Origin of the sequence: Mycobacterium kiyosense, from assembly GCA_021654635.1 — a bacterium.
GTDB lineage: Bacteria > Actinomycetota > Actinomycetes > Mycobacteriales > Mycobacteriaceae > Mycobacterium > Mycobacterium kiyosense.
Map to the genome: position 1 here is coordinate 2,071,769 of AP025179.1, position 230,686 is coordinate 2,302,454.

The window sequence follows — 230,686 nt, forward strand, 5'->3', positions numbered from 1 at the left end:
CCGGTGCCGGCGCCGATGTCGAGCACCCGGTACGTCGTGGGCTCGGCGGCCTCGTTCGCCAGGGCCCATACCCGGGCGTCGGGTTCGGTGCCGAACAGCGGTGGTTCGCGGGTGGCGACCCAGTTCTCATAGGACTCGGCCACGGTGAACCAGCGCGCGTTGACCTGGTAGTGCAGGGTCGGGCCGATGGGGGCGTTGTAGGAGATGACGATGTTGGACCGCTGGGAGATGGAGTAGGCCTCGGCCAGCTGCTCCTTGAGGATGTTGCGCAGCTGGTCCAGCTCCTCGTCGTTGAACCGTCGGCCGACGCTGGCGAAAATGTTGCTGCACATCTCGACGTACGTGTCGAGCAGGCTGGGCACGGCCGGCAGGGAGATCTCGCCGGTGACCACCGATCGACTGAGGAAGCGCCGGGTCATGGCGTCTTTCCACTCTTGCGCCTGATTGACCGGGGCGGTCGTCGAGTTTTCCACAGACTTCTTCTACACGATCGCCCCGCTTGTTGCTGCGGATTGGCGCAACGCCATCAGATCTGCTTACCGAGGCGGACAAGCGCACGGCGCGGGCATCCCAGCTGTGGCGCAGCCCCGCCCGCCGATTCTGCGGACGTCTGGGCGCTGCGTGTGGCGCCGCCCACACGCTACTGTTTTCGCTGGTCGGCAGGCCCTCCAGTAAGCTGGCAAACCATGCAAAAGCGGCAGCGCAGGCTGGGGGTGATGGGCGGGACGTTCGATCCCATCCATTACGGCCACCTGGTAGCCGCCAGCGAAGTAGCCCATAACTTCGAACTCGACGAGGTCGTCTTCGTGCCCAGCGGTCAGCCGTGGCAGAAGGAGCGTCACGTGTCGGCCGCGGAGGACCGGTACCTGATGACGGTGATCGCCACCGCATCCAATCCGCGGTTCTCGGTCAGCCGAGTCGACATCGACCGCGCCGGGCCGACGTACACCCGCGACACCCTGCATGACCTCCATGCGCTGAACCCGGATGCGCAGTTGTACTTCATCACCGGTGCCGACGCGCTGGCCTCCATCCTGTCCTGGCACGGCTGGGAGGAACTGTTCGAGCTGGCGCGCTTCGTCGGGGTGAGTCGGCCCGGTTACGAACTGCACCACGACCACATCACCGAGGCGGTCGGCGAACTGGCCAAGGACACCTTGACGCTGTTCGAAATCCCCGCACTGGCGATCTCCTCGACCGACTGCCGGCGACGCGCCGCGGAGCGCCGGCCGCTGTGGTACCTGATGCCCGACGGCGTGGTCCAGTACGTCTCCAAGCGCCGGCTCTACCGAAAGCCGGAGGGCGAGCCGATCCCGTCGCCCTCCGGCCTGGTCACCGGGAGCAGCGCATGAGCGCAAACCAGGAAGCGATCGACATGGCCACGGTGGCCGCCACCGCGGCGGCCGCAAAACTGGCCGACGACGTCCTCGTCATCGACGTCTCCGGGCAGCTGGTCATCACCGACTGCTTCGTGATCGCCTCGGCGTCCAACGAACGACAGGTCAACGCGATCGTCGACGAGGTCGAGGAGAAGATGCGCCGGGCCGGTTACAAGCCGGCCCGCCGGGAGGGGGCCCGCGAAGGTCGCTGGACGCTGCTGGACTACCGCGACATCGTGGTGCACATCCAGCATCAGGACGACCGCAATTTCTATGCGCTGGACCGGTTGTGGAGCGACTGCCCAGTGATTCCGGTGGACTTGGACTCAGCGCCTGAGGCCGAAACGGACGCCGAATGAGTGTGCGCCGGCTGGTGATGCTGCGGCACGGGCAGACCGATTACAACCTGGGCAGCCGGATGCAGGGTCAGCTGGAGACCGATCTGAGCGAGTTGGGCCGGGCCCAAGCGGTGGCCGCCGCCGAGGTACTGGGCAAGCTGCAGCCGCTGCTGATCGTGTCGTCGGATCTACGGCGGGCCTTCGACACCGCGGTCACGCTGGGTGAGCGCACCGGCCTACCGGTCCGGGTGGATTCCCGGCTGCGCGAGACGCATCTGGGCGACTGGCAGGGGATGACTCACACGCAGATCGACGCCGAGGTCCCGGGTGCGCGGCTGGCCTGGCGCGAGGACGCTGCCTGGGCTCCGCACGGCGGCGAGAGCAGGGTCGACGTGGCGCACCGCAGTCTGCCGGTGGTATCCGAGTTGGTCGCCGGTGAACCCGACTGGGGCGGGCCCGGTCAGCCGGAACGGCCGGTCGTACTGGTCGCCCACGGTGGGCTGATCGCCGCCTTGTCGGCCGCGCTGCTGGGATTGCCGGTCGCCAACTGGCCGGTGTTGGGTGGCATGGGCAACTGCAGTTGGGTGCAGTTGAGCGGACATGCCGAGGACACCGCCGACTTCGAGGCGATCCGGTGGCGGCTGGACGTGTGGAACGCTTCGGCGCAGGTGTCCAATGACGTCCTCTGAAGGCGCCACGCCCACGCTGCTGATCTTCGCCGACTCGCTGTCCTACTACGGGCCCACCGGCGGCCTACCCGCCGATGATCCCCGCATCTGGCCCAACATCGTTGGTGCCCAACTGGGTTGGAATGTCGAGCTGATCGGCCGGATCGGCTGGACATGCCGCGACGTGTGGTGGGCGGCGACCCAGGACCCGCGAGCCTGGGCGGCGCTGCCCAAGGCCGGCGCGGTGATCTTCGCCACCAGCGGCATGGACTCGCTGCCGTCGGTGCTGCCGACCGCGCTGCGCGAACTCATCCGTTACGTGCGGCCGCCGTGGCTGCGGCGGTGGGTGCGCGACGGCTACGGTTGGCTGCAGCCCCGGCTGTCGCCGGTCGCCCGGCCCGCGCTGCCGCCGCACCTGACCGCGGATTATCTCGAACAGACCCGCGGCGCAATCGATTTCAATCGGCCGGGGATCCCGATGGTGGCGTCGCTGCCGTCGGTGCATGTCGCCGAGACCTACGGCAACGCCCACCACGGCCGGGCCGGGACGGTCGCGGCGATCACCGAATGGGCGCAGCAGCACGATATTCCGCTGGTCGACCTCAAAGCCGCGGTCGCCGACGAGATCTTCAGCGGCCGTGGCAATCCCGACGGGATCCACTGGAACTTCGAGGCGCACCGGGCGGTCGCCGAGTTGATGCTCAAGGCGCTGGACGAAGCCGGGGTGCGGGGTCGATGACGGTCCGCGTGGTCACCGACAGCGCCGCGCGACTGCCCGCCGAGTTGCGCACCAAGTGGGCCATCCGTGAAGTGCCGCTGCACATCCTGCTGGACGGTACCGATCTACGCGACGGTATCGATGAGATTCCCGACGACATCCACAAGCGCCACGCCACCACCGCGGCGGCCACTCCCGCCGAGTTGTGCACGTCCTATCGACAGGCGTTGGCGGACAGCGACGGCGAGGGCGTGCTGGCGGTGCACATTTCCTCCGAGCTGTCGGGCACCTGCCGCGCCGCAGAATTGACCGCCGCTGAATTGGGTTCGGCGGTAAGGGTTGTCGATTCCAAGTCCACCGCAATGGGGTCCGGTTTCGTCACGCTGGCCGCGGCACGAGTTGCGGCGGCCGGGGGTGATCTCGATGCCGTGGCAGCAGCTGCTGAAGCCGCCGTGCACCGCACGCACGCCTACATGGTTGTGCAGCGGTTGGACAACCTGCGCCGCAGCGGACGGATCGGCGGCGCCAAGGCGTGGTTGGGCACCGCCCTGGCCCTCAAACCGCTGCTGCACATCGACGACGGCAAACTTGTTCTGGCCCAACGCATACGGACCGCCAAGGGCGCTGTCGCCGCGATGGTCGACCAGGTCTGCGAGGTGGCCGGGGAGCGTCCCGCCGCGCTTGCGGTGCACCACGTCGCCAACCCGGACGGTGCGGCCGAGGTGGCCGCGATGCTGGCCGACCGGCTACCGGCGGCCGAGCCCGCGATCGTCACGCCGCTGGGGCCGGTGCTGGCAGTGCATGTCGGCGCCGGAGCCCTGGCGGTCTGCCTGCAGCTGACCGGGTAGACCTCGGATCAGATCTGCCGGTCGATGACCGTGGTGCCGACCGCGTCGTTGTTCCAGATGTAGACGGGCAACTGCGAGAAGGGGAACGACCCGGTGTTGAACACGTAGTAATTGGTCGGCGTCGCCGACGCCACCACGTAGGGGGTGCTGGCCGCGGTCACCGTCTGCGTGTAGAGCGGCACTCCGTTGATCGTGGTCACGGTAATGACCGTGCCCGCCGGCAGGTGGTTACCGATCGCAAGCCCCGGCACCAACGACTGTGGGACGGCACCCAATTCACCACCGGAGTCGAAGAAGGTCCCGACGGTCTGCGGCAACTGGTTGTTGATCTGCACTTGCACAACGGTTCTCGGCGAGCCATCCATTTCCAGGATCGGTGGCAGCGGATTGGGGCCGAACTCCAGCAGGCCGCGCGGCAGATTGATCAGCACACCCTGGTTCATGGTGCCCGGCAGCGCGGCGGTCACCGGATTGGGGAACGGATAGTCGTTGTTCGGTCCCACGCCAAGATAGGCCGTCAGCGACAACAGTGGGATGGACTGCCCGGTGGTGTACTGAGCCGAGGTGGCGACGCCGACCGTCGTTGGCTGGCTGACGATTCCGTTTCCGAAGTTCAACGTCGTCAGATAGGTGTTGTAGTTGACGATGACGGTGCCGCCGTAGCTGACGCTGCCCGACCCGGTGGATGTGCCGAGTGTCGCCAGGTTAACGTACTGCGGCGGCACCACCAGGCCGGAGGCGCCGGAGTCGACGGTGACGGGCAAGCTCGGCCCGCCGCCGACCGAGATATTAAGGATCGGGCTGCCGTACTGGCCCGGATGGATCAGCGTCTGGTTGGCGCCCAGCGGCGTACTCAATCCGGCGGTGCCGGGCAGTCCCAGCAGACCGCCACTCCCGCCGGCGCCGCCCACGCCGCCGGGACCGCTGGCCCCGCCGCTACCGCCGATGCCGATCAGGCCCGCCGAGCCGCCGGGACCGCCGGGCATGCCGCCGTAAAGGCTGCGACCGCCGGTGCCGCCGTTGCCCAACAACACGCCACCCGCGCCGCCGGCGCCCCCGGCCACTCCGTATTGGACGCTGACGCCGCCGGTCCCGCCGTTGCCGAACAACCAGCCTCCGGCCCCGCCGGCGGTACCCACGCCTTGCGCGTTGGTATAGCCATTGGCACCGTCGCCGTAGAGCGGACGCCCCGTCACCTGCAGCACGGGATCGTTGACGAGGTGCGACGCGGTCGAGGCCAGGTGGTTGGCGATGGCGGCTTCGGCGGTCGCATACGCCTGCGCGGCTTCCAGCAGTCGGGGTAGGAATTGTTGGTAGGACGTGGCGACCTGTTGCGCCAGTGCTTGATACTGGCGGCCGTAGTCGGTGAACAGCGTGGCCAACGCCACCGAGATCTCGTCGGCGCTGGCGGCGACGAGGCCAGTGGTGCCAACGGCGGCCGCGGTGTTGGCCGAGACCAGCGAGGTGCCGATCATCTCCAAATCCGTTGTCGCCGAGACCAACAAGTCAGGCGAGACGAGCAGAGCTGGCACGCCGGCCTCCTTTTGCGATCACTAGCACGGTCGTGATACCGCTATTGCCCCGGACCGTGTGCTCAGAGAGTACCGAGAGGCGGACGCAGGATGGTAGCCAAAGGCGGCGGACGCGCGTCATGTCGGAGTGTGGCGATCCACGTTATGACGCGCCCTGCGGCTGGAGGTCGGATGGTCCGCAAGCCCTCAGCGGCCCACAGCGAACGTCGAAGCGTTCCCGCACGGTGTCCAATACGCGGCGTTGGCGTTCGCGCTCCCGGCGGTGCGTGAACATGAAGCGGGCCATGGCCGGTAAGCGGCGTGGCAGCGGGTACCACCTGTCGAAGTCGAGCCCGTTGTCATTGAAAACCCGGCTCGGCAGCGATTCGTAGATGAGGCTGAGGTTGTGCTGCACAAGCGCAAAGACGGTGTACGGGAAAGCGATTGGCGACTTATCCCGCAGACCCTTCCAGTCCAATTCGTACAGTGGCAGGTCGCGGATCTTGTCCGAGAACATCAGGTGGGTCAGGAAGTAACCCATGAATGCCGGAAGGTGCAGTACCGCTGAACGCAAATTCATCGAAACCACCGCTCCGCTGCCGGAAACGTAAGGCTCGTAGGGGTAATCGTTGAGGCCAACGTATCCGGTGCAGTTGATGACCCAGCTACCCGGCTCAATTGTCGTCGTCGCACCACTGCGGAATACCAGCTCCGTCGTACCGTTGCGGTCGACGGCGTCGGCAAAGTAGTCCATCACCACCTCGTTCAAGCCCGCGGCGATCGTCTTGTTCTCCGCCTGCGACAGCACGCCCAGCACGTAATTGTTCGCGTCGGGAGTAACGGAATTCGTGTAGGCGCCGCGGTACCACGATTGGACCTCGGTTTCGTTGGTGCCGTCGAATCGGCGGCCCATCTCCGAGGCCACCTTGGCCAGCAACACGCCATCCCACCACCGCCGTGCACCGACCGGAAAGATTTGCTCACGCGTCCCGAAGAATGTTCCTCGGCCGGCGACGAGATTCACCTCCCGACCGGGGTATTCGGTAATCAGTGTGTACGCGGTGTCCATCGCCGTCTTGCCGCCGCCGATGATCCACACCGGGGCGTCGCTGTCGCGCAGGGCGCCCGATCGGATATCGCAGTAGTCCGGGGACACCGAATTCAACCGGGAACTGGAAATCGCCAACGGGGCGTTCGGTGTGGCTGCCAAACCGTATGCCTTGATCAGTCGCTTCGCGTTGATGACCGCAACGTCACCGTTCGCGTTTCGGCAGGTGACCCGGACGAGTCCGTCGGTCTCTGCGCCGGACTCGAAATCCCAGCCGAAGTATTCCGCTACCTGCACTCGCTGTTTGATGACGTCGAGGCAGTATCGGAGGTGGTCGAGCACCTCACCCTTGGTCGCGAGATACGAGGGGTCCTTGCCGAGGGTCCACTTGATGTTTCCGGCGGTGAACATCGGGTGTGGTTGGTGCAGCCGTACGTACGGGTAGGTGTCGACCCACATGCCGCCCACGCGTGCCCGGCGGTCGACCAGGACGACCTTTTGGTCCGGCGATAAGTACCGGCTTGCGCTGAACAGTGCGTTGAGCCCGGCAATGCCGGCTCCGACAATGCAGACATCGCAATCGATCGCCATGCGGCGAGTGTCCCACCCTGTTTCGGGGGGGCACAGCGTATTCGATTACTTGCTTTTTCCGGAGTTACCCCGCCCGGCTACGTCCGCGCGAAGGTCCGTCGGGCGTTGTCGCCGCGCGGATGCACCACTTTCGGCCACCAGAACCAGCGGCCGAGCAGCGTCGCCACGGACGGCATCAGCAACGTGCGCACGATCAGCGTGTCGAGCAGCAGACCGATACACACCGTCGACCCGAACTGGCCCAGCACCCGCAGATCACTGCCCAGCATGGATGCCATGGTGAACGCGAACACCAGGCCCGCGGCGGTCACCACGCCACCCGTGCCGGCCATCGACCGGATGATGCCGGTCTTGAGCCCGGCGTGGATCTCTTCCTTGAAGCGGGACACCAGCAGCAGGTTGTAGTCGGACCCCACGGCCAACAGGATGATCACCGACAGCGCCAACACGATCCAGTGCACCTTGATGCCGAACAGGTCCTGCCAGATCAGCACCGACAACCCGAACGACGCCGCGATCGAACTGGCCGCGGTGCCCACGATCACCAGGGCGGCCACCACGCTGCGGGTCAGCAACAGCATGATCATGAAGATCAGCGTCAGCGCGGACACCACCGCGATCATCAGGTCGAACTTGGCGCCGTCGTGCATGTCCTTGAACGTCGCCGCGGTGCCGCCGAGATACACCTTCGCGTCGGCCAGTGACGACTGCTTGAGGCCCTCCTGCGCGGCGGTGCGCTCCGAATCGACACGCGAAATCCCTTCCGGCGTCATCGGATCGCCCTGATGGGTGATGAAGAAGCGGGCCGACTTCCCGTCCGGGGAGAGGAACATCTTCAGGCCGGTCTGGAAGTCCGGGTTGTCGAAGGCCTCGGGCGGCAGGTAGAACATGTCGTCGTTCTTGGAGGCGTCGAAGCTCTGCCCCATCACGATCGCGGTGTCGCTGAGCGCTTTCATCTGGTCGAGCATCGCCTTGAAGGTCGACTGCATCGTCAGCGTCAACGCCTTGGTGGTCTTCATCGTGGTGATCATCGGCGGAATCAGAACCAGCATCTCGTGGGTGGCCGCCGCGGTGGCCTGGATGTCCTTGGTGAGTTCGTCGAATTGGCCGGCCAACTGGTCGAAGCCGTCCAGTGACTCGAACAGCGAACGCAGCGACCAGCAGATCGGGATGTCGAAGCAGTGCTTCTCCCAGTAGAAGTAGGAACGGATCGGCCGCCAGAAATCGTCGAAGTCGGCGATGTGGTCGCGCAGCCGATTGGTGATCTCGGCGGTCTCCGCGGTGGTCTTGGCGCTGTCGTCGGCGGCGTGGGAAAGATGCTGGGTCACCGTGTACATGCGCTCCATGTTCTCGATCATGAACTGCATCTCGTCGGCCATCTTGGTGATGTCGGCCATCCGGTCCTGCAGGAAAGCCATGTTCTGCATGGTGGTCTGACTCTGCATGCTGTTCTGAAAAGGTATGGAACTGTGCTGAATTGGGATGCCCAGCGGCCGGGTGATGTCCTGCACCATGGCGATGCCGACGGTGCGCATCACGTTCTTGGCCACCCGGTCGAGCACCAGCATGTCGGCCGGGTTTCGCATGTCGTGGTCGGCCTCGATCATCAGCATGTCCGGGTTCATCCGGGCCTGGGAGAAGTGCCGATCTGCGGCCGCCTGCCCGAGGTTGGACTGCGCCGAGGTGGGCAGGTAGTAGCGGTCGTTGTAACTGGTCTTGAAGCTCGGTAGGGCGACCATGCCGATCAGCACCACTGCCGTACTCACCGCGAGAATTGGTGCGGGCCAACGCACTACGGCGGTGCCGACCCGGCGCCACAGCCGGCCCTGCTTGGCCGCCCGCTTGGATTCGAACAGGTGCAACTTGCTGCCCGCGAATACGACCGCGGGGCCCAGGGTGACCCCGGCCAGCACCACGACCACCATGCCGATCGCCACCGGCGGGCCCATGGTGCTGAACCAGGGCAGCCGGGCAAAGCTCAAGCAGTAGGTCGCGCCCGCGATCGTCAAGCCGGATCCCAAAATCACCGGGGTGACGCCGCGAAAAGTGGTGTAGTAGGCCGTTTCCCGGTCTTCGCCCGCTCGCAACGCCTCTTGATATCGGCCGACCAGGAAGATGCCGTAGTCGGTACCGGCCGCGATGGCCAGCATGGTCAAGATGTTCGCGGCGAACGTGGTGAGCCCGAAGGCGTTGTTGTAGGCCAGAATCGCGACGACACCACGCGCCGACAACAACGCGATGAACGTCATGAACAACTGCACCAGCGTGGTCACGATCGATCGATAGACCAGCAGCAGCATGATGGCGATCGCACCGAGGGTGAACAGGGTGATCTTGGCCAGGCTGGCATTGCCGATGACATGCATGTCGTCACTGAGTGCGGCAGGTCCGGTGACGTAAACCTTCAGCCCGGCCGGCGGTGGGTTCTTGTCGATCGTCTTGCGGACCGCCTCGACCGAGTTGTTGGCCGTGGTGGTGCCCTGGTTTCCGGCCAGGTTCAACATGACGTACGCAGCCTTGCCGTCGGCGCTCTGGGCCCCGGCGGCCGTCAGCCGGTCGCCCCAGAAGTCCTGAATGTGCTGGATGTGGTCCGGTTGCTGACGCAGCTGGCGGATCAGGTTGTCGTAGTAGTGGTGCGCCGGCTCGCCCAATGGCTGATCGCTCTCCAGCACGATCATGACCGTGGCGTTGGAGTCGAACTCCTTGAAGTTATGGCCCAGCAGCATCATCGCCTTCATCGACGGCGCATCCAGCGGGGCCATCGGCGCCGAGTGTGCTTCGCCCACCACCTCCAGCGACGGGACGACGACGTTCACCAGCGCCGCGATGAACACCCAGGCCAGGATGATCGGTATCGCGAAGATCCGGATGGCGTGTGGGATGGCGGGCCGGTGCGGGCGCTCGGTGCCCGGTGGATGGTCGGCGGGGCGGGGCGGCTCGTGGACCCGGATCGGGCCGGTCGCCGCGTCGTGGTGGTCGCTCATGCCGACTTCACCAGACAGAATGTCTGCGGATTCACTCCTTCGGATGTCTTCTCTTCCCGCACGACACCGTCGACCGTGATGCGGCAGTGGATCTGGCTGCCGTCGGTTTGGGCCATGATGTTGGCGCTCACCGCGGGAAGCGTCGTTGAGATCGTGAACGACCACGGCAGCGGCGCCGCATCGACCTGGTGAGTGTTGGCCTCGGCGTCCCAGTAGTTGATGTTGGCAGTGGCCCCGGGTGAGCCGGAGATCTCATAGACCACCACTTTGGGGTTGAACTGCACGATCTCAATGCCTTGGCCGGCACTGGCGTTGAGGTCCTGGGAGCCGAAGATCTTGTGCAGCCTCGACACGACGAGGGCGGACACGGCGAGCACGACAATCAGGACCAGAGGTATCCACGCCTTTTTCAGGAGGCGGCCTCCGCGCCCCGCGAGTGAACCAGTCTGCACCGCCACCGCCTGCCACCGCCTTTCGCGCACCAACCTGCGTTGCAACGCCCCGCCGCAGCGCCGGCTTCCCCGTCCAGACAGCCGTCGAAGGGAGAACCTTTGCTCGGCTAAGTATGCTAACTCTTAGTGGACGCCAGCGTTCCTCGGGGTGGCCAGAGTGTGCCGGACGGCACAGCCGCGGCTAGCGAGCCACGCGTCCGGTGACCGGCGGCAGGTCGGCCAGGGTCACGATGCCGGGTTTGGCGGCGACCACCGCGGGCACCGCGTTGGTGACCGGCATCGCCGTGTAGATCATCCCCAGGCCCATGAACCCGGGCTCTTTCCAATCCTTGGGCGGCAGGCAGTGCAGCACCGTACGCATGTTGGGCAGGCCGAACACCTGGATGACGTGGCCGTGCTCCAGCGGCTTGGGTGGGTCCACGTGGTCGCCCATGGTCCAGTTGAATCCGACGCTGACGACGTTGCGGTCACCTTCCCAGCCGCGGTGGTAGCCGTAGACACCGCCGACCGTCCCGGCGGGAATTTTCATGAAGCCCAGATCGGTGTCGCCGGTCGCCGCGGTGAAGGTGACGTCGAAGGTCATCCGGTCCAGACGGGCGCCGATCGCGTCGGCCATCATCGCGGCCGACTCGGCGAACACCTCGCTTTCCCGCCGCACGCTCTCGGCCAACCCGGGCGTCTCGGGGTCCTGGGAGAACCCCATCGCCGTCTGCGTTCCGGCCGATTCGTAGGTCGAGCAGTCCACCGACTCAGTGATGCGGATCTCGTCGACCCGCTCGCAGGAGGCGGACAGCACCATGCCGACCATGTTCGTCATACCGGGATGCGCACCGCTGCCGAAGATCGTCGAGTTGCCGCGTTCGCAGGCGTGCAGAATCCGCTCGCGATCCGGTGGGGTCTGCTTGCCGCCGGTGATCCAGGCCGCGCTGGTGCACACGTTGACCCCCGACTCCAGCAGCCGCACCAGCTCATCGATGTTGGGCCACAACGGGTTATAGCAACACGCGTCGGCTCCCAGAGCCAACAGTGCGTCGATGTCGTTGGTGGCCTGCACGCCGGTCGGCTCGGGCCAGCCCGACAGCTCGGCGGCGTCGACGCCGACCTTGTCGGCGCCGTGCGCGTACACCCCGACCAGCTCCAGGTCGGGCCTGCCGATGATGGCGTGCAACGAGCGCCGCCCGATGTTGCCGGTGGTCCACTGGATTACGCGCAGGGGACGCTCAGTGCTCGTCGTGTTCATCGGTGCTCCTTTGCGCCGCTGTCGAGCGGGCTGGGGTCAGTGGTGGCCCTGGTTATTCAGCGCGTACATCGCCCCGGACAGAATCTGCGAGAGCGGGTCCGCGCCGCCGCCGAAGGTGGCCTGCGTCGCCGGTGCGGTCACCGCCGCCGGGTCATAGCCGTGTACCGGATCCACCTGGATCGGTGCGGTCGCCGGATCGTCATTGCGCGAGTAGCCCGCGTTGACCATCGGCGTCAGTTCCGCATCGAGCTGGTTCAGCTGATCTTCGGGTACCCCGGCGTATTGGAACGGCAGTACCAGCGGCAGGTGCCGTTCGGGGATCAGGTACGTCGTGGTCGTCGCTCCGCGCGAGTTGACGGTCGTCCGGATGTTCTGCGGCGGCACCATGCTCGGGTTGGTGAAGGCCACCGCCGTGTGGCCGGTCAGCAGTCCGGCCAGGGTGTTGGCCAGCGACATCCAGTTGTCCGGCCGGTCGGGAAAGTCGGCGATCGAGTCGTACGCGGAGATGAATTGCTTTGTGTTGTACTGACTTTCCACCGGAGGCGGGACGACGTAGTCAAGGGCGGGGACGGTGGCGCCGACCGGGAACACCGCGGTGAGGAAACTCTGACCGAAAGCGTGCCGTGCAACCGGATCGCCAAAGGTGGCGAACGTCAACTGATCCGGCGGGGGAGCGGTTGGGTCGGTGGCCAGCCGGGCCTGCAGCGCCTCGAGCACCAGAGCGCCCTCGGACAAACCGATCGCGGTCCCCGGGCCGCCCGCACGGATCGCCGAGTACAAGTTCTCCTGCCCGACCTCGACCGACTCGCCGATGCTGGGACCGTCGGCGCCGATGCCGGGGAATGCTTCGTCCAGTTGCCGGACGCCCGGGAAGAGCCGTCCCAGCACGTGGCCCTGAACCTGGCCGGCCGGGTAGTCGACGATCTGGCGCCGCAGCCCCGGGAACCACTCGTCGCCTTCCCTGCGGATGTACTCGTCGTAGGGGATGCCCAGCACGTGTGCGCCACCCAACGCGTAGGCGTTGGCGCCGGGTGCGGTCGGGTCGACCGGCGGCGGGTCGTCGGCTTTCGCCAGCCCGGCACCGAAATACCCGGTGGCGCCGAGAGTTACCGCTGCCGTGACTCCGGCGAGTACTTTCTTCATGGCTCTGCTCGTTCGGCTCGGTTGGGTGGTGTTGCATGTGCCGGTCCTAGTCGGCCGGTTGGGCCGGTAGTGCTTGCGGTCTCGGGCGGGACGGCCACCAACTCGCCTTGCCGACCAGCGTAGCGATCGCGGGCACCGTGATGGTGCGCACCAGGAAGGTGTCCAGCAGGATGCCGACGCCGATCACCAACCCGGCCTGGATGACGGTGCCGATGCTGGAGAACAGCAGCCCGAACATCGACGCGGCAAAGATCAATCCCGCTGCGGTGATCACCCCGCCGGTGGAGGTCAGGGTGCGGATGACGCCGTAACGCATGCCGTGCGGCGACTCGTCACGCATGCGGGAGACGAACAGCATGTTGTAGTCGGCGCCCACGGCGACCAGCACCACGAACGCCAACGGTGGCACGCTCCAATGCAAATGCTGCCCGAGCAGGAATTGGAACACCAGCACCCCGATGCCGACCGCGGACAGATAGGAGACGACGACCGATCCGACCAGATACAGCGGCGCGACCACTGCACGCAGCAGTGCCATCAAGGTCAGCAACACGACGACGACGGTCACGAAGATGATGTAGCGGATGTCGCGCTGGTAGTAGTTGCGCGTGTCGCGCAGGGTGACCGGATATCCGGCCATCGAAATGGTGGCGTCCGCCAACGAGGTGTTCGGTTGTGCGCTTCGGGCGGCATCGGTGATCGCGTTGACCTGATCCATCGCCTCGGCGCTGAATGGATTCAACTTGGTCTGCACGAGGTAACGCACCGAGCGTCCGTCCGGCGAGATGAACATCTTGGCGGCCTTCTTGAACTCCTCCAGATGCAGCAGTTGGGCGGGGATGTTGAAGCCCGCCATCGAGGGGTCGGCCGCTTCGTTCTTCATCTCCAGCAGGAACGCCGACGCGTCGCCGAGTCCCGCGCCCAGCGCTCTGACCTGTTCGACCAGTTGTTCCACGCCGTCGGCCACTTGGCGGCTGCCGCCGGCGAAGCGGTCGGCTCCGCTCTGCAGTTTGTTCAGGCCGGACTGCAGGCCGCCGGGGCCGTCGAGCCCCAGCGAGTGCATTGCTCTGGTGAACCCGGTGAGCACCGCCCGCAGCCGATCCACCGACGCGTTCAGGGTCTGCCGGTCCTGAAATGTCTCCAACTGCCCGGCCAACTCGTTGATCTGGTCGAGGCTGCCGTCACCGCGGGCGGCGACCAGCCGCTGAAACTGGGCGCGGGTGTCGCTGCACGACAGGTCGGCGTCACAGATCGGGTTGGCCTGCAACGCCGCCAGCACCGGCCCGATCCAGCCGAACATGTCCTTGACCGCTGCGAAGTTCACGCCCATGGAATTGCCCAGGGCGTTGATGCTGTTCACCAGCTTGGCCGCGGTCACCACCTCCCGGACCAGCTTGTCGCCGCCGTATTGGGTCCGCATCGAGGCGAACGCGTCGGTCAGGCCCTGCATGCTGGCGACGATCTGGTTGACCTGCCCGCGCACGTCGCTCAGGTTGGTGGCAAGCGTATTGGCGCCGCCGACCAATTTGCTGAGGTCGTCGTTGTGATCGTTGATAACGTCGGACGCCCCGCCGAGGCGGGCGCCGACAGCACCCGCCTGATAGGTGGCACGGAACTCCTGCGGGACCACGCCGGTGGGCCGGGTGATGCCACTGACCCTGGCGATATCCGGCAACTGGCTGACCCGTTCTGCCATCTGTTCCAGGGCGGCCAGCGCCTTCGGTGTGCGCAGGTCGTGCGGAGACTGGATAAGGATGTACTCGGGAACGGACTGGTTGACCGGGAAATGCCGCTCGAGGGCGGCGTAACCGATCGAGCTCGGCGCCGACGGCGGCACCACCTTGCGGTCGTCGTAGTTGTACCGCACCAGTCCCGCGCAGCTGGCCAGCGCGGCCAACACCAGCACGCTGGCCACCAGATGAGATTTCGGGCGGCGCACGATCCGGATTCCCGACCGCCGCCAGAACCGGGCGGTGAGTTCGCGCCGTGGCTTAACCCACCCGCGGGGCCCGGCGATCACCAGGATGGCCGGCAGCAGCGTCACCGCGGCCAGGAACGCGACACCGATTCCGATCGCCGACGACGCGCCGACCGTCGAGAACACACCCATCCGGGCGAAACTGATGCCCAGGAAAGTGACGCCCACCGTGGCGGCGGAAGCGGCGATCACTTTTCCGATCGAGATCAAAGCGCGCCGCACCGCGTCGTCGAAATCGGTTCCGTCGCGCAGATAGTCGTGATATCTGCTGATCAGGAACACGGCATAGTCCGTCCCGGCGCCGGCGATCATGGCGCTGAGGAACACAATCGACTGATTCGAGACCCCGAAGCCGGTCAATTTTGAGAAGCCGGCCACCAACGCCTGCGCGACCAGCAGCGACATCCCGATCGCGGTCAGCGGCAACAACATGGTGATCGGATTGCGGTAGACCATCAGCAGCACGGCAAGCACCAGGACTGCGATTGCGATCTCGATCGGCATCCGGTCGTGCTCCCCGGCGGCGGTGAGATCGGCGACGGTGGCCGCGGGGCCGGTCAGGTTGGCGGTCAACGGTGTTCCGGCGACGTGGTGTTTGACAATTTCGGAGACCCGGCCGAACGCGGCGTAGGACCGAGGGGTCCCCAGCTCACCGGTCAATCCGACCGGCAGCACCCAGGACCTGTTGTCCTTGCTGGTCAACACCGGTCGAAGGGGCGGCGTGGCGATGAAGTCCTGCACCATCACCACGTCGCGGGTGTCGTCGTGCAGCGCAGTCGCCAGCTTGCGGTAGACGCCCTCGTCGGCCGGTCCCAGCCCCTTGTCGTTGGTCAGGACCACCAGCAGCAGATTTTCCGAACTCGACTCGTGAAACGCCTCGGTCATCTTGCGGGCGGTGACGGCCGACGGTGCGTCGCTGGGCAGGATGGAAAGCGGGTGCTGCTGCGACATCTCGTTCAGCGACGGCATCGTCAGCGGCAGGGCGACCGCGATCGCGACCCAGAACCCGATCACCACCCACGGCCACCGCACCACGAAATCGGCTAGGCGTCGCACAGCGTCCCCACCTCCGGTCCCAGCGTGCGCCCCCCGGCGACACCGTGTGCTGCGTGGCGCGGAGATCCGGTCCGTGCCAAAGCCGAGGCCTGATCGGAAGTCGAGCATGTCGGTACAGCAGCCATCGAACTACCCCACACTACGCAACGCGCCCCCAGTCGCCGCTCTCCGCGACGCGGGTGCACACGGACTTCATCGCCTCCACGTAACGAGTGACAGATTTCTGCGCAACCGGGTTGTCGGGGTACATCACCGCCATCGAGGTGCCTTCGCCGTACCGGAAGATATAGATAGTCAACTGATATGAGAACCGGCCGTCGGAATAGATGCCGATGTTGTCCGCATAACCCATCTCGGCGGCCCCGAGGACCGCGTTGAGTGGGGCGGCGTCGCCGTGCAAGAAATTCGACACCGGAAAGTTCGGTCGGGGCCAGTTCAGCCACGGCGCCAATTCCAGGACGCGGTAGTACGGCACTTTGGCCAGCTCGAGTCCCGTGTCGAAAGAATTCTGCGCTGCCCACGCGGCGTCACCGAATGACGCTGCGACGATAGGAACGGTGATCGGAACCAGGCCGGTGAACCAGCCCTGGGTCATGAAATTCTCCGAGGTGCGGCGGGTGTCGCGGGGCGTCAAGCCGTAGTACGTCAGGGCACCGGTGAATTCGTGTTCCACCAGCGCCATACAGGCGAACAGGCCGCCGATGAAGCGGGCGCCGGCACCCTCGCAGGCCGCTTCGAACCGGGCCGTCTGGTCCGGATTCATCAGGACCTCGGTCAGCATGTCGCTGCCGGACGGCTTGAGCGGGTTGCCGAGCGGCAGCGGGAACTCCGGGAAGCTGCCCCCGTTGTTCTCGGCGAATTCGATCCAGGCCCGCACCTGCGGCGAGTCGACGGTCAACTGCGAGGTGAGCTCGCGTTGCTGGACGCAGTACTCGTCATAGCTGCCGGTGTCGGGCAGGGCGAGCGGGCCGTGCCCGGCCGTCAGCGACTGATACATGGCGTGGGATTCCAGCATCGTGATGCCGATCAACGTCGCGTCGCCGTGAACGTGGTCGATGCTGGCGTAGAACGTGAAGTGGTCCTGGCTTTGAATGATGCCGAAGCTGAAGCAACCCCATTCCAGCGGATTGGGTGTCCCGATTACGTGGTCGCGAATTTCCTCGGCGCTCATCTCGCCGTGGTTTATCGGCATGAATTCGATATCGGCGGGATCGAGCAAGGTGTGCCGAACGAACTCGCCGTCGTGGTGGGCAAACCAGCTGCGGTAAGTGTCGTGGCGGCGCAGGTATGCGTTGAGTGCGCGATCCATCACGTCGATATCGCAGTGACCGGCCACTTCGCAGCCCGCGAGAATAAGACGCGAAAAATCGAGACCTGAAGCCGTTCGTTCGTGATAATTCCGAAGATGTTGTGCCTGCATGTAGCTGACCGGCACGGAGCTGACGGGAGCCTGCCGCGCCTTCTCCCGGGACGCATCGGTCGGATGCCAGGAGATAACCGTGCCCGGCCGAAGGGTCCATTGGTCGATTGTGCCGATCGTGATCTTCCCGATGCGCAATATTTCCTCCCGGGGTTCGCGCTGCCGCGGTGCGGCCGCGCTGCGACCCAGATCAAGATAACCGCTCCGGCTGTGGCCGTTGTCGTGGGCGAGGCAGCCGCCGGTCCCGGTCGCCCGGAACGGTACCGGCATCCTGTGACAATCCTTGGCGTCCCTGTCGCCGTCGGTGTCGCTTGCCATACTGTGCCGGGGGAGATTCACACTGCGGCGCAACCGGGCCGGCCGACCAGGGAGGGCAATGCATGGCAGACGTCGAGGATCTGACGGCTCCGACATCGGGATTCGCGATCGTCGGTTACGCCGCACGATTCCCGGGCGCTGCCGACGCGAACGAGTTCTGGGACATGCTGCGGCAGGGCCGCGACGCGGTGTCGGACATTCCCCGCGACCGGTGGGACGTCGAGGAGTTCTTCGACCCGGACCCGGACGCGCCCGGCAAGATGGTCGCCCGCCGGGCCGGCTTCGTCGACGACGTGACGGGGTTCGACGCGCCGTTCTTCGGGATGTCTGCCCGCGAGGTCAGGTTGATGGATCCCCAGCACCGCCTCCTGTTGGAGACGGCCTGGCAGGCGGTGGAGCATTCCGGCATCGCGCCGATGACCCTGGCGAACTCCAATACCGGTGTGTTCGTCGGCCTGTCGACACACGACTACCTGGGCATGGCCTCGGACGAGCTGGACTACGCCGAGATCGAGGCGTACATGGCGATCGGGACGGCGGCCGCCGCGGCGGCCGGCCGGATCAGTTACCGGCTCGGATTGCAGGGCCCGGCGGTCACCGTCGACACCGCGTGCAGTTCCTCACTGGTGGCCATCCACCAGGCATGCCAGGCGTTGCGGTTCGGCGAGTGCGACCTGGCGCTGGCCGGCGGCGCGAACGCGCTGCTCAGTCCCGCGACCATGATCACGTTCTCGCACGCGCACATGCTCGCGCCGGACGGCCGGTGCAAGACGTTCGACGCCGCCGCGGACGGCTACGTGCGCGGCGAGGGCTGCGGCGTCATCGTCATCAAGCGACTCGACGACGCCATCCGCGACGGCGACCGGATTCGGGCGGTGATCCGTGGCAGCGCGATCAACCAGGACGGCGCGTCCGGCGGTTTGACGGTGCCCAACGGGGTGGCCCAGCAGCGGGTGATCACCGAGGCGCTGCAGCGGGCCGGCGTCGCGGCCGGCGATGTCGGCTACCTCGAGGCGCACGGCACCGGGACCTCGCTGGGAGACCCGATCGAAGTGCAGGCCGCCGGGGCCGTTCTCGGCCAGGGCCGCGACCCGGGCCGGCCGCTGCTGATCGGTTCGGTGAAGACGAACATCGGACACTTGGAGGCCGCCGCGGGAATCGCGGGCGTGATGAAGGTCATCCTCGCCCTGGAACACGAGGCGCTGCCCCAGCACCTGAATTTCCGGACCCCCTCACCGCACATTCCCTGGGACCGCTTCGCGGTGAAGGTGGTGCAGGAACCCACCGCGTGGGAGCGCAACGGCAGACCCCGCATCGCCGGGGTCAGCTCGTTCGGGTTCTCCGGGACCAACGCCCACGTGATCATCGAGGAAGCCCCCGTGGCACCGGCCCGGGCCGGCACTGCTCGGGCCGAGGTGCGCGAGGACCGGCGGTACAGCTTGCTGCCGCTGTCAGCGCGCACGCCGGCGGCGTTGGTGCAGCTCGCGCAGCGGTACCGCGAGTGGTTGGGCGCGCATCCCGAAACCGATTTGGCGGACCTGTGTTTCACCGCCGGCGTCGGTCGAACCCACTTCGAGCACCGTGCGGCGCTGGTGGTCAATTCCACCGAGTCCGCCAGTGAGCTGCTCGCCGCGCTCGCCGACGACCGCCCGGCGCCCGGGCTGGTGCGCGGCGAGTCCGCCGACGTCCCGAAAACGGCGTGGCTGTTCCCCGGCCAGGGCAGCCAGTTCGCCGGGATGGCCCGCGAGTTGTTCGACACCGAACCGGTGTTCGCCGAGACGATGACCCGTTGCGCGGCGGTGGTCGACGACGTGCTCGGCAAGCCGATGCTCGACGTCATCTTCGACGCCGACGGCGACGAGACGCTGCGGCAGACCAGTTTCGCCCAGCCCGCCCTGTTCGCCGTCGAGATGGGCCTGGCGCGGCTCTGGCAGTCGTGGGGACTGCAACCCGACGTGGTGCTCGGGCACAGCGTCGGCCAGTACTCGGCGGCCTGCGTCGCCGGAGTCTTCGGCCTCGAGGACGGCGCGTTGCTGCTCGCCGAACGTGGCCGCCTGTTCGGCAACCTGCCGGCCGGTGGCCGGATGGTCGCCGTCTTCGCCGCCGCCGAGCGGGTGGAGAGCTTCACCGACGAGTTCCCGCGGCTGTCGGTGGCTGCCTACAACGGGGCCAACACCGTGCTGTCGGGGCCGGCGGAGGATCTGGACCGGGCGGTGGCCGCGTTGACCGCCGACGCGGTCCGGTGTGAGTGGCTGGACACCAGCCACGCGTTCCATTCGGCGCTGCTGGATCCGGCCCTCGACGAATTCGAGTCGTACGCGGGCCGGTTCGAATATCGGTCGCCGCAACGGATTTTGGTGTGCAACCGCACCGGTGCCGCCCTGGGCAGAACGGTGAAGCTGGACGCCCGCTACTGGCGGCGCCATGCCCGCCAGCCGATCGAGTTCGCCAAGAGCGTTGCCACGCTTGCCGGTCTCGGCTGCGCGGCACTGCTGGAGGTCGGGCCGCAACCGGTGTTGACCGCGGCAGCCCTGCGGGCCTGGCCGGACCCGGCGACCGCGCCGCGCGCGATCGCGTCGTTGCGCCGCAACGGTGCCGATCACCGCCAGATCACCGAAGCCCTCGCCACCGCGTACACCGTCGGGCATCTGCCCGACTTCGGTGCGCTGCAGCACCGGCCCGCCGACAAACTCGACCTGCCCACCTATCCGTTCCAGCACCGCTCCTACTGGTTCCGGGACAACCGGGCTCCGGCCGGCCACCACGGTGATCAGGCCGACCTCGCCGCGCGCACCGAGGCCGTCCGGTTGCTCGAAGACGGCCGGATCGACGAACTCGTCGCGCTGCTCGACGGAGACACCGCCAACCAGCAGACCGCCGATGTCTTGAAAAAGCTTGCCGCGCAACATAACCGGCAACGCTCGGTGCAGTCCATCGCCGATGCCCGGTACGAGATTCGATGGGAGAAGTCCGCGGTTTCCGGCGCCGACTCCGGCGAGGGCTCGGCGTGGCTGCTGATCGGTGACGACGCCGATCTGTCCCAGCCGCTGACCGACGCGCTGACCGCGCGCGGCCACCGCTACCGGGTCCTCGGTCTGCCCACGTCCGACGCGGACTGCGAGCGGCTCGAGGTGGCCCTGCGCGCCGCGGTCGCCGAGGAGCCGTCGCTGCGCATCCTGTGCCTCGCGGCTCTCGAACGTGGCGGTGGCGCCGCATCGCCGCCGTCCACCGCACCGTCGATGCGCTCGCTGCTGCACATGCAGCACCGGGTCATGAGCGGCGCCAAGCACCTGTTCCGCGCGGCCGCCGCCGCCGAGTTGCGTGCCCCCATCTGGCTGATAACCCGTGGCGCACAACGGGTCACCGACACCGACGCGGTCTCGCCGGTGCAGAGCTGCCTGTGGGGTTTCGGTCGCGCCGCCGCACTGGAGCATCCGCAAGTGTGGGGCGGACTGGTGGACCTGTCCGACTGCGGTGCCGACGAATGGTCCCGGCTGATCGGCCAACTCGTTGCAGCGCCGCGTGACTCGGGCGCCCGCGAAGACCAGATCGCGCTGCGGGGGCAGGCCGTCTACGTTCCCCGATTGCAGCGCCGGCCCGGTCTGCCCACCGCGATTCCGCTTCAATTGCGTTCGGAGGCAACGTATCTGGTGACCGGCGGGCTGGGCGCGGTCGGACTGGAGATCGCCGGCTACCTGGCTGCCCAAGGTGCGCGACAGCTGGTGCTGACCAGCCGGCGCGCACCGAGCGAAGCGGCCCGCGCGCGCATCGACGCGATTCTGCAGCAGCACGGCTGCCAAACCCGGGTCGTCGCAGCCGATGTCGCCAATCCGCACGACGTGGCCCGGCTGCTGGCCACGGTGGCGGCCGAGTTGCCGCCGCTGGCCGGCATCGTGCATGCCGCAGGCGAGATGGGCACCACCCCGCTGCAAACCCTCGACGACGCCGAAGTGGAACGGGTGTTCGCTGGAAAGGTCTGGGGCGCATGGCATTTGAGCGAAGCCACCGCTGATTTGCAGCTGGACTTCTTCCTGTGCACCTCCTCGATCGCCGCGGTCTGGGGAAGTTTCGGGCAGACCGCCTACAGCGCGGCCAACGCCTTCCTCGACGGGCTGGTGTACCGGCTGCGCGAGCAGGGCGTGCCCGCGATCAGTGTGAACTTCGGTCCTTGGCTGGCCGGCACGACCGGGATGGCGGACGAGGACGCCCGGACCCGGCTGGAGCAGCGCGGGGTCAAGGCCCTCTCGCCCGCGGACGCATTGGCCGGGATGGCCGAGGTCATGGCGGCATCCGGCGGCAACGGCGCCAACGGCGCCAACGGCGTGGTGGCCCGCATCGATTGGGCCCGCTTCCTGCCGCTGTACCAGCTGGGCGGCAAACGTTCGTTCCTCGCCGACCTGGAGCGCGAGGTGCCCGAGTCGGCGGTGGCGCCGGCGACGTTCGGGTCGTCGGGGACTACCCGATTGGTGGAGCAGCTGACCGCCGCCCCGGTGCAGCAGCGCAAGAAGATCCTGGTGGAGTTCCTGCGCGACGTCGTCGCAGAGGTGACCCGCACCGACGGGGCGGAGATCCGGGAAGAGGCCGGGTTCTTCGACCTCGGCATGGACTCGCTGATGGCCGTCGAGCTACGGCGCCGCGTCGAGCAGGCCGTCGGCCGCGAACTGCCCGCCACCCTGGCGATGGATCATCCGCGCCTCGTCGACGTGGCCGACTACCTGCTCGGTGACGTGTTGAAGCTGGGCGTTCAGGCGTCGGCCACCGCGGCCCCGGCCCGGCCGGCCTCGGTGCGGCCCGGCGCCACCGACGAGCCGATCGCGATCGTCGCGGTGGCCTGCCGATTCCCGGGATCACCGGACCCCGACGCTTATTGGGATCTGCTGTCCGGCGCCGTCGACGCGATCCGCGAGATCCCCGACGACCGCTTCGACATCGACGAGTTCTACGACCCGGATCCGGAGGCACCGGGCAAGATCTACAGCCGCAACGGCGGATACCTGGAAGGCATCGACGGATTCGACCCCGAGTTCTTCGGCATCTCACCGCGCGAAGCCGTATGGATAGATCCCCAGCAGCGGTTGATGCTGGAGATCGTCTGGGAGGGCCTGGAACGCGCCGGATATTCGCCGGCGGCACTGCGCGGCAGCCGCAGCGGCATCTTCGTGGGCGTAGCCGCCAACGAGTACTCACACCTGCTGTCCCGGGACTCCGTCGAGAGCATCGAAGCCCACTTCATCACCGGCAATGCGCTCAACGCCATCGCCGGTCGGGTCGCTTTCGCGCTCGGTCTGGAGGGGCCGGCGGTCGCGGTGGACACCGCCTGCAGTTCGTCGTTGGTGGCCGTGCACCAGGCCTGTCAGGCGCTGCACTCCAACGACTGCGATCTGGCGCTCGCCGGTGGGGTCAACGTCCTGCTGAGTCCGGCCTCCATCGTGGCGGCTTCCCGGGCGCGCATGCTCTCGCCGGACGGGCGCTGCAAGACCTTCGACGCCGCAGCCGACGGCTAGCTACGTGCGCAGCGAAGGCTGCGGCATCCTGGTGCTCAAGAGGCTCAGCGATGCCCAGCGTGACGGCGACCGGGTCTGTGCCGTCATCCGGGGCAGCGCGGTCAACCAGGACGGTGCCTCCAGCGGTCTGACGGTGCCCAACGGTGGCGCGCAGCAACGCCTGATCGCCGCGGCGCTGGCACGTGCCGGATTCGTCGGCGGCGACGTCGACTACCTCGAGGCGCACGGCACCGGCACCGCGCTGGGCGACCCGATCGAAGTGCAGGCCGCCGCCGCGGTCTACGGTGACGGCCGCGACCCGGATCGCCCGCTGCTGCTGGGATCGGTCAAGACCAACATCGGCCACCTGGAATCCGCCGCGGGGATCGCCGGGCTGATCAAGGTCGTGCTGTCGTTGCAGCACGAAATGCTGCCGCAGATACTGCATTTCGAGAAGCCGTCGCCGCACATTCCGTGGAACTCGTTGCCGGTGCGGGTGGTGGACACGCCCACCCCGTGGCACACCAACGGCAGGCCGCGCCGCGCCGGAGTGAGTTCCTTCGGGTTCACCGGGACGAATGCGCACGTGCTGATCGAGGAGGCGCCGGCGCCGGTCACCGAGGAGGTCGAGTCGGACATCTCGGCCGGCGAGTCAGCCGATCTCGCAGCGCCCCAGGACGTCGTCGAGACGGTCAACATTCTGCCGCTGTCGGCGCGTTCGCCGCAGGCGCTCACAGCGCTGGCGCACCGGTACCTGGAATGGCTGGACGCCCACCCCGACGTCGACGTCGCCGACGTCTGCTTCACCGCCGGGGTCGGCCGCTCGCAGTTCGAGCACCGGGCCGCCCTGGTCTTCGAACCGGGTGCCGCAACGGTGCAGAACGCCCGCGACCTGCTGGTCGAGCTGACCGAGAACCGGCTGCGGCCGGGCGTGCTGCGCGGTGAGTGCGGCGATCCGCCGACCACGGCATGGTTGTTCACCGGCCAGGGCAGCCAGTACCCGGGGATGGCGCGCGAATTGTTCGACGCCGAACCGGTCTTCGCCGACGTGCTGCGGCGCTGCGCGGCGGCGGTCGACGGGCTGCTGCCGCGTCCGTTGCTGGAGACCGTGTTCGCCACCGATCGGGACAGCGCAGAAACCTTGCGGCACACCTCTTTTGCGCAGCCGGCGCTGTTCGCCGTGGAGATGGGCCTGGCGCGGTTGTGGCAGTCCTGGGGGATCGAGCCCGACGTGGTGCTCGGGCACAGCGTGGGCCAGTACGCGGCCGCGTGCGTGGCCGAGGTGTTCAGCCTCGAGGACGGTGCCCGGCTGATCGCCGAACGCGGCCGGCTGTTCGGCGAGCTGCCCGCGGGCGGCCGGATGGTCGCCGTCTTCGCCGACCCCGGGCACGTGGAGTCCGTCGCCGACAAGTACCCGCGGGTCTCGGTCGCCGCCTACAACGGGCCCAACACGGTGCTCTCGGGTCCGGGCGAGGATCTCGAGCAGGTCGTCGCCGCCTTCAGCGACGAAGGGATCCGCTGCAACTGGCTGGAAACCAGTCACGCTTTCCACTCCGAGCTGCTGGAACCGGCGCTGGACGAATTCGAGTCGTACGCCGCAGGGTTCCAGTTCGGGATCCCCACCCGGCCGCTGGTCTGCAACCGCACCGGCGCGGTGCTCACCGCGGAGACGCCGCTCAACGCCCAATACTGGCGGCGCCATTCCCGGCAGCCGGTGCAGTTCGCCGAAAGTGTGCGCACCGTCGCGCAGCTGGGCTGCACGGTGCTGATGGAACTCGGTCCGCAACCCATCCTGACCGCGGCTGCGGTGCAGGTCTGGCCCGAGCACTCGCCGGCTCCGCGTGCGATCGTCTCCCTGCGCAAAGGCGCCGACGCGCGCCGCCAGATCGCCGAAGCAGTTGCCGCCGCATATGTTTCGGGGCATCGTCCCGATTTCGGCAAGCTGCATCACGGTGCCCGCAACCGGCTCGAACTGCCGACCTATCCGTTCCAGCGCCGTCACTTCTGGCCCAAGGCATCGGGCATCATCGGCGGCGGCGACGGTGGGGCGGTTTCCGGAATCCTCGGTAGCGCAAAGGATCTCGCTTCCGGAGATGCCGTCTACACCAGCAAGCTGTCGGTCAAGTCCCAGCCCTGGCTGTCCGATCACGTCATCTACGGCACCGTGGTCGTGCCGGGCGCGACGTACGCGGCCATGGCGCTTGCCGCCGTCGGACCGCCGGCTCGGGTGCAAGACGTTTTCTTCTATGAACCGATCATCCTGCCGGAGAAGAGTTCTCGAGAGGTACAGCTGACGCTGAGTCCGACCGAGGATGGCAGCGGGTTCACCTTCCGGGTGCACAGTCGCCCCTACGGGGTGCGCGATGCCGACTGGTCGCTCAACGCCGACGGCACCGTGGTCACCGGCCTGGACGACGAGACGGCGCTGGATCCCGAGGATTCCGTCGACGCGGCAACCGAGCGGTTGAACCGCACTCGACCGCAACAGCTGTTCGAGACCTTCGCCGACATGGAACTGGCCTGGGGGGCCCACCTGGTCGACGTCGTTGAAATCACTGTGGGTCGGTGAGGGCGAAGCGATCGGCGACGTCGTGGTGGGCGACGAGCTCTCCGAGCAACTCGGCATCGAGCCGATCCACCCGGTGTTGCTGGACCTGTGCACCGGGGTCGCCTTCCCTGCGTTCCCGGCGCTGCTGGCCGCCGAACACGGAGTGGCCGACCTGTTCCTGCCGTTGCGGTACGGCCGGGTGATGCTGCGCGAGCGGATGCCACGGCGGTTCTTCTGCCGCGCGAAGTGGCACGGCGACGCTCAGGCCCCGGGCGCACTCGACAGCGAAACGCAGGTGTTCGACCTCGATTTCGTCGACCGGGACGGTCGACTGTTGGGCGGCATCCGCGACTTCACGGTCAAGCGCGCGCCGCGCGAGGCGCTGTTGCGCGGGCTGGGTGGCGACGCGACCCGGCTGCTCTACACCCTCGGCTGGCACGAGATCCCCCCGCCGGCCGCCGACGGTGCCCAGAGCACAAGCGGCACTTGGGTTGTCGCCGGGTTCGACGAGCTGGCGGCCGAGCTGCCGGGCTGTCTGCGCGTCGACCGGGATGCCGACGCCCAGCAGTGGAGTGAGCTGATCGCCCAGGCGCAGGAGCGTGGCATGCCGATCACCGGTATCGTGCTGCGCGCCAGCGGAAGTCCGGCCACCGAGGAGTCCAGCGCCGAGTTCGCCGCCCGGCTGCAGACCCAGATCGGCAACGTGCTCGACGTCGTGCAACCCTTACTCGCCGACGACACGGTCAAGCTGGTCAACGGACTGTGGATCGTCACCGAACGGGCCGTGGCCGCCGAACCCGGCGAACCCGTCGATCCGGTGCAGTCGGCGCTGTGGGGGCTGGGCCGCACCATCATCGCCGAACAACCGATCCTGCGCTGCCGGCTCGTCGACCACGACGGATCCGACGAGGCCGTGCGCGCGCTGGCGGGGCTGCTCGGCGCACCGGTCGAGGAGCCCGAACTTGCGCTGCGGCAGGGCAAATACCTGGTGTCGCGACTGATGCCGTGGGCCCGCAGCGGCCAACTCGCGGTGCCGCGCGCGACCGACTACGTGCTGGCGCCGACCGAACGCGGCGCGATCGACAACTTGCGCCTGGTCGAGTCTGAGGTCTCGCCGCCCAGCGGGGGTCAGGTGCAGATCCGGGTGGAGGCCGCCGGCCTGAACTTCCGCGATGTGCTCAACGTGCTCGGCCTCTATCCAGGCGACCCGGGGCTGATCGGCGGCGACTTCTCCGGCATCGTCACCGAGTTGGGCAGCGGGGTAACAGGATTCGAGGTCGGGCAGCGCGTCATGGGCTTCATGCAGGGCGCGTTCGCCAGCCGGGTGAACGTGCCGGCGCAGTTGCTGGCGCCGGTGCCCGACGGGCTGAGCGCGGTCGACGCGGCCAGTATCCCGGCCGCCGCCCTGACCGCGCGGCTGGCGTTCGACTGGGCCCAGCTGCGTCCCGGTGACCGGGTGCTGGTGCACGCGGCCAGCGGTGGCGTGGGACTGGCCGCGGTCCAGTTGGCACAGCAGCACGGCGCCACGGTCTTCGCCACCGCCAGCACCTACAAGCGCGCGATGCTGCGCAAGTTGGGTGTGAAGTACGTCTACGATTCGCGCAGTACGGATTTCGCCGATCAGATCCTGGCCGATACCGACGGCGCCGGTGTCGACGTGGTGCTCAACAGCTTGACGAATGAGGGCTTCGTCGCGGCGACCGTGCGGGCCACCGCCCGCAACGGCCGGTTCGCCGAGATCGCCAAGCGCGACATCTGGTCGCCGGAGCAGATGGCGGCCGAACGTCCCGACATCGGCTACGAGATCGTCGCGCTGGACGGCACCATCATGTCCGACCCCGCGCACATCCAGCGGCTGCTGGTCGAGGTGTCCGACGGGCTGGCCCGCGGCGAGTGGTCACCGCTGCCGGTGGAGATCTACCCGCTGACCGAGGCCAAGACCGCGTTCCGCCGCATGCAGCAGGCACGGCACATCGGCAAGATCGTGTTGCAGATGCCCAAACCGCTGCAGCTGCACGGTGATCGGACCTACCTGATCACCGGTGGTCTGGGTGCCCTCGGTCTGCACACGGCCGCCCACTTCGCCCAACTCGGGGCCGGTGACATCGTGCTGACCAGTCGGCGCGCACCCGATGCCGACGCGCAGCGGGCCATCGCCGACATCAGTGAGCGCTACCGGTGCCGGGTCCACATCTTCGCCGCCGATGTCGGCGAGGAGTCGGCGGCCGCGGAACTGCTGGAGCGGATCCGGGCGGAATTGCCTCCGCTGGCGGGGGTGGCGCATTTGGCGGGCGTGCTCGACGACGCGCTGCTGACTACGCAGGACTGGGCACACTTCCAGACGACGTTGCAGCCGAAAGCTTTGGCGGCGTGGCATTTACACCGGTTGACCGCGGCCGACGAGCTGGACTTCTTCCTGCTGTATTCCTCGGCGTCCAGCGTGCTGGGTTCACCTGGCCAGGCCAACTACGCGGCCGCCAACGCCGTGCTCGACGGGCTCGCCGCCTACCGCAAGGCGCGCGGGCTGCCGGTGGCCGCGGTCAACTGGGGTCCCTGGGGCAAGGGCGGGATGGCGGCCTCGCAGGCCGCGCGCGCCAATCTCGGTGCGCAGGGCCTGCTTCCGCTGGAACCCTCGGCAGCGCTCAGCGCGCTCGGCGAAATCGTCGCGCACGGGACCGGGCAGGTCACCGTCATCAAGGCCAACTGGCAGCGGGCGGCGAAGATGCTCGGGGGTTCACGCCCACCGATTCTGGACCACCTGCTGCCCAGCGACGCCACCGTGACGACGGGCGACAGCGAGCTGCTGCGGCAGCTCTACGAGGTGCCCGAGGCCCAGCGCGCCGACTTCATCACCGAGTATCTGCAGCAGGAGGTGCAACAGTTCCTGCGACTGGCTCAGCCGCCCGCAGCCACCAGCCGGTTCCTGGACCTGGGCACCGACTCGCTGATGGCGGTGGAGCTGCGCAACCGGCTGCACGCCCAGTTCGGTGGCGCGTTCACGATCAGCGCCACCGCGGTCTTCGACTACCCGACGATCAGGTCGCTGGCGGAGTATCTGGCCGAGCAGTTGCCGGAGGCCGACGGCGAGGCCGTTCCTGTTCAGCAGGACGGGGCACCGGAAGCCGCCGGCCAGGCCGAACCCGTCGGTGCGGCCGAACCGGAGCCCGAACCGGCGCCGGTTGACTGAGGCGGGCGCGCGTCAGTCGCTGATGTCGAAACCGGCGATCACCTTGGTGGGCCGCAGCCGCACCACCAGCTCGCCGGGCACGGCATTGCGGCGGCCGAACTCCTCGGCCCGGTCGGCGCCCATGTACCGGGCGCCGGTCCGGGTCGCGATGTCCAACAGCTGCCCGGGGTCCTCGCTCAGCGAGGCCAGGCCCTGCACCTGCACGAACGAGTAGGGCGGGTGCGGGTCGTCGACGCAGATCGTGGTCCGCGGATCACGTTGCAGTGCACGGCCTTTCGCGGTCCGGCTGTCGGTGGTGAACACCAGGGCCCCGTCGTCGACGACGAACCACACCGGCGCCACCAGCGGGCGTCCGTCCGAGGCTGCGAAGCCCAGCATCCCGGTGCGGGTGCCCTCCGACAGGAAGGCGACCACTCGGTCGGACAGCTCGGCCACGGCCGCCTACAGCTTGGCCAGGTCGTAATCGCCGACGTGGTCGATGAGCACCCGCAGCTGATCTCCGGCGGTACCGAGCGTGTTGTCGATCGCGGTGAGACGCGCGGTGTAATGGCCCACCGGGTACTCCGCGGTCATGCCGATGCCGCCGTGTAGTTGGATGGCCTCCTGGCCGATGTGCCGGCCGGAGCGGCCGATCTGCAGCTTGGCGCGCGCGGCGATCAGCGGATCGTAGTTGCCGTCGGCGATCGACATGGCGGCGTAGAGGGTCATGCTGCGCGCCAGTTCCAGCGACACGTACATGTCAGCGGCGCGTTGGGTCAGCGCCTGGAATTTGTTGAGAGTCACCCCGAACTGCTTGCGGGTCTTGAGGTATTCGGTGGTCAGCCGCAGCGCTTCCTCCATTGCACCCAGCGCCTCGGCGCACAGCGCCGACTGGATGCGGATGACGGCGTTGCGGACGGCTTCGGAAGCGTCCTGTCCCGCCGACCCGAGCGGCTCGGCGGCGGTTGCGTCGAAGTCGATTTGGGCGCCGCGCTGACCGTCGAAGGTGGCATAGGATTTGCGCGTCGCCGCGCCCGCGTCGACCAGGAACAGGCCGGTGCCGCCGTCGGGCAGCGCCGCGCTGACCACCAGCGTCTGGGCGCTGTCGCCCGCCGGTACCGGGTTCTTGCGTCCGCTGATGGCCCACGAATCGCCTTGTTGCACAGCTTTAGTGGTGATCTCAGCGGCGGCGCCACGCTGGCCGGGCTCTAGGTGGGCGAACGCCAGCAACCGTTGCCCCGCGGACACCTCGTCGAGGATTTCCCGCTGCCGGTCGTTGCCCAGCTCGGCGATCAGCGCGCCGGGCGCCAACGCAGCATGCACGATGGGCTCGGGCGCCAGCCGGCGGCCGAATTCGGTGAGCACCACCATGATCTCGATCTGCCCGGCCTCGTCGGGGTCGAAGCCGAGGCCCAGAATCCCGGTCTCGGCCAACTGATTCCACACCTCGCGGCTCCAGCCGAGTTCGGTGTCGATCACCTTATTGCGGCTCTCCGGGTCGTAGCTGCGCGACAGCAATTCGCGGGTGGTGTCGCGCAGCAGCGTCTGCTCTTCGCTCAACTGAAAGTCCATGACTGCCTCACAATCCGAGAATGGTGGACGCGATGATGTTGCGCTGAACCTCGTTGCTGCCGCCGTAGATTGAGGTTTTGCGGTAGTTGAGGTAGTGCGGGGCACTGCTTTGCGCCCAGGCCGGTGAGGCGATCCCGTCACCGTTGACCGGTAGCGCGTCGGCGCCGGCGACCTCGACCATCAACTCGGTGGAAAGCTGCTGCAGCTGGCTGCCGCGCAGTTTGAGCACTGAGGACGCCGGGTTCGGTTTACCGCCCGAGGACCCCGAAACCACCCGGGCCTGAGTGAGTTCCAGTGCCAGGATCTCGTTCTCGGCCTCAGCCAGCCGGGCGGCGAAAAGCGGGTCGTCGATCAGCCCGTTCGCTTTCGCGTGCCGCTTCACCTCGGCCAGCCGCACCTTGGTGCGGCCGACCTGCGCGATGCCGGTGCGTTCGTTGCCCAACAGGAACTTCGCATACGTCCAGCCCTGATTCTCTTCTCCGACAAGCTGATTGGCGGGCACTCGGACGTCGGAGAAGAAGACTTCGTTGACCTCGACGCCGCCGTCGATCAGCTTGATCGGTCGCCACGTGATGCCCGGGGTGTCCATCTCCATCAGCAGGAACGAGATGCCGGCCTGACGCTTGGGCGCCTGCGGGTCGGTGCGCACCAGGCAGAAGATCCAGTCCGCGTACTGGCCCAGCGTCGTCCACGTCTTCTGCCCGTTGACCACATAGCTGTCGCCGTCGCGGACCGCGGTGGTGCGCAACGAGGCCAGGTCCGAGCCGGCTTCGGGCTCGGAGAAGCCCTGGCACCACCAGATGTCCAGGGCGGCGGTCGGCGGTAGGAACCGCTCCTTGATCTCCTGCGACCCGAACTCGGCGATCACCGGCCCGACCATCTTGGTGTTGAAGTTCAGCGGCTCGGGCACACTGGCCAGCTGCATCTCGTCGTTGTAGATCTGCGACTGGGTGGGTGTCCAATCCTTGCCGCCCCATTCGACGGGCCAACCGGGTACGGCCAGCCCGTTCTCGTGCAGCAACTTGTGATTGTCGACGATCTGCTCGCGGGTCAGCGATTGGCCGTTGCGTACCCGCTCGCGGACGTCGGCGGGGACCTTGGTGGTGAAAAAGGTACGAAGTTCGTCGCGGAACGCGGCTTCGTCGGGGGTGAGCGCCAGCTTCATTGCAGCCTCCTGTGGTCGTGCGCGCCGGTTCCATCTTGACTGATCCGACCGAGCGCTCGTGCACAGCCTCGGGTTAATCCACAGCGGGGCGGTGAGCGGCGCCTTCGGCGGGTCGCTGCGACGGTCCGCGCGCCTACCGTCGGCTCATGCGAACGGAACTTCCTGCCGAGAGACTGCACCGCCGGTTGGGTGCCGAACCAGACAGCGACGGCCCGGACTCCGGGCCCGACGACCCGGTCGCGGGCGACGGCCGGGACGAGGAGCAGGACGACCCGAACTCCCTGCTGCCGCGCTGGCTGCCCGAGAGCTCACGCGGGCGCGGTCTGGTCGACCGGGTGCGCGCCGATCCGGGCCGGGCCGGGGCCTTCGCACTGGCGGTGATCGCCGCGCTGGCGGTGCTGATCACCGTGTTCACCCTGGTGCGCGACCGCCCGGCCCCGGTCAGCTCGGCCAAACTGCCACCGGTAGAACGGGTTTCGTCCGCCAGATCGTCCACGACTGTCGCCCCGCCGGCCGGTCCGGTGGTGGTCAGCGTGGTGGGTCTGGTGCACAAACCCGGGGTGGTGACGCTGGCGCCGGGCGCACGCGTCGCCGATGCGGTGCAGGCGGCCGGTGGGGCGGTCGACGGTGCGGACATGGTGGGGCTGAATATGGCCCGCCCGGTCGGTGATGGTGAGCAGATCGTGGTCGGTCTGGCGTCGCCGTCGGGCAAACCGCCGGTGTTGGGCAGTTCGGTGGGCACCGGCGCGCCCACCGCGCCGGCGACCGCGGCGCCCACTTCGGGTAGGCCGAGGCCGGCGCCCAAGGAGCCGCTGGACCTGAACACCGCGACCGTCGAGCAGCTCGACGCCCTGCCCGGCGTGGGCCCGGTCACCGCGGCCGCGATCGTGGCGTGGCGACAGGCCAACGGCCGATTCACCACCGTCGACCAGTCTGGGGGAGGTCGAGGGTATCGGCCCGGCGCGGCTGGACAAGCTGCGCGCCCTGGTCCGTGTCTGACCCCGGTGGCCGGCCCGGAGACCAGTCCGGTGGTGGACCTGGACGTGCGCCTGGTCCCGGCCGCGCTGGCCTGCTGGGCGGTCACCGCGGCGGGGATCGTCTGGCCGATCGGCGCCGTATTGGCCGGGTGCTGCGCGGTGCTGGCCGTCGGGTCGGGCCTGCTGTGGTGGCGGGCGCGGGGCCGTCCGGGCGCTCGGCTGGCCGCGGTCGGCGCCGGTCTGCTGGCGATCGGCGTGGTGGGTGCGGGCTACGGCCTGGCGGTCGCATTGCGGGCGGATGCGGTCGCGCACCACCCGATCACCGCGACTTTCGGCACCGTCGCTCCGGTGACGGTCATGCCCAGCGAAAGCCCGCTGACGCTGGGCAGCGGCCGGCTGATGTTCCGGGCGACGTTGCTGCGGCTGCGTGACGACGAAATATCGGGCCGGGTCGTGGTTTTCGCCCGCGCCGCTGAGCAGGGATACGGGGAGCTCGCCGTGGGCCGGCCGGTCCGCTTCACCGCACGCATCACCCGCCCGACCCGCCACGACCTCACCGTCGCGGTGCTGACCGCGACAGGTCCGCCGGCCCTGGGTGAGGCCGGGTCGGTACAGCGTGCCGCGCACGCCGTGCGTAGCCGATTCGCCGCGGCGGTTCGTACGGTGCTGCCGGCCGACCAGGCGGCGATGCTGCCCGCGCTGGTACTCGGCGACAGCACGCTGGTCCCCGCGGGGACCAGCGCCGAGTTCCGCACCGCCGGGATGACGCACCTGACCGCGGTCTCGGGCGCCAACGTGACGATCGTGTGCGCGGCGGTGCTGTTCTCGGCGCGGCTGGTCGGACCGCGGGCCGCCGTAGCGCTGGCCGGCTTGGCGCTGGTGGGGTTCGTGATCGTGGTGCAGCCGACGGCCAGCGTGTTGCGGGCGGCGGTGATGGCCGCGATCACGCTGCTGGCGATGCTGACCTCGCGGCGCCGTCAGGCGATACCGGCACTGGCGGCAACGGTGTTGGTGCTGCTGGTCGCGGCGCCGCAGCTGGCGGTCGACCTGGGTTTCGCCCTGTCGGTGGTCGCGACGGCCGCGCTGGTGGTCGTCGCGCCCGGATGGTCGCGCCGCCTGGCCGATCGGGGCTGGCCCAAGCCACTCGCGGACGCGGTCGCGGTCGCCGGGGCCGCCCAGCTGGTGACGGCGCCGCTGGTCGCCGCCATCTCGGGACGGTTCAGTCTGGTGGCCGTCGCCGCCAACCTACTGGCGGCGCCGGCCATCGCCCCGATCACCGTGCTGGGCACCGCGGCGGCGGTGTTGGCCGGGTGCTGGCCGGCCGGCGCGCAGCTACTGATCCGATTCACCGGGCCGGAGGTGTGGTGGGTCTTGCGGATCGCACGGTGGGCAGCCGGGGTGCCCGCGGCCAGTGTGCCGGTGCCCTCCGGGGTCGCCGGCCTGCTCACAGTCGGCTGCACCACCGTGCTGGCCGCGGCGATGTGGCGATGGCACTGGTTCCGCGTCGCCTTGGGCTCGGCGGCGGTCACCGGCGTGATCTGCCTGGCGGCGTGGTCGCTGTCCGGATTGGCGGGGCGGTGAGCGTCACCTCCGGAGCCGGGCCGTCGTGGCGCCGTGACACCATCGTGTCGTGAGCGAGGTTTCGTCTTTGCACCTGGTCCTGGGGGAAGAGGACCTGCTGATCGAGCGGGCCGTCGCGCAGATTCTGCGGTCGGCCCGCCAGCGCACGGGCACGGCATTGGGTGCCGAATCGGGAATAGCGGACATCCCGGTCAACCGGATGCGCGCCGGCGACGTCAGCACCTACGAGCTGACCGAGTTGCTGAGCCCCTCGCTGTTCGCCGAGGAGCGGATCGTGGTACTCGAAGCCGCCGCCGAAGCCGGTAAAGACGCGGCCACGTTGATCGCCGCGGCCGCCGCGGATCTGCCGCCGGGCACTGTGCTGGTCGTCGTGCACTCCGGGGGTGGACGCGCCAAGGCGCTGGCGGCGGAGCTGAAGTCGCTGGGCGCCCAAGTGCATCCGTGCGCCCGGATCACCAAAGCCGGCGAGCGCGCCGACTTCGTCCGGGCCGAGTTTCGCTCGTTGAAGGTCAGGGTCGACGACGACACCGTGACGGCCTTGCTCGACGCCGTCGGCTCCGACATCCGGGAGCTGGCGTCGGCCTGCTCGCAGCTGGTCGCCGACACCGGCGGCGACGTCGACGAACCGGCGGTCCGGCGCTACCACAGCGGCAAAGCCGAGGTGAAGGGCTTCGACATCGCCGACAAGGCGGTGGCCGGGGACGTCTCGGGCGCGGCCGAAGCACTGCGCTGGGCGATGATGCGCGGCGAACCGTTGGTGGTGCTGGCCGATGCCCTCGCCGAAGCCATCCACACCATCGGCCTGGTGCAGGCGCAGTCGGGTGACCCGTACCGGCTGGCCGGTCAGCTCAAGTTGCCGCCCTGGCGGGTGCAGAAGGCGCAGCGGCAGGCCCGTCGCTGGTCACGGGAGCGGCTGGCGACCGCGATGCGAGTGGTCGCAACACTCAACGCCAACGTCAAAGGTGCCGTGGCGGACGCCGACTACGCGCTGGAAGCGGCGGTGCGACAGGTGGCCGAACTGGTCTCGGATTGACCGTCGGATCGGCTTTGGGAACGAATGGTCTAAAAAGGGGCGGAAAGCTCAGCCGAGCTTGTTGAACGCCTGCGCCAGCGCCGACTTCTTGTTGGCGGCCTGGTTCTTATGGATCACGCCCTTGCTCGCGGCCTTGTCCAGCTTGCGGCTGGTCGACACCAGCAGCTCAGCGGCCTTGTCCTTCTCACCGGCGTGGGTGGCTTCCCGGAACGCGCGAATGGCGGTACGGAGCGAAGACTTCACCGACTTGTTGCGCAGCCGGGCGCGCTCGTTAGTCCGGTTGCGCTTCTGCTGCGACTTGATGTTGGCCACGCGTGTAGTTCCTTAGTCCGTTTCGATTTGGCTTTGCCCGGGGTATGCCTGCAACCCGACAGCGACTGCTCAGGTTAGCAGTCGGTTACGTTTTCGCCCAAAAGACGAACTCTGGGCCTGCTGGAATAGGGGATTTGAGGCAGAGTGACACAGGTGAGCCTTTCGAATCAGATCGAAGCAACCCCGCACCGGTCACGCGCCCGTTCCGAGCGCATTTTCGAGGGCTATAACACCTGTGATCCGGTCTATTCGTTGGCTTTCGACGAGATGTTCGACGCCCAGGGCAACGTGCGCGGCCCCTACAAGGGCATCTACGCCGAGCTGGCGCCCACCGACGCCTCGGAGCTGAAGGCCCGGGCCGACGCACTGGGCCGGGCGTTCATCGACCAGGGCATCACGTTCTCGCTGTCGGGCCAGGAGCGGCCGTTCCCGCTGGATCTGGTGCCGCGGGTGATCTCGGCCGCCGAATGGACGCGTCTGGAGCGCGGCATCACCCAGCGGGTCAAGGCCCTCGAGATGTACCTCGACGACATCTACGGTGACCAGGAGATCCTGCGCGACGGCGTCATCCCGCGCCGGCTGATCACCTCGTGCGAGCACTTCCACCGCGAGGCTGTCGGGATCGTCCCGCCCAACGGAGTACGCATCCACGTCGCCGGCATCGACCTGATCCGCGACGAGAAAGGCGACTTCCGGGTCCTGGAAGACAACCTGCGGTCGCCGTCGGGTGTGTCCTACGTCATGGAGAACCGGCGCACCATGGCCCGGGTCTTCCCGAACCTGTTCGCCACCCACCGGGTGCGCACCGTCGACGACTACGCCGCCCACCTGCTGCGGGCGCTGCGCAACTCGGCGGCCACCAACGAAGCCGACCCGACCGTGGTGGTGCTGACTCCCGGCGTCTACAACTCGGCGTATTTCGAGCACTCGCTGCTGGCCCGGCAGATGGGTGTGGAGCTGGTCGAGGGCCGCGACCTGTTCTGCCGGGACAACCAGGTCTACATGCGCACCACCGCGGGGGAGCGGCAGGTCGACGTCATCTACCGGCGCATCGACGACACGTTCCTGGATCCGCTGCAGTTCCGCGCCGACTCGGTGCTGGGGGTGGCCGGGCTGGTCAACGCCGCCCGCGCCGGCAACGTGGTGATCTCCAGCTCGATCGGCAACGGCGTGGGCGACGACAAGCTGGTCTACACCTACGTGCCCACCATCATCGAGTACTACCTGGGCGAAAAGCCGCTGCTGGCCAATGTGGAAACGTACCGCTGTTGGCTGGACGACGAGCGCGAGGAGGTGCTCGACCGGATCCACGAATTGGTGATCAAGCCGGTGGAAGGCTCCGGCGGGTACGGCATCGTGTTCGGCCCGGAGGCCTCGGAGAAGGAATTGACCGCGCTGGCCAAGAAGATCCGCGAAGATCCGCGATCGTGGATCGCCCAACCGGTCATGGAGCTCTCGACGGTGCCGACCCGGATCGGCGACTCGCTGGCGCCGCGTTACGTGGACCTGCGGCCGTTCGCGGTCAACGACGGCAACGAGGTGTGGGTGCTGCCCGGCGGATTGACCCGAACCGCGCTGGTCGAGGGCTCGCGGGTGGTGAACTCCAGCCAGGGCGGCGGCTCCAAGGACACCTGGGTGCTGGCGTCGCGGGCCTCGGGGGCCGGTCGTGAGCTGGGTCGCGCCCAGGTGGTGCGGTCGCTGCCGCGGGCCGTGCCCGAGCAGGCTCCCGAGGCTGTTCGTCCGGCTACCACCCACGCTCAGCCGATCAACCCGCCCCAGGACGAACAGCCGCAGCAGCAACAACAGCAGAAAGCGAGCGACTGATGCTGGCCCGTAACGCCGAGGCGCTGTTCTGGATCGGCCGTTACGTCGAGCGTGCCGACGACACGGCGCGCATCCTGGACGTGGCGGTGCACCACTTGCTGGAGGATTCCAGCGTCGACCCCGACCAGGCCTCCCGCCTGCTGCTCAAGGTGCTGGGCATCGAGCCTCCCGAGCACCGCCTCGACGTCTGGTCGCTGACCGACCTGGTTGCGTTCAACCCCAACACCGACGGTGGTTGCTCGATCGTCGAGGCCATCTCGGCGGCGCGCGAAAATGCAAGGTCGGCAAGGGAAGTCACGTCCAGCGAGATCTGGGAATGCATCAACACCACCTATCATGCGCTGCCCGAACGGGAGCGGGCCGCCAAACGCCTTGGGCCGCATGAGTTTTTGTCGTTCATCGAGGGACGCGCGGCGATGTTCGCCGGCTTGGCCGACTCCACCCTGTCGCGCGACGACGGCTACCGGTTCATGGTGTTGGGCCGCGCGATCGAACGGGTCGACATGACGGTGCGGCTGTTGCTGTCCCGCGTCGGGGACAGCGCCTCGTCGCCGGCCTGGGTGACGCTGTTGCGTTCGGCGGGTGCCCACGACACCTATCTGCGTACCTACCGCGGCGCGCTGGACGCGGCCCGGGTGGTCGAGTTCATGCTGCTCGACCGGCTGTTCCCGCGTTCGGTCTTCTACTCGCTGAAGCTGGCCGAACACAACCTCGAGGAACTGCTGCACAACCCGCAGAGCCGGATCGGGGCCACCACCGAAGCGCAGCGTCTGCTCGGCAAGGCGCGCAGCGAGCTGGAATTCGTCCAGCCCGGGGTGCTGCTCGAGACGCTGGAGAACAGGCTGGGGGCGCTGCAGCGGACCTGCCGGGACGTCGGGGATGCGTTGGCGCTGCAGTACTTCCACGCTGCGCCCTGGGTGGCGTGGACGGACGCCCGGCAGCGCGGGGAACTGGTCGAGACGCTGGACAGCCGAGGAGAATCCTGATGTGGCGGATGCGGGTGGTGCACACCACTGGTTATGCGTATCAGTCGCCGGTGACGGCGTCCTACAACGAGGCACGGCTGACACCGCGCTCCAACACCCGGCAGAACGTCGTCCTCAACCGCGTCGAAACCATCCCGGCGACCCGGTCCTACCGCTACATCGACTACTGGGGGACCGCGGTCACCGCGTTCGACCTGCACGCGCCGCACACCGAACTGACGGTGACGTCGTCCTCGGTGGTCGAGACCGAATGCCCGGAGTTGCCGGAGGAGAAGGCCGGCTGGGACGAACTGAAGTCGATGGCCGTGATCGACCGCTTCGACGAAGTGCTGCGCCCCACCGCCTACACCCCGACCAGCAAACGCGTTGAGGCCGTCGGCAAGCGGATCATGAAGAACCACGACCCGCAGGAGGCGGTGGTGGCCGCGGCCCGGTGGGCGCGCAGCGAGCTGGACTACCTGCCGGGCACCACCGGAGTGCACTCGTCGGGGCTTGATGCGCTGGAGCAGGGTAAGGGCGTGTGCCAGGACTTCGCGCACCTGACATTGATCGTGTTGCGCAGCATGGGAATTCCCGGGCGATACGTGTCCGGATACCTGCATCCCAAACCCAAGGCGGCGATCGGCAAGACTGTCGAGGGCCGCAGCCACGCCTGGGTTCAGGCCTGGACGGGCGGCTGGTGGAATTACGACCCCACCAACGACACCGACATCTCCGAGCAGTACATCAGCGTGGGCGTCGGCCGCGACTACGCCGACGTGTCGCCGCTGAAGGGTATCTACTCCGGGATGGGCGCCACCGACCTCGACGTGGACGTCGAGATCACCCGGCTGGCCTAGCTGAGCAGGTCCCGCAGCGGCGCGGCCGCGTCGGCGTCGGCGTCGGCGTAACTGGCAGCCGCGCCGGCCAGCCGCTGCACCAGCTGCTCGTGGACGGCCGACATCGCAGCGCTGATCTGCAGATAACCCTGCGCGTGGGCACCCCAGAACGCCGCCACGACCGCCGACACCTGGTCAGCGGCCGCTGCCGGCACACCAGCGGTCTGCTGGGCCGCCCCGGTGTTGGAGGCGTCGATCGCCGAACCGATGCCGGCCAAGTCAGCGGCCGCAGCCGCCAGCGCCCCGGGGCCCGCGACGACGTACGACATCCAGCACCTCTGATTCGAGAACGGCAGAAGCGGATCGTACCTCGCTGCGAGCCCCAAGACCCGCGTTTGCACGTCCAGATCGTCGCCGGCCAGAAATTCGGCACGACTCGACCGCCGCTAGGGGCGCGCCGACACCTCGACCCGGTGCAGGTCGTCGCCGAGTTCGATCTGCCCGCTGAACTCGGTGGCCGCCAGCGCTCGCCACTGGTCCTCCTGGCCTGCCACCAGCGGCGGTACGTAATGCGTCAGGATCAGCGTCGCCACCCCGGCACGGGCCGCCGTCGCGGCCGCCTCCGCCACCGATGAGTGGTAGTCGCAGACGTCCTTGACCCGCTGCTGCGGCACGTGGGTCAGGATGTCTTTGCGGATCGCGGTGTGCACCAACCCGTCTGCGCCGGCAGCCAGTGCGTCCAGACTCGCGCACGGCACCGTGTCGCCGGCCAGCACCACCGACGCACCGTCGAACTCGACGCGGAAGCCGATCGTCGGCGCCACCGGGCGGTGATCGGTGGGCGCGACCCGGATGGTGACGCCGTCACGGTCCCACACCACGCCGTCGGTGTGCTCGTGGACCTCGACCGACGGCGGGGCGTTCAGGTCGGCGTGGTGGGCGATCCGGTAGCTGATGTCGTGGCCGAACGCCTTGAGCGTCAGCTCCACCACCTCCGCGGTGCCCGGCGGGCCGATGATCTGCAGCGGCGGGGGATCGGGGGTGAAGGTGGTGATCCAATTCGTGATCAGCAGATCGCCCAGTTCGGCGATGTGGTCGCTGTGCAGGTGGGTGAGCAACAGGCCGGATAATCCGGCGGCTGCCACCCCGACCGCCGCCGCGCGTTGCAGCACGCCCCGCCCGCAGTCCACCAGGAACACCTGCTCGCCGGCGCGCACCAGGGTCGCGGGCCCGGCCCGGTTCGGGTCGGGGACGGGACTTCCGGTGCCAAGTAGCGTGACCTCGATCATGGGCAACATCTTTGCAAGTCGGCTGGGAATTGCGTATCCACCATCCGGTTGATTCGACGCGGGTACGGATGGCGGGGGCGTCTTTCCCGCCGCGCCACTAAGTCGTAGCCTGAGTGAATTGGATCACAAGGCATGGGAGGCCAGATGCGGATCGTGGACGTCTTGCGGAATAAGGGTGCGGCGGTGACGACGATCCACCCCGACGCGACAGTCCGGGAACTGTTGGCCGGCTTGGCGGAGCAGAACATCGGCGCCATGGTGGTGGTGGGTGACGACGGCGTGGCCGGCATCGTCTCCGAACGCGACGTGGTGCGTCAGCTGCACGTACACGGCGCCAGCGTGCTGTCCCGGCCCGTCTCCAAGATCATGACCAGCGCCGTTGCCACCTGCACCAAATCGGACACCGTCGACAGCGTCAGTGTGCTGATGACTCAGAACCGGGTGCGCCATGTGCCGGTGCTGGAAGGCAAGAAGCTGGTCGGCATCGTCAGCATCGGCGATGTGGTCAAGACGCGGATGGGCGAACTGGAGGCCGAGCAGCAGCAGCTGCAGTCCTACATCACCCAGGGCTGAACGACTCGGCCCCGGCGGTCGTGGAGACCACTCAGCGCCACGAGTATTCCGCGCGTAGCCGGGCGGCCACCACGTCGAAGGTCTCGCGGTCCAGGATCGCGCCCTCGCGGCGGATGCCTTCCTCGGGCACGTCGAGCACCCGGTCCAGCCGCACCCAGCTCTCGCGACCCTCGTAATCCCAGTCACCCGAACCGATTCCGACCCACTCCCGCTCTCCGGCGTGATGCTCCTGGCTGGACAGCATCAGCCCGAGCAGCACGGTGCGCTCCCGGCCCACCACCAGCACCGGCCGGTCTTTTCCGCGGGTCGGGTCATCCTCGTAAACCACCCAGGTCCAGACGATCTCGCCCGGATCGGCCTTGCCGTCCAGGTCGGGTGCATAAACCACTTTGCGGGCCCGCTGCGCGGTGGGAGAGCTGGTGTTCGTCACTGGGCGGCCCGCGGCGATCTCGACCGGAGCGGCCGGCAGACCCATCGCCACGATGTTCGCGGTGATCTTCACGGCGTGCTGCAGGGTCCGCAGTGTCTCCTGCGTGTTCTGCAGGCGCTGCACCACCCTCGGGGCCTCGGCGACGAGGTTCTCCGCAAAGCGCTGAAACGTTTTCCACTGTGACTTGCCGGACGACTTCTTACCCGGGGCCATGGTCGCAGTTTAACTGCGTGATTGTGTCCGGGGTGTTCTGCACGGATACGCTGGGCCTACTCGCACACCGCTCAACCAGGAGATTTCCCATCAGCAGTTTCGCCGACAAGACGTTCACGCCGCCGGCGCAGATTCGGAACTTCTGCATCATCGCTCACATCGACCACGGCAAGTCGACGCTGGCCGACCGGATGCTGCAGCTGACCGGTGTGGTCGACGAGCGTTCGATGCGCGCGCAGTACCTGGACCGGATGGACATCGAGCGCGAGCGTGGCATCACCATCAAGGCGCAGAACGTCCGGTTGCCCTGGCAGGTCGACAACGAAAACTACGTCCTGCACCTGATCGACACCCCCGGTCACGTCGACTTCACCTACGAGGTGTCCCGCGCCCTGGAAGCCTGCGAGGGCGCGGTACTGCTGGTCGACGCCGCCCAGGGGATCGAGGCGCAGACGCTGGCCAACCTCTACCTGGCCCTGGACCGCGACCTGCACATCATCCCGGTGCTCAACAAGATCGACCTGCCCGCCGCCGACCCCGACCGCTACGCCGGTGAGATCGCTCACATCATCGGCTGCGAACCGGGCGACGTGCTGAGGGTTTCCGGCAAAACCGGTGCGGGCGTCGCCGATCTGCTCGACCATGTGGTGCGCGAGGTGCCGCCCCCGCAGGGCGACGCCGACGCCCCCACCCGCGCGATGATCTTCGACTCCGTCTACGACATCTACCGCGGCGTGGTGACCTACGTCCGGGTGGTCGACGGCAAGATCAAACCGCGCGAGCGAATCGCGATGATGTCCACCGGCGCCACCCACGAGCTGCTCGAGGTCGGCATCGTCTCGCCCGAGCCCAAGCCCAGTGACGGTCTGGGTGTCGGCGAGGTGGGCTACCTCATCACCGGGGTGAAAGACGTCCGTCAGTCCAAGGTCGGCGACACCGTGACCACGGCGCGTCACGGTGCCACCGAAGCGCTGACCGGTTATCGCGAGCCCAAGCCGATGGTCTATTCGGGCCTCTACCCGGTCGACGGCAGCGACTACCCGAATCTGCGCGACGCCCTGGACAAGTTGCAACTCAACGACGCCGCCCTGACCTACGAGCCGGAAACGTCGGTGGCGCTGGGTTTCGGCTTCCGCTGTGGCTTCCTGGGCCTGCTGCACATGGAGATCACCCGCGAGCGGCTGGAGCGCGAATTCGACCTGGACCTGATCTCCACCTCGCCCAACGTCGTGTACCGCGTCGAGAAAGAGGACAACACCGAGATCGTGGTGACGAATCCGTCGGACTGGCCCGAAGGCAAGGTCCGTACCGTCTACGAGCCGGTGGTCAAGACCACCATCATCGCACCCAGCGAATTCATCGGCACCATCATGGAACTGTGCCAGTCACGCCGCGGCGAGCTCGGCGGCATGGACTACCTGTCGCCGGAGCGGGTGGAGCTGCGCTACACAATGCCGTTGGGCGAGATCATCTTCGACTTCTTCGACTCGCTGAAGTCGCGCACCCGCGGCTACGCCAGCCTCGACTACGAAGAGGCCGGTGAACAGGAAGCCCAACTGGTCAAGGTCGACATCCTGCTGCAGGGCGAGGCCGTCGACGCGTTCAGCGCGATCGTGCACAAGGATTCGGCGTTCGCCTACGGCAACAAGATGACGACCAAACTCAAAGAGCTGATCCCGCGCCAACAGTTCGAGGTTCCGGTGCAGGCTGCGATCGGATCGAAAATCATTGCGCGGGAAAATATTCGGGCCATCCGCAAGGACGTGCTGTCCAAGTGCTACGGCGGTGACATCACCCGTAAGCGCAAGCTGCTGGAGAAGCAGAAAGAGGGCAAGAAGCGGATGAAGACCATCGGCCGCGTCGATGTCCCGCAGGAGGCGTTCGTCGCGGCGCTGTCCACCGATGCCGCCGGGGACAAGGGCAAGAAATAAGGCGAACCGTACCGGGCGGGACGGCACCGTTCGGCCGCACGCCGGTGTCGGCAGCAGGACAATCGACCTCGTCAAAGCTCTTGTTGCACAAGCTCGTCGGCGCGAACTGACCTATCTGGTAGGTGACTCAGACCGGCGCGTTGGCCGGCTGGAACGCACCGGAGCCGTCGGCTTCCTCCTCGGCCCGGATCACGTGTACCACCGCATTGATCAGCGCCAGGTGCGTGAACGCCTGCGGGAAGTTGCCCAGGTGGCGCCCGGTGCGCGGCTCGATCTCCTCGGCGTACAGGTGCAGCGGACTGGCGAAAGACAGCAGCCGCTCACACAGCCGCTTGGCGCGGGCCACCTCGCCGATCTCCACCAGCGCCGAAACCAGCCAGAACGAGCAGATGGTGAAGGTGCCCTCCTCGCCGGAGAGCCCGTCGTCGGTCTCCTCGACCCGGTAGCGCAGCACCAGGCCTTCCTCGGTGAGCTCGTCGGCGATCGCCAGCACGGTGTTGCGCACCCGCGGGTCATCCGGCGGCAGGAACCGCGTCAGCACCACCAGCAACAGCGAAGCGTCGAGGGCATCGTCTCCATAGCGCTGGGTGAACACCCCGCGCGAGTCCACCCCATGCTGAAGGATGTCCGCCTTGATCTCCTCGGCGATCTCGCGCCATCGCTGCGCGTAACTCCGCTCACCCTGCTTCTCAGCCAGCTTGGCGCCCCGGTCCAGCGCCACCCAGCACATCACCTTCGACGAAGTGAAATGCTGCGGCTCACCGCGCACCTCCCAGATCCCGCGGTCCGGCTCGCGCCAGTGCGTGATCGCCTCCTCGACCTGCTTCTTCAGCACCGGCCACAGCGTCTCCGGGACCTGCTCGCGCGACTTGGCGTGCAGGTAGAACGAGTCCAGCACCGAACCCCAGATGTCGTGCTGGACCTGGTCGTAGGCGCCGTTGCCGATCCGCACCGGTCGGGCATGGTCGTAGCCGGACAGATGGTTGAGCTCCTCTTCGACCAGGCTGCGCTCCCCGCCGACGCCGTACATCACCTGCAGCGGATGCCGCTCGTTGCTGTTGGCGCCGGACACGTCGGCGATGAAGGCGAAGAAGTCGTCGGCCTCGCGGTCCAGGCCCAGTGTGTAAAGCCCCCACAACGCGAAGGTGGAGTCGCGGATCCAGGCGTAGCGGTAGTCCCAGTTGCGTTCGCCGTGCGGTGTCTCGGGCAGCGACGTGGTGCTCGCGGCCAGCAGCGCGCCGGTCGGGGAGTAGGTCAGGCCCTTCAGGGTCAGCGCACTGCGCTGCAGGTAAGCCCGCCACGGGTGGTCGGGGAAGTTGCCGATGTTGATCCACTGCCGCCAGCACTCGGTGGTCTGCCACATCTTGTGTGCGGCCTCTTCGTAGGTCTGCGGCGCCGGGTGCTTGGTCCAGCTCAGCGCGACGAAGATGTTGTCGCCCTCCTTCATCCGGGTTCGGGCGCGCGCTTCCCGGCCCTCCAGCCCGATGTTGAGGTTGGTGGTCAGCCGCAACGTGGGGTGCGCGTCGGGTTGCCGGCTGGCGCGCGCGATCGCCTCGCCGTAGGCGTTCGCCGAATATTCCCAGGTACAGTCGGTGCGGTGATAGTCGAAGGCGGGTTCGCAGCTCATCATCAACTCGACGGTGCCGCTGACACAGCGCACCGTGCGCAGCAGAATGTGCTCGGCGTCCCAGTCCATCGGGGTCCGGCGGTGGGTACGCGAGCGCCGCTCGATGTCGTGCCACGGCCCCATCACCAGCGCGTCGCGCACGATCAGCCAACCGGTGTGGGTCTGCCAGGTGGTTTCCATGATCAGACTGCCGGGCAGGTACCGCCGCGCCGAGGGCACCGATACGCCGTAGGGGCCGAGCCGGAAGTGGCCGGCGCTGCGGTCCAATATCGCGCCGAACACGCTGGGGGAGTCCGGCCGCGGCACACACAGCCACTCCACCGAACCCGCCGGCGAGATCAGGCAGGTCGTCTCCCAGTCCGACAGGAACGAGTAGTCGGCGATCGGCGGGAACGGGTTGCGTGACGGCGAGCTGGACTCATACGGCCCGCTCGACTCGAATGCCACCGAAGTGCCGTCGAGCGCGTGCAACTCGGGTTCGTCAAGGGGGACCACCCGGTCGTCAGTTGAGTCGGCGGAGTCGGCGTGCAGGACCATCCCGACATCATCGACCGTTCACCTGTCCGTCGTCCACCTTCGCTACCGAGGTGTTACCGGCGGCAACAAGGCTGACCGAATCCCATTGGTCTCGCGGGTCTCCGCCGCATAGGGTGGGCTCGGTGAACGGCTTCCTGAATTGGTGGGACAGCGTGGAGCTTTGGCTCTCCGGGCTGCCCTTCGTGCTTCAGGCGCTGGCGGTCATGCCGATCGTGTTGGCGCTGGCGTACTTCCTGGCCGCGACGCTGGACGCGGTGCTGGGCCGGGCCACCCGGATGCTGCGTCGCATTCGCCACTCCGAAGTCTCCGGATAACGCTCCGATGCCGCGTTCGCACGTGTCGCTGGTGCTGGCCGCTCTGGTGGTTCTGGTGATCGTCGCTTGGCTGCTCACCCACTGATCAGCCCGTCGAATTGCCAGTCCGCTGAACTCTGTTACGCTTCGCGACATGCACGCAGCAACCGAGGTTTTGCAGCGCGACGTCGTCGCGCCCGGTTGCCACCCTGCGGCCGTGGTCTGCGCCGCGGCCGGCGTGCGCTGTTGTCGCTGACTCCCTAACCCCGTGCGCGGTTGGTGTGGAGTCGGTGAATCGTATCGATTCTGATTGATCGCCCATCCGCAGCTACGGGACAGATGAACCCATTGAATAAGTCCCGCACCGGAAGGCTGATGACCGTAGATGTTGGAGTACAGGGGTGCACCGCGCTGGCAAGCGCTGGTGGCGCTCGTCTTGACGATCGGGACGGTGGCGGCCTGCCGCGGGGGTCCCAGCGACGTCGTCGGCGGCGGGGGCCTGGCTAACGCGAAAACCAGCGTGACGCTGGTTGCGTATTCGGTCGCCGAACCCGGTTGGGCCAAGGTGGGTCCGGCGTTCAACGCCTCCGAGGAAGGCAAGGGGGTGCAGGTGATCGCCACCTACGGCGCCTCGGGTGACCAGTCACGCGGCGTCGCCGAGGGCAAGCCGGCCGACCTGGTCAACTTTTCGGTGGAGCCCGACATCACCCGGCTGATCAAGTCCGGCAAGGTCGCCAAGGATTGGAATACCGACGCCACCAAAGGCATTCCGTTCGGATCGGTGGTGACGCTGGTGGTGCGCAAGGGCAACCCGAAGAACATCAGGGACTGGGACGACTTACTGCGGCCCGGAATCGAAGTGATCACCCCGAGCCCGCTGAGCTCCGGATCGGCCAAATGGAACCTGTTGGCCCCCTACGCGGTCAAGAGCGAAGGCGGCCACAACAGCCAGGCGGGCATCGAGTTTGTCAGCCGATTGGTGAGGGAACACGTGAAACTGCGTCCGGGCTCGGGCCGTGAAGCCACGGACGTCTTCGTTCAAGGCAGTGGAGATGTGCTGATCAGCTACGAGAACGAGGCCATCGCCGCCGAACGCGCGGGCAAGCCGGTCGAGCACGTCACCCCGCCGCAGACATTCAAGATCGAGAACCCCATGGCGGTGATCACCACCAGCCCGCACTTGGCCGCGGCAAACGCCTTCAAGAACTTCCAGTACACCGCAGCGGCGCAGAAGCTGTGGGCACAGGCCGGGTTCCGGCCGGTCGACCCCTCGGTTGCCGCCGCGTTCCGCGACCAGTTCCCGTTGCCGGCGAAACTGTGGACCATCGCCGACCTCGGCGGCTGGGACGTCGTCGATCCGCAACTGTTCGACAAGAACGCCGGCAGCATCACCAAGATCTATACGCAGGCCACCGGATGACCGTGACGATAACCCCAGATCCGGAGGCGATCCGCCCCGAAATCGACCAGCCCGGCGGCGACGCCCCCGGCGTGGTCGCGGTTGCCCGCGGGCGGGCCGGCACCACCTCACTGCGCGTCGGCGTGGCGACCGTGTGGCTGTCGGTGATCGTGCTGCTGCCGCTGGCGGCCATCCTGTGGCAGGCGGTCGGCGGCGGCTGGGACGCCTTCCGGCTGGCGGTCACCTCGAACGCGGCGATCGAGTCGTTTCGGGTGACGCTCACCATTTCGGCCGGGGTGACGCTGCTGAATACGTTGTTCGGCCTGCTGATCGCCTGGGTACTGGTGCGCGACAACTTCTTCGGCAAGCGCCTGGTGGACGCCGTGATCGACCTGCCGTTCGCGCTGCCGACCATCGTCGCCAGCCTGGTGATGCTGGCGCTGTACGGGAACCACAGCCCGGTGGGACTGCACCTGCAACACACCGAGTGGGGTGTCGGGGTCGCGCTGGCGTTCGTCACCCTGCCGTTCGTGGTGCGCGCCGTGCAGCCGGTGCTGCTCGAGGTCGACCGGGAAGCCGAGGAAGCGGCGGCGTCGCTGGGCGCCAACGGTCCCAAGATCTTCGTCTCCATCGTGCTGCCGTCGTTGCTGCCCGCGTTGTTGTCCGGTGCGGGCCTGGCGTTTTCGCGGGCGATCGGCGAGTTCGGGTCGGTGGTTCTGATCGGCGGTGCGGTGCCGGGCAAGACCGAGGTCTCCTCGCAGTGGATCCGGACCTTGATCGAGAACGACGACCGCACCGGTGCTGCCGCGATATCCATTGTGCTGCTGTCTATTTCGTTCGTCGTACTGCTGCTCCTGCGCGTCGTCGGGGGGCGGGCGGCCAAACGCGAGGAGTTGGGACATTGACCGCCGCGACTTCCCCGACCGCCGCGACTTCCTCGCGTCCGGTCCGCTACCTGCTGCGCTACACCGCGCTGGCGTATATCGCTGTGCTGCTGATCATTCCGGTGATGCTCATCCTGTGGCGCACCTTCCGGCCCGGGTTGGGGCAGTTCTACGACTGGATCAGCACACCGGCCGCGGTCGCTGCGCTGAACCTCTCCCTGCTGGTGGTGGCCATCGTGGTCCCGCTGAACGTGGTGTTCGGCATTCCGACGGCTTTGGTGTTGGCGCGCAACCGGTTTCGTGGCAAAGGCATTCTGCAGGCGGTCATCGACCTGCCGTTCGCCGTGTCGCCGGTGATTGTGGGTGTCTCGCTGATCGTGCTGTGGGGGGCCGGCGGTGCGCTGGGGTTCGTGGAGCGAGACTTCGGGTTCAAGATCATCTTCGGGCTGCCGGGCATCGTGCTGGCCAGCATCTTCGTCACGCTGCCGTTCGTCGTGCGCGAGGTGGAACCGGTGCTGCACGAACTGGGAACCGATCAGGAGCAGGCCGCCGCGACCCTGGGTTCTGGTTGGTGGCAGACATTCTGGCGGATCACGCTGCCGTCCATCCGGTGGGGCCTGACCTACGGCATCGTGCTGACCATCGCCCGAACCCTCGGTGAGTACGGCGCGGTCATCATGGTGTCGTCCAACCTGCCCGGCGAGTCGCAGACACTGACACTGCTGGTGTCGGACCGCTACAACCGCGGGGCAGAGTACGGCGCCTACGCGCTGTCGACGTTGTTGATGGCCGTCGCCGTTTTGGTGCTGGTCGTCCAGGTGGTGCTGGATGTACGCCGGGCACGGGTAAGTAAGTAAGCCGGACAAGGAGATTCGACGATGACCGATACCGCAGCCGCCCCGCGTGAGCACGCGATCGTGGTGCAGGACGCTTTCAAGCAGTACGGCGATTTCGTGGCGCTGGATCACGTGGACTTCGTGGTGCCCACCGGCTCGTTGACGGCGTTGCTGGGGCCCAGCGGGTCGGGCAAGTCGACGCTGCTGCGTACCATCGCCGGTCTCGACCAACCTGATTCGGGAACGGTCACCATCAAGGGGCGCGACGTCACCCGGGTGCCGACCCAACGTCGTGGGATCGGATTCGTGTTCCAGCACTATGCGGCGTTCAAGCATCTGACCGTGCGCAACAACGTGGCTTACGGGTTGAAGATCCGTAAGCGGCCCAAGGCCGAGATCAAGGAGAAGGTAGACCATCTGCTGGAGGTGGTGGGGCTGAGCGGATTCCAGAACCGCTACCCCAACCAGCTCTCCGGCGGGCAGCGGCAGCGTATGGCGCTGGCCCGGGCGCTGGCCGTCGACCCGCAGGTGCTGCTGCTCGACGAACCGTTCGGCGCCCTGGACGCCAAGGTCCGCGAAGACCTGCGGTCCTGGCTGCGTCGCCTGCACGACGAGGTCCATGTCACCACCGTGCTGGTCACCCACGATCAGGCCGAGGCGCTGGACGTGGCCGACCGGATCGCCGTGCTGAACAAGGGCCGCATCGAGCAGGTCGGTTCCCCGACGGAGGTCTACGACGCGCCCGCGAACGCGTTCGTGATGTCCTTCCTGGGCGCGGTGTCCGTGCTGAACGGTGCTCTGGTCCGTCCGCACGACATTCGGGTGGGCCGCAACCCCGACATGGCGGTCGCCGGCGGTGACGGCACGGCGGAGTCGATCGGCGTCGTGCGCGCCACCGTCGACCGGGTAGTGACGCTCGGATTCGAGGTCCGGGTCGAACTGACCAGCGCGGTCAGCGGAGGCCCGTTCACCGCACAGATCACCCGAGGTGACGCCGAGGCTCTGGCGCTGAAGGAGGGCGACACCGTCTACGTGCGCGCAACCCGGGTGCCGCCGATTGTCGACCCGGGCGACGTGTCGTTAAACGGTGCGGCAAACGACGAGGACGAGCCCACGCTCACATCGGCCTGAGCCGACGCCCGGGTCAGGCCGCGATGCGTTGCGCCGCAGCTTGATCGAAGCGGTCCAGCACCGTCGCGGCCACCAGGCGGTGCGCGCCCAGCGGCGCGGCCATCGCCGCCCCGGCGCCGCGCGCGAACCGCTCGACCCGGTCCGGGATGCGGCCCGGCGCCAGGAACCACGGCGCGATGACCACCCGGCCGGCGCCCTGGCTGCGCAACTCATCGACCGCTTCGTCCAGCGACGGTTCGGTGTGCGTGGCGAACGCCGTTGCCACTGCGGCCCAACGGGTTCCGGCTGCCAGCCTGGGGGCCACCGCGGCTGTACGCGCATTCGCGACCGGGTTCGACGAACCGATCGCCACCACCAGCACGCCGACGCTGTCGTCGAGCCGCGACACCCCCAGTTCGACGACCCGGTGCCGCAGCACCGACACCAGCCGGTCGTCCTCGCCCAACACGCCGGCCTGCCGGACCAGGTCGCCGACACCGCACGCTGCGATCTGGCCCGGAATGTCCACGCGTGCGTGGTAGGCGTCGGCCAGTAGCAGCGGCGTCACAATCGCCGCACCGGCACACGAGTCCAGCACCTCGCCCAGGCCCGGAGAGTTGTGCTCGCAGAACGCAACCCGCACGTCGAGGCCGGGGCGCAGCCGGGCCACCCGGGCCGCGACGGCGCGGGCGTTGGCCGCCGACCGCGGGTCGGCGCTGCCGTGCGCGGTCAATATGAGAGGGGTCACGACGCGTGCAGCCCGCATTCGGTCTTGGCCTGCCCCTGCCAGCGCCCGCTGCGCGGATCGGCGCCTTCGATCGGCTTGGCCGTGCACGGGGCGCAACCGATTGACGGATATCCTTCGTAGACAAGGGGATTGACCAACACATCGTGCTTGTCGATGTAGTCCTGCATGTCCTGGTCTGACCAGGCGGCCAGCGGGTTGATCTTCACCAGCTTGAACGCCTCGTCGAAGCTGATCAGCGGGGCATTGGCACGGGTCGGCGCCTCGACCCGGCGGATGCCGGTCACCCACGCGGAATACCCGCGCAACGCCTTGCCCAGCGGAACGACCTTGCGCAGCCGGCAGCACTCGCCGGGGTCCCGGCTGAACAGGTCCTTGCCCAGCAGCTTGTCCTGCTCTGCCACCGAGTGCTCCGGGGTGACATTGACCACCCGGATGTCGTAGACGGATTCGATCGCGTCGCGGGTGCCGATGGTCTCCACGAAGTGATAGCCGGTGTCCAGGAACATCACCGGAACACCCGGGCGCACCTTGGCGGCCAGATCCACCAGCACCGCGTCCTGCATGTTGGAGGCCACCACGTAGTTGCACGTCGCCCAGCCGCGCGGTCCGTTGATGTTGCCGAAGTGCTGCTCGGTCCACCGCAACAGCTCCATGGCGTCGGCACCGTCGAGTTCGGCAGCGCCGCGGGCCGCCAGCTCGCGCAGTTGGTCCTCGTTCAGTTTGGGCGCCTCGCTCATCGCAAGTCGTCCTCCTCCGCGCGGATGGCCCACTGCGCGAAGCGTTCACCGTCGTTGCGGTGTTTGAGGAAGTTGCGGGTCACCCGGTCGATGTAATCGCCCAGCTCTTCGCTGGTGACCTTGTGCTGGCGCAGTTTGCGCCCGAAGCCGCTGTCCAGGCCGAGGCCGCCGCCGAGGTGAACCTGGAAGCCTTCGACCGAGCCGCCGTTGCCGTCGTCGACCATCTGGCCCTTGAACCCGATGTCGGCGATCTGGATGCGGGCGCACGAGTTGGGGCAGCCGTTGATGTTGACCGTGATCGGCACGTCGAGTTCGCCGTTGATGTCCTCCAGCCGGGCTTCCAGCTCGGGCGCCAAAGACTGTGCCCGCACCCGTGTTTCGGCGAATGACAGTTTGCAGAATTCGATTCCGCTGCACGCCATCAGGTTTCGGCGCCAGCGCGACGGCTTCGATTGCAGGCCCAGGCTTTCCAGTCCAGCGACCGTCTCGTCGACTTTATCGTCGGGCACGTCGAGCATGACCAGCTTCTGGTAAGGGGTGAGCCGGATCCGGTTGGATCCGGCGTTGTCGGCCAGGTCCGCGACCGCGCTCAGGATGGTGCCGGAGACCCGTCCGGCGATGGGGGAGACGCCGATGGCGTTGAGCCCGTTCTTGAGTCGCTGCACGCCCACGTGGTCGATCGGGTGCGCGATCTGGTCGGGCGCCGGGCCGTCGATCAGTGGACGCTTGAGGTACTCGGTCTCCAGGACCTCCCGGAACTTCTGCACGCCCCAGTCCTTGACCAGGAACTTCAGCCGCGCCTTGGCGCGCAGTCGCCGGTAACCGTAGTCCCGGAAGATCGACGTCACCGCCTCCCACACCTCGGGCACCTCGTCCAGCGGAACCCACGCCCCGAGCCGCTGGGCCAGCATCGGGTTGGTGGAGAGCCCGCCGCCGACCCACAGGTCCAGCCCGGGCCCGTGCTCGGGGTGGTTGACTCCGATGAACGCGATGTCGTTGATCTCGTGGGCGACGTCCTGCAGCCCGGAGATGGCGGTCTTGTACTTGCGCGGCAGGTCGGCGTACTCGGGCTTGCCGATGTAGCGCTTGACGATCTCGTCGATCGCCCAGGTGGGGTCGAGCACCTCGTCCAGCGATTCACCGGCCAGCGGCGAACCGAGCACCACGCGGGGGCAGTCGCCGCAGGCCTCGGTGGTCTGCAACCCCACCTCGTCGAGCCGGCGCCAGATCTCCGGGACGTCCTCGACCCGGATCCAGTGGTACTGGATGTTCTCCCGGTCGGAGATGTCGGCGGTGTCGCGGGCGAACTCCGTCGAGATCTGGCCCAATACGCGCAACGCGGTCGCCGAGATGGCACCGCCGTCGCAGCGCACCCGCATCATGAAGTACTTGGCCTCGAGCATGTCCATGTTGTCGTCGCCGGTGAACGAGCCGTCGTAGCCCTGCTCGCGCTGGGTGTACAGGCCCCACCAGCGGAAACGGCCGCGCAGGTCGCTCTTGTCGATGCTGTCGAAGCCCTGCTTGGAGTAGATGTTCTCGATGCGCTCGCGGACCTCGAGGGGCGCGCCGGCTTTCTTCATCTCCTCGTTGGGGTTCAGCGGCTCGCGATTGCCCAGCGCCCACTGTCCCTCATTGCGGGGCGCCTTCGCGGGGCGTGCTGTGGTCATACGGGGACTCCTTCACGAACGAGACCGGCTGGAATCCGCGCAGCGCACCGTTGCTTCCGGCGGCGCAGATCCGGCAGCCAGGGGTACAGATGGGCTGGGTCTACGACATCAAGACAGACAGCAGCAGCTGCAAACGCGCTTGAGGTCGATATGCCGTCGCACCACCAGCGCTACCCGCAGGTTCGATTCGGCGACAGTCACGGGTGCCATTCTGCCATGAATCCCGACGTGCCGTGCTACCAGGTCAAATTTCTCATCACAGTGATTAAAACTAGGTCCCAAACCTGAGTGATCAGGCCAAGAAAACCGGGAACAGCCTGGGAAAACGTCATATACAGGGGCTTCGTGCCAGAATTTCGGGCATGGCCCTCAGCGAGACCCGGAGCGAGACCGGGTCAGCCCCCCACGCGGAGCTACCGGCGGCGCGGCCCACTGCGGGACGACCGTTCGGGCTGTACGTACACGTCCCGTTCTGCATCACCCGGTGCGGATACTGCGACTTCAACACCTACACCCCGGCTGAACTGGGCGGGGTGAACCCGGACGCCTGGCTGGCGGCGTTGCGCACCGAGCTGGAGTTGGCGGCCGCCCGGCTGGACGGCCCGACGGTGCAGACCGTCTTCGTCGGCGGGGGGACGCCGTCGCTGCTGGGCGCTGCCCGCTTGACCACCCTGCTGAACCAGGTGCGCGAACACTTCGCCCTGGCGCCGGACGCCGAGATCACCACCGAGGCCAACCCGGAGTCGACGTGGCCGGAGTTCTTCGAGACGATCCGCGCGGCCGGCTATACGCGGGTATCGCTCGGCATGCAGTCGGTGGTTCCGCACGTACTCGGTGTGCTGGACCGGGTGCACACTCCCAACCGGTCGGCGGCGGCCGCCCGCGAGGCGCTGGCGGTGGGTTTCGAGCACGTCAGCCTGGACCTGATCTACGGAACTCCGGGGGAGAGCGACGACGATCTGCTGCGCTCGGTGGACACGGCGGTGCAGACCGGGGTCGATCACGTCTCGGCCTACGCGCTGGTGGTCGAGCAGGGCACCGCGATGGCCAGGCGGGTCCGTGCCGGTGAACTCACCGCCCCCGACGACGACGTGCTCGCGCATCGCTACGAACTGGTCGACGAACGTCTTTCGGCGGCAGGGATGAACTGGTACGAGGTGTCGAACTGGTCTCGGCCCGGAGGTGAGTGCCGGCACAACCTCGGTTACTGGAACGGTGGTCAGTGGTGGGGTGCGGGACCGGGCGCGCACGGCTACGTCGGCACCACCCGATGGTGGAATGTCAAGCATCCCAACGCTTATGCCGAGCTACTGGCGGATGGTGCGTTGCCGGTAGCCGGTTTCGAAGAACTCGGCCCGGATGCGCTGCACACCGAGGAGGTGTTGCTGGGAATCCGGCTGCGACAAGGTCTTTCGCTTGATCTGCTGGACGCAGCCGAACGTCAGCGGGCCGAGACGGCGCGGGCCGACGGGCTGCTGGAATCCGCCGGCGACCGCCTGGTGCTCACCGACCGGGGGCGGCTACTGGCCGACGGTGTGGTGCGGACGCTGCTGGGCTGACCCGGGTTTCGGCTGGTATGGAACCAGTGTCCGACCAGGCGGGCGAATTCGATGTACAGCGGGATCCCGATCGTCACGTTGTAGGAGAACGTCAGGCCCAGTGATGCCGCCAGCGGCAGTGTCGGGCTGGCTTCGGGGATCGCGAGGCGCTGGACGGCGGGAACGGCGATGTAGGAGGCCGCACCGCACAGCACGGCGAACAACACGTAGGTGCCTGGTTTGAAGTCCGCGCCGGTCAGTGCCGCGTAGCTGTGCGCGACGACGATGCCAAGTGCGGCAAAGACATTCGGGGCCAGCAGCCCGAAGACGATGAAGCCCTTCCCCGCGCTGCGCAGGTCGCGCAGCTTGCGTGACGCCGTCATGCCCATTTCCAGCAGGAACAGCGCCAGCACGCCCTGAAAGGCGGTGACGAAGAAGGTGTCGTCGTCGTGGACGACTTTCTCGCCCTGCAGCCCGCTGATCAGGCCGATGACGATGCCGCCGAGCAGCAGGCACAGCCCCGGATTCAGGAACACCTCCTGCAGCAGATCGCGGGAGAACAGCGACGCCTTCTTGGCACTGGTGCCCGGTTTGGTAACGGTGTCGTCCCAGCCGCCGTGTTCGTTCTTTTCCATCGACAGCTCGAGCTCCTGCTCGATGGCGCGTTCTTCGCTCTCGACGCTCTGGCCACTGGCGGGCCGGGCCACGGTGCCGGGGCCGATGCTGACCCGGGCGGGTGCGGTGTAGCCGGGCTCGTCGGGCAGATAACCCGCCTGGTCCATGCCGCGGTGCCGCAGACGAGCCACCAGGTACAGCGCCACCAGACAGCCCGGGATCTCCATGACCGCCAACATGACAGGCATGTAGGCGTTGAAGACGAGTCCGACACTGGTCAGCACCGCGACGCAGGTGGCGAAGGTGCCGGCCGAGTCCGATCCGTAATAGCCGGCGACCGTGGCTCGGTCGACGCGCCGCATTCGGGTCATGCGACCGAGCAGGAAGTAGGCCAAGCTGCCGATCACGAAATTCAACACGAAGCCGACCACCATGAAGCCGACGATGACGCCGATGCTTGAGGGCTTGATCTTGGCCAGTTCCTCGCCGCCGTGCCAGCCGATGGCCAGCAGCAGGTACATCGTCAGGCCTTGGTAGATGACGTAGGGAAATTCGAAGCGAACCTTGAGGATTGGGATCAGAAACCCGAAGTAGAAGAACAGCAGTAGCGGCTTGAACAGGTTGTGGGTGAAGTTCTCCCAGAACTCGTGCAGCATCCGACACCCTCCGCGCTCATCGCGATTCGAGAACAACCGGCCGTCGGTGGGCGACCGCGAGATATCGCTGCGAACGTAACCGCGCCGATGTCCACCCGCCACTCAGCTGGAGCGGACAAGCTGCCGATTTAGCCCAGTTTTCGTGCCGGTACCCTCGCCGAAATCTGCTTGTAACCAGCGGAAATCGCAATTTCGCAGGCTGGCGCCGTTTGTCGGTGCAGGGTGTGGATCGAGTACCAATTACCTGTCAGTTTGCTGGGAGCCCCGTGTCGGGTCGGCGCACAGGCGCCAGCGCAGTCGGCTTGACGTCGACGCGACCCTCGGCACCGCGCCGCCGGGCCGTACCGGGGACGGCCGGCGCGCTCCCGGGGGCGCCCCCCGCCTTAGTGGATAGGTTAGGCTACATTTACTAATTATGATGGAGGCCAGTGTCGAGACGAGTTCTTCCAGCACCGAGTCGCCGGCCATCCCGCTGCCGGGCGGGGTCGACCCCGCTGACGTAGCTGCCGAACTGGCCGCCCGGCTCGCTGAGCCGGTGGGCGACGAATACCTGCTCTACGAGCAGAACGGGCAATGGGTGCTGGCTGCCGGCGTGCAGGCGATGGTGGAACTGGACAGCGACGAGCTGCGGGTCGTGCGTGACGGCGTGACCCGGCGCCAGCGGTGGACGGGGCGCCCGGCGGCGGTGCTGGGCGAGGCCATCGACCGCTTGCTGCTGGAAACCGACCATCTCTTCGGCTGGGTTGCTTTCGAATTCGGCGTCTATCGCTTCGGTCTGCAACAACGGCTGGCGCCGCACACGCCGCTGGCCCGGCTGTTCTGGCCGCGCACCCGCATCGTGGTCACCGCGGAGGAGATCCGCCTGTTCAGCGCCGACGCCAAGCACCGGGAAACCGTGGAGCGGTTGCTTGCCGACGGAGTGCGCGCGGTGCCCCGGCCCACGACGGTGGACCTGTCGGCGGACCCCTCGGGTTATCGCGATCGGGTGGCGGTGGCCGTCGGCGAGATCGTCGCCGGAAACTACGACAAGGTGATCCTGTCGCGCTCGCTGGAAATACCCTTCGCGCTGGACTTTCCGGCGACCTACCGGCTGGGCCGGCGCCACAACACGCCCGTGCGGTCGTTCCTGTTGCGGCTCGGGGGTATCCGCGCGCTGGGTTATAGCCCGGAACTGGTCACCGCGGTACTGCCCGACGGTGTGGTGGTCACCGAGCCGTTGGCCGGAACACGTGCGCTGGGCCGCGGTGCCGTACCCGACCGGCAGGCCCGCGACGATCTGGAGTCGAATTCCAAAGAGATTGTCGAGCACGCCATTTCGGTACGCACCTCGCTTCAGGAGATCAGCGAGATCGCCGAGCCGGGAACCGCGGCCGTCGTCGACTTCATGGCGGTGCGCGAACGAGGCAGCGTGCAGCACCTGGGGTCGACCGTCACCGGGCGGCTGGACCCGGCCAGTGACCGAATGGACGCGCTGGAAGCGCTGTTCCCGGCCGTCACCGCCTCAGGTATCCCGAAAGCCAGTGGTGTGGAAGCAATCCTGCGTCTGGACGAGGGCCCACGCGGGTTGTATTCGGGTGCGGTGGTGACCTTCTCGTCGGACGGGGGACTCGACGCCGCCCTGGCGCTGCGAGCCGCGTACGAATGCGAAGGGCGTGGCTGGCTGCGGGCCGGCGCGGGCATCATCGAGGCGTCCGACCCCGAGCGTGAATTCGAAGAGACCTGCGAGAAGCTCTCCACCTTGACGCCCTACCTTGTCGAGCGGCACTGACGGGCTGAGGCTGCCCGGACCGCCGTGGGCGCGGGTCCACACCGACGAAATCGGCGGCATCCACGCCATTCGGGCGTCCCCTGTCGACGCCACCATGAGGTGACCGACGGCATGTCCGCGCGGGACTTTGGTCCCTATTCGGTGCAGGTGCCTGCCAGCGACCCTGGTTAACGGTGACATTCGGTGTCGCTGAACGTGAATCGTCACGAATAACAGGAAAGCGGGGTCGCAGGGAATGGGTGCACCCGAGTTCGTGCAGGAATCACCCGAGGTCACCGTTTTCTCCGGTGGAAACCTGTCGACTGCCCGCGCCGAACAGATTGCCCGGGCAGTCAAGTGCATTCTGGATCGTCGCGGGCTCACCGGTGGTGCCCGGGTGCGGGTCAAGACGGGGCGGTGCGGGCGCGGTCCGATGGTGGTGCAGGTGAACCTGCGGATCGGCGACCTGCCGGCCCGTGTGGCGGCCGTCACCAGCGGCGTCGACGATCTGGCGCCGGCCCTGGCCAGGCTGGACCGCCAGGTGGCCCGGCTCTGTGCGCCGTGGCGGCCCCGCCCGTGGCCGGACCAGACCCGCAGGCCGATGACCGTCGCCCCGGACGCCACGCTTACCCGTCGTAAAACGGTTGTGCTGCAACGCACCGCACCACTGGATGCCGTCCAGGTGATGGACGCGATGGACTACGACGTGCATCTGTTCACCGACGCCGAGACGGGTGAGGACGCGGTGGTGTATCGGGCCGGCCCGTCCGGATTGCGCCTGGCCCGCCAGCAGCACGTGCGTCCCCCGGGCTGGGTGTGGTCACCGGAGGACTCCGGCCCACCCGTGCCGCTGATCGTCAATCCCCTTGCCGCACCGGTGCTTTCCGAGGATGCCGCGGTGCGCCGCGCACGCGACCACGGGCTGCGGCACCTGTTCTACACCGACGCGACCACCGGGCGCGGAGGGCTGCTGTACCCGCGCCACGACGGCAACCTGGGGCTGATAACCCCCGCACATCGATAACTGGGAGATTGCTGTGTCCAAAGAAATGACCAACCTGCAGCTACTCGAAGAGCTGGAACCGGTGGTGGAGCGACTGCTCAACCGCCACCTGTCGGTGTTCAAGGAGTGGAGTCCGCACGACTACATCCCGTGGTCGGACGGCAGGAATTACTACACCCTGGACGGCCAGGACTGGGAGCCGGGGCAGAGTCAGCTGTCCGACGTGGCACAGGTCGCAATGGTGCAGAACCTGTTGACAGAGGACAACTTACCGTCCTACCACCGCGAGATCGCGATGAACTTCAGCATGGACGGGCCCTGGGGGCAGTGGGTCAACCGCTGGACCGCCGAAGAGAACCGGCACAGCACCGCGTTGCGCGACTACCTGGTGGTGACCCGCGCGGTCGATCCGGTGGAGCTGGAGAAACTGCGCGTGGAGCAAATGACCAGAGGCTTCAGCCCGGGCCAGAACCAGCAGGGCGACCTGTTTGCCGAGAGCATCTTCGACTCGGTCATGTACGTCTCGTTCCAGGAGCTGGCGACTCGCGTCTCGCACCGCAACACCGGCAAAGCCTGCAACGACAGCATCGCCGACCAGCTGCTCGCCCGGGTCTCTCACGACGAGAACCTGCACATGATCTTCTACCGCGACGTCAGCGAGGCCGGCCTGGACATCGCGCCCAACCAGGCCATGCGTTCGGTGCACCGGATCCTGCGCAACTTCAAGATGCCCGGATTCACCGTGCCTGAGTTCCGGCGCAAGGCGGTGATCATCGCCGTCGGCGGCGTCTACGACCCGCGTATCCACCTCGAAGAGGTGGTCATGCCGGTGCTGCGCAAGTGGCGGATCTTCGAACGCGAGGACTTCACCGGCGAGGCCGCGTGGATGCGCGACGACCTGGCCGTGCTGATCAAAGAGCTCGAGCAGGCCTCCGACAAGTTCGACGAGTCCAAGCAGCGATACCTCGATCGCGAGGCGCGCAAAGCCGAGCGGATCACGGCCAGCAAGGTGCTCAAGACCGACGGGACGCTGACGCTGAGCAGGCACTGAGGGAACGCGCTCAGGTTCCGGTCTCGGCGGCGGCCGACTTCTCCAGGTATTCCGCCAGCAGTCGGCTGACCAGAGATTCGATGTTGGCTTCGATCGACGATGCCAGGGTCGCGGTGACGGTGGCGACCGCTTGAGTCCGGAACCGCACCAGCATGGTGATCAGCTCGGCCACTTCGGCGTCCGCCGGCAGCGCCTCACCGGGCTTGATGCGGTCCGCGACGTGTTCGAAACCGGCTTGCACCAGCAGGTCGCTGATCTCATCGATCTTCGGCACGATCTGCTCGTGCAGGTCGATGAGCCGGTGTGTGCTGATCCCGTAGCCGCGGACCTCGTTGAAGGCCTCGATGAGTTTGGGTCGGGTCAGCGTGGCCTGGTCGCCTTCGATGCGGATCAACCCCAGCCCCACTATGCGGTCGAAAGAGCTTGGGTCGTCCACGAGTTCGCGCGCTTCGGTCAGCGGCATGGTCTGGGGCTTCTCGGTCGTCCAGGTCCCCACGATGGCCGATTCCAGGCCCAGCACGTCGCCGAGGTTTTTGCCTTCTTCCCACGCGCTGACCATCTCCCGCACGTGGGCGATGGTGTAGCCGCGGTCCAGCATCGAGGTGATCAGCCGCAGCCGGGTCAGGTGGGTGTCGTTGAACAACGCGATGCGCCCGACGCGCAGCGGCGGTGGCAACAGACCGCGGTCGCGGTAGACCCGGATGTTGCGGGTGGTGGTGCCGACCAGTCGGGCCAGCTCCTCGATCCGATACTCCCCGGATTCGCCGGCGCCGTGCGGATTGCGGACCGCGGCGTCGAACAGCTGAGTCACCGCCGCTTCGACGAAGTCACGGGACTGGCGCCGCACGCGTTTCGGCGTGCGGCGCACGTTGTACAGCACGCTGGCGATGGTGCCGGGCTCGGGACGGGGCGGTCGATCCGCCGCCCCGCCGCTGCGTTGCGTCACGCCGGTGCGCTGACGCGGTCCCGGGTGTCGTGGGCATTGTTGGCGATCGCGTCGTAGTGCTCGTACCGGAAGTTGTGCATCTGGCGAAGATACTGCGTGGCCGTCCCCGGGTACATCGACCCGTTGAACCCGTCCTTGGTCAGATACCAGCTCTGGCAGCCCGAGTTCCACGTCGTCTTGGTCAACCGGCGCTGGATGCGCTGGTTGTGCCGGCGTTGGACGTCTTCGCGCACGTCGAGGTAGCGCAGGTCGTCATCGAGGATGGTTTTGATGCCCCGCACCGCGTAGTCGAGCTGGCCTTCGATGTAGACCAGCAGCGAGTTGTGGCCGGGCCCGGAGTTCGGGCCGGTCATGAAGAACAGATTCGGGTAGCCGTGCGCGTTGATGCTCTTGTAAGCCTGTGCGCCACCGGCCCATTCCGCGGCCAGTGCGCGCCCGCCGAGTCCGGTGACCGGGAACGGCGGCCCGCTCAGGTGGACGTCGTAGCCGGTGGCGAACACGATGCAGTCCAGGTGGTGTTCGACGCCGTCGCTGGTGCGGATCCCGGCCGGGCTCAGCGTCGCGATCGGCCAGTCGATCAGTTTGCAGTTCTCGCGCTGCAGGGCCGGGTAGTAGTCGCTGGAGATCAGCATCCGTTTGCAGCCGGGCGCGAAGTCCGGTGTCAGCTGGCGACGCAGCCAGGGGTCTTTGACCTGCGCGCGGATGTGGGCCTTGCCGAGCCGGGCCACCAGTGCGGTCAGCGGGGTGTTCCACACCATCGCCGTCGCGGTGGCTTCGTGGCCCCAGAACAGCACCTGGCGGGCGAGCTGTTGGGTGGCAGGAAGTTTGGCGAACAACGCCTGCACCGCGGGCGGGGTGGCGACGTCCAGCCGCGGCAATACCCAGCCGGGCGTGCGCTGGAACACCTTGACGAACCCGGCCTGCTTGACCAGTTCCGGGACGATCTGGATCGCGCTGGCGCCAGTGCCGATGACGGCCACCTTCTTGCCGGTGAAGTCGTAGTCGCAGTCCCAACGGGCGCTGTGAATCTTGTGGCCCTGGTAGCTGTCCAGCCCGCGGATGTCCGGGAAGCTGGCATCGGACAGCGGCCCGGACGCCAGCACCACGGTGCGCGCCCGAAACCGCTTGCGGTTCTTGGTCTTCGCGGTCCAGACGCCGGCCTCTTCGTCGAACGTCAGGCCGCTGACCTGGTGGCCGAACCGGATCTTGTCGCGGGTCCCGAACCGGGTGGCCATCTCCTCGATGTGGCGATAGATCTCCGGGGCCGGGGAATAGGTCCGCGACCACTTCGGGTTCGTGACGAACGAGTACGAGTACAGCAGCGACGGGACGTCGCAGCTGGCCCCCGGATAGCGGGTGTCGCGCCAGGTGCCGCCCACCCGGTCGGATCGTTCCAGGATCACGACGTCGTCGATTCCGGCTTCGGCCAACCGGATTGCCGCCCCGAGCCCGGTGAAGCCGGCTCCGATGATCAGCGTCTGATAAGTGCGTTCGGTCGCCATGTGCTACGCCGCCGGCTCGTGGGTGAGCTCCCGCGACCAGCTCGGCATCGGGCGCAGCAACGGCTTGGGGTAGAAGTCGGACAGCCACACCATGGAATTGGCCAGCAGCTGGTAGGGGTGCCGTGGGTTGACCACCCACCCGGCATGGCGCTTGAGCAGTTTGTAGGCCGGCACCCGCGGAGTGCGATCACCGCGCTCGCCGAGTTGGCGGAACCGCTTGACGGCGTTGAAGAGTCGCTCGGCCTCCATGCCCATGCCGGCCATCTCGTTGCGGATGCGGTTGAGCAGCGGTACGTACATCAGCGCGCCCAGGATCAGGCCCGGAGTCGCGACGGTGCCGACGAATTCGATGGCCAGCCGCCGCGCGGTGGCGTGCCCGATCATCTCCAGCACCGCGAAATCAACTGCGATGTGGCGTGATTCGTCGTTGTTGATCTTCTCGAACACCTGGTGACAGACCGGGTCCTCGACAGTGTCCAGCAGGAACTTGAGCAGTGCGCCGTCCAGCGCCACCTCCAGCATCGGGATCACGGTGCCCAGCACCGACAGCGGCATGTCGTCGGAGTAGGCGTCCAGCCACTCGATGGCCAGCCGGATATTGACGTTGGGTTTGGGGACCTCACCGTCCTCGAGCATGCCCCAACGCTTCATCAGGGCCAGTTCTGCGTTGGCGTGCCGTTGCTCCTCGGCGTGGAAGTACCGGTAGATTTCGGCGATCGTCGGGTTGGGCGCCTTCTTGGCCAGCGCCGCGAACCCGCGGGCGCCGATGTTCTCGATCCAGCACAAGTCGGCCATGAACGCCTTGAGTTTCGGCCGGAACTCGGGCCGGATGGTTTCGGCACCCGGTGCATCCCAGTCGATGTCGGCGAGCGCCCACTGCCGATCTTTGATCTTGGCGAGCATGGCTTCCATTTCGATGGCCACCAGGCCCTCCTTTCAGGTGGACGGGTGTTTCAGTGACTGGTCACCCGCATTACCAGGCCGACTCCACGGGTATAAGCCCCGGGGGCAAGGCGTTTGATGTTCCAGCCGATCTTGGCGTCGAGCTGGGGCATGCAGTACAGATCGCCGCGGTCGTTGGTGTCCAGGCAGACCCTGGCGACCTTCTCCGCCGACAGGCCGGTCCAGCGCATCAACCGGTCGGCCAGGTTGCTGGACTCCTCGCTGATGCGTCCGGCTTCGAGGCCCGAACCGACGATGTTGGTCTTGACGAAGGTGGGGCACAGCACGGTGACTCTGACTGCGGTGCCGGATAATTCGGCCGCCAGCGTCTCCGACAACGAGAGCACCCCGGCCTTGCTGACGTTGTAGGCGGCCATTCCGGGAGCCGCGCCGAACGCAGCTGCCGAGGCGACATTGATGATCCCGCGGGGCGCGTGTGACGGGCCGGCTTCACGCAGGATCGGAGTGAACACCTGGCAGCCGTAGATGGGTCCCCACAGGTTGATCCCCAGTGTCAGCTGCCAATCCTCAAGCGGCACTTCGCCGATGGGGGCACCCCCGGCGCCGACGCCGGCGTTGTTGATCACCAGGGTGGGTGGCGCGCCGAACCAGGCCTGCGCCTGTTCGGCCAGGACGGCCACCTCCTCGTACTCGGACACGTCGCAGCGCACCGCCGTTGCCTTGGCGCCCAGCTCGTTGATGGTCTCGGCGGTACGTTGCGCGGCCGCCTCGTCGATGTCGCTGCACACCACCGAGCCACCGCGACGGCCGAGTTCGACGGCGAAGGCGGCGCCGATGCCGCTGCCCGCTCCGGTCACCACTGCCAGCGAGTCGCGACTGGTGGTCGGCTTGTTGCGCAGTTTGTCCAGTGGTCCGAACATGGTCAGCCGGCCTCCTGCTCGATACTTTTCTCAGTTATGTCGTCCCGCAGCGACTTTGCGATGAACCGCTGTACGTGCGCCATGGCTTTGGGGGCCTCCGGTGATATCCGGGGCAGTGCCTGGAACACATGCATCTGGTCGGGCCAGACCTGCAATTCACAACTACCGCCGGCGGCGCTGATGTCGGCGGCGAGTTGCCGAGCGTCGTCCTGCAGCATCTCGGCGCCACCGGCCTGGATCAGCGCAGGCGGCAGCGTCGGGCCACCCGCCACGTCGAGCGTCAGCCGATGGTGGGTGGGATCCACCCCGGCGTGATAGAGGGCCACCAACTTCGCCGCGGCCGCCGCGCGTATCGCCGGGTCGGGGCGTCGCAGTTCGCGTGCGGCGCACAGTCCGAAGGTGAGATCGATCAGCGGCGAGAACAGCACCATCGCCGCGGCCGGGTTCTGCGCGACGTCGGGTTGCAGCAGCAGGTCCACCGAGAGGTGGCCGCCGGCCGAATCCGCAACGACCACAATGTTTTCCGGCGGCACTCCGCTGGCCTGCGGTAGCCAGTCCCAGCCGGCGCGCACGTCGTCGGCGGCGGCGGGGAAGCGGTGCCGGGGTGCCAGCCGGTAGTCGATGCAGAACACCGGCAGCCCGGTGAGTGCGGACAGCCAGGAGGTCAGCCGGCGATGGGTGCGCGGCGAGCACATCGTGTAGCCGCTGCCGTGCACGTAGTAGATGACGCCGTGTGATGAATGTTGCCGGATACCACGCCCGTACACCCATTCGCCGACCACGCGGCGCCCGTCGGCAAGGACGGTGTCGACCGGTCTGACCCGGGCGCCGGCCAGCGACGGGCCGAAGGTGTCCATCACCCGGGCGACGAGTTGTCGTGATGTCCAGACTCCCCATGCCTGATCGGGGCGGATCGCGCCGGTGATCGGTCGCAGCATCAGCGAGCTGACCGTGATCGCGGTCCGGGAGCGCAGCGACCCGCGGGCTGGAACATCGTCGTCCATGGGAAGCGAGTCAATACCAAATGGTGACATTAGTCAATGGCAGCTTCGGGCGGGACTCTGTTTCCGCCGCCGCCCATCCCATCCGCCCAGCGTGACTCGCACGACGCGACCCGCCGCGGGAGCGTGCCTAGTTCACGGCCGAGGCCGAGGCCGAGGCGGAGGTGGGTGGCTGGGTGGAAGAGGCGGGACGGGCCGGGACCGCACCAGGGTGGGCCACCAGAACCACGGCCCCATGATCCGCAGCAGGCACGGCACCACGAACGAGCGCACCACCAGCGTGTCGAGCAGCAGGCCGATACACACCGTGGAACCCACCTGGCCGATGCTGCGCAGATCGCTGCTGAGCATCGCGAGCATGGTGAACGCGAACACCAGTCCCGCCGACGTCACCACCGCACCGGTACTGCCCAGCGCGCGGATCAGGCCGGTGTTCAACCCGGCGTGCACCTCCTCCTTGACGCGGGCGATCAGCAACAGGTTGTAGTCCGAACCCACCGCGACCAGGATGATGAACGTCAGCGGCAACACCAGCCAGTGCAGGTGCAGCCCGATCAGGTGCTGCCAGACCAACACCGACAGCCCGAACGCCCCGGCGTAGGAGAAGGCGACGGTACCGGGAATCACCAAGGCGGCCACCAGACTTCGCGTCAGAAACATCATGATCAAGAAGATCAGCACGAAGGCGGCGATCGCCGCGATCAGCAGATCCGACGCGGCGTACTGCTTGATGTCCTTGTCGTTGGAGCCCGAGCCGCCGATGTAGACCCGCGCTCCGGCCAGCGAAGTCTCTTTGAGCACCGTGGTGATGGCCCCGGCGAACTGTTCGACGTGCTGTACCCCTTCGGGGCCCATCGCGTTGCCCTCGTGGGTGACGATGAACCGGGCGGCCTTGCCGTCGGGCGACATCATCAGCGTCATACCGGTTTTGACGTCTTCGTTGTCGAATCCCTCCCGGGGGATGTAGAAGAAGTCGTCGCTGCGGGCCCGGTCGAAGTCGATTCCGACGTTGATCATGTCGTCGAAGGTCTGGTCGGTCTGGATGGCTTGCAGATCCGCCGATCCGTAGCTGTTGACCAGCAGCGCCTGCAGCGCCTCGGTGTCGTCGCGCATGATCTTCATCTGCGAGATCATCTGTGGCAGCAGCTTATCGATGACCTCCAGGGAAGCCACGGCGTCCTTGATATCGGCGGCCATCTTGTCGATGCCGTCGAGCGCGTCGAACAGCGACCTGAACGCCCAGCACACCGGAATGTCGAAACAGTGCCGCTCCCAATAGAAATACGAGCGAAGAGGCCGGAAGAAGTCGTCGAGGTTGGACAGCTCCTGGTTGAGCTGTTCGGTGACCTTCTTCATGTCCTCCATGGTGAGCACGGTCGAGTGCATCTCGTCGGCCATCTTCTGCAGCAGCCCGATGGTGCGGTCCAGCACTTCGACGGTGTTCGCCTGGATTTGGGCCTGCTGATCGGTATTCGCGTTCTGCTGACGGTTGAATGGCAGCTGTTGGCCGTTGCCGCTGCCTTGGGTGGTGAACAGGTAGGGCAGCGTCGCGTGCTCGAGCGGACGTCCCATCGGCCGGGTGATGCTCTGCACCATGGCCACGCCGGGCAGTCGGATCAGGCTCTTGGCCACCCGGTCCAGTGAGATGAAATCGGCCGAGTTCCGCATGTCGTGATCCGTCTCGACCATCAACATCTCGGAGAACAGTTTGCTCTTGGAGAAGTGCCGATCCGCCGCGGCGAAGCCCTGGTTGGCAGGGCCGTCGGACGGCTGGTATTGGCGGTCGTCGTAGTTGACCCGGTAGGTCGGCACGAACACCGCCCCGAACATGACAACAGCGGTGCTGGCCACCAGGATCGGCACCGGCCACCGCACCACACTGGTCCCGATCCGCCGATACAGTTTCGCCTGAGCCTGGCGCCGCGGATCGAACAGCCCGAACAGGCTGCCTACCGTCAACACGGCCGGGCCCAGGGTCAGCGCCGCCGCGATGGTCAGCAGCATCGAGATGGCCACCGCCGGGCCCATGGTGTGAAAGTAGTTGAGCCGGGCGAAACTCAGGCAGAAACACGCCCCGGCGATCGTCAGCCCGGAGCCGATGATGATGGGTGTGACACCCCGGTAGGCCGTGTAGAACGCCTCTTCCCGGTCTTCGCCGGCGCGCCGTGCCTCGTGATAGCGGCCCATCAGGAAGATGCCGTAGTCGGTGCCCGCGCCCAGGGTCAGCGCGACGACGATGTTCACCGCGAACGAGGACAGTTCGATGTATCCGAGATGGCCGAGCGTCGCGACCACCCCCTTGGCGACCAGCATCTCGATCAGCACGCCGGCCAGCGGGACCAGCAGCGTGGACACCGACCGGTACACCAGCAACAGCATCACGATGATCAGGATGATCGTCACGATGGTGATGTCGTTCAGGCTGGCATTCGCGATCGTCACGGTGTCGGAAGCCAGCGGGGCCGGGCCACTGACGTAGACCTTGAGCCCGGGCGGCGGAGTATCGTGCGCGACAATCTGTTTCACCGCGGAGACCGACTGATTTGCTTGCATCTGCCCGATGTCGCCGGCGAGGCGCAGCAACACGTAAGCCGCTTTGCCGTCCACGCTCTGGGCGCCCGCCGCGGTGATCGGCTTGCCCCACAGGTCCATCACGTACTGCACATGGCTGGTGTCCTGCTTGAGACGGCGCATCAAGTCGTCGTAGTAGTGGTGGTCCACGTCGCCCAGCGGCCGGTCGGCTTCTAAGACGATCATGGTCATACTGGTCGAGGTGGATTCGTGGAACTTTTCACCGATGCGCAGCATCGCCCGTTGCGACGGCGCGTAATGCGGGACCATCGGCCCGGCGAGTTCTTCGGCGACCCGTTCGACCTGGGGCACAAAGGTATTGGTGGTGACGGCGATCAGCGCCCAGAAGACGATGATCGGGATCGCCAGTGCCCGGACCGCCCGCGGCAGGAACGGCCGAGGCGCCCGGTGCTCACTCATGCGGATTTCACCCGGCAGGTGACATGGGCGTCCTGGTGGGTATCGGACTGTTCGTCGCGCACGACGTCGTTCACCCTTATTCGGCACCCGATCTGACCGCCACGAACCTGTGCCGAGATGCTGCCGGAAACGACGGTCAGCGTCGTCGTCTCGGTGTGCGACCAGGGCAGCGTATTCAGGTCAAGCCGGTGCGGGTGGCTTTCGACGTCGACATAGACGAGCATTCCGCCGTCGCCGACGTTGCCGAACAACTCGTAGGTCATTTCCTTGCGGGTGGTCTGCTCCGGCGCTTGCTGCCCCAGGACGGTGATGACCGGAGGGGGAGCGGAGAATTCGTGCACCTTCCACATGCACAGCGCCCCGACGCCGATCGCGACGACGGCGACCAACGGCATCCAGGCTCGCGCCAACAAGGTCCTGCCGGTCGGTCGACTACTCACCCGATTCTCCATCCGCACTCAAACTGCTTTTGGCAGCAGCTTTTTCAACCTGGCGCCGGCGAGCAGCCGAAGCGCGAGGTTGGTGGAGGTCAGCATCGGGATCACCCCGAGGAAGGTCCGTTCCGACGGCCTGGCACCGTGTAGGTGTTCGAGGCTGCCGAACACATAGAAGCAGCCCAGCATGAAGATCATCCCGGGAATGGCGAGCGCCATCGGCGATCCGCGGTCGGTGACCACCTGTCTGGCGTAGTTCAGTTCCTCGGCCGTCATGGGTTCGCGTTTGCGCAGCTTGCGCACCACCGTCGTGGCGCTGCCCACCTCCCGGCTGATCGGCGGCAAGTCCCGGCTGCGGAGTCGTCTCACATATGTGAAGGCGACGGTGGCGAAAGTCAACATCATTGCCAGAGAGGCAATGGTCAAATAGCCGTACAGACCCGGCGTCATGATCTCCTCCCGTGCCGCCGACCGAATTTAGTGAACACTACCGTCTGCTATCTGAATTCCTCAAGAAGGTACCCGACACACGTGGCGGGCGCGCGTCGGGAATTGGCAGACGGCGCCGTCGTGAGGTCACGCCAGCGGCTCAGCCCACGGTGCGGATGATCGCCTTCTTGTCGACCTTGCCGATCGCGGTGGTGGGCAGCGCCGGTAGCGCGGCCAGCTGGTCGATTCGTACGTGCGAAGCGACGCCGCGCTGCTCGAGGTGGGCGTTGAGCTCCGACTTCGTCACCGGAGCGCCTGCGAAAACAACTGCGGCGCAGATTTTTTCACCGAGAGCCGGGTCGGGCAGCGGCACCGCCGCGACCGACCAGACGGCCGGGTGGCTGAGCAGGTGCTCTTCGAGGTCCAGCGCCGAAATGGTCTCACCGGCGCGGCAGATTACGTCTTTGACCCGCCCGGTGACCACCAGGTTGCCGTCGGCGCGGAGCCGAACCAGGTCGCCGCTGCGGTAGAAGCCGTCCGGGTCGAAGGAACGTTCGTTGTCTCGCCCGGCACGGAAGTAGCCGTTGATGGTGTACGGGCCGCGCACCAACAGTTCGCCTTCGGCGCCGGCGGCCACGGGCGCTCCGTCGGCATCGACGATGCGCAGTTCGTCGGCAGGGCTCAACGGCCGGCCCTGGGTGCGCTCGAGCGTTTCGGGCGGGTCGTCGAGGCGGGTGAAGTTGAGCAGTCCCTCGGCCATCCCGAACACCTGCTGCAGGCCCGCGGTCAGCCTCGCGCGCACTTCGGCGGCGTCCTCGGGTTCCAGCTTGGAACCGCCGACCTGCAACAGCCGCAACGTTTGTGGTGTGACGGGTTCCCAGTCGCAGGCCTGCGCCCAGAGTCTGGCCAGTGCCGGCACCAGCGCGGTGACGGTGACGCCGTGCCGGTCGATGGTGGCGAACGCGGCTTCGGGGCTGGGGTCGTCGGCGAAAACGATTGTGGCGCCGGCGCTTAGCGCGCCGAGGAGGCCGGGGCAGGCCAACGGAAAGTTGTGTGCCGCCGGTAGCGCGACCAGATAGACGTCGTCGTGGGTGAGCCGGCAGAGTGCCGCGCTGGCGGTGGCGTTGTACACGTAGTCGTGGTGGGTGCGTGGGATCAGTTTCGGGGTGCCGGTGGTGCCGCCGGACACCAGCAGCAGCGCCGGGGAGCCAGGGTCGGGGACGACCTGCGGAACGTCCCCGTCCGGCAGCGTCGCCCAGGCCAGGAACGGGCCGGGATGCCCGTCGACCACGACGTGCCGCAGCGACGGCTGGGTGGCGACGAGCGTCTGGGCCATCGGTCGGTAGTCGAACCCGCCCACGGTGTCGGCGACGATCAGCGCTACCGCGTCGCTGACCTCCGCGAAATGACTCAGCTCGGCCAGCCGGTGTCCCGGCAGGCACATCACCGGGATGGCGCCGGCGCGCAGCACTCCGAACAGCGCCTCGGCGAACCGGCATGAATTGGGTAGCGCGAGCAGCACCCGGTCGCCGGGTTCGATGCCCAGCGCCGCCAGGCCGGCCGCCGCACGGTCGGCGAGCCGGTCCAGCTCAGCGTAGGTATGGCGGTGGTGCGCATCGACGACGGCGGGGTGGTGCGGCCAGGTCTCCGCGGCCTGGGTGAGCAGGTCGTCCACCGTCCGGTCGGTCCAATAGCCGGCGGCCCGGTAGGCGGCGGCCCGCTCGGGCGGAAACGGGACGAAGCCGTCCAGAGCGGGGCTTTCAGACGGGTGGGACGGGCAGGTAGAACGTGGCGGCACTCGCGAGCTCCTCGGGGTGAGCGTGTCGGCACTGCGAGCATAGGGTAGCGTACAGAAAGTTAGGACAGCCTGAGCTAATACGGGAGGTGGGGGTCGTGGGCGGCGCGTCATTCGCCGGATCACCGGCGAACGCAGAATGCCACCCGGGCCACCTCGGCCGGAGCGACGATCGTGGGGCGGGTGACTGGTGAGCCGGACGCTGGCGGTCATCGGCGCGGGCGCCAAGGCGGTCGCGGTGGCGGCAAAAGCCGCGGTGCTGCGCGAGATGGGTGTCGAGACGCCTGACGTGGTGGCCATCGAACGCACCGAGGTGGCGGCCAACTGGCTGCCGGGGGGCGGCTGGACCGACGGTCGGCAGCGGCTGGGCACCAGCCCGGAGAAAGACGTCGGGTTCCCGTACCGGTCGACGCTGGTGGCCGGGCGCGAGTCCGAGGTCGACGAACAGATGATGCGGTTCAGGCCGGCAGTCGTATCTGGTTGCCTCCGACCAGTTCGTGGGCTGGGTGGACCGGGGCAGGCCGGCGCCGGCCCACGACACCTGGGCCCGCTACCTGCGGTGGGTCGCCGAGGTCGCCGGCCTGAAAGTCGTTCAGGGCGAAGCGCGCAAGATCGCCGTCGAGCAATCCCGCTGGGCCGTCCACACATCCGGATCCACCGTCTGCGCTGACGCGCTGATGGTCACCGGGCCCGGACAGCCGGAGCGATCGATGCTCTCCGGTGATCCCCGGGTGTTGTCGATAGCGCAGTTCTGGGCCCGCGCCGGGCAGCACGAGCGCATCGTGGCCGACAGTGTCGCGGTGATCGGCGGCGGCGAGACCGCTGCGTCGATCCTCAACGAGCTGTTCCACCATCGGGTTTCGTCGATCACCGCGATCTCGCCGCAGGCGACGCTGTTCACCCGCGGCGAGGGCTTCTTCGAGAACTCGCTGTTCTCCGATCCCGCCGGATGGCGCAGCCTCAGCCACGCCGAACGCCGCAACTGCATCGCCCGCACCGACCGCGGGGTCTTCTCCGCACGGGTCCAGGAGTCGCTGCTGGCCGACGAGCGGATCACCCACCTGCGTGGCCGCGTCGCGCGGGTCTTCGACCAGGACAACAAGATCTGGATCACGCTGCGCACCGACAACTGCGGTGAACCGCAGGAGACGCTGCACCGCTACGACCTCGTCATCGACGGGTCCGGCGCCGACCCGCTGTGGTTTTTGCCGCTGCTGCAACCGGACGCGGTGGGACTGCTGGAGTCGGAGGTCGGTGCGCCGCTGTCCGGTGAGCGACTCGAAGAGTGCATCGGTCCCGATCTGGCGATCGCCGGTGTCAATCCGAAACTGTTCCTGCCCAACCTGTCCGGCGTCAACGAGGGTCCCGGATTTCCCAACCTGAGTTGCCTGGGACTGCTGTCGGACCGGGTGCTCGGCGCCGAGATTCAGCGTGCCGCTGCCACAACCTCGATGGGGAGATCCGGTGAGTATCAATCCGTTTGACGACGAAGACGGCACCTTCTACGTGTTGACCAACGACGAGGAACAGCACAGCCTGTGGCCGGAGTCCATCGGCCGGCCGGCCGGCTGGCGGGTGGTGTTCGGTGCGGACAGCCGCGCCAACTGCCTGGCCTACGTCGAGCAGCACTGGACGGATATGCGGCCCAAGACTCTTCGCGACGCAATGGCCGCCGACTGACGCCCGCCGACTGACGCCGCCGGTTGAGGATGCCCGCCGACTAGGGCCGGCGCGGTGTCCCGTTCCCGCCTCAGGCGTCCAGCTTGGCCAGCACGTCGGCGATCGACGCCCCGCCCAGTAGGTCCGCGACATCGAGCTCGTGGTCGAACTCCTTCTTGACGCGACGGCGAAACTCGAGCGCCTGCAACGAATCCAGGCCGATCGCCACCATCGGGATGGTGGTGTCGATCGCCTCCACACTGTCCACCCCGATGGCCCCGGCCAGCAGGCTCATCAACCGGTGCGACGCGCCGGCGGGTGCCTCGACCGCCACGGAAGGGGCAGGTCCGGCCGCGGGTGCGGCCGCGGGTTCGGGCTCGGAAAGCTGCGCCAGCAGCGAGTCGCGGCCACAGGTCGCAAGCACCGACCGGGCACGATCCAGGTCGAACGCGGCGACGGCGGCGTTGGTGGCAAGTCTGGTCATCCCGACCGCCAGCGCATCAGCGGGCGCCATCGGGACAACGCCGAGACCGGACAGCATGGCCAGTCCCGAGTCGTCGAGGTGCACCTTCCAATGCCCCCATTGCACCGACACGCAGTCCAGGCCCTCGGCCCGAACGTGGTGTGCCAGGGCGTCGAGCATACGGTTGCCGGCGGCGTACAGCGCCAGGCCGCGACCCCCGACGGTGGCCGACACCGACGAGCACAGGACCACGCGGCAGTCGTCGGTTCTGGGGAAGCTGCGCAGGATGCGTGCGATTCCCACCACCTTGGCGCTCAGCGCGGCATGCACCTTGTCGGTGGTGATGTCTTCGAGTTCGACACCCGAATACTCGACCGCGCCATGGATGATCACGTCGGCAGGAGCGTCCCGGTGCCGCTCGGCCAGCTGCGCCACCGAAGCCGGATCGCTCAGGTCACACCTGGCGACCTCGATGTGAGTCGTTGTGGCGGAACGGATCTGGCGCAGCCGCTCCCCGACGGCGGTGGTCTCGCCGGTTCTGCTGACCAGCGTGATGCGCTGGGCGCCCTGCTGGGCGAAGTGCCCGCAGAACTCGAGTCCGAGTTTCCCGGTGCCGCCGACGATCAGGACGTGCCCGGGACGCGCGGCGGCCGTGCCGGCGGCGCATTTCTCGCCCGGCACGACACGCTTGGCGTACAGGCCGCCGTCGCGCAGCGCGAGTTCGGATTCCCCGGCCGTGTGCAGCGCCTTGAGCACCGGCGCCGCGGTTGCCGCCGATGCGCCGGCCGGCAGGTCGAGGTGGCGGAACCGCACGCCGGGATATTTCGCGCCGATGCTGCGGAATCCCGCGCTGGCCGCCGCGTGCACGAGGTCCGGCGGCCCGTCGTCGGTGACGACGGCCTCGCCGGCCACCGTCACCAGCCAGCAGTCGGTGACCCCGCCGTGCACCCCGGGCCACCACGCGCGCTCGGCGAAGAAAGCGGCGACACGATCCGCCGCGGCGACGGCGTCCAGCTTCGGCGATGCCGGCAGCAGGATGACGTGGGTGTCCAAATCGTCTTGGGCGGCGGCACTCTCGCTGTCGATCGACCGGGCCGTTGCGCCCAGTTCGGCGGCTGCGGCACACAGTGCCTCAACCAGCTCGGCGCAGTCTCCGGTGTGATCGATGAGCCCGATGGACCGCGGCCGGGTCAGCGACCGGCGCGTCAGGCGAACCCATTCCTCGGCGAGCAGCCGCGGCTGTGCCGACGGCGAAGCCGCGCCAACCTCGGGCACTGCCGGTCGGCTGGTCGGTGTGGCGGTCTTACGCCGCGGTAGTACCTCGTCGTAGGGCAGCCACAGGGTGGTCTCGTTCATCAGGGTGTTCGGGAAGTCGGGAAGCGGTTCAGCGGCCGGGTGCTCGGAGTCGACGCGCAGGAGATCCCACCGGTAGTTCAGGTCATGAACGGCCAACTGCGCGAGGTTTGTGGTGAATTCGCGCAGATCGGTCGCGGTCCGGACGGAGGTGCTGACCACCCGGGAAGCCATTTCGTCGCCGCCGCGGGCGGCGAGGTTCTCGTGGATCGCCAGTTGCAGGGTCGGATGCTCGGCCAGTTCGACGAACGTGTCGACATTCAGTTCGGCGGCGGCCGCGACCGCCTTGTCGAACCGCACCGTGTTACGCAGGTTCCAAAACCAGTACTGGTCGACCGGCAGGTCCGGGGTGATCGCGGCGCCGAGAGTGGAACCGAAACAGTCGATCTCGCTGTCCAGGAACTTGGGATTCGCCAGCTGCCGCTGCGAGGCCGCGCGTACCGTGTCGCCGAGTCCGTTGATCAGGCTGGTGTGCGCCGGATACCGGACACCGATGACCCGGGCGAACACACCGCGCTCGGACAGCGCGGCCACGAGGTCCTGCACCGTCTCCCGGTCGCCCGAGATGCCGGTCATATTGGGCGAATTCACCACCGACAGCTCCGCCCAGCCGGTACAGCGGGCCAACAGCTCTTCGCAGCTGTCCCGGTCGGTCGCCACCACGGCCATCGAGTAGGTCACCCGACTCGATCTCGCGGGCGGCCAGCGCACGAATACCGATGACGCGCACCGCATCCGCCAACGTGATCAGCCCCGAAACGTAGGCGGCGGCGATCTCGCCCTGGCTGTGTCCGACGGTGACCTGCGGGACGACCCCGACCGATCGCCACGCCGCGGCCAGGCCCGCCATCTGCGTGAACAGAGCCGGTTGCACCGTGCCGGCGTCGCTCTCGGCGGTCAATTGGTCGTCGAGCAGATAGGGCAGCGGCGACTGGCCCGAGTACTCCACGAAAGCTTGCGCACAGCGGTCCGCCTCCGCACGAAAGGCCGGAATCAGCTCGTAGAACAACCGCCCCATCCCGGGACGCTGACTGCCCTGGCCCGGAAAGACGTAGGCGAGCCGACGGGCCGCCGCCCCCGCGGCGCCCACCACCGAAGGGTGGTCACGACCCTCGGCGATCGCGCCCAGCGCCGCCAGCAGCTCGTCACGGTCGTTGACCATGGCCAGCGCACGGTGCTTGCGGGCCACCCGGGTGCCGAACAGCATCTGCGCGATGGCCGGTGGTGTCACGCTCGGGTGCGATGCCGCGTAGGACAGCACGGCGGCGGCTTCGCCACGCAGCAACTCCGGTGTCTCCGAGGTCAGCAGGACCGGGATCGAGCCGTCCGGAAGCCGGTAGGTCACGCCGTGGTGGGCAACTGTCACTTCGTCACTTCCCCTGCCGCTGCGGGCATTTCGATGATGGCGTGGGCGTTGGCGCCCCCCGCGCCGAACGACGACGTCGCGCCGTAGCGAATCCCGTCCTTGGCCGGCCACGGGTGAACCTTGGTGGCCAGGCGCAGTCCGACCAGGTCCCAGTCCAGCATCTTGGTCGGGTTGTCGGCGTAGAGGGTCGGCGGAATCTGACCGTGGTGGCCGGCCAGCAGCAGCTTGATCAGGCCGAGGATGCCGGACGCGGCCTGCGGGTGGCCGAGGTTGGACTTGATCGAGCCCAGCAGCGCCTGGCTGCCCGCTGCGCCGTAGGTCTTGAACAAGGCGAGCAGCTCCACCGGGTCGCCGGCCTGGGTTGCGGTGCCGTGCCCCTCGATCATCCCGACATCGGCGGGGTCGATGCCCACCACGTCGAGCGTCTTGCGCACGACTTGTTCCTGCGCCCGGACCCGGGGGACCAGGATCGGCTTGCCTTTACCGTTGTGATTGGTGCGGATGGCCAGGATGCGCCCGTAGATGTGGTGGCCCAATTGTTTTGCCCGCGATTCGCGTTCGATGACCACCATGCCCGCGCCTTCGCCCCATACGGTGCCGCTGGCGTCGTCGGAGTAGGCGCGGCAGTGCCCGTCGTCGGAAAGCGCGTTCAGCCGGGAGAATTCGTAGAAGGCGCCCGGGGAACCCATTACGCACACCCCGCCGGCCAGCGCCCAGTCGCATTCGTCGAAGGCGACGGCGGTAGCGGCCAGGTGTACCGCGGTCAGCGAGGACGCACAGGCGGTGTCGAGGCTGATGGACGGACCGGTCAGCCCCAGACTGTGCGAAATCCTTGCAGCCCCGCCCAATTGGCCCAGGCTGGCGATGCGGTGTCCGGTGAAGGCATCGGCCACCGAGGCGCGCGGCCCGTACTCCATCGGTGACATCCCGACGAAGCAGCCCACGAATTCGCCGTCCAGCGTCCCGGGGTTGATCCCGGTGTTCTCCAGCGCTTTCCACGCCACGCGCATCGCGACGCGCTGCTGGGGGTGCATCACCAGTGCTTCGCGGTGGGTGATCCCGAACAATGTGGGGTCGAAAGTGGTTGCGCTGTCCAGGAACCCGCCCGCATCGTGGACCGGGCCCCAGCCGTCCATCTCCGATACCGAGAACAGCTCGTCCAACGGCCAGCCGCGGTCGCGCGGGAACGGGCCGATCAGTTCCCTGGATTCGGTGAGCGCCTGCCACAGTGCGGCCGGGGTGTCGATGCCGCCGGGCGCCTCGACGGCCAACCCGGAGATGACGATGTGATCTTCGGTCGACCCGGCTGTCACGGTCCGGCCGTAGGTCATGATCTCGACTCGGACTGCCGCAGTTCGCCGGCCAGCAGCTCGGCGATCGCCTCGGTGTGTTCGTTGAGGAAGAAGTGTCCGCCGTCGAACATCGTCACCTCGACGGAGTCGGTGTGCTTGCCCCATCCGTAAAGGTCGCCCAGTGTGACGATCGGATCCTGGTCGCCGCCCAGTGCGTGGATGGGCGCGGAGATCCTGACGTCCTCGTCGCACGCGTACGCGTCGCAGGCGCGGTAGTCGGCCTTGATCACCGGCAGTGCCAGTCGCATCAGGTCACGGTTGCCGAAGACGTCGGAGTTGGTGCCCTCCAGCGCCGCGAGGTGGGTGAGGATCTCCTCGTCGGTTTCGGGGTGCGACGGCTTGTTCGCCGCGTTGCACGGCGCGACCGCGGCCGAGACGGTGAGGTGTGCGACGTCGACGCCGTTGGCTTCGGCGATCCGGGCGAACTCGAACGCCACCCAGCCGCCCATGCTGTGCCCGAAGGCCGCGACCGGGACACCGCGATTGTGGTCCGAGCGGGCGAACTCCTCGAATGCTCCGGCGGCGATCTCGGGCAGTGAACCCAGCGGTGGTTCGGCGGCCCGGTCCTGGCGTCCGGGGTACTGGAACACGATGACGTCGAACTTGCTGCTCAGCGCCTTGGAGAAGGCGCGGTAGGCCGATGCGCCGGCGCCGGCGTGGGGGAAGACCAACAGCGTGGGGCTGCCCGGGGATTCAGGTTTGTGGAACTGCCTGATCCACCCAAGGGTGCGCGGCATGCATCGTCACCTTTCGCTCGCTGCTGACTGGCCGGGCGCCTGGCGCCGACCGGTCACCTGTTCGGCGGGTCCCGAAGACGTCGAGCCGGCCTTGTCGCACGTCAGTCCCCCAGGAACTTCGTAACTTAGCGAAGGCTAACATAATCTGCTGAGGCCGGATCGGGCCGATCGGAAGACGACGTACGAAGGGGGTTGAGGCTGATGCGCGTCGTGTCGTTCGGCTTCCAGACCTGGGGACACAAGACCCTGCAGGCGCTGATCGAGCTCGGGCACGATGTCGTTCTCGCGGTCACCCACCCGGCCAGTGCCGAGTCCTACAAAGCCATCTGGTCGGCCTCGGTCGAGGAACTCGCCCGCGAACACGGCATTCCGGTCCATGTCACCACCCGTGCCGACGCCGAGACCATCGACGTCGTCAAGCGCGCCGAACCCGACGTCATCGTCGTCAACAGCTGGTACAGCTGGATGCCGCCCGAGCTGTACACGCTGCCGCCGCACGGCACCCTGAACCTGCACGATTCGCTGCTCCCCAAGTTCACCGGGTTCTCCCCGGTGCTGTGGGCGTTGATCAGCGGCGAAACCGAATTCGGGCTGACGGTGCACCGGATGGACGAGGGCCTGGACACCGGAGACATCCTGGTGCAGCGGTCGTTACCCATCGGCGCGAGCGACACCGGCACCGATTTGGTGGTCAAGGGCATGGAGCTGATCCCGGGCGCGTTGCGGGAGGCGCTGGACGCGCTGGAGTCCGGCACCGCGCGCTGGCGGCCGCAGCACAAGGCCGAGCGGACCTACTTCCACAAGCGTTCCGAACGTGACAGCCTGATCGACTGGAATTGGCCGGCCGAAGACCTGGAACGGTTCGTGCGGGCCCTGTCGGACCCCTATCCGCGCCCGTTCACCCATTACCGCGGCGAACGCATCGAAGTGCTGCAGGCCCGGGTGTCCGAAGCTCGCTACGGTGGAACGCCGGGGCGGGTGATCGTGCAGGAGGGGGGCGGCGCGGTGGTGTCCGGGCCCAGCGCCTATCGCGGCGGCAACCACGGGTTGGTGATCACCCTGGTCCGCGACGCCGACGGGGTAGAACGTCGCGGCGACGAGTTCTTCGTGCGCGGCGGCTATCTGACCGACCAAGCGTAGCGAGCCAAACCTAGGAGTTGGGACAATCCATGGCAGACGATGCCAAGACCCTGCAGGAACGCCGTCGCGAGTTGCTGCGCCGGCGAATCGCCGAAAGCGGTGTGGCGGCAGGGAAATCGGCCGAGGCGGTCGAGCTTCGAGCGGGGCAACGCTACCGCCTTTCTTCCGGCCAGCGCCGCATGTGGTTCCTGCAGGCCATGGACGCCGACGACACCACGCTGAACATCTGCGTCGCCTACCGGCTGACCGGACAGCTTGACCCGGCCCGGCTGCGCGACGCCGTCGGTGCGGTGGTGGCACGACACGCCGTGTTGCGCACCAACTACGGAGTGGACAGCGAAGGTGAGCCGTACCAGGTCTTTCGGGATCACGTCGAGACACCTTGGCAGGAACACGATTTCACCGATCTGGACGATCGCGACGATCGCGACCGGCGGGTGGAAGACCTGGCGCGCCGGGAGTTCGGGCGACCGTTCAACCTGGCCGACGACATGCCGCTGCGGATCACCCTGATCCGGACCCGCCCAGCAGAATTCGTGTTGCTGCTCGTCGTGCACCACATCTGCTGGGACGACGACGCCTGGGCGGTGTTCTTCGCAGAACTCAGCGCGGCCTACAACTCTCAGCCGCTGGGCGAACCGGCGCCGCAGTTCGTCGCCGTCGAAGTGCTCGACGGCGCAACCGAACCCGGTATGGCCGACGTCGGCTACTGGGCCGACAAGCTGCGGCCGGCCCCCGAGCCGCTGGAGTTGCCCGGTGTCCGGGCCGCGCACCCGTCGCGGCGGGCCGAGCGGGTGACCCGGCCGCTGCCCGAGGGTCTGTTCGGCCGGCTGGAAGAATTCGCCCGCGAACACTCCGCCTCGCCGTTCATGGTGCTGCTGGCCGCCTACGGCGTGTTGATCCGGCGTTACACCGGCAGCCCGGACTTCTTGGTGTCGGTACCGGTAACCGACCGGAAAGCCCTGGCCCAGAGGGTGATCGGCTATTTCGGCAACACCCTGCTGCTGCGCCTGACCGCACGGCCGAACGTCACTTTCGGCGCCTACGTCGACGCGGTACGCGACACCTGCCTGGACGGCTTCGCCCACCAGTCGGTCGGCATCGACCGGGTGGTGCGGGAAGCCAACCCCCGAGCGGATGGGCCACGACGGCATGGACCAGCTGGTGCGGCTGGGATTCAGCATGCGCAAGAGTGTGAGCGGATTCGCACTGGACGGCGTGGCCGTGCAACAGCTGGGGCTGGGCGCGGTGACCGCACACCTGCCCCTGGCCCTGGCCATCGTGCTGGAGCCCGAGGGTGCCCTGGCCGAGTTCGAATACCAGACCGACGTACTCAGCCCGGCCCTCGTCGAACAGTTGGCGGCGCACTACATCCAGCTGTTGGACAACGCGATCACCGAGCCCGACCGTCGCCTCACCAGCCTGGACATGTTGGACGCCGATGAGCGCGACGCGGTGCTGGACGCCTCGCACGGCGACCTGGTCCCGACTCCGCCCACCACCATGGTCGCGGTGCTCGAAGCGGCGGCCGCCGCCCGCCCGGACGCCACGGCGCTGGTCTGCGACGACGACGAGTTGACCTACGCCGAGCTACACGGCCGGGCAAATCGCCTGGCGCGCTGGCTGATCGGGCAGGGCATCGGCGCCGAGGACATCGTGGGGCTGCGGCTGAGCACGTCCGTCGAATTCATCGTCGCGATGCTGGCCGTGCTCAAAGCCGGCGCGGCCTACCTGCCCATCGACCCGGCCTATCCGGACGAGCGGATCGACTATCTGATCGGCGATGCACGGCCACACCTGGTGCTCGGGCAACGAGAACTCGCGGACGCCGAACGGGCCGCGGCACAGCTGTCCGACGCTGCGGTCACCGACGCCGACCGCCGAACCGCTTTGCGCCCAGGGCATTTGGCGTACGTCATCTACACCTCCGGTTCCACCGGTCAGCCCAAGGGCGTCGCGGTGTCGCATCACGCGATCGCCGAGCATGTCCAGGGTTTCGTGGCGGAGTGGAGCATGACCGCCGAAGACCGGCTGCTGCAGTCGTCTTCGGTGAGCTTCGACGCCTCGCTGCTGGACATCTTCGTCACGCTCTCGCTGGGCGCGCAACTGGTGGTGCCCAAACCGTCGGACACCGGTGCGTTCAGCGACCTGAGTTACCTTGCCGACCTGATCAGCCGGCACCGCATCACCGTGCTGCACATGGTGCCGTCGATGCTGAGCACCCTGCTGCTGTTGCCGCAGGCCGAGGAATGGCGGCAGCTCCGGCACGTACCGGTAGGTGGCGAGGCGCTGGCCGGGGAGGTGGCCGACAAGTTCGCCGGCTATTTCGACGCGCAACTGCGCAACCACTACGGGCCCACCGAGGCGGTGGTCTGCGCCACGCACATGGTGGTCGACGGGTCGCACGGGGCACGCGTGGTTCCCATCGGCCTGCCCAACCGCAACGTCTACGCCTACGTGCTCGACGAGGAACTGCAACCGGTGCCCGCCGAGGTGATCGGGGAGCTCTACCTCGGCGGCGCACAGCTCGCCCGCTGCTATCTGGGTCGTCCCGGACTGACCGCGGCACGCTTCGTCGCCGACCCGTTCAATCCCGGCGAACGGCTCTACCGCACCGGAGATCTGGTCCGCCGCAACATCTCCGGTCAGCTGGAGTTCGTCGGCCGCGCCGACGAGCAGGTCAAGGTCCGCGGCTACCGCATCGAACTCGGCGAGGTCGAATCGGTGATCGCGACCCATCCCGCGGTCCGGCACTGCCTGGTGGTGACCGAGGACACCGAGGCCGGGCCGATGCTCGCCGCCTACCTGGTCCCGGCCACCGGCGACGGGGTTTCCGGTGAGCTGAACCTGGACGAGGTGCGCACCCACGCGGCGGCGACGCTGCCCGAATACATGGTGCCCACCGCGTTCGCGGTCATCCCGGAGATTCCGCTGACGGTCAGCGGCAAGCTGGACAAGCGGGCGCTGCCCGCGCCGACACCGGTCGCGGTGCGCAGTTACCGGCAGCCGGCCACCGAGACCGAACGACGGATGTGCGCGATCTTCGCGCGGCTGTTCGGCTGGGAGAAGGTCGGCGCGGAGGACTCGTTCTTCGGCCTCGGCGGCCACTCGCTGCTGGCTGCCCGGCTGGTGGCAGCGATCCGCGCCGAGTTCGGCGTGGAACTGACGGTGCGCGCCGTGTTCGACACCCCCACCCCGGCCGGGCTTGCGGCGCGACTGGAGCAGTCGAGCGCCGACAGCGACGCGATGATCGCCCGGCGCAACGGTTCTGGCTCGGCCGGCCCGGCCCGTCCAGAGTTGACGGCAGTGCGCCCGGAACGTCCGCCGCTGTCCTACTCGCAGCTGGCGATGTGGTTCCAGCAGAAGATGAGGGGCGCCAACGACGTCTTCAACATGGCGCTGACACTTCGGGTGAACGGCCCGCTGGACATCGCGGCGCTCGGTGCCGCCCTCAACGACGTCATCGCCCGACACGAAGTGCTGCGCACCAACTTCGTCGAACACGAAGGTGTTCCGTATCAGCACATCCACCCGGCCCGGCAGGTGCCACTCGAGGTCACCGACGTCAGCGCCGACGGCGTGGACCGGGCGATCGCCGAGTTGCGCCGGCACGTCTTCGCCCTGGACTCCGAGTCCCTGGTGCGGCCCACCCTGCTGCGGATCGACCCGGCTTCGCACGTGCTGCTGCTGCTCGTCCACCACACCGTCACCGACCACTCGTCGATGGGCATCATCTTCGAAGACCTGCTCACCGCGTACCGGGCGCGGCTGGACGGGCACCCGCCGCAGTGGCGGACCGTGGCCGCCCAGTTCGCCGAACACGCGCTGTGGCAACGCAATACCTTCGAAGCCGACACCGACTGGGGGCAAGCTGCGCTGCGGCACTGGCACTCCGCCGTCGCGGGGATGCCCTACGAGATCCCGACGGTCGCCGACCACACCCGGCCGCCGGTCCTCGGAAAGCGCGGCGAGCTGGTCGATTTCACGGTGTCAGCGGCTCGGCGGGCGGCATTGGTCCGGCTCGCCGAAGAAGTCGGGGCCAGCGAGTTCATGGTGTACCAGGCCGCGCTCGCGGTCCTGCTGCACAAGCTCGGCGGCGGCACCGACATCGGCATCGGAAGCCCGGTCGCGGCCCGCGTCGATCTGGCCACCACCAACATGGTGGGTCCGTGCGCCAACGTGATGGTGCTACGCAACGACCTGTCCGGCGATCCGAGCCTGCGGGACACCGTTTCCCGCAGCCGCGACACCGTGCTCGACGCGCTGGCGCATCAGGAACTGCCCATCGAGCGGCTGGTCGAGGAGCTCAACCCGCCGCGCTCCCCGTCCCGCAACCACCCGTTGTTCCAGCATTCGATCCACTTCCGCGGCGAGGACTGGGCACTGCTGCCGCGGGACCTGACCCCTGACGGGGCGACGACGGTGGTGCCGGTCCCGATGGACTTCGAAATCTCACTGCTGGACCTCAACGTCTCACTGGACGTGATGCCGGATGCCGAGCTGAACGTGCGCGTGGTTGCCAACGCGGATCTGTTTGAACCGCAAACGGTTTCGTCGATCGGTACGGCTTTCTGCACCGCGCTCGAGTTGTTCGCGACCCAACCGGACCGGCCGCTGTCGCAGGTGCAGTTGCTGCCGGCGGAGGTGATGGAGCAGTTGCTCGCCCCGGCCACCCCCGCGGTGATCAGCCGCTCGGAGCTCGGCGAAGCTTCGGCGGAGACCGAGCAGACCCTGATCGCCCTGCTGGAGGAGTTGCTCGACATCACCGGCGTGGACCGCGAGGACAACTTCTTCGCGATCGGCGGCGACAGCATCATCTCGGTGCAGCTCGCGGCCCGCGCCAACGCGCTGGGACTGGCGCTGACGCCGGCCATGGTGTTCGAGTACCTGACGCTTGCGGAGCTGGCCGCGGCTGTCGATGCTGCCGGCGAGCAGCCCACGGCCACATCGGATCCCGAGGCGCAACCACAGTCCGCGCCGATGAGCGCGTCGGGTCTGGACGCGGACGCGCTGGCGGCGCTGTCCGCGGCATGGCAGAGCCGCTCGTGAGGCACCGGTGACCACGGCACCACCGCAGATCGAGGACGTCCTGGCGCTCAGCCCCCTGCAGGAGGGGCTGTTCGCGCTGTACCGGATGGCCGAGGACAGCGTCGACCTCTACACCATGCAACTGCGGGTGGACATCGACGGACCGGTCGACTTGGAACTGCTGCGGCCGCAGCGCCGCGGTGATGCTGGCGCGGCACCCCAACCTGCGCGCCGCCTTCTGGGATCAGGATGTGCCCAAACCGGTGCAGATCGTGCCCTCGCACGCCGAGCTGCCCTGGCACGAACGCACCGGAACGCCGGCCGAATTCGACGCGATCGCCCGCTCGGAACGACGCCGGCCGTTCGACCTGAGTCGCGGTCCGGCATTGCGCGTGGTGCTGATCTCGGTGCCGGGCCAGACGCGCCGCCGGATGGTCTTCACCGCGCACCACATCCTGATGGACGGCTGGGCGCTGGCGATCTTCTTCACCGAGATGCTGGCCGTATACCGGGCCGGCGGATCCGCGGACGCACTGCCCGCCCCACGTCCGTACCGCGACTACATCGCCTGGCTGGCCACCCAGGACGCCACGGCCGCACTGGACAGGTGGACGCGGTACCTGAGCGCGGTGTCCGCCCCGCTGATGGTGGCCGACGGCACCGTCGACATCCGGGCCGCGGTGCCGGAGCAGACGAAATCGCTGCTGTCGGCCACCGACACCGCCCGGCTGCGCGGCTGGGCCGGCCGCAACGGCCTGACGCTGAACACCGCGGTGCTGTTCGCCTGGGCGGTGCTGCTCAGCAGGCTCACCGACCGGCGCGATCTGGTATTCGGCACCGTCGTGTCCGGGCGCCCCGAACACCTGACCGGCGTGGAAAGCATGGTCGGGCTGTTCATCAACACCGTGCCGGTGGTGCACCAGATCAGTGCCGGCACCCCGATCGTGGAGCAGTGCGCGCGGCTGCAACGCGAGTCGTCGGCCATGCGCGAGATCGGTTACCTCAGCCTGTCGGAACTGCAGCGGGCACACGGCCGCGGAGCCCTGTTCGACAGTCTGTTCGTATTCGAGAACGCACCGATCGAGGACTCGATCCGCACGGTGACCACGCCCGACGGCGCCAGCTTCAGCCCAGTCGAAATGGACAGCCTCACCCACTATCCGCTGACCGTGGTCTCCCACCTCAGCGGCGACGAACTGGTGGTGGTGGTGGAGGCGATTGCGGCTGCGCTGCCGCATCTTCCGGCCGCCGACATCTGCCGGCGACTGGTCCAGGTGCTGCTGCAACTGCCCGACATCGGCGACGAAACCCCGGAAGCGCTCGACGTGCTCACCGCGGCCGAGCACGCCGCCTTCGCCCACGTCGCCGCCGCGGCGCCGGCCCGGCCCGTTGACACCGTGTGGGACGTCTTCGCGCGGCAAGCCACCGCCACACCGGATGCCGTCGCACTGACCACCGGCGCCGGCGAGCGCCACACCTACGCTGAATTGCACGGCCAGGCAACGCGATTGGCGTCAGAGCTGGCCGAGCGGGGCGTCGGACCCGAGACGGTGGTGGCGTTGCTGCTGCCGCGCTCGTCGCGGTCCGTCGTCGCCATCCTCGGTGTGCTGGCGGCCGGGGGCGCCTATCTGCCGGTGGACATCACGCTGCCCGAGGTTCGGATCGAATCAATCCTCCGCCAGGCCGAGCCGATCCTGGCGATCGCCGACGCCGAAAATGCCGGCCTCGCCGGATCCGCGCTGCCAACCCTGCTACTCGACGATCCGGCTGTGGCCAAACGGATTTCGCGGCGCCCCGACATTGCCCCAGCGGTCCGTCGCCACCCCGGCCAGCGGGCTTACGTCATCTTCACCTCCGGCTCCACCGGCGAACCCAAAGGTGTGATCGGCACCCATGCGGCGATCCTCGGCTACTTCGCCGACCACCGCGACCGCGTCTACCGCCCGGCCGTCGCGCGCCTGGGCCGCCCGCTGCGCATCGCCCACGCCTGGTCGTTGAGCTTCGACGCCTCCTGGCAGCCGATGGTCGGCCTGCTCGACGGGCATGCGGTGCACCTGTTCGACGCCGAGGAGATGCGGGACGCCGATCGGCTGGTCAAGGGGATGGCCCAACACCGGTTGGACATGATCGACACGACACCGTCGATGTTCACTCAACTCAGCGCAGCGGGGCTGCTCGATCACGCGCTGGCGGTGCTGGCGCTCGGTGGCGAGGCGATCGACAGCTCCCAGTGGAGCTACCTGCGCGGGTTGTCCAACGCCGTCTACAACTGCTACGGCCCAACCGAAATGACCGTGGAGGCGGTGGTGGCCGCGGTCACCGACTACCCGACACCGACCATCGGCACGCCCAATGCCGGCACCTTCGGCTACGTGCTGGATTCGGCATTGCGGCAGGTGCCCGACGGTGTGGTGGGTGAGCTGTATCTGTCGGGTGTGCAGCTGGCTCGCGGCTACATCGGCCGTGCCGGGTTGACCGCCACCCGCTTCGTCGCCGATCCGTTCCGGCCGGGCGAGCGCATGTACCGCACCGGTGATCTGGTGCGGCGCTTGCCGCACGGCGGCTACGCCTACCTGGGGCGCGGTGACACCCAGGTGAAGATCCGCGGCTACCGGGTGGAGATCGGCGAGATCGAGGCCGCGTTGCGCGGCCTGCCCGAGGTGCACGACGCGGCCGTCTCGGTGTTGCGCCGGGACAGCGGCGCCACCCTGGTGGGTTTCGTCGTCTGGCAAGGCGACGACGGTGATGCGGGCCGGTTGCGCGCCGCGCTGGCCGATCGGTTGCCGTCGTACATGGTTCCGGCGCGGATCGTGGCGCTGCCGCGGCTGCCGGTGAATCCCAACGGCAAACTCGACGGCCACGCCCTGGACGCCATCGCCGAGGACACGCTGTCGCGGCCGGCCGGGGACTCCTCGGCGACGGCTGCCGGGACGGACACCGAAAAGGCGTTGGGTGAATTGTTCGCCGAACAGTTCAACGGCCTGGTGCCGCATCTGGACGACGACTTCTTCGCGTTCGGGCTGGACAGCATCGTCGCGATCTCGTTGGTGCACAAGGCGAGACGACGCGGTTTGACGCTGAGTCCGCGCATGGTGTTCTCCGCTCCCACCATTCGCGAGCTCGCCGCCGTCATCGACTCGGTGGGGGACACCGGGATGTCGGCGCACACCGCCGAATACGGCGAGGTGCCGCCGTTGCCGATGGTGTCCTGGCTCTACGAGCACGGCAACTTCCGGCGGTTTACCCACACTGTGTTGCTGCGACTGCCCGACGGTATCGACCGCGCGGCGCTGCAGTCGCTGCTGCAGTCGATGCTCGACGGCCACGACACGTTGCGGTCGATTCTGACCGACACCTCGGCGGGTCCCCGGCTGGTCACCCGGGAGCCGGGTGTGCTCAGCGCGGCCGACATCCTCACTCAGGTCGAGGTCGGGCGCAGCAGCGACGAATTGGTCGCTGCGATAGCCGATTCCGCGCCACGGGTGATGGACCAGATGGACCCCTACGCGGGCTCGATGGTGCGGGCGGTCTGGTTCTCCGGCGCTGAGCAAGGAGACGCGCTGCTGCTGGCCGCCCACCACCTGACAGTGGATGTGGTGTCGTGGCACATCATCGTCGGCGACCTTGCCGAGGCGTGGCGGTGTGTGCAAGCCGGCACGGCGCCGAAGGTGTTGCCGGAGTTCACCTCCTACCGGCGCTGGTGTGAGCTGATGTGGCGCCGCGCCGCCGAACCCGAGGTTCAGGCGCAGCGCGACTACTGGATGGACCAGGTGTGCAGGCCCGACGCCGCGCTCGGCGCCCGCCATCCCGACCCGACCCGCGACAGCTGGTCCACGCTGCAGGTCACCCAGGTGGTGAGCCCGGCCGACGTCACCGCGCAGGTGCTGCACACGCTGCGTCGCGACGAGGGCGTGCGCGAATTCCTTTTGGCTGCAACGACGATGACGATAGCCAGCTGGCGGCGGGCCAGGGGCCAGGACCCCGCGGTGGGTACCCTGGTCGCGCTGGAAGGCCACGGTCGCGCGGATGCCGTACTGGACACCGACACAACCAACACCGTGGGTTGGTTCACCACCGCCTTCCCGGTCCGGTTCGGTGTCGGCGAAGCGGCGGTCGACGTCGAACGGGCCGAGCGGGATCCGGCAGCCGCGGTCGGCCTGGTCGACTCGGTGGTCGAGCACCTGGGCGAGGTGCCCACCGACGGCATGGATTACGGCCTGCTGCACTATGTCGACCGGCTACCCGAATTGCAGGAGGCCGCCGAACCGCAGATCCAGTTCAGCTACCTGGGCCGGCTGGATCTCGGCGGCAGCACCGACCAGCCGTGGTCGCTACTGACCGGTCCCTACCTCGAGGCGCTGCCAAACGCCCCGGAACCGGATCTGCCGCTGCGGTTCGCGCTGAACATCAGTGCGTTCGTAGCTAAAACGCCGGAAGGTACCCAACTGATCAGCAACTGGCGCTGGAGTGACGTACTGTTCACGCCCGCCGACATCGAGCGTCTGACCGAATTCTGGCTGCGCGCAATCGCCGCTCTGGCAGCCGGCCTGCAGAGAAGTCTGGCCTGACCGCACGGTCGAGGCCGAGAGGGGATGAGCATGGAGCTGCCGCACGGCGTGCGCGACGCCGAACGCAGTATCACCAGGGACGAGATCAAGGCGACGATCGCAGCCCAATTAGGCTGCACCGCAGATGAATTCGCCGATCACGACGACCTGATCCAGCTTGGGCTGAACTCGATCCGGATGATGGCGATGGCGGGCGGGTGGCGCAAGCGCGGCGCCGACATCACCTTCGCCCAGCTGGCGGCCAACCCGACCGTCGACTCCTGGTACGGGCTGCTGGCCGTCGAGGAAGCCGACCGAGCGGCCCAGTCGGTCGTTCCGGCACCGGCTCAGCAGCCGGCCGGCGAATTCGAGCCGTTCCCGTTGGCGCCCATGCAGCACGCGTATTGGATCGGCCGCCAAGATGAGCAGCAGCTCGGCGGCGTGGCCGCGCACCTCTACGTGGAGTTCGACGGTTCCGGGGTGGACCCGGTGCGGCTGGAACGCGCGGTGAGCGCGCTGCTGGCGGCACACCCGATGCTGCGCACCCGCTTCCTGCCGGACGGGACGCAGCAGACGATGCCCGAGCCGGGCCGGCCCGTCTTCGCCGTCGTCGACCTGCGCGGCCAGGACCCCGAACATGGTGAGTCGGCACTGGCCGGGCTGCGCGACCGAAAGACCCACCAGCGCTTGGCAATCGAAGACGGACAGGTCTTCGACGTCACCCTGACGCTGCGGGACGGCGACCGCAGCAGACTGCACCTGGACATCGACATGCTGGCCGGGGACGCGATGAGCTACCGGATCCTGGTCGCGGATCTGGCCGCGGCGTACCGAGGTGCGACGCTGTGCACCCCGGGCTACAGCTACCGGCGATACCGCACCGAACGGCGCGACGACACCACCGCGCGCGAGCGCGACCGGCAGTGGTGGCAGCAACGGCTACCCGAACTGCCCGGTGCGCCCGAGCTCCCAACCGTGCCGGTGGGCGAACGCCGCGCGCAGCACCGCACCGTCCGCTACGACCACTGGTTGGGGCCGGACGCCAAGCGGACACTGGTGAGCGGCGCGCACGCGCGCGGCGTCACCCCGGCCACGGCACTGGCCGCCGTCTTCGCCGACACCATCGGCGGGTGGTCCGCGCAGAGCAGGTTCCTGCTGAACATTCCGTTGTTCCAACGCGAACCGGTGCACCCCGACATCGATCGGGTGGTCGGTGACTTCACCTCCTCGATCATGCTGGAGGTCGACGTCGCCAAGAACGTGTCGGTGGCCGAGCGGGCCCGCGACATCCAGCGACGCATGTACGAAAGCGGCTCGCACACCGCCTATTCCGGCCTGGAGGTGCTGCGCGACCTGGGTCGGCAGCGCGGCGAGCCGGTGCTGGCGCCCATCGTGTTCACCAGCGCCCTGGACCTGGGTGAGTTGTTCACCGACCAGGTGATCGAGACGTTCGGCGAGCCGGTCTGGATCATCTCGCAAGGCCCGCAGGTGCTGCTGGACGCCCAGATCACCGAGTTGCGGGGCGGATTGCTGATCAACTGGGACGTCCGCGAGTCGGCGTTCCCGGACGGACTGATCGAGGCCATGTTCGGCCGGTTCGTCGAGGCAGTCGAACGCCTCGGCGAGGGCGACACCGGCTGGGCGGCCGAGGCCGCGGTACGGTTGCCGAGCGCGCAGGCGACGGTGCGCGCCGCGACCAACGCCACCGACGGCCCGGTCTCCGAAAGATGTTTGCACCAAGGATTTTTCGATCACGCTACGGCAGATCCGGAAGCGCCGGCCGTGCTGTGGGGCAGCGGCGACACCGCCGGGTCGTGGAGTTACCGCCAACTCGCCGAATCGGCTCTGGCCGTTGCGGGTGCGCTGTGCGGCCAGGGTGTGCAGCCCGGCGACGCGGTCGCCGTGCAATTGCCCAAGGGGCGCGACCAGATCGTCGCCGTTTTGGGCGTACTGGCGGCCGGTGCGGCGTACGTGCCGATCGGATTCGACCAGCCGCCCGCCCGCCGCGCCAAGATCCTGCACGGCGCCGACGTGGTGGCGGCACTGACGTCGGATGGGGCCGACCTGGATGCCGGGGTGCCCTGCCTGTCCCTGGACGCCGCGCGCACCTACACCAAACCCCTGGCGGCGCCGCTGCTCCCGAACACCGGCGCGATCGCCTACGTGCTGTTTACCTCCGGCTCCACCGGCGAACCCAAAGGCGTCGAGGTACCGCACCGCGCAGCGATGAACACCATCGACGCCCTCAACGACTGGTTCTCGGTGGGCAGCCGGGACCGCGCGCTGGCGTTGTCGGCCCTCGAATTCGACCTTTCCGTCTACGACATCTTCGGTATGTTCTCGGTCGGCGGGGCGGTGGTCGCGGTCGATTCCGGAGACCGCGCCGCGGCCGCGTCGTGGGTGGAACTGATTCGCCGACACCGTGTTTCGATCCTCAATTGCGTGCCCAGCATGCTCGACATGATTCTGCAGATCGGTGGTGACCGGCTGGGGGACTCGCTGCGCGCGGTGATGCTGGGCGGTGACTGGGTCAGCACGGATCTGGCCCGGCAGCTGGCCCGCCAGGTTCCCGGTTGCCGGTTCTCCGGTTTGGGCGGGGCGACCGAGACGGCCATCCACAGCACCATCTGCGAGGTGACCGGCGCGCCGCCGGAGCACTGGGCCACGGTGCCGTTCGGCGTGCCGCTGCGCAACGTCCGGTGCCGGGTGGTCGGCCCCTCGGGCCGCGACTGCCTGGACTGGGTGCCCGGGGAGCTCTGGGTCGGCGGCGTCAACGTGGCCGCCGGCTACCGCAACGACCCCGAACGCACCGCGCAGCGGTTCGTCGAGCACGACGGTATCCGTTGGTACAAGACCGGCGATCTGGCCCGGTACTGGCCCGACGGCACCATCGAGTTCCTGGGCCGGGCCGACCATCAGGTGCAGATCCGCGGGTACCGGGTCGAGCTCGGCGAGGTGGAGAGTGCACTGCGCACCTTGCCCGGGGTACGTCATGCCGTCGCAGCGGTCGTCGGCGCCGGGGCGCCCAAGCTGGTCGCTGCCGTCGCCGGTGACCGGGCCGAGATTGGCGACCCCGCCCGGGTCGCCGGGGCCGTGGGCGAGTTGCTACCGAGCTACATGGTTCCGAGTCGCACCGTCGTGCTGGCGCAGATGCCGTTGACCGCCAACGCCAAACTGGACCGGCGCGCGGTGGTCGCGTTACTCGAGTCGCACGCCTCAGCTGCTTCGGTGGCCGGCTCCGGTGCACCGGCCAGCGACGTGGAGACGGCGCTCGCCGACATCGTCGCCGAGGTGCTGGGCCGCGCGTCGATCGGCGTGCACGACGACTTCTTCGCCCACGGCGGCGACTCGGTGCTCGCCACCACGGTCATCGCCCGGATCCGGGACTGGCTCGACATCGACCACGCCGTGGTGACCGATCTCTTCGCGACCCGAACGGTCGCCGGTCTGGCCGATCGGCTGGAAAAGCGCGAGGCCCAACGAGGGACGCCGGAGCGGCTGGCCGTGATCGCACGCCATTACCTCGAGATCGCCGCGTTGACCGACGAAGAGGTGCTCGCCGAGGGCTGACCTGCAGAACCCTGGCACCGCACAGCCATTCATGCCTGCTACAGAGCTGAGGCACAGCATCGGTGTCGGCGGGAATCGCTACGGTGTGTGTAACGCAACTAAGCCACCAACCGAAACATCAGTCACACCATGCAAAGCTGTGCACGTGAGAATCGAGGGGGACACCCAATGCTGACCATCAAGAAACTGGCCTTCGGCGCAGCCGCCGTCGTCGGGGTGGGCGCTGCCGCCGCCGGACTGACCGCCGCGGCCGAGCCGGCCGGCTTCCACGTGCAGCCGGTCGTCTACGGTGCACCGCTGCCCCAGGACCCGGCGCCGGCCCCGGCCACCGCCGTACCGACCGCCGCGCAGCTCACCGGCCTGCTGAACAACCTCGCCGACCCCAGCGTTCCGTTCGCGAACAAAAGCGCTCTGGTCGAAGGCGGCATCGGCGGGACCGAGGCCCACCTGGCCGACCACCAGCTGAAGAAGGCGCAGAAGAACGGCCAGTTGCCGCTGGCGTTCAGCATCGCCAACATCCAGCCGGCCGCCAACGGGGCGGCCACCGCCGACGTCTCCGTCTCCGGTCCCAAGTTGTCGCCGCCGGTCACCCAGAGCGTCACCTTCGTCAACCAGGGCGGCTGGGTGCTGTCCCGCAGCTCCGCGATGGAGCTGTTGCAGGCCGCCTCGCACTGACCCGGCTAGCCGCCCCGACCGCCCAGGCCGAGCCTGGCCAGGCGGTCCGGGTCGGCCAGCACGTCGATCGCGGTGAGGCACTCGTCGGACAGCGCCCGCAACTCCTCGTCGGAGAACCCCAATCCCCGCGCAATCTGGGAGCCGGAAGGCGATCCGGGTGCCTAGCCCGGCGTCGCGATCGCTGACGCCGGTGAGTCGTGACAGGGCATTACCTCCGGTGAATGTGTCGTCAAAGGTTCGACACCTGGGACCACCGAAACGTGACCGGCTATCGCGGCGCGTCGGGCGCCATATCCATGTCGTACACCCGGGCGTGCAGGACGGTGCGGTTTCGCAGCGCCGCACGCACGGCCCGGTGCAGACCGTCCTCGAGGTAGATGATCCCGCGCCACCGCACCGCATGCGGGAACAGATCGCCGTAGAAGGTGGAGTCCTCCGACAGCAGACGATCCAGTTCGAGCACCCGCGTTGTGGTGACCAGTTCGTCCAGCCGGATCTGTTGTGGCGGGATCTGGGACCAGTCCCGGTACGACAGACCGTGTTCCGGGTACGGTTTGCCCTCGCGCACGCCCTTGAAGATCATCGTCGTCGCTCCCGGTCGCTTTTCGCCTGGATACCGGCCCGACGCAACCCTCGACGGGACCACGTGCAAAGGCTAGTCGCCGCGCCGGGCCGGTGAGGTATTGACCACGCATCGCCGACGCCGGCATGCCGGTTGCTGCGCAGACCGTAAAATGAACGCGGCCGGCAGGTATCCAGGGAGGTGAGCAGTCGATGGGAAGCGCGGACGAGCGTCGCTTTCAGGTTTTGCACGCGATCGTCGCCGACTTCGTCGCCACGCATGAACCGATCGGCTCCAAATCCCTGGTGGAACGGCACAATCTGGGCGTCTCCAGCGCGACCGTGCGCAACGACATGGCAGTGCTGGAGGCGGAAGGCTACATCACCCAGCCGCACACCAGCTCCGGGCGGGTTCCCACCGAAAAGGGCTACCGCGAATTCGTCGACCGCCTCGACGACGTCAAACCGTTGTCCGCGGCGGAGCGCCGCGCGATCCAGGGTTTTCTGGAATCCGGCGTCGACCTCGACGACGTGCTGCGTCGCGCGGTGCGCTTGCTGGCCCAACTGACCCGTCAGGTCGCCGTGGTGCAGTACCCGACGCTGTCGACCTCGACGGTGCGACACCTGGAAGTGATCGCGCTGACCCCGGCGCGGCTGCTGATGGTGGTCATCACCGACACCGGCCGGGTGGACCAGCGCATCGTCGAACTCGGCGACGTCATCGACGAGCACCAGCTGTCCCAGCTGCGCGAGATGCTCGGTCAGGCGCTGGTCGGCAAGCGGCTGTCCGCGGCCTCGGTCGCGGTGGCCGATCTGGCCGGACGGCTGCACGGCGGCGACGGTCTCGGCGACGCGGTGGGGCGTTCGGCGACGGTACTGCTGGAATCGCTGGTCGAGCACACCGAGGAGCGGCTGCTGCTGGGCGGTACCGCCAACCTGACCCGCAACGCCGCCGATTTCGGCGGCTCCCCTGCGCTCCATCCTGGAAGCCCTCGAGGAACAGGTCGTGGTGTTACGGCTGCTGGCTGCTCAACAGGAGGCCGGCAAGGTGACGGTACGCATCGGCCACGAGACGGAGGCCGAACAGATGGCGGGCACCTCGATGGTGTCCACCGCCTACGGGACCAATGACACCGTCTACGGCGGCATGGGGGTGCTGGGGCCCACCCGGATGGATTATCCGGGAACTATGGCGAGTGTCGCGGCGGTTGCCATGTATATCGGCGAAGTACTCGGTGCGCGATGACTGCGCACCGACCGGTTTTTTAGACAGCTGCCGCCTGGGCGGCTAAGAGAGGTCAGACGTGGCACGCGACTATTACGGACTGCTCGGCGTCAGCAAGGGCGCCAGCGACGCGGAGATCAAGCGCGCCTACCGCAAGCTGGCGCGGGAGTTGCATCCCGACGTCAACCCCGATGAGGCGGCACAGGCCAAGTTTCAGGAGATCAGCGCCGCCTACGAGGTGTTGAGCGACCCGGAGAAGCGCCGCATCGTCGACCTGGGCGGTGACCCGCTGGAAAACGCCGCCGCCGGCAACGGCTTCGCCGGCTTCGGCGGCTTGGGCGACGTGTTCGAGGCGTTTTTCGGCGGCGGTTTCGCCGGCGGCGGCGGCCGGGGACCGATCGGCCGGGTACGCCCGGGTTCGGATTCGCTGCTGCGGCTGCGCCTGGACCTCGAGGAATGCGCGACCGGGGTCACCAAGCAGGTCACCGTCGACACCGCGGTGTTGTGCGACCGCTGCCAGGGCAAAGGCACCAATGGCGATTCGGCGCCCGTCCCGTGTGACACCTGCGGAGGTCGCGGCGAGGTGCAGAGCGTGCAGCGTTCGCTGCTCGGCCAGATGTTGACCTCGCGGCCGTGTCCCACCTGCCGCGGCGTGGGCGTCACCATTCCCGACCCCTGCTACCAGTGCATGGGCGACGGGCGGGTGCGCGCCCGTCGCGACATCAGCGTCAAGATCCCGGCCGGCGTCGCCGAAGGCATGCGGGTCCGGCTCGCCGCCCAGGGCGAGGTGGGGCCGGGCGGTGGTCCGGCCGGCGACCTGTACGTCGAGGTGCACGAACAGGCGCACGACATCTTCGCCCGGCAGGGCGACGACCTGCACTGCACCGTCTCGGTGCCGATGGTCGACGCGGCGCTGGGCGCCACCGTCACCCTGGACGCGATCCTGGACGGCCCCAGCGAGATCGTCATTCCGGCCGGCACCCAGCCCGGCGCCACCATCACCCTGCGGGGCCGCGGGATGCCGCAACTGCGTTCCAACACCCGCGGCGACCTGCACGTGCACGTCGAGGTGGTGGTGCCCACCCGGCTGGACCACCACGACACCGAACTGCTGCGTGAGCTGAAGAACCGCCGCACCCGCGATGTGGCCGAAGTCCGCTCGGCACATGCCGGTGGCGGCGGACTGTTCAGCAGGTTGCGCGAAACCTTCACCGGCCGCTAGCCGGGTCGGGCCTCGTATGGTGGCCACGCTGTTCTACGTCGATGCGCTGCCGGACGCCGGCGCGCTGGTCGAGGTAGCCGGCGACGAAGGCTTCCACGCCGCCACCGTGCGGCGCATCCGGCCGGGCGAGGAACTGGTGCTCGGTGACGGCGCCGGCGCGCTGGCCCGCTGTGTGGTCGAGCAGGCGGGGCGCGACGGCCTCGCCGCCCGGGTGCAGCAGCGGTGGACCGTCGCACCGGTGGTGCCTGCGGTGACGGTGGCGCAGGCGCTGCCCAAGTCCGAGCGTTCCGAACTGGCCGTCGAACTCGCCACCGAGGCGGGCGCCGATGCATTTCTGGCCTGGCAGGCGGCGCGGTGCGTGGCCAACTGGGAAGGCGCCCGCGCGGACAAGGGGCTGCGGCGGTGGCGGGCGGTGGCCCGTTCGGCCGCGCGCCAGTCCCGGCGCGCGTACATCCCGCCGGTCGACGGCGTGGTGTCCACCAAGGCGCTGACAGCGCGGGTTCGCGACCAGGTCGCCGCGGGCGGAATGGTTTTCGCGCTGCACGAGTCGGCCGTCGAACCGTTGGCGAATTTTGCTGGGGCGCAAGCTGATTCGGTGTGGCTGGTGGTGGGTCCCGAGGGCGGTATCGCCCCGGAGGAAATCGCAGCGCTGACCGAAGCCGGTGCCGTCGCGGTCCGGCTGGGCCCGACCGTGCTGCGCACCTCCACCGCGGCCGCGGTGGCGCTGGGAGCGCTGGGGGTGCTCACGTCGCGGTGGGATCGCCTTGCCGATTGTGACTTCGACGACGGCACATAACGGTGGCGGACCGGCGTTAGACTGAGAAGCCCCGTCCGATATCCCAGGAAGCAGGCACCAGAAGCCACGTGACGCCACGCGAGACCCGCGCTGCCGACTCCGCTCAACAGGCCAACGCCCAGGTGCGCAGCAGTATCGATGTTCCGTCCGACCTCGTCGTGGGCCTACTGGGTTCGGCCGACGAAAACCTCCGTGCTCTGGAACGCGCGCTCAGTGCCGACCTGCACGTGCGCGGCAACACGGTGAGCCTGTCCGGCGAACCGGCCGATGTCGCCCTGGCCGAACGCGCGCTCTCCGAGCTGGTCGCGATCGTGGCCGGCGGCCAGACGCTGACGCCCGAGGTGGTGCGCCGCGGCGTCGCCATGCTGGTCGGGGCCGGCAACGAATCGCCGGCCGAGGTACTCACGCTGGACATCTTGTCCCGGCGCGGCAAGACGATCCGGCCCAAGACGCTCAACCAGAAGCACTACGTCGACGCGATCGACGCCCACACCATCGTGTTCGGCATCGGCCCGGCCGGCACCGGTAAGACCTACCTGGCGATGGCAAAGGCCGTGCACGCGTTGCAGACCAAGCAGGTCACCCGCATCATCCTCACTCGCCCCGCGGTGGAAGCCGGTGAGCGCCTGGGCTTTCTGCCCGGCACGCTGAGCGAGAAGATCGACCCTTACCTGCGGCCGCTTTACGACGCGCTCTACGACATGATGGATCCCGAGCTGATCCCGAAGCTGATGTCGTCCGGGGTGATCGAGGTGGCTCCGCTGGCGTATATGCGCGGCAGAACGCTCAACGACGCGTTCATCGTCCTCGACGAAGCGCAGAACACCACCGCAGAGCAGATGAAGATGTTCCTCACCCGGTTGGGTTTCGGCTCCAAGATCGTGGTCACCGGCGACATCACGCAGATCGACCTGCCCGGCGGCGCCCGCTCGGGCCTGCGGGCCGCCGTCGACATCCTCGACGACATCGACGACATCCATATCGCCGAGCTGACCAGCCAGGACGTGGTCCGTCACCGCCTGGTGGGGGAGATCGTCGACGCCTACGCGCGGTACGAGGAGCCCGGCGCCGGACTGAACCGGGCGGCTCGGCGCGCTTCGGGCGGCCGCAATCGTCGATGATGAGTGCGTGAGGGTGTTATGAGCATCGAGGTATCCAACGAGTCGGGCATCGACGTCTCCGAAGTCGAACTGGTCAGCGTCGCGCGTTTCGTCATCACCAAAATGGACGTCAACCCCGCGGCCGAGCTGTCGATGGTGCTGCTGGACATCCCGGCCATGGCCGACCTGCACATGCGGTGGATGGACCTGCCCGGCCCGACCGACGTGATGAGCTTCCCGATGGACGAGCTCGAACCCGGTGGCCGGCCCGACGCACCCGAACCGGGCCCGGCCATGCTGGGCGACATCGTGCTGTGCCCGGAATTCGCCGCCCAGCAGGCCGCCGCGGCGGGCCACACCCTCGGGCACGAACTCGCGCTGCTCACCATCCACGGTGTCCTGCACCTGCTCGGCTACGACCACGGCGAGCCCGACGAGGAGCGGGAGATGTTCGCGCTGCAGGACCGCCTGCTCGAGGAGTGGGTCGCCGAACAGGTCGAGGCCTACCGCCAGGACCGGCAGGAGGAGCGCGACCGCCGGCTGCTGGACAAGTCGAGGTACTTCGACAATTGACCGGTCTGTCCCAGCTGCTCGGTGCGGTCGTGTTGGTGGCGCTGGGCGGCATCTTCGCGATGGTCGACGCCGCCGTCAGCACGGTGTCGCTGGCCCGGGTGCAGGAATTGGTGCGCGACGAGCGGCCCGGCGCGCGGTCGCTGCTCAAAGTCATGACCGACCGCCCCCGCTACATCAACCTGGTGGTGCTGCTGCGGATCGTGTGCGAGATCACCGCGACCGCGCTGCTGGTGGTCTTCTTCCAGTTCGGTCACAGCCTGGGCTGGGGGCCTTTCTACGCGTCCACGATCATGGTGGTCACCAGCTTCGTCGTCATCGGTGTCGGCCCGCGCACCCTCGGGCGGCAGCACGCGTATTCCATCTCGCTGGCGACTGCCCTTCCGCTGCAAGTGCTCTCGTGGCTGCTGATGCCGATCAGCCGGTTGCTCGTGGTACTGGGTAACGCGCTGACTCCTGGCCGCGGTTTCCGCAACGGGCCGTTCGCCTCCGAAATCGAGTTGCGCGAAGTCGTCGACCTGGCCCAGCAGCGCGGCGTGGTCGCCGCCGACGAACGCCGGATGATCGAGTCGGTCTTCGAGCTCGGCGACACCCCCGCGCGGGAGGTGATGGTGCCGCGCACCGAGATGGTGTGGATCGAGGGCGACAAGACAGCCGGGCAGGGGATCGCGCTGGCGGTGCGCAGCGGTCACTCGCGGCTGCCGGTGATCGGCGAGAACGTCGACGACGTTCTGGGTGTCGTCTACCTCAAAGACCTTGTGCAACAAGCATTCTTCTCCGCCGACGGGGGTCGCGACATCCTGGTGTCCAAGGTGATGCGTCCGGCGGTTTTCGTGCCGGACTCCAAGCCGCTGGACACGCTGTTGCGCGAGATGCAGCGCGACCGCATCCACCTGGTGCTGCTGGTCGACGAGTACGGCGCCATCGCCGGCCTGGTGAGCATCGAGGACGTGCTCGAGGAGATCGTCGGCGAGATCGCCGACGAGTACGACGAAGCCGAAACCGCGCCGGTGGAGGAACTGGGGGGACAACCGGTTCCGGGTCTCGGCCCGGCTGCCCATCGAAGACGTCGGCGAACTGTACGGCGTGCAGTTCGACGACGATCTCGACGTCGACACGGTGGGTGGGCTGCTGGCCCTGGAACTCGGTCGTGTCCCCGCTGCCCGGCGCCGAGGTGGTGTCGCACGGCTTGCGGCTGCACGCCGAAGGTGGCCGTGACCATCGGGGCCGGGTCCGGATCGGCACCGTCCTGCTCAGCCCGGCCGAGACAGAGGAAGATAAGTGACGCGCAGAGTGCAGTCACGGCGCGAAGCGGCGCCGAAACCAGCCGTGGACGCACGCTGGGCGCAGGGGGCGCGGTGAGCGAGTTCCGCTCGGGCTTCGTGTGTTTGGTGGGCCGGCCCAACACCGGTAAGTCGACCCTGACCAACGCACTGGTCGGCGCCAAAGTGGCGATCACCTCGATGCGCCCGCAGACCACCCGGCACACCATCCGCGGCATCGTGCACCGGGAGAACTTCCAGATCATCCTGGTCGACACCCCCGGCCTGCACCGGCCACGCACCCTGCTCGGTAAGCGCCTCAACGACCTGGTCCGCGACACCTACACCGAGGTCGACGTCATCGGGTTGTGCATACCTGCGGACGAGGCGATCGGTCCCGGCGACCGCTGGATTGTCGAGCAGATCGGTTCGGTCGCCCCGAAGACCACGTTGGTGGCCATTGTGACCAAGATCGACAAAGTACCCAAGGACCGGGTGGCCGCACAGTTGGTCGCGGTCAGCGAACTGGTCCCGCAGGCCGCCGAGATCGTCCCGGTGTCAGCGGTTTCCGGGGCGCAGGTGGACGTCCTGACCGACGTGTTCGCCGCGGCACTGCCACCCGGGCCGGCCTATTATCCCGACGGCGAGCTGACCGACGAGCCCGAAGAGGTGCTGATGGCCGAGCTGATCCGCGAGGCCGCGCTCGAGGGTGTGCGCGACGAGTTGCCGCACTCGCTGGCGGTGGTGATCGACGAGGTCAGCCCGCGTGAGGACCGTGACGACCTGATCGACGTGCACGCGGTGCTCTACGTCGAGCGGGATAGCCAGAAGGGCATCGTGATCGGCAAGGGCGGCGCCCGACTGCGCGAAGTGGGCAGCGCCGCGCGCAGTCAGATCGAGAAGCTGCTCGGCACCAAGGTGTACCTGGACCTGCGGGTCAAAGTCGCCAAGAACTGGCAACGCGACCCCAAACAGCTTGGCCGCCTTGGCTTTTAGTCGGCCACCGCTGACAGCTAGCGTCTTTTCGACACGGACGGCACGCTGTGCATCGGCGGCGTGCTGTTGCCGGCGCTCCACCACGCCGTCGGTTGCTTGGCCGCCCATCCGCTGAACGCCTCCAATTCGGCGGCCAGCGAAATCAGCATGCCCTCGCTGTTGGCCGGTCCCATCAACTGCACACCGATGGGTAACCCCTCAGCGGTGAAACCGGCCGGCACATTGATCGCCGGCCAGCCCAGCACGTTCCACGGCCAGGTGTAGGGGCAGGCGGCGATGATGGCACGGTCGGTGCCCAGGCTGCTCAACCGGTCGAAGGCCCGGGCCTGCGGCGGGGGCTGCGCGGTGGTCGGCGCCAGCACCACGTCGACGATGTCGAAGATCGATCCCACCCGGCGCTGGTCTGCGGCCTCGTGGCGGCGCGCTGCGCGCAGCGTCGCCTGCGACAGCATGTGGCCGGTGCGCATGTTGGACAACGTGCGGGGGTCCCAGTTGACGCCGTCACCCATGCGGTCCTGCCACGCCCACAACGCGGAAGTGGATCTGGCCAGGAAATCCCAGGACAGCCGCATGCCGTAATCCGGGTTCCCCTTGACCACGGTGTGGCCGAGCAGCTCGAGTCGTTCGCCCACCTGCTGGATGGCGGCCAGGATCTCGGGATGCAGTTTGGCCCGGAAGAAGGTGTACGGAAACCCGGTCGACAGCGCGATCCGCAGTGGGCCGGGCGCGCGGCTCACGTAATCGGACGCGGTCAGTGGGGGCGGCTGGTGCAGGTCGCCCTCGACGTTGCCGGACGCCGCGTCCAGCACCAGCGCGGCGTCGGCCACCGTGCGGGCCAGCACGCCGTTGACGGTCAGGCCGTTGAACGACTCGGGTTCGGGCCAGGTGGAGATGCGGCCGCGTTGGGGCTTGATGCCCACCAGATGCGTCCACGCGGCCGGGATGCGGACGCTGCCGGCGCCGTCGGACCCGATGGCGGCGGTCACCAGTCCCGCCGCCACCGCGGCCGCACTACCGCCCGAGGAGCCCCCCGGCGTGTGCCGGCGGGACCACGGGTTTCGGGTGTGCCCGAAACCCGGCCCGCTGGTGAACGGCCACTGGCCCAGTTCGCAGGTGTTGGTCTTGCCGACGATCACCGCGCCGGCCGCTTTGAGGCGGCGCACCACCTCACTGTCCGAAGCGGCGGGCCGGACGTAGCCGTCGGTGCCGTAGGCGGTCGGTACCCCGGCCACGTCGACGTCGTCCTTGACCGCGATCGGGATGCCCAGCAGGGGTGCGGTGTCCCCGGCGGCCCGGCGTCGGTCGGCCGCCGCGGCGTCGGTCAACGCGGACTCGGTGAGCACCACCCGGAAGGCGTTCAGGGTGGACTGGCTCACATCTATGGCATGCAGCGACCGCCGGGTCAGCTCCGCGGAGGTCACCTTCCGGGTGGCCAGCTGGTAGAGCAGGTCGGTCAGGGTGGGCAAGCGCTGCTGGCCGGAGCCGGATACGGCCCCAGAACCAGACCCAGAAGCGCCAACCACGGGGTACGAGACTAACGGCGCGGATACCCGAGATGTCGCGGCGGGGTGCAAAACTATTGTGATGCGGCTATATCGAGACCGGGCTGTTGTGCTGCGCCAGCACAAGCTCGGCGAGGCCGACCGGATCGTCACCCTGTTGACCCGTGATCACGGGCTGGTGCGCGCGGTGGCCAAGGGCGTACGCCGCACCCGCAGCAAATTCGGGGCGCGGCTGGAGCCGTTCGCGCACATCGACGCCCAGCTGCATCCGGGCCGCAACCTCGACATCGTCACCCAGGTCGTCTCGATCGACGCGTTCGCCACCGACATCGTCAGCGACTACGGCCGCTACACCTGCGGGTGCGCGATGCTGGAGACCGCAGAGCGGCTGGCCGGTGAGGAGCGGGCGCCCGCCCCGGCGCTGCACAAGCTCACCGTCAGTGCGCTGCGGGCGGTGGCCGACGGGCGCCGGCCCCGCGATCTGCTGCTGGACGCCTATCTGTTGCGCGCCATGGACACCGCCGGCTGGGCCCCGGCGCTGACCGAATGTGCCCGCTGCGCCACCCCCGGTCCGCACCGGGCGTTCCACATCGCGGCCGGCGGCAGCGTCTGCACGCACTGCCGGCCGGCCGGTGCGACGACGCCACCGCTAGGCGTGCTGGACCTGATGTCGGCCCTGCGCGACGGCGACTGGGAATGCGCCGAGCGCTCGCCGCAGGCGCACCGCAGCCACGTCAGTGGACTGGTGGCCGCGCATCTGCAATGGCATCTGGAACGGCAACTCAAGACGCTGCCGTTGGTGGAGCGCAACTACCAGGCTGATCGCACCCTGGCCGACCGCCGCGCCGCGCTGATCGGGCAGGATAGCGAGTGTGGCTAGCAAGGCCGAGCGCAAGCTGAGGTCCGCCGACTTCCCGCAACTGTCCCCGGCGCCGCACGACTATCCGACGTTTCCCGACACCTCGACGTGGCCGGTCGTCTTCCCGGCGCTGCCGCCGTCACCCGACGGCGGACCGCGGCGGCCGCCGCAGCACACCTCGAGGGCCGTCGCGCCCCGGATCCCGGCCGCCCAGTTACCCAACCACGTCGCCATCGTGATGGACGGCAACGGCCGCTGGGCCACCCAACGCGGCCTCAGCCGCACCGAGGGGCACAAGATGGGCGAAGCGGTTGTCATCGACATCGTTTGCGGCGCAATCGAACTCGGGATCAAATGGCTCAGCCTGTATGCCTTCTCCACGGAGAACTGGAAGCGCTCACCCGAGGAGGTCCGCTTCCTGATGGGCTTCAACCGGGACGTGGTGCGCATGCGCCGGGTGAACCTCAACGACATCGGGGTCCGAATCCGCTGGGTCGGTTCCCGTCCGCGCCTGTGGCGCAGCGTGATCAACGAACTGGCGATCGCGGAGCAGATGACCGCCCGCAACGACGTCATCACCGTCAATTACTGCGTCAACTACGGTGGCCGCGCCGAGATCGCCGAGGCCGCCCGCCGGATCGCCGACGAGGCTGTGGCCGGCCGGCTCAACCCGGACCGCGTCACCGAGGCGACGATCTCGCGCCACCTGCAGCGGCCCGACATCCCCGACGTCGACCTTTTTCTGCGGACCTCGGGCGAACACCGGTCCAGCAACTTCATGTTGTGGCAAGCCGCCTATGCCGAGTTCGTCTTCCAGGACAAGTTGTGGCCGGACTACGACCGTCGCGATCTGTGGGCGGCCTGCGAGGAGTACGCCTCGCGCAATCGACGATTCGGGAGCGCCTAGATGTCATCCCTGCAGCAGCGCCTGAAACCGCTCCTGAGCGACGTACTTCCGGTGGCGGAGGAGGCCGACGGCGCCATCACCGTCCGGCACCACGGAACGTTCGCATCGCTGCGGGTGGTCAACATCGTCGAGGGCCTCGACATGATCTCGCTGACCCAGGTGATCGCCTGGGATCTGCCGTTGACCCGCAAGGTCAGTGACCAGGTGGCGCGTCAGGGGCGGGAGCTGAACTTCGGCTCGGTCACCGTGCTGGACAAGGACCCCGGCAAGAGGAAAACCGGTGACGTGATGCTGCGGTACAACTTTCCCGGTGCCGGCCTGTCCGACGACGCGCTGCGCACGCTGATCCTGCTGGTGCTCGACAGCGGCGCGCAGATTCGCGATGAGCTGATCGGTTAGCGCAGCGGTCAGCCGCGGCAGTCCGAGCAGGTGCCGAAGATCTCGATGGTGTGGCTGACGTCGGAGTAGCCGTACTTGCTGGCCACCTCCGCGGCCCAGGTCTCGACCTCGTGGTCGCCCACTTCGATGGTGGAGCCGCAGCTACGGCACACCAGGTGGTGGTGATGATGATCCGAGCACCGCCGATACACCGATTCGCCGGTATCGGTGCGTAACATGTCCACCAGGCCGGCGGTCGCCATCGACTGCAGGGTGCGATAGACCGTGGTCAGGCCGATGTTCTCACCGCGGCGACGCAACTCGTCGTGCAGCTCCTGCGCGGAGCGGAATTCGTCGAGCGTTTCCAGCAGCGTCGAGATGGCCGCCCGTTGGCGGGTGGAACGGACGCTCGTCCCGGTCATCTATGCCGCTCCTCCTCATCGCGTCGCTCTGCACCGTCGCCGGCGGATCTCACGGATTGTCCTCGCTCGCGTGCGCCACCGCGTCGACCACGATGTGCGCCAGGTGATGGTCGGCGAGCCGGTACAGCACTTCCCGTCCGGAGCGTTCGCCGGACACCACCCCGGCCGCCTTGAGGATCTTCAGATGCTGGCTGACCAGCGGCTGCGGCACGCCCAGCGCGTCCACCAGCTCGTGTACGCAGCGCTGGGATTCGCGGAGCTGCAGCACGATGGCGATCCGCACCGGGGCGGCCAGCGCACGCAGCAGTTCGCCGGCGGCGTCGAGGATTTCCCGCGACGGCGGCGTCGGATAGGCGGCGGCTGGGGCAAAGGCATCGACGACGTGGTCATGCGGACCGACCAGATCCTCATCGGCGGCGGAGGACGGGGGCGTAGGCGTCCAGGGCGACGTCACCGTTTGGGAGTCACCACCTCTTGAGGTTCCGCGCAACTGGCTGCTGCTTGTGTACCGAGGACTCGTCGACATCCGTCCGCGGCTGCCCTCCACTGTCACATGCATGATGATGCATGTCAAAGACCGTGGCAACGGTCGCTACCATGACTGAGGTTTTGCGGGCCGCCCCCTCGGGCCCCGCGTTCGGCTGACTCTCCGAAGGGAGCCCACGGCCCGTGGCGTCTGTTATCGACACCGTTGTCAACCTTGCCAAACGGCGCGGCTTCGTCTTTCCCGCCGGCGAGATCTACGGTGGCACCAAGTCGGCGTGGGACTACGGTCCGCTGGGCGTGGAACTCAAGGAGAACATCAAACGGCAGTGGTGGCGGGCGGTCGTCACCGGCCGCGACGACGTGGTGGGCCTCGATTCGTCGATCATCCTGCCGCGCGAGGTGTGGGTGGCGTCCGGCCACGTGGAGGTCTTCCACGACCCGCTGGTGGAGTGCCTGAACTGTCACAAGCGGCATCGTCAGGACCATATGCAGGAGGCCTACGCCCTCAAGAAGGGCCTGGACGACCCCGAGGCCGTGCCGATGGCCGAGATCGTCTGCCCAGACTGCGGCACCAAGGGTCAGTGGACCGAGCCGCGCGAGTTCAACATGATGCTCAAGACCTACCTCGGCCCCATCGAAACCGAAGAGGGACTGCACTATCTGCGTCCGGAGACCGCGCAGGGCATCTTCGTCAACTTCGCCAACGTGCTGACGACCTCCCGCAAGAAGCCGCCGTTCGGCATCGGGCAGATCGGCAAGAGCTTCCGCAACGAGATCACTCCGGGCAACTTCATCTTCCGCACCCGGGAGTTCGAGCAGATGGAGATGGAGTTCTTCGTCGAACCTTCGACGGCCCGGGAGTGGCACCAGTACTGGATCGACACCCGCCGCCAGTGGTACGTCGACCTCGGCATCGACCCGGAGAACCTGCGACTCTACGAGCACCCGAAAGAGAAGCTGTCGCACTACTCCGACCGCACCGTCGACATCGAGTACAAATTCGGCTTCGCCGGCAACCCGTGGGGCGAGCTGGAGGGCATCGCGAACCGCACCGACTTCGACCTCTCGACGCACAGCAAGCATTCCGGTACCGAGCTGACGTACTACGACCAGGGCAGCGACACCCGCTACACGCCGTACGTGATCGAACCGGCGGCCGGCCTGACCCGGTCGTTCATGGCGTTCCTGATCGACGCCTACACCGAAGACGAAGCGCCGAACGCCAAGGGCGGTATGGACAAGCGCACCGTGCTGCGGATCGATCCGCGACTGGCGCCGGTCAAGGCCGCGGTGCTGCCGCTGTCGCGGCACGGCGACCTGAGCCCCAAAGCCCGCGACCTGGCTGCTGAGCTGCGCAAGTCCTGGAACATCGAGTTCGACGACGCCGGCGCCATCGGCCGCCGCTACCGCCGACAGGACGAGATCGGTACGCCGTACTGCGTGACCGTCGACTTCGACTCGCTGCAGGACAACGCCGTCACCATCCGTGAGCGCGACGCGATGAGCCAGGAGCGGGTCGCGATGGACAGCGTCGCCGATTACCTGGCGGTGCGGCTGAAGGGCAGCTGATTCGCTGCTTCCGCTGCAATTTCTTTCTGGAAGGGAATTTCAATTTATGAATTTCCCGTGTCGGCCGCCGGAGATGAATTCGTTGCGGACAATTTCTAAAGCGTGTCGGTTCATGTTGGCGGCCGCGGTTACGGCGTTGTCGTCTCGGCAGCAGGCCGCGGCGGGACTGCAGCGCCTGCCGGGGCATCTGCCGGAGCCCGGTAGGCGGAGCGTATCGCCGGTCAGAACAGAATCCTGAATCCCTCGGGAACTATCCCGGCGAAAGTCAAGACACCAGCCGACGTATGCCTTAAAATCCGCCCGTGGACTGGCTCTCGCGACGGGTCGCCACATCCGGGTTGGCGCCGTTGACGCGGCTGGCTGGGTTGGGGTTGCGATGATTTTGGACTTTGCGTGGTTGCCGCCGGAGATCAACTCGGCGCGGATTTTCGCCGGTGCCGGTTCGGGCCCGTTGCATGTGGCGGCGGCGGCCTGGGAGAGTCTGGCCGCGGACCTGTCGGGGTCGGCGAGTTCGTTCGATTCGGTGATCACCGCGTTGGCGGGTGGGCCGTGGGCGGGTCCGGCGTCGGCGGCGATGGTGGCTGCGGCGACGCCGTATGTGGGCTGGTTGAGTGCGGCGGCGGCGCAGGCGACGGCGGCGGCGTTGCAGGCGCGGGCGGCGGCGACGTCGTTCGAGGCGGCGCTGACGGCGACGGTGCATCCGTTGGCGGTGGAAGCCAATCGGGTGTCGTTGGCGACGCTGGTGGCGACGAATTTTCTGGGGTTGAACACGCCGGCGATCTTTGCCAACGAGTTCGATTATGTGGAGATGTGGGCGCAGGATGTGGCCGCGATGCTGGGGTATCACTCGGGTGCCACGGCGGTGGCGGAGAGTTTGACCCCGTTCAGCGTGCCGCCGCTCGATCTGGCGGGCCTGGCGTCGACGGTCAACGCGAACGTCGTCGGGTTCGCCACGTCGGCGTCGGCGGCGCTGAGCCCAGTGGCACAGGGTGTCGCCGAAGGAGCCTCGGAGCTGGTCGCGGGAGCCCAATCGTTCGCCGCCGCGGTACCCGTGTCAACGCTGATGTCGGTGGTTCAGGCCGGGGCCATGCCGGCCAGCATGCTCATCGGTCCGCTGACCCAGCTCGGACAGACGGCCAGCACCAGTACCGCCGCCAGCCTGGCCAGTGCCACGGAAGGCCTGGCAGACGTGCCCAAGTTCGTCGGAGAGACGGCGCCAGCCCTCAGCGGACTGGGTGGCGGTGCCGGAATCGGCGCGGGCATGGCCGGAGATCTGGGCAAGGCTCACCTGGTTGGCGCGATGTCGGTGCCGCCGGCCTGGGAGGGTTCGGTGCCCAAGGGCATGGCCAGCTCGGCGATGACCGGCTTCGGTGCGATGCCCAATCCGGCGGCGATGGCCCAGGCCGCCGGCGGTTCCGGAACGGGCATGATGCCGATGCCGATGCCGATGGGCGGCGGCGCCGGTGGCGGCATGCCTGGCGGCCCGTTGGGCCGCGGCGGCGCCAGCCCGCACGTACTGCAGAACCGGCCGAGCGTTATTCCGCGGACCGGTGTCGGTTAGTGCGAAATTTGTGCACGGCGCACGTTCCGGCGCGAATATGATGAACGAGTAACTGTCTCGCTTCGGTTCACAAAACTCCGGTATCAGCCTATTTTGCGAATGCCCGGATTTCTGGTTCCGATTGTTTTACGATTCGGCCATGGGCTGGTGTGTGTCGAGTCGCAGTGATCTGTCTTCGTTGGCGCCGTTGACGCGGCTGGCTGGGTTGGGGTTGTAGATGATTTTGGACTTTGCGTGGTTGCCGCCGGAGATCAACTCGGCGCGGATTTTCGCCGGTGCCGGCTCGGGGCCGTTGCACGTGGCGGCGGCGGCCTGGGAGAGTCTGGCCGCGGACCTGTACGGGTCGGCGAGTTCGTTCGATTCGGTGATCACCGCGTTGGCGGGTGGGCCGTGGGCGGGTCCGGCGTCGGCGGCGATGGTGGCTGCGGCCACTCCGTACGTGGGCTGGTTGAGCGCGGCTGCCGCACAGGCGACGGCGGCGGCCTTGCAGGCGCGGGCGGCGGCGACGTCGTTCGAGGCGGCGCTGACGGCGACGGTGCATCCGTTGGCGGTGGAAGCCAATCGGGTGTCATTGGCGACCTTGATCGCGACGAACTTTCTGGGGTTGAACACCCCGGCGATCTTTGCCACTGAGTTCGACTACGTGGAGATGTGGGCGCAGGATGTCGCCGCCATGCTCGGTTATCACACCGGTGCCACGGCGGTGGCGGAGAGTTTGACCCCGTTCAGCGTGCCGCCCTTGGACCTGGCGGGCCTGGCCTCGACGGTCAACGCGAACGTCGTCGGTTTGGCGACCTCGGCATCGGCGGCGCTGAGCCCGGTGGCGACCCAAGCTGCCGCGGGCGCGTCGTCGCTGGTGGCAGGTGTGCAATCGGTGGCCGCGGGCGTTCCGGTGGAAACGCTGATGTCGGTGGCACAGGCCGGTGCGATGCCGGCCAGCATGCTGATCGGTCCGATGATGCAACTGGGACAGACCGCTAACGCCGGCACCGCCGGCCTGGTCGGAGCCACCACCGCGGCTGACTTGGCGGACGTGCCGAAGTTCGTCGGCGACGTCAACCCGATGAAAGGCATGGGAGCCGGTGGTGCCGGCCTGGGCGCCGGCATGGCGGGGAGTCTGGGCAACGCAAGGCTGGTCGGCGCGATGTCCGTGCCGCCGACCTGGCAGGGCTCGGTACCCAAGGGAATGATCAGTTCGGCGATGACAGGCCTGGGCGCCAACGCCGCGGAGATGGCTCAGGCCGCCGGCGCAGCGGGCGGGGGCGGCATGCCGATGATGCCGATGCCGATGGGTATGGGCGGCGGCGCCGGTGCGGGCATGCCCGGCGGCCCGCTGGGCCGCGGCGGCGCCAGCCCGCACGTGGTGCAGAACCGGCCCAGCGTGATCCCGCGGACCGGCGTCGGATAACGACTCTGCAAAGGCGCGGGTGCCGCAGCGGGTGACGCCAGGGGTGCGCGTCGCCCGCGCCTTTGTTTTAGCTTGTCCCGCAAAGTAATACGCCGCGTCGGCGCTCAGGTGCTGCCGAGTCCGCGGGTCATCAGGAACGCGCCGAGCAGGGTGACGACGCAGGCGAAGATCTGCTCCCGGCGGGCTGGGCCGACCGATTCATCGCGGCCATGATCTGATCGGTCCTGGCCGGTGCCGCGAACTGACTCGGCAGGGGAAGTTCCACGAAAGCCAACGCGGTACTCACCGCCATACCGCCCAGCCAGAATGCGAGCAGCGGACCCACAGCCCGCGGCCGCGGCGACAACACGGCGCTGATTCCGATTCGATTCGGCGGCGCAACGATTTCGCGGTTGCACCGGATGCATTCAAACCGAATCTGGACCACCCCGCCGGTCGCACTGCCCAAAATTTCCGCGGTGTGTGCCCAACGCTTTTTTTGGGTGCCACAACGAACACCTCGATTCGCTATCGAGTGTTGTCCCGCAAGCCTTGCCCACCCGGCAAACGCAGCCCACCGGGGCACCCCCAGCGGGCTTGGCTGCGCCGCGCCCCCACCTGCCTGCTACAGGGTGCGGACAGCCGAAAGTGTCTGGCGTCCAACGCTTTTACGACGGGTCACCCGCATCGCCTATCCGGGTTCGGCTCCGGAAGATGCAAAGTTGCTGTCCTCAAGTAGGGGCGTCGGGGAAGGTGGCCGGCCCGGCTGCGCTCTGCGGCCCCGCCGACCCGGAGCGTCACCGCAGAGTTTTGCCAGAAAAAATCCTGGATTCACCTCACTTGTGGGCGCAATTTGGCTTACGATTCGAGGGCTTGGTGGTGTGCACTCGCCGTCAAGCAAAGGTGTTATGACATCGGCACTGAAAGGGGACACCGTGCTTTTGCCTCTTGGTCCGCCCTTGCCGCCAGACTCAGTGGCGGCGAAACGGGGCGAGTCAGGCATGCTCGGCGGATTGTCGGTTCCGCTCAGCTGGGGTACGGCTGTTCCGCCAGATGACTACGACCATTGGGCGAAGGAGTCTGAAGCTGGTGTCGAAGACGTCGTCGTAGTGCCCGGTGCGGTCGATCCGGAACCGATCGAACCGAGCAACGACGAGTGGGATGAGTGGGCTGAGTGGAAACAGTGGGAAGCGGAGAACGCTGAACCTCGTTTCGAGATGCCACGCGGTAGCAGCGTGGTCCCGCATTCGCCGGCAGCCGGATGAGAGAAAGGGTCAAGACTGTCGTTGTCTAGGGGTGATTGACCGCTTCGGAGCTCCCGAAGGCGGCGATCACATCAATCAAAACTGGTTGAGAAATCCAAGTAACACATCCACGTAAGCAAAAAGGAGACATGCAACATGGCAACTCGCTTTATGACCGACCCGCACTCGATGCGGGCGATGGCGGGTCGTTTCGAGACTCACGCTCAGACGGTGGAAGACGAGGCTCGCCGGATGATGGCGTCCTCGCAGAACATCTCCGGCGCGGGCTGGAGTGGTCTGGCCGAGGCCACCTCGATGGACACGATGACCCAGATGAACCAGGCCTTCCGCAACATCGTGAACATGCTGCACGGCGTTCGCGACGGTCTGATCCGTGACGCCAACAACTACGAGCAGCAAGAGCAGGCGTCGCAGCAGATTCTGAGCAGCTAGTCCGACTGCAGCGAAAATCGCTGCAGCCCAACAACTTCCACAGACAAAGGAGAACAGGTTCGATGACGATCAATTACCAGTTCGGCGACGTCGACGCTCACGGCGCGCTCATCCGCGCGCAGGCCGCCAACCTGGAGGCCGAGCACCAGGCCATCGTTCGCGATGTGCTGGCTGCCGGTGACTTCTGGGGCGGCGCCGGTTCGGTGGCTTGCCAGGAGTTCATCACCCAGTTGGGTCGCAACTTCCAGGTGATCTACGAGCAGGCCAACGCTCACGGCCAGAAGGTCCAGAGCGCCGGCAGCAACATGGCGCAGACCGACAGCGCCGTCGGGTCCAGCTGGGCCTGAGAGAAGTACGGTTCGGGGCGGCGCACCGCTGGCCGGTGCGTCCGCCGCGGCCGTCGACTGCGCACGTCTACCCGCGGCAAGCAGGTAGACGTGCGCAGTTCTTTTTGTCGCTACCGCGCAGCGTCTCGGCGGCGCCCGCGTTCAGAACCGACCGCCGCCGCCCATGAAACCGCCGCCGGATGAACCCCCAGACGAGCCGCCGAACGACGTCGGACTCCAGCCGCCGAACCCACCACGCATTCCGCCGCTGAGCAGATCGCCGATGATGATGCCGCCCAGCACGGCGCCGGTGTCGCTGTCCCCGCCGCGCACGTAGGCGCGTTGCGCCGACTGGACATCGGCGTTGGCCAGCGATTGCGCCTGAGCGGCCAGCGCCGAGGCGGCGTTGGCGTAGGTGATCGCGTCGGTCAGCTGCGATGCCTTGCGGGCGTGCGCGGCGTCGAGCTGGCGTTTTGCCTCGGCCAGCCGCGTCCGGGCTTCGGGGCCGATACTGCCGCGGCGGGTGTCGATGTACTCCGAGACGGCCCGCACCCGCGACTCCGCGGTGAACAGCGCCTGCTCGAGGGAGCGGTTGAGTCGTTCGGTGTTCGCCTGCTCCTGAGCCACTGTGGTCAGCATCTGGTTGAGTTCGGCGTCGGCCTTGGTCAGCTGAGCGAACGCGCTCAGTGGATCCCCGGAGCCAGCGGGACCCCCGGCGGTGTCCAGCGCGCGGGCCGCCGCGTCGCGGGCAGCGATCAGCTCGCTGAGGTGAGCGGCGCTGTTGCCCTTGGTGTGCTGCAGCCGCTCGTTGGCGCGTTTGATCGCCGCCTGAACCTCATTGAGCAGGGCCGGCAGATTGGCGACCGCATGCCGGATGTCACCGGCCGCGCTGTCCACCGCGTCCAGCAATGAACGGGCCTGTCCCAGTGCGGATTCGGCGGCGCGTACCGCGTCCACCAGCGGCGACTGCTGCCCGCTCACTGCGCGGTCGGCCAGATCGCGCGCGATGCCGATGTTGCGGTCGGCGAAGTCCAGCCGCTCCTTGGCGGTGGTGACGTTGCCCGACACCGAGGCCAGCGCCGCCCCGCCGAATTCCTTATGCAGCTCGACGAGGTGTTGTGCGGCCGGGTCGATACGGCTGGTGAGCTCCACGTATTGCTGGGTCAGCGCATCGAGCCGGGCAGGGGCGTTGATGACCAGGTCGCGTAGTTGCTCGAACGCCTCGGTCTGCGCCTCCAGTTCGCGGTCGGCGTTGGCCGCCGCGACGATCACCCGGGTGAGCAGCTCGCGCCGCTGCGCCGGCGTCTCCGGAATGCTGTCGTCGAGCTGTTGGCGCACCGTGAACGCTTGGGACAGAGCAGCTTTGGCGTTGTTCACGGCCTGGGTGAAGGGTGCGGTGCGTTGTTCGCCGAATTCTTCGATCGCCAGCGCCAGCTCGTTGGCGCTGGTGCGCACGGCGTTGTCGACTTCCACCACTTTGGCGCGGGACAGCTCGTCGAGGATGTCCACTGGCACCGCCGCCAGTGCGGTCGCGTCGGCGGGGTCGATCCTGCGGGCCGCGGCCAGGGCGTTGGCGTGCCGCCGGCGTGCGCGCCGGCGCATCAGCAGCACCAGCACCAGCACCAGCAGTGCGATGACCGCGAGCGCTCCCACCACCCAGACGGGATTGGTCGAGCGGGGCGTCACGTTGAGTCCGTTGGCCGCCGCGACGGCCGCGCCGCTCCAATCGTCGTTGCCCAGTGCGGGCTCGATCTGGTTGCGGCGCAAGTTGTCGACCTGGCTTGAGCTGACCCCCTGCACACCGTTGGGAACCAGGAATGCGTAGGCGCGGTCGGTGGTGGCCACCGCCAGCAGGGCGTCGTAGTTGTGCAGATCGCTGACCCGGTAGGTCTGCTGGGCCCAGTTCTCGGCGCTCTGGCCGGAGAAAGTGTCGACGTAGACCACCCAGAGCCGGATGCGCCGGTCGGCGTAGAGCTTGATGGTGGCCGAGGTCACCGCGGCCCGGCCGGATTCGGACAGTGCGCCAGCGTTGTCGGTGATGTAGCCCGGCAATCGGAACGGCGCCTGCGCGCCGGCGGCGGGTGCCAGCAGCAGCGGCCCCGCCGCCAGGCCGACAACGGTCAGGAACACGCCGAGCAGGCGGGTGATGCGCATCTCGCTATTAAACGTCGCCGACCGTCGCCGCGGCGAGCGTGGTCTCGGGCAACTGCGCGCCATTGGCGGGCTGGAGGCTGGGGTCCGCTCCGGCAGGCCATCCCAGCCCCTCCCGCGGCGCAACAGGGGTCAGGCCTGCCCGCCCCCGGCGCCCAGCGTCCGCTGCATGTCCGGCTTCATGGCCACCAACTGTGCATTCCAGTAGCCCCAACCGTGTACTCCACTGCCGTCGATGTTGAACGTCGCGTTGTGGCCGCCGGCGGCGTTGTAGGCGTTCTTGAAGTCGACGTTGCTCTGTAACACGACCTGCTCGATGACCGAGCCCGGCAAGCTGTTCTGGCCCAGCTCCGACGGGGTTCCGTTACCGCTGTAGACCCACAGGCGGGTGTTGTTACCCGCCAGCCGGCCGGCCTGGACGGTTGGGTCGTGGCGCTGCCAGCCGGGTCCACCCGAGGGGCCCCACATGTCTTCGGGATTGAAACCGCCTTCGTCGTTCATCGCGAACTTGATCAAGGTGGGGCCGTTGCCGCTGGACGGCGTGAGGTACGCGGACAGCGAACTGGCGTAGGCGAATTGGCCGGGATGGTAGGCCGCCAGGATCAACGCCGATGACCCGGACATCGACACTCCCACGACGGCGTTGCGCGTGGTGCGGACACCCTTGCCTTGCAGGTATGCCGGCAGCTCGCTGGTCAGGAAGGTCTCCCATTTGTAGGTGGCCCCGTTCGCCGATCCGTACCAGTCGGCGTAAAAGCTGGAGCGTCCCCCGACCGGCATGACCACCGAGATGCCGGACCCCTGGTACTCGTCGAAAGCGTTCGTTTCGATGTCCCAGCCGTTGCGATCGTCGCGGGCGCGCAACCCGTCGAGCAGGTAGACCGCGGGGGCGCCGCCCTGCTGGAACTCCACGGTGATGTTGCGGCCCATCGCTGCTGAGGGGACCTGCAGGAACTCCGGCGCTGCCGCTCGCGCGGCCGGCTCACTGCCCACCACTCCGAGGAGTGCCGGTAGTGCGGCGGCCGCGACCGCGGCGGTCACGAGTCGGCGCGTCCAGCGCCTGTTGTGCGCGTGCTTCTCCACTTTGAATCCACTCCTGAACTTGGCCTCAGGGATCTGCGCGGGCGGGCGGCCCTGCAATCGGTGGTCGTGCCACCGGAGCGGGAGATCGAGTGAGGCCAAAGCTTGGTGACTGTGCGCCAACGAGCTCGTCGACATCCGCCCGCTAATTCGTCAACCCTGGATCCGACCCAGTGAGCCTGTTGATACCCCGACAGCGCCGGCTCAACCGTCATTCGGTCGGCCGATCCGGTGACGGCAGCCGCTGGCAGACTGTGGGGCGGTGAATACAGATCAGCAAGACCCCTACGGCGACGCCGACCGGGAGCGGCGCGTCCCCGAAGGGCCGAAGACGGCCGGTCTGCCGGGCACCGAGGGCCAGCACCGGACCGACTTCGCCCGCGATCGGGCACGGGTGTTGCACAGCGCAGCGCTGCGCCGGCTGGCCGACAAGACTCAGGTGGTGGGCCCGCGTGAGGGCGATACGCCGCGCACCCGGCTGACGCATTCGTTGGAGGTTGCCCAGATCGGCCGCGGCATGGCGGTCGGCTTGGGCTGCGACCTGGACCTCGTCGAGTTGGCGGGTCTGGCGCACGACATCGGCCATCCGCCGTACGGCCACAACGGTGAGCGGGCGCTCGACGAGTTCGCGGCCGGCTACGGGGGGTTTCGAGGGCAATGCGCAGAACTTCCGCATTCTGACCAGCCTCGAGCCCAAAGTCCTTGACGCACAAGGGCGTAGCGCTGGGCTGAACCTGACCCGCGCCGCGCTGGATGCGGTGACCAAGTATCCGTGGCCGCGCGGTGCGGGCGGTGAACGCAAGTTCGGTTTCTACGCCGAGGACCAAGCCGCTGCCGCCTGGGCCCGCGCGGGCGCGCCACCGCGCCGCACCTGCCTGGAAGCGCAGGTGATGGATTGGGCCGACGACGTCGCCTACTCCGTGCACGACGTCGAGGACGGCGTGGTCTCCGAACGCATTGATCTGCGGGTGCTGGCCGACGAGGACGAGGCCGCCGCGCTGGCCAAGTTGGGGGGAGAGCGAATTCCAGCGGGTCAGCGCCGACGACTTGGCGGAGGCCGCACGGCGATTGTCGGGCCTGCCGGTGGTTGCCGCGGTCGGAAAGTTCGACGCCACCCTGACGGCGTCGGTCGCGCTGAAGCGGCTGACCAGCGAGTTGGTGGGCCGCTTCGCCACCGCCGCGATCGCCACCACCCGCGCCGCGGCCGGGCCCGGCCCGTTGGTGCGCTACCAGGCCGATCTGCACGTGCCGGACCTGGTCCGGGCCGAGGTGGCGCTACTGAAAATGCTGGCGCTGCAGTTCATCATGTCCGACCCGAGGCACCTGCAGACCCAGGCCGGTCAACGCGAACGGATTCATCGGGTGGCGCACTGGCTGCTCGCTGGCGCGCCTCAAACGCTCGATCCGCTGTTCGCCGCGGCCTTCAACACCGCGGCCGACGACGGTGCCCGGTTGCGCGTCGTCGTCGACCAGATCGCCTCCTACACCGAGGGCCGGTTGGAGCGCATCGCCTCTGATCACCGTCAGGCCAACGGCTTAGACTGAGCCCGTGTCGAGTCCGGCGGGTTCCAGGGACGGGGGCCGTTCCGGCGGACGGTCCAGGATTTCCGATCGCGACATCGCCGCCATCCGGGAAGCGGCACGGATCGAGGATGTCGTCGGCGACTACGTTCAGCTCAAGCGCGCCGGCGCCGATTCGATGAAGGGGCTGTGCCCCTTTCACAACGAGAAATCGCCGTCGTTTCACGTGCGTCCGAACCACGGCCACTTCCACTGCTTCGGCTGTGGCGAGGGTGGCGACGTGTACGCGTTCATCCAGAAGATCGAGCACGTCAGCTTCGTGGAGGCGGTGGAGATGCTGGCCGACCGCGTCGGCCACACCCTTACCTATACCGGCGCCGCGGCCACCAACGTGCAACGCGACCGCGGTAGCCGCAGCAGGCTGGCCGCCGCCAACGCCGCGGCGGCCGAGTTCTACGCTCAGGCGCTGCAATCCGACGAGGCAGCCCCGGCCCGGCAGTACCTGACCGAGCGCAGCTTCGATGCCGAGGCCGCCCGCCGGTTCGGCTGCGGATTCGCGCCGTCGGGTTGGGACACGTTGACAAAGCACTTGCAGCGCAAGGGCTTTGAGTTCAAAGAGCTGGAAGCGGCAGGTCTTTCCAGGCAAGGTCGTCGCGGGCCGATGGATCGGTTCAACCGGCGGCTGTTGTGGCCGATCCGCAGCTCTGCGGGCGAGGTGATCGGGTTCGGCGCCCGGCGACTGTTCGACGACGACACGATGGAAGCCAAGTACGTCAACACCCCCGAAACGGTGTTGTACAAGAAGTCGTCGGTGCTGTTCGGCATCGACCTCGCCAAACGCGACATCGCCCGGGGACACCAAGCGGTGGTGGTCGAGGGCTACACCGACGTGATGGCCATGCACCTGGCCGGGGTCACTACCGCGGTCGCCTCCTGCGGCACCGCCTTCGGCGACGAGCACCTTGCCATGCTGCGCAGGCTGATGATGGACGACAGCTTCTTTCGCGGAGAGCTGATCTACGTCTTCGACGGCGACGAGGCCGGCAAGGCGGCCGCGCTCAAGGCGTTCGCCGGCGAGCAGCAACTGGCCGGCCAGTCGTTTGTGGCGGTAGCCCCCGACGGCATGGACCCGTGCGATTTACGGCTCAAAGCCGGTGACGGTGCGCTGCGCGACCTGGTGGCCCGGCGAACCCCGTTGTTCGAGTTCGCGATTCGCACCGCGCTGGGTGAGATGGACCTGGACAGCGCCGAGGGCCGGGTGGCCGCGCTGCGCCGCTGTGTACCGATGGTGAGCCAGATCAAGGACCCCACGCTGCGCGACGAGTACGCTCGCCAGCTCGCCGGCTGGGTCGGTTGGGACGACGTCGCGCAGGTGATCGACCGGGTCCGGGCCACGGCCAAGACTGCCAAGGGTCCGGGTCAGGGCGGTTCGGGGAGCAAACCGTCGCGCCGAGCGGTGCCGGACCCGGCCCCGGTGTCCGCTACCGGTGTCGCCGCGGCGGCTGCCCGACCTGATCCGCGCGACCCGACGCTGTGGCCGCAGCGTGAGGCGCTCAAGTCCGCGCTGCAATTTCCGGCGCTGGCCGGCCCGGTGTTCGACACCTTGACCGTGGAGAGTTTCACGCATCCCGGCTACGCAGCGGTGCGCGCGGCCATCGATGCGGCCGGTGGGACGTCGAGCGGCGTCAGTGGGGCGCAATGGCTGGACATGGTGCGTCAGCACACCAACTCGGGCTTGACCGCCGGTCTGGTCACCGAGCTGGGTGTCGAGGTGATCCGCGCCGAGGATGAGCAGTTGCCCCGGTATATCGGCGGCGTGCTGGCCCGGCTGCAGGAGGTCTGGATGGGCCGGCAGATCGCCGAGGTGAAGTCGAAGCTGCAGCGCATGTCGCCGATCGAACAAGGCGAGGAATACCACGCACTGTTCGGCGACCTGGTCGCGATGGAGGCGTATCGCCGCAGCCTGCTGGAGCAGGCCAGCGGCGACGATCTCACCGCGTGACTTGGGGTTGCACCTCCGGTTCGAGATCGTCCACCTGCGGCTCGGCCGCTCGTTCGACGACGGAAGTCTGTGCATCGATCTGGGTCAGCGTCACGAACCCGGTGTCGGGGGAGATCCGGTTGGCGATCTTGCGTCGGCCCCCTTCGATCAGCGATCTGGTCACCGGGCTGCCGGTGACGGCGCGATAAGTGCCGGCGATCTGCTCGTAGCGGCGACGTCCGGCCTTCGTGCCCAGCACGTAGCCCACCCCCAACACGGCGACATACCCGATCAAAGCGATCCCTCCGAGAAGACGTGCGAATAGGTCCATCCTGCCTCATCGGGCCGATGTTCGGCGCGCCCGAACCGTGGGCGGGCCGCAATGCCCGGTAAACCTCGCGATCTGTCGGGGCCGCCGGTTGGGGAGTGGGCGCCAGTACGCTAGAGTCGTCCCGCGATCAGCACCCAGCATTCGTTGGACTGATAGTCCCCTGTAGCTCAACTGGCAGAGCATTCGGCTGTTAACCGAAGGGTTGAAGGTTCGAGTCCTTCCGGGGGAGCAGTTCCCGCGCCAGCGGTCACCAGTTCGTCAGGATCAAGTGGTTGATCGCGAGCGCGCCGACCACATTGACCGCCAGCCACCAGCGCTGCGACGAGCGAGGTAGCAGCGCTCCGGCCGCGGTCAACCACACCGTGAACGGCAGCCAGATGCGCTCCGTCTCGGCTTTGCTGAGCATGGTCAGGTCGGCGCACAGGATCGCCACCAGCACGGCGAGCAGCAGCAGGTGCAGGCCGGAGCGACGGCGGATTGCGGCGACGTCGAAAACCCGGCTCAAGCCCGCGACACTACCCAATCCGATCGCACAGACGACCGAGGCGAAATTGGCCCAGCCCCAGTACTGGAACGGCCGGATCGCTGCAATGCCCTGCCAATAGCGTTGCTGCACAAGGGTGTAACCGTCAAACCAGCAAAATCCCGCCCAACCGAACGTCGCCGCCACGGCCGCCGCAGCGGGCAGCGCGACCGCCATCGTGGTCAGCGTCGCTCGGGGCTTTCGGACGGCTAGCAGGACAGCGAGCGCGGGCAGACCCATCAAGACGAGCCCGTAGTTCAAGAAAACCGCCCAGCCGAGCAGCAGGCCGGCGCCGGCCGCAACCAGGATCGGCCGGTGCGCAACCCGGTTTGCTGCCAGCGCCAGCAGCGCGATACCCCACGCGGCGGCGCCGGCGAAGTAGCCGTCCGCGGAGACGGCGATCCAGATCGCGGTCGGTGCGACCGCGACGAACGGCGCGGCCAGCCGGGCGGTGGTTTCGTCGGCCACCGCCCGCACCGCGACGATCACCGCGGTGGCCGCGCTCGAGCCCACCAGCAGGCAGAACGCGCCTGCCCACGCGCCGCCCCCCAGTCCGAGCCGGTCCAGCCACACGAACGTCAACAGGGCACCGGGCGGATGCCCGGACACATGGGTGATCCACGAGTCGTGCTGGAAGTCGAGGATGCGGCCCGCGAAGCTGCGCAGCATCTCGGGGATGTCGGTGATCGTCGGCACCTGCCGCAGGTACTCGTGGCGGGCCACGAGCCGGCCGGCGAACCCCAGTTGCCAGCCGTCGACCATCGCCAGCGCAAACGCCCACCCGGCCGACGTCGCCCACGTCACCAACGTCAGGACCCGCCAGGACAGTTGCCGGGAGAGACCCGGTCCCCAGACCACCGCGCAGATTCCGATGACGACGGCGGCGATGCTGCCCCACCCGACGTGTGCGTCCCACCAGCCGAAAATCGGTGCGGTGTCGGCCAAGTCGTGGATGGCCTGCGGCGTGCTGCGGATGAGCGGCGTCACCACGCCCAGATGCAGGTGCGGCACCACGAACGCCGCCACCACCAGCGCGGCGCCGACGGACACCGCGACCGCGTCGCGGCATCCGATCTTCACCGCGGCCCGTCCGGGAGCTGCGGTTGCCCCCGCCCGCCGGTGCCGGGCGAGCGTTCGCAGTGCCGGGCCGCAGCAAGGCGGGCGGCGTAGGCAACCGCGCTGAGGCCGTACAGCGCCGCGACCAGCAGCAGCCAGCGAGCCAGGAACGGTTCCTGCGTCTGCCCGGTAGCCGCCATGTAGCTGGCGTGCCCCTGCCGGAAAATCCCGGGAAAGAACAGCAGTAGCGACAAACCCGTCGCCAGCGTCGGAACCCGCAGATAATTCAGCGGGGACACCCCCGGCATCCCCGTAGTGCGGCGCCCACGCAGGGCGCTCAGGGCCCGCACCAGGGAGCGGTCGGCCAGGGCATACAGCGGGAACAGCACCAGGTCGTGCGCGATCACCGCGGCCAGGAACCAAACCCCGATCGACTGCCACCAGACCCTGGGATTCCACAGCGCCTCCGGGCCCAGCACGGTGACGGCATAGCCGGCCAGCGCCGAGGCGGCGACGGTGCCCAGCAGGTGCAACGGATCAGCGCCGTAGCACGCGGTGAAACGGCGGGCCAACGCGCCCATCTCAGGGTGTTCCGAACTCGATGGAGCGCACCCATTTGGTGTTGTGCACCCCCGGCAACGCGGGGACGATGATGCGCGCGGGGTAGCCGTGATCCAGCGACAGGTCGGCACCGTTGACCCGCAGTGCCAGCAGCGAGTCGGGATCGCCCACCTGGTTGGCCGCCAGCACGGCGCGGTTGAAAGCGCCGGCCCGTTCCAGCGAGCGCACGGTGGCCCGGGCGGATCCGGGCATGCCGGCCAGCGCCGCCAGATCCGCGAGCCGTACCCCGCTCCAGGTCTGGGTGGTCGACCACCCTTCGACGCACGCGATGGGCAGTTCGGCGGTGTGTTGCGGCATCGACTCGAGCGCGGCTCGCTCCAGCTGTGTCCGCCCGGACGGTCCGATCAGCGTCAGCCGCCAGGCCGGACCCGCGTCACCCAGTGTGACCGCGGCAGCCGCGGCGGTCCGGTTGACCTGGAAGTCGTTGGGGCCGTCGCCCCGGCTGCGGCCCCGCGGCATCAGTAGGGCCGCTCGGCGGGTGGCGCCCCCCACTGTCTGGCCGGCGGTCAGCACCCCGACGAACAGCGCTCCTCCCGCGACCATTCCGAGCGCACCGCGGCGACTCACCGTGGGCGGTGCGGGGTTGGCGGCGACTAGCCCGTCGGGGTCTGAAGGCTCGGGCCGGGTGTCGGCACGCGAGGTGCGCAGCACGGCGCTGAATGATCGAGAACGCAAGCTGCTCAACATCTTTGGAAACTTCAGCAGCACGTGCAGGGCGAAGCCCGCGATGAAGATCCACGCCCCGAAGTAGTGCGCGGTGTAGAAGTCGAAGCCGAAAATGTAGTCGTACTGGATGTTGAGCACGCCGGTGGCGATCTCGAACAGGATCCCGCCCACCAGCATCACCAGCGACAGCCGCTCCAGCAGTTGCGCGGGTGAGCGCGCCGGCGGCCAGACGAACAGCCGCGGAATCACCGACCAGAGTTTGGCCAACACCACCGGAATCAGTACGAGCCCCAGCCCGACGTGCATGCCCTGGGTGAGCCGGTACAGCCACGAGGGTCGGGTCGGCCAGTCGAAGGTGGGCAGCTTGAGCCAGCCCACCTCGGCCGGGATGGCCTGACCGAGGCTCGGCCCGTACGCGAGGTAGGACAACAGCCCGGTCAGGATCACCACTGGCAGCGCGACCAGCAGCGCCAAGCCCAGTACCGACGTCAGCCAAGGCCCGCGCAACGGGCTTCGCCATCGCGGCGCTCCCCTCGGGCGTTCGGTGTCGCGCCGCGGGACGTTCAGGCGAGTGCGCCGTCTCGGATGCCGCGAGGCCGCCCGGTGTCGGCCTTCAGCACGGCGATCACCCGGTTGTGAATGTCGACGGCCTGGGTAACCAGCAGTCCGGCCGCCAGCGCCACACCAGCCAGCGCGCCGAGGCCCACCCGCGACCACGGAAACCAGTGCCCGAAGTGGTGATCGGTCTCCCACCGGATCATCTCGTGACACAATGACGTTGCGGGACAATCGATCTCGGCGATCACCGTCCCGCCGGGCGCGAGCAGTTCCGCGGCCCGCCGCAACGTGTGGACCGGGTCGCCGCCGATGCCGATGTTGCCGTCGGTGAGCAGCACCTGATCCCAGCTGCCCTCCGCGGGTAACGGCGCGAACAGGTCGCGGCGGATGGCTGCCGCGCCCCGGCGGCGAGTCATCTCCACCGCTGCCGAAGAGCTGTCGATGCCCAGTGCGGGCAGTCCGCGTTGCTGCAGCGCCGCGGCGAAGCGTCCCGGACCGCACCCCACATCCAGGGTGGGCCGGGATGAGCAGAGCGCCAGGACGTGCTCGTCGGCGGACCGATCCTGCGGCGTGCTCTGCGGACCGCCCATCCATCGGGCGATCGGTAGATCACGACGGTCACCGTGGTGGTTGCGCGACCAACAGGACTTGCCCGCGGCAGCCGAGCGATAGATCAGATCCGCCGACCTCGACATCGCCGAATCGCAGCTGTCGCGCACCGTGGAAGCGCGCCAGGGGGGGACTGCTTGATCGACTGCAGGACCTGAGCGCAGATCGTCATCGGCTACGGAAGAGACTCTGCTCGGAACGATGTTCAACCCCTTCCTCACCGGCCCCGGGACACCCGCGGTGCCCTACCCGCTATTCGGTGCGGGTAGCGCGTTGGATTGCCCTCACGCTGATTTCAAAACTTCCGGTTTCCTCGGCGCGGTCGGCGTAGTCGTATACGCGCTGCTAGATGCAAGATTTGGTAGTTTGCGTCCGGCGCGGGTACCCGGTGTGCCGTGATGCGTCCATGGACTACCTCAGAGACACCGGCGGCGCCGATGACGCGGCTCGGGGCGGTCGTGCTGGTGACGCTGGCCCTGGTTGCCGGGTGCGCGGGCCGCCCCGGGGCGCATGGCCCGACGCCGACCGGCCCGACGCTCACCGGAAAGCCCGCGGCCGAGCCCGCGATCGCCGGGGTTCCGGTGGTGCCACCGGTGGGCACGGTGGTCCCGGTCGGCGATGTCCCCGAAGGCGTCGTCATCGGAGCCTCGGGAATCGGCGCCGTGGCGGTGCGCAACCCGGATGGGGTCGAGCTGTTCGACGCCGCGACGGGCGTGCGGCGTCAAATGGTCCCGACCCGGGGGGCGGCCCGGCACCTGAGCCTGGCCGGACCGGATGGGCCCGTGCTGGTCCCGCTGGAGGCGGCCAACGAATTATGGGAGGTGGGCCTTGCCGACGGCCGGGTGCTCTCCGTCGTGACGGGAGTCGGCCGGCAACCGCATGACGCGGCGCGCACGGCCGGCGGCACGATCGTCGTCACCAACGAACACGGCGGCGGGGTGGTACTGGTGCGGGGCGGCGCGGTGGCCGCCTCGCTACCGGCCGGACCGGTACAACCGGGCGGTGTCGCGGCGATCGGCGACTACGCCGCGGTGGCCGATGTGCAGGGCAACGGGGTCTGGGTGTACGACGGGTCGGCCGGCCGGCAGGTGGCGCAGGGACCCGTCGGGGTCAAGCTCACTCACGCGGTTGCGCTGGCCGGTGACCTGGCGGCCTTCGCCGACACCGATGGCGGCGCGGTGCTGATCGAGCGGGTCGATCCGCAGCTTTCCCAGGTCGCCAGGGTCGACGCGCCGGGCAAGCCCTACGGTCTGGCGTACGACGGGGGGCGTGGTCGCCTGTATGTCACGTTGACCGCGACCAACCTGGTTCGGGTGATCGACCTGTCGGACCCCGGCAAGCCCCGCGTACAAGGCGACCTGGCCACCGTGCAACAGCCGAATTCGGTTGCGGTGGAACCGCATTCGGGCAACGTGGTGGTCACCGGCAGTCGTCCCGACGGGGGCGGTACGTTACAGCTCATCGGCGCCGAGCTGTTGCCCACAGGTTGAGGCGACGATATCGAATCTCGGCATGCGGCAACCGCTTTCGTGGTGGCATTACGGTGTTAAGGGCAAGTCGAAAGGAACATGAAGTTGTGCACAGAGCCGCCGGGTGATTTGTCGTGAGGGTGCTGCTGACCGGAGCGGCCGGATTCATCGGTTCGCGGGTCTGGGCCGCGCTGCGCGGCGCCGGACACGAGGTGGTGGGCGTCGACCTGCTGTTGCCGGCGGCCCACGGACCCGACGCGCAACTGCCGCCCGGATGCCATCGCGTGGACGTCCGGGACGGCGCGGCCCTGGCCCCGCTGCTGGCCGGGGTCGACCTGGTGTGCCATCAGGCTGCGATGGTGGGCGCCGGGGTAAACGCCGCCGACGCGCCGGCCTACGGCGGGCACAACGATCTGGCCACCACCGTGCTGCTCGCGCAGATGTTCGAGGCCGGAGTGCACCGTTTGGTGCTGGCGTCGTCGATGGTCGTGTACGGACAGGGCAGCTACACCTGCCCGGTACACGGATCGGTCGATCCGCTGCCACGGCGGCGCGCCGACCTGGACGCCGGGGCCTTCGAGCATCGTTGCCCGGTCGGCGGCGAGGAGTTGCAGTGGCGTCTCGTCGACGAGGACACGCCGCTGCGCCCGCGCAGCCTCTACGCGGCCAGCAAGACCGCGCAGGAGCATTACGCGCTGGCCTGGTCGGAGGCCACCGGTGGTTCGGTGGTCGCACTGCGCTATCACAATGTGTACGGCCCCGGCATGCCGCGGGACACGCCCTATTCCGGGGTCGCCGCGATCTTTCGTTCTTCGCTCGAAAAAGGTTTGCCGCCAAAGGTTTTCGAGGACGGTGGGCAGATGCGCGACTTCGTGCACGTGGACGACGTGGCGGCGGCGAACGTCGCGGCCACCGTGGAACGCGACGGCTTCACCGCCGTCAACGTCTGCTCAGGACGGCCCATCTCGATCCTCGAGGTGGCCACCGCGCTGTGCGACGCGCGCGAGGCGACACTGACTCCAGAAGTGACCGGGCAGTACCGCAGTGGCGACGTGCGGCACATCGTCGCCGACCCGGCCCGCGCCGCCGAGGTGCTGGGTTTCCGGGCGGTCGTCGACCCGCGCGTGGGCCTGCGCGAATTCGCTTTCGCGCCGCTGCGATAGCTGCGATAGGAAGGACAGATGGCCGACGACGTGACCGTAGTGCTGCCCTGCCGCAACGAGCAGGAGTCGCTGCCGGCGGTGCTGGCGGCCATCCCCGCCGGCTACCGCGCGCTTGTGGTGGACAACGGCAGCACCGACGACACCGCCGGGGTCGCCGCCCGGCACGGCGCGGCCGTCGTGCACGAGCCGCGGCCCGGCTACGGCTCGGCGGTGCACGCCGGTGTGGTCGCCGCGAGCACCCCGATCGTGGCCGTCATCGACGCCGACGGTTCGATGGATGCCGGTGACCTGCCCCGCTTGGTCGACGCGCTGAGCGGGGGAGCCGACCTGGCGATCGGCCGGCGGCGCCCGGTGCCGGGGCTGCACTGGCCGTGGGTGGCCCGGGTGGGCACCGTGGTGATGAGCTGGCGGTTGCGCACTCGGCACGGCTTGCCGGTCCACGACATCGCCCCGATGCGGGTGGCCCGGCGCCAAGCGCTGCTGGATCTCGGTGTCGTCGACCGGCGGTCGGGTTACCCGCTGGAACTGCTGGTGCGAGCGGCCGCCGCCGGCTGGCGGGTGGTCGAGTTCGACGTCAGCTACGGTCCCCGGACCGGCGGCAAATCGAAGGTCAGCGGCTCGCTGCGCGGCAGCATCACCGCGGTGCTGGATTTCTGGAAGGTCATCTCGTGACCGAGTTGCCGGTGACGTTGCTGGTGGTCGCCAAGGCCCCCGAGCCCGGTCGCGCCAAGACCCGGCTGGCCGCGACGGTCGGCGAACAGGTCGCCGCGCAGATCGCGGCCGCGGCGCTGTTGGACACTCTCGATGCGGTGGCCGGCGCGCCGGTGTCGTCGCGGGTGGTGGCGCTCACCGGCGATCTGGACGGCGCGGCCGAGGGCGCCGCGCTGCGCCGCCGGCTGGCGTCGTTCCGGGTGATTGCGCAGCGCGGTGACGACTTCGCCGACCGGCTGGCCAACGCGCACGCGGACGCGGGATCGGGCGGCCAAGCCGTGTTGCAGATCGGGATGGACACCCCCCCCAGGTGACCGCCGAGCTGCTGGCCGACTGTGCGCGTCGGCTGCTCGACACGCAGGCGCTGCTGGGCCGGGCCCGCGACGGGGGGTTGGTGGGTGCTGGGACTGCAGACCCCGACGGTGGCCGAATGCCTGCGCGGCGTGCCCATGTCCCGGCCCGATACCGCAGAGCTGACTTTGAAAGCATTGCACGACAAGGGAATCCAGGTTGCGGCGGCAGACGTGCTGAGCGACTTCGACGTCATCGACGATGTCGCGGTCGTGCGTGAAACCTGCGATCCCGACGGTCATTTCGCTCGAGTCACCCGCGCGGCGGGGCTCTGACACGGCACGTCTAGGGCAGGTAGTAGTCGCCCCACTCGCGTTCCGCGGCCGACTGTGCGGCCGTGCTGGCGGGCCGACTGTCGGTGTCGCGGCTGGCCAGCTTCACCAGCGCCCCGGCCAGTGCGAAAACCGGAACCGCATGCCGCTCGCTGGCAGACAGCAGTTCTCGGAACGAGGCGTAGGTGTCGCAGCGACGCAGGCCGACCAGGATGCCGACCGCCGTGTCGAGAGCCCGGGTGTTCTCCGCGGGGCCATGGTCGTGTTTCGGGCGCGTCTGCAGACTATCGGTCATCCGTTTCGACCTCCCGTCGAATCGCTCCGCCTGCCGTCGCGTCCCGTAGAACTCGCTGTGACGATGCGAAACATCAAGTGCAATAAGGTAATCAGCGATAGCGATCGCGGGCGCGGCGCGGAGCGACTGAGCGCGGCCTGAAGAACCGTGGCATGGCACAACTCTAAGACATCGGCACAGGCCAGGGGCGGATTCGGCGTGATCGGCTCGCGGCGATTCGATCTGATCCGCGAACTGCGCGCACCCACGCGGCGCCGGGGCGAAACCGCTTCGAACCCGGGAGGTCAGGACAGCTACGCGGCGGGTGCCCGGCGGAAGCGCGCCACCAGCGGGTACATCTGGCAGCCCAGGCAAATGCCGAACGCCGCGTTGAGGAAGGCGGCGAACAGCGCAAATCCGGTCGCGATGGGCCCGAGCAGCGGGATTCCCGCGGCGAATCCCACCACTCCGAAGACGGCGAAGATCAGACCGACCAGCTGGGCGAACTTCAGCGGCGGCACCGGTTCGCGTTCGGTCACCGGACTCAGCCGGGGTGCCGCGAGCTTGGCGAACAGCAACCCGTACGGGCTGTTGCGTGGGCCGCGCACCGCGCTGACGGCGAAGACCACCGCCTGAGCTGCCAGAATCGCCGCGGCCGCAGCGGGGCTGACCACCGAGACCACCAGGGTGAGCACCAGCACGGTGGTGGTGATCCACGCCGCGAATCGCGGTCCCCGGACGTCTACCTGGCTGATATCGGATGACATCGGCTTTGTTCCTCTCACTCGCCTGACTCGACCGCTGACACCAGCAGCGGCTGCAGCGCGTTCTGCAGGTCAACGGCTTTCGGTACGCCTGAGGTGCGGTACTGCTGGCGGCCTTCGGCGTCGAAGATGAAGGTGGTCGGCAGCGACAGCACCGACAACCGCTTGGCCGCGACCGGGTTGTCGTCGATGTCCAGCTCGACGTGTGCGACTTCGGGCAGCTGGGCACACACCTGGTCGACCACCCGTCGTACCGCCGCGCACGGTCCGCACCAGTCGGCGCTGAAATGCACCACCGTGGGTCCGGTGTCGGACAGGGGAAGATCGGAGTTGTCCTGCTCGGCCGCGGACGACTGCGCCGCGGGTCGCAACACGCCTGAACGCCTGTTCACCACACAGCCGAGAACACACGCCGCGCCCAACGCCGCGACGATCGCGATCCCTGCGATCACAACAGAACTCACCAGTACACCAACACCTTCTTCAGCGCGCTATTCCCCTAGATGGAGAAGTCCTCGCCGTTCCATACCCCGGCCTCTGGTGGTCGGATCACCCGCTCGGCCGGCTGGCCGTTCTGCTGGCCCTGCGGGTGACCGTCGCCTCGGCCCTCCAGCCGAGCCACCCGGGTGAGCAGCGACTTGAGGCTGACGCCGACCAGGTCGGGCAGCTTGGATTCGTCCTCGCTGGCCGGTCCCGGACGGCTCACGACCTGTCCGGGCACACCGACCACCACGGAGCTGGCCGGAACTTCCTTGACCACCACGGAGTTGGCGCCGATCCGGCTGTCGTCGCCGATCTTGATCGCGCCCAGCACCTTGGCTCCCGCTCCAATGACCACCCGGTCGCCGATGGTGGGGTGCCTTTTGGCGCGGTCGCGGCCGGTGCCGCCGAGAGTGACGCCGTGGAAGATGGTGACGTCCTCACCTATCTCCGCGGTCTCCCCGATCACCACCCCGGTGGCGTGGTCGATGAACAGGCCGGGCCCCAGGGTGGCGCCGGGGTGGATCTCCACGCCGGTCAGGATCCGGGTCAGCTCCGCCAGCGTCCGCGCCAGCAGCCGCGCGCCGCGCAGCCACAACCAGTGGCTGATCCGGTGTCCCCAGACGGCGTGCACGCCCGGGTAGGCGAAGACGACTTCGAGCACGGTCGGTTCGGCCGGGTCGCGTTCCCGGGCCGCTCGGATGTCGCGTCGGATGGCGGTGAGCACGGTCAATCCGCCAGATCGGAGAACAGGACGGTGCTGAGATAGCGTTCGCCGAACGACGGCAGCACGACGACGACGAGCTTTCCGGCGTTCTCGGGCCGGCGGGCGACCTCCAGGGCGGCCGCCACCGCGGCGCCCGAGGAGATGCCTACCAAGAGTCCCTCTTCCTTGGCCAGCCGGCGGGCCAAGGTGAGCGCGTCCTCGTTTTCCACGGTGATGATCTCGTCGACCAGGCCCAGGTCCAGCACGGGCGGGATGAACCCGGCTCCGATGCCCTGGATGGGGTGCGGTCCTTTCTGGCCGCCGGACAGCACCGGCGACGCGGCCGGCTCGACGGCGATGAACTGCGTCGTCGGCTTGCGTTCCTTGATCACCTGGGCGACACCGGTGATGGTGCCGCCGGTGCCGACACCGGCGACGAAGAAGTCGATCTTGCCGTCGGTGTCGCGCCACACCTCCTCGGCGGTGGTAACGGCGTGCACGGCCGGGTTGGCCGGGTTCTCGAACTGTTGGGGCATGAAGTAGCGGTCGTCGGATTTGACCAGCTCTTCGGCCTTGGCGATGGCGCCTGGCATGCCTTCGGAGCCGGGAGTCAGGATCAGCTCCGCCCCGTAGGCCCGCAGCAGCATCCGCCGTTCGATGCTCATGGTGTCCGGCATGGTCAGCACCAACTTGTAGCCGCGCGCGGCGGCCACCATCGCCAGCGCGATACCGGTGTTGCCGCTGGTCGGCTCGACGATGATGGTGTCCGGATTGATCAGGCCCGCCTTCTCGGCCGCATCGATCATCGCGACCCCGATGCGGTCCTTCACGCTGCCCGCCGGGTTGAACGACTCCAGCTTGGCGACGACATCGGCCACCGCGCCGTCGGTGACCCGGCGCAGCCGGACCAGCGGGGTGTTCCCGATGAGCTGCGTGATGTTCTCGGCGATGGTCATCCACATTCTCCAACGATGTCGGTGCGGGCCCGGTTGGTCTGCCAGGTGATGTCGAACTCAATTGTCGCGTGCACGGGGGTGGTCAGCGCAACCGGTGTGAGCCCGGCAACCGACCCCCGCGCCGGGTCCGCCAGCGCCACTCCCGTCAACACCCGACCAGTCAGCTGGTGCGACGCGGATCCGGTCAGCCTTATTCCCTTGGTGCCCAGGCTGCCCGGCGTGAAACGCACATAGAAATCGGTGCCCGGCCGGACCGTCCCGTCGAGGAGCGCGCCGAAAGCGTCGACGATGTGGTGGTCGCCGCCGGCACTCAGCGTCATCGGGACGCTCACCTGGAACGGGCCCACCAGCCCGGAGTCGGCCACGGCCGCGCTGTCGATCAGCGGTTGCGGGGCCGTCCGCAGCGCGGTGTACGCCCCGGAGAGCAGATAGTTGTAGAGGTGCACGACGCGGTCGGCGTTGCGGTAGTGCCCGGAGCCGGTGAGCCAGAAGTCGACGTGGTCGATCGCGGGCCCGGTGTGGGGCGAGCCGTCCGGTGCGGCGGTGAGTAGCCGGTAGAAGCGGTAGCCGCGGGCGCCGCGTCCGTGGCTGTTGGACGACAGCGTGCTGCCCACGCCCAGCGTGCGCCGGTGCTGGCCCTTGCCCGGATTGGTGACCAGCCGGGAACCGGACACGTCGTGCCAGTCGATGCCGTCGGTGGATTTCTGCAGCCGCACCGCGACGGGGGACTCCGACGCGGTCCACAGCGCGTATCCGCCGAGTTGTGGCTTTCCGTGGAACTCGAAGGTGAGCACCGATCCGGGGCCGCGGTGCACGGCGACGGGCGCATTCAGCGGCCGCGTGTCCAGTGCCATGCCGTTGGTGAAGTGCCAGATGGCGGCCTGGGTCGCCGCGATGGCTTCGTGTTCGCTGATGTTTGCCCGGCCGAGCGGGTAGCCGGCCCGGCGCAGCTGGTCGCTCACCTGCGCGATGGAGCGCATCGGATACGAGTGCCGCAGGATCCACTCCACTTCGGCTTCGCACCCTCGGGTGTGCAGATGCGGCAGCGCCGACCAGGATCCCAGCCGGTAGGGGGACGGGTGGTGCGGGGCGATCCCGGCGAAGTCCAGCGAGTAAGCCTGCAGGTTGGGATTGAGCCTGATCAGGTCTGTGCGCGCGGAGGTGCCGTCGGTGAACACGACCTTGTCCACGGTGTGGGAATAGGTGCCGCCCCGGTACCGGGTCATGCGTGTCGGTTCGACGGCCGGGCGGACGCGGACTCTGCTGCGGGTCGCCACGCGTGGCAGTGCGGTGGGTATGGACAGAACTGTCATGGGACGGTTGCTCTTCCTGAAATGGTGGCGCGCATCACTACACCGGGATCGGTGGGAGCGCGGCGATTGCTGAACGGTCAGATGGCGTCAGGAATCAACAGGAACAACAACAACAGGCCACGGCAAAGCAGCGCGTGCGGACAAGACGCAGCTGGACCGGCTGTGGCATGGGACCACTATAGGGCATCGGAGGAATGGGCCGGTGCTGGGAAGAATCTGGGAGAGGTCTGCCAGTTCGACTCAGCTGCGGTTAAACGCTTTATCCCGGCGCGACCGTCTGGCTACCCTCGGCGGGCAGTCGCGCATTCGGTAGGGCATGATTGCTCTGCCAGTAACCCAGGCCGGTGCTTCAGCGTAGTCGGAATACGCACGGAAAGGACGACGATGGCCACTTCATCTCAGGGGGCGCAGAACGAATCCCAGGCGCTCGGCGACCTTGCCGCCAGGCAGCTCGCCAACGCCACCAAGACCGTCCCGCAGCTGTCGACGATCACGCCGCGCTGGCTGCTGCACCTGCTGAGTTGGGTGCCCGTGGAAGCCGGCATCTACCGGGTCAACCGGGTGGTGAACCCGGACCAGGTCGCCATCAAAGCCGAGGCCGGCGCCAGTGTCGACGAGCCGCTGCCGGAGACCTACGTGGACTACGAGACCAGTCCGCGCGAGTACACGCTGCGCACCATCTCGACCCTGCTCGACATCCACACCAGGGTCTCCGACCTGTATTCCAGCCCGCACGACCAGATCGCACAGCAACTGCGGCTGACCATCGAGACCATCAAGGAACGCCAGGAGTTCGAGCTGGTCAACAGCCCCGAGTACGGGCTGCTGGCCCAGGCCACCCCGGAGCAGACCATCCAGACGCTGGTCGGCGCGCCCACTCCCGACGACCTGGACGCCCTGATCACCAAGGTGTGGAAGACGCCCAGCTTCTTCCTGACCCACCCGCTCGGCATTGCCGCGTTCGGCCGCGAAGCCACCTACCGCGGTGTGCCGCCGCCAGTCGTGAGCCTGTTCGGCGCGCAGTTCATCACCTGGCGGGGCATCCCGTTGATCCCGTCGGACAAGGTTCCGGTCGAGGACGGTAAGACGAAGTTCATCCTGGTCCGCACCGGCGAGGAGCGCCAAGGCGTGGTGGGTCTGTTCCAGCCGGGGCTGGTCGGGGAGCAGGCGCCCGGCCTGTCGGTGCGCTTCACCGGCATCAACAAGTCGGCGATCGCCACCTACCTGGTCACCTTGTACACCTCGCTGGCTGTCCTCACCGACGACGCGCTTGCCGTGCTCGACAACGTCGCCGTGGACCAGTTCCATGAGTACAAGTGAGTACCGGTCGGTAGACGCCGAAAGCGACTTACCGGTCAGCGCCGGCGAACTCGCCGCCCTGGCCAGCCAGATCTACGCGGCCAGCATCCGACCGGGGCCGGACAGCCCCCCGCAGACCACGCCCGTCGCGCCGCGCGGAAACGTGCCGGACACGACGGCCGCGACGTCGGCCGGACGGACGGCGGCGGGTACCTCCGATCCGTTCCCGGCCCCGGTGCCCCTGGTCGGTTTGTCGGACGTCTACGTGCCGGCCCCGAGCTCGCCCGGGCCGGAGGCTGCCCCGCCGCAGACGGTGCCGGTGGCGCCGCGCGGCAATGTGCCGGACTCGACGGCAGCGCCGTCGAGCGGTGAGACTGCGGCCGCGGTGGCCGATCCGTTCCTGCCGCCCGGAGTGGTCGACCTGACGGCATTCGCCGTACCGATGTCGGGCATCGTCCCGACCGTGCCCGGTGTGCTGGCCGGTGCGGCACCTGCGGCTCCGGTGGCGCCGCGCGGTTCGGTACCCGGCTCGGCGCCGGGTTGGCTGCCCGAGGCCCCGTCGGTCACCGATCTGGGCTGGTCCGGCGCGCCTGTGGCCGCACCGGGCCGGGGCGGGCCCGGCGATGAAGCCAGCTACAACTTCCTGACCCGGCCCGAGCCGGTCCCGCAGTTGCCGGACGAGCACGAGGTCTTCGACGTCGCCACGGTGCGGGCCGATTTCCCGATTCTGCGCGAGACCGTCAACGGCAAGCCGCTGATCTGGTTCGACAACGCCGCCACCACGCAGAAGCCGCAGGTGGTGATCGACCGGCTGGCGTACTTCTACGCCCACGAGAACTCCAACATCCACCGTGCGGCGCACGAACTGGCCGCCCGGGCCACCGACGCCTACGAAGAGGCCCGCGACACGGTGCGCCGGTTCATCGGCGCACCCAAGTCCGAACAGAACATCTTCGTGCGCGGCACCACCGAAGCCATCAACCTGGTGGCCTACGCGTGGGGCGGTAAGCATCTCAAACCCGGCGACGAGATCGTCATCACCCACCTCGAACACCACGCGAACATCGTTCCCTGGCAACTGATTTCGCAGAAGACCGGCGCCGTGCTGAAAGTGGCGCCGGTGGACGAGGCGGGCAATCTGCTGCTGTCGGAATTCGAGGATCTGCTCGGGCCGAAGACCAAACTGGTTGCGGCCACCCAGGTTTCGAATGCGTTGGGCACGGTGACTCCGGTCGAGAAGATCGTGCAGCTCGGACACCGCTACGGCGCGCGGGTGCTGATCGACGGTGCGCAGTCGATTCCGCACCTGCCGATCGACGTCGCCGAGCTGGGTGTGGACTTCTTCGTGTTCTCCGGGCACAAGATTTACGGCCCCACCGGGATCGGCGTGCTCTACGGCAGCGAGGAGGCGCTCGCCGAGACGCCGCCGTGGCAGGGCGGCGGCAACATGATCGCCGATGTCACCTTGGAGCGGTCGCTGTATCAGGGCCTGCCCAACAAGTTCGAGGCCGGCACCGGAAACATCGCCGACGCGGTCGGGCTCGGCGAAGCGCTGCGCTACGTGGAGAAGGTGGGCATCGAGCGGATCGCCGCCTACGAGCACGAACTGCTCGAATACGCCACGCCACGGCTGGCCGACATTCCGGGTGTGCGGCTGGTGGGCACCGCGACCGAGAAGGCCAGCGTGTTGTCGTTCGTGCTGGCCGGTCATGAGCCGCTCGAGGTCGGCAAGGCGCTCAACGCCGAGGGAATCGCGGTCCGGGCGGGCCATCACTGCGCGCAGCCGATTCTGCGCCGGTACGGACTGGAGGCTACGGTTCGCCCGTCGTTCGCGTTCTACAACACCTTCGAGGAGATCGACGTCTTCCTTCGGGCAGTGCGCCGCATCGCCGAGGGCGGCGCCACCGTAGGCTGAGCGACGGGCGCTTTCCACACTTGTCTTCCGCCTGATTGCAAACCTCGGTTGTGCTCGGCAGTGCTCGTAAGCTGGCGTCGTGTTTCTATCTGCAACCAGGCGACGCGGCCTGAATTCTGTTGCGGATATTACTAAACCCTTGTCGCGCAAGGTAATACGGCCAGCCGCGAATCCCGTTGCCGCGTAAGCGTAACGAGGATCTGAGATGAGCGGTGCGTATTCTTCGACAACCCCGGGGGTTGAAGCGGTCCGATGACTATTGCTACGACCATGGCCAAGCCCATGAACGCGCTGGGCGGGTTCTTCCAATTCTGCGCGGACACATTCGTGGTGCTGGTGCGACGGCCGTGGGCCTGGCGCGAGATCTTGGAGCAGATCTGGTTCGTAGCCCGCGTTTCGATCTTCCCGACCATCATGTTGTCGATCCCGTACACGGTGCTGATCGTGTTCGTGTTGAACATTCTGCTCGTCGAGATTGGTGCCGGCGACCTGTCCGGTGCCGGCGCAGGACTCGCGTCGGTGACGCAGGTGGGACCGGTTGTCACCGCGATGGTCGTCTCGGGTGCCGGTTCGACGGCCATGTGCGCCGATTTGGGTGCGCGCACCATCCGTGAGGAAATCGACGCGATGAAAGTGATCGGCGTCAATCCCATTCAGGCACTGGTGGTTCCGCGTCTCATTGCGGCCACCTTCGTTGCGGTGCTGTTGTATTCGGTGGTTGCCGTCACCGGCCTGGTCGGCAGCTACGTCTTCGTCGTCTACGTCCAGCACGTCACGCCGGGCGCCTTCGTCGCGGGGATGACCCTGCTCACCGGGCTGCCCCAGGTGGTGATCTCACTGATCAAGGCAACTCTGTTCGGCATCTCCGCGGGCCTGATCGCCTGCTACAAAGGACTTTCGGTGGGCGGCGGCCCGGCCGGCGTCGGCAGCGCGGTCAACGAGACAGTGGTGTTCTCGTTCATGGCGTTGTTCTTCATCAACATCCTGACCACCGCGCTCGGCGTGAAGGTCACCGCCAAATGAGTCTGGCCGTGCTGTGAGCGACGCGACGCTGAGCGGCCCGTCACGATTCGCCGCCACCGGACCCAGGCTGGTGTCGGCCACGCGCAAGATTGGCGAACAGACCGCGTTCTACGGTCGCTCGCTGCTCAACATCGGCGAGGCGGTGCGCCGCTATCCCGGCGAGCTGCTGCGGTTGATCGCCGAAATGGGTATGGGCACAGGCGCTCTCGCGGTGATCGGGGGCACCGTCGGCATCATCGGCTTCCTCACGCTGACCACCGGCGCCCTGGTGGCGGTGCAGGGTTACGACACGCTGTCCAACGTCGGCGTCGAAGCCCTCACCGGCTTCCTGTCCGCGTTCCTGAACGTCCGCATGATCGCGCCCTGCACGGCCGGGTTGGCGCTGGCGGCCACCATCGGTGCCGGCGCGACCGCCCAACTGGGTGCCATGCGCATCAACGAGGAGATCGACGCGCTGGAAGTGATGGGCATCCGCGCGGTGACCTATCTGGCCTCCACCCGCATCATTGCCGGTGTCCTGGTGGTGATCCCGCTCTACGCCGTGGCGGTGCTGATGTCGTTCATCGCGGCCAAGTTCCTCACCATCTTCGTCTACGGCCAGTCCCGCGGCGTCTACGAGCACTACTTCGGCACCTTCCTGCATCCCACCGACCTACTGTGGTCGTTCGGGTCGGCACTGGCGATGGCCACCGGAGTGATGGTGGTCCACACCTACTACGGGTTCACCGCGACCGGTGGCCCGGCGGGTGTCGGCGAGGCGGTCGGCCGCTCGGTGCGATCCTCGATGATCGTCACCGCCTTTGTCTGCCTGTTGATTTCGCTGTCCGTGTACGGCCAGCACGGCAACTTCAACCTGTCGGGCTGACCCATGGGCAACCACCGCGACAGCAGCGACAGGGGAGCATTCCGGACGAACAGGGTCCGGGCGAACAGGGTCGATCCGATCTGGTATGCGCCGACCTTGTTCATCGCGGTCGCGCTGCTGATCGCCCTGACCGCGGGCGCCTTCACCGGTAAATTCGACGCCTTCGTGCCGCTGACCCTGGTGTCCGAGCGGGCCGGGCTGGTGATGGAGTCGGGCGCCAAGGTCAAGTTGCGCGGCGTGCAGGTCGGCCAGGTGGCCTCGATCGGCACCGACAGCAAAGCCGCTCGGCTGCAACTGAAGATGCAGCCGGACGCATTCAAGTTCCTGCCGAGCAACGTCGAGGCCGAAATCAAGTCGACCACCGCGTTCGGGTCCAAATACGTCGAGCTGACCGTGCCCGAACATCCCAGCCCCGCGAAACTGAAACCCGGCGCCGTGCTGCACTCCCGCAATGTGACGGTGGAAGTCAACACGGTCTTCGAGAACCTGCAGTCGGTGCTCCAGGCCATCGACCCGGCGAAGCTGAACGCCATCCTGTCCGCGTTCGCGCAGTCGGTTCGCGGCAAGGGCGATCGGATCGGGCAGGCCATCACCGACTCGAATCATGTTTTGCAGGCCGTCAATCCGCGTCTGGACACCATGCACCGGGACTGGAAGTTGTTCGGCAGGACGACCGCCGCGTACTCGACCGCGGCGCAGGATATTCTGTCGATACTCGACTCGGCGGCGACCACCAGCGCCACCCTCACCGACAATCAGCGGTCACTGGACGCAATGCTGTTGTCCGCCATAGGTTTCAGCCAGACCGGGATCAGCGTCATCGGCCGCAGCGAAGCGAACATCGTCCGGGCGATCAACCTGCTCGACCCGACAATGGCGCTGCTGCAGATGTATTCGCCCACCTACACGTGTCTGTTCCAGGGCGCCCAGTGGTATGTCGAGCACGGCGGCCGGGAAACCCTCGGGGGTAACGGATATTCATTCATCATGGACGCCGGGATGCTCTTCGGTGACGATCCGTACCGATACCCGAAGAACCTGCCGAAGGTCAACGCGACCGGTGGCCCCGGCGGCCGGCCCAGTTGTGGGTCGCTGCCCGACCCGAGCGCGAATTACCCGGTGCGGGCGCTGGTCACCGATACCGGGTGGGGTGCTGCGCCGAACGAGATCCGCACCAACCTGGCCGTCGGAAATCCCTGGTGGTCGAACTACTTTCCGACCACCAAGAACCCCCCGGAGCCGCCGCGTTACTTCTACCGCGGAGGACAGCCGCCACCATGAGTCAAGCTGGAAGGCCGGGCACCGCGAAGATCGCGGCCCGGGTCGCGCTGTTCACGGTGGTGTGCCTGCTGTTCACCTTCGCGTTGATCACGGTGTTCGGCCAGTTGCGGTTCGACGACCGCACCAACTATCGGGCGTTGTTCAGCAACGTATCCGGGCTCAAGTCCGGCAACTTCGTGCGTATCGCCGGGGCCGAGGTCGGCAAGGTCGGCGACATCACCCTGCACCGCGACGGCACCGTGACGGTCGACTTCGCGGTCGACCGTGGTTTGCGACTGACCGAGGGCACCAAAGCCGCAGTGCGCTACGAAAACCTGATCGGCGACCGGTTTCTCGCCCTGGAGGAGGGCGCCGGATCAACCCGCCGGCTGGCTGCCGGCGCGACGATACCGCTGGCGCAGACGTCGCCGGCGCTGGATATCGACGCCCTGATCGGCGGCTTCCGCCCGTTGTTCCGCGCCCTGGACCCCGACCAGGTCAATGCGCTGTCCGGCCAACTGCTGCGCATCTTCCAGGGGCAGGGCGGCACGCTGGCCTCGGTGCTGGCCCAGACCTCGACGCTGACCTCGACCCTGGCCGGCCGCAGTGAGCTGATCGGGCTGCTGATCACCAACTTGAACACCGTGCTGCACACTTTCGCCGCGCGCGATCATGAATTCTCCGACGGCCTGGACAAACTCGCGGAATTCGTCGACGGCCTCGCCCAGCGCAAGACCGACATCTCCACCGGACTCGCCTACGTCAACGCGGCCGCCGGCTCGATCTCCGACCTGCTGGTCCAGGCGCGCCAACCGATTCGCGACGTGGTGCACGAGACGGACCGCATGTCGGCTCAGGTGCTTGCCGACCGGGAGTACGTCGACAGCCTGCTGCACAGCCTTCCCGACGTGTATCAGGTGTTGTCCCGGCAGGGACTCAACGGCGACTATTTCGGCTTCTATTTCTGCGAGGTGCTGCTCAAGATGAACGGCAAGGGCGGCAACCCGGTCTACATCAAGTTGGTCGGTCAGCCCACCGGGCGGTGCACGCCGCAATGAGTTTCTTCAACAACCGATTCGGGGGCAAGCCCGGCAGGAAGCGCAGCCCGTTTCAGCTCGGGGTGATGGGCACTGTACTGGTGGCCTGCCTGGTGATCGTCGCGTTCCAGTACAACAAGCTGCCGTTCGTCAACGACTACGACAACTATGCGGCCTACTTCGCTGAGGCCGGCGGCATCAAGCCGGGCAATCAGGTCCGGGTGTCCGGCGTGGGTGTCGGCAGGGTCTCCGATATCCGCCTGGAAGGCACCAAGGTCCGCGTCGGGTTCACGGTCCGCAAGAAGGTCGAACTCGGGGACCGGACCGAAGCGGCGATCAAAACCGAAACGATCCTCGGCTCCAAGATGCTGGAGCTGACACCGCGGGGCGGGGGCCGGCTGGCGGGCGTCATTCCGCTGGAACGCACCACGTCGCCCTACGACCTACCCGATGCCCTGGGCGACCTGACAACCCAGATCAGCGGGCTGGACACCGCCCAATTATCCACGGCGCTAACAACATTGGCGGACACCTTCAAAGAGACACCGCCGAATCTGCGGCCGGCCCTGGAGGGGGTGGCACGGTTCTCGGACACCCTGAACAACCGTGACGCCCAGCTGCGCAACTTGCTGAGCAATGCCAATAACGTCGCCGGCGTGCTGGGTCGGCGCAGCCAGCAGATCGCCACCCTGGTGTCCAATTCCAACGCGCTGCTGGTGGCGCTGCTGCAGGAACGGGATTCGATCGACGCCCTGATGACCAGTCTGACCGCCGTCTCGCACCAGATCTCCGGACTCGTCGACGACAACCGCACCCAACTCAAGCCGGCGCTGGACAAACTCAACGGCGTACTGGAGATCCTCGACAATCGCAAGGAAGACCTGCAGCGCACCCTGCCCAAATTCAAGCGGTACGCAATGTCTTTCGGCGAGGTCCTGGGATCCGGCCCCTTCTTCAAGGCGTATGTCGCGAACCTGGTCCCCGGCCAGCTGAGCGGGCCGATCCTCGACTCCCGCATGTATGACCGGTATCTCGATCCCAACCAGCACCTGCCGTCGGAGTCGGTGGACCCGCCCACCGGGTCTGCGCCCGTACCACCCGAAGCCGCGCCGCAGCCTCTGTGGTCCCAGCCCCCCTCGCCCGGGCCGGCGCCGGGACCCCTGCTGAGCCCGAGCCCGCGCCCGCCGCAGCGGGGGCGCCGTGAACGTCAATCGCCGGGTGCTCCGGCAGGTGACCGCCGTCAGCCTGGTCCTCACCTTGACCGTCGCCTCGTTCCTGGTCGGCCGGCAACTGTGGAAAGAGGTCGACAAGAACACCTATTCGGCGTACTTCGCCAACGCCAACGGCCTTTTCGTCGGGGACGAGATCCGCATTCTCGGCGTCGCGGTGGGCGTGGTGGACAAGATCGAGCCGCAGCCGAACAGCTCCAAGGTGACTTTCTCCGTCGAGAAGCAATATTCGGTCCCGGCCGACGCCCGCGCCGCGATCTTGTCGCCGTCGCTGGTGACTTCGCGGGCGATTCAACTCGTGCCGGCCTATTCCGGCGGTCCGAAACTGGCTGCCGGAGCGTCGATCCCGCTGAACCGCACCGCGGTGCCGGTGGAATGGGACGATTTCCGCCGCCAGCTGGAGAAGCTGACCGAGTCGTTGCAGCCGGCGGCGCCGGGCGGGGTGAACTCGCTGGGCACCTTCGTCAACTCCGCGGCGGACAACCTGCGCGGCGAGGGCGACACCGCGCGCGACACCATAATCAAGCTGTCCGAGGCGATTTCGGCGCTCGGTGACCACGCCGACGACATCTTCAGCACGGTGCGCAATCTGCAGTTGCTGGTGTCGGCGCTGTACTCCAGCAGTGATCTGTTGGCGTCGTTCAACCAGAATCTGGCCGGCGTGACGACAGTGCTGACCAACACGCCCAACGAAATCGCCAATGCGGTAAGAGGTTTGGACGGGGCGCTGGTCGATCTGCGCGGGTTTCTCACCGAGAACCGCGAATCGATCGGTATGACGTTCGACCGGCTGGGTTCCATCACCACCGCGCTCAACGACAGCCGCGCCGACATCAAACAGATACTGCATGTGGCCCCGACGGTGTTCCAGAACTTCGTGAACATCTACCAACCCGCGCAGGGCGCAATGACCGGAATCATCGCATTGAACAACTTCGCCGACATCCCCCAGTGGATCTGCAGCTCGATCGAGGCAGCCTCCCGGCGCGGCCTGGACCGGGTGTCGAAGCTGTGCCTGCAGTACGTCGAGCCGATCATCAAGAACCGCATCTACAACTACATTCCGGCCGGGCTCAACCCGTTCGTGGGGCCGCAGGCCCGTCCCAACGAGATCACCTACAGCGAGGACCGGCTGCGGCCCGATGCGCCCCCACCGCCCGAGGCGGTCCCGTCTCCGGACGCGGCGCCGGCCGTGCCACCGGGTCCCGCCCCGCCGCCTCGGCCGGGGCCGACCCTGCCCGACCCGGCGCTGGGCCTGGCCGGCCTGATGGTTCCGCAGGGGCCCGGATGATCAGGCGGACCGCGCTCGTCGGGCTCGCTGCCGCCTGCTTTGTGTCGCTGACCGGCTGTGACTGGCATGGGCTGAACTCGCTGAAGCTGCCTGGCACCGCCGGTGGGGGACCGGGCTCGTACACGATCCAGGCGCAGCTGCCCGACGTGGTGAACATCCAGGAGAACACCCGGGTCCGCGTGGACGACGTCACCGTCGGCAACGTCACCAAGGTCGAGGTCCAGGAATGGCACGCGCTGGTCACCATGCGCATCGATGGGGACGTCCGCCTGCCGGCCAATGCCACCGCCAAGCTCGGGCAGACCAGCCTGCTCGGTTCGATGCACATCGAACTGGCGCCGCCCAAGGACGCCCCGCCGGTCGGCCACTGGTCAACGGATCGGTCATCCCGCTGTCGCATGCCGGCATGTATCCCACCACCGAGCAGACCCTGGCCTCGGTGTCGGTGCTGCTCAACGGTGGGGGACTGGGTCAGCTTGCAGGAAATCACCCAGGCGGTGGCCAAGGCGTTCGCCGGCCGCGAGAACGACATGCGAAGCCTGCTGCACCAACTCGACGAGTTCATTGCCGGCACGAATGCGCAAACCGACGACATCATCGCCGCCGCAGAGAATCTCAACGCGCTGACGGGCCAGTTCGCCGCCAAGGACCAGGTCGTCGACCGGGCTGTGACCACCGTGCCGAAAGCGCTTGCGGTCCTGGCCCAGGAGCGCGCCGCCATCGCCGACGCGATCGACCAACTCGGCAAGTTCAGTGCCATCGCGGCCGACACCGTCCGCCAGAGCAAGCAGTCGCTGGTCGAGAACCTGCGCAACATCGCCCCGGTGCTGCGCAGGCTGGCCGACGCCGGCCCGTCGCTCACCAAGGGTTTGGACGGGCTGGCGACCTACCCGTGGCCGACCTCCACGGTCCGCAACTGGTTCCGTGGTGACTACGCCAATCTCACGATGATCGTCGACTTGACGTTGAGCCGCATCGACACCGGCATCTTCACCGGCTCCCGCTGGGAAGGCAACCTCACCCAGCTCGAACTGCAGTGGGGCCGCACCATCGGCATGCAGCCCAGCCCGGCCACCGCGGGCAACCCGCTGACCTTCCCGTACCACGACGGGGGGTACTGAATGCTGCGCCTGAACCGCAAAACCTGGATTCAATTGGCCGTGCTGTTCGTGGTGACCATAGTTTCCTGTGGCGCAATGGCATTCAACTACATGAAGCTGCCCGAGACGTTGTTCGGGATCGGGGAGTACACCGTCAGCGTCGACTTGCCGCAGTCCGGCGGGTTGTACGAGAACTCGGTCGTCACCTACCGCGGCACCGATGTGGGCCAGGTCAAGTCGGTGAACGTCACCGCCACCGGCGTACGCGCCGTGCTGGCTTTGCGGTCCGGGGTCAAGGTGCCCGCCGACGTTCAGGCATCCGTGCACAGCCGCTCGGCGATCGGGGAGCAGTACATCGAGTTGACCCCGCTGTCGGGTCAGCAGCCGGAATCCGGGACGCAGTCAGGCCACGCCCGGTCGCTGGGCAACGGGGACGTCATCTCCGCGGGTCACGTCGACGTACCTGTCGACATCGGCCGACTGCTGGACATGACCAACCGTGCGCTGCAAGCGATTCCGCGGGAGAACCTGCGCACGGTGATCAACGAGTCCGATCGCGCGGTCGCTGGACTGGGCCCGGAACTGTCCCGGATTGTGGACGGGTCAACGGCATTGGCGATCGCGGCGGGACAGAACGTCGGCCCGCTGACCACGCTGATCGACCAGGCGCCGCCGGTGCTGAACTCCCAGGTGCAGACCGCTGACGCGATCGCGACGTGGGCACACCGGACCGCCGCGATCACGGCGCAGTTCCAGGCCCAGGATGCGGCCCTGCGGGATCTCTTGCGGCAGGGCAGTTCCGGGCTGGAAGAAGGCCGGACGATGCTCGACCGCGTGGCGCCCGCGGTACCGGTGTTGTTCGCCAACCTGGTGAGCCTGGGTGACATCGCCGTCGTCTACCGCCATGACATCGAACAGATTCTGGTGCTGGCGCCGCAGGGCATCGCCGTGATGGCCGGGTCGTTGGTCCCCAACACCGCCACCAAGCAGGACTATCGCGGTTTCTATCTGGACTTCAATCTCAACATGAACCTGCCGCCACCCTGCACGACCGGCTTCCTACCGCCGACACAGCGACGTTCGCCGGCCAGCGTGGACGCGCCCGACCGCCCGGCGGCCGAACTGTACTGCCGGCTGCCGCAGGATTCCGAACTCAATGTCCGTGGCGCGCGCAACATTCCGTGCGAGACCAAGCCGTGGAAGCGGGCCCCGACCGTCGAAATGTGTGAAAGCGACGAGGAGTACGTGCCACTCAACGACGGCTACAACTGGAAGGGCGACCCCAATGCCACCACCACCGGCCAGGGGGTGCCGCAGTATCCGCCGGGCCAGGACCCGCGGCTGCCACCGCCCCGCGGCACCGCACCGGCACCGGTGCCGCCGCCGGCGCCGGTGGCGGTGGCCACCTACGACCCGGCCACCGGCGACTACGTGGGACCCGACGGGCACCGCTACACCGAATCCGATCTGGCGCATCCACGTGCCAAAAACTGGCAGTCGCTGCTGGTGCCCACACCGTGAAAGGTAAGGAGCAATATGACCGACGAGCCGTCCGACCACGCCGGGGCCACCGGTGACACCGACGACACCGGTGAATCCGGCCAGGCCCCGCAGGTGACCGACGCTGATGTCGAGCAGCCGGACGCCGAGACGTCCGCGCGCCGGAGGCTGTGGCGGGTGCCGAATCCGCTTGGCCGCCTTACCCATGCCGGGCGCGCCCTAGTGGCCAGCGGGCTCGTCGTGGCCGCGCTCGCCGGCCTGACCGGTTGGCTCGGCTACCGCGGCTACGAGCGGCACCAGGCCCGGGTTCAGCGCCAGTTGTTCATCCAGACGGCCCGACAGGGCGCCGTGAATCTCACGACGCTCAACTACACCGAGATCGACGCCGACGTACAGCGAATCCTCGATTCGGCCACCGGCGCGTTCCGCGACGATTTCGAGCATCGGGCCAAACCGTTCATCGAACTCGTCAAAGCCGCGCAGTCGAAATCGGAGGGCACCGTCACCGAAGCCGGACTGGAATCCCAGCAGGGGGACTCGGCCAGGGTAATGGTGGCGGTGGCGGTGAAGTCGCGGACCGCGGCCGGTGAGGAGGCGCCACGGGAGTGGCGGATGCGAATCGAGGTCCAAGCCGTCGGCAACGATGTCAAGATGTCGAACGTGGTGTTCGTGCCATGACAACGCTGCGCGAACATACCGCCGAAACATCGACGCACGAAGAGGATTCGCCGTTCGACGAGACCACGCCGGCTGCCGAACTCGAAACAGCGGCAGCAGCCGAAGAGGCGGACGAACACTCCGCCGAGGACGTGTCCGATGACTCCGACGGTGATGCCCAGACCAACCGGCATCCGACGCCGATCGCGTGGGTGCGGGTGCTGGCCTTCGGCCTGCTGCCGGGGATCGCGCTGTTGCTTGCGCTGACGGCCGGTTATTTCAAATGGGTGGACCTGTCCGGGGCCGACGAATCGCAGGCGCGCGCCGAATCGGTGCGGGCCGCCAGCGACGACGCGGTCGCGCTGTTGTCCTACGGTCCGGACTCGGCGGAGAAAGAACTCGATGCGGCGCGCGAGCGGCTGACCGGAGAATTCAAGGATGCCTACACGTCGTTGACCCGTCAGGTCGTGATCCCCGGCGCCAAGCAGAAGCACATCATGGCTGCGGCCAAAGTGACTGCGGCGTCGTCGGTTTCGGCGACCCAGAATCACGCCGTCGTGCTGTTGTTCGTGAATCAGACCGTCACCGTCGGCGACGGCGGCACCCCCACCGACACTCAGCCGGTGATCCGGGTGACGCTGGACAAGGTCGGCGGGCGCTGGCTCGTGTCGCGCTTCGATCCGGTGTGAGCGAGGGACCCCATGACCGGTTTGATCCGATGCGCAACCCGCTCGGCGGCTGTCGTCGCGCTCGCGGCGGCAGCGGGATGGGTGGCACCTATCGCCGGCGCCGACAACAAGCGGCTCAACGACAGTGTCGTGTCCGGCGTCTACACGATTCAGCACCGAAACGGCTGCACGAACGACGTCGTGATGAACAACTCGCTGTACCTGGCCGCACAGTGGCACGCCGACGACATGATCAACAACCGAAACATCAACGACGACATGGGATCCGACGGTTCGACCCCGCAGGGCAGGGCTGAGGCCGCCGGGTTTCGCGGCCGTGTCGCCGAGACCGTGGCGATCAACCCGGCGCTGGCCATCAGCGGCCTCGAAGTGATGCGGCAGTGGACCGACAACCCGGATTATCTTGCGATCATGCGGGATTGCACGAACACCGCGATGGGTGTCTGGTCGAACAACAGCCTGGACCGCAGCGTCGTGGTCGCCTTGTACGGCCAGCCCGAGCAGCGGCGACGCTGACCCGGCGGGTGCACCAGATTAAACTCACCGTGATTGAATCCGGCCCTCGTTAAGCCCGCGCGGATCGTGGGAACCCAAGGCAGCACGTAACCAAGGCGCAGGGAGTAAAGACCGGATGATCTTCACACAGCACTACCTGGACTGCCTTTCTCAAGCCTCGTATTTCATCGGGGACGAGACCACGGGCCGTGCCGTGGTCGTCGATCCGCGCCGTGACGTCGAGCCCTACCTCGAGCAGGCGGCCGAACACGGTCTGTGGATCGAGCGGGTCATCGAGACCCACATCCACGCCGACTTCCTGAGCGGTCACCTGGAACTGGCGGCCGCGACCGGCGCGGTGATCTCCTACGGGAAGGACGCGAACGTCGAATTCGCGATCGATCCGCTGCACGACCGGCAGCGGATCTGTCTGGGGCAGGTCACTTTCGAGATCCTGTCGACCCCCGGCCACACGCCGGAGTCCATCTCCGTCGTGGTGTACGAGCACCCGGACGACGAGATTCCCTACGGTGTGCTGACCGGCGACGCATTGTTCGTCGGCGATGTGGGCCGCCCGGATCTGCTCTCCCAGGAAGGAATCTGCGCCGACGATCTCGCTCGAACCCTCTTCCGGACGCTGCACGACAAACTGCTCAAGCTGCCCGACGCCACCAGGGTGTTCCCGGCGCACGGGGCCGGGTCGACCTGCGGCAAGCAGTTGTCCAGCGAAACCAGTTCCACCATCGGCGAGCAGCGCGAGACCAACTACGCCGCCCAGATCTCCGACGTCGACGAGTTCGTCGCCTCGCTGACGTCGGACCAGGCGGTGCAGCCGCGGTACTTCGAATACGACTCGCACCGCAATCGGCAGCGGCGTCCACTGTTGAACCAAGATCCGCCAAGCCCATTGGACCCCGGCGCGGTGGTCAGGCTCGCCGCCGGGGGCGCCGGCCTGCTCGACGGCCGCGAGCCGGAGAAGTTTGCGGCGGGTCATTTTCGTGGCGCCGTGAACGTCAGCCTGCAGGGGCGTTTCGCCGAGTGGGCCGGCGGGGTCTTGGACCTCGATCGGGACATCGTTCTGGTGGGCGATCCCACGCAGGCGCGGGAGAGCAGAATCCGCCTCGCTCGGGTGGGCTTGGACCGGGTGATCGGCCAATTGCACGACTTGGATGCCGTGCTGCGGGAACAGCCTGAGCTCGTCGAGCGAACCACCCGCTACACCACCGATGAACTCCGCCGATCTACCGGCTGGCTACAGATCATCGATGTGCGCGGAAAAGCCGAAGTGGCGGACGGGATGATTCCCGGCGCCCGGCACATCCCGCTGCCCGCTCTGGCCGAGTCGCGGGACGAACTCGACAAGTCAGCGCCGGTGGTCACCTATTGCGCGAGCGGGACGCGCTCCATGATCGCGGCCAGCCTGTTGCAGGCGTCGGGTTTCGTTGAGGTGGCGGACCTGGTCGGTGGGTTCGGTGCCTGGCAGGCGGCCGGTTTGCCGGTGGCCGGTGCCGCGGATCAGTCGTAGACCGGAGCCCACATGCTGTCGCGAATCGCTTGGCGCACATCCTGGTAGGTCTTGGTTGCCACCCCGTCGTCGACGGCGGCCTGGTAGACCGCCTCGGCCACCTGCGCTGAGATGTCCCGCAAATTCCGTACGTCGGGCAGCAGCGAATCACCGGGTGCGATCGGATTCGCTTGGTGGGCAACGGCTTTCGCCGAAGCATGCAGCATCGGCTGAGTGATCCGCCGGGCCCCGGCGACGATGGTGCCCAGTCCGATACCCGGGAAGACCAGCACATTGTTGGCCTGCCCGATGGTGTAGGTGGTCCCTTGGTACTCGACGGGTGCCATCGGACTTCCGGTCGCCACCAACGCCTTGCCCGCCGACCACTGCACCAGGTCTGCGGGCATGGCCTCCATCCGCGACGTCGGGTTGGACAGCGGGAAGATCATCGGCCGCTCACACGATTTGGTCATCGCCGCTATGACTGCGCGGTTGAACGCTCCGGACACCGCCGAACAGCCGAGCAGGACGGTGGGTGCGGCCAGTTCGATCGTCTCGACCAGTCCTACTCGCTGGTCGGCGCCCACGCCGAGGCGGGCGCGGTTCTTGGCGTACGGCACCTGAAAGTCCCGCAGGTCGTCCATGTCGTCGAACAGCAGCCCCTGCCGATCGATGGGCCAGATCTGTGCGGTGGCCTGCTCGGCGGTAGCGCCGTCGGCGATCATCGCGTCCCGAATCTGGTCGGCCACACCCAGACCCGCGGTTCCGGCGCCGAACACCACGATCCGTTGCTCGCGCAGCGGAATCCCGGTGATCTTCGACCCGCCGTAGACGGCCGCCAGCACTACCGCGCCGGTGCCCTGCATGTCGTCGTTGAACACGCAGTAATCGGCGCCGTAGGTGGCCAGGATCTTGCGCGCGTTGGCCGGCCCGAAATCCTCGAAATGCAGTATCGCCCTGGGGAACATGCGGTGGGCCGTCTCGACGTAGCCCCGGATGAAGTCGAAGTACTCGTCGCCGCGCCGGCGGGCGTGCCGGTTGCCCAGGTAGAACGGGTCGTGCAGCAGCTGTTCGTTGTCGGTACCGACGTCCAGTGACACCGCCAGTGTCCGGCGGGGGTCCACGCCGCCGCCGGCGGTGTAGAGCGCCAGCTTGCCGACCGCGATCTGGATGCCGCCGACACCCCAGTCGCCGATGCCCAGGATCGCCTCGGCATCGGTGCACACGATCAGGTCGATGTCGTCGGGGCCCTGCCCGAGTGTCTCGAACGCTGGGGCGATGTCGTCGGGTTCGTCGATGCTCAGAAACAGGCCGCGCTGCCCGCGGTATTCGTCGGAGAACCGCTGGATCGCTTCGCCCACGGTTGGCGTGTAGACCACCGGCATCAGCTCTGGCAGATGGTCGGTCAGCACTTTGAAGTACAGCAGTTCGTGGCGGTAGTGCAACTGCTCGAGCAGCAGGTTGCGGCCCAGATCGGTGGCCATGCTCTGCAGTTGGTGCCACACCCGGTCGGCCTGCTGGTCCAGGGTGAGCACCGCCGACGGCAGCCGGCCGGTGAGCCCCAGCCGACGGCGCTCTTCATGGGTGAATCCCACCCCGCGGTTCAGGCTCGGTGTGGACAAGGCGGCCGGGAATCGTGGCACGCAGGCATCGCTCATGGGCAAGCTCCGTCCGTGACTGGGCGTAACCACGTCACGGTATCGCCCATCGGGCGCGATCAGCCCATCAGATGCCCGGAAACGGTTGGTCAGAGACCAGAGACCGACTTGTCTACGTCGGGGTTGGAGTGGCCGTATTCGGTGGCATCACAGACGCACAATTGCGAGACATCGTTGGTCCAGCGCCGTAATGCGGTTTCGCGCCTGCGCTTGAGATACTGCGCGTACACCTTGTCGCGCTGATTCTGCGAGAAGGCCAGGTCGAGGTTCACCGGCAAGCCGGCCCAGGAGACCTGGTCGGCGGTAGTGCTGTCGTTGCCCTGGCGCGATCGGCAGTGCAGCGGACAAGCGGGCTTCTGCGCGGTCCCGTTAGAACCGTCCTGATTGCGACCCACGAAAAACGCCCCTTCCGGCGAGTGCGTATTCCATTGGGTGCATCGTGCGACTGCCATGTTTCAGCAGACGTCGCTCGACGTTTCCGCCGTATTACAGATCCCGGTCAGGCTGTCAGTAGACGTCGCGGTGGTAGCGCTTGTCGGCGCGCAGGCTCCGGACGAAGTCGCCGGCCGCCTCGGGGCCGAGATTGCCGTGCTCGGCGGCGATGTCGCGGATCGCCTGCTCGACATCCTTGGCCATCGGGTTCGCGCTGCCGCAAACGTACAGGTGAGCGCCGTCCTGCAGCCACCGCCACAGGTGCGCGCCGCGGTTGCGCATCAGGTGCTGCACATAGATCTTGTCCCGCTGATCCCGGGAAAACGCCAGATCCAGTTCGGTGAGCAGGCCGTCGGCGTGCATCGCCTGAATTTCTTCGCGGTAGTAGAAATCGGTGGCGGCGTGCTGCTCGCCGAAGAACAGCCAGTTGGGCCCGGTGTGGCCGAGCGCACGTCGTTCCTGCAGGAAACCCCGAAACGGTGCGATCCCGGTACCCGGGCCGATCATGATCATCGCTGTCTGCGGATCACTGGGGGGCCGGAAGTTCTTCGAGGTCCGCACGTAGACGGCGATGCGGTCGCTGGGGGAGCGGTCGGCGAGGTAGGTCGAACACACGCCGCGCCGCGCGACCCCGCGGAAGTTGTACCGCACCGGCGAGACGGTGAGGTGCACTTCGCCGGGGTGTTGCTTGGGGCTGGACGAAATTGAATAGAGCCGTGGCTGAAGCGGTTTGAGGATGGCCAGCCATTCGTCGGCCGACGCGGCGACGGGCGCCTCGGCGAGCAGGTCCACCGATTGGCGTCCCCACGACCAATCCGCCAGCCGCGCTTTGTTTTCCGGCTTCATCAGCTCGTCGAGTTGGTCTGCGGCATCCGCGTCGACAGTCCGTTCGCGGACGAACCGCAGCAGATCGGGGCTGATGTGGGCGATCTCGAACCGGTCGGTGAGCGCGTTGCGCAACGACATGGACCCGTGGCCGGCGACGTGCACTTCGGTGTCGCCGTCCAACCTGTTCACGGTCAGCCATTCGTCGACGAACTCGTCGTTGTTGTGCGGCCAGACGCCGAGCGCGTCACCGGCTTCGTATCTGACCGATTCCTCGGGAAGGTCGAACACCAACTGCCGCACGTCTTTTGCTGATTGGGGACGGCTCAGGGTGGTGTTGCGGATCACGTCGGTCACCAGCGGGCGCTGCTTGGAATACTGCGGGGTCTCGCCGACGGCCGGGCTCGGCGACGTCCCGACGGCCGGCGGCGCGGCGGCCGTCTCGGTGGGCATCGAGGTCAGCTTTTCTCGCACGTCCTCGAGCCAATGGGTGGCGGCTTGCTCGTAGTCGGGCTCGCAGTCTACGCGGGCTGCGATGCGGGTCGCGCCGAGTTCGGCGAGGCGGGCATCGAGTTTTCGCCCGTATCCACAGAAGTCGTCGTAGTTGGAGTCGCCGAGCGCCAACACGGCGTACCGGGTTGCGGTCAGGCGCGGCGCGTCGGCCGCCGACAGCGCGCGCCACAGTCCGACGCCGTTGTCCGGGGGGTCGCCGTCACCGGTGGTGCTGGTGATCAGCAGCAGTTCCGGTGTGTCCGGCAGCCGACCCACCGGGAATTCGTCCATGGCGTGCAGGGTGACCGGCACGGCGGCGTCCCGCAGCCGCGCGGCGACGTCGGCGGCGAGGTCCTCGGCGTTGCCGGTCTGGGACGCCCACAACACCACGGTCGAGGCCCGTTGCTGTTCCTGGGGTGAGTCGGTCGCCGCAGGCCGGGGTGCCGGTCGCTGCGCCGCGGCTTCGACCTTGGTCAGCGTGACCGCGCAGGCCTTGTATTCCGGCTGACGGGACACCGGATCGACGGCATCGTTGGTGACGGCGTTGATCGAAAGGTATTCGCCGAAGACGTCATTCCAGTGGAACGGCGCAAAGCAGTTTCCGGGGCGCACGCGATCGGTGCAGACGGCGGGCAGCACGGCGCGACCGCGACGGGAGGCGACTTCCACCTGGTCTCCGTCGCAGATCTGCAGGCGGGCCGCGTCTTCCGGATGGATTTCGACGAACGGGCCCGGGTTGAGTTTGTTCAGTCTGGCGACCTTGCCCGTCTTGGTCATGGTGTGCCACTGGTGCGGCAGTCGCCCGGTATTCAGCAGCAACGGGTAGTCGGCGTCGGGCATCTCCTCGGGCAGCAGGTGCGGACGGGCGTAGAACACCGCGCGACCGTCCGGCGTCGGGAACGCCAGTCGCGGTGCGTGACCGTCGTCGCGGAGGTGCCGGTTCTGGCTGATGCCGTCGTTGAGGTAGCGGATCGGGTTTCTGTCGGTCTCCGCATCGGGTGGGCAGGGCCATTGCACCGGCGTGCGGCGCAGCCTTTGGTAACTGACGCCGCGAATGTCGTAGCCGGTCTGCGGATTCCAGAATGCCTTGATCTCTTCGAACACCTGCTCGGCGCAGGAGTACCCGAAGGCGTCGGAATAACCCATTGCGCAGGCGATTCGGTCGATGATCCGCCAATCGGGCAGTGCCTGTCCGGGCGGGTCGACCGCCTGCTCGAACAGGGTCAGGTTGCGTTCGGAATTGACCATCACCCCTTCGGATTCGGTCCACAACGCGGCCGGCAGCACCACGTCGGCGTACTCGTTGGTCTCGGTCCGCAGAAACGCGTCCTGGGTGATCACCAGTTCGGCCTTGTCCAGGCCGGCCAGCACCGTCTTGCGGTTGGCAACGGTGGCAACGGGATTGGTGCAGATGATCCAGCATGCCTTGATCTGGCCGTCGGCCATGCGGGAGAACATGTCGACGACGCCGGCGCCGACGTCGGTGCGCAGCGACCCGCGTGGGATGCCCCACCGATCCTCGGTGAATTCGCGGTCTTCGGCGCTGGTGATCGTGCGCTGACCGGGCAGACCCGGTCCCATGTAACCCATTTCGCGCCCGCCCATCGCGTTGGGTTGCCCGGTCAGCGAGAAGGGGCCGCTGCCGGTCCTGCAGATCGCGCCGGTGGCCAGGTGCAGATTGCAGACCGCGTTGGTGTTCCAGGTGCCGTGGGTGCTCTGGTTGAGTCCCATGGTCCAGCAGGTCATCCAGTTGGCGGCCGCACCGATCCAGCGTGCCGCGGTGCGGATGTCCTCGGCCGGGATGGCGGTGATCTCGCTGACTCTGTCGACGGTGAACTGTTCGAGAAAACTCGGCATGGTCTCCCAGCCGGTGGTGAACTCGGAGATGAATTCATGGTCTATGTCCCCGTTTTGGACGATCAGCTGCAGCAGTCCGTTCAGCAGCGCAAGATCGGTGCCGGGGGGCGATCTGCAGGAACAGGTCGGCCTTGGCGGCGGTTGCGGTGCGCCGCGGGTCGACGACGATCAGCTTGGCGCCGGCCTTGACCCGTTCCATCATGCGCAGGTACAGAATCGGGTGGCAGTCGGCCATGTTGGCGCCGATGACGAAGAAGACGTCGGCGAGGTCGAAATCCTGGTAGCTGCCCGGGGGGCCGTCGGCGCCCAGCGAGAGTTTGTAGCCGGAACTCGCGCCCGCCATGCACAGCCGCGAGTTCGACTCGATCTGGTTGGTGCCGATGAATCCTTTGGTCAGCTTGTTGGCCAGATACTGCGCCTCCAGCGAGAGCTGCCCTGACACGTACAGGGCCACGGCGTCCGGGCCGTGCTCGTCGATGACGTCTCGTAACCGTTGGGCGGCGTGAGTTATCGCCGCGTCGGTGTCCACGCGTTCCAGCGGTTGGCCGCGCTCGGCTCGCAGGTAGCCCGACTCCGCGCGACCGGATGCGTTTAGGACGTCGGCGGTGGTCGCGCCCTTGGTGCACAACCGGCCGTGATTTGCCGGATGGTCTTCGCGGCCAACCGTTTTCGTGATGGTTCGAGTATGATTCGAAGCGCTTTGCGGGCCCGTTGTGACCTGCAGCACCAGTCCGCATCCGACGCCGCAGTAGGCGCAGACGGTGTTGACGGCGCCGGTGCTGTCCGTCACTACTGCCCCCTGCTCACGCCGGATGTCCTTTTCGGTCGCTCGGCTGTATCGCGGGCAATGCTGCGCCGACGATGTTTCGGCTCACCGCGCACGAGGTTTCATCCGCTTTACGGTCTGCTCCCAGCGCAGGTGCTACGGCTGTGCGGGGCCGGAAACCGGCGGGCAACAGCGCGGTTCCCGCCACTCGGGCGCGATGGTCGCTGCCTGCGTTGCCAGCACTGCCGAACCTACCCGCGGTTCGGCCCCTGCAAAGCTCCCACCTGCGGTTTCAGCGAAACCTGACGGACATTCACAGGCCCCATCCAGGCGGGCTGTCGCCCACCGGCACGGCCGTCGTGACGCGCTTCGCTAAGCTCGCGACGTGCGTCGTCGGTTCGTCACGGTGTGGGTGATCCTGGGTTTGGTGGTCGCCGGTTGCGGCGACAAGCCGCGGGCTGCTGCGCCGGCCAAGCCGGACACCTGCAAGGAGTCTGACGGCCCGACCGCTGAGACGGTGCGCGGGGCGATCGCCGCCGTCCCGGTCGAGGTGCCTGGGTCGAGTTGGGTGGAGATCGCGCGCGGCCACACGCGCAAGTGCCGACTGTATTGGGTGCAGATCATCCCCACCATCGCCGCCGAATCGACGCCGCAGCAGCTGTCGTTCTTCGACCACGACCGACCGCTGGGTTCGCCGACCCCGAACCCGAAGCCCTACATCTCGGTGCTGGCTCCCGCCGACGACACCGTCACCGTCCAATACCGTTGGCGCGTCGGCAATGACGAGGAATGCTGCCCGAGTGGTAGCGGCACCGTGAAGTTCCAGATCGGGCCAGACGGCAACCTCAAGGCACTGGGGCCGATCCCGCACCAGTAGCCCCGCAGCGCCGATCACGTTGGGGGACAGGCGAATAGGGCGCGGAAACTCAGTCGGGCAGGTTCTCCGGATGCAGCATCTCGGCGTAACGCAGCGGCTCCGGGATGCCGAACCCGTCGACCAGGGTCTTGGCGTGCGGGCGTAGCACCCGGCAGCGGTCGTTGATGCCGCGGGTGACGGCCTTGGCCCGTTCGGTCGACAGGTACGTGTGCTCGATGAACCAGGCTTTGTCTTCCTCGATCACCGACAACGCGTACAAGTCGCACACCACTTCGAGCAGTTCGCGGGCGTCTTCATCGGGGCAGGCGTCGATGCCTGCGACGAAAGCTTCCAGCACCACCCGGTCGATGTGCGCCTGCGCGGCGTGCAGCACGTGATCCTGCACCGCGTTGAACGCGTCGAACTCCGACATCTCCTTGGACTTGCCCTGCAGTCGCCGCGCCACCGAGGACAGCAGATAGTCCTCACGATCCTCGAACATCTTGACCTGAGTACCGCGGTTGAACAGGCTGCCTTCCTCTTCACTGTCCTGGCGTGCGTCGATGATCCGCTGCATGATCGCCTCGGCCGCAGTGCGTTTCATGACCCGGTCGCCGACGGTGTTGGCCGCGAACCGGACCCATTCCACCGGGCTCATGCTCTTGATGTCGTCGGCGTAGGCGGTGAGCAACTCCTTGGCCACCAGCTGGGTCAGGACGTGGTTGTCTCCCTCGAAAGTGGTGAACACATCGGTGTCGGCGCGCAGCGCGATCAGCCGGTTGTCGGCCATGTAACCCGCGCCGCCACACGCTTCACGAGCCTCCTGGATAGCCCGCGAGGCATGCCAGGTGTTGGCCGCCTTGAGGCCCGCCGCACGCGCCTCCAGCTCACGTTGTTCGTCGGCGTCCACGACGTCGGAGGTTTGCAGGTCATGGCATTTGGAGACCAGTTCGTTCTGCGCGAACTGCAGCGCATAGGAGCGCGCGATCAATGGAAACAGCCGGCGCTGGTGCACCAGGTAGTCCATGATCAGCACTTCGCCGGCGCCGTCGGGCGCCTCGAACTGCCTGCGCTGCAACGCATATCGCGTGGCGATGTCCAACGCGACGCGGGCCGCGTTGCCGGCGCTGCCGCCGACCGTCACTCGGCCGCGGATCAGCGTGCCGATCATCGTGAAAAATCGCCGGTTGGGGTTTTCGATCGGCGAGCTGTAGGTACCGTCCTCGGCGACGTCGCCGTACTTGTTCAGCAGGTTCACCCGCGGAACCCGGACGTGGTCGAACATGATGCGTCCGTTGTCGACGCCGGGCAGGCCACCTTTGTAGTGGCAGTCCGACGTGGTCACCCCCGGCAGGTCGTTGCCGTCGGCGTCGCGGATCGGCACCAGCAGGCAGTGCACCCCGTGGTTGACCGGCTCGCCGTCCTGGTGGGTGATCAACTGCGCGAAAACCGCTGCGATGGTGGCGGTTTCGGCGGCCCCGCCGATGTAGTCCTTGCGTGCGGTCGGGGTTTCGGAGTGCACCACGAACTCTTGGGTCTCGACGTCATAGGTTGCCGTCGTCTCGAGTGACTGAACGTCGCTGCCGTGCCCGGTCTCGGTCATGGCGAAACAGCCCAGCAGGTCGAGGGTGATGATGTCCTGGATGTAGCGGCCGTGTCGTTCGGTACCCAGATTTTCGACGGCGCCGCCGAACAGTCCCCACTGCACGCCGGCCTTGACCATCAGCGACAGATCCGACATCGCCAGCATCTCGATCATGGTGACCGCCGCGCCGACGTCGCCGGTGCCGCCGTGCTCCTTACGGAAGCCTTCGTCGGAGATGCCCGCCGCTGCCATCAGCTGCATCTGTTCGGCCACCTTCGCGCGGGCGATCACCGTGTTGGGCGTGTAGTGCGGGCGGAACGCCTCACCGCTGAGGGTTTTCCGCGTCTGGTTCTTCACGTCCCGCCAACGCCCGTCCAACGCGTCGCGCAGATGCTCGGCAGTGCTTTTGTTCTGTGGCGCCATTCTCCGACGGTAACCCGTTACGCGCGCCGCCGAAACAAAGTGGGTCCATCGACTCGGCTGTGTCGTGGAATCATTGGGGCAGCACGGCGACGGAGAGAGCAGCAATGCCGCAATACCTGGCCGCACTCATGGTGGTGCTTTTGATCGGCACCGTGGTGGGCAGAGTCCTGGTGCTCAAACGAACCGGAACCCGGGCAATGCATTTCGGGAAACTCGACAACAGTGACTTCGCGATCCCGCCGGTCGCGCTGTTCTACTTCTATACGATCTTCGCCGCGGCATTCGGCTGGCCGATGGTCAGCCGGCAGAGGTTCTTCCACTCCACCGTTGTCGCCTGGGTCGGCGTGGCGCTGTGTGCGGTCGGCATCGCGGTGCTGGCGATCAGCCTGGTGTCGTTCGGCCGAAGCTTCCGGGTGGGCATCGACGTCGACAAGCCCGGACGGCTAGTCACCACGGGCGTCTTCGCGGTTAGCCGCAATCCGATCTATGTGGGCTTCTTTGTGTTCCTGCTCGGCCAGCTCCTGGTGTTCCCCAACTGGGTTCCGCTGTTTTACCTGGCCGCCGGCACCTGGTTGTTCCACCGGCAGGTGTTGCGCGAAGAGGCGTTCCTGCGCCGGCACTACCGCCGGGAGTTCGAGGAGTACTGCAAACGGGTCCGGCGTTACGTCTGAGTCGCAATCCGCGGCCGCAACCGGTACCCGGTGAATCCGGCCCACGCCGCGGTCAACCCGGCCAGGATGAGCATGTCGAACACCCACCAGCCCGAGTAGTGGGTCCACAGCGCGTTCTGCTCGGCCAACCTGTCCACCCGGCGCAGGTCGACGGTGGACGCTGCGGCCGCGAACCCCCACTGCGCCGGGATGAACCAGGAGATCTGGTCGTACCCCCAGGTGCCGACCAGTGACACCAGCCCCCCGGCGAACAGCAGCGACGCGAGCAGAGCGGGCACTAGTAGCGGCAGGACTTCGGTCAGCGACCTGCCGAGCGAGGACAGCGCCAACCCCACGATCGCCGAGGCGACGGCCGTCGCGGCCACGCTGACGTACAGCTCGACATCGGCGTTGCCGAGTAGCACGGCACCATGCCGGGGGCCGCCCTTGCCGGCGATGACGATGGTGGTGACGATCGCGGCCTGCGCGGCCGCGATGACGGCGAACACGGCGATCTTGGCCAGCAGGTACGCGGTGGCCGACAGCCCGAGTTGCTGTTCGCGGCGGAAAACGCGACGTTCGCCGACCAGGGCGCCGACGGATGCCGTCGTCCCCAGCAGGACCGCGGCGAAGTTGAGCGCGGCCAGGATCTCGATGGCTTCGTGGGTGTTGGTCGACGACGGTGCCGCCCGGCCGAATCCGGCATGGCCCGGGATCAGCAACGTCAAGGCGCCCAGCGCGAACGGCAGCACCACCAGCACGAGGAGGTGTAAAGGGCTGGTCAGCAGCATGCGGAGCTGGCGGCGGGCCACCATCTGGAACTGCTGCCCGGAAGTGCGGGTCGGGGGGGTCCGCTGCACGGCCGTGACCGACGGCGGCGTCGGCGACACCGAGGCCTGCTGGCGGGCCAGGAACGCGTGATGGGCGCCGTGCGGGTCGTTGCCGACACGCGCGAATATCTCGCGCCAGTCGGTGGTGCCCAGTGCCGACTCGGTGTCCGAGGGGGGCCCGGCGAACGCCAGCCGCCCGGCGGGGGTGAGCACCAGCACCTGGTCGCACATGTTGAGGTGGGGCAGCGATGCGGGTGAGGTCACGGCCATCACGACCACGCAGCCGAGGTCGGCCTGGCGCCGCAGCAGCCGGATCACGTGACTTTCCTGCCGCGGGTCCAATCCCGCGCCGGGTTCGTCGACCACGAGCAGCGACGGCCGGGCCAGTAGTTCGGATGCCAGCGCGACGCATCGACGCAGGTCGGGCGGCAGCTTGGACACCTTGGTCTTGCGGTGCGCGGTCAGCTCGAGCTCGTCGAGGATCTGGTCGAGGGTGCGTTCGCGATGCTCGGCGGACGTGTTGGCCGGCAGCCTCAGCTCCGCCGAGTATCGCAGGGCGTGTGCCACGGTGAGGTTCGGGTGCACACGGTTGTCGCGGGGAACCGACCCGATCCGGAACCGGATGTCCTCGGGCTGGGCGTACACGTCGTGGCCGTCGACGCTCAACACGCCGGTGCTGGGGGCGCGGGTTCCGGAGAGCAGGCTTGTCAGCGCGAAGTTGTGCGCCCCCGACGGGCCGGCGACGGCGATCAGCGCTCCCGGGCGGCTGGTGAACGACACGTCCGCGAGCACGTCGCGGCCGTCGACGGTGAGGCCGAGCCGGTAGGCGGCCACGCCGATGGTCCGGGCATCCGGTTGCAGTGGCAGGCGGTTGGTTTGTGGTGGGAGTTCGTCGGGTCCGGTGTCGGCGGGTCGCGGTGAGCGCATCCCTCGGCCACCCGCGCCAGCAGGCCCTTGGGCTGCGGATCCGTCGCGGCCGGCCGCGATGCTGCAGGTGCGGGGCGGCGGGGCCGGCGGGGGTGGTGAGGCGGGCGGCGCGGTTGGCTGCGTGGAGATGTACCGGAACGGCCTGGTGGGCCGCTCAGGGGACGGCTCCACCGGGAATTGTTCGAGCGGGATCGCGGGGATATGAGCCGTCTCCGGTTCTACCGTGATGCGGCTGGTGGCCGGCTCGTCGGTAACCGGCGGCTGCGCCGGAATGCGCGTCGTCTCCGGCTCCGCAGGTAGGGCCACCGGCTGTGCCGGGATGCGTGTGGTCTGCGGATCCGACGCCGAGTGCTCCGGCCCCCTGGCGGGCTGTTGCGGCAAGGGCCGGCGTCCCAGCGGATCGGTGGCGGACGGGGGCTGGTCGTCGGCAGCGGACACCTCGAAGGTCAACCGTGGCCCCCGCGCAGGGTCCCCGATCACGATCGAAAGGCCGTCCCGGATGTCGACCGTCGTCATCCGGGCGCCATCCACGAACAAGCCGTGCTGGCTCTGGTCGACGGCCAGCCAGTGGGTGCCGGCGAAGCGCAACACCAAATCGGGAATCGGCTGTGACGCGCCATCGGCCCCGGGGAGCCCATCTCGGTCCAGCCGGATATCGCAATGCCCGCCGTGGCCCACGATCACGTCGCGGCCCGGCGTGAAGAAGTACCGCAACGATCCGACCCAAACGGTCAGCGGGGAAGCATCGGGTATGGCCGCCGCCTTTCACGTCTCGGATATCGGGCCGCGACGCCTGGGTGCGCGACCTGCGTCAAGTGTCTACCCACTGCGGCGGTCTATCCACCTGCAGTTGGCTCCGGTCAGGCCGGGATCACAGCGTGTGGCGGCCCGGGGTGGTCGCCGCGTTCTCCAGCAGGCGCCGCAGCACGTCCACGGCGTCGGCCAGTACCTGGCGTTCGGCGGGTTCCAGCCGGGCCAGTTGCGGTTCGATGGCCGCGGCGCGGTCTCGGCGCACCGCGTTGAGCATGTGCAGTCCGTCCGGGGGTGATCCGGATCCGCACCGCGCGGGCATCGCAAGGGTCGGTGGTGCGCGACACCAGGCCGGCTTCCTCGAGCCGGCGGACCTGGGTGGTCATCGTCGGTTGCGAGCAGTGGTCGACGGAGGCCAGGTCGCCGATGCGTGCTTCGCCCTGGGAGTCGATGGTGGCGAGCAGGCGGGCCTGCGCGGCGGGCAGCGGCATCTGGATGCGCTGGGTGGCCAGCCGATTCAGCCGCGCGACCACCGCCAGCAGATCGGCGCCGAGGCCGTGGGGGAGCCCGGCGTCATTTGCCGTGGCGGGCGAACTCATGCACTCATCGTTGCATAGCTTTGCTATGCGAGACCAGTTGCGGTGACGGTGGCGTAAAAAAGCTGAATACGGTGATGTGCTGCATCGGCATGGGTTCTGTGCCTGGCAGAATCAATGAAGTGACCCCACCCGGCCGGCCGTCTGCGCACCCTCGGGGTGGACCGCTGCGACCGAGCGAGTTGGCGCAGGCGTCGGTCATGGCCGCGTTGTGTGCGGTGACCGCGATCATCTCTGTCGCGGTGCCCTTTGCCGGCGGCATTGTGCTGCTGGGCACCGTGCCCGCGGGCCTGCTGGCCTACCGGTACCGGCTGCGGGTGCTGATCACCATGACCGTGGCCGCCGGCGTGATCGCCTTCCTCATCGCCGGGATGGGCGCATTCATGGGCGTCATCCAAAGCGCTTACATCGGTGGGCTGACGGGCGTGGTCAAACGCCGGGGGCGGGGCACGCCCACGGTCGTGGTCACCTCCTTCATCGCCGGGGTGGTGTTCGCCGCCGGGAATGTGGGGGCGTTGATGGCACTGGTGCGGCTGCGGCACCTGATGCGCGACGCGATCACCGCGAACGTCGACGGGATGGCCTCATTTCTGGGCCGCGTACACATGCAGAGCGTCGGCTTCTGGCTGAAATGGATCTTCGCCTGGTCGCTGCGCTACTGGCAGCCGGTGTTGCTGGGCATCGTCACGATCAGCGTGATGGGGATGTCGCTGATCGGCTGGTGGGCGCTATCGCGGCTGCTGGAGCGGATGCGCGGCATCCCCGACGTGCACAAGCTCGACGCGCCCGCCGGTGATCACGACAGTGAGACTCCGATCGGGCCGGTTCCGGTGCGGCTGGACAAGGTGCGGTTCCGCTACCCGGGCGCCGACCAGGACGCGTTGCGTGAGCTCAGCATGGATATCCGGGTCGGCGAGCACGTGGCCATCACCGGTGCCAACGGTTCGGGCAAGACGACGCTGATGCTGATCCTGGCCGGCCGCGAACCGACGTCGGGCACCGTGCAACGTCCCGGCCGGGTGGGTCTGGGCCAGCTGGGTGGAACGGCGATTGTGTTGCAGCATCCGGAGAGTCAGGTGCTGGGGACCCGGGTCGCCGACGACGTGGTGTGGGGTCTGCCGCCGGGCACCAAGACCGATGTCGCCAAGTTGCTGCGCGAGGTCGGGCTCGAGGAACTCGCCGAACGCGACACCGGCAGCCTGTCCGGCGGTGAACTGCAGCGGCTGGCGCTGGCGGCCGCGCTGGCGCGTGAACCGGCGGTGCTGATCGCCGACGAGGTGACCACGATGGTCGACCAGCAGGGCCGCGAAGGCCTGCTGGAGGTGCTGTCCGGGTTGACCAAACGGCACCGGACCGCCCTGGTGCATATCACGCATTACAGCAACGAGGCCGAATCCGCCGACCGCACAATCAAACTCAGCGACTCGCCGGACAACACCGGCATGGTCCAAGCCGTCGACGCCCCGATGCCGCAGGCCGGGGTGGGCGACACCCGGCACGCGCCGGCCCTCGAGCTGATCGGCGTCGGCCACGAATACGGCATCGGGACGCCGTGGGCGAAAACCGCGCTGCGCGACATCAACTTTGTCGTCGAGCAGGGTGACGGGGTGCTGATCCACGGCGGCAACGGCTCCGGCAAGTCCACCCTGGCCTGGATCATGGCCGGGTTGACGACGCCGACCAGCGGCGTCTGCCTGCTCGACGGCCGGCCCACCCACGAGCAGGTCGGTGCGGTCGCGCTGTCCTTCCAGGCGGCCCGGTTGCAGCTGATGCGCAGCCGGGTGGACCTCGAAGTGGCCTCGGCGGCCGGCTTTTCGCATAAGGACGAGGACCGCGTGATCGCCGCGCTCGGTGTCGTCGGACTGGACCCCGCCTTGGCCAGGCGCAGCATCGACCAACTCAGCGGCGGCCAGATGCGTCGAGTCGTGCTGGCCGGACTGCTGGCGTGTTCACCCAAGGCGCTGATCCTCGACGAGCCGCTGGCCGGCCTGGACGCGGCCAGCCAGAGCGGCCTGCTGCGACTGCTGGAGGACTTGCGCCGCGAGCGCGGCCTGACCGTGGTGGTCATCTCCCACGACTTCGCCGGAATGGAAACCCTGTGTCCGCGCACGCTGCATCTACGCGGTGGGGTGCTGGAGTCGGCCTCGGCCACCGCGGTGCCCGGACCGGGGTCGGTGTCATGACCGTCAAGTCAACCTCGGAAAGACGCCAGCCGCGGAAGGCCGGCCGGCCCGTCGTGCTGCTGGTTCCGATACCGGGTGGCTCGCCCATCCACGACTTGTGGGCCGGCACCAAACTCCTTGTGGTTTTCGGTATTTCGGCGCTGCTGGCGTTCTACCCGGGGTGGGTGACGATCGGCTTCATGTCGGCCCTGGTGCTGGCGGCGATCTGGATCGCGCGCATTCCGCGGGGCGCGCTGCCGTCGATACCGCGCTGGTTGTGGATTGCGTTGGCACTCGGCGGTATCACCGCCGCGCTGGCCGGCGGCAGTCCGCTGATCTCGGTGGGCGGCGTGCAACTGGGACTCGGCGGATTGTTGAACTTTCTGCGGATCACCACGCTGACGGTGCTGCTGTTGGCGCTGGGTGCGCTGGTGTCGTTCACCACCAATGTCGCCGAAATCGGCCCGGCTCTGGCGACTTTGGGCCGGCCGCTGCGGCCGTTGCGGCTGCCGGTGGACGAATGGGCGGTGGCGCTGGCGCTTGCCCTGCGCGCCTTTCCGATGTTGATCGACGAGTTTCAGGTGCTCAACGCCGCGCGGCGGTTGCGCCCCAAGCAGATCCCGAAGAGCCGCAAGGAAAGACGGCAGCAACGCCGGCTCGAAGTGATCGACCTGCTGGCCGCTGCCATCACCGTGACGCTGCGACGTGCCGACGAGATGGGCGACGCGATCACCGCACGCGGCGGCACCGGCCAGCTATCGGCGAACCCGCAGCGTCCGAAGGTCGCCGACTGGGTGACCCTGGCGATCACCGCCGCGGCCGGTGGCGCCGGGGTGGCGATTCAAACGCTGCTCAGCGCGAACTGATTTCAGCGCATCCGGTCGATCAGGTTCGACAACACCACGACGCTCTCGCTGCGTTCGATGTCGGCGCTGGACCTGATCCGCTCGAGCGCGGTCTCCAGGTGGCGCATGTCGCGGGCCAGCACGTGCAGGATGGCGTCGGACGTTCCGGTCACGGTCGCCGCGCTGACCACCTCGGGAATGTCCACCCAGGCAGCCCGTAGCTCTTCGGGGGCGATCCGGCCGTGGCAGAACACCTGGACGTAGGCCTCGGTGTTCCAGCCCAGCGCGTTGCGGTCGATGACGGTGGTGAAGGCCTTGATGACGCCGCTGTCGAGCATCCGGTCGACGCGCCGTTTGACGGCGGGCGCGGAGAGGTTCACCTGCTGCCCGATCTCGGCGTAGGTGGCGCGGGCATGCTCGGCCAGCTCGACCAGGATCCGCTCGTCGGTGTCGTCCAGTCGTTCCATCCGCGCTCGCCAATCCTCGACGCAACAAATCATCGTTAATGATGATCTAGAGCAACATATCAACGCTGAGTACGCAAGTGTCATCGTTTGCTTGCGTAAAACTACGCAAATATAGTTGGTCAATGACGGATTACTATGTCGATGCCCCGGCCCGGCAGGATGCCAAACCGCCGCCAACGCGCACTCCCACCCTGCGGCGCTACGCGATGACTCCGCCCACGTTCTTCGCCGTCGAGTACGCGATCAATCCCTGGATGGACACCAGCACGCCGGTCGACGTGGCGCGCGCGACCCGTCAGTGGGCGCAGCTGCGGGACACCTACCTTCGCCTCGGCCACCAGGTGGAACTGATCGAGCCGATACCCGGGCTGCCCGACATGGTTTATGCCGCCAACGCCGGTTTCATCGTCAACGACATCGCCGTGGTCGCCAAGTTCCGCTTCGCCGAGCGGGCCGCGGAATCCAAAGCCTATGCCGAGTGGATGTCGGCGATGGGATATCGGCCGGTCTCCACCCGCCACGTCAACGAGGGGCAGGGCGACCTGTTGATGGTCGGCGACATGGTGTTGGCGGGATACGGTTTTCGCACCGATCGTCGCGCCCACGCCGAGATCGCTTCCGCGCTGCGGATGCCGGTGGTCTCGCTGGAATTGGTGGATCCGCGCTTCTACCACCTGGACACCGCGCTGGCCGTGCTCGACGATCAGACCGTCGCCTACTATCCGCCGGCGTTCAGTCCGACCGCGCAGACGCAATTGCGCGCCTTGTTCGGTGACGCGATCATCGTCGGCACCGCGGACGCCTACCTGTTCGGGCTCAACGCCGTCTCCGACGGTCGTCATGTCGTCCATCCAGCTGGCGCAACGGGATTCGCCGAGCAACTGCGCGCCGCGGGTTTCGAGCCGATCGGCGTCGAGCTGTCCGAGTTGCTCAAGGGCGGCGGCTCGGTCAAGTGCTGCACGCTGGAGATACATCCGTGACAATTCTGGCGGACCTCACCGACACCGCCATTGCCCTGGCCGAAAAGCATGCGGCGCACAACTATTCGCCGCTGCCGGTGGTGGCGGCCAGCGCCGAGGGAGCGTGGATCACCGACGTCGACGGCCGGCGCTACCTCGACTGCCTGGCCGCCTACTCGGCGGTCAACTTCGGTCATCGTCACCCCGAGATCATCGCCACCGCGCACGCCCAACTGGATTCGGTCACCCTGGTAAGTCGCGCTTTCCACTCGGATCGACTCGGACCGTTCTGCGCGGAACTGGCCGAACTGTGTGGCAAAGACATGGTCTTGCCGATGAACTCGGGTGCCGAAGCGGTCGAAAGTGCTTTGAAGGTCGCCCGCAAATGGGGGGGTGGATGTCAAGGGCGTCGCCCCGGATCGGGCCAAAATCATAGTGGCGGACAACAACTTTCACGGTCGCACAATCAGTATCGTCAGCTTCTCCTCCGACCCGGTGGCGCGCGGTGGCTTCGGTCCGTTCACCCCGGGGGTTCTGTTCGGTGCCCTTCGGTGACGCCGCCGCACTGGCCGCGGCGATCGACGACGACACCGTCGCCGTCCTGCTGGAGCCGATCCAGGGCGAGGCGGGCATCATCGTGCCGCCCGACGACTATCTGCCCGCCGTGCGGGCATTGTGTCGTGAGCGCAACGTGCTGATGATCGCCGACGAGATACAGTCCGGCCTGGCCCGCACCGGCCACACCTTCGCCTGTGACCACTGGGGCGTGGTGCCCGACGTCTACCTGCTCGGTAAGGCGCTGGGCGGGGGAGTCGTGCCGCTGTCGGCGGTGGTCGCCGACCGCGACATCCTGGGCGTGCTGCATCCCGGCGAGCACGGATCGACGTTCGGCGGCAATCCGCTGGCCGCCGCGATCGGCACCACCGTCGTCGCCATCCTGGCTCGGGGTGAATTCCAATGTCGCTCAGCAGAATTAGGCGCGCGTTTGCACCGGGGACTGGGTGGGCTGCTCGGCCATGGCGTGACGGCGGTACGAGGGCTGGGGCTTTGGGCCGGGGTCGACATCGACCCGGCGCTGGGTTCGGGAAAGCAGCTGAGCCGGCGACTGGCCGAGCGCGGCGTCCTGGTCAAAGACACCCACGATTGGACCCTGCGGTTCGCGCCACCGCTGGTGATCACCGCCGAGGAGATCGATTGGGTGGTGGGGCAGTTCGCCGCTGCGCTGCGGGAGGCTCATAATTAGCTGAGCTACCGACGGGAGGCGCAGTTGCCGGCTAATTCGATCGGCCTCAAAGAGCAGATGCTGCGTCGCCGCCCGGTAGGTGGTGCCCCCGTCGCCGACGGGGCCGATCCCGGCCTCAAACGCAGCTTCGGTGCGTTCCAGCTGACCTTGTTCGGGGTCGGGTCGACGGTCGGTACCGGCATCTTCTTCGTGTTGTCCCAGGCGGTGCCCGAGGCCGGACCCGGTGTGCTGGTCTCGTTCGTCATCGCCGGCGTCGCAGCCGGATTGGCCGCCATCTGCTACGCCGAATTAGCCTCGGCCGTACCGGTTTCGGGTTCGTCCTACTCCTACGCCTACACCACCCTGGGGGAGGGAGTGGCGATCGTGGTGGCGGCGTGCCTGCTGCTGGAATATGGTGTGGCCACCGCGGCGGTCGCGGTCGGGTGGAGCGGATACCTCAACAAGCTGCTGCACAACCTGTTCGGAGCCGAATTACCGCACGCGCTGTCGGCGGCGCCGTGGGATTCCACGCCGCCGGGCACGGCGCACGGCTGGGTGAACCTGCCGGCGGTGTTCCTCATCGCCATGTGCGCCCTGCTGTTAATCCGCGGCGCTAGCGAATCGGCGAAAGTCAACACCGTCATGGTGCTGATCAAGCTGGGTGTGCTGGGCATGTTCGTGATTCTCGCCTTCACCGCGTTCGACGACACCCACTTGCGCGACTTCGCCCCGTTCGGCGTCGGGGGTATCGGCACGGCGGCGGGCACCATCTTCTTCTCCTACATCGGATTGGACGCCGTCTCGACGGCCGGGGACGAGGTGAAGGATCCGCAGAAGACAATGCCGCGCGCCCTGGTGTCGGCGTTGTTCGTGGTCACCGGCGTCTACATTCTGGTCGCGCTCGCAGCCCTGGGGACCCAGCCGTGGCAGAACTTCGCCGCGCAGGAAAACGCCGGGCTGGCCACCGTGTTGGACAACGTGACACACGGCAGTTGGGCCGGCACGATCCTGGCGGCGGGGGCGGTGATCTCCATCTTCACGGTCACGCTGGTCACCCTGTACGGGATGACGCGCATCCTGTTCGCGATGGGCCGGGACGGGTTGCTACCACCCCGGTTCGCCAGGGTGCATCCACGCACCATGACGCCGGTGAACAACACGGTGATCGTCGCGATCGCCGCATCGCTGATGGCAGCTGCGGTCCCGCTGGACAAACTCGCCGACATGGTGTCGATCGGTACCCTGACCGCGTTCATCGTGGTGTCCGCCGGCGTGATCATCCTGCGGGTACGCGAACCCGATCTGCCGCGCGCCTTCCGGGTGCCCGGATACCCTGTGACACCGGTGCTTTCGGTGCTGGCGTGCGGCTACATCCTGCTCAGCCTGCACTGGTACACCTGGTTGGCGTTCGGGGCGTGGATTACCGTGGCCTTGATCTACTACCTGGTGTGGGGTCGACATCGCAGTGCCCTGAACGAGCAATCGGCACTCGACAAGGAGGTGCAGTGAGCGTCGTCGTCGGGTACCGGGCCGGCAACATCGGGTTGTCGGGATTGAACCTGGCCGCTGGGGCCGCGCGCACCCTCAAGACGTCGTTGACGGTGGCCACCATCGTGCCCAAGCCGTGGCTGTCGCTCGGGCGTGGCGAGGCGGAGTACGAGCAGTGGGCCGCGGACCTCGTCCAAAAGTCCGTCCGAGAAGCCGAGCGTGCTCTATTCGCACTGGGCGAGGGTCTCGAGATCAACTATCGCCACCGGGCGCACCGATCGGTGTCCGGCGGTTTGATCGAGGTGGTCGAGGAGGTCGGCGGGGAGATCCTGGTGCTCGGCTCGCTGCCCAGCGGCGGGCGGGCGCAGGTTGTCGTCGGCACCACCGCCGACTGGCTGCTGCATTCCTCGCCGGTGCCGGTCGCGATCAGTCCACCCGAATACCGTTCGCACCCAGGTGGTTTGACGCGGCTGACGTGTGCCTACTCGGCCACGCCGCAGTCGGCGGACGTAGTGCGTCGCTGTGTGGAGTACTCCGAGCGCTTTCATGTGCCGCTGCGGGTGGTCACGTTCGCCGTTCGCGGCAAGACCATGTATCCGCCCGAGGTGGGGCTGGACGCCGAAGACGTGGTGCTTGAAGCCTGGGCGTCGCAGGCGCGCGACATCCTGGACGGTCTCAAATCGGACGGCATCGTCGGCGACGACGTCACGCTGCAGGTCGTCACCGGCCACAATTGGGCCGAAGCGCTGGAAGGCACTGAGTGGATAGACGGCGAGATCCTGGTGATCGGCACCTCGCCGCGCGGCGACATCCGGCGGGTATTCCTGGGGGCGCGCAGCGGCAAGATCATCCGGCACAGCCCGGTCCCGGTGCTGGTGTTGCCCGGGTAGCCCGACGCGCCCACTTCTCGTCCCTCTCTTCGGCGCCGAGCGTCACGCCAGCGTGGCTGTCGGCGCCGAGCGTCACGCCAGCGTGACGAGCGGGGGCCCCGGCGGCCGGCCGCATACCGCTTTCGCCCCTCTCTTCGCGCCGAGCGTCACGCCAGCGTGGCTGTCGGCGCCGAGCGTCACGCCAGCGTGACGAGCGGGAGCCCCGCGGCGGCGGGGCCACGCGGCGGCGGGGGCCTGGGGTTTGGGGGTTTGGGGCCGGCGGCGCGTGCTCAGCGCCGGGCGGCGGCGTTCGCCGCGTCCTGAGCCTGCCGCAGCGTGGCTGCGACATCGCCTCGGCCCAGAAACATCTGGTCGAAGTACGGCTGCAGCGCCTCGTTACCCGCGGCGAATCCGGCGCCGCCCGGCGCCGGTATGCGAGGGCCGTCGAGCACCGCGAAGAACGGCGTCACGTCCACACCCTTGGCCTTCCAGTACGCGAAATACCCGGGCTGCGCCGAGAGTACCGCGGGAATGGCCACACCTTCGCGACCCAGATAGGCGTTGCCCTGGCCGCTGCCCATCCAGGCCAGCACCTGACGGACGGCCTCCGGGTGCCTGGTCGCCGAATTACCAGCCGCGGCAATTCCATTGGTGACACTCACGCGGCCCTTCGGCCCGGCCGGCATCATCGCGATGCCCCAGCGGAAGGCGGCGTCGCGGGTGATCGCGGCCAGGCTGTAGGTCCCGGACTGGAAGAGCGCCATCCGGCCGGCCAGGAACTGGTTACGGGAGAAGTCGCCGTTGTCGTTGGTGTCCGACGCCGGGGGAGCGACATGGTCGCGGTTGATCAGGTCGACGAGGTAGCGAAAGGCTTGCCGCGCTTCGGGATTGTCGAACGCGAAGGCGTCGCCGCGCTGGAACACCCCGCCGGCCGATCCGATGTAGTTGAGGTAGATGCCCTGCGGGTCGTTGGCGGCGTTGTAGCCCCACTGCCGAACCCGCTCGAAGTCGAAGTCCGTTGTGTCGGCCCGATGTCCAGCGGCGTCGACGGTGACGCGGGCCAACAGCGGTCGCAGGGTGTCGTCGCTGGCCGGACTCCAGCGCAAGGTGTCCAGCTCGGCGGGATCGACCCCGGCGGCGGCCAGCAGGTCGGCGTTGTAGAACAGCGCGATCCCCGCATCGGTCAGCTGCGGGACCCCCCACAGCGACCCGTTGCGGGTGAATTGGTCGACCACCGCGGGTTCCCAATCCGCACTGCCCTTTTCGATCTTCATCAGCCGGCCGCTGTCGGCGTAGGCGTCCAGGTAGGCGTTGGACAGCCAGAAGATGTCGTCGGCGCTGCCGCCGGCCACGTCGGTGCGCAGGGTGTTGAAGTAGTTCGAGAACGCCACCATGTTGGTGTGCACCTCGATGCCGGGGTGGCTGCGGGTAAATGCCTCGAACGACTGCTTATACGCCGACGCAATCGGCTCGGCCCACAGTCGCACCGTCACCACGATCTTGCCGTGGTCGCTGGATCGGCCCATCAGGACTGCCGTCGTCAACAACAGCGCGGCGACCAGCACCAGCGCCGTGGCGCACAGCGTCGAGAAACGCGGCCGGCTCACTTGAGCCCCGAAACCAGGATCGAGGAGACGATGTGCCGCTGGAAAACCACGAACAACGCGATCAACGGGACGATCGCGACCGTCGTCGCCGCCATCACCAGCGTCCACTGCGAATTGAACCGGGACTGCAGATCTGCGGTGGCGACCGTCAGCACCCGCCACTTGCGGCCGCTGGTGATCACCAACGGCCACATGAAGTTGTTCCACTGCGAGACGACGGTGATCATGGTCAACGCCGCCAGCACCGGCTTGCTGGACGGCAGGATCACGTGCACCAGCACATCCAGGGTGTTGGCGCCGTCCAGGCGCGCGGCGTTGATCAGGTCGTCGGGAACCAGCCGAAAATGCTCGCGCAGCAGAAAGATCGCATAGGGCGAGCCGAACATGAACGGAAGCACCAACGCCCAGAACGTATTACGCAACCCCACCTGCGCCATCATTAGATACAGCGGCACCACGGTCACCGTGCCCGGCACCATCAGTGTGGCGATATAGACCCAGAACAGCGCGTCGCGGCCGGGAAACTGCAGCCGCGCGAACGCGTAACCGGCCAGGATCGAAAAGGTCAGCTGGCCCAGCAGGATCACCGCAGTCGTCAACGCGGTCACCGCGGCCGCCCGGCCGAACCCGGTACCGGCCAGGTCGGTGTAGTTGGCCAGCGTGGGCGGACGTGGCCACTGCAGCGGCGACCCGGTCTCGAACTGGTGCGAGGAAGTGAACGACGTCAGCAGGCCAAGCACGAACGGCGCCAGGGTGATCAGCGCGCCGAAGACCAAGCCGGTGTAGATGACGGCGTTGGTCGCCCGGCGAGATCGCTGTTTAGACAAGGTCATAGGTGATCCGCCGCCGGAAGTACAGATGCTGCACGAAGGTGACGCCGACCAGAATGACGAACAGCACCACCGCCATCACCGCCGCCCGCCCGATCGCCGCGGCGCCGAACGCCTCGGCGTAGATGCGGTGGGCCACCAGATCGGTGCTGCCGCCCGGGCCGCCACCGGTCAACGCGTAGACGGTGTCGAAAACCTGCGCCGTGCTGACGATCCCGGTGACCATCACGAAGAAGGTGGTGGGCCGCAGCATCGGCAGGGTGATCCGCCAGAACCGCTGCCAGGCGTTGGCGCCGTCGGTGCGGGCGGCGTGGTGGACGTCTTCGGGGATGGCCAGCAACCCGGCCAGGAACGACAACGAGACGTAGCCGACGTTGGTCCAGATGACGACCGCGGATACGACCGGCAGCGCCAGGTCGGGGTCGGTCAGCCATTCGATGCGGCGGCCCAGCAAGGTGCTGACCGCCCCGTCGGTGGGGGCCAGGATCCAGCGCCACAGCACCGCGATCGCCAACGGGGCGCAGATCCACGGCAGCACGTAGAGGGTGCGGAACAGCCCGGTCCCCGGCATCTGCCGGGCCAGCATCATCGCGGCCACCAGACCCAGCACCGTCTGCGCCGGAACAACGATCGCCACGAAGACCGCCGTCACCACCAGCGAGTCGACGAAACCGCCGTCGTGCAGCACCGAGTCCCAGTTCGCCAGGCCCACGTAGTGCAGCGGCCCCAGCAGGTCCCACCGGTACAGGCTCAGCCACACCACCACCAGAATCGGCAGCAACAGGAAGGCGGTCACCCCGAACAGGCTGGGCGCCAGCAGGGCATACGCCAGCGCGGTGGTGCGGCGTGGCGCGTCGGACATGAATGTATTAAAGCCTCTCGTTACGGTGTAGCCGTGACAGCGAACCGGGAGATCGACGCCGACTTCCTGGACCTGCCGCGCCACCAGTTGGCGGACGCCGCGTTGGCGGCGGCCAGAGCGGCCGGGGCCAGTTATGCAGACCTGCGGATTCACCGCCTCAGCACCGAGCACATCCAGTTACGGGACGGCGAGCTGGAGACGGCCGTGCTCAGCCGCGAGGTCGGTTTGGCGGTGCGGGTGATCGTGGCGGGTACCTGGGGATTCGCCTCCCATTCGGAGCTGGCGCAGGATGTGGCGGCGCGCACCGCACGGCACGCGGTGCAGGTGGCGACGCTGCTGGCGGCGTTGAACACCGAGCGGGTGCGCTTGGCGCCCGAGCCGGTCTATCCCGACGCCTCGTGGGTTTCGGACTACGAGATAGACCCGTTCGGGGTTCCGGCGGCAGAGAAAATTCAGGTGCTGCAGGACTATTCCGGGCGGCTGCTGGACGCCGAAGGCATCGACCATGTCTCGGCCAGCCTGACCGTGGTCAAGGAGCAGACCTTCTACGCCGACACGTTCGGTTCGTCGATCACCCAGCAGCGGGTGCGGCTACAGCCGTCGCTGGAGGCCGTGAGCATCGACGCCAAGGCGGGCAGCTTCGACTCGATGCGCACCCTGGCACCGCCGACGGCGCGGGGGTGGGAAGCCGTGGCCGGCGACGAGGTGTGGAACTGGTCGGCGGAGCTGGCCGAGCTGCCGGATCTGCTGTATGAGAAGGTACGGGCGCCGTCGGTGGTGCCCGGGCCCACCGATCTGGTCATCGACCCGTCGAACCTGTGGCTGACCATCCACGAGTCCATCGGCCATGCAACCGAATACGACCGGGCCATCGGCTACGAGGCGGCCTATGCCGGCACGTCTTTCGCTACCCCCGACAAACTCGGTTCGATGCAGTACGGCTCACCGGTGATGAACGTCACCGCCGACCGGACCGTCCAATACGGTTTGGCGACAATCGGTTACGACGACGAAGGGGTGGCCGCCCAGAGCTGGGATCTGGTGCGCGACGGGGTGTTCGTCGGCTACCAGCTGGACCGGGTGTTCGCGCCGCGGCTGGGGGAGCCGCGGTCCAATGGCTGCTCCTACGCCGACTCCGCGCATCACGTCCCGATCCAGCGGATGGCCAACGTGTCACTGCAACCCGGGCCCGAGGACCGCAGTACCGCGGATCTGATCGAAAGGGTTGACGACGGCATCTACATCGTCGGGGACAAGTCCTGGTCGATCGACATGCAGCGGTACAACTTTCAGTTCACCGGGCAGCGGTTCTACCGGATCCGGGACGGCCGCATCTACGGCCAGCTGCGCGACGTCGCCTACCAGGCGACCACCACCGATTTCTGGAATGCGATGGAGGCCGTGGGCGGACCCTCGACGTGGCGGCTTGGCGGGGCACTCAACTGCGGTAAAGCCCAGCCCGGCCAGATCGCCGCGGTCAGCCATGGCTGTCCGTCGGCGCTGTTCCGCGGCATCAACGTGCTCAACACCCGGACCGAGGGCGGCCGATGATCACACCTCAGCACGTCGTCAACATCGTCCTGGACGAGGCGGCCAAGAACGGCCGCGCCGACGAAACCATGGTTCTGGTGACCGACAAGTCCGAGGCCACGCTGCGCTGGGCGAACAATTCGATGACCACCAACGGTGTCACGGTCACCCGTACGGTGACGGTGATTTCGGTTGTGCGCCAAGGTGACAGCGTGCAGGTGGGCTCGGTGGTCTCCGGTGAGGTGGACCCGAGGGTGCTGCCCGGGCTGGTGGTTTCGTCGCAGGATGCGGCCCGGTCGGCGCCGGAGGCCGGCGATGCCGCGCCGCTGCTCGCCGACTCCGGCGAGCCCGCGGACTGGGACGCCCCGGTGCCCGGGACGGGGGTCGCAGTGTTCAGCGGTATCACCGGTCCGCTGAGTAAGGGGTTCCGGGCCGCGGACCGGTTGTACGGCTATGCGCACCACAGTGTTTCGACGACTTTGTTGGCGTCGTCCACGGGGTTGCGGCGGCGCTACACCCAGCCCACCGGGGCGATCGAGGTCAACGCCAAACGCGGTGACGCCAGCGCCTGGGCCGGCATCGGCAGCGCCGATTTCGTTGACGTGCCTATTGATTCGCTGCTGTCGGACTTGTCGACGCGGCTTGGTTGGGCCGCGCGTTCCGTCGAATTGCCCGCCGGGCGGTACGAGACGATCATGCCGCCCTCGACAGTGGCGGACATGATGATCTACCTGGCCTGGACGATGGGCGGGCGAGGCGCCCAAGAGGGCCGCACGGCGCTTTCGGCACCCGGCGGCGGCACCCGGGTGGGGGAGCGGCTCACTAATCTGCCGCTGACCCTGTTCTCCGACCCGATGGCGCCGGGCCTGGCGTGTGCGCCGTTCGTCGCGGTGAGCAGTTCCAGCGAGACCACGTCGGTGTTCGACAACGGCATGGAGATCGGTCATGTCGACTGGATCCGCGAGGGCGTGATCAATCAGCTGGCCTATTCGCGTGCCAGCGCCGCCAGGTTCGACGCCCCGGTCGCCGTCGCCTGCGACAACCTGGTCATGACCGGCGGATCGGCCGACCTGGCGGACATGATCGCGGCCACCGAGCGGGGTCTGCTGCTGACCACCCTGTGGTACATCCGCGAGGTCGACCCGACGACGTTGCTGCTGACCGGTCTGACGCGCGACGGGGTGTACCTGGTCGAGGACGGCGAGGTGACCGGGGCGGTCAACAACTTCCGGTTCAACGAGAGCCCGCTGGATCTGCTGCGGCGCGCCACCGAAGCCGGTGCCAGCGAGAAGACGCTGCCCCGGGAGTGGGGCGACTGGGCCACCCGCGCGGCGATGCCGTCGCTGCGGATCCCCGATTTCCACATGTCGTCGGTGAGTCAGGCGCAGTAGACGATTGCCGGTTATTCGGGACGGCCCTAACGTGATACGGATGTCGGCTCCCGTTCGCAGCGATGCACTGACGCGGTTGGTTGCTTTCTCCGACGGGCGGCTCACCGGTTTGGTGCGCCGCGTGTGTGCGCAGACGGTGTCGCTACCGCCGTTGCCCGTCGAAGACCGGGTCGGGGAGCCGCAGTCCGAAGCCGAAGTGGCGGTGGCCGAATTCGCCGAGCAGTTCAGCGCGGATGTCTCGACGATCACCGTCGAACAACGAACTCGATTGCTCGAGCAGCTGGGGGACAACGCTTTTCGTGTCGTCGTCGCGATGTTCATTGCCGACTTCGTGCCGCGGGTGCGCGCGGGTCTGGAGGCGTTGGGCGTCGGCTCGGAGTATCTGGGCTGGGTGGACGGGCCCATCGAGTGGGTCCGTGGCACCAATCCTGCCGGTGAATTGTTCAAACGTTTCCTGCCCGGAGTCGCCCGGATGCGTGCGCTGGATCCGGTGACCTCGGAGCTGGTCCGGCTGCGCGGGGCGGCGGCGCACAACTGCCGGCTGTGCAAGTCGCTGCGCGAAGGACACGCACTGGACGCCGGCGGTTCGGAGTCGTTGTACGACGAGATTTCGCAATTTGAGACGTCGATCTTGCTGGATGGGCGCGCTAAGGCAGCGCTGCGGTATGCCGATGCGTTAATTTGGACCCCTGCGCACCTCGCCGTCGACGATGCCGTCGAGGTGCGCTCCGGGTTCTCGCCGGAGGAAGCCGTCGAGCTCACCCTCGACATCATGCGCAACGCCAGCAACAAGATCGCGGTGTCGTTGGGAGCCGATGCGCCGCGAGTGGAAGCGGGGACCGAGCGATATCTGATCGACGTCGACGGCCAGACGGTCTTCAGCTGACGGCGGCCGCCATGAGATTCGCCGGGAGCGTGGTCGCGGTCGTGGTGCTCGCGTGCGCGGTGAGCGGCTGCTCGGGCGGCGGAAAGACGGCGCGGCCGATGGTGACGCCGCACGACACCGCGACCTCGCGGCTGGCGCCCATCTACCCGGGGACGACGGTGTCGATTCCGCCCCCCGGGTCGAGCACCACCTCGTCGTCCACTCCGGCGTCGACCACCTCTGCCGCCGCAACCCCGCACACCTTTCCCGGGGACGGCACCTTCAAAGTAGGAAGCGAGATCCAGCCCGGTACTTATCGGTCGCTGGGCGGGCATTCCTGCTATTGGGAGCGGCTGCGCGGCTTGTCGGGCAACTTCGAGGACGTCATCGCCAACGGGGCCGGTGACTGGCCGCAGGTGGTGAAAATCGCTCCGTCGGATCTGGCGTTCCGGACGCAGGGCTGCCCGACCTGGTCGCCGATGTCGGCGACGGACACGTCTTCGACCACGAACACGACTACGACGACCACGTCCAAGGCGCCGGTGACGCTGCCGCCCGGTGCCCAGGCCTGCCCTGCCACCTCCGGTCCGGCGGGCGGGTTCGCCTCCTCGGCGGTGGGCTCGGCCGACACCACCTGCCCGTTCGCCGAACAGGTCCGGCTGGCCTACGGAGCCGGTGGCCCGGCCAGCGTCACACCGCGGCAAGTCGATGCGGTCAGTCCGGTGACCGGCCAGCACTACGCGATGACCTGCGCGGCCAACGGTGCGCTGGTGGTGTGTAACGGCGGCAACGGCGCAGTCGTCTACGTGTACTAGCGCGCTGTGCGGGTACCTTCTTGTCCGTGGCATTTCGACGGTACAGCGCGGTGCGTGGACGACGGTTGGGGTTCGCCGAGGCAGTGGGTGAGCGGATCGCGATGAGCCGGTTCGGCTACCAGCTCGCCGTCCACGTGGCGCCCAGCGTCGACCGGTTTCTGCTGCCGCGGACCAACGGCCGGTTCAGCACCGCGGGGCTGGACATGGTCGGCCTGCTCAACACGACCGGCGCCAAGTCCGGTCAGCCGCGATCCCATCCGCTGGTGCTGATTCACGACGCGGACGGCCTGCTGGCGATCGGGTCGAACTACGGGCGGCCCGAGCACCCGGGGTGGAGCGCCAACCTGCTCAAAAATCCGGACTGCAGCGTGCAGTTCAAGGGGCAGACGCTGCCGTATCGGGCCGAGCTGCTCACCGGTGACGAGCGTGCCAAGGCGTGGGCGGCAGCTGTGGACTATTACCCCGGGTACGAGAACTACCGGGTCAACTGTGCGCCGCGCGAGATCCGGGTCTTCCGGTTACGGCCGCTCTGAGACTTTTGCCGCCAGGGGCGAACCGAGGCTAGCGCCGTCTTGAGTCCGCGGCGTCGGCCGGCGTGGACGTTGCCGACGAAGCCCGGTTCCAGTTCGGCGAACATTCGCTCGCTGCGGGTCTCCGGGGCGTTGTCGGCGGTGTCGCGCAAATACCGGTTCGGCAGCGACAGTTTGGCAATGGTCCGCCACGTCTTGCCGTACTGCACCAGGAAAGGGCCTGTGGTGTAAGGCAAGTCGTACTTGTCGCACAGCGCGCGCACCCGCAGCGAGACCTCGTGCAGCCGGTTGCTGGGCAGATCCGGGAACAGATGGTGCTCGATCTGATGGCACAGGTTGCCGCTCATGAAGCGCAGCGTTGGCCCGCCCTCGAAGTTGGCGCTGCCCAGCATCTGTCGCAGATACCACTCGCCCTTCGTTTCGCCGATCATGTCCGTCTTGGTGAATTTCTCTGCGCCATCGGGGAAATGGCCACAGAAGATCACCGCGTTGGCCCAGATGTTGCGCAGCACGTTGGCCACCGCGTTGGCCTTCAGGGTCGACTTGAAGGTGGCCGCCGGCGACAACGAGGTCAGCGCGGGGAACGCCACGTAGTCCTTGGCGAGTTGGCGGCCGATCTTCGTCGAGAACTCGCGGGTCTGCACCCAGGTGGTGTCGCGCTCCGGGCCGGCCTTCAGGAGTTTCTCGAGATCGATTGTCTGCAAACCGATTCCCCACTCGAACCCCAGCGAGAGGATGGCGTTGTAGAGGATATTGCCGATGTTGTAGGGCTGCCACGGCTGGTCGCGGGTGACGCGCAGGATGAAGTAGCCGACGTCGTCGTCCATGTCGAGGATGTTGGTGTACTTGTGGTGCTGCACGTTGTGGGCGGCGACCCAGTGTTTCGAGACCGCATTCATGTCCCACTCCCAGGTGCTGGAGTGGATCTCGGGGTCGTTCATCCAGTTCCACTGCCCGTGCATGACGTTGTGGCCGATCTCCATGTTCTCGACGATCTTGGCCACGGCCAGGGTCAGCGTTCCCGCCCACCATGCCGAGCGCTTGGAGCTGGCGGCCAGCAGGGCCCGGCCGGTCACCTCAAGGGCACGCTGCGCGGCGATGGTGCGGCGGATGTAGCGGGCATCGCGTTCGCCGAGGGAGTCCTCGATGTCTCGGCGGATGGCGTCGAGCTCGAAGCCCAGGTTTTCGATGTCGGCTTCGGTCAGATGGGCGAAGGCCGATACGTCGGTGATCGCCATAGGTTGCTCCCCCGTTGTCTCTCAGCGTCCGACGCCCAGGGCGGTGCCCGGTCGGCGCGATCGAGCAGCTGTACTCGATCGTCGACGCTTGCGATTTCTCACTCGTCGCGGACGCACGTTGTGGAACGGTTCCGCTGCGCAATCTGGGTCTGCGCATTCACCACTGTTTGCTGATGTATCCAGAACAACACCGCGCGATGAGGTGCGGCTTGATCCCAGCTAAGCGTCAGCTTTGTGTCCTGATCGACCACCAACCTACCCGACGCCCCCATTTCCAGTCGTTGCGAACGTTACGGGGTGCCGCCGTGAGGTCGGTGACGACACGCGCGTGGTGCTCGTCGGGCGTGCGGGAACCGGGGAGTGTGGAGTCGACCACGTCGCCAATTGCCTATCTTCTTGCCTGTGGTCGGAAAATGGTGACAGTGGCGCGGCGGCTGGTGCGTCCGGGCGCCGACATCGCTTTCGCCAATACCGGGTCGGGCGCCCGCGCGGTCCTACTCACACACGGGGCGGGCCTCGACCACACCATGTTCGACGCCCAGGCCGCTGCGCTCACCCAACACGGCTACCGGACGATCGTGTGGGATATGCGCGGACATGGGCAATCCACGCTGGCGCCGGGCACGCGGTTCACCGCCTCCGACGCTCTCGACGACCTCGCGGCGCTGATGGACGAGTGCCAGGTCGACGGGCCGGTGCTGGTGGGGCACTCACTTGGGGGAAATCTCACCCAAGCCTTCGTGCGCGCCCACGCCGACCGAGTCAGCGGCCATATCGTCGTGGATTCGACGTGGAACGCCGGTTCTTTGACCGGGCGAGAGCGACTTGCGCTGCGTCTCGCCGCACCGGCGCTGGCCCTGATTCCCGCGCGCGTACTGCCCAGCCAGATGGCCCGCGCGTCTGCCGTCACTCCGCACGCGATCGCACGGGCAGCGGCGGTCTTCGCGCGAATGCCGAAGCGGACTTTCTTGGATGTCTGGCGGGCTACCGTCTCGTTCGTCGCCCCGGAACCGGGCTACCACCCCACGGTGCCGCTCGGGTTGGTGCGGGGTGCGCAGGACCGCACCGGCAATATCGCGACCGCCATGCCCCGTTGGGCGCGAGCCGAGGGCATCACCGAGCACGTCATTCGCGACGCCGGCCACATCGTCACTTGGGATGCACCCGACGCGACGTCACACGCGCTGCTGCAGATCCTGAGCCAGTGGGGGCTGGAAACTTAGCTGTCCAATCTGCACAGCGAGACGCATGGATAGCTGGTGGTCCGATCGCCACGGCCGGAGCTGCACTGAGTGGGCTGGGTGGTCGTCTGCCCTCTGGCGCCGTACGACCCAAACGGCATACCACGGCGTCTTTGGCGATCGGCGCGGGCGCTAATCTCAAGGTCGCGCAGATAGTAGTCAGCACCGGGGGCGGTAGCTCAGTCGGTTAGAGCCGCGGACTCATAATCCGTTGGTCGTGGGTTCGAGCCCCACCCGCCCCACTAAGTTTTTCTGCAGCTAGATCGAATTTTGAAGGTTCGCAGCGTCGAATTCAAACGGCCAAAATGGCTCAGATTTACGCAATTCTTACGCAATCAAGTGGCACAATCAGCGGTACAAAGTCGTCCCAGCAAACCCGCCCCACGGCACCCGCGATGACCCCCACTACCCGAACACCCGTTCGATATGTGCCGGTCTCGCTGACCCCGCGCTGAGCACTGGCAATGGATGTATTGACCCCCTGAGCGCCACGCACAGTCACGAACGCGCCTGCCAGGAGTTGCCACACCGGCCAGCGCCAGACAATCGGCTACTGGTGGCCGATTTGCGCTCGCAGACCGGGACGCACCTCGATTCAAAACGCGAGATTGCATCTCTCACCCGAAAGACCATCTAACGTATGTCGCTATGTCCACATACCCGGCGTTCGCCACTGTGCGTTTCAATGGCGTGCTCGCGAACCACCTGGAGTCACTAGAAGTGATGATTGATGAACTCCGCCGAAACGGCGTTGACGGCGAGATTGCGTACCGCCCATCTGGCGGCAAGGGACCTGGCGTCGTTGAAGTCATCGGCATCTACATAGCCCTTAAAGCTGCCGATGCCACTATCAGCACCGTTACCAGTACCACCGTCACAGCCGTAATGAATTGGATCAAGAATCCATTTAAGCGTGCCAGCGCAGAGATATCCGACCAACCTGTGACAAAAGACGTAACCATTTATGGGCCAGATGATAAGCCGCTCAAGCGAATTAAAGGCAGCAGTGCCGACGATATCGAGGTCACAGACCCTGACGATGCAGCTTCGCCGTAGTGCGCCGACGTGCGCGCCAGCGTTGTTTGTTTGCCTGCCTGAGTTTTCGGTCCCTGTATTCGGTGTAGAGCCTTTTCGCGATTACACTAATCATCGGCCAATGCCGCTCTAGTTCAGCGTGCCAATCATTCTCAATGGCAACGGGTTTCGGTGCTTTCGAATAGCTTTCGTAATCGCTGGTGTTAGTTCGCAATACAGCGGCTAGGTAGGTCGAAAAAGGGATTGCCCCCGGTTTGGTTGACTCCTGACCCTGTGAGGATTCGTCTTCACTGGAAGGATCAATCTCGTGCCGAAACCGTTTCCTACGGAGTTCCGTGCTGATGTCATTGCGGTGGCCCGCAAGGGCGAGGCGTCGTTGCGTCAGATCGCGAAGGATTTCGGGATCTCGGAGGCTTGCCTGCATCGCTGGCTCAAGATCGCCGATCGCGAGGACGGTAATGACCAGCCCGGATCGCCGGCCGCTGCTGACGACGTGGCCGCGCAGCTGCGCGAAGCGCACAAGCGCATCAAGCTCCTCGAGCAGGAGGCCGAGGTGATGCGCCGCGCGGTCGGCTACCTGTCCCGGGACGCCAACCCAAAATGACGCTTCTATGGGGGGCTGTCAAGCCATGGCGGCCTGGAGTTGCCGGAACAGTGAGCGGCAGACGTAGCGTTTGAGGTTGCGCCGGATCTCTCGCTTGGTTTTGCCGGTTTCCAGTCCCCGGCGTAGGTAGGCGCGGGTCGCGGGGTCGAAGCTCATGCGGGTTCGGACGATGATGTCGATGGCACGGTTGAGTTGTCGGTCGCCGGATCGGCTGAGGCGGTGTCGTGTGGTGTTTCCCGATGATGCGGGCAGGGGCGCGATTCCCCCGAGTGCGGCGAATGCGGCTTCTGAGCGGACCCGTCCGTGGTGGGAGTAGGCGCAGATCAGGATTGCGGCGGTGACGGGACCGACCCCTGGGGTTTGTTGTAGCCCGGGAGCCAGGCGTTGCGCATGCTCGGCGAGTTGGGCGTGGTTGTGGCGCAACTGGCGGGTTTGCTCATTGACAACGGTCGCCAGTCGCTTGGCTTCGGCGCGGGCAATGAGATCAACTTTGTTGGTGCAGCGGCTATTTCGCCAGGATTCGATGATGGCGATCTGCTTATCGGTCAAGGGTGAGCGGGCGTCGACACCGAGGTCGACAGTGCGTAGCAGCGCGGTCAGTGCGTTGCGGTTGGCAGTGCGTTGTTGGTCGATGAGTGAACGGGCACTCAAGAGCACCCGCAGGGCAGCACGATCACCGGCGCCGCGCGGGTGGGGAACCCGCGAACATTCCTTGCCGAGCACTGAGCGCGCGGCTGCCTCGGCGTCGAGGGGGTCGGACTTGCCGGCGTGGGCGTGGGCGTGCGCGGATCGTGGTTGTGGGCGCACTTCGCCGATGGGAACGCCCTGAGCTGCGAGAGCTGCGGTGAGTGTCGAACCGTAGGAGGACGTGCCTTCGACGGCGGCGAAAACTGTGCCGGGAGCGCGGCGGGTGACCCAGGTCAGGGCCCTGTTGATTCCGGCCGGTGATGCCGGGAAGGTCGCCGTGTCGATCACTGCCCCAGTCTTGGTGGAAACCACGCAGTAGGTATGTGTTCGCGCGTGGGTGTCCACACCCACGATGTGGTCGTAGGTGTCGGCGATGATTGCCATCGATGAGTTCTCCTCTACTTTGTCTATTTACCTTTCTGAGTCGGCGCCGATGAATGTTGTTCGCGCAGAGACACATCTGTAATGAGTCACGCCGCCAATGGTGGTGGACAAGCTTCTGATCAAGCCATCTGTGCGGACGGTGTCGACGCCAGCTCCCCTCGCGGACAGGTCATTTTGAAGACACCGCGATGAGCGGGTCGAATATACCCGGAGTCACACGAGCCGAGCCGAACGTCAACACTGCCAGCCGGCCTCGGGCCAGCCACCCTCATTACAGATGTACCCGCTGGTCCTCGACCTTGCCGATGACGGCGTACCCGTCACGGTGACCTGCCGGGTCCTGGGGTTCTCCACCCAGGGGTTCTACAAATGGCGCAAAGCGCCGTTGTCACAGCGCGATTGGGACGATGCTCACCTGATCAACGCGGCCCGCGACATCCACGCCGATGACCCTACCTTCGGCTACCGGTTCATCGCTGACGAATTGCTCCGGCACGGGATCACCGCCGGCGAAAACCGTGTCGCACGGTTGTGCTCCCAGGAGCGCATCTGGTCGATCTTCGCTAAGAAGCGAGGACTGAATCGTCGATCCGGCCCACCGGTCCATGACGACCTCGTGCAGCGTCAGTTCATCGCCCAGGCCGCCAACCAGGTGTGGCTGGCCGACATCACCGAGCACCGCACTGCTTGGATTCCAGCAATCGTCGCAACACCTATCGGAGGTGATGGCGATGGCTGGCCGGAAGTACAGCAAGGAGCAGAAGGAAGAGTTCTTCAGGTTGCTTGACGAGGGCAAGCTCTACCTCTGCGCCATCAAAGACGTGTACTCCAACCGGATTGTGGGCTACTCGATCGACTCGCGGATGAAGTCCTCGCTCGCGGTGGCTGCCCTGGATCATGCCGTGGCATTGCGCTCACCGTTTGCGACGATCGTCCATTCCGACAAGGGCAGCCAAGGCGGATTCAATCGGTGGTCGCAACACCGGTTTGATGAACCGAGTGTAGGTGGTCGTTGAAGGCTTCGGCGGGGTGCGGCCAGCCGAGCGTTTTGCGTGGTCGGGTGTTGAGGGTGTGGGCGATCGCGGCGATATCGTCTGCGGTCCACCGGGATAAGTCAGTTCCTTTCGGAAAGTATTGGCGCAGCAGCCCATTGGTGTTTTCATTGGTGCCACGCTGCCACGGGCTCTTCGGATCAGCGAAGTACACCTGCACCCCCGAAGCGATCGAGAACTGAGCATGCGCCGAGAGTTCCTTGCCTCGGTCCCATGTCAAGGACCGACGCAATTCTGCGGGCAGCGTGGTGATCGTCTGCTCCAACGCGCCTGCCATCGTGATCGCGCCATAGCCGGCCAGCGCTGGACCGTTCTTGGTCCGTGGTATCACGCCGTAGCCAATCTCGCGTGGCAGATGGACCAGCATGGTAAAACGACTGCTCCGCTCCACCAAGGTACCGATCACGCTGCGCTGCAACCCAATCAGAAGATCGCCTTCCCAATGGCCTGGTACGGCACGGTCGGCGACTTCCGGCGGACGCTGGCTGATCAAAGTCTCCGGGGTGACATGGGCCCATGCTTTCTGCCGGGTCCGTGCCCGCGGCACCCCGCAACGCGCGACCGCGGCGCAGACAGCCAGCTGACCAGATCCCGTTTGAGCGCGCCCCGGGTCTCGACATACAACGCCTGATAGATGGCCTCGGGGCTGATCCGCATCGTCTGATCATCGGGGAAATCCACCGGCAAACGGCGGGCGATCTGCTCGGGACTCCACGCCTGAACCCAGGCCCGATCACCTCGGTGGGGCTTGTTGCGGCCCTTCCACGGGGTACTGGCGGGGCCGGCGACAACCTGCCCGTCAGCGCCGCGAACGACGCCGGACAGCTTGTCCTGGACGTAGAGGCGCAGCCGCTCATTGGCGACGAGCTTGGCCGTCTTCGGGCGACGGGCACGCCGTTCAGCGTGCCACTGCGCCACCGAGGCTTTGTATTCCAGTCGATAGGTGCGCGTCGATGCATTGCGGCGCAGTTCACGCGATACCGTCGACGGCGCCCTGCCCAACCGGCGAGCGATCTCGCGAATCCCGGCACCTTGGGCCCGCCACAACGCGATATCTTCACGCTCATCCGATGACAGGTAACGACCCGAAACAGTCTCTGGTAAGCGTGGATTCACACCGCCAGCGTGACGGAACCAACGGAACCCGACCGGGGACGACACGCCCGCTTGGGCCGAGGCGTCTTCAGTCATCGCCCCAGCAGCGATGGCCGCCCAGAACCTGACCCTGTCCTGACGCCAGGCCACCGTAGGCCGTCCCGGCGAGGGAATCTGCCCCCGATATAACTGGACCGCCCGCTGCCGATCTCGCACCCGCACTCGCACACCTCCAATTCGAGGTGTTGCAACGACCAGTTGAATCCGCCCAATTCAGGTCGAGAAAGTTCGTCCACGCACTGTCGCGCAACGGGTTACATGGCTCGATGGGCCCGCGTGGGAGCGTGCGGGGACAATGCGGCGATGGAATCGTTCTTCGCCCTTCTGCAACGCAACGTGCTCGACCGGCGACGCTGGTCGACCCGAGCCGAACTGCGCCTGGCAATCGTGAGTTGGATCGAGCGGACCTACCACCGGCGCCGCCGGCAACGCGCACTTGGCAAGCTCACCCCGATAGAGTTCGAACTGCTCCACACACCAGTCGCAACCGCGGCCTGAAATTCACAACCCCGCGAGTCAATTGAAGTCGGGGCAGTCCCTTTTTCATGTTGGTAGCCCGAAGACCGATGAATCTGAGCGGACGGTGCCTCTAGAGCGGTGGCTAGCCGATGACCTACGGAGCTACATCGCCAACCACCACGGCACCTGCCTAGAGCCAACAGCGCCCCTGTTCCCTGGCCGATTGGACCTGGCCGCTGCCAAAGCTGCGGGCAGAAACGTCAAGGATTCCGCAGACCGATTCGATTGGTCCAAGCCGCTTGACCCTAGCAACGTCTACAAGCGATTCATGCAGCCAGCGCTAGCCGCCCTCAAGCTACCGTCGGCGCGGTTTCACGACCTACGGCATTGGGTCTGCTGCACGAATAGGTGACATCTGAGTTGGCTTGCCCAGCATGGGCGGGCTGGAAGGATGTCCCCATGGCAAGGCCCTACCCCCGCGAGTTCCGCGACGACGTCGTCCGGGTCGCTCGCAACCGCGATGACGGTGTAACGATCGAGCAGATCGCCACCGATTTCGGAGTGCACCCGATGACGCTGCAGAAATGGCTCCGTCAGGCCGACATCGACGAAGGCACCAAGCCCGGCAAGAGCGCCAGCGAGTCCGGTGAGCTGCGCGAAGCCCGACGGCGGATCAAACTGCTAGAGCAAGAGAACGAGGTGCTGCGCCGGGCCGCAGCGTATTTATCGCAGGCCAATCTGCCGGGAAAAGGGTCTACCCGCTCGTGAAAGAGCTCGCCGCCGACGGGATCCCCGTCGCGGTGACGTGCCGGGTACTCAAGCTCTCCCGCCAACCGTATTACCGCTGGCTGGCCGACCCCATCACCGAGGCCGAACTCATCGAGGCCTACCGCGCCAATGCGCTGTTCGACGCGCACGCAGACGATCCGGAGTTCGGCTACCGCTACCTCGTGGAGGAGGCGCGCGATGCCGGCGAGCCGATGGCCGAGCGCACCGCATGGCGGATCTGCTCGCAGAATCGACTGTGGAGCGTGTTTGGTAAGAAACGCGGCAAGAACGGCAAAGTCGGGCCGCCGGTGCACGACGATCTTGTCGAGCGTGACTTCACCGCTGAAGGGCCAAATCAGTTGTGGCTCAGTGACATCACTGAGCACCGCACCGGTGAGGGCAAGCTCTACCTCTGTGCGATTAAGGACGTGTTCTCCAACCGGATCGTCGGCTACAGCATCGACTCCCGAATGAAGTCACAACTGGCCATCCGGGCACTACACAGCGCGGTAGCCCGACGCGGAGATGTCGCGGGGTGCATTCTGCACTCGGATCGCGGATCTCAGTTCCGGTCAAGGAAATTCGTACACGCCTTGAATCAACACGAGATGGTCGGCTCTATGGGCCGTGTCGGAGCCGCCGGCGACAACGCCGCCATCGAGAGCTTCTTTAGCCTGCTGCAGAAGAACGTGCTCGACCGCCGCCGCTGGGACACCCGAGAACAACTCCGCATCGCGATCGTCACCTGGATCGAGCGCACCTACCACCGGCGCCGCCGCCAGTCCGGCCTCGGGCGGTTGACCCCGATCGAATTCGAAGCAATCATGACCACACCGGCCAGTCAGGCCGCGTGACCGAAACTGTCACCTGATCGTGCAGCAGACCCATTCTTTTGCCGTGAACCTGCTTTCCGCTAGCCCGCCAGTCGATTTTAAGCGGGTTTCGAAGTGGCTAGGGCACAGCACCTTCACGCTGACTTTGGACGTGTACGGCGACCACATCAATGAGGACGTTTCACAGCCCGCTGGTCTGGCGCGGCCCGTTGCGGTGCAGTCAAACGTAGTTCCGATGCAGCGACGCAATGCATGACTCGGTAGGCAAAGGCTTTATTGCAGTCCGTCGAAAACGCTCGTATGCAGAATTACTCTTCGGATACTACGCTTGTCTTTGAAAGGAACAAGACGGTCCTCTGGAGCTTGCTTGCCGTCATCAGAATCTTTCGATTCAGTGTCATCATCAACTTCAAACAAACCTTGAGGCTCGGCTTTGGTGCGTTTCAGGTCGATGTAGGTGCCGTAGTCAAGTGCATAAATGTTATATCTTTTGCCGGGATTCTCTTTGTCGCTATATCCCCGAAGAATCAAATGGAGTAACCGTAAATCAAATAGCGTCTGAATCATTGGGTGATCCGCATCGGCCCGCGAAAGCATGAACATTTTTGTTTGGCGGCTTCCGATGACATCTTGAATTATGCGATGGAGAGCCTCGCGCTGATCGGTGGATAAAGAAGTAGATTTATCAGTCTCGTACCAATCCCGGGCAGCTTCTTCGACCGAATGCAGGTCGATTTTGGGACGGCCAGTAGTAAGAGCTTTAAAAAACGCCGCGCTGAAGATCCCCAGAAAGTCTCGTACAACTCCTTCGCCGGCCCTTACAAGTTCCACAAATGTGGCGGGCTCTGTGAACAGTCGCACGCGAAATGATGTCGCATCTTTGATGTTGTGTTCGGTAAGTATTCCAGGGTCTAGATCTGATGTCACGTGCTTATAAAGCAGCTCGTGAAATACCGTTACCACCTTTTCTCTGTTGCGGTCGTAGACGTAAAAATCATCTAGGTCCAGATTGGCTGCTATGTCGGCGCCTAACTCAAAGCCGATGATATTGCGGTCAGTATCGGTCAGCGTGAACCGCGACCTATATTCTAATGAGGCGATTTTGACAGTGATGCGATTTGATGTAAACAAAGATCGACGAATGAATTCTGCAATGAATGGCTGAATTTCGACGGGAAGTGAAGTCCATTCGTCGATCAAAAGAATCAAATGGTCAACTTTCATTGCGGCGAGCGTGATATTCAGCTTTTGGTGAACTTCACTAAAAACTAGGCTTTCACGGAGTGCCTCTTCATATTCAACCTGGCGAGCAGTCGCTTTCTCATGACTATCGGATGCTTTTAAGCCTCCCTCAAGACTTCCGCTAATTGAACCTTTTAAGCTGGCTTCAAGTCCATCCGTCGACTTCGCAGAGCTGGTATCTTTAATGTTTCTTTTTGCTACGTCCACAGATTTTTGGGCAATGTATTCGGCAAAGTCGCTCACTTCTTGCAGGCCGGATCCATCACTTTCTGGATGGGTTGCAATATCAAGTAATCGACTTTGGAGCAATCCTAGAAAATCTTTAAATACGGCAATGCACCTATCGGCAATCGGTCGGGTGGTATCTGTGAATAAGTGTGAGCTCCCAAGTAGACGGATATCAATATACATAGAATGAGATCCAGAATTTTGTTCGAAAGCTTGCCCTAGTACCTGCAAAACGTGTGTTTTCCCGGTGCCACGTCGACCATACAAGATCTGGTTGTTGTGATTTTCGAGCTGCGGCAGTATTCCCGTTTCGACATACGTCTTCTGCAACACTGTCACGTCAGGTTCGCGTTCTGAGCGACTAGCGATACTGCTGACCGCTCGCGCTACACGGGGATCTTCGATAAACGACGCCACTTTGCGGCCCCCTCAACTGTTTCCTGCGAACTGATGGTCCATCGGGCGGAGTTGATTGTAGGCGCAGGGCGGCTGTGTAAAGCGGGCTACGCGCCGAGCATGTCCGATCTGCCGTCTTGAATGCATTAATCAATCTAACGAACCCGCCAGCAAACCCGGTTTCGCGGAGGCTCTTACGCAATCGTTACGCAAGACTGCACCCTACCCTCTGACCTGCGACGATGATACAAGTACTCAGATTGAATGCTCTGATCCAACGAAAGTTATTGGAAGACAAGGGATTCAACGTGATCAAAAGAATACCCGAAACCTGTTGCGGGGCACGCAGTTTCGACTCAAAACCGCGAGTCAGCAGGACTCATAATCCGTTGGTCGTGGGTTCGAGCCCCACCCGCCCCACTCCCCCACAATTGACAGCGGTTCTACACCGCGAGCCCGAGGAATACCAACAGCGCACGGTCAAGCCGAACGAGGTCGCCGTTCGAAAGGCGACCGATCTGGCGGGTCAGGCTGGTCAACGGTCGGGAGTAGGCGAGCCGGTCGGCTCACTCCTCGATGGCACTCTGAGCGCCCTGGCCCGGGTTGCGTTTCGCGCGTACGGCCGGCCGCGTCGACGGCCGCCGCGGAATGCGGTCTCTGAGGCCACTCAGCGAGGTGACCATCCTGTTGAGGGTGTCGACGGCAGCCTCGAGGGTGTCGGCGGTGGGCGTCAATTGCTCGACGGCGGGCTGGAGCCGACTCAGGATTTCAGCGGCTTCGGTGAGTTGTTCCAGCGGTCCATTCTTGGCCAGCAGCTTGTCGATGATGCCGTCCTCGACGAACATCCGCTCGATGATGCCGTCTTCGGCGAACATGCGCTCTAACGGCCCATCCTCGGCGAGCAGTCGGTCTACGAGCCCGCCGGGCGCCAGGATCCGCTCCAGCGAGGAGCTACTTCCCGCGGTCACCCGATCCAGCAACCCGCCCGGGGCGTCCAACATGTCGACAACCCCACCCGGACGCATCAGCTTGTCCGCCGGGCCACCGCGGGCAAGAGCGCGCCCCATCGCCCTGTCGCTTTCGGTCAATTCCGCAACCCGGTTTGCGCCGACGATGGCGCCGCGCAGCGGGAAGAGATCGGTGATCGGGTCTGCCCCCTTGGGGGCGTCCTCGCCCAAGGATTGCTTGACGGCCCCGAGCGCCATGGACGCAGCGGCGAGTCCGGCGTCGGCCACCTTGACGCCGGCTCGGACAGGGCCTTTAACTGCGCCGACAATGAGCTCGCTGATGTTCACGCGGCAAGTGTATGGCTGAGTCGGCTTGTGGCGGCCTTTTCGGTTCGGACTACCGTGGGCAGCGGAAACTCCGCTCGCTTTACCTTGCGGAACACTGCACGCTAATCTCGCGTCCGCGGCGCGCTGCCGCGTTCGCTTGGAGGGATTCACACACATGCGCCTGTTCAACGTCGCCGCACTCGTCGCGGCTGCGGCCATCTCCGGTTCCGCTGCGGTGGCCAGCGCGGCGCCGAAAGATTACTGCGCCGATCTCAAAGGCACTAGTACCGGCACCACCTGTGCGATCCAGCTTTCGGACCCCGCGTACACCGTCGACATCAGCATCCCGCTGGATTACCCCGACCAGCAGCCGATCGCCGACTACATCTCTCAGACACGTGACACGTTCATCAATGCGGCCAAAGGTGCGCCCCACGACAAACCCTCTGAGCTGAAGATCAAGCCGACGGAATACAGCTCGGCGATCCCACCGCGCGGCACCCAGACTGTGGTGTTCAACGTGTACCAAAACGTCAGCGGCGCACAACCTAGGACGACCTTCAAGGCGTTCAACTACGACCAGACCTATCGCAAGCAAATCCTCTACACAGCCAAATCGGACGATAAGAAAAACACGCCGCTGTGGCGGGTCGACGATCCGCTGAAGACCGTGGGGCCGATCGTCCAGGCTGAGTTGCAGAAGCAGCAAGCCCCGCCTCAGCCCGCCACGCCGCCCGCGCAACCGGGGCAGTCGACTACCGCCACCGCACCGCCGCCGTTGCCGATCTCGCCTACCGCGCTGTACGACCCCGCCAACTACCAGAATTTCGCGGTGGTCAACGAAGGCGTGATCTTCTTCTTCGACCAGGGCGCGCTGCTGCCCGACTCAGCGGGGGCGGTGCAGGTGCTGGTGCCCCGGTCGGCGATCGACCCGATGCTTGCCTGAGATTAGGCAGTGAGCGCTGGCCGCCCTGGTTATTTCCGAATCTGGCGAATTGGCAAGGCGCACAAGCCATTCAGCTAGCGCGGGGCGCGCTGCGCGTTGCGCGGGGTAGTCATCTCGGGCTACCCAGGCGCCCAGCAGCTGCTGCAGGTTCATCGGATCGATAGCGACATTCGCACCGGCGCAGGCCAGGGTGCCTGCCCGTTCGAGTTGCCGGTCCCGATGATCGAATCAGCCGACCTGACCGAAGCAATGGTCTATCTGTGCGGGCAGGCCGGCCGCTAGATCACCGGTGTCACACTTCCCGTCGACGCGGGCTACACCGTCAGATAGTGCCAGGCCGGCGGGCTGAGCTCCGGCCTGGCCAACGATATCCAGTTGCTGCGGGTCACCGCTCCGCCGTTCCACTCGAATCCGTTGCCCGCGGGTTCTGGCCTGTCCACAGTGTGGCTGGCCGCCGGCAGCTTCTTTGCCGCGCGCGGGAGCGAATGCATGGCCTGCCAATGCCACACCGGCGAGATCGCCGTATCCGGAGATCCAAGGTCATCCACGGCGGCGACGAAAAGCCTTCTGCCGCAACGTAGCAGCGCCGGTATCGGCCCGCCGTGGCAGCGGCATCAACCGATGGTCAGCCGTGAACAAATGGCGCACCAGCCCCAGTGCCAGGATGACCGTCGTGATCGCCACGGCGCCCAGGATGACGAACATGACCACCGCTTGAACCAGCACGGCCTGCAACGGCGCCACCCCGGCCAGGATGAGCCCGGTCATGGCACCGGGCAAAAACACCAGCCCAGTGGCCTTGGTGGTCTCGATCTGGGGAGACACCGCCGAACGCAGCGCGATCCGCACATACGGGGCCGCCGCCTGACGCGACGACTGACCCAAAGCGAGCCGGGCCTCGACTTCCTCGCGTTTGTCGCGCAGTTCGTCGACCAGGCGTCGCGCTACCAGCACGGTGGCGGTCATGGAATTGCCGATCATCATGCCCACGATGGGAATCAACGTTCGACCGCCCAGCGGGAAGACCCGCAGCCCGAACACCACACTGAGCGTGATCACCACCATGGCGGCGAACGCCGCAGTCGCCAGCCGTGCCAGCCCAGGCACCTCCGGAGCCCGCCGGCGCACCACGTCGCCCGCGTAGAGAACCATGCCGGCGGTCCAGGCCCACGACCACCACAGCGAGCGTCCGGGCTGCAGCAAAAGCGCCAGCGCCTCGCCGACCAGCAGCAACTGCACCAGTGCTCGGGTTGCGGCCCACAGGATCGACCGCTGCAGGCCCAGGCGCTGCCACAGCGAAATCCCGGCGGCCAACACGACCAGCGCCAGCGAGGCTAGCAAACCCAGCCAGCCCACCTGGCCGGTCACGGCGCGACCACTTCGATGCCCAGGCTGCGGCCGTGTTCCACGCGCAGGACGCGGTCGGCGATGCGTTGGATTTGCGCCGGGTCATGGCTGACCCAAAGGACGTTCATTCCCTCGTTGGCAAGCCTGCGCACGGTCTGCTCGATCACCTGTGCTGCCGCGGCATCCACCGAAGCCGTCGGCTCATCCAACAGCAGCACGCGCGGATGCGTTAACAGCATGCGCGCCAGACACATTCGTTGTGCTTCGCCACCCGACAACGCGGTCGCGTCGCGTTCGAGCCAGCTGCCGGTGAGTCCGACGCAGGACAACACGTCGGCCATTTGCGTAGAGGTTGCGGCAGGGTCAGCGACCGCAAGATTGTCGGCTACCGAGCCGGGAAACGGAGTCGGCCGCTGAAAGCACATGCCCACCCGACGCCGGAGCTGCAACGGATCCAGCGTCGTAACGTCGTCACCCTCGAACAGCACCCGCCCGGTGGTCGGGACCTCGAGTCGATTGCACAGACGCAGCAACGTCGATTTTCCCGAGCCGGACGGTCCGGATACCGCAGTGACTCCACCGTCCGGCAGCGTCGCATCGAAATCGACGAGGGCGTGCACGCCATTGCGCTCGACGGTGACGCCCTCGAAGCAGAACAGCGCACTCACCAGCTGATGTTATGTGGTTCGATTATCGCCGTTGAGAGCCAGCTCCCACTAGTTGCAGCCGTCAGGAACGGTTCTTTCCGTTCGGCATTCCAAGGATGGCCATCGTGCTGTCCGAGGGCCCGGACCGGAGTCCCTGTGCGATTCCGCGTTCAATTTCGTTGTCAGAGAACAATGTGTGGGCTGGCGATGGCGCTCGACAGGCGCAACCCAGTGCCGCGAAGGGGCTTGGTCCAGCTGTAGCAGAAGGCGTCAATAGTGCGCCGCCGATGATGAGGGCACCGCTGACAAGGGTTTTCGTACACATTCGGGCCTCGGCTTATTTGACTGTTTCCGTGCGTGTTCACGACTACGGGACGAGCCGAGCTTAGGAGGCGAGCGCTGAGAGATCGCTGAGAATAGGTGTCGCGTTGTCAGGGCGGTTCGCGGTCCGCCGACTGTAGCGTGCAGATATGAGGGGTCCTGCTCGTCGAGGACGAGGCAAGGTTGTCGGCGACGCTGTCCAGGGGATTGAAGGCCGAAGGGTTCGTAGTAGTGGCCGCTGGCACCGGCGACGAGGGTTTGCACGAGGCGACCGAGAACGCCTTCGACGTCGTGGTGCTCGACATCATGCTCCCGGGCTACAGCGGGTATGAGGTGCTGCGTCGCATGCGGGCGCGCGGTGTGTGGACGCCGGTATTGATGTTGACTGCCAAGGATGGCGAGTACGACCAGACCGACGCGTTCGATCTGGGCGCCGATGATTACCTGACGAAGCCGTTTCCCTTCCGGGTACTGGTGGCGCGACTGCGTGCCCTGGTGCGCCGTGGCGCACCTGCACGGCCGGTGGTGTTGACTGCGGGATCCCTGTCAATGGATCCTGCTCGCCACCTAGTCCAACGCGGCTCGACGCCGATCACCTTAACCCCCCGCGAGTACGGGTTGCTCGAATTTCTGATGCGCAATAAAGATGTGGTGGTGACGAAAGCCGAAATCTTGGGCAATGTTTGGGACGCCCACTACCAGGGTCCTGACAATGTGGTCGAGGTCTACGTCGGGTATCTGCGCCGCAAGATCGACGTTCCGTTCGGCACCAACACGATCGAGACGGTCCGCGGCGTCGGCTACCGATTGACCTGTTGAGACTTGTGTTGTGAGAAGGCGACGATCATCAGCGTTCCGCCGCCGGTGCGGTCGTCGATAGTGACTGTACCGCCATGCGCGGCAACGACTTCTGCGACAATCGCCAGCCCCAAGCCGGTTCCGCCCCCACTGCGGGAGCGATCTGTGTCCAGACGCACAAAGCGTTCGAATACGCGGTTTCGCTCGGCGGGTGCGATGCCGGGGCCGTCGTCGCCGATGGCGATCAGCGACGAACCGTTCCGCGTGCTGACGTCGATCGATACAAGCGACTTGGCGTGGCGGACAGCATTTTCGGTTAGGTTGCGAATCACTCGTGAGATGGCTGCCGGGTCACCACTCAGACGTGCCGGGGCGATGTCGGTTTGGACGATGCCTGTGAATTCCGTTCGCGCCCGCGCTGCCTGCGCCTCGGCGAGTTCGTCGATGGCAATTTCTTCGCTTCGGAGTACCAGGGTGTGTTCATCCGCACGAGCCAACATCAGCAGGTCTTCGATCAGGGCGTGCATGCGTTGAGCCTCGGGAAGCAGAGTGGTCAAAACGAAATCCGAGTCGAGCAGTTCCGGGTGATCCTCGGCGAGCTCCAGCCCGGAGATGATGGTGGACAGCGGACTGCGGAGCTCGTGGGAGGCGTCCCCGACGAAGCGCCGCTGCGCTTGGTGGCCGGCTTCGATGCGCGAAAGCATTTCGTTCATGGTGACAGCGAGGGCCGCAATCTCATCGTTACTGCGGGGGATAGGTACGCGTTCAGAGAGATCAGATGTGGAGATTTCGGCGACTCTGCCGCGAATTGCGTCCACGGATCGGAGAGAGCGTCGCACGAGTCGGTAGCTCGCTGAGGCAGCTACGGCAACGATGACCGGTGCGCCGCAAGTGAGTAGCAGCGCGACTGTCCGTGCTGTGCCCTCGACCGCTTCGCTGCCCCCACCCACAATCACCGTGTAATCGCCCGACGGGGTCCTCACCCGCTGGCCGCTCAGACGCATGTCGTCGTTGGGCGACGCGTCATCGGAAATGCTGCGGCGCAAGCCGTAACCTAGAGCGGTGACAGGCATCAGCGGTTTTCCGGGCGCCGACCCAGATCGCCGCACCACGTTGCCGGCCGGGTCGATCAACTGAACGGCCACTACACGCTGATCCGTGGCCAGCAGAGCATTGTCAACGGTGTCGAGCGAATTGGACTGCAGCGCATCCACGATGGCGTGGACTCTGCCGGCGGTGGCATCGTCGACGCCTGCAATCAGCGATCTGTACAGGACTACATCCAATGTCGCGCCCGCAATCGCAAATGCGAACAAGACGGCCAATCCCGACACTGCGGCTGAGCGCGCAGCGATGCCCAACTTGGGAGGCCACACCGCACGCACGCGAGCGCTGAGCCACCTCAGCCATGCCATCCTCATGCGCACAGTCTCATTCTGCCGTGCTGAGAACTAACTGAGTATGCCGCCCGGCCGGTGTACGGCGAAGCGGATGTTGCAAACTTCTCAGCGGTTCTTCAGCACCTCCTACCTACGCTGGGCGCTGCCATAGTGAGGAGGCAAATCGTGAGTTGCCATACTGATTCGATCCACCGTGCCGGAATAGACGGACCGGTGGCCGAATATGACGGCGGTGCCGCCAGCTCGGCCGTGTTGGCCAGGCCGCGCTGGCGCGGCTGGATTCATTTTTACTGCGCTGTTGCGGCATTGTTCGCCGGCGCAGCGCTGGTGACGATGTCCTGGGCGCAGGTCTCCAAGTTGGCGGGACACGCCACGCTGGCCTACACGCTGGCGATCGTGGCGATGTTTGCGGTCAGCGCTATCTACCATCGCGTCTACTGGCAGTCGGCGACGGCCCGTGGCTGGATGCGACGGCTCGATCACTCCATGATCTTCGTATTCATCGCCGGAACTTACACGCCTTTCGCCAGACTGGAGATGCCGCGTACCACAGGGCACGTAGTACTCGGGATCGTGTGGGGCGGTGCGCTGGTAGGCATTGCGCTGAGCCTGTTCTGGCCGACGGCCCCGCGATGGGTGGGGGTCGCACTTTATCTGTTGCTGGGCTGGGTAGCGGTCTGGTACACCAACTTGATCGTCTACAACGCAGGGGTGACCGTCATGGTGCTGTTGGCGCTCGGCGGACTGCTCTACAGCGTCGGCGCGGTGTGCTACGGGTTACGCCGGCCGGATCCGTGGCCGAGCGTCTTCGGTTATCACGAAGTTTTCCACGCGTGCACTGCGGTTGCGGCGATTTGCCAATACATCGCGATTTGGCTCGCTGTCTTCTAAAGCGTCTCGGCGACAATGGGTCTGATGCTAGACGCAACGAGCGCGGACCCTCTTCCACGCATCAACGTGTGATGAAAAGTGCTGGGATCAAACGTTATCGGCCATCGAGTCGGTGGCGCTCGGAACCACCTCAATCATCGCGTCCAAGGCATACCGCCTTCCTGCAAGGCGTGCCCGGTGCTGCATGTACTAGTGCGCCGCGCATGAATCTCTGCAGTCGCACTCTCTTACAACAGATTCAGCGTTGTGCCCCGCTCACCGGCAGGAGGATGAGATGTCGGGAATGCAGACACTCGAGGGTCCTGCTGATATAGATTTTCTCGGCGCCGGCGCGCGCGCTGGTCGATCCTGGCAATTGCGCTGTGGGCCACTGCAAGTTCCTTCTTGTTCATCAATGGTTTTGCCTTCTTGATTCCTGCCCTGCGATCGGCCGGCGGGATCCCACTGACTCAGTCCAGTCTGTTGGCGTCGATTCCGAGCTGGGGAATGGTGCTCACTCTGCTTCCGTGGGGTTACGCTGTCGATCGCCTCGGCGAGCGAACGGTCCTGACTGTCTCCTCCGCGCTGACTGCCGTCGCGGCATTCGCCCTGGCTTCGCAGCATTCGTTCTTCGCAATCGGTGCCCTGCTGTTTCTGGGCGGGATGGCCGCAGCCGGCTGCAACACCGCAGGTGGTCGACTGGTGTCAGCGTGGTTCCCGCCGCATCAACGTGGTGTGGCGATGGGAATCCGTCAAACTGCTCAGCCGGTGGGAATCGCGTTGGGAGCGTTGGTGATGCCGGAACTGGCCGAGCAGGACGCAATTTCCGCGCTGTGGTTTCCCGCTCTGTGTGCTGCACTATCGCCGCCGTGATCGCCGCCATTGGTATCGCCGATCCCGGGCGGAGAGCCCGACAATGCGCCAGCATCGAAGAACTGGCCAATCCGTATCGAGAGTCCTCGGTGTTGTGGCGGATACATGCGGTGTCGGGATTGATGATGATGCCCCAGGCGGTGACCGTGACGTTCATGCTTGTCTGGTTGATGGACCACCGGGGTTGGTCGTCCGCGATGGCGGGCGCCTTGGTGACTGCCTGCCAATTGTTGGGTGCGTTGGGCCGCATCGTGGTTGGCCGATTGTCTGATCGCCTCGGCTCGCGGATGCAGCCCGTGCGCGTCATCGCCCTTGCTGCCGCGCTGACGCTTTTCTTGTTGGCCCTCACCGATCACCTAGGCTCACGGCTCGACGTGTGGTTCATGGCAGCGATCACGATCCTCGCGGTGCTCGACAATGGTTTGGAGGCGACAGCGATCACCGAGTTCGCGGGCCCCTTTTGGAGTGGACGAGCGCTGGGCGCGCAGAACACCACCCAACGAGTGATCGCCTCCGTGGGGCCTCCGGCGTTTGGGGCGTTGATCAGTACTACGGCCTATCCGCTGGCATGGGCTCTCTGCGGGCTTTTCCCATTGCTTGCGGCCCCGTTGGTGCCGGCCGACCTGGTGCCGCCCCGCCTCCAACAGGGGGTAGGTCGCAGGCCGGGCGCAGGATCTACCAGCAATTAATGACGCGGAGCGAATGCGCGCTTGGTTGTCGATAGCACGGGCAGTTGGATGCGGCGGGCAACTGCCCGGGCTACTCGGAGTCACTCCACAGCTTTTCCGCAGGGTAATCGCGCAACATATGGCGTAGCTTGAGCCGACGCGCAGACACACGCGCAATGCAGGAAAACCAGCCGCGGCGCGGATACGGTGTCGGCGTCGAGTGGAGACAGTCCGCACGTCCACACCCAGCACAGGGGGAACCGTGAAGTCCATGAAATCCATTGCCGTGAGCGTTGCCGCGCTGGCCGCTGTCGGTGGTGCGGCAGCATTGGGCTCCGGTGCATCCGGTGTCCCGCTCGCCGCCCAGGTTCAGCTGGCCTCCGCCGGCGCGCCGCTGCCGCTGGATCCCGCGCCCTCACCGACGCCGTCGCCCGCCCCCGATCAAAACGTGCCGACCGCGGACCAGATCACCTCTATCCTCACCAATTTGTCCGATCCTGGCGTGTCGTACCACACCAAGGACAGCCTGGTCGAAGGCGGCATCGGTTCGGGCGAGGGCCACGTGATGGATCACGAGCTGAGAAAGGCCTACCGCAACGGTCAGCTGCCGCTGTCCTTCGCCGTGACGAACATTCAATCGAACGGTCCGACGACGGCGACCGCCGACGTGGCCGTCTCGGGCCCCAAGCTGCCGGCGCCGGTCACCAAGAACCTGATGTTCGTCAACCAGAACGGCAACTGGGTGCTGTCCAGCCCCTCCGCAACGGAGCTGGTGCAGGCGGTCTCCGGGCTCTGACGCCCGCTTGCTCTGACGCCGGCGCCGCTTACCGGGACAGCACGGCCTCGATCGCGCTGATCACCTCCGGTGCGTCCGGTTCGGTCCGCGGCCGAAACCGGTTGACCACCTCGCCGTCGGGCGCGACGAGGAACTTCTCGAAGTTCCACTGAATGTCACCCGCCTTGCCGTCGGCGTCGGGGGCCTTGGTCAGCTCGGCGTACAGCGGATGGCGGTTGTCGCCGTTGACGTCGGTTTTGGCCAGCAACGGAAACGTCACCCCGTACGTCGTCGAGCAGAACTCCTGAATCTCCTCGGCCGTGCCCGGCTCCTGGCCCATGAACTGATTGCAGGGAACGCCCACGACCGTCAGACCACGGTCGCGGTAGTCCCTGGCCAGCTTCTCCAGTGCCGTGTACTGCGGGGTAAGCCCGCACTTGGACGCAACATTCACGACCAGCGTTGCGCCGCCGGACAATTCGGCCAGCGTGGCCTGCTTTCCGTCGAGGGTGGTCAGGGCGATGTCGTTGAGGGTCACGCCGACGACGCTAACACTGCGTTGACGTGCCGGCCTCGGCAAGGCAACGTGACGGATGCCCGAACCGAGGAGCTGCCACCATGAACGCCGAGACGCCAGAGGTTGCCGCGGCCACCGTCGTCCTGGGCCGCGACGGCGCCGACGGCTTCGAGGTGCTGATGCTCAAGCGGGCCACGACGACGTCGTTCGCCGGGGGAGCTTGGGTCTTTCCCGGAGGTCGGGTGGACCCGGCCGACGCCGGGACGGACTCGCTCGACAGCATCGAGGCGGCCCGCCGCGCGGCGGCGCGAGAAACCTTGGAGGAGGCCGGAATTCACCTTGACGGGAACACGTTGTCGGTGATCTCGCAGTGGAGTCCGGGTCCCGAGGCCCCTAAACGTTTCCGCACCTGGATGTTGTTCAGTGTCGCGATCGACGCCGGCGAGGTGGTTGTCGACGGCAGCGAGATCGTCGATCACCGGTGGATCAGCCCGGCCGACGCCCTCGAAGAGCACGGGCACGGCCGAATGGTGCTGCTGCCCCCGACCTGGGTGACGCTGCACCAGTTGTCGGCGTACCGCGATTGCGCCGCCGCGACGGCCGGGGTCGAGTCAATGCCGTTCGAGCACTTCGAAAGTCACCTCGTCACCGCACCGACAGGCATGGTCATCCTCTGGCACGGCGACGCCGGCTACGACACCCGCGACGCCGACCTGCCCGGTCCGCGGCACCGCTTGACGATGCGGCGCGGTCCGTGGGTTTACGAGAGAAGCTGGGCCGCATCACACGGCAACAGCGCAACGGCGAGCTAGATTACCCGCATGCGCATTGCCCGCTCGCTCGCTGCACTCCTGACGGTCCTCACAGCTGGCCTGCTGCTTGCAACCCCGGTCGGCGCGCAACCGCCGTCCAAGCTCACCGAGCACATCACCGACACCACCGGCGCGTTGACGGACTCCGACCGGGCGGCGGTCAGCTCGGCGATCGACCGGCTCTACCGGGACCGGCGCCTCCAACTGTGGGTGGTCTACGTCGACAATTTCTCCCGGTTCAAGCCCGACAACTGGGCGGAGAACACCCGCGCCGCCAGCAAAATGGGCGCCCAGGACGCGCTGCTGGCCGTGGCTACGAACACCAAGTTGTACGCGTTCTCCGTTCCGGGTCTTTCGGTATCCGAGTTGAGCAGCCTGCGGAGCACGAAAATCGATCCCGAGGTGAACGCCAAAGACTGGGGGGGCGCCGCGGTCGCCGCCGCCGACGGGCTGAACAAATCCGCCAGTTCGACGAATTCGTCATCGCCGAACTGGCTGTTGATCGCGACCTGCATCGGCATCGCGGTGGTCGTCATCGTGGCGCTGATTCTGCTGATTCGACGGCGTCGCCGCCGCCGCGCGGCGCGGGGACATTCCGACGCAGGCGGGCGCGTTGATTCCCTGGAGCAGGCGCTGTCCACCGCGGACGCCCGGCTGCGGCAGATCTCCGACTACGTCGCCAAGCACCGCAAGGCCGTCGGCGACCAGGCCCAGGCCCAGCTCGAAGACGCCAAGCGGCATCTGGCAGCGGCGCACGGCAAGCAGGCCAGCAACGAAGCCGAAGCCATCGCCTACGCCAACAGGGCGTCGGTACTGGCGGCGCGGGCCCAGGAACTGGCCAACGCCGACGTGGTGGCGGCGCACCGCACGCCGCGCCGATGAGACCCGGTAACCTCGCGAATTCTCTTGCACGGCAAGATATTCCGAATGTGCGGGAATATCTGCAGGGTGAGGGATGTCTGACGAAGCGACACCTACAGGCAGGGGAACGGCAATGAAGTTCGGGATCGCAACGTTCGTCAACGACGACAGCATCGACACGGTGACGCTGGCGCGTGCGATCGAAGAGCGCGGATTCGAGTCGTTGATGGTCGCCGAGCACACCCACATTCCGGCCAGTCGGGAATCGCCGTATCCGCTGGGCGGTGAGCTGCCGAAGATCTACTACCGCACCCTGGACCCCTTCGTCACGCTCGCCGCCGCCGCGGCCGTGACGTCGAAGATCGAGTTGTTCACCGGCATCGCCCTGCTCATTCAGCGTGACCCGATCATCACTGCCAAGGAAGCGGCGAGCATCGATGTGATCTCTGGGGGCCGGTTCGTGTTCGGCGTCGGGGCCGGCTGGAATATCGAGGAAATGCGCGACCACGGCACCGACCCGAAGACGCGCGGGGCGCTGCTGGACGAGCGCATCGAGGCCATCAAGGCGCTGTGGGCTGACGAGCCCGCCGAATATCACGGCACCTATGTCGATTTCCCCCCGTCGTACAGCCGGCCCAAACCCGTTCGCAAACCGCATCCACCGATCTTTTTCGGCGGAGATTCGGCCGCGACGTTCAAGCGGGTGGTGCGGCATCAGGCCGGTTGGCTCTCCAACCCGTTCCCGATCGAGCACGTCACCCGCCGGGTGCCGCAGTTGCGCGACGCCGCCGGGCACGACGTGCCGATGGCGATGTTCGGCACACCGAAAGACCCCGATTATTGGCAGGCCGCCGAAGAGCTGGGATTCGGTCAGCTGGGGTTGCTGCTGCCCACCAAACCGCGGGACGACTCGCTGCGGCGCCTGGACGAATTCGCGGACCTCATAGCGAAATATCGCGCCTAGCGGGGCGAGGCGAAACCCAGTCGCCCGCATCGGAGCCAGAGCGGTGACTCAAGAATGATCCGGGGCTACGCTGCTAGCTGTACCCACAGGTGTTCGTCGGTGATGTTGTGCGGCGAGTCGGCTCAGTGACGGGCACCGGGAGGGATCACCATGCGGTTCACCGCGCAGGAACTGCACGCGCGCGCCGTAGAGCGCCGCGCGGTCGAGGCGGCGCTGTGGGGCATGCCGCTGGTCAACGTGGACGCCATGCGGCAGGCCTATTTTCGGGCCGGCGCGCACTACAACGACTGCATCTTCTGGTCGAACCCCAACACGTGGATGAACCAGACCACGACACCCAACCATTCCACGAGCTACGTGATGTTCTTCATGAATCTCGCTGCGGGCCCAATCGTGGTCGAGGTCCCGGCAGCTACCGAGCAGGCGCTGTACGGGACGATCATCAACGTCTGGAACGAGCCGTTGCGCAACGTCGGAAACACCGGTTTCGACAAGGGCGCCGGCGCCAAGTATGTCGTGTTGCCGCCGGGATTCGACCGCCCGGTCCCCGACGGTCATGTGGCGGTCCCGTGCACGACCTACACCGCGTACTGTTTGCTGCGCATCATCATCGCGACCCAATCGGAGCAGGACCGCCGCGACGGCATCGACTATCTGCACACGCTGAAGATTTATCCGCTCGGGGAGGCCGGCTCAGCGATCCAATTCATCGATGTGGCGGGGCAACCGTTCGAGGCCGTCCCACGCTACGACGCGAGCTTGTTCGCTTCGCTGTCGGCGATGGTAGCGCAGGAGCCAGTCCAGGACCGCGACTTGGCGCTACTGGGCCAACTGCACCTGCTCGGCATCGGTAAAGACCTCACCTTCGATCCCGAAGCGCTGGGCGTCGACGTGCTTGACCGCGCAGCCGAGGAGGCGCATCAGTGGATGATGGAGGGCTACGCCAGCACCGGCACTCCGGTCTGGCCGCACACCGGCCGCAGATGGCGCTTCCTGCTGGACGTTCCGCTGGCTGAGGGCACCCGACTGACGTTCGTCGAGCCGGGTCGTGATCTGCGCGTCGACGTGCGCGCCTTCGCCTGGTTCGCGATGTTCGGGCCGGTGGTGCCCCCACCGCCGCAGCTCTACCTGAAGACCTACGAGTCCGATGACGGCAGCAGGCTCAACGGCGCTGGGTCCTACCGGCTGCGGGTGCCGCCCGATGTGCCGACGACGCAATTCTGGGCCGTGGACGTCTATGACGCCGCGACCGGCGCGTTCATCCGTGAATCCCCGGTAGTCGGGTTGGACTCCTACCGCAACGACGTCGACGTCAACCCCGACGGTTCGGTCGACGTGTACTTCTCCCCGGCGCCGCCGCCGGACCGCGAAACCAACTGGGTGCACACCCGCGATGGTGATCCGTTCTTCGTCCTGTTCCGCATCTACGGACCGAAAAAGCAAGCGGTCGACGGCACCTGGGTCCTCACCGACATCGAGGAGTTACCCCATGACCACCGATGACGGCGCCACGATCCAGCGGGCTTACGACGAAGCCGACCTGGCCAGGGCGATCACGGCGTACAAGTTCTTCTATCCGACGGTCTCCGGCGCGCGGATCATCCGCGGTAACGAGGCGGCGGGTCTGGTGGCCAACAAAGTTTTCGGCGTTCTCGACTGCGGGCCAACTCAATTGGTGTTCACCGCCAACTCCGACACACCGTACGGACCGTTACAGCTGGACTTGGGAATCGGGCCGCTGGTGGTCGAACTCGAACCGGGGCCCTTGATCGTCGTGGCGATGGACGTCAACCAGCGGTGGGTCGCCGATATGGGACTACCGGGCCCCGACGCGGGCAATGGTGGCAAGCACCTGCTCGTCGGGCCCGACTTTGTCGGCGAACTACCCGACACCGGTTACTACCTACACCGAGCTAGTAGTAACCAGCAGATCGTCGGCGCACGATCACTACCCGTCGACGGCGATGTCGACGGCGCCATGCGGCGCCTCAAGACCATCAAGGTCTACCCACTGCATTCCGACGTCGAGTGGACCCCGCCGCAGTGGTTCGACCTGACCGGCAAATTCCAGGACACCACGCCTTTAGGCGTCGAGAACGGCATCGAGTTCTGGCGGGTCTTGCACGAAACCGTCGACGCTGAACCGGCATTCGAGGGTTACCGAACCCACTACGGAGAGCTGGCCGCGCTCGGTATCGCCAAGGGGCAACCGTTCGACCCCGACCAGCGAATGATCGACATCCTCACCGCCGCCGCCCAGCACGGCAACGCCCAGCTGCGTGCCCAGTCGTTCGCCGACCGCTCTGCCGACCGTCACGTCTGGGATGACCGCCAATGGGAGCACGCCGCACTGCGTTTCGAGGACGGCGACTTCAACGCCACCACGCATGTCGATCTGGTGGCCCGCGAGAAATGGTTCTACCAGGCGATCGGAGCCTCGCCGGCCATGTTCCGCCGCGACACCCAGGCAGGCTCGTTGTACTGGCTGGGGCACCACGACCACACCGGCGCCCCGCTGGAAGGCGCCAACACCTACCGGCTGACCGTGCCGCTGCCAGTGCCGGCCAGATTGTTCTGGTCTGTCACGGTCTACGACGTCGGCACGCGTTCCCAGATCCAGACTCCGCAGAACAAGGCGGCGCTGCGGTCATTGTTCGAACTTCAGGGCCTCACCGGCGGCGCCGTCGACCTCTATTTCGGTCCCGCTGCGCCGGCGGGCCACGAACACGCTTGGATCCAGACCATCTCCGGCAAGAACTGGTTCACCTACTTCCGCATCTACGGGCCGCAAGCGGCCGCCTTCAACGGTCATTGGCGCCCAGGCGATTTCGAACGAATTTAGCTTGCCCCGCTTTCCAGGTCCTGGCTCCGGGCGATGTTCTCGGCGATGATCTGGCAAGCCGTGTCGTAGAAGGCGCTGATCAAGGTCGAGAACGAGAGCTCGAAGGGGTAGATCATGTGCACCGCCACCGGTTCGACGTCCCAGTCCGGCAGGACTGGGACGATGGTGCCCTCGTGCAGTTCGTCGGCGCAGATGATCTGGGTGGGCATTGCGCCGAACCCCAGCCCCTGCAGGATGTACTGCTTGCAGACCTGAAAGTTGTTGGCGCGTGCGCGCACCGGCGGCGACAACTCGTGTCGTCTTCTACCCCGGGTGACCGTGAGCTTGCGCGGACCGCCGAAGCCGAAGTCGATGAAGGGCAGGTCGTTCAACTGTGACGGCGCGGTGATGGGCTCTCCCAGGCCCTGCACGAACTTTGCTGAGGCGCACAGAAACAGGTTGAGGTCGAACACTTTTCGGGCGATCAACGTCGAATCCTGCAGTGGCCCAGGACCGAACACCACGTCGAAGCCATCCTTGACGGGGTCGACCATGCTGTCGACCAACCGGATGTCCAAGCGCGAGTGCGGATAGCGCCGCAGAAATGTGGCGCCCACTCGAGATGCGTAGTCGATACCGAGGAACACCGGCATCGCCACGCGCAGCTCGCCCTGCGGTTCTTGTCGGCTGGCCTCCGCCAGCGCGCGCACACTGTTGGCCTCGTTGAGGATGTTGACCGTGTGCCGGTAGACCTTCTCGCCAAGGTCGGTGACGGTGAGCTGGTGGGTGTTCTTACGCAACAGCTTGATGCCCAGGTCAGCCTCCAGCTTCGCCAGTTTGCGGCTGACGGTGGATTTGGGCATGCCCAGCAGCGCCGCCGCCTTCGAAAGGCTGCGGCTCTCGACAACCTTGCCGAAGATCAGCAGGGCGCCGAGGTCGAAGGGCGGGTTCTGGTCCATGAGCTTGTTCCAACTATGCAACAGGGTGTTGCGGTTCTGCATCTGTTTGGACCATTTCGGCAGCTGTTAGCGTCGGCTGCGAGGAGGGTCCGATGAGTCACGACAGCCTGGTGACCAAACCCGACAGCGGACACTGGACCGACGCGTATCCCGAGCTCGGCCGCGGTCCGGTGTCGCTTCAGGACTGCGTATCCGAGGATTTCTACGAGAAGGAACGCGAGCACGTCTTCAAGAAGAGCTGGCTTTACGTCGGCCGGGTCGAGCGGGTCCCTCGGACGGGAAGCTACTTCACCCGCGAACTCAAGGTGTTGAACACTTCGATCATCATCGTGCGCGGCAAGGACGATGTGATTCGCGCCTTCCACAACATCTGCCCGCACCGCGGCAACAAGATGCTGTGGGAAGACGATCCCTTCAAAGAGGTCTCCGGTCGTGCGCCACTGCTGTACTGCCGCTTCCACGGCTGGCGGTACAAGCTGGACGGCACCCTGCACGCCGCCACTCGTAAAGACTTGCTGCTGGACTTCGACGCCGACAGCTGCCGGGTGCCCGCGGTGCAATGCGAGGTGTGGCAAGGATTCATCTTCATCAACCTCGACCCGCACAACACCGAACCGCTGCGGTCGTTCCTCGGGGCGCTGGCCCACGGCATCGAGGGCTACCCGTTTGACGGGCCGCATCAGATCTACCGGTTTTCGGCCGAATTGCAGTGCAACTGGAAGATATTCGTCGACAGCTTCGCCGAGAGTTACCACGGCCCGTATCTGCACGCGTCCTCGTTCGGCAACCTCACCGCTGAGGCCAAAGAGGCGCTGGACAAGCCGAACCCGTTCACCGATGCGCTGGCCTACCAGCTCAGCGGCCCGCACCGGATGTTCTCGTTCGCCGGTGAGCCGTCGCGGCGGACGCCGTATTCGAAGCCGATCGAGTGCGTGATGGAGGCAAGCGCCGCAGGCCCCTGGAACAAGAGGCTCGATCGGGGTCCGATGCCCCCCGGAATCAATCCGACGCGCGCCGAAAAGTACGGGTTCGATTCGTTCCAGTTCTTCCCCAACTTCGTGCTCATCTTCGGCTCGTCGGGTTTCACCACCCACGCGCACTGGCCGACCGGCCCGCACTCGCACCTGTTCGAAGTCGAAATGTTCTATCAGCCTCCCAAGACGCACAAGGAGCGACTGGGCCAGGAACTCACCGTGACGTTCCTCAACGACATCATCCTCGAAGACGCGAGTCCGTCCGAGGGCCTGCAGGCGATGCTCAACAGCGGTGTCCTCACACACTTTACGATGAATGACGAAGAGATCCTGCTGCGCCATCTACACAAGGTGGTCGCCGACTACGTCGCGGCCGGAGAGCGGGAGAAAGCGGGGCAACAGTGACCACGGTTCTGCCGCAAGAGTTTTCACATCTGGAACACCTGGTGCCCGAGTGGGCGATCGAGGACGGCCACCAGCGTTACGTGAAGCGGGTCAACAGTTCCATGGACCAGATCCGCGAATTCTACGATCAGGTTTTTCCTTGCGCCCAGGAAGCGGTCGCCTACATCGACAAGTTCGACTACTCCGAACCGCTGCCCGACGACGTCGCGAATCTGCGCAACCTGCTCTACTCGCTGATCACCGTCTCGCTGGCGGTCGAGCTGTGGAATCAGCCTCGGGTGAAGCATTCGGCCAACACGATCCTCACCAGGGTGAGTTGAAACCATGGGACTCGGCTCGGCGCAGCTGGAAATCGTCGACCTCACAACGACTATCGGTAGCGAAATCAGAACCGACCTCGACACGCTGCTCAGCGGCGCGCAGGCCCCGGCTATCCGCGACATCCTGGAGCGGCGTGGTGTGGTGTTCTTTCGCGGATTGGACATCGGCGACGAGCAGCAGGTCGCCATCGCCAAGACGCTGGGTACCGTGGTCGCCAACGAGGGCGCCGGCGGCATCAACAAGATCTCGCTGGACGAGAACGTGAACGCCCGCGCCAAATATCTTCAGGGATCGATGTTTTGGCATTTCGACGGGTCGCTGCAGCCGCTACCGAATTTGGCCACGTTGTTGCGCGCGGTACAGCTTTCCCGGACCGGCGGTCAGACCGAATTCTGCAACACCTATGCGGCTTACGAGGACCTTTCCGATGCCGACAAGAAAGCACTGGCAGAGCTGCGCGTAGTGCACAGTGCCGAACGGTCACAGTATTACGTCACCCCGGAGATGAGTTACGCCGAGATCGCGATGTGGCAGAAGTCGCCGACCAAGGTGTGCCCGATCGTGTGGACCCACCAGTCCGGCCGCAAATCGCTGCTGCTGGGCGCCACCGCCGACTACGTCTTGGGGATGTCGGTAGGGGACAGCCGTGCATTACTTGCGCGCCTGCGCGATTGGGCCACCCAGCCCCGGTACGTCTACCGGCACGACTGGCAGCCGGGTGATCTGCTGATCTGGGATAACACCGGAACGATGCACCGGGTGCTGCCGTATGCCGCCGACAGCGGTCGGCTCATGCACCGGACCATCCTTGCTGGTGAGGAGCCGCTGGAATGAGACCGACGCACCCGCCGAGAAACCCGGCGACGTCACCCTGACCAAGTTCTGCGCCGAACTGCGTGTCCCGCGGGTTAGGTTGTCTTAATGACCACTGACCGCGGCGAGTCCGCGTTCAACCGATTGGGCCGGCGGGAGCCGGTGAGTCGCATGCACGAACAGCTCGACGAGCTCGTGGCGGCCCGCGACCTGATGGAGAAATTGGTACGGGTCATCGTCGAGATCGGTTCCGACCTCGACCTGAATGTGACGCTGCACCGAATCGTCGACGCCGCGACCGAGCTGACCGGGGCCGGCTACGGGGTGCTGGGGATCCGCTCAACCGATGGCAGCCTGGTTTCCTTCGTGCACAGCGGAATCGACGACGAGTTGGCCCGCAGATTCGGCGACCTGCCGGTAGGGGAGGGCCTGCGCATCGACGACCTGAGCACTCACCCCGGGGCGATCCCATCGCAACCGCACGGTCTGCCGCTGCGGGCATTGCTCGGAATCCCAATCGCGGTGCGGGGAGCCGATTTCGGCAGCCTTTACCTGGCCGACGATCGGCCCGGTCGTGTGTTCTCGGACGCTCATGAAGGCGCTGTCTGGGCGCTGGCGACGGCCGCGGCGGCCGCCATCGACAACGCGCGGCTGTTCGAGCGCGAACGCGAGAACGCGAAGTGGACGAAGGCCAGCCGCGAGATCACCACGGCGCTGCTGTCCGGTGACCCGCAGACCGGACCGCTGCAGCTCATCGTGAATCGGGCACTGGAACTGGCGAACGCTGAACAGGCCATCCTGTTGGTTCCACGGGAACCGGATCTACCCGCCCACCAGGTCGATACCTTGGTCGTGGCCGCCACCGCGGGGCGCTACGCGTCGGAGGTGATCGGCCGACAAGTGCCTATGGACGGTTCCACCACAGGTGGTGTCGCGCGGCGCGGTCTGCCCCTGATCACCGATTCCTTCGAATATCCGATCGAAGGGTTCACCGACGTCGGTGCGCGCCCGGCAATCGTGATGCCGCTTATCGCCCACGATTCGGTGCTCGGCGTGATCGCCGTCGCGCGTCACCCGCAGCAGCCCCAGTTCGGCACCGACTATCTCGAGCTGGTGAGTGACTTCGCGCGGCACGCAGCCATTGCATTGGCGCTGGCGGCCGGCCGCGAACATGCGCTCAACCAGGAACTGGCCCTGGCAGACACCGTCGACGAGGCGCTGCAGGGCGCCGCCGAGGAGCTGCGCCGGCAATGGCGAGCACGTCGCGTACTGGCAGTGACCTTCCGAAGGGGCAGTCACGCAACAACGTTGAGCAACGCGCCACAGGTGGTGTCGGTCGGCGAGTCCACGCAGTGGAACGAGCTGCCGTCCCGCACCCGGCAGCAGCTCGTCTCGTTGTGCGACGGAGACCTACTCACCCCCTGCACCGCAGAGCCCGGGACCGCGGGGATCGCGCTGCAGCATCCCGAAGGCGTCGTGGTCGTCTGGATCGATCTGCCCGAGCAACGGCCATTCACCCTGGAAGACCAAACTCTGCTGACCGTGCTTGCGGGCCGCCTCGGGCAAGGCTTGCAGCGGGTGTACCAGGTCGACCAGCAGCGCGAAACCGCTTTGGCCCTGCAGCATTCGATCCTGGGTCCCGCCAAACTGCCCGGCGGGTTCTCGGTGCGCTATCAGGCGGCCAGCCACCCCCTGCAGGTCGGCGGGGATTGGTATGACGTCGTCGACTTGGAGGATGGACGCATCGCGATGGTGGTAGGCGACTGCGTCGGGCACGACCTCGCCGCTGCCACCGTCATGGGACAGGTGCGCAGCGCCTGCCGCGCACTGTTGTTCGAAAACCACAGTCCCGCCGCGGCTTTGTCCGGGATGGACCGCTTCGCGGCGCGGCTGCCCGGCGCCCAGTGCACCACCGCTGTCTGCGGCGTGCTCGACCCCGCCACCGGCGAACTGGTGTATTCCAGCGCCGGGCACCCGCCGCCTATCCTGGTCCTCGCCGACGGCACTGTTCAGATACTCGACGAAGGTCACACCATCGCGCTCGGCGTGCGGCGCGATTGGGCTCGTCCGGAGGCACGTGTGATCCTGCCGGCCCGGTCCACGCTGGTCCTCTACACCGATGGTCTGGTCGAGCGTCGTCGTACCTTGTTGGAGGACGGTATCTTTCGGGTCGCGGCGGTCGTGGGGGAAGCCGAAACCGTCTCGCTGGACGGTCTTGCCGACGAAATCATGGCCCGGGTCGAGCCGGCCGGCGGCTATCAGGACGACGTCGTGCTCCTGCTGCACCGCCATCCCGCCCCGCTGGAGTTGACGTTCCCCCCCGATGCCAGCCACCTGGCATCCACCCGAACGGCGTTGCGCCGTTGGCTGTCCCAAGTCCGAGTGCGTCCTGAGCAGACGACGAACATGCTGATCGCCGCGGGTGAAGCGATGTCCAACGCCATCGAGCACGGCCACCGCGACCAGCCGGGCGGCACGATCAGCCTGGGCGCGGTGGCACTTGTCGACGAAGTGCAATTGACGATCACCGACACCGGTTCGTGGAAGCCGCCGCAGCCAACCACCACGCGGGGACGGGGTATCGCCCTGATGCGACGGCTCATGCACGATGTCACCATCAATACGGAGACCAACGGCACCACCGTTCACCTATCGGCGAGGATCACCTGATGCCCACGTTGCTCACCCTTGACACGGCGCATTCCGAAGACGGCAAACACCTGCTGATCGCGGCCGGGGAAATCGACCTGAGCAATATCGACGCGTTCAAGAACGCTCTGGCCTCGGCCACCGCCGAGGCCGCGAACACCGGCAGTCCGCTCACGGTCGACCTCAGTGCGGTGGAATACCTGGACAGCGCCGCGATCAACGCGTTGTTCGCGCACGCTGACGGCATTCGTCTCATTGCTCATCCGCTGCTGCTGTCCGCCCTCACCGTGAGCGGCCTGGCCGAGCTCGTTAACATCGAAAACGCCTCTGCGGCAACGGAATCTAACTGAGATCGGTGGGCAACACAGGGTTCGCGGCAGGGCTCGCGCTGGGGTCTGCGCTGATGGTCGGCGTCGGCGACGTCCTGCAGCAACGGTCCGCCCACCAGGTCACCGACGAACCGGTCGGCACGGCAGCGCTGTTCGGCCGACTCCTGCGCGACGGCCGCTGGTGGGCCGGCAGCTTGGTGGCCGGCGCCGGGTTCGGGTTACAGGCTGCGGCCCTCTCCATGGGTTCGGTGGTGCTGGTGCAGGCGCTGCTGGTGACGTCGTTGTTGTTCGCGATGCTCGTCAGTGCCAGGGTTGAACATCGCAGAATCACTGTCGGCCAAGGTTTTTGGGCGGTGCTGTTGGCCGCGGCGGTGGGTGTGGTGGTGACGGTGGGCAACCCTCAGTCCGGCAACTCTCGAGGTTCGCCGCAAACCTGGGCTCTCGTTACGATAATTGTCGGCACGGCGTTGGCGTTGTGTCTGATCGGTGCGCGGATGTTCCCCGGTACGGTCGGTGCACTGCTGCTGGGGCTGTTGTCCGGTGCGCTGTGGGGAGTGTTCACGGTCCTGACCAAGGGTGTCGTCGACGAACTCGGCCGCGGAGTTGCGGCGCTGATGCGGATGCCGGAGTTCTATGCGTGGGTGGTGCTGGCGATCGCCGCGACGGCCTGGGAGCAGTCGGCGTTTCGGGCCGGGCCCCTCACCGCGTCGCTGCCGGCGGTCACCATCGCCGAGCCGGTCGTCGGATCGGTGCTCGGTATCACCGTGCTGGGCGAGACACTGCGGACCTCGGGCGTCGGTCGCGTGGCGCTGGCGGTCTCGGTGCTGGCGATGGTGGCCGCGGCCGTGGCGCTGGCGCGCAGCCAGGCCGTCTCTCCGGTCAGCGGTCAGAAGTCAAGTCCCGCAACGAAAAACTGATCGCCGACGCGTGGTGGCTGCCGTCCCGGGAGGCCCCCGGGTAGGCAGTGCGACCGGTCGCCTAGGGTCGAGACTGGCATGTGGGTTCCTATTCTGGTGATGGCTGTCGCGGTGAGCCTCGAACCGTTCCGGATCGCCATGACGGTACTCATGCTCAACCGGCGCCGTCCGGCGCTGCAGCTGCTCGCGTTCCTCAGCGGGGGGTTCGCGATGGGGATGACGGTGGGTCTGTCGGTGATTTTCGTGCTGCGCAGACGCTTGGTCGCCTCCGGTCAGCTGACCGGTCCCAGAGTCCAGATCCTGATTGGTGCGCTGGCTGTGCTTGTCGCTGCGGTGCTGGTCGTCACCGTCGCGGTGGGCCGCGTTCGCGGTGGTTTCCCGGGGAAACCCGGCGACGCCGAACGGGCCAGTCCTATCCAGAAGTTGCCGGCGCGGTTTCGGCACCTGCTGACCGGACCGTCGCTGTGGGTGGCGGCGGTGGCCGGGCTCGGTATCGCGTTGCCATCGGTGGATTACCTGGCCGCGCTGGCTGTCATCCTGACCTCCGGTGCAGCGGCGATGACCCAGGTCGCGGCGCTCCTGGTGTTCAACATCACCGCGTTCGCGATGGTCGAGATCTCGTTCGTGGCGTGCCTGCTGGCGCCGGAGACCACCCGCCGGACGATGACTGCGCTGAACAACTGGGTCGGGTCGCGCCGCCGGATCGAGGTGGCCGCGCTGCTTGCCGGAGTGGGCTGCGTTCTGCTTGCGGTCGGATTAGCCGGGCTCTGAGCCCAATGTTTCGAACGGATGTGCGACGGTTATCTACTCGTGGTGAGGTGGATGACGTGAATGACGACCGGCGGCAGGCGCCGCGAGAAAACCCGGAGAAGGACACGTCCGAGTGGGTCACCGGCGACGAGCCGATGACCGGACCGCAGCGCAGCTATCTGGAGACGTTGGCGCAGGAGGCTGGACGCGACGTCCCCGGCGATTTGACCAAGGCGAAAGCCTCGGAACTCATCGACGAGTTACAGCAGCAGACGGGACGCGGTGCCCGCTGACGGGTGCGGCCGTCACGATGTGGACTTCAGCAGCTCGTCGATCTTCTTGAGCCGCTTGAGGACCAGTGCTGTGACATCGACGGTACGGTCGGGCGAGCAGCCGACGATCTGCGAGACCACGTTGGCCTTGGCGATCACCGCGAATTCGCAGACCCACCGCTGACCGGAAAGATCGGTGGTCCACTGGGCGACTTCGGGGGAGGTCGCGGCCAACGGTCCCGGGTTCACGGTCATCTTGCGGCCGTCGTCGCCCCAGGCGGTGACGGGGCGCTGGCACCCGGACACCGTCTTGCGCACCGAGTTGAGAAACCCGGGGGCGTCGAAGTTGGCCGGATAGGTCGCGGATGCCTCCAGCAGTTGGTGCTGATCCGGTTGGTGGTCCTGCTGCGTGCGCGCTTCGCGGCCGGTGTAGTTCGAGGGAAATAAGGGATAGCGGCCAAACGCCACCGCGCCGTGGCATTGCGCAGGGTCGGCGCCGACGAAGAGTGCGGACTGCATGTCGTCTTCGGTCAGCGGGCTGTTGTTGACCACCGAGATGGCACCGGATGCCGTCAGCAGATCCACCAGTTGCGACGGTTGGATCGGTCCGGTGGGGCCGGCCCCGCCTCGTGCCGCGACCGTAGGGGTACCGGCGACGATGTGGTTGCATCCGCAGAGCACGGCGCACAGCACGATGGCGAATCCGCACCGTCTGCGCGGCGAGGATCGTCCAGGCCTGATCGTGCGACCGCCAGGTGCACTGCGATGTTCCTCACCGCCGGCGAACGGCACGATGGTCTCCTTCGGCGGAGGCGATGGCTTGCACCCCCAAGCATCCACGAGAACGCCGCGGCACGCTCACCAACTCGAGCCCCTACCGGGTGCTACAGCGGAATCCATACCCCGAAGAGCCAGAAACCCCACTGGTTGAACCCGGGATTCCAGATCGGCGTCTCCTGGAAACCCCAGTAGTTGATGGGTCCGCCCATCCATCGCCCGCCGGGCGGCGGAAGGGGTCCGCCCCAGGCTGGGCGCGGTGGAGCGCCGAAACCCCAGGGTGCGGCCCCGTTGCCCCACGGTGCCCCGTGGAAGTAACCGCGCTGGGCGTCGCCGCGCCACGGTGCGGGGCCACCCGGGCCACCGGGTCCGCCCGGACCGCCGGGACCACCCGGGCCGCCGGGTCCGCCCGGACCGCCGGGCCCGTGGTTGGCCGGCGGCTGTCCGCCGGGGCCGCCTGGGCCGTGCCCGGCGAATTGCCCGCCCGGACCCCCGCCGTGTGCGCCGGGAGCGCCGCCCGGTGCGCCCGGCGCACCCTGGCCTCCGTGATTCGGCGGCGGGTCAGCGCTTGCCAAACCCGCTCCTCCCATTGCCGCTGCGCTCAGCGCCCCGGCGATGGTCAGCCCTGCTGCCAGCTGTTTCAGGTTCATGGTCCCTCGCCTGTTCTCTTGGTGAAAGCCGTGGAATCCGGCTCACATTCGCAATCTAGTTAGCTTGGCTATGAATCGCGTGTGACTGCGCGAGGTGTAACTTTTGAACCGCCGTCGGGGGCCGGTGCGAGTGCCAAATATCAACCGAATCAGCGTTTTTGGAGCGCCCGGCGTACACAATCGAGGCATCATTGCTCGCGAACCCCACCCACCGCTGACTGGGAGACCTCCGAAATGACCGAATCGGGCGAACGCACCCGCATGGCTTTGCGGGCACTTGCCCGTGCCGCCGCGCCGCGTCCCGACGCGGCGCGGCGAGCGGCCAAGGACTTCGCGCGGCCCCTGCTGCCGGCGGTGGGCGCCGAGGTCCGCTGGGCCTTTCACCCGCCGTGGACCTGGCTGTCCGGTGTCGTGGCCAATCTGGTCCTGGCCGTCGTCTGGTTGTCGGTGCAGCCACTGACGGTTGGCCACGGTCACCCGCCCGGCCGGCACTTCCACCACCACCAACTCGATTGGGTGGTGCTGGTCAGTACCTATTTTTCGTCGTTCATCCTCGCCGACGTCACCACTACGAACATGCTCGGTGCCGACCACTACCGAGTCGCGCGGGGTCTCTCCGACGGAGTGCCGCTGTGGCGGATTCTGCTGATCAAGAACCTGGCCCTGATCGTGATCGTCGGGTTGCCCACCTTGGCGGTGGCGGCTGTGCTGACGGTATCCAAGGAAGGGGTGCCGCAGTTGGCCATGACCATTCCCAATGTCGCGGTGCCCATCGTGTCGTGGCTGGGGGTGGGGAACGTGGTATCGGTGCTCAATCCAGTGCCGGCCGAGCCGCTGCTGCGGCGTTGGCGCCATCGCAGTAATCCGCGTCGCACCACCGCCTGGCTGGCGGCGATCACGTTGCCGTACGCGCTCTACTACGTGGCCGACCCGATGGGCGGCGTCGAACACCGGGTGTTGTGGACGAAGTTGCCCGCCGCGATCGGACCGGTATTAGGCCGTGACACAAAGAGTTTCGTGCATCTCGGGTTCGCCACGATGGTGTGGATCGGGGGAACCATGCTGGCCGTTCTGTGGGAGCGCAGGCGAGGATTGCGGTTCAGGTAAGCGCGCTGCCGGCGAAGTCAACGGACGTTGTTTCAGGCACTTTCCCGGATTCCGCATCCGGGATGCGCCGGTAGCACAATCGACCTCGTCGCCCGGGGCTCGGCGCGGCGACGATGGGTGGGAGGGGTGAACCGGTGGGAGCCGGCTTGACGGCACGGTCATTAATCTAGCTAAGTGTTAAACTAGCTAAGTATTCTATTTCCGATTTTGGAGAGTTGCCGTGCCACGCACCGAAAACGACACCTGGGATCTAGCTACCAGCGTGGGCGCAACCGCGACCCTGGTGGCCGCGGCCCGCGCAATTGCGACCAAGTCCGATCACGCAGTCATCAACGACCAATTCGCCGAGCCGCTGGTCCGCGCCGTCGGAGTGGATTTCTTCACTCGCTGGGTCACCGGTGAACTCCGGGCCGACGACGTCGACGACGACGAGTCGAGCTGGAAACTCGCGCACATGCCCGACGCCATGGCCGCGCGAACCCGGTTCTTCGACTCGTTCTTCCAGAAAGCCGCGCAGGCCGGTATCCGCCAAGCCGTCATCCTGGCCTCCGGACTGGACGCCCGCGCATACCGGTTGGAGTGGCCCGCCGACACGAAAGTGTTCGAGATCGACCAGCCGGAGGTCATCGAGTTCAAGACCGTGACCTTGGCGGGTCTGGGCGCCACTCCCACCGCTGACCTGCGCACCGTCGCCATCGACCTGCGTCAGGACTGGCCGACGGCCCTGCGCCGGGCGGGCCTGGACACCGAGCGCCCGACCGCTTGGATCGCCGAGGGGCTGCTGGGCTACCTGCCGCCAGAGGCACAGGACCAGCTGATGGACAACATCACCTCGCTCAGCGCCCCGGGCAGCCGATTGGCGCTGGAAGCCATCCCGCGCCGGCCGCAGCGCGACGCCGAACAGGCGCGGGAGATGATGCGCAGGTCCACCGCGAAGTGGCGTGAGCACGGATTCGATCTGGATTGGGGCGAACTCGGCTTCGAGGGCGAGCGCAAGGACGTTGCTGACTACCTGGAAACTCTGGGTTGGCGCTCGGAGGGCACCGAGATGAGCCAGTTGCTGGCCGACAGCGGTCTTGGAGTTGTCCCGCCCACCCACGATTCAGTGACGATGGCCGACACCATCTACTACACCTCGATCCTGGGCCAGTGAGCGCACCACGACGCACGCTCAACGGCGCGGTGACGTCGCTGTGGAGCTTCCTCTCGCCGGCCTATGACCTGCCATTCCTGCAGCGCTGGGTGTATCGGCCGCCGCACGACGAGGTAATCGCGCAACTGCGCGCCCACGGCGCGCGCCGGATCGCGGACGTCGCCTGCGGCACCGGCATTCTCAGCGGCCGGATCGAGCGGGAACTGCAACCCGACGAGATCTACGGCATCGACATGTCCGAAGGCATGCTCAACCAGGCTCGCGCCAAGTCCACCCGGGTGCAGTGGAAGCGAGCCCCCGCTGAACAGCTGCCGTTTCAGGACGGTGCTCTGGACGCCGTCGTATCCACCTCGGCGTTTCATTTCTTCGACCAGCCGGCGGCCCTGAGCGAATTCCACCGCGTGCTGGCGCCCGGGGGCTTGGTGGCAGTAGCCACCCTGAGCAGTCGGCAGCCGTTCCAGCCGCCCGACCGCTGGATGCCGCAGCACAATCCGTCCCCGGCCAAGATGCGCAAGATGTTCGAGGATGCCGGTTTCACCGTCAGCGACCAGCACCGCATCCGGCGGCCGCTGTGGACCCAGCTGATCTCAGATCTACTGACGGTCGGCGTCAAGAGCTGAGGCGTACCGGAGCCCGAAATGGCGCGGCTACGTAACGGTTGGTAGGGCACTGGTCACATCCAGGTGTATCCGAACGAGCAATCGGGTAGCCGAAAGCGCGTGAGCGGTATGACATCCTACGATCAAGTCGGCTTTGCTGAAGCCGGCGAACTCGGGGTGATGCATACCGGAAATGCCGACGCCTACACCGTGGCGAAGTTCCGCCAAGATCTCAGCGACTGGCTGAACCTCCATCTGGAACTCGACGAAGACCGTGCCGCCGACATTCTGCTGGCGACCGACGAAGCGCTTTCCAATTGCGCCGACCACGCCTACCGGGTGGTCGGTCAGGTGGGGTCCATGACGTTACGAATCACTTATCGACCGGCGACGACCCAGCTCGGGATCTACATCAGCGACCACGGGCGCTGGATTGAGCCCAGCAACACCGCTCCCGCTCCGAACGCGGTGCGCGGTCGGGGCATTCTGTTGATGCGTGCGCTGGCGGACAAGTGCACCATCGATGGACGGCCCGACGGCACCACAGTCTGCCTGCGCTTCGACGACTGCCCGCCCAACAGCTACGTATTAAGCCAGGCCAGCTGACTCGCAGCCCGGCCCCGCGTGACGACGCGGTGGCCGAAGCGTTGTCAAGTTGTTTCAACCATCCTGATTGTGGCTAAACCCCGTCAGGTTTCCGATGCGGTTTCCGCAGAATCAAGTCGATGAGGAGCGCAGCATGAGCCTTGCCGCGAGCGAAGTGTTTGCAGCGCCATTGCGACTGAGCCCGCGCTTGGTCGCCGAACTCGGCGCAGAGCAAAGCACGCTGCGCGCTGCTGTCCAGGGTTTCAGCTCGGCGGTGATCGTTTACGTCGGCGGCGAGATCGATGCCTACAACGACGAGACCTGGCGGGTGCTGCTGGCGGAGGCGGCGTCGTTCGCCACCGCCCCTCAGCTTTTCATCGTCGATGTGAACGGCGTGGACTTCATGTCGTGCTCCTCATATCTGGCTCTGGCAGACGAGGCGGTCGGCTGCCGTGAACGCGGTATCGACCTTTGTCTGGTCAGTCAGCTGCCATCGGTTCGCCGTGTCGTCACGGCGTGCGGGCTCGACGATCTGGTGGCCGTGCACAGCAGTGCGCCGCAAAGTCTGCAGCTGATGGAGCAAAAGCGCGAGCAAGCCTGCTAACTCGCGAATTGTCGCACCCATTCGAACCACGAAGCCATCCCTTCGCCGGTGCGTGCGCTCACCGGCAGTATTGTCGCCGTCGGGTTGACCTGCCGGATGTGCCCGATGTAGGTGGCCACGTCGGCGTCGAGGTGGGGTACCAGGTCGATCTTGTTCAGCAATACCACGTCGACGGCTCGGAACATCACCGGATATTTCAGCGGCTTGTCCTCACCTTCGGCGATCGAGTACACCATCGCCTTGGCGTGTTCGCCGACGTCGAACTCGGCGGGGCAGACCAGGTTTCCGACGTTCTCGATGATCACCAGGTCCAGCTGCGTCAGGTCCAGCCCCTGCAGTGCGCGGTTGACCATCGGGGCATCCAGGTGACACTCGCCGCCGAATCCGTTGTCGGTGTTCAGTAGCGAGATCTGCGCGCCCCGGCCGCCGAGTTTGGCGGCGTCCAGATCGGTGGCGATGTCGCCCTCGATGATGCCGACAGACAGGTCGCCGGCCAGTTCGTCGAGGGTGGCGGCCAGCACCGTGGTTTTGCCGGAACCCGGCGAGCTCATCAGGTTGAGCGCCCGAATTCCGTTGTGTTCGAAAGCTTTCCGATTGATATCGGCCCGGGTGTCGTTCTCGGCGAAGATCGACTCCAGCACTTCGATACGCTGCGCGCCGGTCGCATAGCCACTGTGGTCGCCGTGGCCATCATGGTGGTCGTGGTCGGCGTCGGCGTGACTGTGCACCGTGCCGTCGTCGTGCCGATGGAATCTACCCATTGCTCAACCTTCTTTCCTGACACCTGGACCCCTGACCGCTGACTGCCGCCCGCCGGACAGCAACGACGATTCGGGCACCACACAATGCTGCCCGCACAGAGCCGGTGGTGTCGCGAAGTAGCGCAGACTTTTTGCACGCGATCATGATTGTCGGCGCCTCCGGGCCAGGTCTAGCCTGAAGTAGACAACCCGCGCCGACAGCCCTGAAAGCGCGGAAGTCTGTCACTGCTCAGGAGGTTCGGATGGGCAGTCGAAGTGACACGGTGCGTGGCGTGCGGTTGCGGCTCGACATTCTCGGCGTGGTTCAAGGCGTCGGCTTCCGCCCCGCCGTCGCGCGCATCGCCGCACGTCATGGCTTATCCGGGTGTGTCTACAACGACGCGGGGTCGGTGCATTGCGAGTTCGAAGGCCCGCCCGAACGGGTCGACGCTGCGCTGCGTGCGATCACGGTCGACCATCCGCCGATGGCGCGCATCGACGCGATCCGGACCACCGCGCTGCCGCCGATGGGGGAATCCGGATTCCGGATCCTGGGCAGCCAGAGCGGCGATGAGCGCCGCACCTTGGTGCCGCCCGACATCGCCGTGTGCGACGACTGCCTGCGTGAACTGCGCGATCCCGCCGATCGCCGCTACGGCCATCCCTTCATCACCTGCACCAACTGCGGTCCGCGCTACACCGTGATCACCGACCTGCCCTACGACCGGCCGATGACCACCATGGCGCAGTTTCCCATGTGCGCGCGGTGTGCGACCGAATACCGCGACCCCACCGACCGCCGATTCCACGCGCAGACCATCGCGTGCCCGGACTGCGGCCCCACCCTGTCCTGGCACGGGCCGGGCGCGGACGATCCACTGCAGGCCGCCGCAACGGCGATCGACAACGGATTGATCGTCGCACTCAAGGGGATCGGCGGGTTTCATCTGGCCTGCCGCGCCAACGATGCCGCCGCGGTCGCAACGCTGCGGCGTCGGAAAAACCGGCCCGCCAAGCCTTTTGCGGTGATGGTTGCCGATATCGCCGGCGCGCGACGGATCTGCCGGGTCGATGAGCAGGCGGCCAGCTTACTGGGGTCTCCGGCCGGCCGCACCCCTCGTGTTGTTGCCCGCCCACGACGACGTGATGCTGGTCGGGGTGGCGCCCGGGCTGTCCGAAATCGGCGTGATGCTGGCGTATTCGCCACTGCACCACCTGCTGTTCGACCGGCTCGGCTCGGTGCCGCTGGTGATGACCTCCGCCAACAACTCCGGGTCACCCATCGTCTTCCGCGACGCTGACCTGGATTGGATCGACGGGCTGGCCGACGCGGTGCTCACCCATGATCGTCCCATCCACGTGCCCTGCGAGGATTCAGTGCTGACGCTGGACGGCAACGGCGCAATGGTGCCGATCCGGCGTTCCCGCGGCTACGCCCCGCTACCGGTGGCGACGCCCGCGGCGGCTGCCGGGGCAACGATCCTGGCCACCGGCGGCGACCTCAAGACCACGTTCTGTCTGATGTCCCCCGACGGGCACGCGCACCTGTCGTCGCATTTGGGGGACATGGCCGACCCACGGACCCAGAGCTGCTTCGAATCGGCTTTGGATCACCTGTCTTTCATGACCGAACGCCGTCCCGAGCTGATCGCGTGCGACCTGCACCCTGGCTACGCGACCACCAGTTGGGCGCGGCGCCAAGATAAGCCGGTCGTGCAGGTGCAGCATCACCACGCCCATGCGGTGTCGCTGCTGGCCGAACACGGCCTACTCGGCACCGCGATGCTCGCCGTCGCCTTCGACGGCACCGGCTACGGCACCGATGGCAGCGTCTGGGGCGGTGAACTGCTGATGATCACCGATCCGGCGTCGTTCACCCGGGTCGGCCACCTGCTGCCGTTCGCACTGCCGGGCGCCGACGGCGCGGTACGTCGGCCCGGCCGGATCGCACTGGATCTGCTGCACCGGGCCGGGATCGACTGGGCGCCGGACATTCCGGCCGTCCACGAGATGAGCGATGCGTCCCGGCATGTGCTGGCTCAACAGATTCCGCGCGGCATCGGGTGCATCCCGACCAGCAGCATGGGCCGGCTGTTCGACGCCGTGGCTAGCCTGCTCGGTGTCTGCCAAGAGGTGACCTACGAGGGACAGGCGGCCATCGAACTCGAGCACCTGGCCCGTCGCGGCAGTCCGGTACCGATGGAATTCGCAGTGACGGCAGGCGTTTTGGATCCGCGGCCGTTGGTCGCCGAGTTGGTCGCCGGACTGCGTGCCGGCGTCGCACCAGCCGATCTGGCCGCGGGATTCCACACCGCCGTGATCGCAGCGACGGTGCGGGCGATCGAGCAGGCCGCAGCGGGAATCCGCACCATCGGCCTGACCGGCGGGGTGTTCGTGAACCGATTACTGCGGGAGGGGCTGCGCGACCGATTGGTCAGCGATGGTTTCGACGTGCTGACGCATGCGGTGTTGCCCTGCAACGACGGCGGGCTGGCTCTCGGGCAGGCCGTGATCGCGGCGCAGCGACAGGAAAGGGGGGGCCGGCCGATGTGTCTCGGAATTCCCGGCAGGGTAGTCCGCACCTGGGAGGAGGCGGGAACACGCATGTGCACCGTCGACTTCGGTGGCACCACCAAGACGGTCTGCCTGGCCTATTTGCCCGACCTGCAGATCGGTGAATACGCGATCGTGCACGCCGGATTCGCCATCACTCGGCTCGACGAAGCATCGGCCAACGAAACCCTGCGGATGTTCCAGGGACTCGGGGTGCTCGACGAGGAGTTGGCCGGAGACCAAGGACAAAGCAGCAGGGAGCCAGCATGAAATACCTCGACGAGTTTCGGGATCCGGCCGCTGCCCGCACCCTGGTCGACCACATCAAGAAGCGGGCCACCAGGACCTGGACCATCATGGAAGTCTGCGGTGGACAGACGCATTCGATCATCCGCAACGGCATCGACCAATTGCTGGACGGGGCAGTCGAATTCATCCACGGTCCGGGATGTCCGGTCTGTGTGACGCCGCTGGAGATGATCGATCGCGCGCTGGAGATCGCCGCCCGCGAGGACGTGATCTTCTGTTCGTTCGGGGACATGCTTCGGGTGCCTGGCAGCCACCACGATCTGTTCAGCGTTCGCGCCCGCGGCGGCGACGTTCGAGTCGTCTACTCACCGCTGGACGCCACCCGGGTAGCCGTCGACAACCCCGACAAACAGGTGGTGTTCTTCGGGGTCGGCTTCGAGACCACGGCGCCGGCGAACGCGATGGCCGTGGTGCACGCCCAGCGGCTCGGGCTGGCCAACTTCTCGATGCTGGTCTCCCATGTTCTGGTACCGCCGGCCATGACGGCGATCCTGAGCTCGCCCACCAACCGGGTCGAAGGTTTCCTGGCCGCCGGGCACGTCTGCACGGTGATGGGCACCGGCGAATACGGCCCACTGGTCGAGCAATACCGGGTGCCGATTGTGGTCACTGGATTCGAACCCCTGGACCTGCTGGAAGGTGTCCGCCAGGTGGTCGACCTGCTCGAGGCCGGAACCCCCGAGTTGCGCAACGCCTACCCGCGCGCGGTGACCGCCGCGGGCAACACCGTCGCGCAGCAGACGCTCGCCGACGTGTTCGTGGTGACCGATCGGCAATGGCGGGGCATCGGCATGATCCCGAAGTCCGGCTGGACTCTGTCGCCCCGTTACGCGCAATTCGACGCCGAACTCAAATTCGGTGTGGGCCACCTGCGGGTGTCCGAGTCCGCGGATTGCCACAGCGGCGAAGTGCTGCAGGGTCTACTCAAACCCAACCAGTGCCCGGCATTCGGCACTGCCTGCACGCCCCGTACTCCGCTGGGGGCGACCATGGTGTCCAGCGAAGGCGCCTGCGCGGCCTACTACCAGTTCCGCCGGCTGGAAGCCTCGGCTCATGCCTGAATTCCCGGTGGCGATCGACCCCGCGGACTGGGTGTGTCCATTGCCGCTGCGCGAAACCCGGCGCATCGTCCTGGGCCATGGTGGCGGCGGGGTGCTGTCGGAAGAACTGATCGAGAACCTCTTCCTGCCGGCGTTCGGTGGTACGCGGGGTGCGACGCGCGACTCGGCCCTGCTCGACGTCGCGGGCGGACGTATCGCGCTGACCACGGATTCCTATGTGGTGCAACCGTTGTTCTTTCCCGGCGGCAACATCGGCAACCTGGCGGTCAACGGCACGATCAACGACTTGGCGTGCAGCGGAGCGCAACCAATCGGTTTGACCGCCGGGTTCATCCTGGAAGAAGGTCTGGAACTCGACGTACTCGGCGTGGTCGCCGAAACCATGGGCAGGGCAGCGGCGCAGGCCGGGGTGAACATCGTCACCGGCGACACCAAGGTGGTGGCCAAGGGTGGCGCGGACCAGCTTTTCGTCAATACCGCCGGTGTCGGCCTGGTCCCGCCGGGCCTGCAGATCGGGCCCGAGCGGGCACGTCCCGGCGATCACATCATCGTCTCGGGCAATCTCGGCGAGCACGGTGTGGCGATCATGAGTGTGCGCGAGGGCATCGATTTCGGCACCGTGGTCACCACCGACAGCACCCCGCTGCATCGGCTGGTCGCCGCCACCCTGGACGCGGCCGGAAGCGCGGTGCACGTGCTGCGCGACCCCACCCGGGGCGGACTGGTGGCATCGCTGGTCGAGCTCGCCCGCGCGGCATCGGTGGGTGTCGAGCTGGAACTGGCGAAGATCCCTATTCCCGAGACGGTTTCGTCGGCCTGCTCATTCTTGGGACTGGACCCGCTGCAGGTTGCCAACGAGGGCAAGATGGTGGCGTTCGTCGACCCGGACAGCAGCGAAGCAGCGCTGGCGGCGATGCGGTCACGCCCGGAGGGCGCCGATGCCGCGATCATCGGTCGCGTGGTCACCGAGCACCCGGGCATGGTGGTCGGCAGAACCGCCTTCGGCACCACCCAGGTCATCGAACGCCAACTGGGTGAACAACTTCCACGAATCTGCTGACTGCGCCGCGTGACGGGGAGCGCCGGGGGATGCCCCGAAGCCGGCCACCAGATGCGAACCGCCACGCAAGGAGCGCGACGCCATTGCAGCTCATCCAGGCGCCGGTCAGTCCGGGCGCACCGTGACCCAAACCGGTTCGCGCTCGTCGCGATGCTCGGCGGCGTGAGCCGATAACCAGCAGACCGCGCCAGATCCGCCGATCACGGGTGCATCGATCATCGCGACCGCCAGGGCGTCCACTGCCCGCACATCGCCGACCTGGTGGCTGTCAAACCAAAACCCGCCCCGTAGTGAACGCGATCGATGTCTCGTCTAAATTCGGACGCGATCGGATTCGTCGGAAGGAAAATCATGAACGCGCAGGTCGAGCAGCTGGAGTTCCAGGCAGAGGCCCGGCAATTGCTGGACTTGATGGTCCACTCGGTTTATTCGAACAAAGACTCGTTCCTACGGGAACTGATCTCCAACGCCTCCGATGCGTTGGACAAGCTGCGGCTGGAAGCCTTGCGTAACAAGGACTTAGACGTCGACACCTCGGATCTGCACATCGAGATCGAGGTTGACAAAGAGGCCAGGACGCTGACCATCCGCGACAACGGCATCGGGATGACCCGCGCCGAAGTGGTGGACCTGATCGGAACGCTGGCCAAGTCGGGCACCGCCGAACTGCGCCAACAGCTTCGGGAGGCCAAGAACGCCCAGAACGAGCAGGCATCCGAGGAGCTGATCGGCCAGTTCGGCATCGGGTTCTACTCGTCGTTCATGGTCGCCGACAAGGTCCAGCTGCTCACCCGCAAGGCCGGCGAGAGCGAAGCCACCAAGTGGGAGTCGAGCGGCGAGGGCACCTACACCATCGAAGCCGTCGAAGGCGCCCCGCAAGGTACCTCGGTCACCCTGCACCTCAAGCCCGAAGACGCCGAGGACGAGCTGCACGACTACACCTCCCCCTGGAAGCTCAAAAGCCTGGTCAAGCAGTACTCCGACTTCATCGCCTGGCCCATCCGGATGGAGGTCGAGCGCCGCATCCAGGTGCCCGTCGAGGGTGCCGAGGGGGAGGGCTCCGAAGAGGAGCCCGTGGAGACCACCGAAAAGGTCGTCACCGAAACCGAGACGCTGAACTCGATGAAGGCGCTGTGGGCGCGCCCGAAAGAGGAGGTCTCCGAGGAGGAGTACAAGGAGTTCTACAAGCACATCGCGCATGCCTGGGACGACCCGCTCGAGGTCATCGCGATGAAGGCGGAGGGCACCTTCGAGTACCAGGCGCTGCTGTTCATCCCGTCCCAGGCGCCGTTCGACCTGTTCAACCGGGACGCCAAGACCGGGGTGCAGCTGTACGTCAAACGCGTCTTCATCATGGGCGACTGCGACGAACTGATGCCGGAGTACCTGCGCTTCGTCAAGGGTGTCGTCGACGCACAGGACTTGTCGCTCAACGTGTCTCGGGAAATTCTGCAGAAGGACCGGCAGATCAACGCGATCCGGCGGCGGTTGACCAAGAAGGTGCTGTCCACGATCAAGGAGATTCAGGCGCAGCGGCCCGAGGACTACCGCACCTTCTGGACGCAATTCGGCAAGGTCCTAAAGGAGGGCCTGCTGTCGGACTTCGACAACCAGGAGACGCTGCTGGCGGTGTCCTCGTTCGCCTCGACGCACAGCGAGGAGGAACCCACCACGCTGGCCGAGTATGTCGCGCGGATGAAGGAAGGCCAGACCCAGATCTTCTACGCCACCGGGGAGTCGCGCCAGCAGTTGCTCAAGTCGCCGCACCTGGAGGCGTTCAAGGCCAAGGGCTACGAAGTGCTGCTGCTGACCGACCCGGTCGACGAGGTCTGGGTTGGCGTGGTCACCGAGTTCGACGGCAAGCCGCTGCAGTCGGTGGCCAAGGGCGAGGTCGATCTGGACGGTGACGAAGAGTCCTCGACCGCCGAGCGGGAGGAGCAGCAGAAAGAATTCGCCGACCTGCTGAGCTGGCTGAAGGAGACGCTGAGCGAGCACGTCAAGGAAGTGCGGTTGTCCACCCGCCTCACCGAGTCGCCGGCCTGCCTGATCACCGACGCGTTCGGCATCACCCCGGCGCTCGCCCGGCTCTACAAAGCCTCCGGGCAGGAGGTCCCGGTCGGCAAGCGGATCCTGGAACTCAATCCGAACCATCCGCTGGTCACCGGGCTGCGCCAGGCGCACGCCGACCGGCCTGAGGATGCCACGGTCGCCGAAACCGCCGAACTTCTCTACGGCACCGCGCTCCTTGCCGAGGGCGGCGCCTTGGAGGACCCGGCACGCTTCGCCGAACTGCTGGCAGACCGGTTGGCGCGCACGGTGTAGGCCGTCGACACGGTGGTTGAAAGCCGTGCCGAGTGGTTATCCGCCAACAATGACTGTGTTTCGGGCCATTGATCCGCGGGGAGCGGTCGTGGCGTGCAGTGACTTCGATACCGCTGAGGCGGCGCACCGCTGGTTCGCCGATGTGATCGAGGGTCGTTACGCGCCGGGCTGGCGCATGGAAGTCGACGACGACGGGTACTGGGCGGGCTTCGACGACACCGGCGGCTTCACGGCGCCGCTGAGTCGCGGCGCCATGCGCCGCTAGTTGCAGCACCGTGCGCCGCTGACGAATTCGCGCTAACGCCCGATCTTTTCACGGACCAGCTCGGTGAGAAACCGGCCCGCGGAGACCGGCTGGAACGCGCGGGCCGCGGCGGTCAGCGCGTCGCGCGCTTCGTTGCTCAGCTCCACCTCCGCGGCGGCCACATTGAACTCCAGCTGCTCCACGCTGGAGGCACCCGGGATGGCGACCACACCGGGCAGGCTGATCGGCCACGCCAGAGCGACCTGCGCGGGTTTGGCGCCGGCTTCGGTGGCCACGTCGCGCAGCGTCTGCAGCAGCGGCTCGATCCGGCGCAGGTTCTCGGTGCCGAACAGCGGGTTGACCGAGCGCACACCGCCGGGCCGGTTGTCCACGCCGTACTTGCCGCCGAGCAGTCCTTGGGCCAGCGGGCTGTAGGCGATCACGATGCGGTTCTCCCGCTCGGCGAAGGGCACCATGTGGTCCAGCGCGCGCGGGCGGGCCAGCGAGAATTCCACCTGGTTGCTGATGACGGGCCGGCCGAGGGCGGCGTCGGCCTGCTGCCAGCGGGACAGCGAATAGTTCGAAACGCCGGCCGCGCCGATCTTGCCGTCGTCGAGGAGGTCGCGCATGCCGGGCATGATGACCGTGTCGGGGACCAGCGGGTTGGGTTGGTGGATCTGGTACAGCGGGATGCGGTCCAGTTGCAGGCGGCGCGCGCTGGCGCGTTCGCGTTGCTTGATGATCGCGGGGAACGGCGCGACCGGGAAGACCTTGCTGGCCACCGCGACGTCGGCGCGTTCGTCGCCCAGTGCTTCGCCCAGGATGCGTTCGCTCTTGCCCAGCCCGTATACCTCGGCGGTGTCGAACAGTGTCACGCCGAGGGCGCGGGCGCGCTTGACGATGTCGCGGGCGGCGCCGGAGGCGTAGTCGTCGCCGTAACCCCATTCGCGGGAGCCGAACTGCCACGTCCCGAGACCGATCCGGCTGACCTGTCCGACTCCGTCGACCTGTAGGTATTTCATGGGCCCACCGTATACCCGGACGCTGCAGCCTACTTAGCTGGCTGGTGGGGGAGCCGGCCGGTCGGAATGTGCCTGGTGCCAACGAAGTTCGGCGGCACGAACCTTGCGGTGGGTGTGTCGCAGCCAGATCAGCCCCGCGGCACCGGCGACCAGGGCCAGCGCGACTGACGCGGCTCCGGGTGCGACGTGGCCGGTGGCGAAGGCGGCCAAACCGATGACCAATGCGATGACACCGATGGCGACCCCGGCGATTCCGGGCCCGTTCGCGCCGTTCTTGATGGCTTCGCCGGCGTGCTTACGGGTGGTCCGATAGTGGTCCACCGGGTCCGTCTCGGATTCGTCCAACGTCACTCCGTGTCGAGAAATGTTGTCAGCCAACGCCGTTCGCGTGGCGATCTTAAGATGGTCGGCCCGCATGCGTATCAACACGATTTACCCCGACGGCGCAGGTGTTAAACGCGAGCCGGTGCCCGCGGGGCAGTGCGAGTGCGGCGTCGACCCCGGGTTTAGGGCAACGGCATGCTCCGAAAACGGTAACCCCGTTCTCCGCCGCTTGGGCCGGTGTGTCACACTTCGCTGCGGAGGTCGATATGGCGAGAACAGTGGTGATCGGAGCCTCGAGCGGGTTGGGGCGCTGTATTGGTGTCGGCTTGGCAAAGCGCGGCGATCAGGTCGCGTTGCTCGCCCGGCGGCGTGAACGCATCGAAACCGCCGCGCATGAAGCCGGATCGGCGGCGGTCGCCGTGGAGTGCGACGTGACCGACCAGGCATCGGCCCGCGCAGGCATCGACGCTGCCGCCGATGCGCTGGGCGGCATCGACAACGTCGTCTACACACCCGCGATCAGCCCGCTGGTGCCCTTGGCTGACACCGACGCCGCAACCTGGCGGCGCGTGTTCGACACCAACGTCATCGGTGCGGCGCTGGCCACCGCGGCCGCCGTGCCACATCTCACCGCTTCTGCCGAGAAAGCAGCAGGCAAAGTCATATTTCTATCCTCGGACGCGGGCACGTTCGGTCCGCCCTGGCCGGGACTGGGCGCCTACGGTGTCAGCAAAGCGGCCTTGGAGCGGCTCGTCGAGGCGTGGCGTGCCGAGCATCCCGACATCGGCTTCACCAACTTGATCGTGGGCGAGTGCGCCGGTGGCGAGGGCGACGCGCAAACCGGCATGAACGCCGGCTGGGACCGCGAGCTGACGATGCAGGCCTACCCGCTGTGGGTGTCACGAGGCTGCATGCCAGGCAAATTGATGCCCGTGGAAGATCTCGTCGACGTCGTGCACACGATCCTGCGCACCGACGCCTGCACGTCGATGCCGGTGGTCGTCGCCCGGGGTGCGCCGGCCGCCGCGGGAGCGGTGCTGTCCAACGGCCAGAAGTCGTAGCCGCCCGGCCCGACCATCTTCGTCTGCGGTTCAGCTGTCACGCGGGTGGATGAAGATACCTTCGGCGGATACCGTGACGCCCTCGGCGTCGCTGATCTGGCCGGCCGCGAAAGTCTTGACACCTTGCCGACTTTCGACCCAGGCCTCGGCGCGCAACGGCTGCCGCAGCGGAGTGCGTCGGTGATAGCGCAGGGTCAGCGTCCCGGTGTAGGCGGGCCGTCCCGGTTGGTGCGCGGTGGCCCCGAGCACGTGGTCCAGGATCATGGCTGAAACGCCGCCGTGCACATGTCCCATTGGCCCTTCGAAGGCGGCCCCCAGCGTGAACTCGGTCCACGCCGACCCGTCGCTCTCGTAGTGGACGACCAACGGGGGAGCAGACGGGTTGCGAACGCCGATAACGACATTGCCCGATGCGACGCCCTGGCCGTCCTGGACTCTGCGTTCACCGAACGTGCCGGGCATCAACTCAGCGCTGAGTTCGCTTGTGACGCTGTCGATCTTGGCTCGCGCGGCAGCGATGACGTCGTGGCTGACCTCGGTACGGATTGTCGCGTCGATCAACCGCCGCACCGACACCGCCAGTGACTCGTACACCGGCAGCGAATCTGTCATCGACGCAAACGAATCCACCATGTCCGTCACCATAGAGCAGCACCGGTGACCAGTCGGCGCGGCCCTGTGCCGCGACTTGGTGTCCCGGCCAGTGGTCAGGCTAGGGCGCATCTCCGCGCCGAATTGTTAATCTGGCGCGATGGACCAGCCCAGCGACAAGGTCAAGGCGGCGCTCGCCGCGACCAGCTGGGCGCTGCTGGGCATGATGTCCTACGAAGAAGAAGTCTCCGGCTACGACCTCAAGAAGTGGATCGACTGGAGCGTCGACCTCTACTACTGGAGTCCGTCCTACAGCCAGATCTACACCGAGTTGAAGAAGCTGGAGAGTCTCGGCCTGGTCACCTCGCGCGTCGAGCGCGACGAAGGCACCCGCAGCAGGCGGCTCTACAAGATCACCCCGACGGGGATGGCCGCGATCACCGACTGGACCAACAACGCCCCCTTGGACCCGCCGGTGCTCAAGCACAGCATGCTGCTGCGGGTGACGTTCGGGCATCTGAGCAACCCGACCCGGCTCAAGGAGCAGCTGCAGGATTACGTGGCCTACGCCGAAGCCAGGCATCGCAAAGCGGTCGAGGACGCTGAGGGTGCGGAAGTCGAACCCGCTTGGGCGTATTCGGTGATCGCGCTGCGATGGGCGGCCAAGTACTACGCCGCCGAGCGGGAATTCGCCTTGGAGCTGATGAAAGAGATCGACGAAGCCGACGCGATCATCAGCAAAGCCGGCAAAGGCGGGTTCGGCCAACCGCGTCCCACCCCTGGTTTCTGGCGCGAGGTGGAGAAGCAGGTCGAGGCCAAGCGCGCTGCCGAGTAGGTCAAACCGGTTGCTTGACAGCGCATTTGCTGTCCACCCAGGCCAGTATTTCGGATACGCACGCGCCGATGTTGCCGATCTGACAGTGATTGCCGGCTTGTTCGGCGGCAGTGAACAATCGGGTGGTGACCGGCGAGCGTGCCGAGGTGAGATTGGCGGCCTGGCGCTGCAGTTGGTGCAACGGGACGTAATGGTCGTCGGCACCCGCGAGTAGCAGGGTGTCGGCAATCGTGCTGCCGTCCTCGCGCAGCACCCGCCCAGGTCGGACAGCACCATCTTCACCGCGTAGAACGGCGCGCCGACCAGAGCGCGAAGATTGGGATTGGGCGATGCCGGCGTCATACCATGCCTGCGGTACTTTCATCCGCGGAAACAGTGCGGCGCCAAAGACATAGCTGTTGCGGTAGTGCTGGTCGAAGATGATCCACATCGACTCGACAGGGCTGGCGTGGCGCTCGAGGTCGAGCAACCGCTGACCGAGCGACATAGGCCCGCGCGGTGCCGGATTGGAAGATGCATCCTGGTCACCGGGACATCTCGCTGCCGTCTGAGCGGCCGGAGGCGTTGAATGGAACCCATGATGTCGCAATCCGATGCCGACGAGATCCGGCTCATCGAAGCGCAGGCCGCCCCGACGCGGTTCGCCCGCGGCTGGCACTGCCTGGGGCTGGTCCGGGATTACGGGGACGGCAAGCCGCACGCGGTCAAAGCGTTCGGTCAGCAGCTCGTCGTGTTCCGCAGCGCAGACGGCAAAATCAATGTGCTGGACGGCTTTTGCCGGCACATGGGCGGGAACCTGGCGGAGGGGACCGTCAAGGGCAACGAGATCGCCTGCCCGTTCCACGATTGGCGCTGGGGCGGTGACGGCCGCTGCAAGAAGGTCCCCTACGCCAAACGCACGCCGCGACTGGCCCGCACCGCGACCTGGACCACGCTGGAACAGGACGGCATGCTGTTCGTCTGGAACGACCCGGAGCACCACCCGCCGCCGCCCGAGGTCACCATTCCGCGCATCGACGGAGCAACCAGCGACGAATGGACCGATTGGCACTGGTACACCACCGTGGTCGGCAGCAACTGCCGCGAGATCATCGACAACGTTGTCGACATGGCCCACTTCTTCTACATCCACGGCTCGCTGCCCACCTACTTCAAGAACATCTTCGAAGGCCACGTGGCCACCCAGTACATGAACGGGGAGGGCCGGCCCGACATGGGGTCCGGAGGTGTGGCGCTGCTCGGCACCACGTCGGTGGCATCGTATTTCGGGCCGTCGTTCATGATCGACGACCTGACC

176 protein-coding genes, 2 tRNA genes and 24 pseudogenes (2 of these 202 cut by a window edge) are annotated in these 230,686 nt (G+C 66.9%); 120 read left to right on the forward strand and 82 right to left on the reverse strand.

Annotation, left to right across the window (positions count from 1 at the left end; translation table 11 throughout):
- Positions 1 to 419: the 5' portion of a class I SAM-dependent methyltransferase gene (locus L6444_RS09890; RefSeq protein ID WP_236983969.1), read on the reverse strand. It extends 574 nt beyond the left edge of the window; 419 of the gene's 993 nt are visible here — the first part of the coding sequence; its start codon is at positions 417 to 419; its stop codon lies off the left edge, out of view.
- A gap of 267 nt (positions 420 to 686) precedes the next feature.
- On the opposite strand from L6444_RS09890, the gene nadD reads away from it, so the two are divergent.
- From nadD to L6444_RS09915, 5 genes are read left to right on the forward strand one after another with little or no spacing between them, the layout of a single operon-like run.
- On the forward strand, positions 687 to 1,352 hold the full coding sequence (nadD, locus tag L6444_RS09895) for a nicotinate-nucleotide adenylyltransferase (protein ID WP_255731155.1): 666 nt from the start codon (positions 687 to 689) through the stop codon (positions 1,350 to 1,352).
- Positions 1,349 to 1,738 carry a ribosome silencing factor gene (gene rsfS, locus L6444_RS09900; RefSeq protein WP_236982087.1) on the forward strand — a complete coding sequence of 130 codons (390 nt, stop codon included), beginning with the start codon at positions 1,349 to 1,351 and terminating at the stop codon, positions 1,736 to 1,738. The genes nadD and rsfS overlap by 4 nt, the downstream gene beginning before the upstream one ends.
- A complete protein-coding gene (gpgP, locus tag L6444_RS09905; protein WP_236982089.1) occupies positions 1,735 to 2,406 on the forward strand; it encodes a glucosyl-3-phosphoglycerate phosphatase in 672 nt (223 codons plus the stop codon). The genes rsfS and gpgP overlap by 4 nt, the downstream gene beginning before the upstream one ends.
- The gene (gene octT / locus L6444_RS09910) at positions 2,393 to 3,124 is read left to right on the forward strand and encodes a diglucosylglycerate octanoyltransferase (protein ID WP_236982090.1); all 732 of its coding nucleotides are present in this window, start codon (positions 2,393 to 2,395) and stop codon (positions 3,122 to 3,124) included. Before gpgP ends, octT begins: the two co-directional genes overlap by 14 nt.
- A complete protein-coding gene (locus L6444_RS09915) occupies positions 3,121 to 3,951 on the forward strand; it encodes a DegV family protein (protein WP_236982092.1) in 831 nt (276 codons plus the stop codon). The genes octT and L6444_RS09915 overlap by 4 nt, the downstream gene beginning before the upstream one ends.
- Before the next feature lie 8 nt (positions 3,952 to 3,959).
- On the opposite strand, the gene L6444_RS09920 is transcribed toward L6444_RS09915, so the two are convergent.
- From L6444_RS09920 to L6444_RS09955, 8 genes are all read right to left on the reverse strand, one after another.
- Positions 3,960 to 5,483: a PecA family PE domain-processing aspartic protease gene (locus tag L6444_RS09920; RefSeq protein WP_236982100.1), complete on the reverse strand. Its 1,524-nt coding sequence runs from the start codon at positions 5,481 to 5,483 to the stop codon at positions 3,960 to 3,962.
- 142 nt (positions 5,484 to 5,625) lie between these two features.
- Positions 5,626 to 7,101, reverse strand: coding sequence for an FAD-dependent oxidoreductase (locus L6444_RS09925; protein WP_236982102.1), 1,476 nt, complete (start codon positions 7,099 to 7,101; stop codon positions 5,626 to 5,628).
- 77 nt (positions 7,102 to 7,178) lie between these two features.
- Positions 7,179 to 10,085, reverse strand: coding sequence for an MMPL/RND family transporter (locus tag L6444_RS09930; RefSeq protein WP_236982104.1), 2,907 nt, complete (start codon positions 10,083 to 10,085; stop codon positions 7,179 to 7,181).
- Positions 10,082 to 10,543: an MmpS family transport accessory protein gene (locus tag L6444_RS09935; RefSeq protein ID WP_236982106.1), complete on the reverse strand. Its 462-nt coding sequence runs from the start codon at positions 10,541 to 10,543 to the stop codon at positions 10,082 to 10,084. Before L6444_RS09935 ends, L6444_RS09930 begins: the two co-directional genes overlap by 4 nt.
- Positions 10,544 to 10,718: 175 nt before the next feature.
- Entirely contained in the window at positions 10,719 to 11,777 is a 1,059-nt protein-coding gene (locus L6444_RS09940; protein ID WP_236982108.1) for an NAD(P)H-dependent amine dehydrogenase family protein, read from the reverse strand.
- Positions 11,778 to 11,813: 36 nt separating this feature from the next.
- A complete protein-coding gene (gene pe, locus L6444_RS09945) occupies positions 11,814 to 12,920 on the reverse strand; it encodes an acyltransferase PE (protein WP_236982110.1) in 1,107 nt (368 codons plus the stop codon).
- A 46-nt stretch (positions 12,921 to 12,966) separates the two neighbouring features.
- Entirely contained in the window at positions 12,967 to 15,954 is a 2,988-nt protein-coding gene (locus L6444_RS09950; protein WP_255731156.1) for an MMPL/RND family transporter, read from the reverse strand.
- A gap of 139 nt (positions 15,955 to 16,093) precedes the next feature.
- The gene (locus tag L6444_RS09955; RefSeq protein ID WP_236983975.1) at positions 16,094 to 17,512 is read right to left on the reverse strand and encodes a condensation domain-containing protein; all 1,419 of its coding nucleotides are present in this window, start codon (positions 17,510 to 17,512) and stop codon (positions 16,094 to 16,096) included.
- A gap of 242 nt (positions 17,513 to 17,754) precedes the next feature.
- On the opposite strand from L6444_RS09955, the pseudogene L6444_RS09960 reads away from it, so the two are divergent.
- A pseudogene (locus tag L6444_RS09960) lies at positions 17,755 to 28,910 on the forward strand (type I polyketide synthase).
- 12 nt (positions 28,911 to 28,922) lie between these two features.
- On the opposite strand, the gene L6444_RS09965 reads toward L6444_RS09960, so the two are convergent.
- The 3 genes from L6444_RS09965 to L6444_RS09975 are packed head-to-tail and all read right to left on the reverse strand — an operon-like array spanning position 28,923 to position 31,626.
- Entirely contained in the window at positions 28,923 to 29,345 is a 423-nt protein-coding gene (locus L6444_RS09965) for a PPOX class F420-dependent oxidoreductase (protein WP_236982112.1), read from the reverse strand.
- A gap of 6 nt (positions 29,346 to 29,351) precedes the next feature.
- Entirely contained in the window at positions 29,352 to 30,461 is a 1,110-nt protein-coding gene (locus L6444_RS09970) for an acyl-CoA dehydrogenase family protein (RefSeq protein ID WP_236982114.1), read from the reverse strand.
- 7 nt (positions 30,462 to 30,468) lie between these two features.
- Positions 30,469 to 31,626 carry an acyl-CoA dehydrogenase family protein gene (locus tag L6444_RS09975; protein ID WP_236982116.1) on the reverse strand — a complete coding sequence of 386 codons (1,158 nt, stop codon included), beginning with the start codon at positions 31,624 to 31,626 and terminating at the stop codon, positions 30,469 to 30,471.
- A gap of 146 nt (positions 31,627 to 31,772) precedes the next feature.
- Here L6444_RS09975 and L6444_RS31040 point away from each other — a divergent pair, with 146 nt between their 5' ends.
- Together L6444_RS31040 and holA are read left to right on the forward strand one after the other, a co-directional pair.
- Positions 31,773 to 34,184: a ComEC/Rec2 family competence protein gene (locus L6444_RS31040; protein WP_459561277.1), complete on the forward strand. Its 2,412-nt coding sequence runs from the start codon at positions 31,773 to 31,775 to the stop codon at positions 34,182 to 34,184.
- A 49-nt stretch (positions 34,185 to 34,233) separates the two neighbouring features.
- A complete protein-coding gene (gene holA, locus L6444_RS09990; protein ID WP_255731158.1) occupies positions 34,234 to 35,217 on the forward strand; it encodes a DNA polymerase III subunit delta in 984 nt (327 codons plus the stop codon).
- A gap of 48 nt (positions 35,218 to 35,265) precedes the next feature.
- Here the strand turns inward: holA and rpsT are convergent, their stop codons facing one another.
- Positions 35,266 to 35,529, reverse strand: coding sequence for a 30S ribosomal protein S20 (rpsT, locus tag L6444_RS09995; protein ID WP_236982118.1), 264 nt, complete (start codon positions 35,527 to 35,529; stop codon positions 35,266 to 35,268).
- Positions 35,530 to 35,673: 144 nt separating this feature from the next.
- Here rpsT and L6444_RS10000 point away from each other — a divergent pair, with 144 nt between their 5' ends.
- From L6444_RS10000 to L6444_RS10010, 3 genes are read left to right on the forward strand one after another with little or no spacing between them, the layout of a single operon-like run.
- Complete coding sequence (locus tag L6444_RS10000; RefSeq protein WP_236982120.1) at positions 35,674 to 37,353, forward strand: circularly permuted type 2 ATP-grasp protein; 1,680 nt, start codon at positions 35,674 to 35,676, stop codon at positions 37,351 to 37,353.
- Positions 37,353 to 38,339: an alpha-E domain-containing protein gene (locus L6444_RS10005; protein WP_236982122.1), complete on the forward strand. Its 987-nt coding sequence runs from the start codon at positions 37,353 to 37,355 to the stop codon at positions 38,337 to 38,339. The genes L6444_RS10000 and L6444_RS10005 overlap by 1 nt, the downstream gene beginning before the upstream one ends.
- Positions 38,339 to 39,178, forward strand: a complete 840-nt coding sequence (locus tag L6444_RS10010; protein WP_236982124.1) for a transglutaminase family protein — start codon at positions 38,339 to 38,341, stop codon at positions 39,176 to 39,178. The genes L6444_RS10005 and L6444_RS10010 overlap by 1 nt, the downstream gene beginning before the upstream one ends.
- Here L6444_RS10010 and L6444_RS10015 read toward each other — a convergent pair.
- Positions 39,175 to 39,486 carry a PE family protein gene (locus L6444_RS10015; RefSeq protein WP_236982126.1) on the reverse strand — a complete coding sequence of 104 codons (312 nt, stop codon included), beginning with the start codon at positions 39,484 to 39,486 and terminating at the stop codon, positions 39,175 to 39,177. The genes L6444_RS10010 and L6444_RS10015 overlap by 4 nt on opposite strands.
- 117 nt (positions 39,487 to 39,603) lie before the next feature.
- A complete protein-coding gene (locus L6444_RS10020) occupies positions 39,604 to 40,446 on the reverse strand; it encodes a ribonuclease Z (RefSeq protein WP_236982128.1) in 843 nt (280 codons plus the stop codon).
- A 144-nt stretch (positions 40,447 to 40,590) separates the two neighbouring features.
- On the opposite strand from L6444_RS10020, the gene L6444_RS10025 reads away from it, so the two are divergent.
- Positions 40,591 to 41,019 (forward strand): CBS domain-containing protein, encoded by a 429-nt coding sequence (locus L6444_RS10025; RefSeq protein WP_236982130.1) that lies wholly within the window; start codon positions 40,591 to 40,593, stop codon positions 41,017 to 41,019.
- 31 nt (positions 41,020 to 41,050) lie between these two features.
- Here the strand turns inward: L6444_RS10025 and L6444_RS10030 are convergent, their stop codons facing one another.
- Positions 41,051 to 41,662: a type II toxin-antitoxin system PemK/MazF family toxin gene (locus tag L6444_RS10030; RefSeq protein WP_236982131.1), complete on the reverse strand. Its 612-nt coding sequence runs from the start codon at positions 41,660 to 41,662 to the stop codon at positions 41,051 to 41,053.
- Between the two features lie 17 nt (positions 41,663 to 41,679).
- Here L6444_RS10030 and lepA point away from each other — a divergent pair, with 17 nt between their 5' ends.
- Positions 41,680 to 43,593, forward strand: a complete 1,914-nt coding sequence (lepA, locus tag L6444_RS10035; protein WP_370652901.1) for a translation elongation factor 4 — start codon at positions 41,680 to 41,682, stop codon at positions 43,591 to 43,593.
- A gap of 127 nt (positions 43,594 to 43,720) precedes the next feature.
- Here the strand turns inward: lepA and L6444_RS10040 are convergent, their stop codons facing one another.
- Entirely contained in the window at positions 43,721 to 45,757 is a 2,037-nt protein-coding gene (locus L6444_RS10040) for a glycoside hydrolase family 15 protein (RefSeq protein ID WP_370652900.1), read from the reverse strand.
- A gap of 113 nt (positions 45,758 to 45,870) precedes the next feature.
- On the opposite strand from L6444_RS10040, the gene L6444_RS10045 reads away from it, so the two are divergent.
- From L6444_RS10045 to L6444_RS10065, 5 genes are all read left to right on the forward strand, one after another.
- Positions 45,871 to 46,071 (forward strand): hypothetical protein, encoded by a 201-nt coding sequence (locus L6444_RS10045; protein ID WP_236982136.1) that lies wholly within the window; start codon positions 45,871 to 45,873, stop codon positions 46,069 to 46,071.
- A 364-nt stretch (positions 46,072 to 46,435) separates the two neighbouring features.
- Positions 46,436 to 47,470 (forward strand): sulfate ABC transporter substrate-binding protein, encoded by a 1,035-nt coding sequence (locus L6444_RS10050; RefSeq protein ID WP_370652899.1) that lies wholly within the window; start codon positions 46,436 to 46,438, stop codon positions 47,468 to 47,470.
- Positions 47,467 to 48,354: a sulfate ABC transporter permease subunit CysT gene (gene cysT / locus L6444_RS10055; RefSeq protein ID WP_236982137.1), complete on the forward strand. Its 888-nt coding sequence runs from the start codon at positions 47,467 to 47,469 to the stop codon at positions 48,352 to 48,354. Before L6444_RS10050 ends, cysT begins: the two co-directional genes overlap by 4 nt.
- Positions 48,351 to 49,190, forward strand: coding sequence for a sulfate ABC transporter permease subunit CysW (gene cysW, locus L6444_RS10060; protein WP_236982139.1), 840 nt, complete (start codon positions 48,351 to 48,353; stop codon positions 49,188 to 49,190). Before cysT ends, cysW begins: the two co-directional genes overlap by 4 nt.
- A gap of 21 nt (positions 49,191 to 49,211) precedes the next feature.
- On the forward strand, positions 49,212 to 50,300 hold the full coding sequence (locus L6444_RS10065) for a sulfate/molybdate ABC transporter ATP-binding protein (RefSeq protein WP_236982141.1): 1,089 nt from the start codon (positions 49,212 to 49,214) through the stop codon (positions 50,298 to 50,300).
- A 13-nt stretch (positions 50,301 to 50,313) separates the two neighbouring features.
- On the opposite strand, the gene L6444_RS10070 is transcribed toward L6444_RS10065, so the two are convergent.
- The 4 genes from L6444_RS10070 to L6444_RS30520 form a co-directional block, all read right to left on the reverse strand.
- Positions 50,314 to 51,027, reverse strand: a complete 714-nt coding sequence (locus L6444_RS10070; protein WP_236982143.1) for a sirohydrochlorin chelatase — start codon at positions 51,025 to 51,027, stop codon at positions 50,314 to 50,316.
- Positions 51,024 to 51,764, reverse strand: coding sequence for a phosphoadenylyl-sulfate reductase (locus tag L6444_RS10075; RefSeq protein ID WP_236982145.1), 741 nt, complete (start codon positions 51,762 to 51,764; stop codon positions 51,024 to 51,026). Before L6444_RS10075 ends, L6444_RS10070 begins: the two co-directional genes overlap by 4 nt.
- The gene (locus tag L6444_RS10080; RefSeq protein WP_236982147.1) at positions 51,761 to 53,431 is read right to left on the reverse strand and encodes a nitrite/sulfite reductase; all 1,671 of its coding nucleotides are present in this window, start codon (positions 53,429 to 53,431) and stop codon (positions 51,761 to 51,763) included. Before L6444_RS10080 ends, L6444_RS10075 begins: the two co-directional genes overlap by 4 nt.
- Positions 53,432 to 53,539: 108 nt before the next feature.
- Positions 53,540 to 53,641 carry an Ms4527A family Cys-rich leader peptide gene (locus L6444_RS30520; RefSeq protein ID WP_370652898.1) on the reverse strand — a complete coding sequence of 34 codons (102 nt, stop codon included), beginning with the start codon at positions 53,639 to 53,641 and terminating at the stop codon, positions 53,540 to 53,542.
- Positions 53,642 to 53,793: 152 nt separating this feature from the next.
- On the opposite strand from L6444_RS30520, the gene hemW reads away from it, so the two are divergent.
- Positions 53,794 to 54,990, forward strand: a complete 1,197-nt coding sequence (gene hemW / locus L6444_RS10085) for a radical SAM family heme chaperone HemW (protein WP_236982149.1) — start codon at positions 53,794 to 53,796, stop codon at positions 54,988 to 54,990.
- Positions 54,991 to 55,010: 20 nt separating this feature from the next.
- Here hemW and L6444_RS10090 read toward each other — a convergent pair.
- Positions 55,011 to 56,240: pseudogene (locus tag L6444_RS10090) on the reverse strand (sodium-dependent bicarbonate transport family permease); the annotation flags it as partial.
- A gap of 415 nt (positions 56,241 to 56,655) precedes the next feature.
- On the opposite strand from L6444_RS10090, the gene L6444_RS10095 reads away from it, so the two are divergent.
- From L6444_RS10095 to L6444_RS10105, 3 genes are all read left to right on the forward strand, one after another.
- Positions 56,656 to 58,008, forward strand: a complete 1,353-nt coding sequence (locus L6444_RS10095; protein ID WP_236982151.1) for a salicylate synthase — start codon at positions 56,656 to 56,658, stop codon at positions 58,006 to 58,008.
- 235 nt (positions 58,009 to 58,243) lie between these two features.
- Positions 58,244 to 59,011 carry a sigma 54 modulation/S30EA ribosomal C-terminal domain-containing protein gene (locus tag L6444_RS10100; RefSeq protein ID WP_236982153.1) on the forward strand — a complete coding sequence of 256 codons (768 nt, stop codon included), beginning with the start codon at positions 58,244 to 58,246 and terminating at the stop codon, positions 59,009 to 59,011.
- Positions 59,012 to 59,036: 25 nt separating this feature from the next.
- Positions 59,037 to 60,041 (forward strand): acyl-ACP desaturase, encoded by a 1,005-nt coding sequence (locus L6444_RS10105; protein WP_370653192.1) that lies wholly within the window; start codon positions 59,037 to 59,039, stop codon positions 60,039 to 60,041.
- Positions 60,042 to 60,051: 10 nt separating this feature from the next.
- Here the strand turns inward: L6444_RS10105 and L6444_RS10110 are convergent, their stop codons facing one another.
- The 9 genes from L6444_RS10110 to L6444_RS10150 form a co-directional block, all read right to left on the reverse strand.
- On the reverse strand, positions 60,052 to 60,987 hold the full coding sequence (locus L6444_RS10110) for a MerR family transcriptional regulator (protein WP_236982157.1): 936 nt from the start codon (positions 60,985 to 60,987) through the stop codon (positions 60,052 to 60,054).
- Positions 60,984 to 62,489 (reverse strand): flavin-containing monooxygenase, encoded by a 1,506-nt coding sequence (locus L6444_RS10115; protein WP_236982159.1) that lies wholly within the window; start codon positions 62,487 to 62,489, stop codon positions 60,984 to 60,986. Before L6444_RS10115 ends, L6444_RS10110 begins: the two co-directional genes overlap by 4 nt.
- Before the next feature lie 3 nt (positions 62,490 to 62,492).
- Positions 62,493 to 63,413, reverse strand: coding sequence for a ferritin family protein (locus L6444_RS10120; RefSeq protein WP_236982161.1), 921 nt, complete (start codon positions 63,411 to 63,413; stop codon positions 62,493 to 62,495).
- A 29-nt stretch (positions 63,414 to 63,442) separates the two neighbouring features.
- Entirely contained in the window at positions 63,443 to 64,312 is an 870-nt protein-coding gene (locus tag L6444_RS10125) for an SDR family NAD(P)-dependent oxidoreductase (RefSeq protein WP_236982168.1), read from the reverse strand.
- 2 nt (positions 64,313 to 64,314) lie between these two features.
- Positions 64,315 to 65,316 carry an alpha/beta hydrolase gene (locus L6444_RS10130; RefSeq protein ID WP_236982170.1) on the reverse strand — a complete coding sequence of 334 codons (1,002 nt, stop codon included), beginning with the start codon at positions 65,314 to 65,316 and terminating at the stop codon, positions 64,315 to 64,317.
- Positions 65,317 to 65,448: 132 nt separating this feature from the next.
- The gene (locus L6444_RS10135; protein ID WP_236982172.1) at positions 65,449 to 68,304 is read right to left on the reverse strand and encodes an MMPL/RND family transporter; all 2,856 of its coding nucleotides are present in this window, start codon (positions 68,302 to 68,304) and stop codon (positions 65,449 to 65,451) included.
- The gene (locus tag L6444_RS10140; RefSeq protein WP_236982174.1) at positions 68,301 to 68,744 is read right to left on the reverse strand and encodes an MmpS family transport accessory protein; all 444 of its coding nucleotides are present in this window, start codon (positions 68,742 to 68,744) and stop codon (positions 68,301 to 68,303) included. The genes L6444_RS10135 and L6444_RS10140 overlap by 4 nt, the downstream gene beginning before the upstream one ends.
- Before the next feature lie 18 nt (positions 68,745 to 68,762).
- Positions 68,763 to 69,188, reverse strand: coding sequence for a hypothetical protein (locus L6444_RS10145; protein WP_236982176.1), 426 nt, complete (start codon positions 69,186 to 69,188; stop codon positions 68,763 to 68,765).
- A 139-nt stretch (positions 69,189 to 69,327) separates the two neighbouring features.
- Positions 69,328 to 70,965: a (2,3-dihydroxybenzoyl)adenylate synthase gene (locus tag L6444_RS10150; RefSeq protein WP_236982178.1), complete on the reverse strand. Its 1,638-nt coding sequence runs from the start codon at positions 70,963 to 70,965 to the stop codon at positions 69,328 to 69,330.
- Between the two features lie 187 nt (positions 70,966 to 71,152).
- Here L6444_RS10150 and mbtG point away from each other — a divergent pair.
- Positions 71,153 to 72,446 (forward strand): annotated as a pseudogene (gene mbtG / locus L6444_RS10155) (NADPH-dependent L-lysine N(6)-monooxygenase MbtG).
- The gene (locus tag L6444_RS10160) at positions 72,427 to 72,642 is read left to right on the forward strand and encodes an MbtH family protein (protein ID WP_236982180.1); all 216 of its coding nucleotides are present in this window, start codon (positions 72,427 to 72,429) and stop codon (positions 72,640 to 72,642) included. The pseudogene mbtG and the gene L6444_RS10160 overlap by 20 nt, the downstream one beginning before the upstream one ends.
- Positions 72,643 to 72,712: 70 nt before the next feature.
- Here the strand turns inward: L6444_RS10160 and nbtC are convergent.
- From nbtC to L6444_RS10175, 3 genes and pseudogenes are all read right to left on the reverse strand, one after another.
- Positions 72,713 to 75,722 (reverse strand): annotated as a pseudogene (gene nbtC / locus L6444_RS10165) (nocobactin polyketide synthase NbtC).
- Positions 75,723 to 75,799: 77 nt separating this feature from the next.
- A complete protein-coding gene (locus L6444_RS10170; RefSeq protein ID WP_236982182.1) occupies positions 75,800 to 77,116 on the reverse strand; it encodes a beta-ketoacyl [acyl carrier protein] synthase domain-containing protein in 1,317 nt (438 codons plus the stop codon).
- A 14-nt stretch (positions 77,117 to 77,130) separates the two neighbouring features.
- Positions 77,131 to 77,892: a thioesterase II family protein gene (locus tag L6444_RS10175; protein ID WP_236982184.1), complete on the reverse strand. Its 762-nt coding sequence runs from the start codon at positions 77,890 to 77,892 to the stop codon at positions 77,131 to 77,133.
- A gap of 201 nt (positions 77,893 to 78,093) precedes the next feature.
- Here L6444_RS10175 and L6444_RS10180 point away from each other — a divergent pair, with 201 nt between their 5' ends.
- The 5 genes and pseudogenes from L6444_RS10180 to L6444_RS10200 all read left to right on the forward strand — a co-directional run bounded on the left by L6444_RS10180 (position 78,094) and on the right by L6444_RS10200 (position 92,852).
- Positions 78,094 to 79,032 (forward strand): methionyl-tRNA formyltransferase, encoded by a 939-nt coding sequence (locus L6444_RS10180; protein WP_236982186.1) that lies wholly within the window; start codon positions 78,094 to 78,096, stop codon positions 79,030 to 79,032.
- Positions 79,033 to 79,061: 29 nt separating this feature from the next.
- Positions 79,062 to 84,081, forward strand: a pseudogene (locus L6444_RS10185) (amino acid adenylation domain-containing protein).
- A gap of 7 nt (positions 84,082 to 84,088) precedes the next feature.
- Positions 84,089 to 88,628: pseudogene (locus L6444_RS10190) on the forward strand (non-ribosomal peptide synthetase).
- Positions 88,629 to 88,658: 30 nt separating this feature from the next.
- The gene (locus L6444_RS10195) at positions 88,659 to 92,177 is read left to right on the forward strand and encodes a non-ribosomal peptide synthetase (protein ID WP_236982188.1); all 3,519 of its coding nucleotides are present in this window, start codon (positions 88,659 to 88,661) and stop codon (positions 92,175 to 92,177) included.
- A 168-nt stretch (positions 92,178 to 92,345) separates the two neighbouring features.
- Positions 92,346 to 92,852, forward strand: a complete 507-nt coding sequence (locus tag L6444_RS10200; protein WP_236982190.1) for an MTB12 family secreted protein — start codon at positions 92,346 to 92,348, stop codon at positions 92,850 to 92,852.
- 268 nt (positions 92,853 to 93,120) lie between these two features.
- Here the strand turns inward: L6444_RS10200 and L6444_RS10205 are convergent, their stop codons facing one another.
- Positions 93,121 to 93,435, reverse strand: a complete 315-nt coding sequence (locus L6444_RS10205) for a type II toxin-antitoxin system VapB family antitoxin (RefSeq protein WP_236982192.1) — start codon at positions 93,433 to 93,435, stop codon at positions 93,121 to 93,123.
- A gap of 191 nt (positions 93,436 to 93,626) precedes the next feature.
- On the opposite strand from L6444_RS10205, the pseudogene hrcA reads away from it, so the two are divergent.
- The 7 genes and pseudogenes from hrcA to era all read left to right on the forward strand — a co-directional run bounded on the left by hrcA (position 93,627) and on the right by era (position 100,584).
- A pseudogene (gene hrcA / locus L6444_RS10210) lies at positions 93,627 to 94,659 on the forward strand (heat-inducible transcriptional repressor HrcA).
- A gap of 58 nt (positions 94,660 to 94,717) precedes the next feature.
- On the forward strand, positions 94,718 to 95,860 hold the full coding sequence (dnaJ, locus tag L6444_RS10215) for a molecular chaperone DnaJ (RefSeq protein ID WP_236982194.1): 1,143 nt from the start codon (positions 94,718 to 94,720) through the stop codon (positions 95,858 to 95,860).
- A gap of 16 nt (positions 95,861 to 95,876) precedes the next feature.
- Positions 95,877 to 96,656, forward strand: a complete 780-nt coding sequence (locus L6444_RS10220) for a 16S rRNA (uracil(1498)-N(3))-methyltransferase (protein WP_236982196.1) — start codon at positions 95,877 to 95,879, stop codon at positions 96,654 to 96,656.
- A gap of 68 nt (positions 96,657 to 96,724) precedes the next feature.
- Complete coding sequence (locus L6444_RS10225) at positions 96,725 to 97,777, forward strand: PhoH family protein (RefSeq protein WP_236982198.1); 1,053 nt, start codon at positions 96,725 to 96,727, stop codon at positions 97,775 to 97,777.
- A gap of 18 nt (positions 97,778 to 97,795) precedes the next feature.
- Positions 97,796 to 98,329 (forward strand): rRNA maturation RNase YbeY, encoded by a 534-nt coding sequence (gene ybeY / locus L6444_RS10230; RefSeq protein ID WP_236982200.1) that lies wholly within the window; start codon positions 97,796 to 97,798, stop codon positions 98,327 to 98,329.
- A pseudogene (locus L6444_RS10235) lies at positions 98,326 to 99,611 on the forward strand (hemolysin family protein). The gene ybeY and the pseudogene L6444_RS10235 overlap by 4 nt, the downstream one beginning before the upstream one ends.
- Before the next feature lie 73 nt (positions 99,612 to 99,684).
- On the forward strand, positions 99,685 to 100,584 hold the full coding sequence (era, locus tag L6444_RS10240) for a GTPase Era (protein WP_236982202.1): 900 nt from the start codon (positions 99,685 to 99,687) through the stop codon (positions 100,582 to 100,584).
- A gap of 17 nt (positions 100,585 to 100,601) precedes the next feature.
- Here the strand turns inward: era and L6444_RS10245 are convergent, their stop codons facing one another.
- Positions 100,602 to 102,107: an amidase gene (locus L6444_RS10245; protein ID WP_236982204.1), complete on the reverse strand. Its 1,506-nt coding sequence runs from the start codon at positions 102,105 to 102,107 to the stop codon at positions 100,602 to 100,604.
- Positions 102,108 to 102,168: 61 nt separating this feature from the next.
- On the opposite strand from L6444_RS10245, the gene recO reads away from it, so the two are divergent.
- The 3 genes from recO to L6444_RS10260 are packed head-to-tail and all read left to right on the forward strand — an operon-like array spanning position 102,169 to position 104,251.
- On the forward strand, positions 102,169 to 102,966 hold the full coding sequence (gene recO / locus L6444_RS10250) for a DNA repair protein RecO (protein WP_236982206.1): 798 nt from the start codon (positions 102,169 to 102,171) through the stop codon (positions 102,964 to 102,966).
- Positions 102,959 to 103,852 (forward strand): decaprenyl diphosphate synthase, encoded by an 894-nt coding sequence (locus tag L6444_RS10255; RefSeq protein ID WP_236982208.1) that lies wholly within the window; start codon positions 102,959 to 102,961, stop codon positions 103,850 to 103,852. The genes recO and L6444_RS10255 overlap by 8 nt, the downstream gene beginning before the upstream one ends.
- Positions 103,853 to 104,251, forward strand: coding sequence for a hypothetical protein (locus L6444_RS10260; protein ID WP_236982210.1), 399 nt, complete (start codon positions 103,853 to 103,855; stop codon positions 104,249 to 104,251).
- Positions 104,252 to 104,259: 8 nt separating this feature from the next.
- Here the strand turns inward: L6444_RS10260 and L6444_RS10265 are convergent, their stop codons facing one another.
- Both L6444_RS10265 and L6444_RS10270 read right to left on the reverse strand, forming a co-directional pair.
- The gene (locus L6444_RS10265) at positions 104,260 to 104,652 is read right to left on the reverse strand and encodes a Fur family transcriptional regulator (RefSeq protein WP_236982212.1); all 393 of its coding nucleotides are present in this window, start codon (positions 104,650 to 104,652) and stop codon (positions 104,260 to 104,262) included.
- A gap of 49 nt (positions 104,653 to 104,701) precedes the next feature.
- Positions 104,702 to 105,178 carry an ArsR/SmtB family transcription factor gene (locus tag L6444_RS10270; protein WP_459561286.1) on the reverse strand — a complete coding sequence of 159 codons (477 nt, stop codon included), beginning with the start codon at positions 105,176 to 105,178 and terminating at the stop codon, positions 104,702 to 104,704.
- Between the two features lie 143 nt (positions 105,179 to 105,321).
- On the opposite strand from L6444_RS10270, the gene L6444_RS10275 reads away from it, so the two are divergent.
- The 6 genes from L6444_RS10275 to L6444_RS10300 all read left to right on the forward strand — a co-directional run bounded on the left by L6444_RS10275 (position 105,322) and on the right by L6444_RS10300 (position 111,699).
- Positions 105,322 to 106,707 (forward strand): glycine--tRNA ligase, encoded by a 1,386-nt coding sequence (locus L6444_RS10275; RefSeq protein ID WP_236982216.1) that lies wholly within the window; start codon positions 105,322 to 105,324, stop codon positions 106,705 to 106,707.
- Between the two features lie 376 nt (positions 106,708 to 107,083).
- Positions 107,084 to 108,268: a PPE family protein gene (locus L6444_RS10280; protein ID WP_236982217.1), complete on the forward strand. Its 1,185-nt coding sequence runs from the start codon at positions 107,084 to 107,086 to the stop codon at positions 108,266 to 108,268.
- Between the two features lie 217 nt (positions 108,269 to 108,485).
- Positions 108,486 to 109,676, forward strand: coding sequence for a PPE family protein (locus L6444_RS10285; protein ID WP_236982219.1), 1,191 nt, complete (start codon positions 108,486 to 108,488; stop codon positions 109,674 to 109,676).
- Positions 109,677 to 110,590: 914 nt separating this feature from the next.
- Positions 110,591 to 110,920: a hypothetical protein gene (locus tag L6444_RS10290; RefSeq protein ID WP_246398070.1), complete on the forward strand. Its 330-nt coding sequence runs from the start codon at positions 110,591 to 110,593 to the stop codon at positions 110,918 to 110,920.
- Between the two features lie 135 nt (positions 110,921 to 111,055).
- The gene (locus L6444_RS10295; RefSeq protein WP_180913534.1) at positions 111,056 to 111,352 is read left to right on the forward strand and encodes a WXG100 family type VII secretion target; all 297 of its coding nucleotides are present in this window, start codon (positions 111,056 to 111,058) and stop codon (positions 111,350 to 111,352) included.
- A gap of 62 nt (positions 111,353 to 111,414) precedes the next feature.
- The gene (locus L6444_RS10300; protein ID WP_083111340.1) at positions 111,415 to 111,699 is read left to right on the forward strand and encodes a WXG100 family type VII secretion target; all 285 of its coding nucleotides are present in this window, start codon (positions 111,415 to 111,417) and stop codon (positions 111,697 to 111,699) included.
- 141 nt (positions 111,700 to 111,840) lie between these two features.
- Here the strand turns inward: L6444_RS10300 and L6444_RS10305 are convergent, their stop codons facing one another.
- Both L6444_RS10305 and L6444_RS10310 read right to left on the reverse strand, forming a co-directional pair.
- On the reverse strand, positions 111,841 to 113,832 hold the full coding sequence (locus L6444_RS10305) for a TPM domain-containing protein (RefSeq protein ID WP_236982223.1): 1,992 nt from the start codon (positions 113,830 to 113,832) through the stop codon (positions 111,841 to 111,843).
- 129 nt (positions 113,833 to 113,961) lie between these two features.
- A complete protein-coding gene (locus L6444_RS10310; RefSeq protein ID WP_236982225.1) occupies positions 113,962 to 114,912 on the reverse strand; it encodes an esterase family protein in 951 nt (316 codons plus the stop codon).
- 259 nt (positions 114,913 to 115,171) lie between these two features.
- Between L6444_RS10310 and L6444_RS10315 the strand changes: the two are divergent.
- Both L6444_RS10315 and dnaG read left to right on the forward strand, forming a co-directional pair.
- Positions 115,172 to 116,454: pseudogene (locus L6444_RS10315) on the forward strand (deoxyguanosinetriphosphate triphosphohydrolase).
- A gap of 4 nt (positions 116,455 to 116,458) precedes the next feature.
- Complete coding sequence (gene dnaG, locus L6444_RS10320) at positions 116,459 to 118,432, forward strand: DNA primase (RefSeq protein WP_236982227.1); 1,974 nt, start codon at positions 116,459 to 116,461, stop codon at positions 118,430 to 118,432.
- Here dnaG and L6444_RS10325 read toward each other — a convergent pair.
- A complete protein-coding gene (locus tag L6444_RS10325; RefSeq protein WP_236983983.1) occupies positions 118,422 to 118,706 on the reverse strand; it encodes a hypothetical protein in 285 nt (94 codons plus the stop codon). The two genes, dnaG and L6444_RS10325, sit on opposite strands and share 11 nt — an antisense overlap.
- Before the next feature lie 192 nt (positions 118,707 to 118,898).
- Between L6444_RS10325 and L6444_RS10330 the strand changes: the two genes are divergently transcribed.
- Positions 118,899 to 118,971, forward strand: a tRNA-Asn gene (locus L6444_RS10330).
- An 18-nt stretch (positions 118,972 to 118,989) separates the two neighbouring features.
- Here L6444_RS10330 and L6444_RS10335 read toward each other — a convergent pair.
- The 4 genes from L6444_RS10335 to L6444_RS10350 are packed head-to-tail and all read right to left on the reverse strand — an operon-like array spanning position 118,990 to position 122,861.
- Positions 118,990 to 120,345 (reverse strand): hypothetical protein, encoded by a 1,356-nt coding sequence (locus L6444_RS10335; protein ID WP_236982229.1) that lies wholly within the window; start codon positions 120,343 to 120,345, stop codon positions 118,990 to 118,992.
- Positions 120,342 to 120,902, reverse strand: a complete 561-nt coding sequence (locus tag L6444_RS10340) for a hypothetical protein (RefSeq protein ID WP_236982231.1) — start codon at positions 120,900 to 120,902, stop codon at positions 120,342 to 120,344. Before L6444_RS10340 ends, L6444_RS10335 begins: the two co-directional genes overlap by 4 nt.
- Before the next feature lies 1 nt (position 120,903).
- Positions 120,904 to 122,175, reverse strand: a complete 1,272-nt coding sequence (locus tag L6444_RS10345) for a molybdopterin-dependent oxidoreductase (protein ID WP_236983985.1) — start codon at positions 122,173 to 122,175, stop codon at positions 120,904 to 120,906.
- Positions 122,172 to 122,861, reverse strand: a complete 690-nt coding sequence (locus L6444_RS10350) for a class I SAM-dependent methyltransferase (RefSeq protein ID WP_236982233.1) — start codon at positions 122,859 to 122,861, stop codon at positions 122,172 to 122,174. Before L6444_RS10350 ends, L6444_RS10345 begins: the two co-directional genes overlap by 4 nt.
- A gap of 351 nt (positions 122,862 to 123,212) precedes the next feature.
- Here L6444_RS10350 and L6444_RS10355 point away from each other — a divergent pair, with 351 nt between their 5' ends.
- The 4 genes and pseudogenes from L6444_RS10355 to L6444_RS10370 all read left to right on the forward strand — a co-directional run bounded on the left by L6444_RS10355 (position 123,213) and on the right by L6444_RS10370 (position 126,744).
- Positions 123,213 to 124,265 (forward strand): YncE family protein, encoded by a 1,053-nt coding sequence (locus L6444_RS10355; protein ID WP_236982235.1) that lies wholly within the window; start codon positions 123,213 to 123,215, stop codon positions 124,263 to 124,265.
- Positions 124,266 to 124,378: 113 nt separating this feature from the next.
- Positions 124,379 to 125,407, forward strand: a complete 1,029-nt coding sequence (locus L6444_RS10360) for an NAD-dependent epimerase/dehydratase family protein (RefSeq protein ID WP_236982237.1) — start codon at positions 124,379 to 124,381, stop codon at positions 125,405 to 125,407.
- An 18-nt stretch (positions 125,408 to 125,425) separates the two neighbouring features.
- Positions 125,426 to 126,079 carry a glycosyltransferase family 2 protein gene (locus L6444_RS10365; protein WP_236982239.1) on the forward strand — a complete coding sequence of 218 codons (654 nt, stop codon included), beginning with the start codon at positions 125,426 to 125,428 and terminating at the stop codon, positions 126,077 to 126,079.
- Positions 126,076 to 126,744 (forward strand): annotated as a pseudogene (locus L6444_RS10370) (TIGR04282 family arsenosugar biosynthesis glycosyltransferase). The gene L6444_RS10365 and the pseudogene L6444_RS10370 overlap by 4 nt, the downstream one beginning before the upstream one ends.
- Before the next feature lie 10 nt (positions 126,745 to 126,754).
- On the opposite strand, the gene L6444_RS10375 reads toward L6444_RS10370, so the two are convergent.
- The 6 genes from L6444_RS10375 to L6444_RS10400 form a co-directional block, all read right to left on the reverse strand.
- Positions 126,755 to 127,036 carry a transcription antitermination regulator gene (locus L6444_RS10375; RefSeq protein ID WP_236982241.1) on the reverse strand — a complete coding sequence of 94 codons (282 nt, stop codon included), beginning with the start codon at positions 127,034 to 127,036 and terminating at the stop codon, positions 126,755 to 126,757.
- Between the two features lie 293 nt (positions 127,037 to 127,329).
- Complete coding sequence (locus L6444_RS10380) at positions 127,330 to 127,782, reverse strand: DUF4395 domain-containing protein (protein ID WP_236982243.1); 453 nt, start codon at positions 127,780 to 127,782, stop codon at positions 127,330 to 127,332.
- Positions 127,783 to 127,796: 14 nt separating this feature from the next.
- Positions 127,797 to 128,243: a thioredoxin family protein gene (locus tag L6444_RS10385; protein WP_236982245.1), complete on the reverse strand. Its 447-nt coding sequence runs from the start codon at positions 128,241 to 128,243 to the stop codon at positions 127,797 to 127,799.
- 35 nt (positions 128,244 to 128,278) lie between these two features.
- Positions 128,279 to 128,986 (reverse strand): serine O-acetyltransferase, encoded by a 708-nt coding sequence (cysE, locus tag L6444_RS10390; RefSeq protein WP_236982247.1) that lies wholly within the window; start codon positions 128,984 to 128,986, stop codon positions 128,279 to 128,281.
- Positions 128,987 to 128,988: 2 nt separating this feature from the next.
- Positions 128,989 to 129,921 carry a cysteine synthase A gene (gene cysK, locus L6444_RS10395; protein ID WP_236982249.1) on the reverse strand — a complete coding sequence of 311 codons (933 nt, stop codon included), beginning with the start codon at positions 129,919 to 129,921 and terminating at the stop codon, positions 128,989 to 128,991.
- Positions 129,918 to 131,234 (reverse strand): thioester domain-containing protein, encoded by a 1,317-nt coding sequence (locus L6444_RS10400; RefSeq protein ID WP_236982251.1) that lies wholly within the window; start codon positions 131,232 to 131,234, stop codon positions 129,918 to 129,920. The genes cysK and L6444_RS10400 overlap by 4 nt, the downstream gene beginning before the upstream one ends.
- A gap of 384 nt (positions 131,235 to 131,618) precedes the next feature.
- Here L6444_RS10400 and L6444_RS10405 point away from each other — a divergent pair, with 384 nt between their 5' ends.
- The 14 genes and pseudogenes from L6444_RS10405 to L6444_RS10470 all read left to right on the forward strand — a co-directional run bounded on the left by L6444_RS10405 (position 131,619) and on the right by L6444_RS10470 (position 147,119).
- Complete coding sequence (locus L6444_RS10405) at positions 131,619 to 132,554, forward strand: family 2A encapsulin nanocompartment shell protein (protein ID WP_236982253.1); 936 nt, start codon at positions 131,619 to 131,621, stop codon at positions 132,552 to 132,554.
- Positions 132,541 to 134,448, forward strand: a complete 1,908-nt coding sequence (locus L6444_RS10410) for a family 2A encapsulin nanocompartment cargo protein cysteine desulfurase (protein WP_236982255.1) — start codon at positions 132,541 to 132,543, stop codon at positions 134,446 to 134,448. The genes L6444_RS10405 and L6444_RS10410 overlap by 14 nt, the downstream gene beginning before the upstream one ends.
- A 252-nt stretch (positions 134,449 to 134,700) precedes the next feature.
- Positions 134,701 to 135,471 carry an MlaE family ABC transporter permease gene (locus tag L6444_RS10415; RefSeq protein ID WP_236982257.1) on the forward strand — a complete coding sequence of 257 codons (771 nt, stop codon included), beginning with the start codon at positions 134,701 to 134,703 and terminating at the stop codon, positions 135,469 to 135,471.
- Positions 135,472 to 135,484: 13 nt separating this feature from the next.
- A complete protein-coding gene (locus tag L6444_RS10420) occupies positions 135,485 to 136,336 on the forward strand; it encodes an ABC transporter permease (protein ID WP_370652895.1) in 852 nt (283 codons plus the stop codon).
- 3 nt (positions 136,337 to 136,339) lie between these two features.
- On the forward strand, positions 136,340 to 137,617 hold the full coding sequence (locus tag L6444_RS10425) for an MCE family protein (RefSeq protein ID WP_236982259.1): 1,278 nt from the start codon (positions 136,340 to 136,342) through the stop codon (positions 137,615 to 137,617).
- A complete protein-coding gene (locus L6444_RS10430; protein ID WP_236982261.1) occupies positions 137,614 to 138,654 on the forward strand; it encodes an MCE family protein in 1,041 nt (346 codons plus the stop codon). Before L6444_RS10425 ends, L6444_RS10430 begins: the two co-directional genes overlap by 4 nt.
- Positions 138,651 to 139,817, forward strand: a pseudogene (locus L6444_RS10435) (virulence factor Mce family protein); the annotation flags it as partial. The gene L6444_RS10430 and the pseudogene L6444_RS10435, both read left to right, overlap by 4 nt.
- Positions 139,818 to 139,833: 16 nt before the next feature.
- Positions 139,834 to 141,153: an MCE family protein gene (locus L6444_RS10440; protein ID WP_236982263.1), complete on the forward strand. Its 1,320-nt coding sequence runs from the start codon at positions 139,834 to 139,836 to the stop codon at positions 141,151 to 141,153.
- A pseudogene (locus L6444_RS10445) lies at positions 141,150 to 142,274 on the forward strand (MCE family protein). The gene L6444_RS10440 and the pseudogene L6444_RS10445 overlap by 4 nt, the downstream one beginning before the upstream one ends.
- Positions 142,275 to 143,774, forward strand: a complete 1,500-nt coding sequence (locus tag L6444_RS10450) for an MCE family protein (RefSeq protein ID WP_236982265.1) — start codon at positions 142,275 to 142,277, stop codon at positions 143,772 to 143,774.
- Positions 143,775 to 143,789: 15 nt separating this feature from the next.
- Complete coding sequence (locus tag L6444_RS10455) at positions 143,790 to 144,431, forward strand: Mce protein (RefSeq protein WP_236982267.1); 642 nt, start codon at positions 143,790 to 143,792, stop codon at positions 144,429 to 144,431.
- Complete coding sequence (locus L6444_RS10460) at positions 144,428 to 145,099, forward strand: hypothetical protein (protein ID WP_236982269.1); 672 nt, start codon at positions 144,428 to 144,430, stop codon at positions 145,097 to 145,099. The genes L6444_RS10455 and L6444_RS10460 overlap by 4 nt, the downstream gene beginning before the upstream one ends.
- A gap of 12 nt (positions 145,100 to 145,111) precedes the next feature.
- Positions 145,112 to 145,615, forward strand: a complete 504-nt coding sequence (locus L6444_RS10465; protein WP_236982271.1) for a CAP domain-containing protein — start codon at positions 145,112 to 145,114, stop codon at positions 145,613 to 145,615.
- Between the two features lie 115 nt (positions 145,616 to 145,730).
- Complete coding sequence (locus L6444_RS10470; RefSeq protein WP_236982273.1) at positions 145,731 to 147,119, forward strand: MBL fold metallo-hydrolase; 1,389 nt, start codon at positions 145,731 to 145,733, stop codon at positions 147,117 to 147,119.
- On the opposite strand, the gene L6444_RS10475 is transcribed toward L6444_RS10470, so the two are convergent.
- From L6444_RS10475 to L6444_RS10485, 3 genes and pseudogenes are all read right to left on the reverse strand, one after another.
- Positions 147,110 to 148,756, reverse strand: a complete 1,647-nt coding sequence (locus L6444_RS10475) for an NAD-dependent malic enzyme (RefSeq protein WP_236982274.1) — start codon at positions 148,754 to 148,756, stop codon at positions 147,110 to 147,112. The genes L6444_RS10470 and L6444_RS10475 overlap by 10 nt on opposite strands.
- 89 nt (positions 148,757 to 148,845) lie before the next feature.
- Positions 148,846 to 149,151 carry a hypothetical protein gene (locus L6444_RS10480; protein WP_236982276.1) on the reverse strand — a complete coding sequence of 102 codons (306 nt, stop codon included), beginning with the start codon at positions 149,149 to 149,151 and terminating at the stop codon, positions 148,846 to 148,848.
- A gap of 112 nt (positions 149,152 to 149,263) precedes the next feature.
- Positions 149,264 to 153,152: pseudogene (locus L6444_RS10485) on the reverse strand (molybdopterin-dependent oxidoreductase).
- A 361-nt stretch (positions 153,153 to 153,513) separates the two neighbouring features.
- On the opposite strand from L6444_RS10485, the gene L6444_RS10490 reads away from it, so the two are divergent.
- Complete coding sequence (locus L6444_RS10490; protein WP_370652893.1) at positions 153,514 to 154,005, forward strand: LppP/LprE family lipoprotein; 492 nt, start codon at positions 153,514 to 153,516, stop codon at positions 154,003 to 154,005.
- Positions 154,006 to 154,054: 49 nt separating this feature from the next.
- On the opposite strand, the gene L6444_RS10495 is transcribed toward L6444_RS10490, so the two are convergent.
- Positions 154,055 to 155,992 (reverse strand): acyl-CoA dehydrogenase family protein, encoded by a 1,938-nt coding sequence (locus L6444_RS10495; protein WP_236982278.1) that lies wholly within the window; start codon positions 155,990 to 155,992, stop codon positions 154,055 to 154,057.
- 104 nt (positions 155,993 to 156,096) lie between these two features.
- On the opposite strand from L6444_RS10495, the gene L6444_RS10500 reads away from it, so the two are divergent.
- Positions 156,097 to 156,663 (forward strand): methyltransferase family protein, encoded by a 567-nt coding sequence (locus L6444_RS10500; protein WP_236982280.1) that lies wholly within the window; start codon positions 156,097 to 156,099, stop codon positions 156,661 to 156,663.
- Here L6444_RS10500 and L6444_RS10505 read toward each other — a convergent pair.
- Entirely contained in the window at positions 156,654 to 159,113 is a 2,460-nt protein-coding gene (locus tag L6444_RS10505; RefSeq protein ID WP_236982282.1) for an ATP-binding cassette domain-containing protein, read from the reverse strand. The genes L6444_RS10500 and L6444_RS10505 overlap by 10 nt on opposite strands.
- A gap of 157 nt (positions 159,114 to 159,270) precedes the next feature.
- A pseudogene (locus L6444_RS10510) lies at positions 159,271 to 159,748 on the reverse strand (MarR family winged helix-turn-helix transcriptional regulator).
- Positions 159,749 to 159,837: 89 nt separating this feature from the next.
- Between L6444_RS10510 and L6444_RS10515 the strand changes: the two are divergent.
- Together L6444_RS10515 and L6444_RS10520 are read left to right on the forward strand one after the other, a co-directional pair.
- The gene (locus tag L6444_RS10515; protein ID WP_373877353.1) at positions 159,838 to 161,928 is read left to right on the forward strand and encodes an ABC transporter ATP-binding protein; all 2,091 of its coding nucleotides are present in this window, start codon (positions 159,838 to 159,840) and stop codon (positions 161,926 to 161,928) included.
- A complete protein-coding gene (locus L6444_RS10520; protein WP_236982292.1) occupies positions 161,925 to 162,773 on the forward strand; it encodes a CbiQ family ECF transporter T component in 849 nt (282 codons plus the stop codon). Before L6444_RS10515 ends, L6444_RS10520 begins: the two co-directional genes overlap by 4 nt.
- A gap of 2 nt (positions 162,774 to 162,775) precedes the next feature.
- Here L6444_RS10520 and L6444_RS10525 read toward each other — a convergent pair whose 3' ends face one another.
- Complete coding sequence (locus L6444_RS10525) at positions 162,776 to 163,219, reverse strand: Lrp/AsnC family transcriptional regulator (RefSeq protein WP_236982294.1); 444 nt, start codon at positions 163,217 to 163,219, stop codon at positions 162,776 to 162,778.
- 122 nt (positions 163,220 to 163,341) lie between these two features.
- On the opposite strand from L6444_RS10525, the gene ddaH reads away from it, so the two are divergent.
- The 4 genes and pseudogenes from ddaH (at position 163,342) to L6444_RS10545 (ending at position 167,778) form a co-directional block, all read left to right on the forward strand.
- Positions 163,342 to 164,199, forward strand: coding sequence for a dimethylargininase (gene ddaH, locus L6444_RS10530; RefSeq protein WP_236982297.1), 858 nt, complete (start codon positions 163,342 to 163,344; stop codon positions 164,197 to 164,199).
- Positions 164,196 to 165,421 (forward strand): annotated as a pseudogene (gene rocD / locus L6444_RS10535) (ornithine--oxo-acid transaminase). Before ddaH ends, rocD begins: the two are co-directional and overlap by 4 nt.
- Before the next feature lie 57 nt (positions 165,422 to 165,478).
- Entirely contained in the window at positions 165,479 to 166,909 is a 1,431-nt protein-coding gene (locus L6444_RS10540; RefSeq protein WP_370653191.1) for an amino acid permease, read from the forward strand.
- Positions 166,906 to 167,778, forward strand: a complete 873-nt coding sequence (locus tag L6444_RS10545) for a universal stress protein (protein ID WP_236982301.1) — start codon at positions 166,906 to 166,908, stop codon at positions 167,776 to 167,778. The genes L6444_RS10540 and L6444_RS10545 overlap by 4 nt, the downstream gene beginning before the upstream one ends.
- A gap of 269 nt (positions 167,779 to 168,047) precedes the next feature.
- On the opposite strand, the gene L6444_RS10550 is transcribed toward L6444_RS10545, so the two are convergent.
- Genes L6444_RS10550 through L6444_RS10560 form a run of 3 tightly spaced genes read right to left on the reverse strand, consistent with a single transcriptional unit; the run spans position 168,048 to position 171,056 of the window.
- The gene (locus L6444_RS10550) at positions 168,048 to 169,364 is read right to left on the reverse strand and encodes an ABC transporter substrate-binding protein (protein WP_236982303.1); all 1,317 of its coding nucleotides are present in this window, start codon (positions 169,362 to 169,364) and stop codon (positions 168,048 to 168,050) included.
- Positions 169,361 to 170,197: a carbohydrate ABC transporter permease gene (locus tag L6444_RS10555; RefSeq protein ID WP_236982305.1), complete on the reverse strand. Its 837-nt coding sequence runs from the start codon at positions 170,195 to 170,197 to the stop codon at positions 169,361 to 169,363. The genes L6444_RS10550 and L6444_RS10555 overlap by 4 nt, the downstream gene beginning before the upstream one ends.
- Positions 170,184 to 171,056 (reverse strand): carbohydrate ABC transporter permease, encoded by an 873-nt coding sequence (locus L6444_RS10560; protein WP_236982307.1) that lies wholly within the window; start codon positions 171,054 to 171,056, stop codon positions 170,184 to 170,186. The genes L6444_RS10555 and L6444_RS10560 overlap by 14 nt, the downstream gene beginning before the upstream one ends.
- 33 nt (positions 171,057 to 171,089) lie before the next feature.
- Between L6444_RS10560 and L6444_RS10565 the strand changes: the two genes are divergently transcribed.
- Genes L6444_RS10565 through L6444_RS10585 form a run of 5 tightly spaced genes read left to right on the forward strand, consistent with a single transcriptional unit; the run spans position 171,090 to position 176,190 of the window.
- Positions 171,090 to 172,607, forward strand: a complete 1,518-nt coding sequence (locus L6444_RS10565; protein WP_236982309.1) for a TldD/PmbA family protein — start codon at positions 171,090 to 171,092, stop codon at positions 172,605 to 172,607.
- Positions 172,604 to 173,977, forward strand: a complete 1,374-nt coding sequence (locus tag L6444_RS10570; RefSeq protein WP_236982319.1) for a metallopeptidase TldD-related protein — start codon at positions 172,604 to 172,606, stop codon at positions 173,975 to 173,977. Before L6444_RS10565 ends, L6444_RS10570 begins: the two co-directional genes overlap by 4 nt.
- Before the next feature lie 40 nt (positions 173,978 to 174,017).
- Positions 174,018 to 174,863, forward strand: coding sequence for a carboxymuconolactone decarboxylase family protein (locus L6444_RS10575; protein WP_236982321.1), 846 nt, complete (start codon positions 174,018 to 174,020; stop codon positions 174,861 to 174,863).
- An 11-nt stretch (positions 174,864 to 174,874) separates the two neighbouring features.
- On the forward strand, positions 174,875 to 175,657 hold the full coding sequence (locus tag L6444_RS10580) for a hypothetical protein (RefSeq protein ID WP_236982323.1): 783 nt from the start codon (positions 174,875 to 174,877) through the stop codon (positions 175,655 to 175,657).
- A gap of 26 nt (positions 175,658 to 175,683) precedes the next feature.
- On the forward strand, positions 175,684 to 176,190 hold the full coding sequence (locus L6444_RS10585) for a nitroreductase family deazaflavin-dependent oxidoreductase (RefSeq protein ID WP_236982325.1): 507 nt from the start codon (positions 175,684 to 175,686) through the stop codon (positions 176,188 to 176,190).
- Here the strand turns inward: L6444_RS10585 and L6444_RS10590 are convergent.
- Positions 176,133 to 177,425 (reverse strand): fatty acid desaturase family protein, encoded by a 1,293-nt coding sequence (locus L6444_RS10590; protein ID WP_236982327.1) that lies wholly within the window; start codon positions 177,423 to 177,425, stop codon positions 176,133 to 176,135. The genes L6444_RS10585 and L6444_RS10590 overlap by 58 nt on opposite strands.
- 413 nt (positions 177,426 to 177,838) lie before the next feature.
- Here L6444_RS10590 and L6444_RS10595 point away from each other — a divergent pair, with 413 nt between their 5' ends.
- From L6444_RS10595 to L6444_RS10610, 4 genes and pseudogenes are all read left to right on the forward strand, one after another.
- Complete coding sequence (locus tag L6444_RS10595; protein ID WP_236982329.1) at positions 177,839 to 178,648, forward strand: alpha/beta fold hydrolase; 810 nt, start codon at positions 177,839 to 177,841, stop codon at positions 178,646 to 178,648.
- Positions 178,649 to 178,834: 186 nt separating this feature from the next.
- Positions 178,835 to 178,908: transfer RNA gene (locus L6444_RS10600), tRNA-Ile, on the forward strand.
- Between the two features lie 406 nt (positions 178,909 to 179,314).
- Positions 179,315 to 179,722, forward strand: a complete 408-nt coding sequence (locus L6444_RS10605; protein WP_236982330.1) for a hypothetical protein — start codon at positions 179,315 to 179,317, stop codon at positions 179,720 to 179,722.
- Positions 179,723 to 180,008: 286 nt separating this feature from the next.
- A pseudogene (locus tag L6444_RS10610) lies at positions 180,009 to 180,302 on the forward strand (transposase); the annotation flags it as partial.
- Positions 180,303 to 180,323: 21 nt separating this feature from the next.
- On the opposite strand, the gene L6444_RS10615 reads toward L6444_RS10610, so the two are convergent.
- Positions 180,324 to 181,376 carry an IS110 family RNA-guided transposase gene (locus tag L6444_RS10615; RefSeq protein ID WP_236982332.1) on the reverse strand — a complete coding sequence of 351 codons (1,053 nt, stop codon included), beginning with the start codon at positions 181,374 to 181,376 and terminating at the stop codon, positions 180,324 to 180,326.
- A gap of 277 nt (positions 181,377 to 181,653) precedes the next feature.
- Between L6444_RS10615 and L6444_RS10620 the strand changes: the two are divergent.
- Positions 181,654 to 182,332, forward strand: a pseudogene (locus tag L6444_RS10620) (DDE-type integrase/transposase/recombinase); the annotation flags it as partial.
- Positions 182,333 to 182,339: 7 nt separating this feature from the next.
- On the opposite strand, the pseudogene L6444_RS10625 reads toward L6444_RS10620, so the two are convergent.
- Positions 182,340 to 183,745, reverse strand: a pseudogene (locus L6444_RS10625) (IS30 family transposase).
- A gap of 44 nt (positions 183,746 to 183,789) precedes the next feature.
- On the opposite strand from L6444_RS10625, the pseudogene L6444_RS10630 reads away from it, so the two are divergent.
- Positions 183,790 to 184,081 (forward strand): annotated as a pseudogene (locus L6444_RS10630) (integrase core domain-containing protein); the annotation flags it as partial.
- Between the two features lie 420 nt (positions 184,082 to 184,501).
- Positions 184,502 to 185,664 (forward strand): IS3 family transposase gene (locus tag L6444_RS10635; protein ID WP_142283724.1). Its coding sequence is split into 2 segments (ribosomal slippage): positions 184,502 to 184,786 and positions 184,789 to 185,664, totalling 1,161 coding nucleotides; the frame shifts between segments, so codons are not numbered across the junction.
- A 252-nt stretch (positions 185,665 to 185,916) separates the two neighbouring features.
- On the opposite strand, the gene L6444_RS10640 is transcribed toward L6444_RS10635, so the two are convergent.
- The 3 genes and pseudogenes from L6444_RS10640 to L6444_RS10645 form a co-directional block, all read right to left on the reverse strand.
- Positions 185,917 to 187,530: a hypothetical protein gene (locus L6444_RS10640; RefSeq protein WP_236982334.1), complete on the reverse strand. Its 1,614-nt coding sequence runs from the start codon at positions 187,528 to 187,530 to the stop codon at positions 185,917 to 185,919.
- A 422-nt stretch (positions 187,531 to 187,952) separates the two neighbouring features.
- Positions 187,953 to 188,051, reverse strand: a pseudogene (locus L6444_RS31045) (type II toxin-antitoxin system PemK/MazF family toxin); the annotation flags it as partial.
- A gap of 24 nt (positions 188,052 to 188,075) precedes the next feature.
- Positions 188,076 to 188,804: a hypothetical protein gene (locus tag L6444_RS10645; RefSeq protein WP_236982336.1), complete on the reverse strand. Its 729-nt coding sequence runs from the start codon at positions 188,802 to 188,804 to the stop codon at positions 188,076 to 188,078.
- Between the two features lie 154 nt (positions 188,805 to 188,958).
- Here L6444_RS10645 and L6444_RS10650 point away from each other — a divergent pair, with 154 nt between their 5' ends.
- Both L6444_RS10650 and L6444_RS10655 read left to right on the forward strand, forming a co-directional pair.
- Positions 188,959 to 189,729 carry an esterase gene (locus tag L6444_RS10650; RefSeq protein ID WP_236982337.1) on the forward strand — a complete coding sequence of 257 codons (771 nt, stop codon included), beginning with the start codon at positions 188,959 to 188,961 and terminating at the stop codon, positions 189,727 to 189,729.
- Between the two features lie 96 nt (positions 189,730 to 189,825).
- Positions 189,826 to 190,011 carry a hypothetical protein gene (locus L6444_RS10655; RefSeq protein ID WP_236982339.1) on the forward strand — a complete coding sequence of 62 codons (186 nt, stop codon included), beginning with the start codon at positions 189,826 to 189,828 and terminating at the stop codon, positions 190,009 to 190,011.
- Positions 190,012 to 190,043: 32 nt separating this feature from the next.
- Here the strand turns inward: L6444_RS10655 and L6444_RS10660 are convergent, their stop codons facing one another.
- The 3 genes from L6444_RS10660 to L6444_RS10670 are packed head-to-tail and all read right to left on the reverse strand — an operon-like array spanning position 190,044 to position 191,747.
- Positions 190,044 to 190,277 (reverse strand): hypothetical protein, encoded by a 234-nt coding sequence (locus L6444_RS10660; protein ID WP_236982341.1) that lies wholly within the window; start codon positions 190,275 to 190,277, stop codon positions 190,044 to 190,046.
- The gene (locus L6444_RS10665) at positions 190,270 to 191,097 is read right to left on the reverse strand and encodes an ABC transporter permease (protein WP_236982343.1); all 828 of its coding nucleotides are present in this window, start codon (positions 191,095 to 191,097) and stop codon (positions 190,270 to 190,272) included. The genes L6444_RS10660 and L6444_RS10665 overlap by 8 nt, the downstream gene beginning before the upstream one ends.
- Entirely contained in the window at positions 191,094 to 191,747 is a 654-nt protein-coding gene (locus L6444_RS10670) for an ABC transporter ATP-binding protein (RefSeq protein WP_236983991.1), read from the reverse strand. The genes L6444_RS10665 and L6444_RS10670 overlap by 4 nt, the downstream gene beginning before the upstream one ends.
- A 456-nt stretch (positions 191,748 to 192,203) precedes the next feature.
- On the opposite strand from L6444_RS10670, the gene L6444_RS10675 reads away from it, so the two are divergent.
- Positions 192,204 to 192,863, forward strand: coding sequence for a response regulator transcription factor (locus L6444_RS10675; RefSeq protein WP_236983993.1), 660 nt, complete (start codon positions 192,204 to 192,206; stop codon positions 192,861 to 192,863).
- On the opposite strand, the gene L6444_RS10680 is transcribed toward L6444_RS10675, so the two are convergent.
- Positions 192,845 to 194,257 (reverse strand): sensor histidine kinase, encoded by a 1,413-nt coding sequence (locus L6444_RS10680; protein ID WP_236983995.1) that lies wholly within the window; start codon positions 194,255 to 194,257, stop codon positions 192,845 to 192,847. The two genes, L6444_RS10675 and L6444_RS10680, sit on opposite strands and share 19 nt — an antisense overlap.
- Positions 194,258 to 194,443: 186 nt before the next feature.
- Between L6444_RS10680 and trhA the strand changes: the two genes are divergently transcribed.
- From trhA to L6444_RS10695, 3 genes and pseudogenes are all read left to right on the forward strand, one after another.
- Positions 194,444 to 195,133, forward strand: coding sequence for a PAQR family membrane homeostasis protein TrhA (gene trhA / locus L6444_RS10685; RefSeq protein ID WP_236983997.1), 690 nt, complete (start codon positions 194,444 to 194,446; stop codon positions 195,131 to 195,133).
- A gap of 345 nt (positions 195,134 to 195,478) precedes the next feature.
- Positions 195,479 to 196,674 (forward strand): annotated as a pseudogene (locus tag L6444_RS10690) (MFS transporter).
- Between the two features lie 241 nt (positions 196,675 to 196,915).
- Positions 196,916 to 197,449, forward strand: a complete 534-nt coding sequence (locus L6444_RS10695) for an MTB12 family secreted protein (protein WP_236982346.1) — start codon at positions 196,916 to 196,918, stop codon at positions 197,447 to 197,449.
- Between the two features lie 28 nt (positions 197,450 to 197,477).
- Here L6444_RS10695 and L6444_RS10700 read toward each other — a convergent pair whose 3' ends face one another.
- Positions 197,478 to 197,966, reverse strand: coding sequence for a glutathione peroxidase (locus tag L6444_RS10700; protein WP_236982348.1), 489 nt, complete (start codon positions 197,964 to 197,966; stop codon positions 197,478 to 197,480).
- Positions 197,967 to 198,046: 80 nt separating this feature from the next.
- Here L6444_RS10700 and L6444_RS10705 point away from each other — a divergent pair, with 80 nt between their 5' ends.
- The 5 genes from L6444_RS10705 to L6444_RS10725 all read left to right on the forward strand — a co-directional run bounded on the left by L6444_RS10705 (position 198,047) and on the right by L6444_RS10725 (position 203,424).
- The gene (locus L6444_RS10705; RefSeq protein ID WP_236982350.1) at positions 198,047 to 198,757 is read left to right on the forward strand and encodes an NUDIX hydrolase; all 711 of its coding nucleotides are present in this window, start codon (positions 198,047 to 198,049) and stop codon (positions 198,755 to 198,757) included.
- 9 nt (positions 198,758 to 198,766) lie between these two features.
- The gene (locus L6444_RS10710) at positions 198,767 to 199,639 is read left to right on the forward strand and encodes a TPM domain-containing protein (RefSeq protein WP_236982352.1); all 873 of its coding nucleotides are present in this window, start codon (positions 198,767 to 198,769) and stop codon (positions 199,637 to 199,639) included.
- Between the two features lie 112 nt (positions 199,640 to 199,751).
- The gene (locus L6444_RS10715; RefSeq protein WP_236982354.1) at positions 199,752 to 200,582 is read left to right on the forward strand and encodes an LLM class F420-dependent oxidoreductase; all 831 of its coding nucleotides are present in this window, start codon (positions 199,752 to 199,754) and stop codon (positions 200,580 to 200,582) included.
- A gap of 150 nt (positions 200,583 to 200,732) precedes the next feature.
- Entirely contained in the window at positions 200,733 to 202,085 is a 1,353-nt protein-coding gene (locus L6444_RS10720; RefSeq protein WP_236982356.1) for a DUF1214 domain-containing protein, read from the forward strand.
- Complete coding sequence (locus tag L6444_RS10725) at positions 202,072 to 203,424, forward strand: DUF1254 domain-containing protein (protein ID WP_236982358.1); 1,353 nt, start codon at positions 202,072 to 202,074, stop codon at positions 203,422 to 203,424. The genes L6444_RS10720 and L6444_RS10725 overlap by 14 nt, the downstream gene beginning before the upstream one ends.
- Here the strand turns inward: L6444_RS10725 and L6444_RS10730 are convergent.
- Complete coding sequence (locus L6444_RS10730) at positions 203,421 to 204,362, reverse strand: LysR family transcriptional regulator (protein ID WP_236983999.1); 942 nt, start codon at positions 204,360 to 204,362, stop codon at positions 203,421 to 203,423. The genes L6444_RS10725 and L6444_RS10730 overlap by 4 nt on opposite strands.
- Before the next feature lie 92 nt (positions 204,363 to 204,454).
- On the opposite strand from L6444_RS10730, the gene L6444_RS10735 reads away from it, so the two are divergent.
- From L6444_RS10735 to L6444_RS10770, 8 genes are all read left to right on the forward strand, one after another.
- Positions 204,455 to 205,741, forward strand: a complete 1,287-nt coding sequence (locus tag L6444_RS10735; protein WP_236982367.1) for an aromatic ring-hydroxylating oxygenase subunit alpha — start codon at positions 204,455 to 204,457, stop codon at positions 205,739 to 205,741.
- Positions 205,738 to 206,061 carry a hypothetical protein gene (locus L6444_RS10740; RefSeq protein ID WP_236982369.1) on the forward strand — a complete coding sequence of 108 codons (324 nt, stop codon included), beginning with the start codon at positions 205,738 to 205,740 and terminating at the stop codon, positions 206,059 to 206,061. Before L6444_RS10735 ends, L6444_RS10740 begins: the two co-directional genes overlap by 4 nt.
- Before the next feature lie 4 nt (positions 206,062 to 206,065).
- Positions 206,066 to 206,896, forward strand: a complete 831-nt coding sequence (locus L6444_RS10745; RefSeq protein ID WP_236982371.1) for a TauD/TfdA dioxygenase family protein — start codon at positions 206,066 to 206,068, stop codon at positions 206,894 to 206,896.
- Positions 206,897 to 206,983: 87 nt separating this feature from the next.
- Positions 206,984 to 209,545, forward strand: coding sequence for a SpoIIE family protein phosphatase (locus tag L6444_RS10750; protein ID WP_236982373.1), 2,562 nt, complete (start codon positions 206,984 to 206,986; stop codon positions 209,543 to 209,545).
- Positions 209,545 to 209,874, forward strand: coding sequence for an STAS domain-containing protein (locus L6444_RS10755; RefSeq protein WP_236982375.1), 330 nt, complete (start codon positions 209,545 to 209,547; stop codon positions 209,872 to 209,874). The genes L6444_RS10750 and L6444_RS10755 overlap by 1 nt, the downstream gene beginning before the upstream one ends.
- 5 nt (positions 209,875 to 209,879) lie before the next feature.
- Positions 209,880 to 210,770: a DMT family transporter gene (locus L6444_RS10760; protein WP_255731162.1), complete on the forward strand. Its 891-nt coding sequence runs from the start codon at positions 209,880 to 209,882 to the stop codon at positions 210,768 to 210,770.
- Between the two features lie 78 nt (positions 210,771 to 210,848).
- Complete coding sequence (locus L6444_RS10765) at positions 210,849 to 211,541, forward strand: GAP family protein (RefSeq protein WP_236982376.1); 693 nt, start codon at positions 210,849 to 210,851, stop codon at positions 211,539 to 211,541.
- A 56-nt stretch (positions 211,542 to 211,597) separates the two neighbouring features.
- Positions 211,598 to 211,813 carry a DUF3072 domain-containing protein gene (locus L6444_RS10770; RefSeq protein ID WP_236982378.1) on the forward strand — a complete coding sequence of 72 codons (216 nt, stop codon included), beginning with the start codon at positions 211,598 to 211,600 and terminating at the stop codon, positions 211,811 to 211,813.
- Positions 211,814 to 211,825: 12 nt separating this feature from the next.
- Here L6444_RS10770 and L6444_RS10775 read toward each other — a convergent pair whose 3' ends face one another.
- On the reverse strand, positions 211,826 to 212,488 hold the full coding sequence (locus tag L6444_RS10775) for a sensor domain-containing protein (RefSeq protein ID WP_370653190.1): 663 nt from the start codon (positions 212,486 to 212,488) through the stop codon (positions 211,826 to 211,828).
- A 188-nt stretch (positions 212,489 to 212,676) separates the two neighbouring features.
- A complete protein-coding gene (locus tag L6444_RS10780) occupies positions 212,677 to 213,219 on the reverse strand; it encodes a chitin-binding protein (RefSeq protein ID WP_236982382.1) in 543 nt (180 codons plus the stop codon).
- Positions 213,220 to 213,453: 234 nt separating this feature from the next.
- Here L6444_RS10780 and L6444_RS10785 point away from each other — a divergent pair, with 234 nt between their 5' ends.
- From L6444_RS10785 to L6444_RS10805, 5 genes are all read left to right on the forward strand, one after another.
- Entirely contained in the window at positions 213,454 to 214,326 is an 873-nt protein-coding gene (locus L6444_RS10785) for a hypothetical protein (protein ID WP_236982384.1), read from the forward strand.
- 220 nt (positions 214,327 to 214,546) lie between these two features.
- On the forward strand, positions 214,547 to 215,479 hold the full coding sequence (locus L6444_RS10790) for a class I SAM-dependent methyltransferase (protein ID WP_236982386.1): 933 nt from the start codon (positions 214,547 to 214,549) through the stop codon (positions 215,477 to 215,479).
- On the forward strand, positions 215,476 to 216,099 hold the full coding sequence (locus L6444_RS10795) for a class I SAM-dependent methyltransferase (RefSeq protein ID WP_236982388.1): 624 nt from the start codon (positions 215,476 to 215,478) through the stop codon (positions 216,097 to 216,099). The genes L6444_RS10790 and L6444_RS10795 overlap by 4 nt, the downstream gene beginning before the upstream one ends.
- Positions 216,100 to 216,207: 108 nt before the next feature.
- The gene (locus L6444_RS10800) at positions 216,208 to 216,684 is read left to right on the forward strand and encodes an ATP-binding protein (protein WP_236982390.1); all 477 of its coding nucleotides are present in this window, start codon (positions 216,208 to 216,210) and stop codon (positions 216,682 to 216,684) included.
- 133 nt (positions 216,685 to 216,817) lie between these two features.
- On the forward strand, positions 216,818 to 217,267 hold the full coding sequence (locus L6444_RS10805; protein ID WP_236982398.1) for an anti-sigma factor antagonist: 450 nt from the start codon (positions 216,818 to 216,820) through the stop codon (positions 217,265 to 217,267).
- Here the strand turns inward: L6444_RS10805 and hypB are convergent.
- Positions 217,264 to 218,028, reverse strand: coding sequence for a hydrogenase nickel incorporation protein HypB (hypB, locus tag L6444_RS10810; protein WP_236982400.1), 765 nt, complete (start codon positions 218,026 to 218,028; stop codon positions 217,264 to 217,266). The two genes, L6444_RS10805 and hypB, sit on opposite strands and share 4 nt — an antisense overlap.
- A 242-nt stretch (positions 218,029 to 218,270) precedes the next feature.
- Between hypB and L6444_RS31050 the strand changes: the two are divergent.
- The 5 genes and pseudogenes from L6444_RS31050 to hypE form a co-directional block, all read left to right on the forward strand.
- Positions 218,271 to 219,041, forward strand: a pseudogene (locus L6444_RS31050) (acylphosphatase); the annotation flags it as partial.
- Positions 219,042 to 219,153: 112 nt separating this feature from the next.
- Positions 219,154 to 220,452 (forward strand): annotated as a pseudogene (locus tag L6444_RS31055) (Kae1-like domain-containing protein); the annotation flags it as partial.
- A 102-nt stretch (positions 220,453 to 220,554) separates the two neighbouring features.
- Complete coding sequence (locus L6444_RS10820) at positions 220,555 to 220,830, forward strand: HypC/HybG/HupF family hydrogenase formation chaperone (RefSeq protein ID WP_238304682.1); 276 nt, start codon at positions 220,555 to 220,557, stop codon at positions 220,828 to 220,830.
- On the forward strand, positions 220,827 to 221,930 hold the full coding sequence (gene hypD, locus L6444_RS10825; protein WP_236982402.1) for a hydrogenase formation protein HypD: 1,104 nt from the start codon (positions 220,827 to 220,829) through the stop codon (positions 221,928 to 221,930). Before L6444_RS10820 ends, hypD begins: the two co-directional genes overlap by 4 nt.
- Positions 221,923 to 222,990, forward strand: a complete 1,068-nt coding sequence (hypE, locus tag L6444_RS10830) for a hydrogenase expression/formation protein HypE (protein ID WP_236982404.1) — start codon at positions 221,923 to 221,925, stop codon at positions 222,988 to 222,990. The genes hypD and hypE overlap by 8 nt, the downstream gene beginning before the upstream one ends.
- A 105-nt stretch (positions 222,991 to 223,095) precedes the next feature.
- Here the strand turns inward: hypE and L6444_RS30070 are convergent, their stop codons facing one another.
- On the reverse strand, positions 223,096 to 223,230 hold the full coding sequence (locus L6444_RS30070) for a hypothetical protein (protein WP_255731163.1): 135 nt from the start codon (positions 223,228 to 223,230) through the stop codon (positions 223,096 to 223,098).
- Between the two features lie 111 nt (positions 223,231 to 223,341).
- On the opposite strand from L6444_RS30070, the gene htpG reads away from it, so the two are divergent.
- On the forward strand, positions 223,342 to 225,312 hold the full coding sequence (gene htpG / locus L6444_RS10835) for a molecular chaperone HtpG (RefSeq protein WP_236982406.1): 1,971 nt from the start codon (positions 223,342 to 223,344) through the stop codon (positions 225,310 to 225,312).
- Between the two features lie 49 nt (positions 225,313 to 225,361).
- A complete protein-coding gene (locus L6444_RS10840) occupies positions 225,362 to 225,577 on the forward strand; it encodes a hypothetical protein (RefSeq protein WP_236982408.1) in 216 nt (71 codons plus the stop codon).
- Positions 225,578 to 225,609: 32 nt separating this feature from the next.
- On the opposite strand, the gene L6444_RS10845 is transcribed toward L6444_RS10840, so the two are convergent.
- Together L6444_RS10845 and L6444_RS10850 are read right to left on the reverse strand one after the other, a co-directional pair.
- Entirely contained in the window at positions 225,610 to 226,578 is a 969-nt protein-coding gene (locus L6444_RS10845; RefSeq protein ID WP_236982410.1) for an aldo/keto reductase, read from the reverse strand.
- Between the two features lie 33 nt (positions 226,579 to 226,611).
- Complete coding sequence (locus L6444_RS10850; RefSeq protein ID WP_236982412.1) at positions 226,612 to 226,929, reverse strand: hypothetical protein; 318 nt, start codon at positions 226,927 to 226,929, stop codon at positions 226,612 to 226,614.
- 251 nt (positions 226,930 to 227,180) lie between these two features.
- Here L6444_RS10850 and L6444_RS10855 point away from each other — a divergent pair, with 251 nt between their 5' ends.
- The gene (locus L6444_RS10855) at positions 227,181 to 227,963 is read left to right on the forward strand and encodes an SDR family oxidoreductase (RefSeq protein ID WP_236984005.1); all 783 of its coding nucleotides are present in this window, start codon (positions 227,181 to 227,183) and stop codon (positions 227,961 to 227,963) included.
- Between the two features lie 30 nt (positions 227,964 to 227,993).
- Here the strand turns inward: L6444_RS10855 and L6444_RS10860 are convergent, their stop codons facing one another.
- Positions 227,994 to 228,596 (reverse strand): PaaI family thioesterase, encoded by a 603-nt coding sequence (locus L6444_RS10860; protein ID WP_236982414.1) that lies wholly within the window; start codon positions 228,594 to 228,596, stop codon positions 227,994 to 227,996.
- Positions 228,597 to 228,714: 118 nt separating this feature from the next.
- Here L6444_RS10860 and L6444_RS10865 point away from each other — a divergent pair, with 118 nt between their 5' ends.
- A complete protein-coding gene (locus L6444_RS10865) occupies positions 228,715 to 229,389 on the forward strand; it encodes a PadR family transcriptional regulator (RefSeq protein WP_236982416.1) in 675 nt (224 codons plus the stop codon).
- 1 nt (position 229,390) lies between these two features.
- Here L6444_RS10865 and L6444_RS10870 read toward each other — a convergent pair whose 3' ends face one another.
- Positions 229,391 to 229,642 carry a hypothetical protein gene (locus L6444_RS10870; protein WP_236982418.1) on the reverse strand — a complete coding sequence of 84 codons (252 nt, stop codon included), beginning with the start codon at positions 229,640 to 229,642 and terminating at the stop codon, positions 229,391 to 229,393.
- Positions 229,639 to 229,876, reverse strand: a pseudogene (locus tag L6444_RS10875) (3-ketosteroid-delta-1-dehydrogenase); the annotation flags it as partial. The gene L6444_RS10870 and the pseudogene L6444_RS10875, both read right to left, overlap by 4 nt.
- Positions 229,877 to 229,966: 90 nt before the next feature.
- Here L6444_RS10875 and L6444_RS10880 point away from each other — a divergent pair.
- On the forward strand, positions 229,967 to 230,686 hold the 5' portion of the coding sequence (locus L6444_RS10880; protein WP_236982420.1) for a Rieske 2Fe-2S domain-containing protein. 417 nt of this gene lie beyond the right edge of the window; the window shows 720 of its 1,137 coding nt (coding positions 1-720); its start codon is at positions 229,967 to 229,969; its stop codon lies beyond the right edge, outside the window.

Excerpts from the sequence above, each read along its gene's own strand:
- hypE (WP_236982404.1), top strand. The coding sequence starts at position 221,923 with ATGCCTGAATTCCCGGTGGCGATCGACCCCGCGGACTGGGTGTGTCCA.
- rsfS (WP_236982087.1), top strand. The coding sequence starts at position 1,349 with ATGAGCGCAAACCAGGAAGCGATCGACATGGCCACGGTGGCCGCCACC.
- L6444_RS10100 (WP_236982153.1), top strand. The coding sequence starts at position 58,244 with ATGGGTGCACCCGAGTTCGTGCAGGAATCACCCGAGGTCACCGTTTTC.
- cysT (WP_236982137.1), top strand. The coding sequence starts at position 47,467 with ATGACCGTGACGATAACCCCAGATCCGGAGGCGATCCGCCCCGAAATC.
- L6444_RS10720 (WP_236982356.1), top strand. The coding sequence starts at position 200,733 with ATGCGGTTCACCGCGCAGGAACTGCACGCGCGCGCCGTAGAGCGCCGC.
- L6444_RS10455 (WP_236982267.1), top strand. The coding sequence starts at position 143,790 with ATGACCGACGAGCCGTCCGACCACGCCGGGGCCACCGGTGACACCGAC.
- L6444_RS10730 (WP_236983999.1), bottom strand. The coding sequence starts at position 204,362 with ATGGACCAGAACCCGCCCTTCGACCTCGGCGCCCTGCTGATCTTCGGC.
- L6444_RS10350 (WP_236982233.1), bottom strand. The coding sequence starts at position 122,861 with ATGTCGAGGTCGGCGGATCTGATCTATCGCTCGGCTGCCGCGGGCAAG.
- L6444_RS10475 (WP_236982274.1), bottom strand. The coding sequence starts at position 148,756 with ATGAGCGATGCCTGCGTGCCACGATTCCCGGCCGCCTTGTCCACACCG.
- L6444_RS10020 (WP_236982128.1), bottom strand. The coding sequence starts at position 40,446 with ATGATCGAGGTCACGCTACTTGGCACCGGAAGTCCCGTCCCCGACCCG.
- L6444_RS10710 (WP_236982352.1), top strand. The coding sequence starts at position 198,767 with ATGCGCATTGCCCGCTCGCTCGCTGCACTCCTGACGGTCCTCACAGCT.
- L6444_RS10305 (WP_236982223.1), bottom strand. The coding sequence starts at position 113,832 with ATGCGCATCACCCGCCTGCTCGGCGTGTTCCTGACCGTTGTCGGCCTG.
- L6444_RS10755 (WP_236982375.1), top strand. The coding sequence starts at position 209,545 with ATGCCCACGTTGCTCACCCTTGACACGGCGCATTCCGAAGACGGCAAA.
- L6444_RS10650 (WP_236982337.1), top strand. The coding sequence starts at position 188,959 with ATGCGCCTGTTCAACGTCGCCGCACTCGTCGCGGCTGCGGCCATCTCC.
- L6444_RS10125 (WP_236982168.1), bottom strand. The coding sequence starts at position 64,312 with ATGTTCGGACCACTGGACAAACTGCGCAACAAGCCGACCACCAGTCGC.
- hypD (WP_236982402.1), top strand. The coding sequence starts at position 220,827 with ATGAAATACCTCGACGAGTTTCGGGATCCGGCCGCTGCCCGCACCCTG.
- L6444_RS10260 (WP_236982210.1), top strand. The coding sequence starts at position 103,853 with ATGTCATCCCTGCAGCAGCGCCTGAAACCGCTCCTGAGCGACGTACTT.
- L6444_RS10265 (WP_236982212.1), bottom strand. The coding sequence starts at position 104,652 with ATGACCGGGACGAGCGTCCGTTCCACCCGCCAACGGGCGGCCATCTCG.
- L6444_RS10380 (WP_236982243.1), bottom strand. The coding sequence starts at position 127,782 with ATGTCATCCGATATCAGCCAGGTAGACGTCCGGGGACCGCGATTCGCG.
- cysK (WP_236982249.1), bottom strand. The coding sequence starts at position 129,921 with ATGACCATCGCCGAGAACATCACGCAGCTCATCGGGAACACCCCGCTG.
- L6444_RS10465 (WP_236982271.1), top strand. The coding sequence starts at position 145,112 with ATGACCGGTTTGATCCGATGCGCAACCCGCTCGGCGGCTGTCGTCGCG.
- L6444_RS10845 (WP_236982410.1), bottom strand. The coding sequence starts at position 226,578 with ATGAAATACCTACAGGTCGACGGAGTCGGACAGGTCAGCCGGATCGGT.
- L6444_RS10460 (WP_236982269.1), top strand. The coding sequence starts at position 144,428 with ATGACAACGCTGCGCGAACATACCGCCGAAACATCGACGCACGAAGAG.
- L6444_RS10555 (WP_236982305.1), bottom strand. The coding sequence starts at position 170,197 with ATGACCTTGTCTAAACAGCGATCTCGCCGGGCGACCAACGCCGTCATC.
- gpgP (WP_236982089.1), top strand. The coding sequence starts at position 1,735 with ATGAGTGTGCGCCGGCTGGTGATGCTGCGGCACGGGCAGACCGATTAC.
- L6444_RS10715 (WP_236982354.1), top strand. The coding sequence starts at position 199,752 with ATGAAGTTCGGGATCGCAACGTTCGTCAACGACGACAGCATCGACACG.
- L6444_RS10860 (WP_236982414.1), bottom strand. The coding sequence starts at position 228,596 with ATGGTGGATTCGTTTGCGTCGATGACAGATTCGCTGCCGGTGTACGAG.
- pe (WP_236982110.1), bottom strand. The coding sequence starts at position 12,920 with ATGAAGAAAGTACTCGCCGGAGTCACGGCAGCGGTAACTCTCGGCGCC.
- L6444_RS10750 (WP_236982373.1), top strand. The coding sequence starts at position 206,984 with ATGACCACTGACCGCGGCGAGTCCGCGTTCAACCGATTGGGCCGGCGG.
- L6444_RS10450 (WP_236982265.1), top strand. The coding sequence starts at position 142,275 with ATGCTGCGCCTGAACCGCAAAACCTGGATTCAATTGGCCGTGCTGTTC.
- L6444_RS10095 (WP_236982151.1), top strand. The coding sequence starts at position 56,656 with ATGATGGAGGCCAGTGTCGAGACGAGTTCTTCCAGCACCGAGTCGCCG.
- L6444_RS10745 (WP_236982371.1), top strand. The coding sequence starts at position 206,066 with ATGGGACTCGGCTCGGCGCAGCTGGAAATCGTCGACCTCACAACGACT.
- L6444_RS10195 (WP_236982188.1), top strand. The coding sequence starts at position 88,659 with ATGGAGCTGCCGCACGGCGTGCGCGACGCCGAACGCAGTATCACCAGG.
- L6444_RS10725 (WP_236982358.1), top strand. The coding sequence starts at position 202,072 with ATGACCACCGATGACGGCGCCACGATCCAGCGGGCTTACGACGAAGCC.
- L6444_RS10355 (WP_236982235.1), top strand. The coding sequence starts at position 123,213 with ATGACGCGGCTCGGGGCGGTCGTGCTGGTGACGCTGGCCCTGGTTGCC.
- L6444_RS10735 (WP_236982367.1), top strand. The coding sequence starts at position 204,455 with ATGAGTCACGACAGCCTGGTGACCAAACCCGACAGCGGACACTGGACC.
- L6444_RS10425 (WP_236982259.1), top strand. The coding sequence starts at position 136,340 with ATGGGCAACCACCGCGACAGCAGCGACAGGGGAGCATTCCGGACGAAC.
- L6444_RS10515 (WP_373877353.1), top strand. The coding sequence starts at position 159,838 with ATGGGTTCTGTGCCTGGCAGAATCAATGAAGTGACCCCACCCGGCCGG.
- L6444_RS10300 (WP_083111340.1), top strand. The coding sequence starts at position 111,415 with ATGACGATCAATTACCAGTTCGGCGACGTCGACGCTCACGGCGCGCTC.
- L6444_RS10595 (WP_236982329.1), top strand. The coding sequence starts at position 177,839 with ATGGTGACAGTGGCGCGGCGGCTGGTGCGTCCGGGCGCCGACATCGCT.
- htpG (WP_236982406.1), top strand. The coding sequence starts at position 223,342 with ATGAACGCGCAGGTCGAGCAGCTGGAGTTCCAGGCAGAGGCCCGGCAA.
- L6444_RS10560 (WP_236982307.1), bottom strand. The coding sequence starts at position 171,056 with ATGTCCGACGCGCCACGCCGCACCACCGCGCTGGCGTATGCCCTGCTG.
- L6444_RS10520 (WP_236982292.1), top strand. The coding sequence starts at position 161,925 with ATGACCGTCAAGTCAACCTCGGAAAGACGCCAGCCGCGGAAGGCCGGC.
- L6444_RS10405 (WP_236982253.1), top strand. The coding sequence starts at position 131,619 with ATGGCCACTTCATCTCAGGGGGCGCAGAACGAATCCCAGGCGCTCGGC.
- L6444_RS10470 (WP_236982273.1), top strand. The coding sequence starts at position 145,731 with ATGATCTTCACACAGCACTACCTGGACTGCCTTTCTCAAGCCTCGTAT.
- L6444_RS10570 (WP_236982319.1), top strand. The coding sequence starts at position 172,604 with ATGATCACACCTCAGCACGTCGTCAACATCGTCCTGGACGAGGCGGCC.
- L6444_RS10580 (WP_236982323.1), top strand. The coding sequence starts at position 174,875 with ATGAGATTCGCCGGGAGCGTGGTCGCGGTCGTGGTGCTCGCGTGCGCG.
- L6444_RS10400 (WP_236982251.1), bottom strand. The coding sequence starts at position 131,234 with ATGACAGTTCTGTCCATACCCACCGCACTGCCACGCGTGGCGACCCGC.
- L6444_RS10820 (WP_238304682.1), top strand. The coding sequence starts at position 220,555 with ATGTGTCTCGGAATTCCCGGCAGGGTAGTCCGCACCTGGGAGGAGGCG.
- L6444_RS10105 (WP_370653192.1), top strand. The coding sequence starts at position 59,037 with ATGACCAACCTGCAGCTACTCGAAGAGCTGGAACCGGTGGTGGAGCGA.
- L6444_RS10130 (WP_236982170.1), bottom strand. The coding sequence starts at position 65,316 with ATGGACGACGATGTTCCAGCCCGCGGGTCGCTGCGCTCCCGGACCGCG.
- L6444_RS30520 (WP_370652898.1), bottom strand. The coding sequence starts at position 53,641 with ATGGCACCCGTGACTGTCGCCGAATCGAACCTGCGGGTAGCGCTGGTG.
- nadD (WP_255731155.1), top strand. The coding sequence starts at position 687 with ATGCAAAAGCGGCAGCGCAGGCTGGGGGTGATGGGCGGGACGTTCGAT.
- L6444_RS09925 (WP_236982102.1), bottom strand. The coding sequence starts at position 7,101 with ATGGCGATCGATTGCGATGTCTGCATTGTCGGAGCCGGCATTGCCGGG.
- octT (WP_236982090.1), top strand. The coding sequence starts at position 2,393 with ATGACGTCCTCTGAAGGCGCCACGCCCACGCTGCTGATCTTCGCCGAC.
- L6444_RS10780 (WP_236982382.1), bottom strand. The coding sequence starts at position 213,219 with ATGAACCTGAAACAGCTGGCAGCAGGGCTGACCATCGCCGGGGCGCTG.
- L6444_RS10575 (WP_236982321.1), top strand. The coding sequence starts at position 174,018 with ATGTCGGCTCCCGTTCGCAGCGATGCACTGACGCGGTTGGTTGCTTTC.
- L6444_RS10270 (WP_459561286.1), bottom strand. The coding sequence starts at position 105,178 with ATGTCGACGAGTCCTCGGTACACAAGCAGCAGCCAGTTGCGCGGAACC.
- L6444_RS10375 (WP_236982241.1), bottom strand. The coding sequence starts at position 127,036 with ATGACCGATAGTCTGCAGACGCGCCCGAAACACGACCATGGCCCCGCG.
- L6444_RS09975 (WP_236982116.1), bottom strand. The coding sequence starts at position 31,626 with ATGAAGCTGGCGCTCACCCCCGACGAAGCCGCGTTCCGCGACGAACTT.
- L6444_RS10080 (WP_236982147.1), bottom strand. The coding sequence starts at position 53,431 with ATGACCACAGCACGCCCCGCGAAGGCGCCCCGCAATGAGGGACAGTGG.
- L6444_RS10180 (WP_236982186.1), top strand. The coding sequence starts at position 78,094 with ATGCGCGTCGTGTCGTTCGGCTTCCAGACCTGGGGACACAAGACCCTG.
- L6444_RS10015 (WP_236982126.1), bottom strand. The coding sequence starts at position 39,486 with ATGTCGTACGTCGTCGCGGGCCCCGGGGCGCTGGCGGCTGCGGCCGCT.
- L6444_RS10050 (WP_370652899.1), top strand. The coding sequence starts at position 46,436 with ATGTTGGAGTACAGGGGTGCACCGCGCTGGCAAGCGCTGGTGGCGCTC.
- ddaH (WP_236982297.1), top strand. The coding sequence starts at position 163,342 with ATGACGGATTACTATGTCGATGCCCCGGCCCGGCAGGATGCCAAACCG.
- recO (WP_236982206.1), top strand. The coding sequence starts at position 102,169 with ATGCGGCTATATCGAGACCGGGCTGTTGTGCTGCGCCAGCACAAGCTC.
- ybeY (WP_236982200.1), top strand. The coding sequence starts at position 97,796 with ATGAGCATCGAGGTATCCAACGAGTCGGGCATCGACGTCTCCGAAGTC.
- L6444_RS10865 (WP_236982416.1), top strand. The coding sequence starts at position 228,715 with ATGGACCAGCCCAGCGACAAGGTCAAGGCGGCGCTCGCCGCGACCAGC.
- L6444_RS10800 (WP_236982390.1), top strand. The coding sequence starts at position 216,208 with ATGACATCCTACGATCAAGTCGGCTTTGCTGAAGCCGGCGAACTCGGG.
- L6444_RS10605 (WP_236982330.1), top strand. The coding sequence starts at position 179,315 with ATGTCCACATACCCGGCGTTCGCCACTGTGCGTTTCAATGGCGTGCTC.
- L6444_RS10220 (WP_236982196.1), top strand. The coding sequence starts at position 95,877 with ATGGTGGCCACGCTGTTCTACGTCGATGCGCTGCCGGACGCCGGCGCG.
- L6444_RS10365 (WP_236982239.1), top strand. The coding sequence starts at position 125,426 with ATGGCCGACGACGTGACCGTAGTGCTGCCCTGCCGCAACGAGCAGGAG.
- L6444_RS10705 (WP_236982350.1), top strand. The coding sequence starts at position 198,047 with ATGAACGCCGAGACGCCAGAGGTTGCCGCGGCCACCGTCGTCCTGGGC.
- L6444_RS10115 (WP_236982159.1), bottom strand. The coding sequence starts at position 62,489 with ATGGCGACCGAACGCACTTATCAGACGCTGATCATCGGAGCCGGCTTC.
- L6444_RS10010 (WP_236982124.1), top strand. The coding sequence starts at position 38,339 with ATGTGGCGGATGCGGGTGGTGCACACCACTGGTTATGCGTATCAGTCG.
- L6444_RS10540 (WP_370653191.1), top strand. The coding sequence starts at position 165,479 with ATGCTGCGTCGCCGCCCGGTAGGTGGTGCCCCCGTCGCCGACGGGGCC.
- L6444_RS10430 (WP_236982261.1), top strand. The coding sequence starts at position 137,614 with ATGAGTCAAGCTGGAAGGCCGGGCACCGCGAAGATCGCGGCCCGGGTC.
- L6444_RS09915 (WP_236982092.1), top strand. The coding sequence starts at position 3,121 with ATGACGGTCCGCGTGGTCACCGACAGCGCCGCGCGACTGCCCGCCGAG.
- L6444_RS10040 (WP_370652900.1), bottom strand. The coding sequence starts at position 45,757 with ATGGTCCTGCACGCCGACTCCGCCGACTCAACTGACGACCGGGTGGTC.
- L6444_RS10030 (WP_236982131.1), bottom strand. The coding sequence starts at position 41,662 with ATGGCCCCGGGTAAGAAGTCGTCCGGCAAGTCACAGTGGAAAACGTTT.
- hypB (WP_236982400.1), bottom strand. The coding sequence starts at position 218,028 with ATGGGTAGATTCCATCGGCACGACGACGGCACGGTGCACAGTCACGCC.
- L6444_RS10410 (WP_236982255.1), top strand. The coding sequence starts at position 132,541 with ATGAGTACAAGTGAGTACCGGTCGGTAGACGCCGAAAGCGACTTACCG.
- L6444_RS10415 (WP_236982257.1), top strand. The coding sequence starts at position 134,701 with ATGACTATTGCTACGACCATGGCCAAGCCCATGAACGCGCTGGGCGGG.
- L6444_RS10340 (WP_236982231.1), bottom strand. The coding sequence starts at position 120,902 with ATGGGCGCGTTGGCCCGCCGTTTCACCGCGTGCTACGGCGCTGATCCG.
- L6444_RS10065 (WP_236982141.1), top strand. The coding sequence starts at position 49,212 with ATGACCGATACCGCAGCCGCCCCGCGTGAGCACGCGATCGTGGTGCAG.
- L6444_RS10280 (WP_236982217.1), top strand. The coding sequence starts at position 107,084 with ATGATTTTGGACTTTGCGTGGTTGCCGCCGGAGATCAACTCGGCGCGG.
- L6444_RS10075 (WP_236982145.1), bottom strand. The coding sequence starts at position 51,764 with ATGAGCGAGGCGCCCAAACTGAACGAGGACCAACTGCGCGAGCTGGCG.
- L6444_RS10525 (WP_236982294.1), bottom strand. The coding sequence starts at position 163,219 with ATGGAACGACTGGACGACACCGACGAGCGGATCCTGGTCGAGCTGGCC.
- L6444_RS10005 (WP_236982122.1), top strand. The coding sequence starts at position 37,353 with ATGCTGGCCCGTAACGCCGAGGCGCTGTTCTGGATCGGCCGTTACGTC.
- L6444_RS10025 (WP_236982130.1), top strand. The coding sequence starts at position 40,591 with ATGCGGATCGTGGACGTCTTGCGGAATAAGGGTGCGGCGGTGACGACG.
- L6444_RS10175 (WP_236982184.1), bottom strand. The coding sequence starts at position 77,892 with ATGCCGCGCACCCTTGGGTGGATCAGGCAGTTCCACAAACCTGAATCC.
- L6444_RS10785 (WP_236982384.1), top strand. The coding sequence starts at position 213,454 with ATGACCGAATCGGGCGAACGCACCCGCATGGCTTTGCGGGCACTTGCC.
- L6444_RS10295 (WP_180913534.1), top strand. The coding sequence starts at position 111,056 with ATGGCAACTCGCTTTATGACCGACCCGCACTCGATGCGGGCGATGGCG.
- L6444_RS10495 (WP_236982278.1), bottom strand. The coding sequence starts at position 155,992 with ATGGCGCCACAGAACAAAAGCACTGCCGAGCATCTGCGCGACGCGTTG.
- L6444_RS10145 (WP_236982176.1), bottom strand. The coding sequence starts at position 69,188 with ATGACGCCGGGTCTGTACGGCTATTTGACCATTGCCTCTCTGGCAATG.
- L6444_RS10500 (WP_236982280.1), top strand. The coding sequence starts at position 156,097 with ATGCCGCAATACCTGGCCGCACTCATGGTGGTGCTTTTGATCGGCACC.
- L6444_RS09970 (WP_236982114.1), bottom strand. The coding sequence starts at position 30,461 with ATGGACTTTCAGTTGAGCGAAGAGCAGACGCTGCTGCGCGACACCACC.
- hemW (WP_236982149.1), top strand. The coding sequence starts at position 53,794 with ATGGCCCTCAGCGAGACCCGGAGCGAGACCGGGTCAGCCCCCCACGCG.
- L6444_RS10205 (WP_236982192.1), bottom strand. The coding sequence starts at position 93,435 with ATGATCTTCAAGGGCGTGCGCGAGGGCAAACCGTACCCGGAACACGGT.
- L6444_RS10200 (WP_236982190.1), top strand. The coding sequence starts at position 92,346 with ATGCTGACCATCAAGAAACTGGCCTTCGGCGCAGCCGCCGTCGTCGGG.
- L6444_RS10805 (WP_236982398.1), top strand. The coding sequence starts at position 216,818 with ATGAGCCTTGCCGCGAGCGAAGTGTTTGCAGCGCCATTGCGACTGAGC.
- L6444_RS10615 (WP_236982332.1), bottom strand. The coding sequence starts at position 181,376 with ATGGCAATCATCGCCGACACCTACGACCACATCGTGGGTGTGGACACC.
- L6444_RS10590 (WP_236982327.1), bottom strand. The coding sequence starts at position 177,425 with ATGGCGATCACCGACGTATCGGCCTTCGCCCATCTGACCGAAGCCGAC.
- L6444_RS10135 (WP_236982172.1), bottom strand. The coding sequence starts at position 68,304 with ATGAGTGAGCACCGGGCGCCTCGGCCGTTCCTGCCGCGGGCGGTCCGG.
- L6444_RS09930 (WP_236982104.1), bottom strand. The coding sequence starts at position 10,085 with ATGAGCGACCACCACGACGCGGCGACCGGCCCGATCCGGGTCCACGAG.
- L6444_RS10285 (WP_236982219.1), top strand. The coding sequence starts at position 108,486 with ATGATTTTGGACTTTGCGTGGTTGCCGCCGGAGATCAACTCGGCGCGG.
- L6444_RS09940 (WP_236982108.1), bottom strand. The coding sequence starts at position 11,777 with ATGAACACGACGAGCACTGAGCGTCCCCTGCGCGTAATCCAGTGGACC.
- L6444_RS10765 (WP_236982376.1), top strand. The coding sequence starts at position 210,849 with ATGTGGGTTCCTATTCTGGTGATGGCTGTCGCGGTGAGCCTCGAACCG.
- L6444_RS10840 (WP_236982408.1), top strand. The coding sequence starts at position 225,362 with ATGACTGTGTTTCGGGCCATTGATCCGCGGGGAGCGGTCGTGGCGTGC.
- L6444_RS31040 (WP_459561277.1), top strand. The coding sequence starts at position 31,773 with ATGCGAACGGAACTTCCTGCCGAGAGACTGCACCGCCGGTTGGGTGCC.
- L6444_RS10680 (WP_236983995.1), bottom strand. The coding sequence starts at position 194,257 with ATGGCATGGCTGAGGTGGCTCAGCGCTCGCGTGCGTGCGGTGTGGCCT.